We start from the raw sequence: 230686 nt of genomic DNA, 5'->3' as shown, positions 1-230686 counted from the left end.
TCGTCCACCGTGCCCGTCGCGTCGAGCGCTTCCTGTCGCAGAACACCCACGCCGCCAAGCAGTTCACCGGCCTGGACGGTTCGGACGTTCCGCTCGACGAGTCGATCGCCGCGTTCAACGCGATCTGCGACGGTGAGTACGACCACTTCCCCGAGCAGGCGTTCTTCATGTGCGGTGGCCTGGACGACCTCAAGGCGAAGGCCAAGGAGCTGGGCGTCTCCTGACCCCCGGCTCACCGAGGGGGGCGGGTGTGTCCCGCCCCCCTCACCACGCCCCGTAGAATTGACCCAACACCCGGCCGGTCGGCCGGGTGGTGACCCGAGGAGTCTCCTTGGCTGCTGAGCTGCATGTCGAGCTGGTCGCCGCGGACCGCAGTGTCTGGTCCGGCGAGGCCACGCTGGTCGTCGCGCGCACCACGTCCGGCGACATCGGCATCATGCCCGGTCACCAGCCGCTTCTCGGTGTGCTGGAATCGGGCCCGGTGACGATCCGCACGAGCGAGGGCGGTACCGTCATCGCCGCTGTGCACGGTGGTTTCATCTCGTTCGCGGACAACAAGCTGTCGCTGCTGGCCGAGATCGTCGAGCTGGCGGACGAGATCGATGTCCAGCGCGCCGAGCGTGCGCTGGAGCGCGCGAAGTCTGACGCGGACGCCGCTGCCGAGCGGCGCGCCGAGATCCGTCTGCGCGCGGTGGCGGTGCGCTAGCACCCCACGGACAGATGTTTTTACTCAGCCGCGGCCCGCGCTGGAGAAATCCAGCCGTGTCGCGGCTGAGGCGATGCAGGTGCAATTCAGTTCGAATCGGTTCGTTTCCCGTTACTCGACGATGCGAGGAGGTCGGTGGAGATGGTCCTCGCGTTGTGGGTGGGCGTATCCGTCATCGTGCTGGTCCTGCTGGGTCTGTTCGTCTTCGGCCTGCGCCGGCGGCTGATCCAGCGCTCCGGAGGCACCTTCGACTGCTCCCTCCGCTGGGACGTCTCCGAGGAGCCGGACCCCTCCGGCAAAGGCTGGGTCTACGGGGTCGCCCGCTACAGCGGTGACCGTGTCGACTGGTTCCGTGTCTTCTCCTACGCTCCTCGCCCCCGCCGGGGCCTGGAGCGTTCTGCGATCGAGGTGATCGCCCGCCGCCTTCCGGAGGGCGAGGAGGAGCTGGCGCTCCTCTCCGACTCCGTCGTGCTCGGCTGTCTCCACCGGGGGATCCGCCTGGAGCTGGCGATGAGCGAGGACGCCCTGACCGGCTTCCTCGCCTGGCTGGAGGCGGCACCGCCCGGCCAGCGGGTGAACGTCGCGTAGGGGCGGCGGCGAGCGGACAGCGTACGGAGAGTGCGTCGGCGGCCCCGGTTCCCGGACCGGGGCCGCCGGTGTGTGCGGGCGCCGGGTCCTCAGCCGTCCCCGAGCCCCCAGCCCCTCCCCGGGCCCCGGCCCCTTACCCGTGCCGTACGCATGGCCGGACCTGCGTCCGTGCCCGTACGCGTGGCCGTACCCACGCCCGTACATCTCCCCGTACACAGCGAAAAGCCGGGGAGACGGGGGGCGGACCCGTCTCCCCGGCGGTATTCCGGGGGTGGTGCTCAGAGGTGTGGCGTGGGGGTTACTTGAGACCGCTGTCGATCGCGCTCACCAGTTCACCGTTGGTGGTGTCGCCGGAGAACTCCCAGAAGAACGCGCCACCCAGGCCCTGGTTCTTCGCCCAGGTCATCTTGGAGCCGATGGTGGCCGGGGTGTCGTAGCTCCACCAGTTGGTGCCGCAGTGGGCGTAGGCCGTGCCGGCGATGGTGCCGGTGGCCGGGCAGGTGTTCTTGAGGACCTTGTAGTCCTCGATGCCCGCCTCGTACGTGCCCTGCGCCGCACCGGTCGCCGTGCCGCCGGGGGCGGCCTGGGTGACTCCGGTCCAGCCGCGGCCGTAGAAGCCGATGCCGAGGAGGAGCTTCTTGGCCGGGACGCCCTTGGCCTTCAGCTTGGCGATGGCGTCGGCGGAGTTGAAGCCCGCCTGCGGGATGCCGGTGTACGCGTTCAGCGGGGAGTGGGGGGCCGTCGGGCCCTTGTTCGCCCAGGCGCCGAAGAAGTCGTACGTCATCACGTTGTACCAGTCGAAGGACTGGGCGGCGCCGCCGTAGTCGGCGGCGTCGATCTTGCCGCCGGAGGAGGCGTCCGCGGTGATGGCGGCGGTGACCAGGTTGTTCGGGCCGAACTTGGCCCGCATGGCGTCGGCCATGACCTTGATCGCGGCCGGGCCGCTGTTGTCACAGGTCAGACCGCAGGCGTTGGGGTACTCCCAGTCCAGGTCGATGCCGTCGAAGACATCGGCCCAGCGCGGGTCCTCGACCAGGTCGTAGCAGGACTGGGCGAAGGCGGCGGGGTTCTGGACGGCCTGGCCGAAGCCGCCGGACCAGGTCCAGCCGCCGAAGGACCAGAGGACCTTGATGTGCGGGTACTTGGCCTTCAGCTTGCGGAGCTGGTTGAAGTTGCCGCGCAGGGGCTGGTCCCAGGTGTCGGCGACGCCGTCCACGGACTGGTCGGCGGTGTACGCCTTGTCGTAGTCGGCGTAGGAGTCACCGATGGTGCAGCGGCCGTTCTGCACGTTGCCGAAGGCGTAGTTGATGTGCGTGATCTTCGCCGCGGAGCCGGACGTCACCAGGTTCTTGACGTGGTAGTTGCGCCCGTAGACGCCCCAGTTGGTGAAGTAGCCCAGGTTGATCTTGTCACCGGGCGGGGGCGGGTCGTCGCCGCCCGTGGTGCGCACCGAGACGGAGCCGGAGACCGGGCCGAGCTGGTCGATGGTGTCGCGGGCCTGGACGGCGTACGTGTAGTCCGTGCCGGCGGTCAGACCGGTGTTGGTGTACGTGGTGCCGGTGACCGTGGCGATCTTGGAGCCGTTGCGCAGGACGTCGTAGTTCTTGACGCCCTTGTCGTCCGTGGCCGCGCTCCAGCTGAGCTTCACCGAGGTGTTGGTGACATCGCTGGTGGTGGGGGTCCCGGGGGCCGAGGGCGGGTTGTCGCCGGGGACGGTGGAGCCGTCACAGGCCGCGCCGTTGAGCTTACAGCCGCTGGGAGCACCGGGGCCCGAGCCGTTGAAGCCGAAGCTGACGCTGGCACCGGGGGCGATCGACCCGTTCCAGCCGAGGTTCTTGGCGGTCCAGCGTGTGCCGGAGTTGGTGACGGTGGCGTCCCAGGCGGAGTTGACCCGGGTGCCGGTCGGGTAGTCCCACTCGATCGTCCAGGAGGAGAGCGCCGTGGTGCCGGTGTTCTTCACCGTCCACTGGCCCTCGAAGCCGCTGCCCCAGTCCGACTTCTTGGTGTACGTGGCCGTGGCCGAGGTGGCGGCCGACGCGGGGGAGGCCAGGCCGACCATCGCGGCGAACGGGACGGCGAGTGCGGTGAGGCCGGCGATGACCTTCGACCGGCCGCTGCGGGTGGGTATCCATCTGAATCTGGATCGGCGTTGGGGGGTCTCAGTACTCAACGGTGCTCCTGGGGTGAGGTCCAGTAACGGGGGTAGTTCGTGGACTGCAAACCCTGCGCCGCCCTGAGTACGGGTGCTCTCGTACTCACCGCAGTGTGTGTTCGGTGACATTAGGAAGGTCTGGACCAATCGTCAAGAGGTCTGGACCAAAGATCGAAGACCGGAACCGGCCCGAAATCGGCCCGGAATCCGGCCGTTCGCCGCCCCGCCCCGCGCCCGGAATGCGGTCGTTCGCCGCCCTGTACCGTCCGTGGCCGCGATCCGGCCGTTCGCCGCGCCGGACCGGGCCCGGTGTCCCGCCGTTCGCCGCGCCCGCCCGCCGCCGCGATCAGGCCGTCGGCCACCCCCGGCCACGACCCGGACCGGACCGGCCTCAGCCGCCCAACTCCTGTGCCAGCACCGCCGCCTGGACCCGGCTCCGCAGCCCCAGCTTGGCCAGCAGCCGGCTGACGTGCGTCTTCACCGTCGCCTCCGCCATCGTCAGCCGCGCCGCGATCTCCGCGTTCGACAGCCCCTCCCCGAGACACCCCAGCACCTCCCGCTCCCGCCGCGTCAGGGAGTCCAGCACTGCCGGATCGGCCGTACCCGACGCACGTACGGGCGTGGCACCGGCGAACTCCGCGATCAGCCGCCGCGTCACGGCCGGGGCGATCAGCCCCTCGCCGCGCGCCACCGTCCGGACCGCCTCCAGCAGATCGCGGGCGTCGGTGTTCTTCAGCAGGAAGCCCGACGCCCCCGCCCGCAGCGCCCCGAAGACGTACTCGTCCAGGTCGAACGTGGTCAGCACCAGGACGTCCGCCAGTTCCTCCGCCACTACCTGCCGGGTCGCCGACACCCCGTCCAGGCGGGGCATCTGCACGTCCATCAGGACCAGATCCGGCCGGAGTTCGCGCGCCAGCCGTACCGCCGCCTCGCCGTCCCCCGCCTCCCCGACGACCTCGATGTCCGGGGCGCTGGAGAGGATCAGCACCAGCCCCGCCCGCACCGCCGCCTGGTCCTCCGCGACCAGCACCCGGATCGTCATTCCCGCGACTCCCTTTCCCGTACCGGCAGTTCCGCCCGGACCCGCCACAACTTCGTCCCCTCGCCGTCCGGTTCGGCCCCCGCCGCGAACGTCCCGCCCAGCAGTGCCACCCGCTCCCGCATCCCGACCAGACCGGCCCCCGAACCGGGCGCCGTCGGCCCCGGCCGGCTGCCGGACACACTGGTCACCTCGACCGTCAGCACCTCGTCGGCGAGGGCGAGCCGCACGGTCACCGGGCCCGGCGCCGCGTGCTTGAGCGCGTTGGTGAGGGACTCCTGCACGATCCGGTACGCGGCCAGCTCGACCGGCGTGGGCAGCGCACCGGCCTCCGGCGGCCGGGTGTCCTCCCGTACGCAGACCAGCCCGCCCGCCGCCCCGTTGACGTTCGCCTGCTCGACCAGCGCGTCCAGCGACGCCAGCGTCGGCGCCGCCGCCGGGGCCCCGTCCTCGCCGTCCTCCCCGCCCTCGCGCAGCAGCCCGATCAGCCGCCGCATCTCCGCGAGCCCCTCCACACTGTTCTCCCGGATCACCTTCAGGGCGCTCCGCGAGGTCTCCGGGTCGTCGATGGAGAGGGCCGCCGTGGAGTGGATCGCCACGGCCGAGAGGTGGTTGGCCACCATGTCGTGCAGTTCCCTGGCCATCCGGGCCCGCTCCGCGACCACCGCCTGGATCCGGTCCATCTCGGCCAGCCGCGCGGTCTGGGCGGCGGCCAGCCGGGCGGTGTCGGCGGCGGTGCGATGGCTGCGCACGCTGACCCCGGTGAGGGCGGGGATGAAGGAGACCAGCCCGATGACCAGGCCGATCAGCAGCGCCTCGGGCCTGCGGAACCAGGCCAGGAACCCGATCGTGGACGCGACGGTGACCAGGAGCGTGGCCACCGGGAGCCGGCGGGCGGCGGCCGGGGTCCCGTACAGCGCGGCCGCGTACATGACGTCCGTGAACATCAGGACGGTGGCGAGGCTGCCCCGGGTGAACTGGTCCGCGACCAGCGCGACCACCCCGATCGTCAGCGCCGTGCGCGGGGCGTTGCGGCGCAGCAGCTCGGCCGCGGCCATGGCGGTCACCGGTACGAGGGTGATCCAGGGCGCCGAGAAGGGGCGGCCGCCCTGGGTGTGGAGGCCCAGGCGCCACAGGAGCAGCCCCCCGAGCAGCCCGGAGACGGCGAGGGCCACGGCGTCGCGGTCGGGGCGGAGGGAGGTGGACACCCCTCCATCCAACACGCCGGACCGCCCCCGGACCCCCCTTCCCGGGACGAAGCGCGGCGGTGCCGCGGTACATCGAAGGATGCAGTCCCGTTTCGTCACTGCCGACGACGTATCCCCGCCCGGCGGACGGGAGGCTTGAGGGAAACGGGAGGAGAGACGCTGTGATCGCCCTACTGGTCGTGGCCTGCGAAGTCGCGTTCTGGGTCCTGCTGGCCGCCGGGCTCGCCCTGCGGTACGTCGCGAGGAAGCCGAAGCTCGGAGCCGCCGTACTGCTCTGCGAGCCGCTGCTGGAGGTCGTGCTGCTGGTGGTGACGGCGATCGACCTGAAGAGCGGTGCCGAGCCCGACTGGAAGCACGGACTGGCCGCCGTCTACATCGGCTTCACGGTCGGCCTCGGCCACCACACCATCAAGAAGGTGGACGCCTGGGTCGCCCACCGCTGGTTCGGCGGTCCGCCGCCGGTGAAGCCGCCGAAGTACGGCCGCGCCCGCGCCGTCCACGAGTGGCGTACGGCCGCCCGCTGGATCCTCGCCGCGGCGGTCGCGCTGGGGCTCCTCCAGGCGGCGATCTGGTACGTCGGCCCCGGCGGCGACATCAGCACGCTCCAGAGCTGGCAGCAGAAGATGGGCCTGGTGATCGGCATCAACCTGATCATCGCCGGCGGCTACACGCTCTTCCCGAAGCAGGCCCCCGAGGACGCGGACGCGGTGGAACGCGAGCCGGCCGACCGGCTCTAGCGCCCGGCTCCGGACCGCGCCCTAACGCTCACCGCCCGGCACCCACAGCACGTCCCCGACCTCCTTGTTCGCACTCCGCGCCAGGATGAACAGGAGGTCGGAGAGGCGGTTCAGGTACGTGGCGGTCAGCGCGTTCATCGACTCCCCGTGCACCTCCAGCGCCGCCCAGGTCGACCGCTCGGCGCGCCGGACCACCGTGCACGCCTGGTGGAGCAGGGCGGCCCCCGGCGTACCCCCGGGAAGGATGAAGCTGCGCAGCTTCTCCAGCTCCTCCAGGAAGCGGTCGCAGTCCGCCTCCAGCTTGTCCACGTAACTCTGCTCCACCCGCAGCGGCGGGTACTTGGGGTCCTCGACCGCCGGGGTGGACAGATCGGCGCCCACGTCGAAGAGGTCGTTCTGGACCCGTACGAGGACCTTCACCACGTCCTCGGAGAGCTGCCCCAGCGCGATGGCGGTCCCGATCACCGCGTTGGCCTCGTTGGCGTCCGCGTACGCCGCGATCCGCAGATCGGTCTTGGCGGTACGGCTCATGTCGCCGAGGGCCGTCGTGCCCTGGTCGCCGGTCCGGGTGTAGATGCGCGTCAGATTGACCATGGGGCCAGCGTAGTGAGGCCGCGGCCCTCAACTACGCGTGGCGCGGAGCCGAATGACGCGTCCCGGTGTGATGTCCGTCATTCGAGACGTGACGCGCATCTCTTCACGGCCCCAGGGCCCCCGGCGGGTACTAATCTCCGCCGGAGAGCATAGGAAGAGCCGTTGCGAAAAGCCGTGCACGCGGACGTGGCACGGACAGGGAACGCGGACAGAGAACAAGGGGTGCGAACGTGGCCAGGAAGCTCGCCGTCATCGGGGCCGGACTCATGGGATCCGGGATCGCGCAGGTCTCCGCCCAGGCGGGCTGGGACGTCGTGCTGCGCGATGTCACCGACGCGGCGCTGACCCGCGGCCTGGACGGCATCAAGGCCTCGTACGACAAGTTCGTCGCCAAGGGGAAGCTGGAGGCGTCCGACGCCGAGGCCGCCCTCGCCCGCATCACCACGACCACCGACCTGGACGCCGTGGCGGACGTGGACGTGGTCGTGGAGGCGGTCTTCGAGAAGCTGGAGGTCAAGCACGAGATCTTCCGCACCCTCGACAAGATCGTCGGCGAGAACACCGTCCTCGCCTCCAACACCTCCGCCATCCCGATCACCAAGATCGCGGCCGTGACGGAGCGTCCGGAGCGCGTCGTCGGCGTGCACTTCTTCTCGCCGGTCCCGATGATGCAGCTCTGCGAGCTGGTCCGCGGCTACAAGACCAGCGACGAAACCCTCGCCACCGCAAGGGAGTTCGCGGAGTCGGTCGGCAAGACCTGCATCGTCGTCAACCGCGATGTGGCGGGCTTCGTCACCACCCGGCTCATCTCGGCGCTCGTCGTCGAGGCCGCCAAGCTGTACGAGTCGGGCGTCGCCACGGCCGAGGACATCGACACCGCCTGCAAGCTCGGCTTCGGCCACGCCATGGGCCCGCTCGCCACGGCCGACCTGACGGGCGTCGACATCCTGCTCCACGCCACCGGCAACATCTACACCGAGTCCCAGGACGAGAAGTTCGCCGCCCCCGAGCTGATGCGCCGGATGGTCGACGCAGGTGACATCGGCCGCAAGAGCGGGCAGGGCTTCTACACGTACTGACCACGGCCGCACCCCACCGGCTCTCCGCGCCCCGCAGGCCCACCGCCGCCGGGGCCGGGGGAGCCGGGGAGTGTACCCGGCCGGGCCCGGTCTCCGGCGAACCGACGTCACTCCACCGAGTGAATTCGGTATCGGTTCGCTTACAGACGGCAACTTCCCTGTCGCCGCGGCAGTCAGTTGTGGAAGAGAAGAAACAGACAGACGGACCTCGCTACGGAGCAACCGCAGGGGAGCGCATATGCATATCAGGGGCGACCACGCCGAGCTGGTCGTCGGGGGCCGCCTCGACGTCCGAAGCGCGGCGGACGCCCGTACGGTCCTCCACTCGGCCGTCGACGACGGAGCCGGCGATCTGGTGCTGGACCTGACCGAGCTGAATTCCTGGGACGCCACCGGACTCGGCGTCATCATGGGGGCCCACCGCAGGGCCGGCCGGGCCGGACGCCGGCTCGTGCTGCGCGGTGTCCCGCCGCAGATGCAGCGGCTTCTGGTGGCCACCCGGCTGCACCGCATCCTGGCGATCGAGGGCGGGATCGCCGCCGATTCCCTGCCGCGCGTCTGAGCCGTAACCGAGCAGTCGTACGTCCGAGCCGCCCGAGCCGTATGAGCTGCATCCGGGCAGTTGTGTCCGGGCTGTCGCCGCGTCGGAGCCGGGCCGCGTTCGCCGCGCATCGGAGTACGGACGGGCCGACAGGGCAGAAGACGCGCAATCCTCACCGGAATGTGACGTCCCGGACGGCCCGGCACCCCGCCCGTGCGTGGATACTGTGCGAAGGTCTAGGGTTCGGCCGTCTGCCCCATGACACCCACCCGTGGCAGACACCGGACCGGAAGCGACAGCGGGGCGTGCGAGGCCGGAGGGGCAGAACCGAGCGCGACGCGTCTGGGGGACTTGTTGATGGACCCGACACACCAGGGGCCGGAAGAGTACGGGCAGAACGCCGACGACTCCGGCCGCTCCGACGGCCGTCGCAGGCCGTCCCGCGAGTCCAACGCCGCCGACTTCGGCCAGCCCGCACCGCAGCAGGCCCGCGTGGTCCGGCTGACGGCCGGTGACCTCCTGCTGACGGTCAACCCCGTCGACGGCAGCGAGGTCGAGGCCGTCCCGCCCGGCGCGGAGGCCGAGCCGCCCGTCCGCCGCACCCCCGCCGAGCGCGCCGACCACGAGCGCGCCGGCGCACCTCCCGTCCCGGCGGGACCGCCCGCACCCCAGCTCCCGCTGCTGGAGCGCCAGGAGGAGCGCGAGCGCCTCGTCGGCCTGCTCGCGCGCGGCCGCAGCGTCCGCCTCACCGGCCAGGCCGGATCCGGCCGCACCGCGCTGCTCGACGCCGTCGCCGCCGACTGCGCCGACCTGGCCCCCGACGGCGTCGTCCGCCTCAACGGCCACCGGCGCACCGCCACCGATCTGCTGTACGGCCTCTTCGACGCGGTCCACCACGCACCGCTCCACCGCCCGGGCCCCGAGGAACTGCTCGCCCTCGTCCGCTCCATCGGCGCCGTCGTCGTCATCGACGACCTGGAGATCGGCGGGGCCGCCCTCGACGAACTCCTGGAAGCCACCCCCGAGTGTGCCTTCCTCCTCGGCACCGCCCCCGACCTCCCCGCCCCCGGCATCGACGCCCATCTGGAGGAGGTCCTCCTCGCCGGACTCGGCCGCGCCGCCTCGCTGGAGCTGCTGGCCAAGGTCGTCGAGCGCCCCCTCACCGAGGAGGAGAAGAACTGGGCGGGCGACCTCTGGTTCGAGTCCGAGGGGCTGCCCCTCCGCTTCGTCCAGGCCGGGTCGCTGCTGCGCCAGCGCGACCGGCTGAACACCGACCCCACCGCCTTCGACGAGTACGACTATTTCGAGCCACGTCCGGACGACGCGCCTCCGGTTTCCGCAGCACCCACCCCCGAGACCCTGGACGTGCCGCTGCCGAGCCTCGGTGAAGGGGCCGCGCCCGCCGTCCTGCTCGCCTCCCGGCTCAGCGAGGCGGCCCGCGAGGCCCTGCGCTTCACCGTCGCGCTCGGCGGCGAGGTGCCCCACCAGGCCCATCTGCCGGCCCTCGTGGGCGACACCCGTGCGGACGCCGCCCTCGGGGAGCTGGCCCACTGCGGACTGCTCTCCCCGGCGGGCCCCCGCTACCGGCTTGCCGCCGGTGTCCTCGCCCAGCTGGAGGCGGGCGGATACGCGGAGGAGGCCGCCGCGCACGCCCTCACGGCCGCCCAGCACTACGCCTGGTGGGTCTCCCACCCCTCGGTCACCCCGCAGCGGGCCGCCGCCGAGGCCGACGCCATCGTCGCCGCGATGAGCCGCCTGGTCCCCGACGGCGAGGCCGGACGGGCCAGCGCGGCCGTCCTGCTGGCCCGCAGCGCCGCTCCCGCCCTCGCCGCCGGGCTGAGCTGGGGCGCCTGGGAGAAGGCGCTCCGGGTGGGCCAGGAGGCCGCCAGGATCGCCGGTGAGGTGGCCGAAGAGGCCTACTTCCACCACGAGTTGGGCGTCCTCGCGCTCTGCACCGGCAACCTCGACCGGGCCCGTACGGAGCTGGAGACCTCGATCTCCATGCGCGGCGCGCTCGCCGACAAGTCCGGTGCGGTGGCCGGGCGCCGCGCCCTCGCCCTGGTCGCGGACCGCTCCGGCGGGCTCGTACCCCCGGTCCGCCCCCAGCCGGGCGACGAGGTGCCCGCCGTACGCCAGGAGCTTCCGTCCGGTACGCCGCCGGCCGCGTACCCGGCCCCGCAGTTCCTCGCCCGGCAGCCGGGGGAGGAGGCCCCGACCGTGGTGGCCCCGCTCCCCGAGGCCGCACCGGGGAAGGGCGGCGGGCGGGTGCTCCTGGGCGGCGCCCGGCGCAACCTGGCCGCCGCGGGCGCGGGCGCGCTGCTGGTCGCCGTGCTCGGCACCGTCGTCACCCTCGGCCTCACCGCGGGCGACCCGGAGGAGCCGGGCAGCCGCAACGTCACCACCGAGCAGTCGTCCCCCGAGTCCACCCCGGACGACGGGTTCCCGGACGACGAGCCGGGCGACGTCCCCGTACCGACCGGCGGGATCCCGGGCGGCGGGACCTCCGCCACCCCGAGCGCCTCGGAACCGGCCACCCCCAGCACCTCCGGCTCGCCCTCGCCGGGCCCGTCGTCGCCGGATTCCTCGTCGCCGGATACGGAGGAGCCGTCGAGCGGACCGAGCAGCACATCGGGGACGCCCAGCCCGACCAGGACCTCGCCCGGGCCGTCGCCGTCCGAGACCGACCCGAGCCCGACGCCCAGCGAGTCGGATCCGGGGCCGACGCCGTCGGAGACGACCCCCACGGAGACCCCGGACCCGCCGGACACCTCCACCTCCGCCAGCGGCCCCGCCGAATCGGCCAGCGCCAGTGCCAGCGCCACGGCCAGCAGCGAGCCCCCGGCCGAGGACGGCGAGCCCACCGAAGTGGCGGCCTGACACACGGAAGCCGGGTGCCCCTGATCAGGAGAGGCACCCGGCTCCGTACGTACGTCCAGAGGGTCAGAACAGGCGCAGCTTGTCGTCCTCGATGCCGCGCATCGCGTCGTAGTCGAGCACCAGACAGCCGATGCCTCGGTCCGTCGCGAGCACGCGCGCCTGGGGCTTGATCTCCTGGGCCGCGAAGACGCCCTTCACCGGGGCGAGGTGCGGGTCGCGGTTGAGCAGCTCCAGATAGCGGGTCAGCTGCTCCACCCCGTCGATGTCCCCGCGCCGCTTCAGCTCCACGGCCACCGTGCCGCCGTCCGCGTCGCGGCAGAGGATGTCCACCGGGCCGATGGCGGTGGGGTACTCACGGCGGATCAGGGTGTGGCCCTCGCCGAGGATCTCGATCCGGTCGGCGAGCAGCTCCTGGAGGTGGGCCTCCACGCCGTCCTTGATGAGCCCCGGGTCCACGCCCAGCTCGTACGAGGAGTCGTGGAGGATCTCCTCCATCGTGATGATCAGTTTTTCGCCCGCCTTGTTCACCACGGTCCAGACACCGGCCTCGTCGCCGGTGCCCTCCTTCAGGGTGCACGGCGGGGACATCCAGTTGAGCGGTTTGTACGCCCGGTCGTCGGCGTGGATCGAGACGCTGCCGTCCGCCTTCACCAGGATCAGACGGGGGGCGGAGGGCAGGTGGGCTGTGAGCCGGCCCGCGTAGTCGACGGAGCAACGGGCGATGACAAGACGCATGGTCGGCAACGCTACTCGACGACGGGGCCCCGACGCGATTTCCCCACCCGTCGACCCCTGTCACTCGCTCCTCACCACCCGGGGGCGCAGTGGGCTTGCCCCTCTTTGCGCACCTTCGTTGGTGGCCGGTTGTGTTCCCAATCTCCTGGTGCGGCCCCGACTGCGCGCTTACCGTGGATGCAGGAGGTCGCCGCCCGTGCACGCTGCGTCGTCGCCCTTCTTCCCTGCCCGTAAGACCCCGGTCACCGTCCGGGGTCGCGAGAGGAGAACCCATGTCGCTCGACGTCTCACCGGCCCTGTTGGAACAGGCCGAGCGAGGCGAGGTCGACGAAGCCGACTTCGTCGACTGCGTCCGGACCTCCCTGCCTTTCGCGTGGGAGATGATCAGCTCTCTGGTGGCTCAGCTGAAGGTCGACGGCGGTCAGTTCGCCGACAACCAGACGCCGCCGCCGGACGAGCAGGCACGTGGTCAGCTGCTGCGTGCGCTCGCGAGTGATGCGATACGCGGCGCGCTCCAGCGCCACTTCGGAGTGCGTATCGCCTTCCAGAACTGCCACCGCGTCGCGGTGTTCCCGCTGGACCCCTCGGTCGACGACCGGCTGGCCAAGTTCACTTCGGTGAGGGGCCAGTTGCTCAACCAGTCGCCCGAACTACGGGACTGCTGAACGCTTCTGCTGCCGCTTCGGGCCGCGGGAGGTGCAACTGGCTCCGGGGCGGCAGCTCCCGTACCACCGCACCACGCTCCACGTTCCGCGCGAGGTCCTTTTCGCATGCACAGGCGCCCCTGGTCAGGTGAGCAGCGGCAGCACGTCCGCGCCCAGGCGCCGTACGTTCTCCTCGGTCGCCGCGAGATCGCCCGACCCCTCCACCAGGAGCGCGAAGCGGGTGATGCCCGTCCGCTCGGCGGTGGCGGCGAGCCGGTCGGCGGCCAGCCGCGGCGGGCCCACCGGGTGCAGCCCGCAGAGCAGCTCCGTGTACGCGACGGGGTCCCGCATCACCCGGTGCCGGCCGTCCACCGTGACATGGGCGTCCAGCCCCTGGCGCAGCCAGCCGGGCATCGTCTTGACGAGCGTCTCCGTCGCCGCCCCCGGCCCGTCCTCGATCTGGGCCACCCCGGCGGACACATGTGCGGCCCCCTCGACGACCTCCGGCGGCTGACCGGCCTCCCGGGCCGCCGTCCGCCACAGGGCGACCATCTCCGCCTTCTCCTCGTCCCCGCAGTGCATGCCCAGCAGCATCGGCAGCCCCCGGCCCGCCGCCAGCCGCACGGTCTTGGGCGAGGTGCACGCCACGATCACCTCGGGCCCCTGCGCCGAACCGTCGGCCAGCAGTTCGTCCGCCCGCGGCACCACCGCCACCTCGCGGAAGCCGAACCGCTCCCCGCGCCCGGCGACCCGTGGCTCCCGCAGCCAGTCGAGCAGCAGCCCCAGCGACTCGGGGAAGCCGTTCTCGTACGCGTCGAGACCGCCTCCGAAGACCTCCAGGTCCACCCAAGGACCGCCCCGGCCCACCCCGAGCGAGAACCGTCCGCCGCTGGTCAGATGGAGCAGCGCGGCCTGCTCGGCGAGGGCGACCGGGTGGTGGTTGGGCAGCACGCTGACCGCCGTGCCGACCCGGATCCGGCGCGTCCGGCCGAGCAGCAGCGCGGCCAGCGTGGTGGCGGACGGGCAGACCCCGTACGGCACGAAGTGGTGCTCGGCCAGCCAGACCGAGTCGAGCCCGGACTCCTCCGCCGCCTCGGCGGACCGGACGGCCCGGTGCAGGGCCTCGCCCGGCCCCTGACCCGGGAACTGAGCTGCCAGAACGAACGTTCCGATGCGCATCGCGTGTTGCCTCCTTGCGGCCGACGCGTGTCTCCCCCACTGGCAACAACGTCTGACACGTGCCAAAGGCACGGTCCGGCCCGAAGTTCTTGCGATTTTCCGCTAACTCACTCCCGTGCGCCGATCGTGCCCGGCCGTGCCCGATCGCGCGCCCCCACCCTGCCCACCCCACGGCCCCTGCGACAGCCTCTAGGCTGGGAGCACGCCGTGCCCGAACCGCCCCCGTGAGGTGTCCCGTGTCCCCGCGCCGCAACCGCCCCCGTGGCGGCGACCGTCCCGACGAACATCCCGGTACGGCACCGGGGCGGTACGGCGGGGGAGGGGCGACCGAGAGCTGGCAGGGCGAGGAGTGGTCGGTGCGCCCGGTGAGCGGCGCGAGCGCCCAGGGCAAGCGGTACCGCTGCCCAGGCTGCGACCAGGAGATCCCCTCCGGTGTCCCGCACCTGGTCGCCTGGTCCGAGTACGGCGGCATCGACGACCGCAGGCACTGGCACAAGGCCTGCTGGAACGCGAAGGACCGCCGCACCACCCGGGTGCAGCGGTCCAGGAACGCCCCGCGCCACTGAGCGGCGGACGGCGGTACGCCGCGTCAGACGTCGCGCTGCTCCAGCGCCAGGAAGGCGGCGCCCATGGCCACCGCCGCGGTCCCCACGATCACCAGCAGCGGTTCCCAGCCCGAGGGGCTGCTCTCGGTGACCCCCGTGCCGTACAGCCCGGCGAGCTGGTTGGGGATCGAGTACTCGAAGAGGAACCGCTGCACCCCGCGCAGGCTGTCGGCGAACATGAAGAGCGCGAGGACCAGCGGCAGCAGCACCACGGCGATCATGATCGTGATCGCGCCCGCCGAGTGCCGGACGATCGCGCCGACCGCCAGCGACACCAGGCCCAGGCCCGCCATGTAGAGCCCGACCCCCACGGTGACGCGCAGCCACACCTCGCCGGGGTCGACGCCGCCGCCCAGGATCACCGTCTGGCACGCGGCGACGACGGTGGCCGTCACGGTGGTGATGACGAAGGTGACCAGGGAGAAGACGATCGCCTTCGCCGTGAGCACCCGGGCCCGGCTGGGGCAGGCCGTCAGCGTCGTACGGATCATGCCGGTGCTGTACTCGGAGCCGATGGTCAGCACGCCGAGGGTGATCACACAGATCGAGCCCAGCAGCACCCCGAAGAAGCCGAGGCTCACGACCGGCACGCCGTCCAGATCGCCGTCGGCGGCGGTGACCAGCAGCGCCGACATCAGCCCGATCGCCACCATCAGCACGATCATCACGCCCAGGGTCCACATCGTGGAGCGGACGGAACGGATCTTCGTCCACTCCGACGCGACCGCGTCGCCGAGCGTGGCGCGGCGGATCGGGATGGGCGACTCGTAGTACCCCAGCACTCCGGGCGCCGGCTCCGGCTGCGGGTGCTCATGGGCCTGCGGGGCGGCCGGCGGCGTCATCGGGGGTCCTCGCTGGTCTTCTGCTCCCCGGCCGGGGCGGCGGGGGAGGGGGCGGGGGCGGTCACGGGCTTGGCGTACGGGTTCTCGCCGGGCGGCGGCGGAACGTACCAGTTCTGCTGGGGCGCCTGCGCCGGCTCGGGCGGCCCGTAGCCGGGCTCGGCCCCGTAGTGACCCGTCAGGGGGTCTCCGTAGGGCCCGTACGGCGCCTCCGGCAGCTCCACGAGCCCGGCCTTGGCGTCGTCCGTCGAGCGGTAGTCCACCACGCCCTGCGTCATCCGCATGTACGCCTCCTCCAGCGAGGCCCGGTGCGGTGACAGCTCCCAGAGCCGTACGTCGGCGGCGTGCGCCAGATCGCTGATCCTCGGCAGCGGGAGGCCGGTGACGCGCAGGGCGCCGTCCGGCTCGGAGAGCACGCTGCCGCCCGCCTCGATCAGCGAGGAGGTGAGCTTCTCGCGCTCCTCGGGGGAGTTCTCCGGGACTCGGACCCGGGCGAAGTCGGCGGAGTTGGCCGAGATGAAGTCGGTGACGCTCATGTCGGAGAGCAGCCGGCCGCGCCCGATCACGATCAGATGGTCGGCGGTGAGGGCCATCTCGCTCATGAGGTGGGAGGAGACGAAGACCGTACGTCCCTCGGCGGCCAGCGTCTTCATCAGGTTGCGGACCCAGTGGATGCCCTCGGGGTCCAGCCCGTTGACCGGCTCGTCGAAGAGCAGCACCTGGGGGTCGCCGAGGAGCGCGGCGGCGATGCCGAGCCGCTGCCCCATGCCGAGCGAGAAGCCGCTGGAGCGCCGCTTGGCCACGTCCTGGAGGCCGACGACCCCGAGGACCTCGTCGACCCGCCGGGCCGGGATGCCGGCCAGCTGGGCCAGCGAGAGCAGATGGGTACGGGCGGTCCGGCCGCCGTGCACGGCCTTGGCGTCGAGCAGGGCGCCCACCTGGCGCGGCGCGTTCGGCAGGCTGCGGTAGGGGTGGCCGCCGATCGTGACATGGCCGGCCGTCGGGCGGTCCAGGCCGAGGATCATGCGCATGGTGGTGGATTTGCCCGACCCGTTGGGACCGAGGAAGCCGGTGACCAACCCCGGTCGCACCTGGAAGGAAAGGTCGTCCACGGCCGTCTTCGCGCCGTAGCGCTTGGTCAGGCCGACTGCCTCGATCATGCTCCAGCCCCATCGACTCACTCTGTGGTCGGGGCTGGGGCCGCCTGGCCGCACACCCCCCGTAAGAGTTAGGAGGATAACCAGGCCCTGACGGTTCCGGCCAAGTTCCGCACACGCTGCGAGCGACCGGTCACGCGTCGCGCGGGATCCGCCGGTCACGCCTCGCGCGGTGCTCCCACGCGGAACGGCCCGCCACGCGTCGTGCGTGACGGGCCGTTCCGGGCCGCTCCTGCGCCTGCCGGAGGCTCGGGATGCCTGCCGGAGAGTCGCGCGGCGGTGCTACGCGTCCCGGTTCTTCAGGACCAGGTAGCCGCCGAGCACCGAGGCCGCCACCCAGGCGACCATGATCCCGAGCCCGGCCCAGGGCCCGTACGGAGCGGTGCCACTGCCCATCGCGTCCGGGACGACCTGCATGATCTTCGACCCGGCCTGGTCCGGGAAGTACCGGGCGACGTCCTTCGCGTACGGCACCGCGATCAGGATCTGCGAGACCAGGAAGAAGAACGGCATCAGGATGCCGAGCGAGAGCATGGAGCTGCGCAGCATCGCCGCGACGCCCATGGAGAAGATCGCGATCAGCCCCATGTAGAGCCCGGCGCCGACCACCGCGCGCAGGACGTTCTCCTCGCCGAGGGTCGTGCCCCGGTCGCCCAGCAGCGCCTGGCCGAGGAAGAACGAGACGAAGCTGGTGAGCAGGCCGACCGCGAGGGCCAGGGCACCGGCCACGGTGATCTTGCTGAAGAGGAGTGTGCCGCGCTGCGGCACGGCCGCCAGCGAGGTGCGGATCATGCCGGAGCTGTACTCCGTACCGACCACGAGCACCCCGAACACGACCATGGCGAGCTGGCCGAGAACCGTCCCGGAGAAGCTGACCAGCGTCGGGTCGAAGGTGACCTGCTCGGCCTCCGAGAGGTCGTCGAACGTCGCGTTCAGCAGGGCGCAGAGGGCCGCGCTCATGGCGACCGTGACGGCGAACGCGCAGATGAGCGTCCAGGTGGTGGAGGAGACCGTGCGGATCTTGGTCCACTCGGAGTTGAGGACTGCGGGTACCGAAGCCATGGTCGTCAGGCCCCCTCGTTCGTGCTGCCGGTGGTGCCTTCGGTGCCCGCGGTGGACCCGGGGTCGGCGGAGCCCGGCTTGTTCCAGCCCTCGCCCCAGCCCGCTCCCACCGCTCCGGCGGCCCCGGCCGCCGCGGCTCCCGGTGGAGGCAGCGCCCCGCCGGGGCCGGAGTGCGCGTGGTACTCCACGGAGCCGGCGGTCATCTGCATGAACGCCTCCTCCAGCGAGGCCCGCTGCGCGCTCAGCTCGTGCAGCACCACCTGGTGACGGGCGGCCAGCTCACCGAGCGCCTCGGTGGTGGCGCCGTCGATCTCCAGCACACCGCCCTCCGCCTCGACGGCGGTGAACCCCTCCTGGTGGAGCACGTCCCGCAGTCGCTCCTGCTGCGGCGAGCGCAGCCGTACGTAACTGCGGGAGTTCTCGTGGATGAAGTCGGCCATCGAGGTGTCCGCGAGGAGCCTGCCCTGGCCGATCACGATCAAGTGGTCGGCGGTCAGCGCCATTTCGCTCATCAGGTGCGAGGACACGAAGATGGTCCGGCCCTCGGCGGCGAGCGCCTTCATCAGGTTGCGGATCCAGTGGATGCCCTCGGGGTCGAGACCGTTGACCGGCTCGTCGAACATCAGGATCTCGGGGTCGCCCAGCAGGGCCGAGGCGATCCCGAGGCGCTGGCCCATGCCGAGGGAGAAGCCCTTGGACTTCTTCTTCGCGACCGCGCTCAGGCCGACGGTGTCGAGCACCTCGTCCACCCGGCTGCGCGGGATGCGGTTGCTCTGCGCCAGACAGAGGAGGTTGTTGTAGGCGCTGCGGCCGCCGTGCATCGACTTGGCGTCCAGCAACGCCCCGATGTACTTCAGCGGTTCCTGCAGCTCGTTGTAGTGCTTGCCGTCGATGCGGACCGTACCGCTGGTCGGGTTGTCCAGATCGAGCATCATCCGCATCGTGGTGGACTTGCCGGCCCCGTTCGGCCCCAGAAAACCTGTCACCACGCCTGGTCTGACCTGGAATGTCAGCTGGTCGACGGCGACTTTACTGCCGAATCGTTTGGTCAGTCCCTCAAGCTCGATCATGCGCACACGCTAGAACGCCCGCGCGCCCGGCGCCACCCACAAAAGAGGGGGAGCCGGGCGCACGGAAGAAACCGCCGCGGGGGAGGTCAGCGGGTCTGCTGGGCCGGAACACCGCGCTGGGCGGGCTCGTCGTCCACCGGGGAGCCGGCGGCGGCCACCGCGGCACCGGTCAGCGTGGCCAGCATCTCGCGGACGTTGGTCAGCTGCGCGTTGATGGAGTCGCGGCGGTTGGTGAGCGCCGCCAGCTCGCGCTCCGATTCGCTGCGGATCCGGTCGGCCTTGGCGTTGGCGTCGGCCACGATGTCCTCGGCCTGGCGCTGCGCGGTCTCCACCGTCTGGCGGGCCCGGCGCTCGGCGTCCGTACGGAGCTTCTCGGCCTCCAGGCGGAGCTGCTCGGCGCGGTGCTCGATCTCCGCGAGCCGCTTCTCGGCCTTGGCCTGACGGGACGCGAGGTCGCGCTCCGACTGCTCGCGCCGCTTGGCGAGGTTCGTCTCGAAGTCGGCGGCGGCCTGCGCGGCCTTGGCGCGGGTCTCCTCGAAGAGGGCGTCGGCCTCCTCGCGCTTCTGCTGGGCGTCCTTCTGGGCGTCGGCGCGGAGCGTGTTCGCCTCGCCCTGGGCCTTCTCGACGATGCGGACGCCCTCGTCCTCGGCCTTCGCCTTGCGCTCGGCGGCGAACGACTCGGCGTCGTTGCGCACCTGCTGCGCGGCCGACTCGGCCAGCTCACGGTGCTGCTCGGCGGCCCGACGGGCCTCCTCACGCAGGTCCTTGGCCTCCTCCTCGGCGAGGCGGAGGATCTTCTCGACACGGGCACCGAGCCCGGCGTACGACGGCTCCGCGTCGTTCACCTGGGCCTGGGCGTTCTGCGTCTCGAGGTGCAGCTCCTCGATGCGCTTTTCCAGAGACGTGATGCGGGCGAGCGCGCTATCACGGTCGGCGACGAGCTTGGTAATGCGGTCGTCCACCTGACCGCGGTCGTAACCACGTCGCACGAGCTCGAAGCCGAAGGGGGAGGAAGGGTCACTCATGGGGTTCCTGTCGAATGAGACCGGTGAGGTGATAGGGGAATCCTAGGGGCCATAGCGGCGTGTCAGCGTGCAGATGCCGGTTTGATCTGGAGAATGACACCCCTTTTGAGTGGCTGACCCCCGGAGTGCTTGCCACTCGAAGGGTTGAATGTCCATGACGAAGCACGCGCCCCCGAACGCCTGCTCCCCGCCGGACATCCTCTGTTTCTCCCCCGTAAGTCTTCCGTGCGCTCCCCCGTACGTCTCCACCGCGTTCCCCCCCCCCGTGCGTCCGCCGGACCTCCCCGTACGGCCGCCGCCGCTCACCTCTCCGAGGACTTGCCCCCCGACCGGGTGCCCGCCGTCGCAGGGGCCTTGCCGCCCGCCGATCCACCCGCGGGTTTGCCGCCCCCGTTGGGAGTCTCGAAAGACTCCAACGCCTCCAGCACGTCCTGGACACGGGAGATCTCCGTATTGATGTCCTCGCGCCTGCGCACCAGGACATCCAGCTCGCGTTTGCCCTCGGCGACCGTCTTCTCGGCCTCGGCCGCCGCGTCGGCCCGCAGCTTCTCCGCCTCGCGGATCAGCTCGGCCTTCTTGGTCTCGGCCTCCTTGAGCAGCGACTCGGCCCGTTTCACCGCGGCGATCCGGACCTTGCTCGCCTCCGAATTGGCCTCCGCCAGCAGCTCCTTGGCCTTCGCCTCGGCCTCGTCGCGCTGCTCGGTCGCCGCCTTCATCAGATGGTCGACCCGCTCGCCGGCGGTCTTCATCTGCTCGGACGTCTCCCGGCGGGCCCGCTCGTGCAGCTCCTCGATCTCGCTCTCCAGCCGGGCCCGCTGCGCCTCGGCCCGCTCCCGGATCTGGGTCGCGTCGCGGCGGGCACCCACCAGCAGCTCGTCGGCGTCCGTACGGGCCCGCTCCACCAGGGAGTTGCCCTCGACGGTCGCCTCGGAGGTGATCCGCTGGGCCTCCTTGCGGGCCGCGCCGACCATGGTGTCGGCCTGCGTCTCCGCCTCGGTGGCCGTACGCAGCGCCTCCTCCCGGGCCTTGTTGATGAGCTGGTCCGCCTGCTCGGCCGCGTCCGCCCGGCGCTTGGCCGCCGCCTCGCGCGCCTCGTCCAGCACCCGGTCCGCCTCCTGGCGGCCCTGCGAGCGCAGCTCCTCGGCCGCCGACTCCGCCTCGGCGCGCAGCTGTTCGGCCTCCTCGCGGGTGCGGGCGGCGTGCTCCTGCGCGGAGCCGAGGTGCTCGGCCGCCTCCGTACGCAGCCGCTCGGCCTCCTCGGTGGCCTCGGCCAGCAGCCGGTCGGCCTGCTCGTTCGCGTCCTTGCGGCGCCGGTTGGCCTCGGTGGTGGCCTCCACGACGAGCTGCTCGGACGACTGGGCGGCCTCCGTGCGGATGCGCTCGCTCTCGGTCGTCGCCTCGCCGATGAGCCGGTCCGACTGGGCCGCCGCCTCCGAACGGATCCGGTTGGCGTCCTGCCGGGCCTCGGCCCGCGCCTTCGACGCGTCCTGCTCCGCCGACGCCAGGGCGTCGGAGGCCTCCGTACGCACCCGCTGGCTGTACTCGGAGGTGTCCGCGCGCAGCCGCTCGGACTCCGCGATCGCCTCGGAGACCGTACGCTCGGCCAGCGCCTTCGCCGCCTCGGCCTCCTCGTGCGCCTCCTGCCGCAGCCGGTCCGCCTCCGCGCCCGCCTCCCGGCGGATGCGGCTCGCGTCCTCGGAGGCCCGGTCCCGCTCGGCGTGCGCGTCGGAGCGGACCCGGTCCGCCTCCTCCTGCGCCTCCGTACGGGTGCGCTCCGCGACATGCTCGGCGGTCGAGCGCAGCCCGGCGATCTCCTCCTCGGCCTGCTCCTGGAGCCCGGCCACGGAGTCCCGCACCTGCTGGGCGGTCTGCTCGGCCGCCGCGACCAGCTCGGTGGCCCGGGCGTCCGCCTCCTCGACCAGCCGCTGCGCCTCGGCCTGCGCCTCCTCCACCCGCTTCCGGGCGGAGGCCAGCAGCTCCTCGCTCTGCTCGCGGGCCCGCTCGCGCTCCTGCCCCGCCTCCGTACGGGCCGCGCCGAGGATCTCCTCGGCCTCCCGGCGGCGGCGCGTGGCCTCCTCCTGGGCGGCCTCCAGTGCCTCGGCCGCCTCGGCACCGACCCGCTCGGCGGCGGCCGCGGCCTCCGCGCGCACCCGGTCTGCGGTCTCCTGCGCCTCGGTCTTCAGCCGCTCCGCCTCGGCGGCGGCCTCACTGCGCAGCCGTACGGCGATGTTCTCGCCCTCGGCCCGCGACTGGGAGGCGTCCGCCGCGGCCTCGTCACGGAGCCGCTCGGCCTCCGCCTCGGCCTGCTCGGTCAGCGTACGGACACGCTCGGCGGTCTCCGTGCGCTGCCGCTCGGTCTCCTCGGCCGTCTCGCGGCGGATCCGCTCCGCCTCCGTACGGGCCTCGCCGAGCGCCTCCTCGGCGGCGGCGAGCCGGGCCTCGGCCTCGGTGTGCAGCCGCTCCAGCTCGTCGGCGGCCTCGGCCTGCCGGGCGGCGACCGCGCGCTCGGTCTCCTCGCGCAGGGTGGCCGCGGCCCGCTCGGCCTCGGCGGTGGTGGCCTCCGCCTGCTCCTCGGCCTCGGCCCGCAGCTTCTCGGCCTCGGCGCGGGTGCGCTCCAGCGTCTCGTCGGCCTGCTTGCGCAGGGCGGCGGCCCGCTCGGCGGCCTCGGCGCGGATGCGCTCGCTCTCGCCGCTGGCCTTGGTGCGCAGCTCGTCGGCGTCCGAGCGCGCCTCGGTCAGCAGCTCCTCCGCCTTGCGGGCGCCCTCCTCCAGCAGCTGGACCGCCTCGCGGCGGGCCTCGCCCCGGATCCGCTCGCCCTCGGCGACCGCCTCGGAGCGCAGCTGCTCGGCCTCGCCGCGCAGCCGGCGGGCCTCCTCCTGGAGCTCGACCGTCTTGGCCCGGTACTCCTTGGTGTCGTCCTTGGCCGCGCCCTTGAGCTCGTCGGCCTGCTCGGCCGCCTCGCCGCGCAGCCGGTCCGCCTCGGCCTCCGCCTCGCGGCGGATCCGCTCGGCCTCCTCGCGCGCCGCCTTCGTGGTGGACTCCGCGTCCTCGGAGGCCTTGGTGAGCACCTCCTCGGCGCCCCGGGCCGCCTTGGCGAGCTGGGCCGCCGCGTCCTCGGCCGCTGCCGTACGGGCCTTCTCGGCGGCCTCCGCGACCAGCCGCTCGGCCTCGGCGCGGGCGTCGGCGAGGGCCTGCTCGGCCTCCTCCTTGAGCGTCTCGGCGCTCTTGGTGGCCTCCCCGACCAGCCGGGCGATCTCCGACTTGGCCGTACGGGTGCGCTGTTCGTTCTGCGACTCGGCGGAGGCCAGCTTCTTGGCGGCCGCGTCCTTCGCCTCGGCGAGGACCTTCTCGGCCTCCAGCCGGGATTCGCGCAGCCGGGTCTCGGCCTCCTGGAGCCGCTGCTCGGCGGCCCGGTTCAGCTCGGCCGTCTGCTGGCGGGCCTGCGAGGTCTCCGCCGTGGTGGTGGAGCGCAGCTGCTCCGCGTGGCTGGTGGCCTCCTGGGCCTGCGCGGAGGCGGCGCCCAGCATGCGTTCGGCGTCCTTGCGGGCGCGCAGCAGGATCGCTTCCGCTTCGGCCCGGGCCGCCTCGGCCTCCGAGCCGACGCGCTGCCGGGTCTCCTCGGCCAGCCGCGCCGCCTCGGCCCGGGCGGCGGCGAGCGCCTGCTCGGCCTCGGCGCGGGACTCGTCCAGCAGCCGACGGGCCTGCGACTCGGTACGGGCGCGCAGCTGCTCGGCCCAGGCGACGTTCTCGTTGACGTGGGACTCGACGGTCTGCCGGCGCTCGGCCAGCTCCTGGTCGAGCTGCTGCCTGCGCTGGACGGCCTCGTTGTGCAACTCCGCCTGCAGGCGCGCCTGGTGCTCGGCGTGCTCCTGGAGGATGCGCTGCGTCTGGGCGCGCGCCTCACGCAGCTCGCGCTCGGCGTCGCTGCGCAACTGCTCGGCCTGGATCTGCGCGTTCCGCAGCAGCTGTTCGGCCTGGTAGCCCATGTCCGCGCTGTCGTAGGCGGGACGGGTGGCCAGGCTGCGGCGTGCCTCGTGCAGCTTGGCGCGCAGGACCTCGACCTGGTAGCCGAGGTCCTCGGCGTGCTGGACGGCCTTCTCCCGGTCGGTCTTCAGCCGGTCCATCTCGGCTTCGAACCGCGAGAGATGGTCGACTTCAGCCCGGTGGCTCTCCTGGCTTTCGTAGCCCCGCACTGCGCGGTCCCATCCTTCCCCGAGCTCTCAACTCTGTTCGAGCGGGAGAGACCCCAACCCTGGTCGCAACTCTGCACACGAGGACCGCCCACCGACGGGCTGTCCCCGGGGAATGGTGACAGACAAACGACGAGGACGCGGTACGGCCCCGACCCGGCCCCGGCCCGGAACCGCCCACTCTACCGGGCCGGGTCTGCGCCGGGTCAGTGCTCCGGGTTGCTCGTGACCAGTTCGGTGAGGACGCCGTGGCAGTCCTTGGGGTGCAGGAACGTGATCCGGGACCCCATCGAACCCGTCCTGGGCTCGTCGTACAGCACCCGGACGCCCTTCTCGCGGATGTCCGCGGCGTCCCCGTCCACATCCGCCGTACCGAAGGCGATGTGGTGCACGCCTTCCCCATTCTTTGCCAGCCACTTGCCCACGGCGGAGTCCTCGCGGGTGGGTTCCAGGAGCTGGAGGTAGGAGGCCCCGCCGTCCGAGGTCTCGTTGATCTTGAGCATGGCCTCCCGGACGCCCTGCTCCTCGTTGATCTCGCTGTGGAACACCTCGAATCCGTACGTGGCACGGTAGAACTCCACCGTCTTGTCCAGGTCGAAGCAGGCGATTCCGATGTGGTCGATGCGCGTCAGCATGTTTTCAGCATGGCTCCGCGCTCCGGCCCCCGCCATGGTTACGCAACGTGCGCGCCGTCACACCGGTAGCCGGATGACGGGCGCGGGAGCGCTCAGTACATTCAGGTAAACCCTCGTTCACATCCGATCCCAAGGGGCCGTGCCCATGCCAGCAACGACCGGTACCACCACCTCAGTGATCGTCGCGGGCGCCCGGACGCCCATGGGCCGTCTCCTCGGCTCGCTCAAGAGTTTCTCCGCGGCCGACCTCGGCGGGGTCGCGATCAAGGCGGCCCTGGACCGGGCCGGGATCGGCGGCGACCAGGTCCAGTACGTGATCATGGGCCAGGTGCTCCAGGCGGGCGCGGGCCAGATCCCCGCCCGGCAGGCCGCAGTCAAGGCCGGCATCCCGATGAACGTGCCCGCCCTCACCGTCAACAAGGTCTGTCTCTCCGGGCTCGACGCCATCGCCCTGGCCGACCAGCTCATCCGCGCCGGGGAGTTCGACGTCGTGGTCGCGGGCGGCCAGGAGTCCATGACCAACGCCCCGCACCTGCTCCCCAAGTCCCGCGAGGGGTACAAGTACGGCGCGATCGAGATGCTCGACTCGATGGCGTACGACGGTCTCACCGACGCGTACGAGAACATCCCCATGGGCGAGTCCACCGAGAAGCACAACGGCCGCCTGGGCCTGGACCGCGCCGCCCAGGACGAGATCGGCGCCCTCTCCCACCAGCGGGCCGCCGCCGCCCGGAAGAACGGGCTCTTCGAGGCCGAGATCACCCCGGTGGAGATCCCGCAGCGCAAGGGCGACCCGGTCCTCTTCTCGCAGGACGAGGGCATCCGCCCGGAGACGACGGTCGAGTCCCTCGGCAAGCTGCGCCCGGCCTTCACCAAGGACGGCACGATCACCGCGGGCACCGCCTCGCAGATCTCCGACGGGGCCGCCGCGGTCGTCGTCATGAGCAAGGCCAAGGCGCAGGAGCTGGGCCTGGAGTGGATCGCCGAGATCGGCGCCCACGGCAACGTCGCGGGCCCCGACAACTCCCTCCAGTCGCAGCCCTCCAACGCGATCCGGCACGCCCTGAAGAAGGACGGCCTGACCGTGGACGACCTCGACCTGATCGAGATCAACGAGGCGTTCGCGGCCGTCGCCGTCCAGTCCATGAAGGACCTGGGCGTCACCCCGGACAAGGTCAACGTCAACGGCGGGGCCATCGCGCTCGGCCACCCGATCGGCATGTCCGGCGCCCGTCTGGTCCTGCACCTGGCGCTGGAGCTGAAGCGGCGCGGCGGCGGCATGGGCGCGGCGGCGCTCTGCGGCGGCGGCGGCCAGGGCGACGCGTTGATCATCCGCGTCCCGGGCAAGTAACACCGTAACGACACGAGGCAAGGCGAGAACGGAGCGGTGAACGTGGACGTGGACGTCCCCACGCTGGTCGAGCAGGCGCGAGCAGGCAGGCCGCGTGCGGTGGCCCGGCTGATCTCGCTGGTGGAGGGTGCGTCCCCGCAGCTGCGCGAGGTGATGGCCGCACTGGCCCCGCTGGCGGGTCATGCGTACGTCGTCGGGCTGACGGGCTCGCCGGGCGTCGGCAAGTCCACCTCCACCTCCGCCCTGGTCTCCGCCTACCGCCGGGCGGGCAAGCGGGTCGGCGTCCTCGCCGTCGACCCGTCCTCCCCGTTCTCCGGCGGCGCCCTGCTGGGCGACCGGGTCCGGATGTCGGACCACGCCTCCGACCCCGGCGTCTACATCCGCTCCATGGCCACCCGCGGCCACCTGGGCGGCCTCGCCTGGGCCGCCCCGCAGGCCATCCGGGTCCTGGACGCGGCGGGCTGCGACGTGGTCCTGGTCGAGACGGTGGGCGTCGGCCAGTCCGAGGTGGAGATCGCCTCCCAGGCCGACACCTCCGTCGTCCTCCTCGCCCCCGGCATGGGCGACGGCATCCAGGCGGCCAAGGCCGGGATCCTGGAGATCGGTGACGTCTACGTGGTCAACAAGGCCGACCGCGACGGCGCCGACGCCACCGCCCGCGAGCTGAACCACATGCTGGGCCTGGGCGAGTCCCGCGCCCCCGGCGACTGGCGCCCCCCGATCGTCAAGACGGTCGCCGCCCGCGGCGAAGGCGTCGACGAGGTCGTGGAGGCCCTGGAGAAGCACCGCGCTTGGATGGAGGAGCACGGCGTCCTCGCCGCCCGCCGCACGGCCCGAGCGGCCCACGAGGTGGAAACCATCGCGGTGACAACCCTCCGAGAGAAGATCGCCGACCTGAGGGGCGACCGCCGCCTCCAGTCCCTGGCCGAGCAGATCGTGGCGGGGAACCTGGACCCGTACGCGGCGGCGGACGAGCTGGTGGCGGGGGTCACGGGGGAGGGGTGAGCAACGTGACGGAGGCCTCCGGAGCGGCACACGCCGCTCCGGAGGCCTCCGTCGGTACAGGGCCGCCGGTCGCGCCGGTCCTCCTCCGCCGGTACAGCGGGAAGCCTGGCACGGTCACCTTCCCGTCAGCGGTCCTGAGGCGGACGTCCCTCATCGGCCGCGTACTTGGCCTGGCGGGCGGCTTCGATGTACCGCGGGGCGAACTTCATCTCGTACGCCTCGGGCACCTCGTACGGCGACTCCCAGCCTTCAGGCAGGAAGCTGTCCCCGTCCTCGCAGCACAGGTGGCACGAGGCGCACCACTCCGTCCGCCAGGCGTAGGCCACGGCACGGACCCCGTCGATGACCGCGTCCAGCGGACCGTCGTTGCGGTACCAGCGGTGGAGATCGGCCATCCCGCACCCGGGGCAGGCCACCGACAGATCTGCGGCGTACGGCTCCCGGCCGAACGCCGCCCGCCAGGCATCCATGAGGTCGGGCGGGACGATCCGCCACCCGCCCGGACCGAGGAGAGCGAGTTCATCGGTCTCGAACAGATCCATCTCCGCGGCTTCCACGGCACCGAGCGTCGTGCACTCACCCGTCACCAGATCGACCCGGACGGGACCGATCCCGATCACCATGAAGGACGGGTCGCCGGTCTCCAGATACCGGCGGTCCTGGTAGCCGAAGTAGGCGTAGTTCCCCACCACGGCCGAATGACCGTCGATGGGCACCAGCTCCACCGCACTGTTGCGGGGGTCCTCCTCCACGTACTTACTGGCCAGTTCGGCGGCCTGTTCGCAACTGATCACTGGTCGGTCCTCGGTGGCTTCAGGAGCTGTGGCGGCTGCTGGTGTACTTCCTCTTGCTGAGGGTCGTACGTCAGAAGGCCGTGCTTCCGTGCCAAGGGGATGAGACCCTCCACCAGCTCATCCTTCCTGGACCAGGCGATGGTCACCAGGACGCATTCCCCGTTGCCGTACACGGGAGAAGTCCACGGGGACATTTCCGCATTCTCGATGGTGAGGTCGGGGTGGATGTCCCTCAGGGCCCGGTGGAAGGCTCTGACGTTCTCGCTCTCCGCAAAGACCCCCGATGCGCCGTCGGTCATCGCGTCATATTTCCGGAAGGCTTCGGAGGCGTCGATTTCCTGGTTCTCCTGCCAGAACGCCAGGTCGTAGCTCATCTGTGGACTCCTGAAAGGGGTTTGCCGGGCGGCAGGCGGAGGTGGGAAGGCTTCGTGCTCCGGGGCCGCCTCGGCATGGCTGCCCGCATACGACGGTAGGTGACCCCATGGACGCGGAACAGGCCCGACAGGTCGACAGCGTGTTGCAGCGGCTCGGCATTCCGGGCGTTGTCGCGCCGGAAGACCCGGAGAACCTGACGGGGCCGTGGCGTGTGTATGACACGGCCGACCGCAAGGACATCACCGCCGACGGCTTCGTCCTGCGGCCCAAGAACGACGAGTAGGGGCGCCGGGTGCGGCCAGGCCCCGTACCGCTGCAGCGGTACGGGGCCCGGCCCGGGGGTGGGGCGGTGCGTCAGTCGTCGTTCCGGTCGTCCGCGTCGTCGTGGTCGTCCCGGTCGTCGTCGCCGTCGTCGTCCCGGTCCACCGTGACCTTGCCGGTCTTGGCGTCGACCTTCAGTTCGTGGTTCTTGCCGTCCTTGCCGGTGATGTCGACGTCCCAGCGCAGGACGTTGCCCCGGCGGCCGTCGTCGTCATCGTCATCGTCGTCCAGGTCGATCGAGGTGATGCGGCCCGGGGCGGTCTTCAGGGCCGCGTCGGCCGCCGCGTTCAGGGTGACGGGGGCGGAGCGGGGGGCGTGGCGGTCGCGGTCGTCGTTGTCGTCGTCCTCGCGGGTCTTCAGGACCTTGCCGGTGGTGGCGTCCACCGTGATGTCGTGCCACTTCTTGTCGGAGCCGTGGACGTCCAGCTCCCAGACCGTACGGCCGTCGTGGTCGTCATCGTCGTCGTCCAGCTCGGCCTCGGGGACCGTGCCCGGGACGCTCTTCAGGGCCGCCGCCACCGCCTGGTCCAGCGTGATGGTGGTGGTCCCGGTGGCGGGGGAGCGGTCGTCGTTCCGGTCGTCCGTGTCCTTGCCGGTCGTCGTCGGCTGCTGGGTCGTCGTGGCCGGGCGGCGGTCGCCGTCGTCGTCCGCGAAGGCCACGGTGGCGGCGGCCGTGCCGCCGATCAGGACCGCCGCGGTGATCGCTGCGATGGTGGCGTTGCGCTTCATGAGGTTCCTCCCCGAGAGCTGCGTGCTGTTCGACGGGATCCACACTGCCGACCGCTTGCTGAACGCAGCCTGAAGCCACCTGAAGGCGTCTTCAGGTGGAGTTTGCGAGGCTGTGCGCATGCGCCTGTTGATCGTGGAGGACGAGAAGCGTCTCGCGGTGTCCCTCGCCCGGGGACTCACCGCCGAGGGCTTCGCCGTGGACGTCGTGCACGACGGGCTCGAAGGGCTGCACCGCGCGAGCGAGGGCGGCTACGACCTGGTCATCCTCGACATCATGCTGCCCGGCATGAACGGCTACCGGGTCTGCGGGGCCCTGCGCGCCGCCGGGCACGAGGTGCCGATCCTCATGCTGACCGCAAAGGACGGCGAGTACGACGAGGCCGAGGGGCTCGACACGGGCGCGGACGACTATCTGACCAAGCCCTTCAGCTATGTCGTGCTGGTGGCCCGGGTGCGGGCCCTGCTGCGGCGGAGGGGCGCCGGGACCGCCGCGCCCGTGCTGACCGTCGGGTCCCTCCGTATCGACACCGCCGCCCGCCGCGTCCACCGGGGCGGGGACGAATACGCCCTCACCGCCAAGGAGTTCGCGGTCCTGGAGCAACTCGCCCTGCGCGCCGGGCAGGTGGTCAGCAAGGCGGAGATCCTGGAGCACGTCTGGGACTTCGCCTACGACGGCGACCCGAACATCGTGGAGGTCTACATCTCCACCCTCCGCCGCAAGTTGGGCGCTGCTTCCATCCGTACGGTGCGTGGCGCCGGCTACCGCCTGGAGGCGGGATGAGGTCCGTACGGGCCAGGGCCGCCATCGGCGCCACCCTGGTCGTCGCCGTCGCCCTGGTCGCCGCCGGGCTGGCCGTCCTCCTCGTCCTGCGGGACAACCTGATCGGGCAGGCGGACCTCCAGGCGGAGGTGGCCGCCCGCGAGGTGGCCGGGCAGCTCGCCCTGGACACCCGGTACGAGGATCTCGACCTGGACGACGCGGAGGACCACCCGGTCCAGGTGACCGACGAGGAGGGGCGGGTGGTGTTCGTCTCCAAGGGGCTCCAGGCCGTCTCGGGGACCCGTTCGCCGGGCGTCAGCCCCGTACCCTCCGCATCGGTGGGCGCCACCGCCGCGCCCGATGACGACGATGACGATGATGACGACGACGGCGGGCGGCCCGCGCGCGGCGAGGTCTCCTCCGACGACCCGGACCTCTCCGACGGCACCGCCACCGTCGACGGCAAGCACGCCGACTACCGGTTCGCCGCCGTCGAGGCCACCACCTCCGCCGGCATCACCCTGACCGTCCATGCGGGCGCCCCGCTCGCCCCCGAGCAGGAGGCCGTCGACACCGTACGGGGGGCCATGCTCACCGGGCTGCCGGTCCTGCTGGCCGTCGTCGCCGGGGTGACCTGGCTGGTGACCCGGCGCGCGCTGCGGCCCGTCGAGGGCATCCGCCGCGAGATGGCAGCGATCACCGCGTCCGAGGACCTGGCCCGCCGCGTCCCGGAGCCCGGCTCGCGCGACGAGATCGCCGCCCTGGCCCGCACCACCAACGAGACGCTCACCGTCCTGGAGGCGTCCGTGGAGCGGCAGCGCCGGTTCGTCGCGGACGCCTCCCACGAGCTGCGCTCCCCGATCGCCTCGCTCCGCACCCAGCTGGAGGTGGCCGAGGCCCACCCGGAGCTGCTGGACCTCCCGGGCGCGGTCGCCGACACCGTACGCCTCCAGGCCCTGGCAGCCGACCTGCTGCTGCTCGCCCGGCTGGACGCGGGGGAGAAGCCCGGGGCCGCCCGGCTGGAGGTGGGGGCGCTCGTCCGCGAGGAGGTGTCCCAGCGGGCGGGGGACCGGATCCCGGTGACGGTGGAGGTCGCGGAGGATGCGGCGCACGAGGTGAGCGGGTCGCGCGGGCAGGTGGCCCGGGTGGTCGGCAATCTGCTGGACAACGCCCAGCGCCATGCCGAGGGGCTCGTCGCGGTGTCGGTGGCGGCCGACGGGAGCGGCGTGCGTGTGGAGGTCCGCGACGACGGGGCGGGCGTTCCGGAGGACGAGCGGGAGCGGATCTTCGAGCGGTTCGTCCGGCTGGACGACGCCCGCAGCCGCGACGACGGCGGCGCCGGTCTCGGCCTCGCCATCGCCCGCGACGTGGCCGCCCGCCACGGCGGGACCCTCACGGTCCACCGCGCCCCGGAGGGCGGCGCCGCGTTCCGCCTGTGGCTGCCCCGCGCGGAGTGAGCGGAATCCTCACACGGGGCCCGCGCCGGGTCCGCCGGAGCCGTGCGCAGCCGCCCGGCCGCCGTCGGGCAAAGGGCCGCGCCGCGTGACCGGAGCCGTGCGCAGCCGCCCGCCCCCGTCCCGTGCGGAACCGCCTGAGGCCCCCGCCCCTACGGCTTCCCCCGCCGCCCCCTCAGGTGCTCCGCGATCGGGGTCAGCGCCGCGTGCAGCTGCGCCAGGGCCTCCGGGGAGAGCAGGTCCATGAAGTGGTTGCGCACCGACTCGACGTGGTGCGGGGCGACCTTGCGCATGGTCTCGGCGCCGTGCTCGGTGAGGACCGCGTACAGGCCCCGCCGGTCCGACTCGCAGTGGGTGCGGCGGACCAGGCCCGCCGTCTCCATGCGGGTGATCTGGTGCGAGAGCCGGCTCTTGGACTGCAGGGTCGCGGCGGCGAGGTCGCTCATCCGCATCCGCTGGTCCTCGGACTCGGAGAGGTTGACCAGGATCTCGTAGTCGTTCATGGTCAGGCCGAACGGCTGGAGGTCCTTCTCCAACTGGTGCATCAGCAGCCTGCTGACGTCCAGGTGGGTGCGCCAGGCGCACTGCTCCGTGTCGCTCAGCCAGCGGGTGGCCGTCTCGGTCTCCATATATGGATTCTACCTAAGAAGTTGAAAGCCGGACGAAATTAACGGGTGTGACGGCGGGCACCCCGGGGGGACCGGAGCGCCGGCAGGCGGGGCCGGAGAGGCGGCAGGCATGTTGGCAAGGACCGACGGCTGGGCGCAGACGTTCGACGTCACACTCCGCAGCCTACCGCTCACAAGCCGAAGCGACGTTGGAGGTCCCCCAGCTGGCCGGGCATGCGCGGTGCGGAACCGCCGCCCGGAACGCCCGGTTCGCTCGGCACCGCACCCGTCGCCTGCTCCGCCATCAGCGCCTCGCTGGACTGCATCAGCACCGTGCCCGCCCCCACGAACTCGAACTGATGCTCTTCGCCCGAGGTGCCGCCGATGCCCGTCAGTGACCGGATTCCGCCCATCACGCCCGTCATGTAACCGTGGTCGTAGTGGTGGCACGGCGAGGGGCAGTCGGCCCACCCCACCAGCGCCTGCGGGTCGACCCGCAGCGGCGGCTCCATGAAGACCACCGGCCCGTTCGACGCGGCCACGAACTTCCCCGTACCGATCAGCGTCACGAACCCGGGCACGATCGACTGCTTCAGCGAGAGCGCCGGGTCGAACGCCAGCAGGTTCCCCGACCGGATCGTCAGGTTCCCCTCGTCCAGGTCGAAGGAGTTGACGTCGAAGGCCCGGTCCGCCAGCAGCATCTTCCCGCTGCCCTCGGCCACCACCCAGTCGCTCGCGTGCAGCGGCGAATGGAAGCTGGAGCGCACCAGCCGCTCGAACCGGCCGTGCCCGATGCCGTCGAAGTCGATCTGCCCGTAGTAGGCGATCATCTTCCCCTTCTGCAGGAACCACCGGCTCCCCTTCAGCTCCACGCAGAAGGTGTAGGAGTTGACGTTGTCGTCCGACGGCAGCGTCATCGGATCGAAGATCACAGGGGTGCTCACGACTTCTCCTCGATCGGCTTCTCCCCGACGGTCACGGGCGCGCTCACAGCTTCTCCTCCGAGGCCTGGACGTACACCGCGCCGGTCCCGCTCAGCTCCAGCTGGAACGCCTCGCCGGAGCCGCGCCCCACCATGTCCCGCCAGCCGAGCGCGGTGGAGAGCTTGTTGCGGACGTCCCCGTGGTGGGCGACGTACGCCTGCGGGTCGACATGGATGTCCCGGCCCGGCGTGATCGGCAGCTCGATCACCCCGCCGTGCGCCATCACCGCGACCGCGCCATGGCCCGTCAGCGTCGTCGTGAACAGGCCCTGGCCGGTCACCTGGCCCCGGACCATGCCCATCACCCCGCCCTGCGAGCCCATGAACATCGTGCCCTGCTGGAGGGAGCCGTCGAAGGCGAGGAGCCGGTCGGCCTCCACGTACAGGGTGTCGCCCGCCAGGTTGATCACCTGGATGTGGTGGCCGCCGTGGCCGAACAGCACCGTGCCCGACCCCTCCACCGTCATCAGCGGGGTCGCCTCGCCCGCCACCCGGCGGCCGATCATCGAGGCGAAGCCGCCCTGACCGCCCTGGATGTTCGGGGTGAAGGACACCTCGCCCCGGTAGGCCAGCATCGCGCCGCGCTGGCTGAACAGCCGCTGGCCCGGAGACACCAGGGCCTCGACCATCTTGGAGTTGATCTCCCGGAACGGCATCAGACATCGCCCCCGATGGTGTTGCGCTCGCTCGGCTGTACGTAGACCAGCCCGTCGCCCTCGAACCGCATCTGGAACGCCTCGCCCGAGCCCTCGCCCATCAGCGTCCGGAAGTTCACCCCGCTCTGGAGCTGCTGGCGCAGATTGCCCTGGTGGGCGATGTACGCGCCGGGGTCGACCATCAGCGGATACTGCGGGGTCACCCGCAGCAGCACCGCCTCGCCCTCCGACATGATCGCCGCCTGGCCGGTGCCCTCCACCGTGGTGGTGAAGAGGCCGTTGCCGCTCGCCCCGCCGCGCAGGCCGGTGAACGTCGTCCCCGTGCGCAGCCCGGAATCGGTGGCCAGCAGGTTGCTCGCCTCCACGTACAGCTTGTCGCCGTGCAGCGCGACCAGGTTGATCTCGCTCGCCCGGTCGGCGAAGTAGCAGGTGCCCTGCCCGGACACCTCCATCACGGCCATCTGCTCGCCGGTCAGCCGGCGGGTCACCATCCCGCGGAGCCCCTCACCGCCGCCGGTCATCTTCTTGAAGGTCATCCGGCCGTCGTACGCGACCATCGAGCCGTTCTTCGCCTTGACGGCATCGCCCGTCAGATCGACGGCGAGCGTCTTGCTGCCTTGGAGTCGGAACATCGCCACGCGACGAAGGTAGCCGCCCGCCCGCCGCCCGGACCAGGTCCTACGGAACCGTTACGTCCCTGATGCCCCCCTGATGCGCACCTGGACCGGTCCTGGTGATGCGTACCCGGACCGGCCCTGATATGCGGCGATACGCGCGTCCGGGTATGCGGCGGTACGCGCCCGCGGGGGACGGGCGGCCCCCGGCGCCGGTGGCCCCCGGCGCGATGCCACAATGGGGGCGGCTTGTGCTCGCGTTCACAAGTCCGTGCGGCCCTTTCCCGCCCACACGATCCCCTCCCACCGAAGGTGCCCCTGTGGACATCAAGACCGCTTCCGCCCTGCACCGGCTGCGCCTCATCTCGCTCCCCGAGGCGCTCTCCTTCCCGGCCCTGCTGATCTTCGGCTCGCTCCTCATGCGGGTCTCGGACATCGACTTCCTGATGCCGCCCCTCGGCATGATCCACGGCATTCTCTTCACGATCTACGTGGTGTTCCTGCTGGACGTGTGGATCAAGGCCAAGTGGCCGCTCAAGCGCGTCGCCTTCTTCTTCCTCCTCGCCGTGATCCCCTTCGGCGGCCTCTACGGCGACAAGCTGCTCAAGCAGTACGAGGCCGACGGCGTCATCGCCGCCCGCGCCCGCCGCGAGGGCACGGTCAGCGCATGATCGTCGCGTTCTCGGTCTCCCCGCTCGGCGTCGGTGAGGACGTCGGGGAGTACGTGGCCGACGCCGTGCGGGTCGTACGGGAGTCGGGCCTGCCCAACCGGACCGACGCCATGTTCACCTCCGTCGAGGGGGAGTGGGACGAGGTCATGGACGTCGTCAAGCGCGCCGTGGCCGCAGTCGAGGCCCGCGCGGGACGCGTCTCCCTGGTACTGAAGGCCGACATCCGGCCCGGTGTCACCGACGGTCTGACCTCGAAGGTCGAGACGGTGGAGCGCTATCTCGCCCCCTGACGGTCCGTCCGCCGCCCACCGCCCCGCGTTCACCCGATAAGCCCCCGGCGCCACACGGCCGGGGGCTTTTCCGGTCCCGGATCAAAAACCGCTCACTCGGACCTGCCGGGTCGACACGCTGTTGTCTGTCCCCTTTTGTGGGGATATCAACCCGTTCGACAGTGGGAGGCATGGTGCGGTCGGAGGGCTACGACTACGACACCTACAGCCGGCTCGCGGGACCGCTCACCGAGCCGGACCCCGAGGGATACCGGGTGCGGTACCGATCCCTGCTCTCGACGGAGAAGCACCGAATAAGGGCCGTCCTCCTGATGACGCTGGCCCCGGTCCTCACCGCCACCCTGATGCTCTACCTGGTCTGGCCCACGCACTGGACCGACCGGGAGAACGGGGAGCGCTGGCTCGTCGTCGCCGACACCGTGATGCTGGTCTCGATCGGGCTGATCGGGCTCTTCATGCTGGTCAACGTGGTCTCCATCGCCCATGCCACGCTGGTCGCCCGGGACCCCGTACCCGTCACGCCCGAGCCGGGCACCCGGGTCGCCTTCCTCACCACGTACGTCCCCGGCAAGGAACCGCTCTCCATGGTGCGCGCCACCCTGAAGGGCGCGGTGCGCCTCACCCACCCCGGGCCGCTGGACATCTGGCTCCTGGACGAGGGCGACGACCCCGCCGCCCGGATGCTCTGCGCGGAGCTGGGGGTGCACCACTTCACCCGGCGCGGGGTGCCCGAGTGGAACCGTAAGAAGGGCGCGCACAAGGCGAAGACGAAGCACGGCAACTACAACGCCTGGATCGCCCTGCACGGAGACGACTACGACTTCTTCGCCTCCGTCGACACCGACCACGTGCCGATGCCCAACTTCCTGGAACGGATGCTGGGCTACTTCCGCGATCCCGACGTCGCCTTCGTCGTCGGACCGCAGGTGTACGGGAACTACGACTCGGCCGTCACCAAGGCCGCCGAGTCGCAGCAGTTCCTCTTCCACGCCCTGATCCAGCGCGCGGGCAACCGCTACGGCGCCCCGATGTTCGTCGGCACCAACAACGTCGTCCGCGTCGCCGCGCTGCGGCAGGTCGGCGGCCTCTACGACTCGATCACCGAGGACATGGCGACCGGCTTCGAGATCCACCGCCGCCGCAACCCCGCCACGGGGCGCTACTGGCGTTCCGTCTACACCCCCGACGTGCTGGCGGTCGGTGAGGGGCCCGCCTCCTGGACGGACTTCTTCACCCAGCAGCTGCGCTGGTCGCGCGGGACGTACGAGACGCTGTTCAAGCAGTACGTGAAGATGCTCTTCCGGGTCCCGCCCGGCCGGCTCCTCAGCTACACGCTGATGCTCGTCTACTACCCCATGACGGCCGTCAACTGGCTGCTCGGCGTGGGCAGCTGTGTGCTCTTCCTCTGGTTCGGCGCCTCAGGCACCCAGGTCGCCGCCTCCATCTGGCTGATGCTCTACAGCGACGCGGCGGCCCTCCAGATCGGCCTCTACCTCTGGAACCGGCGGCACAACGTCTCCCCGCACGAACCCGAGGGCTCCGGCGGTCTCGCCGGGATGGCCATGTCCGCGCTCTCCGCGCCGATCTACCTCAAGTCCCTCGGCTCGGCGCTGCTGCGCACCGACGGGCGGTTCGTCGTCACCCCCAAGGGCGGCCAGGCCTCCCCGGACCGGCTGCTCACCTTCCGTATCCACCTCTTCTGGGCCGCGGTCCTGCTCTCCTCGCTCATCGCCTCCGTCCATCTGAACCACACCCATGTCGCGATGCGCACCTGGGCCACGCTCGGGCTCGCCATCGCCCTCTCCCCGGTCGTGGTGTGGGCCTGGACGGAGTGGAAGGACCGCCGCGAGCGCGCCCGCACCACGGCCCCCGCGCCTGTATCCGCGTCCGCGGCCGCAACTGCGCCCGCTCCCGCCCCCGTGCGGCCGCTGCCGGAGGCCACGTTCGTCACCACGACGACCACCACCGCTCCCACCGCCCCGGCACCCAGCACCGCGACGGCCGGTACCACCGCCACCACCACCGCAGGAGGGAACTGACCCATGGCCTACCGGCCTTCGAAGAAGATGAGGAAGACGCTCCTGGGCGGCGGCGCGGTCGTCGTGCTCGCGGGGCTGAACGCGCCGGCGGCGCTCTCCTTCGCGGAGGACCAGTACCACGCGTACAAGATCGCCCAGCCGAAGTACAAGGCGGAGTACGGCTCCTGGGAGCAGGTCGACATTCCCAAGGAGTACCGCACCAACGCCATCCACGCGGCGCTCCTGCACACCGGCAAGGTGCTGATCGTCGCGGGGTCGGGCAACGACCAGAAGCACTTCGACGAGGGCACCTTCGACACCGTGCTCTGGGACCCGGCGAAGAACACCTTCCAGAAGGTCCCCACGCCGGAGGACTTCTTCTGCAGCGGCCACGCCCAGCTCCCGGACGGGCGGCTGCTGATCGCCGGCGGCACCGCCCGCTACGAGGTGCTGGACGACAAGGTGCAGCGGGCCGGCGGCGGGATGCGGGTGAAGAACGAGAACCCGGACAAGCCGCTGAAGCTGAAGAAGGGCACGGTCTTCCGCTCGCCCTCCGGGGTCGAGTACGTGGCCAAGTTCGACGTCACCGTGCCCAAGGCGAAGCGCGAGTTCGAGGTCACGTACTTCAAGAGCGGCCAGATGAAGCCGTGGAAGACGAAGGTGACGGCGGCCGAGCAGCGGGTCTTCGTGGAGGCGGTGAAGGACGGCCCGGAGGCGGTGGCGACCAAGGCCGCCCAGTACGAGATCGTCGGGCTGAAGGGCAAGGACGCCGACAACTCGTACGGGCTCGCCGAGAAGATCACCATGGACAAGCAGGACTTCCAGGGGATCAAGGCCGCCTACGAGTTCGACCCGACGGCCGAGAAGTACATCAAGGTCGACCCGATGCAGGAGGCCCGCTGGTACCCGACGCTCGTCGGCCTGGAGGACGGCCGGGTGCTCTCGGTCTCGGGCCTCGACGACGTGGGCGCGATCCTCCCCGGCGACAACGAGATCTACGACCCGAAGACCAAGAAGTGGACCAAGGGCCCCTTCCAGTACTTCCCCACCTACCCGGCGCTCTTCCTCACCAAGGGCGGCAAGCTCTTCTACCCGGGCGCCAACGCCGGCTACGGACCGGCCGACAAGGGGCGCGACCCCGGGATGTGGGACATCGAGAAGAACACCTTCACCAAGGTCCCCGGGCTGACCGACACCGACCAGCTGGAGACGGCGGCCTCGCTGCTGCTGCCGCCCGTGCAGGACCAGAAGGTGATGGTGCTGGGCGGCGGCGGGGTCGGCGAGTCCAAGAAGTCCACGGCCCGCACGGCCGTCATCGACCTCAAGGAGGCCAACCCGGCCTTCAGGGCGGGACCCGATCTGCCGCAGGGCACGCGCTATCTGAACAGCGTGATCATGCCGGACGACACCGTCTTCACCAGCGGCGGCTCCGAGGACTACCGGGGGCGCAGCTCCAGCAACATCCTCAAGGCGCAGTCCTACGACCCCAAGACCAACACCTTCAAGGAGGCGGCCGAGCCGACGATCGGCCGCAACTACCACTCCGAGGCGCTGCTGCTGCCCGACGGCCGGGTCGCCACCTTCGGCTCCGACTCGCTCTACGACGACAAGGACAACACCAAGCTCGGCAAGTTCGAGCAGCGCATGGAGGTCTACACCCCGCCCGCCCTGCACCGGGGCAAGGACAGGCGGCCGGTGATCGGGGCCGGTCCCCAGGCGGTGGAGCTGGGGAAGACGGTCACCTTCAAGACCGGTGACGCGGACCGGATCGCGACGGCCCGGCTGATGCGGCCGAGCGCGGTCACGCACACCACGGACGTGGAGCAGCGTTCCATCGAGCTGACGCTGAAGAAGGGGAAGGGCGAGGTGAGCGTGACCGTGCCGGACGACGCCACGCTGGTGCCGCCCGGCTGGTACATGCTCTTCGTGACGGACACCGACGGCATCCCGTCGGTGGCGAAGTGGGTCAAGGCGTCCTGACCGCGGGGGCTCCCCGGCGGCCCGTCAGGGGCTGGCCGGGTCCACCCCGTAGCGCAGGGGCTCGCTCTCCACGCGTGGGTCGCGCCGGTAGACGTAGAGCGCGTCCGCCCGGGCGCCGCCCGCCGGTCCGTCCAGCTCGCAGGGGTACGTGATCTGCACGACGGAGGGCCGGCCGGCGACCCGTATCCGGGTGCCGTCCGCGGGGCCGCCGACGAGTACGGCGGCCTCCTCCGCGGGTTCCGCGGCGGCGGACGCCTCTTGCGTCCGCCGCCGGTCCTGGGGTGTCGTATGTGCCCTGGCTTCGTATCCCATGGCAACACTTTAGAGGTTGCGCAATCTTTGAACTACGGTGCCATGGGTCCGGGGGCCGCTCAGGACTTGGCGCGGGTGGCCAGTCCCAGCGCGTACTCCGGCCACCAGGTGCCCGCCTCCGGGCCGCCCCGGCAGGTGCCGTCCGACTCGCCGGGCCGCTTGATCCACAGATAGGCGTCGAGGCGGTCGTCGCGGGTGTCGGTGGTCGGGGGTGTGCCGAGCGCCCGGCCCGGCGGGTTGCACCAGGCCTCGGCGCGGTCGCCGGTGAGAGGGCCGCCGCCGTTGCGGCTGGTGTCGATCACGTAGTGCGCGCCGCCCAGGGAGTCGGAGAGGAGGGCCCCGTACTCCTTCACGCTCGCGTTGGACTGGAAGTTGGAGACGTTGAGCGAGAAGCCGTCGGCCCGGTCGATCCCGGCCCGGCGCAGCGGCTCCGCGATCTTCTCCGGCTCCACGATCCAGTCCGGGTTGCCCGCGTCCAGGTAGACCTTGGTCCGGGCCCCGGCCTTGAGCGTGTCCACGGCCTCCGAGATCAGCTGGTAGCGCTCGGCGTGGTGCTCGGGCGGGGTGCAGCCGTCCGCGATGTGGGGGAGCGCGTCGGGCTCCAGGACCACGGTCGCCGGGGCGTCCCCGATGGCGTCCGCGAACTCCCCGATCCAGGACCGGTAGGTGTCCGCGTCCTTGGCGCCGCCTGCCGAGTAGAGCCCGCAGTCGCGGTGCGGAATGTTGTACGCGACGAGCACGACGGTCTTCTTCGTGCGGGCCGCGTCCTTGGTGGCGGCCACGATCTCCGGCCCGGGCGCGTCCCAGGCGGGCCAGAGCGCCACCGGCCGGTCCGCGATCCGCCGCAGCGCCTTCGCGTCGTCCTTCCGCCCCTCCCGGTCCCAGGCGCGCACCTGGCGGGCGGCGTCGCTGTCCGGGTCGACCCAGTACGGCGAGGCCGCGCTCGGCGCCGGTTCCCCGCGTACGGGGTCGGCCTCGGCGGCCGTCGGACTGGGGGAGCCGGGTGTGGAGCACCCGGCGGTGAGAGCGGCCGCGAGCGTGACGGCGGCCAGCGTGGAGAGCAGGCCGAAGCCTCTGGACATGGTTCTACGGCCGGACATCCAGCCCCCTCGGACGGCGGTGGCTCACGGATACGGGACGCCGCACTGCGGGCAGGCGTTCGGGGCCGCCTGAACACGCATACGGAAACGTCAACAATCGTGGCATACCGGTCACCGGGAGTGGCGCCGCCACACCATCCGTCACCAGGCACCGCTCAGGTGGCGGCGGCCAGCGCGATCCCCAGCGGCGTCCGCTCGTACAGCACCTGGTGCCCGTACCGCCGGGACGTCAGCAGCCCCGCCCCGCGCAGCACCGACAGGTGCGCCGACACGGAGGAGGGGGCGAGGCCGAGCCGGTGGGCCAGGGCGCTCGTGCCGGCCGGTTCGTCCAGCGCGCAGAGCACATCGGCCCGCACCCGGCCCAGCAGCCGGGCCAGGGTCTCCGGCGTCCGCTCACCGGCCTCGCTCCACAGCCCGCCGATCCCGCGCGCCGGGTAGATCAGCCCCGGCTGCCACGGCTCCCGATGGCCGCCCACCACCTCGGGCCAGACGAAGACGCTCGGCATCAGCACCAGCCCCTGCCCGCCCAGCACCTGTTCGTGGTCGCCGCGGGTCCCCTGCACGGTGAGCGTCGCACCGTTCCAGCTCAGCTGCGTGCTCACCTCGCCCAGCAGCCCCGCGAGCCCGCTGTCCGCGAGCTTGCGCGAGTGGTACGCGATGTCCGCCTCCAGCAGCGCTCGCAGCCGGGGCCAGTACGGCTCGATGAGCACCTGCCAGGCCCGCTCCAGCAGGTCGGCGATCTCCCGCACGGCCCGCGCCGGGTCCGCCAGCAGCCGACGGCCCGTCACGGACTCCCGGGCGCCGGGCCGCCCCGCCAGCGCCAGCTCCATGTCCGCCCGTGCCACCTCCGGATCGACCGCCCGCACGCCCGCGATCTCCTCCTCGAAGGTGGCGAGCGGCCCGATCGGCGGCGGGCAGATGAAGTCCGGGTTGTGGCCGCCGTCCGGCATCAGCAGCCAGAGCGGCTCCGGGTCGAGTGCGGCGGCCGCCTCCCGGATCCGCCGCAGCCAGGGCAGGTGGTAGCCGTGCCGGTGGCGGCGGGCCAGGGTGCGGACCGCCTCCTGGGTCTCGACCAGCGGCGAGAGCGCGAACCGGCAGCGCAGCAGATCGCTCTCGTCGAAGTGCAGCTGGAACGGCATGCCGGCCCCCGCGTCGAAGATTCGTGCCCAGCCGAAAGTCTAGGGCGATCCACGCCCCCGGCCCCAGGCTGCGGGTCATGCCCCAGGCGTCCTCCTCCACCCCTCCCACCGGCTACCGCGCCGTCCTCGCCGTCCGCGAGTTCCGGGCCGTCTTCGCCGCGCACCTGCTCTCGCTCCTCGGCGTCGTCGTCAGCGAACTCGCCCTCACCGTCCTCGTCTACGACCTCACCGGCTCCCCGCTGCTCAGCGCGCTGACGTTCGCGCTGGGGCTGCTCCCGTACGTGATCGGCGGGACCCTCTTCGCGGGCGTGGCCGACCGCTACCCGGCCCGCCGGGTCCTGGTCGTCTGCGATCTCGTCTGCGCGGTCTGCGTCGCCGCGATGCTGCTGCCCGCCACCCCGGTCGCCGGACTCCTCGCCCTGCGCTGTCTGGTCGCCGCCGTCGCGCCGGTCTTCACCGGGACCCGGATGGCCGCGCTCACCGACATCCTGGGCGAGGGCGACCTCTACGTCCTGGGCCGCTCGCTCCTGCGGATCGTCTCGCAGAGCGCGATGCTCCTCGGCTTCGGCGCGGGCGGGGTGCTGCTGACGGTTCTCTCCCCGCGCGGGGCGATCACCGTCACCGTGGTGACGTTCCTCTGCTCGGCGGTCCTGCTCCGCCTCGGCACCCGTGACCGCCCGGCCCGTACGGCGTCCTCCGGGAGCGGCGCCACCCTGCTGAAGGAGTCGCTCTCCGGGGCCCGCCTGGTGCTCGGCAACCGCCGCATCCGGGCGCTGCTCCTGCTCTTCTGGCTGCCCGCGATGTTCGTGGTCGCCCCGGAGGCGCTGGCCGCTCCGTACGCCGACGCCATCGGGGCCCCGCCCGCCGCCCTCGGGCTGCTGCTCTGCGCGATGGCGGTGGGGCACGTGGGGGCCGAGCTGTTCGTGGGGGCCGGGCTCCGGCCCCGTACGCGATCGAGGATCGTGCTGCCGGTCGCCGCCGTAGGGCTGCTGCCGCTGGTGGTGTACGCGGTCCGGCCGGGGCTGCCGCTGGCCCTCGCCGCACTCGCGCTGGCCGGGATGGGGGCCTCGTACGTCATCGGGCTCGACCAGTGGTTCGTGGACGCCGTACCGCCGGAGCTGCGCGGCCGGGCCATGACGCTGCTCACCGCCGGGCTGATGACGATCCAGGGCGCGGGCATGGCGCTGGCGGGGCTCGCGGCCGAGTTCTTCCCCGTGCACCACGTGGTCGCCGGATCCGGAATCATCGGTACCGTCACCACGCTCCTCGTCGTCGCGGAGGTCCGCCGGACGGCCCCCGGACAGGTGTCCGATACCGAAAGGCGAGACGGGGCTGACCGGCATATGACCAGTCGGTAAGGTCATTGCCGTGCCGAAGCCGCTCAGCCTTCCTTTCGATCCCATCGCCCGTGCCGAGGAACTCTGGCAGCAGCGCTGGGGGCCCGTGCCCTCCATGGGGGCGATCACCTCGATCATGCGGGCGCAGCAGATCCTGCTCGCCGAGGTGGACGCCGTCGTCAAGCCGTACGGACTCACCTTCGCCCGGTACGAGGCGCTGGTGCTGCTCACCTTCTCCAAGGCGGGCGAGCTGCCGATGTCGAAGATCGGGGAGAGGCTGATGGTGCACCCCACCTCGGTCACCAACACCGTGGACCGGCTGGTCAGGTCCGGCCTGGTCAGCAAGCGCCCCAACCCCAACGACGGCCGCGGCACGCTCGCCTCCATCACCGACAAGGGGCGCGAGGTCGTCGAGTCGGCCACCGAGGAGCTGATGGCGATGGAGTTCGGGCTCGGGGTGTACGACGCCGAGGAGTGCGCGGAGATCTTCGCCATGCTCCGGCCGCTGCGGGTGGCGGCCCAGGACTTCGACGAGGGGTGAGGGCGGCGTCCTCGTAACGGCGGGCCCGCGCGAAGATCGCCCCGGGCGCACGGTTACGCTCGTGTCCATGAAACAGAACGTGCTCACCCGCTACCGGGTGATGGCTTACGTCACCGCCATCTGGCTGCTCGTCTTCACGGTGGCGATCATCGCGAAGTACGGGTTCGACACCGGCGACACCATGGTGATCTCCCAGATCCACGGCGTGCTGTTCATCGTCTACGTCATCTTCGCCTTCGACCTCGGCTCCAAGGCGAAATGGCCGTTCGGCAAGCTCCTGTGGGTGCTGGCGGCCGGCTGCATCCCCTTCGCCTCGTTCTTCGTCGAGCCGAAGGTCAGCCGCGAGGCCCAGGCGCTGGTCGACAAGACCGCCCCGGCGCCCGCGAAGGCCTGACCGGAACGGCACCCCGAACCGCCCCGCGCGCAAGCGCCGGGCGGTTTGCCATCGACATTTACTAGGACGTCCTAGTAAATTCGAAGCATGGACGCTGACGCGATCGAGGAGGGCCGCCTCCGCTGGCAGGCCCGTTACGACAAGGCCCGCAAGCGTGACGCGGACTTCACCACGCTCTCCGGGGACCCGGTGGAGCCCGTCTACGGGCCCCGCCCCGGTGACACGTACGAGGGGTTCGAGCGGATCGGCTGGCCGGGGGAGTACCCCTTCACCCGGGGCCTGCACCCCACCGGCTACCGGGGCCGCACGTGGACCATCCGCCAGTTCGCCGGGTTCGGCAACGCCGAGCAGACCAACGAGCGCTACAAGATGATCCTCGCGGCGGGCGGCGGCGGCCTCAGCGTCGCCTTCGACATGCCGACGCTGATGGGCCGCGACTCCGACGAGTCGCGCTCGCTGGGCGAGGTCGGCCACTGCGGGGTCGCCATCGACTCCGCCGCCGACATGGAGATCCTGTTCAAGGACATCCCGCTCGGTGACGTCACCACCTCGATGACGATCAGCGGCCCCGCCGTCCCGGTCTTCTGCATGTACCTGGTCGCCGCCGAGCGCCAGGGCGTCGACCCGGGCGTGCTCAACGGCACGCTCCAGACCGACATCTTCAAGGAGTACATCGCCCAGAAGGAGTGGCTCTTCCAGCCCGAGCCCCATCTGCGCCTCATCGGTGACCTGATGGAGCACTGCGCCGCCTCCATCCCCGCCTACAAGCCGCTCTCCGTCTCCGGCTACCACATCCGCGAGGCCGGAGCCACGGCCGCGCAGGAGCTGGCGTACACCCTGGCCGACGGCTTCGGCTATGTGGAGCTGGGCCTCTCCCGGGGACTGGACGTCGACACCTTCGCCCCCGGGCTCTCCTTCTTCTTCGACGCCCACCTGGACTTCTTCGAGGAGATCGCCAAGTTCCGCGCCGCCCGCCGCATCTGGGCCCGCTGGATGAAGGAGACGTACGGAGCCAAGACCGACAAGGCGCAGTGGCTCCGCTTCCACACCCAGACCGCCGGGGTCTCCCTCACCGCGCAGCAGCCGTACAACAACGTCGTACGGACGGCCGTCGAGGCCCTCTCCGCCGTGCTCGGCGGCACCAACTCGCTCCACACCAACGCCCTGGACGAGACCCTCGCCCTCCCCTCCGAGCAGGCCGCCGAGATCGCGCTGCGCACCCAGCAGGTGCTGATGGAGGAGACCGGGGTGGCCAACGTGGCCGACCCGCTGGGCGGTTCCTGGTACGTGGAGCAGCTCACCGACCGGATCGAGGCCGAGGCCGAGAAGATCTTCGACCAGATCAGGGAGCGCGGCACCCGGGCCCACCCCGACGGACAGCACCCGATCGGACCGATGACCTCCGGCATCCTGCGCGGCATCGAGGACGGCTGGTTCACCGGCGAGATCGCGGAGTCCGCCTTCCGCTACCAGCAGGCCCTGGAGAAGGGCGACAAGCGGGTCGTCGGCGTCAACGTCCACCACGGCTCGGTCACCGGCGACCTGGAGATCCTCCGCGTCAGCCACGAGGTCGAGCGCGACCAGGTGAGCCAGCTCGCCGCCCGCAAGGCCGCCCGCGACGACGCCAAGGTGAGCGCCGCGCTGGACGCGATGCTGGTCGCCGCCCGCGACGGCTCGAACATGATCGCGCCGATGCTGGACGCTGTACGGGCCGAGGCCACGCTGGGCGAGATCTGCGGGGTGCTGCGCGAGGAGTGGGGCACGTACACGGAGCCGCCGGGCTTCTGAGGCCGAGGTCCTGAGTAGCGAGTTACGCGGAGGGGGTGCCCGGCCCGGGTGGTCGGGGCACCCCCTCCGTGCGCGCGGGCCGGGCACCCCTCCGCGCTATCCGTCGGCCTCCGTGCACCCGGGGCGGCCGAACGCCAGGCGCAGCAGCCGCCGCCAGTCCATCGGCGGGGCGGGCGCCACGGTGCCGGGGCGGTCGCGCGGCACCAGGACCCGCAGCGCCCCCGGGCGCAGGGCGCACACCACCGGCGTCTCCATCCGCAGCGCCTCGCCGTCCACGGCCACCGGGATCTCGTCCGCGTCGGCGGTCACCTCCACCCGGCGGCCGGTCAGGGCGGACAGCCCCTGCGACTGCGTCCCCCACACGGCGAGGTCCGCCGCGTGCGCGGCCCCCTCGACCTTGACGGCGAGCACCCCCAGCTCTCCGCCGTCCAGCCGGGGACGGCGTCCCGCGCCGCTCAGGACGTCGGGGGAGGCGTACGGGTTGTTGCTGACCAGCAGCGCCTGTGGGCCGTCGAGCGCGTCGCCGTCCACGCGCGCGTCCAGCCGCCGCCCCTCGTCCCCGGCCAGCAGCTCCGGCAGCAGGTTCAGGGCCGTCCCGGTCTTGTTGTCGCGGTACTCGGGGTGCTGGACGACATCCGCGTACACGCCGAAGGAGACGGTGTTGACGAAGGCGCGGCCCGCCACGTCACCGAGGTCCACGCGCAGCTCCTCGCCGTCGGCCAGCGCCTCCAGGGCGCGGGACGGGTCGGCGCGGTCCAGGCCCAGGTCCATGGCGAAGTGGTTGCGCGTACCGGCGGGGATGACCAGGAACGGCACCCCGTGCTCGGCGGCCACCGCGGCGACCAGGGCCTGGGTGCCGTCGCCGCCCGCCACCCCGAGGAGGTCGGCGCCCTCCGCGACGCCCCGGCGGGCGAGGGCGGCCACATCGGCGGGGGCATCGGGGTCGAGCAGGATCACCCGCGCGCCCAGCTCCTCCGCCCGCCCGACGAGATGGAACCGCTCCACCTTCCCGCCCCCGGAGACCGGGTTCATGATCAGCAGCGGCCGCTCGGGCCGTACCGCCGCCACCGCCCGCATCGGCCGCTCCGGCCGCGACCTGCGCAGCGCCGCCCGGGCACAGGCCAGCGTCGCGGCCCAGCACACCGCCAGCAGCAGTGCGAGCAGCCACAGCCCCTCGAAGGTGAGGAGGACCAGCACGGCGGCCGGGGCCGCGACCGCCAGCAGGGCCCCGAGGAACCGTACGAGCCCCCGGTGGGCCACGAACCACCAGAGCCCGACGACACAGAGCACCAGGCCGAGCAGCCCGCCGCCCAGGACCACCAGGCTGCCCTCCCCGACGGCGAACGCCAGGACGAGCACATCACCGGCCAGCCCCAGCACCGCCAGCCGGGCCAGCAGCCGCGCGAGCCCGTCACCGCCGGGGGCCGCCGCCCGGCCCCGGCCCCTTCCGCCGTCTCCCACGCCTCGACCCCTCTCCGATCCCGGACCACCCGTCACCTCACCCTCCAACGCTGCCTGCCTCCGGCCGGAAGGGCATCGCGGGCGGGCCGACCGGGGGCGTTCCGGCCGGGGGGCCCGAGGGCCCCGGCCAGGAGGCACGAGCGGCCGACCGGCGGGCGGGCCACGGGGGCTCCGGGGTGGTCAGGCCTCCTGCGCGCCCGCCAGGCCGAGCAGCAGCAGCGTGGTGAAGCCGCTCGCCCACTCGGCGTCCACCGGCTCGGCGCTCACCAGCGTCCGGTGCACCACGGCTCCGGCGATCACGTCGAAGATCAGGTCCGCGTTGCGGGCGGCGACCGAGGCGTCCTCCTCGTACCGCAGCTCACCGCGGGCCTGGGCGCGCTCCCGGCCCAGGAGCACCAGCCGCTTCTGCCGGTCCACGATGGCCGACCGGATCCGGCGGCGCAGCGAGTCGTCCCGGGTGGACTCCGCGACCACGGCCATCAGCGCCGTACGGGTCTCCGGCCGCTCCAGCAGCGCGGCGAACTGGAGCACCACGCCCCGCACATCGGCGGCGAGGCTGCCCCGGTCGGGGAGTTCCAGCTCGTCGAAGAGGACGGCCACCGCGTCCACCACCAGCTCGTTCTTGCCCGCCCACCGCCGGTAGAGGGTCGTCTTGGCGACGCCCGCCCGGGTGGCCACATCGCCCATGGTCAGCTTCGACCAGCCGAGATCGACGAGGGAGGCGCGGGTCGCCTCCAGGATCGCGGCGTCGGCCTCGGTGGATCGCGGACGGCCGGTCCGGGTGGTGTGCGGGTCGGTGCGGCTCATGATGCGGTGACCATACCGGCCGGTAGGGATGACCGTTCCGTCCCAGGGCCCGTGAGACAGATCACCGGGAGGCCCTGTTCCGTGGGGGCGATGGACAGTTACGCTACGGGTCGTAGCGTAAGGAAGGCGGCGGGCCCGCCCCCTGCGCCACGGACGAACGAGCGACAGCCAACCAGGGTCTCCACGGGGACCCGGGCGCCGGGTGGGGACCCGGGGCCGCACGGACCGGCCGGATGGGGATCCGGAAGGTCCACAGGGTCTTTCAGGGACCCGTCCAGATCCACGGGAGGGCCCGGCCCGGGGCCTCCGGATCCGCTGGGGTCCACCGGACTCCGATCGGAGTCCGTACGTACGGGGCCGGGGCTTTCCGGAGCCCCGCAGGGGTTCTTCGGGACCCCGGGAACCGTCTCCGCCCGCCCGCCCGGCACGCCGGCCGGTGTCGCGGACGGGCCCGGTTCCCGTATCGCTTTCCGGAACGGTGTGCTCAGGGGGGAGGATGTACGTATGCAGCCTAGGAACATGTCCATGAGCGGCGTCGTCGACCTCGCCGCTGTCAAGGCGGCCGGCGAGGCCAAGGCCAAGGCGGAGCAGGCCCGTGCACAGGCCGCCCGCACGGGGGGCACCGGTGCCGTGACGCCCGCCGCCCTGGTGATCGACGTCGATGAAGCAGGCTTCGAGCGCGATGTCCTCCAGCGCTCGGCCGAGGTCCCGGTCGTCATCGACTTCTGGGCCGAGTGGTGCGAGCCGTGCAAGCAGCTGGGCCCCCTGCTGGAGCGCCTGGCCGTCGAGTACAACGGCCGTTTCCTGCTGGCCAAGGTCGACGTCGACGCCAACCAGATGCTGATGCAGCAGTTCGGCATCCAGGGCATCCCGGCCGTCTTCGCCGTGGTCGCCGGGCAGGCCCTCCCGCTCTTCCAGGGCGCGGCCCCCGAGGCCCAGATCCGCGAGACGCTGGACCAGCTGATCCAGGTCGGTGAGCAGCGCTTCGGCCTCACCGGGATCACCGTCGACCCGGACGCCCCGGCGGACGCCGTCCCGGCCGAGGTGCCGGCCGGTCCGTACGACGCCCTGCTGGAGGCCGCCGCCTCCGCGCTCGACGCCAATGACTTCGGCGGCGCCGTGCAGGCGTACAAGAACGTGCTCACCGACGACCCGGGCAACCCGGAGGCCAAGCTCGGCCTGGCCCAGGCGGAGCTGCTCGGCAGGGTGCAGAGCATGGATCCGGCCGCCGTCCGCAAGGAGGCGGCGGAGAAGCCGGACGATGTGAACGCCCAGATCGCCGCCGCCGACCTGGATCTGGTGGGCGGTCATGTCGAGGACGCCTTCGGCCGGCTCGTCGAGGCGGTCCGCCGCACCACGGGCGACGAGCGGAACACCGCCCGGCTGCGGCTGCTGGAGCTGTTCGAGGTGATCGGCCCGGAGGACCCCCGGGTCACCGCGGCCCGTACCGCGCTGGCGCGCGTCCTGTTCTGACCGGGAGCTGATTCTCCCCATTGTTCCGATGTGACAAGACGGCCGTGATGCCCTTCGGGTATTGCGGCCGTTTTGACGTCCGGACGCCAAGAGTTGCCGTCGCTTTGCCAAATCTTAACAAAGCAACGTGCTGTTACTCGGAGTAAGTCAAGGTGGCGGCTCTGTCCCGGTTCCAGGGAGTTTCCAGTCATTTGGATGTCCCTTTCGTTCCACCCTGTGTGGCCGCGATGTGTCGCCCGGTCGCGGCTCGGTTATCGGGCCGTTACTGACAAGTAACGACCCCCCTTGTGCGGCGGCCCCGAATGCACCACGATCGGCCACGCTCGGTCCCATACCTCCGGTCCGGTCCCCAGCCGGTGCGGGAGGGTCTTTTGGGTCCCCACCGAGTGGGCCGGCGGCAGTGGCGCCGGCCGTGGACAGGGGGGTTCCCGCCGACAGGCGGGGCCTGTCCGACCGGCCGCGCACACCGTGCGGCCGGTGGTTGTCGCTCGGGGGTGAACGCCGGTGCGGCGGATGCGGTGCACGTCTCCGTCCGCGGGCGCTCTCCTTCCCGAGGACGTAGCACTTCTCCCATCCCAGGACGGGTCTCGCACCCGACCGGAGATGTACGTCCGAGAAGAAGGAGCAAGTTATGAGTTCCCAGGTTCGCGGTGGGACGAGATGGAAGCGTTTCGCTCTGGTCATGGTGCCGAGCGTCGTCGCGACGGCGGCGGTCGGTGTCGGCCTTGCCCAGGGCGCCCTGGCCGCGTCCTTCAGCGTGTCCGGCCAGGAGTTCAAGGTCAGCACTGACCGGCTGGAGGGCAGGAACTTCGTCCAGTACGGCAGCGTCGCTGTCGGCAAGGACCTTGAGGGCAAGGACGCGACGCACGCGGTCGCGGTGTCGGGCTTCAGCTATGCAGAGATCACCAACATGTGCCAGTCGGTGGTCACGCCGAAGGTGCCCGTCCTCGGCAACGTCAGCCTTGAGCTGACGGCCGGGACGAAGCCCAAGCGGCCGGTCGTGGCCACCAACCTCTACCTGGACGTCTCGCAGCTCGACGCGGACGCCGAGTTCAAGAACATCGACATCGGTGTCGCGGCCGGCTCGCTGAAGAAGGAAGGCGACCCGGAGAGCATAGGCATTCAGCCCGGAACGCAGGCGAAGAAGGAGGGCTTCGCGCAGCGCGCCGACGAGGCCGTCCTGACGGACGTGGAGCAGACGGCGTGGGCGACCACGGCCGGCACCTTCAAGCTCAGCGACCTGAAGCTGAGGCTGCACACGGGCGACAAGAAGGAGTGCTTCTAGCACCCGCCCGGGTGGCCGGACGAGCCCCGGCGGGTCCGGCCACCCTCTCCTCCTCTCACGGCAGTACCGGTTCCAGGGAGCTGTTTTCCATGAGCCCCGAGTCCACAGGGCAGAACGAGCACAACCTCACCGCCTACCGGCGGGGATTCCGCACCTGGCGGGGTAACCGGCCGTTCTGGGCGGGTCTGTTCACCATGCTGGGCGGTATGCCCATCGCCTACTTCCCGTACGCCGATCTCCAGCTCGGCAATATGACGCTGGCGATGTCCACCACCGCCGGCGCCGGATCCCTCATCATCGGCGTCCTGTTGATCACGCTGGGCCTGACGATGTGGTTCCACAGCATCGTCCGGGTCTTCGCGGGTGTCGCGGCGATCCTTCTCGCGCTGATCTCCCTGCCCGTCGCCAACATCGGCGGCTTCCTGATCGGATTCCTTTTCGCGCTCGTCGGCGGAGCCCTGTCCGTTTCCTGGGCGCCGGGCGAGCCGAAGGCCGACGAGGAGACCCCGCAGGACGCCTCCGACCCTCTCCCGACGGCTGAGCGGCACCCGGAGAACATGCCGGCCGAGTCCGTCCTGCACGGCGCGACCGTTCCGCAGCAGCAGGTGGGTGACCACGACGCGGCCTCAGGCCACGACGGAGGGACACACCGTGCGGGGTGACGAGCAACAGCAGTCGAAGGCGTACGCGGACGATGGCCTCCCGGTCCGCCGAGGGCCCCGTCACGCGGCTCCCAAGAAGTCGCTGCTGACCAAGTTGCACATGCCGAACGGCAAGAAGGCGCTCGCGCTCGCCGCGATGCCGACCGCCGTCTTCGTGGGCATGGGCCTCACGCCCAAGCTCGCCATGGCCGACGGCAACCCCGACATCCCCTTCGCCCCGGGCCCCTGCGTCACCCGGTCCGACGAGCCGGAGGCCTCCGAGTCCCCCAGCCCCTCCGCCTCCCCGACCCCGTCGGCGACGCCCACGGACGGGCCTGACGGGGGCGGGAAGCCGGGCCAGGACGACGGCGCCACCCCGGAGCCCACCCGGACCGCCCCGGCCACCGAGGACCCGGCCGCCGGGAAGCCGGACGAGCAGAAGCCCGACACGGCACAGAAGCCCGACGCGCAGAAGCCCGCCGAGGAGCCGAGCCCCACCCCGACGCCCACCAAGTCGAAGAACCCGCTCGACCCGCTGGGCCTGGGCGACGCCCTCAGGGACCTGTTCAACCCGAACAAGGACAAGGCGGAGGAGAAGCTCGAGGAGGAGCCCGCTCCGCCCGCGAGCCCCTCCCCGAGCCCCACGGCGGAGTCCCCGAAGCCGGCGGACAAGCCGAAGAGCGACGGGAAGACCCCGGAGAAGACTCCTGACAAGCCCCCGGCCAAGGACGCGGCCGGAGAGACCGCCGACGCCATCCGCGAGGCGGCCGAGAAGGCGGGCCGGAGCGTCGAGGAACTGCCCGAGGACGCCAAGGGACTCGACCCCAGGAAGGACGAGGACATCCCGGACGGCGCCAAGCCCCGCTTCCCCTGCCCCGTACCCGACCCGGAGGCGCTCGCCGCCGCGTCCCTGGAGCCCGGCATCCCGCTGCTCCCGGCCGACCCATGGGTCCTGGAGTCCACGCTGCTCACCCTCAACGGCCTGGACTACAAGGGCATCGTCGAGGTGAAGAAGGCGGACGGTTCCATCAAGAAGGTGCTGAAGTTCACCGCCGGCTCCATCGACATCAAGGACCTCCACCAGCTCACCGTCGGCCCGGCGGGCACCACGGGCCACGTGAAGTCGCGCCCCGGCTCCACGTCGACCATCCGCAACGGCACGGTGACGATGTACACGGAGGAGCTGAAGGGCAACCTCTTCGGCCTCATCCCGATCACCTTCAACCCGCAGACCCCGCCCCCGCTGAACGTCCCCTTCGCCTTCTTCACCAAGGTCAAGGTGGTCCAGGCCGGCCAGTTCGGCGGCTCGCTCACGGTCCCGGGCCTGGAGAACTACCTGGAACCGGGCCGAAGTTAGCGCCACCACCACCCCCGATCCCGTCCGGGAGCCGCACAGAGCCGTGGGCCGTACCCCTCACCAGGGATACGGCCCACGGTCGTACGGAACAGAGGGCGGGGAACTAGCCCTCGCCGCCGCCCAGGTGGTGGACCCGGACCATGTTCGTGGTGCCGGGGATGCCGGGAGGCGAGCCGGCGGTGATGACCATCGTGTCGCCGGTGTTGTAGCGGTTCAGCTTCAGCAGCTCCGCGTCGACCAGGTCGACCATCGCGTCGGTGTTGTCCACGTGCGGGACGACGTACGACTCGACGCCCCAGCTCAGGGCGAGCTGGTTGCGGGTGTTCTCGTCCGTGGTGAAGGCCAGGATCGGCTGGGCCACCCGGTAGCGGGAGAGGCGGCGGGCGGTGTCGCCGGACTGGGTGAAGGCGACCAGGGCCTTGCCGTTGAGGAAGTCCGCGATCTCGCAGGCGGCACGGGCCACCGAACCGCCCTGCGTACGGGGCTTCTTGCCCTGGACCAGCGGCTGGAGGCCCTTGGAGAGCAGCTCCTCCTCGGCGGCGACGACGATCTTCGACATCGTCTTGACCGTCTCGATCGGGTACGCGCCCACGGACGACTCGGCCGAGAGCATGACCGCGTCCGCGCCGTCCAGGATCGCGTTGGCGACGTCGGACGCCTCGGCGCGGGTGGGCCGCGAGTTGGTGATCATCGACTCCATCATCTGGGTCGCTACGATCACCGGCTTGGCGTTGCGGCGGCACAGCTCGATGAGGCGCTTCTGCACCATCGGGACCTTCTCCAGCGGGTACTCCACCGCCAGGTCGCCACGGGCCACCATCACACCGTCGAACGCCATGACGACGCCCTCCATGTGCTCGACCGCCTGCGGCTTCTCCACCTTGGCGATGACGGGGACCCGGCGGCCCTCCTCGTCCATCACCTTGTGCACGTCCTTGACGTCGTTCGCGTCCCGGACGAAGGAGAGGGCGACCAGGTCGCAGCCCATCCGCAGGGCGAAGCGCAGGTCCTCGACGTCCTTCTCGGAGAGGGCCGGGACGTTGACCGCCGCGCCGGGCAGGTTGATGCCCTTGTGGTCGGAGATGACCCCGCCCTCGATGACGATGGTCTTCACCCGGGGGCCCTCGACCGCGACGACCTTCAGCTCGACGTTGCCGTCGTTGATCAGGATCGGGTCGCCCTTGACGACATCGCCGGGCAGCCCCTTGTAGGTGGTGCCGCAGATCGACTTGTCGCCGGGGACGTCCTCGGAGGTGATGGTGAACTCGTCCCCGCGGACCAGCTCGACCGGGCCCTCGGCGAACTTCGCCAGCCGGATCTTGGGGCCCTGGAGGTCGGCGAGCACGCCCACCGCGCGGCCGGTCTCGGCGGCCGCCTTGCGGACACGGTCGTAACGGCCCTGGTGTTCCTCGTGGGAGCCGTGGCTGAAGTTGAAACGGGCCACGCTCATGCCGGCCTCGATCAGAGCGACGAGCTGCTCATGGGAGTCGACGGCGGGACCGAGGGTACAGACGATTTTGGAACGGCGCATGAGGCGGATCCTATCGGTTTGTTTCGCTGCGGAATATTCCGTCTGGTGGAAGATACAAAGGGGCGCGGGGGCGCTCAGTTGTCGACCTGTACGGTGTCCGGGGCGACGAGCGCGAACGCCTGGTCGGCGATCTCCAGCTCCTCGTCCGTCGGCACCACGGCGACCGCCACCCGTGCGTACTCCGGCGAGATCAGCCGCGGCTCACCGGACCGTTGGGCGTTGAGCCCGGCGTCCACCGCGAGACCGAACTCCTCCAGACCCGCGATGGCAGCCTCCCGCACCGGGGCCGAGTTCTCCCCGACCCCCGCCGTGAACGCCACCGCGTCCACCCGGCCGAGTACCGCCGCGTACGCGCCGATGTACTTCTTCAGCCGGTGGATGTAGATGTCGAAGGCGAGCGCGGCCTGCTCGTCGCCCTCGTCGATCCGGCGGCGGATCTCCCGCATGTCGTTGTCGCCGCAGAGCCCGACCAGCCCGCTCCGCTTGTTCAGCAGGACGTCGATCTCGTCCGCCGACATGCCCGCCACCCGCTTCAGGTGGAAGGTGACCGCCGGGTCGATGTCCCCGGAGCGCGTACCCATCACGAGCCCTTCCAAGGGCGTCAGCCCCATGGAGGTCTCCACGCACCGCCCGCCCGCGACCGCCGAGGCGGAGGCCCCGTTGCCCAGGTGCAGCACGATGACGTTGACGTCCTCGGGCGCCTTCCCCAGCAGCTCGGCCGTCTTGCGGGAGACGTACGCGTGCGAGGTGCCGTGGAAGCCGTAGCGGCGGATGCGGTGCGCGTCGGCGGTCTCCACGTCGATCGCGTACCGGGCGGCCGCCTCCGGCATCGTCGTGTGGAACGCCGTGTCGAAGACCGCCACCTGCGGCAGATCCGGGCGCAGCGCCTGCGCCGTACGGATACCGGTGATGTTGGCCGGGTTGTGCAGCGGCGCCACCGGGACCAGGCGCTCGATCTCCTTCAGCACCTCGTCGGTGATCACGGTCGGCGCGGTGAACCGTAGCCCGCCGTGGACCACCCGGTGGCCGATCGCGGCGAGTTCGGGGGAGTCCAGGCCGAGCCCGTCGGCCGTCAGCTCCTCGGCCGCCGCCTTGAGCGCCGCGTCGTGGTCGGCCATCCGGCCCGTACGCTCCCGGGGCTCGACGCCGCCGGTCAGCGGGGTGTGCACCAGGCGGGAGGTCTCCTCACCGATCCGCTCCACCAGCCCGGAGGCGAGGCGCGAGCGGTCGCGCATGTCGAGGAGCTGGTACTTCACCGAGGAGGAGCCGGAGTTGAGGACGAGGACGCGGTGCGGTTCCACAGGGGCTGCCGTGCTTTCGTGATCGGGGGCGGAGGCGGGGGTCGTCATGCGGGGCGCTCCTCGCCCTGCGCCTGGATCGCCGTGATGGCCACCGTGTTGACGATGTCCTGGACGAGCGCGCCCCGGGAGAGGTCGTTGACGGGCTTGCGCAGACCCTGGAGCACCGGGCCGACCGCCACCGCGCCCGCCGAGCGCTGCACGGCCTTGTAGGTGTTGTTGCCGGTGTTGAGGTCCGGGAAGATCAGGACCGTCGCCTGCCCGGCCACCTCGGAGTCCGGCAGCTTGGTCGCCGCCACGGTCGGCTCGACGGCCGCGTCGTACTGGATCGGGCCCTCCACCCGCAGCTCCGGCCGCGAGGCCCGTACGCGCTCGGTCGCCTCGCGCACCTTGTCGACGTCGGCGCCGGAGCCGGAGGTGCCGGTGGAGTACGAGAGCATCGCGATCCGGGGCTCGACGCCGAAGCGGGCCGCCGTCACCGCCGACTGCACCGCGATGTCCGCGAGCTGCTCGGCGTTCGGGTCCGGGTTGACCGCGCAGTCGCCGTACACGAGGACCTTGTCGGCCAGGCACATGAAGAAGACCGACGAGACGATCGAAGCGTCCGGCTTCGTCTTGATGATCTCGAAGGCCGGGCGGATGGTGGCTGCGGTGGAGTGGACCGAGCCGGAGACCATCCCGTCGGCCAGCCCCTCCTGCACCATCAGCGTGCCGAAGTAGTTGACGTCCGCCACCACGTCGTACGCGAGTTCCACCGTCACTCCGCGGTGCGCGCGGAGCTGTGCATACCGCTCCGCGAACACCTGGCGCAGCTCGGAGGTCTGCGGGTCGATGATCTGGGTCTCGGCGAGGTCGATGCCGAGGTCGGCGGCCTTCTTGCGGATCGTGTCCACATCGCCGAGCAGGGTGAGGTCGCAGACGTCCCGGCGCAGCAGCACGTCGGCCGCGCGCAGCACCCGCTCCTCGGTGCCCTCGGGCAGCACCACGCGCTTGCGGTCGGAGCGGGCCTGCTCCAGCAGCTCGTGCTCGAACATCATCGGCGTGACCCGTCCGCTGCGGGCCACCGAGATCCGCTCCAGGAGGGCGCCGGTGTCCACGTGGCGCTCGAAGAGGCCGAGCGCGGTCTCGGCCTTACGGGGCGTCGCCGCGTTCAACTTCCCTTCCAGGGTGAAGAGTTCGGCCGCGGTGGGGAAGGAGCCGCCGGCCACCGAGACGACCGGGGTCCCCGGTGCGAGCCGGGCGGCCAGCGTGAGTATCTCCTCGCCGGGGCGCTCGTTCAGGGTCAGCAGGACGCCCGCGATGGGCGGCGTCCCGGCGCTGTGCGCGGCCAGCGACCCCACCACCAGGTCGGCCCGGTCCCCGGGCGTCACCACCATGCAGCCGGGCGTCAGCGCGTTCAGCAGGTTCGGCAGCATCGCCCCGCCGAAGACGAAGTCCAGCGCGTCGCGCGCCAGCCCCGAGTCGTCCCCGAGCAGCACCGTGCCGTTCAGCGCGGCGGTGACCTGGGCGACCGTCGGGGCGGAGAGCGCCGGGTCGTCCGGCAGCACGGAGACGGGCACCGGCAGCCGGGCCGCCAGCCGCTCGGCTATCGCCGCCCGGTCCTCCGGGGCGACCCGGTTCACCACCATCGCCAGCACGTCGCAGCCCAGGCCCGCGTAGGCGCGGTAGGCGTTGCGGGTCTCGGCGCGCACGGACTCCGCCGTCTGGCCCTTGCCCCCGACGACCGCGATCACCGAGGCGCCGAACTCGTTGGCCAGACGGGCGTTGAGCGCCAGCTCGTCCGGGAGCTGGGTGGCGGCGAAGTCGCTGCCGAGGACGAGCACCACCTCGTACTCCCGGGCCACCTGGTGGAACCGGTCGACCAGCAGCGAGACCAGCTCGTCGGTGCCCTTCTCGGCCTGCACGGTGGAGGCCTCGTGGTAGTCCAGGCCGTAGACCGTCGCGGGGCTCTGGGAGAGCCGGTAGCGCGCCCGCAGCAATTCGTAGAGCCGGTCGGGACCGTCGTGGACCAGCGGGCGGAAGACCCCGACCCGGTCCACCTGACGCGTCAGAAGCTCCATGACTCCCAGCTCGACGACCTGCCGGCCGTCCCCCCGGTCGATCCCGGTCACGTACACGCTCCGCGCCACGCGTGCTCTCCCGTCGTTGTGCGCTGCCGCACCCGAGGTCCGGGAGGCGGGGGGTCTCCCCGCGCTGTCCCCGGCGCCCCGAGGGATGCGGCATTGGCCTGCATTGACTCTTGACGATACCTGCGCGGGCCGCTATGTCGCCCGCCGGAGTTTCCGCCTCCGGGATCCCTCCTACCCGCTCCCGACGTGTCCGCCCCGCCCGGCCGAAAGCGCGGGGCGCGTGCCGGGCGTGAAACAATCGAATTGGTTCAGGGCACGGAGGCCGCCCCGGTCGGCCTCCCGGAAAAGCGCGACTAGCGAGCAGGAGACACACCTCGATGCGCATCGGAATTCTCACCGCGGGCGGCGACTGCCCCGGCCTGAACGCAGTGATCCGGTCGGTCGTCCACCGCGCCGTCGTGGGCCACGGCGACGAGGTCATCGGCTTCGAGGACGGCTTCAAGGGGCTGCTCGACGGCCACTTCCGCCCCCTCGACCTCAACGCGGTCAGCGGCATCCTGGCCCGCGGCGGCACCATCCTCGGCTCGGCCCGCCTGGAGCGCGACCGGCTGCGCGAGGCCGCCGAGAACTGCGAGGAGCTGTCCCGCCGTTACGGCATCGACGCGCTCATCCCGATCGGCGGCGAGGGCACGCTGACGGCGGCCCGGATGCTCTCCGACGCGGGCATGCCGGTCGTCGGCGTCCCGAAGACCATCGACAACGACATCTCCGCCACCGACCGGACCTTCGGCTTCGACACCGCCGTGGGCGTCGCGACCGAGGCCATAGACCGCCTCAAGACGACCGCCGAGTCCCACCAGCGGGTGATGGTCGTCGAGGTCATGGGCCGCCACGCGGGCTGGATCGCGCTGGAGTCCGGGATGGCCGGCGGCGCCCACGGCATCTGCCTGCCCGAGCGCCCCTTCGAGGTCGACGACCTGGTCAAGATGGTCGAGGAACGGTTCGCCCGGGGCAAGAAGTTCGCCGTCATCTGTGTGGCCGAGGGCGCGCACCCGGCCGAGGGCTCCATGCCGTACGCCAAGGGCGCCATCGACCAGTACGGCCACGAGCGCTTCCAGGGCATCGGCAACCGCCTCGCCGTCGAGCTGGAGACCCGGCTCGGCAAGGAGGCCCGGCCGGTCATCCTCGGCCATGTCCAGCGCGGCGGCACCCCCACCGCGTACGACCGGGTCCTCGCCACCCGCTTCGGCTGGCACGCCGTGGAGGCCGTCCACCGCGGCGACTTCGGCCGGATGACCGCCCTGCGCGGCACCGACATCGCCATGGTCCCGCTCGCGGACGCGGTCACCCAGCTCAAGCGCGTGCCGGTGGCCCGGATGGACGAGGCGGAGTCGGTCTTCTAGCCGCCCAAGGCCTGTTCCGTACGAGAACTCACACCCCGGCCGTCCGCCAGAACTGGTCCACCACCCGGGCCAGGAACGCCCGTCCCGCGTCGCCCGTCGACCCGGACCGTTCCTGGCCCGTGCTGCTCCAGCTCAGGGTGGAGACCATCAGGGCCTGGTAGTCGGCGTGCAGCTGCTCCAGGACCTCCTGGATCCGGGCCCGCTCCAGCGGGACGATCTTCGCCACCGGGCGGACGTACGCCTGCCAGCGGGTGGTCACCGCACTCGTCAGCAGCTCGGCCAGCTCCTCGTCGCGGCCCGTCGCCGTGAGGAACTGGGCCGGTGACAGGCCGAGCGCCCGGCAGAGCGCGGCGGACTGGCGCTCGTTGCCCTTCCAGCGCCCGGTCTCCTCCATGCGCAGGTACGAGGCCCCGGTCATCCCGAGCTGCCGCGCCAGGTCGTCCACCGACAGCTCCCGGCTCAACCGGTGCTCGCGCAGGGTGGAGGCGGCGGCCAGCAGTTCGCCCGGGGCACACCAGAGGACGCCGGCCAGGGCGGTCAGTTCGCGTTCGCCGGGGGTCGCGAGGCCGCGCTCCCAGGCGACGACGGTCTCGGCGGGTATGCGGAGTCCGTACTGCGCGGCGAGACCGTAGGCGACATGTCCGGGAGCCATCCCCAGTGCCTCACGGAGTCGGCGCGCGGCGGGGGCGTTGAAGGGCGGGGTGGGGTGCACGGGCCCACCGTAGAAGTCCGCCGACGCCCTGGCTACGGTCTGTCCCGCCCGGAACACGCTTCGTACGAACCTCCTAGCGCGAACCGGGCGGGCGGTACGCAAACAAGCGCCCCACCAGCGCTTTCCTTACTCCGGGTAGCTCCGCCCCAGCACCACCGTGCGCCCACACGGCAAGCGCTTGCCGTGTGGGTGGCGGCTGCGGAATCAGCGGCCGCCGGACAGCCAGCGGTAATGGAGTTCCGGTCGGCCGACCTGCCCATAATGCGGACGGCGCGCCGCGCTCCCCACGGTCACCAGATGCTCCAGATAACGGCGCGCGGTGATCCGCGAGATCCCGAGCCGCTCCCCGGCGGCCGCCGCCGTCACCCCCTCCGCCGACTCCCGCAGCACCCGGGTCACCGCCTCCAGGGTCGGCCCGCTGAGCCCCTTCGGCAGGGCGGCCGGCTCGGCGACCCGCAGCGCGCCCAGCGCCCGGTCCACCTCCTCCTGCCCGCTCGCCTCCCCGGCGGCGCCCCGGAACTCCGCGTACCGCACCAGCCGGTCCCGCAGCGTGGGGTACGTGAACGGCTTCAGCACGTACTGCACGACCCCCAGCGACACCCCCTCCCGCACCACCGCGAGGTCCCGCGCCGAGGTCACCGCGATCACGTCCGCCCCGTGCCCGGCGGCCCGCAGCGACCGGAGCAGCCCGAGCCCGTGCCCGTCGGGCAGATACAGGTCCAGCAGGAGCAGATCGACCGGGGTGCGCTCCAGCACCCGTACGGCCTCCGCACGGGTGTGGGCCACGGCGGCCACGGTGAAACCGGCCACCCGCTCCACGTACAGCTGATGCGCGTCGGCGGCCACCGGATCGTCCTCGACCACCAGCACCCGGATCATGCCGTGACCTCCTTCGTCCGCACCGGAGCCGTACGGTCCCCGAGCGGCAGCCGTACGGTGAACCGCGCCCCGCCCTCCGGCGCCCGCTCCAGCTCCACCGACCCGCCGTTGCGGTGGGCCGCCTGCCGCACCAGCGCCAGGCCCAGCCCGCGCCCCGCCCCGTGCGTCGACCAGCCGCGCCGGAACACCTCGTCCGCCTCCTCGGGGCCGATGCCCGCCCCGGTGTCCGAGACCCGCAGCAGCAGCTCCCGGTCGTCGGCGAGCGCGGTCACGGTGACCCGGGCCCGCCCGGCTGCCCCCTGCGGAGCCGTACGCTGCACCGGCACGGCGGCCTCCGGGGTTCCGGGGACGCCTTCCACGTCCTCCGACCCCTCCGAGGCCGCCTCCACCGCGTTGTCGATGAGATTGCCGAGGATCGTCACCAGATCCCGCTGGGCCAGCGACGGCGGCAGCGCCCCGTCGTCGATCAGGCTGTCCTCGGCCAGCTCCAACTCGACGCCCCGCTCATTGGCCTGGGCCGCCTTGCCCAGCAGCAGCGCGGCGAGCACCGGTTCCTCCACCGCGCCCACCACCCGGTCGGTCAGCACCTGGGCCAGCTCCAGTTCGGCCGTCGCGAACTCCACCGCCTCCTCCACCCGCCCCAGCTCGATCAGCGACACCACCGTGTGCAGCCGGTTCGCCGCCTCGTGGGCCTGCGAGCGCAGCGCCTGGGTGAAACCGCGCTCGGAGTCCAGCTCACCGGTGAGCGCCTGGAGCTCCGTGTGGTCCCGCAGGGTCACCACCGTGCCCCGGCGCTCCCCGCCCACCACCGGACGGGTGTTGACCACGACCACCCGCTCCGCCGTCAGGTGCAGCTCGTCGACGCGCGCCTCCGACGCCAGCAGCGCCCCGGTCAGCGGCGCGGGCAGATTCAGCTCCGCCACGGTCCGGCCGACCGCCTCCGTCTCCGGGTCGAGCCCCAGCAGCTCCCGCCCCGCGTCGTTGATGAGCGCGATCCGGCGCTGTCCGTCCAGCATCAGCAGCCCCTCACGCACCGCGTGCAGGGTGGCCTGGTGGTAGTCGTGCAGCCGGCTCAGCTCGGCCGCGTTCATCCCGTGGGTGTGGCGCCGCAGCCGGGCGTTGATCACGTACGTGCCGATCCCGCCGAGCGCCAGTGCCCCGCCCGCCGCCAGCGCGAGGGCGCCGAGCTGTTCGCGCACCTGCGAGGAGACCCGGTCCACGGTGATGCCCGCGCTGACCAGGCCGATGATCTCCTCGCCGTCGCGGACCGGGGTGACCACCCGTATCGAGGGGCCGAGCGTGCCGGTGTAGGTCTCGGTGAAGGTCGCCCCGGCGAGCGCCTCCTCGGTGTGGCCGAGGAAGGTCTCCCCGATCTGCGCGGTGTCCGGGTGCGTCCACCGCTTCCGGTCGGTGTCCATGATCGTGATGAACGCGATCCCGGTGTCCCGGCGCACCTGCTCCGCGTACGGCTGGAGCACGGCGGAGGGGTCCGGGGTGCGGATGGCCTCCCGTACGGAGGGGGAATCGGCCACCGCCAGCGCCGCTGCCCGCACCTGCCGGGCCGCCGTCTGCTCGGCCTGCGAGGAGCCGGAGACGTACGCGAAGACCGCGCACCCGGCCACCACGGCGGCGATCAGCACGACCTGCATGGCGAAGAGCTGCCCGGCCAGGCTGCGCGGGCGGGTACGGGGGAGGCGCATGCCCCACAGTCTGCCTCGCCGGAACCTCTGCTCCCCAGTGGCTCGAAAGCGCCCGTGAACGATATGAACGCAAGGGTGACCGGGGTCACAGGGCGGTGGATAGTCACCGGAGCCCCCAGGGACGGGGGAGCCCCCAGCGACGGGGGAAGCCCCGGGGACGGGGCAGAAGCCGTGACCGAGCCGAGGAGCCCCACCATGGCTGTGGCAGCCAAACAACGGGACCGCACCCACTACCTGTACATCGCCGTGATCGCCGCCGTGGCGCTCGGCATCCTGGTGGGCTTCGCGGCCCCCGGGGTGGCCGTCGAGCTGAAGCCCATCGGCGCCGGTTTCGTGAACCTGATCAAGATGATGATCTCCCCGATCATCTTCTGCACGATCGTGCTGGGCGTCGGCTCGGTGCGCAAGGCGGCCAAGGTCGGCGCCGTCGGCGGGCTGGCGCTCGGCTACTTCCTCGTCATGTCGACCGTCGCCCTCGCCATCGGCCTGCTGGTCGGCAACTTCCTGGAGCCCGGCTCCACCCTCCACATCACCGAGGCGGCCCGCGCCGCCGGGGAGAAGCAGGCGTCCGGCGCCAGCGAGTCCACGGTGGACTTCCTGCTCGGCATCATCCCGACCACGATCGTCTCCGCCTTCACGGCGGGCGAGGTGCTCCAGACCCTGCTGGTCGCGCTGCTCGCGGGCTTCGCGCTCCAGGCGATGGGCTCGGCGGGCGAGCCGATCATCCGGGGCATCACCCACATCCAGCGGCTCGTCTTCCGCATCCTCGCCATGATCATGTGGGCCGCCCCGGTCGGCGCGTTCGGTGCCATCGCGGCGGTGGTCGGGGAGACCGGGCTCGACGCCCTGAAGTCCCTGGCGATCATCATGATCGGCTTCTACGTCACCTGCGCGCTCTTCGTCTTCGTGGTGCTGGGCGCGATCCTGCGCCTGGTGGCAGGGGTGAACCTGCTCTCGCTGCTGAAGTACCTGGGCCGCGAGTTCCTGCTCATCCTCTCCACCTCCTCCTCCGAGTCGGCCCTGCCCCGGCTCATCGCGAAGATGGAGCACCTGGGGGTCAGCAAGCCGGTCGTCGGCATCACCGTGCCGACCGGCTACTCCTTCAACCTCGACGGCACCGCGATCTACCTCACGATGTCCTCGCTCTTCATCGCCAACGCGATGGGCGACCCGCTGAGCGCGAGCGAGCAGATCTCGCTCCTCATCTTCATGATCATCGCCTCGAAGGGGGCGGCGGGCGTGACCGGCGCCGGACTCGCCACCCTCGCGGGCGGGCTCCAGTCGCACCGCCCCGAACTCGTCGACGGCGTCGGCCTGATCGTCGGCATCGACCGCTTCATGAGCGAGGCCCGCGCCCTCACCAACTTCGCGGGCAACGCGGTCGCCACGGTCCTGGTCGGCCACTGGACCAAGGAGATCGACAAGGAGCGGGTGGGCCAGGTCCTCGCCGGCCGGATCCCGTTCGACGAAAAGACGTTGGTGGACGACGGCCACGGCGCCCCCGCGGCCTCCACCGACGTACCCGAGCCGCGTGAGAAGGCGGCCGAGCCCGCCAAGGTCTGACGGGCCCTTTCAAGCCACTGCGACACCCCCCACCCAAGGACACCCGTATCCCCCGGTACGGGTGTCCTTGCCGTTCCGGCCCCCGGAGGGCCGTCCGGCCCAGGCCTTGGGGCTCAAGGCCCGGGACTTCAAGCCGTCCGGCCGCCGGGCCCGGCCACCGGCCTCAGGCGGGCCGGAACCAGACCGTGGCCAGCGGCGGCAGCGTCAGCGAGATGCTGGCCGGGCGGCCGTGTGCGGGCACCGCCTCCGCCTTCAGCGGCTCCTCGTTCGTCACGCCGCTGCCGCCGTACCGCTCCGCGTCGGTGTTGAGGACCTCCACCCACCCCTCGGTCCCGGTCTCCGGCACCCCGAGGCGGTAGTCGTGGCGGACCACCGGGGAGAAGTGCGAGACGGCGAGGAGCGGGGAGCCGTCGGCGTCGTAGCGCAGGAAGGCGAAGACGTTGTCCTCGGCCGCTCCGCCGTCCACCCAGCTGAACCCCTCCGGCACGGTGTCGCGCTGCCAGAGCGCGGGCACCGCCCCGTACACCGCGTTCAGATCACCCACGAGCGTGCGTACGCCCCGGTGGTCGCCGGAGGCGTCGTACGTCGGGTCCAGCAGCCACCAGTCCGGTCCGTGGCCCTCGGACCACTCGGCGCCCTGGGCGAACTCCTGGCCCATGAAGAGGAGTTGCTTGCCGGGGTGGGCCCACATGAAGCCAAGATAGGCGCGGTGGTTGGCGCGCTGCTGCCACCAGTCGCCGGGCATCTTCGCCACCAGCGCCTGCTTGCCGTGCACCACCTCGTCGTGCGAGATCGGCAGCACGTAGTTCTCGCTGTACGCGTACACCATCGAGAACGTCATCTCGTTGTGGTGGTACTTGCGGTGCACCGGCTCCTTGGACATGTAGACCAGCGAGTCGTGCATCCACCCCATGTTCCACTTCAGCCCGAAGCCCAGGCCGCCGCTGTCGGTGGGACGGGTGACCCCGTCCCAGGCGGTGGACTCCTCCGCGATGGTGACGACGCCCGGGTTGCGGCGGTAGACCGTGGCGTTCATCTCCTGGAGGAAGGCGACCGCGTCCAGGTTCTCCCGCCCGCCGAACTCGTTGGGCGACCACTGGCCGTCCTCGCGGGAGTAGTCGAGGTAGAGCATCGAGGCGACGGCGTCGACCCGCAGCCCGTCGATGTGGAACTCCTCGCACCAGTAAGTCGCGTTGGCCACCAGGAAGTTACGTACCTCCGTGCGGCCGTAGTCGAACTCCAGCGTCCCCCAGTCCGGGTGCGCGGCCCGCTGCGGGTCGGCGTGCTCGTACAGCGGACGCCCGTCGAACTCCGCCAACGCCCATTCGTCGCGCGGGAAATGGGCCGGGACCCAGTCCATGATGACGCCGATGCCCGCCCGGTGCAGGGCGTCCACCAGGAACCGGAAGTCGTCCGGGGTCCCCATCCGGGAGGTCGGGGCGTAGAACCCGGTGACCTGGTAGCCCCAGGAGCCGCCGAAGGGGTGCTCCGAGACCGGCATCAGCTCCACATGCGTGAAGCCCAGATCCTTGACGTACGAGGGGAGTTGCTCGGCGAGTTGACGATACGTCAGCCCGGGGCGCCAGGAGGCGAGGTGGACCTCGTACACCGAGAACGGGGCCTCGTGGACCGGGCGGTCGCCCCGGTGCGCCATCCAGTCCGCATCCCGCCACTCATGGTGCGCGGCGGTGACGATGGAGGCGGTCGCGGGCGGGACCTCGGTGCGGCGGGCCATCGGGTCGGCCCGGACCGTGTGCGAGCCGTCCGGGCGGCAGATGTCGAACTTGTAGAGCGCGCCCTCCCCGATGCCGGGCAGGAACAGCTCCCACACCCCGGACGAGCCGAGCGACCGCATCGGCGTGCCCGTGCCGTCCCAGTAGGTGAAGTCACCGGTCACCCGGACCCCGCGCGCGTTCGGCGCCCACACGGTGAACCGGGTCCCGGCCACCCCCTGGTGGACCATCGGCTCGGACCCGAGTGCCCGCCACAGCTCCTCGTGGCGGCCCTCCCTGATCAGATGCAGATCCAGCTCACCGAGCGCGGGCAGGAAGCGGTACGGGTCGTCCACCTCGATGGTGTTGTCGTCGTACGCGACCCGGAGCCGGTAGGCGGGGACCTCCTTCACCGGCAGCACCCCGGAGAAGAACCCGTCGCCGTCGTCGTGCAGTTCGGCCCGCACCCCCTCGGCCAGCACCGTGACCGACCGGGCGAACGGGCGCAGCGCCCGCACCAGCACCCCGCCCGGGATCGGACGGGCGCCGAGCACGGCGTGCGGGTCGTGGTGGTCACCGGCCAGCAGCCGGCCGCGGTCGGCGGGGTCCAGGGCCGGTGCGGGCCGGGCGCTCCCGTCACCGGCCTGCCGGGGGAGCGGGGGGACGGCGTCCGTACGCCGGGGGCGGGAGCGCTTGGCGGTGGCGGCGGCCTCGGTGGCTGCCGGAGCGGTGGTCTCGGCCTCCACGGAAGCGGAAGCAGGAGCCGGAGTGGCTGCCGGAGCGGCGGCCGGTACGGGCGTGGGTGCCGGAGCCGGTGCGGGCGGCTGCGCGGTCTCCACGCTCACGGCCTCGGCAGGTGCCTTGGCGGTGGTGCCTTCGGCGGCTGCGGACTTGGAGCGGGGTGCCTTGCGGGACGGCTTGCGGGCGGTCACAGGGACTGCCTCCTCGGGGAGTTCGGGGGAGGAAGGGGGGAGGGTGCGGGCGGGCGGGGCCCGGGATCAGGCCGCGGCGGACTGGGCCAGGCGCTGGATGGCGGCCATCGGGACCGGCAGCCAGTCGGGGCGGTGCCGGGCCTCGTACACCACCTCGTACACCGCCTTGTCGGTCTCATGTGCGCGCAGCAACTCCGGCTCACCGCGCGGATCGGTGCCGGACGCCAGCGCGTACCCCTCGCAGTAGGCGGCACGGCAGCGGGCCGCCCACTCCGGGTTCCACGGGCGGTGCGAGCGGGCCGCGTAGTCGAAGGAGCGCAGCATCCCCGCCACGTCGCGGACCGGGGGCGCGGGGCGGCGGCGCTCGTCCAGCGGGCGGGCCGGTTCGCCCTCGAAGTCGATCAGCGACCAGAACCCGTCGGGGGAGCGGAGCGCCTGGCCGAGGTGGAGGTCGCCGTGGACCCGCTGCTGCGCCCAGCCGCCGCCCCGGTGGCCGAGCGCGGTGACGGCGTCGAACGCGGTGCGCAGGGCGGGGACGTACGGGACGAGGGCGGGCACCGCGTCGGCGGCGGCCTCCAGGCGCTGGACCATCCGGGCGACCAGTTGCCGGGTCTGGGTGCCGTGCAGCGCCGGGGTGGGCAGCGCCTTGGCGAGCGCGGTGTGCACCTCGGCGGTGGCCCGGCCCAGCGCCCGTGCCTCGGGGACGAAGTCGCGGCCCGCGGTGAGCGCGGTCAGGGCGAGCTGCCAGCCGTCCCGGGCGCCGTGCAGGAAGGGCTGGAGCACGCCGAGGGTGAGCGGTTCGGGGCCGGGGGCCTCGAACCAGGCGATGGGGGCGGGGACGCGTTCGCACCCCTCGCGGGCCAGGGCGAGCGGCAGCTCCAGATCCGGGTTGGCGCCGGGGAAGACCCGGCGGAAGATCTTGAGGATGTACGCATCGCCGTAGACCAGCGAGGAGTTGGACTGTTCGGCGTCCAGCACCCGGGGCGCCAGCCCGGCCGGGATCGCGGCGGTGCGCTCGAAGCGGAGGGCGCCGAGGGTGCCGGGGCGGCGGAACCGTTCCAGCAGAAGGCCCGCCAGCCGTGGGTCGTGCAGCGCGTCGTACACCGTCCGCCCGGCCAGCGGCCCGTGCTCGACCCGGCCGATCAGGGCCGCGGCGAGCGTGGTCGGCAGCGATGCCCGTACACCGATGAGGAGTTGGTAGCAGTCGTCCGCCGGGCGGGCGGACTGCTCGGGCTGCTGGGCCCGGACCAGGAGGTGGAGCAGGCCCGGTCCGGCGGTGCCGTCCAGCGGCAGCATCTCGGTGGCCGAGACCAGCGAGAAGCCGGTGACCGGCCGCCCCTTGCCGGCGAACCACCGCTGCCGGGGCAGCCAGGCGTGGAGCAGCGGGGCGAGGGACGGCAGCAGGGTGCCGTCCACGGTACTGCTCGGGGTTGCGCTGTTCCTTGTGCTCTTCGCCAGGGCGACGTGACTGGATGCAGCCTCCGACATGGCATCGCGTCCTTTCCCCGGGCACACAGGATGCGAAGAGTGTCCCGGATTGCGGCAATGGCTGTCCGGCTGTGCGGGACGTGTCGGGAGAGGAAGGTCCGTACGGACTCGAACGGCGGAACCGGGAAAGGCCGAAGGCGGCGGAACCGTGAAGGCCCAAGGCCTTTCGTTTCGGTCAGAGTGCCCCGTGCGGGACGGGGGAAACCGCCCCGCACGAGCCGTCGGCCACCGTCGGGCCGACGCGGCCGTCCATCAGGCCGGCGGCGCGTCCTTGCGCAGCCGGAACCAGTAGAAGCCGTGTCCCGCCAGGGTCAGCAGGTAGGGCCACTGGCCGATGGCCGGGAAGCGCACCCCGCCGATCAGCTCCACCGGATGGCGTCCGTTGAACGACCGCAGGTCCAGCTCGGTGGGCTGGGCGAACCGCGAGAAGTTGTGCACGCACAGGACCAGGTCGTCCTTGTACTCACGGGTGAACGCCAGCACCGCCGGGTTGGACGAGGGCAGTTCGGTGTACTCGCCCAGCCCGAAGGCCGGGTTCTGCTTGCGGATCTCGATCATCCGGCGGGTCCAGTGCAGCAGCGAGGAGGGCGACGCCATCGACGCCTCCACATTGGTGACCTGGTAGCCGTAGACCGGGTCCATGATCGTGGGGAGGTAGAGCCGCCCCGGATCGCTGGAGGAGAACCCGGCGTTGCGGTCGGGCGTCCACTGCATCGGGGTGCGGACCGCGTCCCGGTCGCCCAGCCAGATGTTGTCGCCCATCCCGATCTCGTCCCCGTAGTAGAGGATCGGGGAGCCGGGCAGCGACAGCAGCAGAGCGGTGAACAGCTCGATCTGGTTGCGGTCGTTGTCCAGCAGCGGGGCCAGGCGCCGGCGGATGCCGATGTTGGCGCGCATCCGCGGGTCCTTGGCGTACTCCGCGTACATGTAGTCGCGCTCTTCGTCCGTGACCATTTCGAGGGTCAGCTCGTCGTGGTTGCGGAGGAAGATGCCCCACTGGCAGTTCTTCGGGATCGCCGGGGTCTTGGCGAGGATTTCGGAGACCGGGTAGCGGCTCTCGCGGCGCACCGCCATGAAGATGCGCGGCATGACGGGGAAGTGGAACGCCATGTGGCACTCGTCGCCGCCCGCCTCGTAGTCGCCGAAGTAGTCGACGACGTCCTCGGGCCACTGGTTGGCCTCGGCGAGGAGCACGGTGTCCGGGTAGTTGGCGTCGATCTCCTTGCGGACCCGCTTGAGGAAGTGGTGGGTCTCGGGGAGGTTCTCGCAGTTGGTGCCCTCGCGCTGGTAGAGGTAGGGCACCGCGTCGACCCGGAAGCCGTCGATGCCCAGGTCCAGCCAGAAGCGGAGGGCCGCCAGGATCTCCTCCTGGACCGCCGGGTTCTCGTAGTTGAGGTCCGGCTGGTGGGAGAAGAAGCGGTGCCAGTAGTACTGCTTGCGCACCGGGTCGAAGGTCCAGTTCGACGTCTCGGTGTCGACGAAGATGATCCGGGCGTCCTGGAACTGTTTGTCGTCGTCCGCCCAGACGTAGTAGTCGCCGTACGGACCGTCCGGGTCCGTACGGGACTGCTGGAACCACTCGTGCTGGTCGCTCGTGTGGTTCATGACGAAGTCGATGATGACGCGCATGCCGCGCTGGTGGGCGGCGTCCACGAACTCGACGAAGTCGGCGAGGTCACCGAACTCCGGCAGGACCGCGGTGTAGTCGGAGACGTCGTAACCGCCGTCGCGCAGCGGGGACTTGAAGAACGGCGGCAGCCAGAGGCAGTCGACACCGAGCCACTGGAGATAGTCCAGCTTGGCGGTGATGCCCTTGAGGTCGCCGATTCCGTCGCCGTTGGAGTCCTGGAAGGACCGGACGAGCACCTCGTAGAAGACGGCTCGCTTGAACCAGTCGGGATCACGGTCCTTGGCGGGAGTGTCCTCGAACGTGTCGTGGACAGGCTCATTGACGATCATGGTGTGGGTGACCCTCCGGTCGGCGGGGACGGTCGCAGGACGGCGATGTGCGCGGGCGTGATGCCCGGCTCTAGGCGCACATAGAAGGTCCTGCCCCAGTGATAGGTGTCGCCGGTGAGCTGATCGCGCACCGGTACGCGCTCGTGCCCTTCGAGGCCGAGCCGCTCCATGTCCAACGAGACCGTGGCCTCCTGGGTGTGGTGAGGGTCGAGGTTCACGACCACCAGAACGGTGTTCGACCCCGAGCGCTTGCTGTAGACGAGCAGCGACTCGTTGTCGACGTGGTGGAAGTGGACGTCACGCAGCTGCTGGAGCGCGGGGTTGTGGCGTCGGATCCGGTTGAGCGAGGTGATCAGGGGGGTCAGCGTGCGGCCCTCGCGCTCGGCCGACTCCCAGTCCCTCGGGCGCAGTTCGTACTTCTCCGAGTGCAGGTACTCCTCACTCCCCGGCTTGGCCGGGGTGTTCTCGCACAGCTCGAACCCCGCGTACACGCCCCAGCTCGGGGCGAGGGTCGCGGCGAGCACGGCCCGCGCCTCGAAGGCCGGGCGGCCGCCGTGCTGGAGGTATCCCGGCAGGATGTCCGGGGTGTTCACGAAGAAGTTGGGCCGCATGTAGGAGGCGGCCTCGCCCGCCAGCTCCGTGACGTACTCCGTCAGCTCCTGCTTGGTGTTCCGCCAGGTGAAGTACGTGTACGACTGCTGGAACCCGACCGCGCCCAGGGTGTGCATCATCGCCGGGCGGGTGAACGCCTCGGCCAGGAAGATGACATCGGGGTCGGTGCCGTTGATCTCCGCGATGACCTTCTCCCAGAACACCACGGGCTTGGTGTGCGGGTTGTCGACGCGGAAGATACGTACGCCGTGGTCCATCCAGAAGCGCAGGATCCGTACGGTCTCCGCCACCAGACCGCGCATGTCCTGGTCGAAGGCGATCGGATAGATGTCCTGGTACTTCTTCGGCGGGTTCTCGGCGTACGCGATCGAGCCGTCGGGGCGGTGGTGGAACCAGTCCGGGTGGTCCTTCACCCACGGGTGGTCCGGCGAGCACTGGAGCGCGAAGTCGAGCGCGATCTCCATCCGCAGATTGCGGGCCACCTCCACGAAGTGGTCGAAGTCCGCCAAGGTCCCCAGCTCCGGGTGGACCGCGTCGTGCCCGCCGTCCGGCGAACCGATCGCCCACGGCACGCCCGGATCGTGCTCACCGGCCGTGAGGGTGTTGTCGGGTCCCTTGCGGTGGGTGGTCCCGATCGGGTGGATCGGGGGCAGGTACACGACATCGAACCCCATGGCGGCGACCGCGGGCAGCCGCTCGGCCGCCGTACGGAAGGTGCCGCTCACCAGCCGGGTCGGCGCGTCCGGCGAGGTGTCGGAGGGATCGACCGGCACCCGCTTCGCGCCCTCCGAGCGCGGGAACAACTCGTACCACGACCCGTACAGCGCCCGCTCGCGCTCCACGCGCACCGCCAGCGGCTTGGAGCGGGTGACCAGTTCGCGCAGCGGATGGCGGGCGAGCACGGCCTCGGCGGCCGGGGTCCAGGCGGCGGCCAGCCGGGCGGCCGGGGCGTGCGCGGTGTCGCGCAGCGCGTCCACCGCGGCGAGCACCGCCTCCCGGCCGTTCTTCTTCGGCACCCCGGCGGCGGCCCGCTCCAGCAGGGCCGCGCCCTCCGCCAGCACCAGATCGGTGTCGATGCCCGCCGGGATCTTGATCGCCGCGTGGTGGCGCCAGGTGGTGACCGGATCGCTCCAGGCCTCCACCGTGTACGTCCACCGCCCCTCGGCGGTCGGCGTCACCTCCGCGCCCCACCGGTCCGTGCCCGGGGCCAGCTCGCGCATCGGGGTCCACGGTCCCACCCGTCCGCTCGGATCGCGCAGCACGACGTTGGCCGCCACCGCGTCATGGCCTTCGCGGAAGACGGTGGCGGTGACCTCGAAGGTCTCACCGACGACGGCCTTGGCCGCCCGTCTGCCGCAGTCGACGAGGGGACGGACGTCGAGGACGGGAATTCGACCGATCATGGAATCACCTGGGGGCTGGAGGAGCTCGGTGTGCACGGGTGACGGCACGGAAGCGGAGGACCGACCGCGCGTGCCGCGATGATGGGGATCTGTCCTTTGTAGCTGCTCGGCTCTCTGCTGACGGGCTGTGGGCATGGCCGCTCCTGTCCGCGTTCACTCGAATGGCACTCGAATGGGTGGGTCGCGGGTGTTTCACGCATGTTTCGACTGCATCGGGAGGGCGTGCGGGCCGGGTCCGACTGCGTACCGGGAAGTACGCGGAAAGCCTTCCCCGCACGTGTTCACGGGAAATCCGGCGCTGTGTTAACTACTCGGTCGTAACCGGCCGGTCGTGCCCCGGTCGCGCCCCGGTCCGGTCCGGTCGCGCCCGGCGCGTGCGCCCCGGTGGGCGTACGAAGCCCGCGGCGCCCTCACAGGTTCCGGATACCCGCTCTGCGGCGCCACACGGCAGCCTTCCCTGTGACAGGAAGGTCCACAAGGCTGCGTACGGGAAGGAAATCGGCCAAACCCGCAGGTGAAGGGTGGGGTGGGAGAGGGCGGGCGGTGCGGGTGTGGTTCCTGTGGGGCGGCGCGCGCGGGCCGTGCCCGACCCCGGTGAGCCGTCCGCGCGCCGTGGCCCCGGGCCACGGACGGCCGCTACCGTCGAGGGTGACGGAAGGGCGCACACCGTCGTGCGTCCCCTCGGATGCGCAAGTCCCCTGTAAAGGTGGAGTACGTGAAGGCCATTCGTCGATTCACCGTGCGTCCTGTCCTCCCCGAACCCCTCCGACCCCTCCACGACCTCGCGCGCAACCTGCGCTGGTCGTGGCACACCGAGACCCGCGAGCTGTTCCGGTCCGCCGACCCCGAGGGGTGGCGGCCCGCGGACGCCGACCCCGTACGGCTGCTCGGCTCCCTGACCGCGGGGCGCCTGGCCGAACTGGGCCGGGACGAGGAGTACCTGGGCCGCCTGGCCGAGGCCTCCGCCGACCTGAAGGACTATCTCGACGGCCCCCGCTGGTACCAGGAACAGCAGGCGGCCGGAGCCGAACTCCCCTCCGCCATCGCCTACTTCTCCCCTGAATTCGGTGTCACCGCCGCCCTGCCGCAGTACAGCGGCGGCCTCGGCATCCTCGCCGGTGACCACCTCAAGGCCGCCAGCGACCTGGGCGTCCCGCTCATCGGCGTCGGCCTGCTCTACCGGCACGGCTACTTCCGCCAGAGCCTCTCCCGCGAGGGCTGGCAGCAGGAGCACTATCCGGTCCTCGACCCCAACGAACTCCCGCTCGACCTGGTCCGCGAGGCCGACGGCACCCCCGCCCGGGTGGTGCTCGCCCTGCCCGGCGGCCGCTCGCTGTACGCCTGCATCTGGCTGGCCCGGGTCGGCCGCGTCCCGCTCCTCCTGCTCGACTCCGACGTCGAGGAGAACGCCCCGGGCGAACGCGATGTCACCGACCGGCTCTACGGCGGCGGCAGCGACCACCGCCTCCTCCAGGAGATGCTGCTCGGCATCGGCGGGGTGCGTGCCGTGCGCACCTGGTGCCGGCTCACCCGGAGCCCGGAGCCGGAGGTGTTCCACACCAACGAGGGCCACGCCGGCTTCCTCGGCCTGGAGCGCATCCGCGAACTGGCCGCCGACGGGCTCGACTTCGAGGCCGCGCTCGAAGTGGTCCGGGCCGGGACCGTCTTCACCACCCACACCCCGGTGCCCGCCGGGATAGACCGTTTCGACCGGCAGCTGATCGCCCGCCACTTCGGCGACGACGGCGAGCTGCCCGGCGTCCCCGTGGAGAAGATCCTGCCGCTGGGCCGCGAGGCCTACCCCGGCGGGGCGCCCGAGCTGTTCAACATGGCGGTCATGGGGCTGCGCCTCGCCCAGCGCGCCAACGGGGTCTCCACCCTCCACGGGGCGGTCAGCCGGGAGATGTTCTCCGGGCTCTGGCCGGGGTTCGACCCGGCGGACGTGCCGATCACCTCCATCACCAACGGGGTCCACGCCCCCACCTGGGTCGCGCCCGAGGTCTTCCGCCTCGGCGCCGGACAGATCGGCACCGGCCGCGCCCACCAGGTGCTGGCGGGCGGACCGGTGGCGGACGGCGGCGCCGAGCGGCAGCCCGGCACCCCGCGCCGCTGGGACGCGGTGGGCGGCATCGGGGACCGGGAGATCTGGGAGCTCCGCCGCGAGCTGCGCGGACAGCTGGTCACCGAGGTCCGCCGCCGCCTCTACGCCTCCTGGCGCAGGCGCGGCGCGGGCACCGCCGAGCTGGGCTGGATCGACGACGTCCTCGACCCGGAGATCCTGACCATCGGCTTCGCCCGCCGCGTCCCCTCGTACAAGCGTCTGACGCTGATGCTGCGCGACCGCGACCGGCTGCGGGAACTGCTGCTCCACCCCACGCACCCGATCCAGATCGTCGTCGCCGGCAAGGCGCACCCCGCCGACGACGGCGGCAAGCGGCTGGTCCAGGAGCTGGTGCGGTTCGCGGACGACCCGCGCGTACGCCACCGCATCGTCTTCCTGCCGGACTACGGCATGGGCATGGCGCAGAAGCTCTACCCGGGCTGCGACGTCTGGCTCAACAACCCGCTGCGCCCGCTGGAGGCGTGCGGCACCAGCGGGATGAAGGCCGCGCTCAACGGCTGCCTCAACCTCTCGGTGCGCGACGGCTGGTGGGACGAGTGGTTCGACCCGGACTTCGGCTGGGAGATCCCCACCGCCGACGGCTCCGCTGTCGACGAGGACCGGCGCGACGAGCTGGAGTCCAACGCCCTGTACGCCCTGATCGAGGACCGGGTCGCCCCGCGCTTCTACGACCGGGGCGCGGAGGGGCTGCCGGACCGGTGGATCGAGATGGTCCGCTCGACCCTGGTCAACCTCGGGCCGAAGGTGCTCGCGGGGCGGATGGTGCGCGAGTACGTGGAGCGGCTCTACGCCCCCGCCGCGCTCTCCCGGCGGGCTCTGGGCCCGGCGGTGGCGCGGGATCTCGCGGAGTGGAAGGCGAAGGTCCGGGCGGCCTGGCGACACGTCTCCGTCGACCATGTGGAGTCGGTCACCGACACGGTGGCGGGCGGCTCGGCCGAACTGGGGGCGACCTTGTCCCTGCGGGTACGGATCGCGCTCGGCGGGCTGGAGCCGGACGACGTGGAGGTCCAGGTCGTCGCGGGCCGGGTGGACTCCGCCGACGCCATCGCGGACGCCCAGGTCTTCCCGCTGAAGCCGGCGGGCGGCCATGACCTGGAGGACCGCTGGCTGTACGAGGGCCCGCTCGCCCTGGACCGGACGGGACCGTACGGCTACACCGTCCGCGTCTTGCCCTCGCACGAACTGCTGGCCTCCGGCGCCGAGTTGGGGCTGGTGGCGGTGCCGAACGAGGCCACGGGGGAGGGCGCGGGCGTACTGATGCGCTGAGCCGCGCCCGTACGGCGAGAACGGCGAACGGCCCGGCAGGGGAGCAGAACCCCTGCCGGGCCGTTCGGTCATGTGGTGGTGCGGTGGTGCGGTGGTGCCCAGGGTGTGGCGTGGTGGATCAGAAGGTGAGCTTGAAGCTGTTGATCCGGCCGGTGTCCGAGCGGTACACGTCCTGGACCTTCAGCTTCCACTCGCCGTTGGCCACCTTGGACGAGGCGTTGACCGTGTAGGTCGCCACCACGTTGTCCGCGGAGTCCGAGGCGGAGGAGTTCTTCAGCCGGAAGGTGCCGCCGTCCGGGGCCACCAGGTCGATGACCAGGTCACCGCGGTAGGTGTGGCTGATGTTGACGTCCACCTTGAGGGCGCTGGGGGCGTTGCCCGCGACGCCGGTGACGTTGACCGCGCTGGTGACGGCCGCGCCCGCGTCCGGGATGTTCACCACGGTGTTGTTCTCGAAGACCTTGCCGCCCGGGTCGGGGTCGCCGCCGCCGGGGCGGGTGCCCACGTTGACGCCGGCCCAGGCGTGGGCCACGGCCGCGTACTCGGGGCTGTTGGCGCCGTACAGCTCACTGGCGACCGCGAGGGTGCCGGTGCGGGCGCCCGCGTAGTTGGTCGACGAGGTGAACTTGGTGGTGAGCGCCTTGAACCAGATCAGCGACGCCTTGTCCCGGCCGATGCCGGTGACCGGCAGTCCGTCGGAGGTCGGGGAGTCGTAGCTGACACCGTTGATGGTCTTGGCGCCGCTGCCCTCGGAGAGCAGGTAGTACCAGTGGTTGGCCGGGCCCGAGGAGTAGTGGACGTCCACGCTGCCGATGCCGGAGTACCAGTAGTCCTTGGAGCTGCCGTCCCGGCTCGGCTTGTCCATGTAGCGCAGCGGGGTGCCGTTGCCGCGGATGTCGATCTTCTCGCCGACCAGGTAGTCGCCCGGGTCCTGCGGGTTGTTGGCGTGGAACTCGACGGCGGCGGCGAAGATGTCGGACGTCGCCTCGTTGAGGCCGCCGGACTCACCGCTGTAGACGAGGCGCGCGGTGACCGAGGTCAGACCGTGGGTCATCTCGTGGGCGGCCACGTCGATGGAGGTCAGCGGCTTGGCGTTGCCCGCCCCGTCGCCGTACGTCATGCAGAAGCAGCTGTCCTGCCAGAACGCGTTGACGTAGTTGTTGCCGTAGTGGACCCGGGAGTACGCGCCGACGCCGTCACCGCGGATGCCGTTGCGGCCGTGCACGTTCTTGTAGTAGTCCCAGGTGAGCGCGGCGCCGTAGTGGGCGTCGGCACCGGCCGTCTCCAGGTTCTGCGGGGTGCCGTTGCCCCACACGTCCGTGGAGTTGGTGAAGAGCGTGCCGGTGCCGGAGGTGCCCCGGTTGAGGTTGTACGTCTTGTGGTTGCCGCGCGTGGTGTCGGTCAGGGTGTACGAGGGCGCCGTGCCCAGCGTCACCTGGCCGCTGTACTGGGTGTTGCCGGTCCCGTTGTGGACGGCCTGCCACTCGTACAGCTTCTCGCCCGTGGCCGCGTCGGTGACGACGTGCAGCTCGTTGGGGGTGCCGTCGTGCTGGAGTCCGCCGACCACCGTCTCGTAGGCGAGCTTCGGGGAGCCGCTGCCCAGCCAGACCACCTTGCGCGGGGCCTCGCTCGGCTTCGTCGCCTTCGAGCCCTCGGTCTTCGCCGCGCCGAGCGCCTGCTTCTCGGCGGTGGCCGGGGCCACGTCGGCGGTGAGGTCGACGGCCTTCAGCTGCGCGCTGGTCGCCTGGGACGCCTTCGAGACGCCCAGGGTCTTGCCCGCCTGGGTCTCCTGGACCACCAGGTCGCCGCCGAGGACGGGGAGCCCGTTCAGGGTGCGCTCGTAGCGGGTGTGCGTGGTGCCGTCCCGGTCCTGGACGACATCACGGACGACGAGCTTCTCCGTGGCGCCGAGCCCCAGCTCCTTGGCGGTGGCCGCCTTGGTGGCGTCGGCCTCGCTGAGGAGCGCGGCGCGCTGCGCGGGGGAGAGGTCGGCGGGGAGCGAGCCGGTGTCCACCTTGCTGCCGGCGGTGATCCCGCCGGCCGGGGTGGGAGCGGCGGCGGGGGTGGCGGTGGCGGCGCCGGACTGCAGTCCGACGGCGATCATGGCTGCTGCGGCTATCAGAGCGCCGGTCGCGGTGGCGCGACGGCTGGGCGTGGATCTCACGCGGACTCCTTCTGCGAGGGGGGTTGCCGGGCGGCGCTGGATGAGCCGTCCGGGACGGTGCAGGCGGTGCGCAGAACGGGGTGAAGAGTGTCAGCAGATCCGTATGTCTGTCAGGAGCGCGTCAAAAACTTGGCCGGAATTCGTCCGTTGCCGGAAAGGTCATGTTCGTTAAGCGGACGTTTCACCGATCGTTGCCAGGATGTTGCGGGGGTGTGCACAGGCCCGTATTCACAGGCCGGTCACAGGTTCGGTGCGGCGGGGGCGCATGCGCGCGGCGGCTCCGGACGCGGTTACCGCCCAGCTGATGAGACAGGGGCGGGTTCTGGCCAGTTCCCGCCGACGGAAGCGGGGAGTCCGGGAGGTGGCGGGTCGGCCCCGCGTCAGTCGGTGGCGTCCGTCGGGTAGACCGCGTCGAGCAGTTCCCGTACGAACCGGTCGAGATCGTCCAGCCCCGCCGCCGCCAGCGTCTTGGGCCCGTCCGCCAGCAGGTGCGGGATCGCCGCGTGCAGCGCCAGGGTCACGGCTGCGGCCCGCTGTCGGGTGACGGGCAGTCCGGCGGACCGCTGCGCCGCCTCGAACCCCGCGAAGTCCCCGCTCGCCATCGGGTCGAGGAGGGCGGAGAGCCAGGGGCGCCGGGCCGCCTCCGCCTGGAGCTCCAGACAGGCGAGGAGGCGGGGGCGGCCGGGTCCGGCGACGTTCTCCAGGAGCGTGCGGAAGAGGGCGGCCAACTCCTCGCGGTCGGCCGGTCCGGGGCCTGCGGCGGCCCGGGCGGTGAGTGCCGCGTACTGCTCCAGACAGCGCTCGGCCACGGCCCGCAGCACGGCGTCGCGGGTCGGGAAGTAGTTCTTCGTGGTCCCGTCCGGCACCTCGGCCGCCCGGTCCACGGCCCGGTGGGTCAGGCCGCGCCCGCCCTCCGCCGCCAGGACGGCGATGGCCGCGTCGCGCAGACGGTCGCGCCGCTCGGGGTTCACGGGGGCTCCTGGGGTGTCGCGTACGGGGGTGGGTGGCGCCCTGCCGGTGTTGTGCCGGGCTGCCTCCCGGGTCAGCCCCGGCCCCGGGCTGCCCTTGCTGATGTTACCCCAGGCGTGGTACCACGGATGTGGTGGTAAGGGTGCGTGCCAGTGGTTGACGAGCCTCCGGGAGTGCGGCATGACCGAGCGCGAGGGAACGGGAACGGCGACCGTCGTCGGCGCGGGCATCGCGGGCCTGGCGACCGCGATCGGGCTGCGCCGGGCGGGGTGGGCGGTGACCGTGCTGGAGCGCCGCACCGAACCGGAGCGGTACGGCGCCGCGTTCGGCATCCACCCCACCGCGCAGTCGGCGCTCGACCGCCTCGGCGTCGGGGGCGCCCTGCGCGCCCACGCGGTCCCCTACCGCGACGCGCACATCCGCACCCCCGACGGCAGGACGCTCGCCCGCCTCCCGCTGGAGCGCATCGAGAGGAAGGCCGGCCGCCCCGAACTCCTCATCTCCCGGCCCTACTTGCTCGACGCCCTGCTCGCGGCCCTGGACGCCTTCGGGGACGTACCGGTGAAGCTGGGGGAGACCGTCTCCGATGTGGCCGCGCTCGCCGCCACGCAGGACCTGGTGGTCGGCGCCGACGGCATCCGCAGCGCCGTACGGACCGCCCGCTTCGGCGCCCGGAGCGGGCCGCGCCCGGTCTCCACCGTCGCCTGGATCGGCATCGCGGACTTCGAGAGCCCGGTCCACGGCGAGACCTGGGGGCGCGGCCGGTTCTTCGGGCTGACGCCGGTGGAGCCGGGGCGGACGAACTGGTACGCGACCGTTCCGGTGAGGGGCGCGGGGGGCTCCACGGGTCCCGCGGCCTCCTCGGCGGCCGCTGAGGAGGAGTTGCGCGCCGCCTTCGCCGACTGGCACGACCCGATCCCGCGCATCCTGGACGCCACCGACCCGGCCACCTGGATCCGCTACGAGATGCGCCACCTCCACCCGGCCCTGCCCTCCTTCGTCTCCGCCGACGGTCGCACGGCCCCCGTCGCGCTGGTCGGCGACGCGGCCCACGCCATGACGCCCAACCTGGGCCAGGGGGCCTGCACCGCGATCCTGGACGCCGACGCCCTCACCCGGGCGGTGGCCGCCGCACCCCCGGGGCCCGCCGCCCTCGCAGCGGCGCTGCGCGCCTACGACCGCGAGCGCCGCCGCAGCGCCCAGCGGACCGCCTTCGCCTCGCGCACCCTGCACCGCTTCATGAGCACGGAAAGGACCTGGCTGCGGGACGCGGCGGTGCGGCTGCTGCCGGGGTGAGGGGAAACGAGAGATGCCGGAGGCGCTATGTGCGCATTCTGTGCGCTTCCTGAGTGCATGCTGTGTGCTACCTCACATGGTCCGGTCACTGATGCGTACAACCGTCCACCCCTGACGCAGGTCAGACCCAGTGGCCCGACCCGTGTATCCCCCCCCACCTCCGAACCCGGAAGACGGCCCTCCCAGCCTTCGTGCCGCTCCGGCGGCACCCAGACTCTCCAGAGGACCCCGACGTATGAAGATCCGCCGCGCCCTGGCCGTCGCCGCAGCGACCGCCGTACTCGCCCCGGTCACCCTCCTCTCCTCCCCGGCCGCGTTCGCCACCCCCGGCCCCACCCCGGAGGCCGGTGAGAGCACCCCCGCCACGCAGGAGGAGCCCAAGACGGACCCCGAGGCCGAGCAGCCGGCGCCCGCTCCCGCCCCCGAGGAGGAGCAGGAGAAGGAGAAGCCCGCCGCCGAGGAGGGCGAGGAGAAGCCGCCCGCCGAGGAGGAGAAGGAGAAGCCCTCGGACGAGGAGGAGAAGCCGAAGGAGGGTGCCCCGTCGCCGTCCGCCACCGCGCCCGCCCCGTCGCCGTCCGCCACCGCGCCCGCCGACACCTGCGTCGACAGCGACCGGCCGAAGACCGACAAGAACCTGCGCACCTCGCTCTCCGGTCTCCCCTCCAAGGTCGTCGCCGGCAGCGGCTTCCACGCCTTCAAGCTGAACGTCGAGAACAAGGGCGACAAGGTCTACGACCGCGTCGACCTCGGCCTCTTCGCCTCCCAGGCGGACACCGACACCTGGGACGAGACCACCGAGTACCTCACGCTCCAGTTCAAGAACCCCGAGACGGGCGTCTGGACGGACATCGTCCTCGACGAGGACGACGACGCCGCCGGTTACATCGGCTACACCGGCATCCGCGCCAAGGAGTCCTTCGCCATCGACGTGCGGCTGAGCGTCGACAAGAAGGCGCCCGCGAGCTTCGGGCTCGTCTTCGTCGCCGGTGTCTACGTCGACGACAAGGGCAACTGCGTCTTCCCCGACGGCGAGGCGTACTACGAGTTCAAGGTCCTCGCCGCAGGCAAGGACGCGGGCAAGCCGAACGAGGCCAAGCCCCAGACGGGCGGCAAGAAGCCGGTCAAGGCCAAGCCGGTCGGCAACACCCCGATCAAGCCCGAGGGCACCCTCGCCCAGACCGGTTCGGACTCCGACCTGCCGGTCATCGCGGCCGTCGGCGGCGTGGCGATCCTCGCCGGTGCCGGTGTCGTCTTCGCCCTGGGCCGCCGCCGCAAGGCCGACGCGGCCGTCTGAGGTCCCTCCCGTACGCCCTGATGGCTGTGGCCCCCGCCCGGAAGAGTCCGGACGGGGGCCACACCCTTGTGCGCACCCCCGGTCAGACCAGGCTGTCCTTCCACGTCCGGTGCAGCCCCGCGAACCGGCCCGTGCCGCCGATCAGTTCGGCGGGCACCCCGTCCTCGACGATGCGGCCGGACTCCATCACCAGCACCCGGTCCGCGATCTCCACCGTGGAGAGGCGGTGGGCGATCACGACGGCCGTGCGGCCGTGCAGCACCGTGTCCATGGCGTGCTGCACCGCCCGCTCGCCCGGGATGTCCAGGGAGCTGGTCGCCTCGTCCAGGATCAGGACCGCCGGGTCCGCCAGCAGGGCGCGGGCGAAGGCGACCAACTGGCGCTGGCCCGCCGAGATCCGGCCGCCCCGCTTCCGTACGTCCGTGTCGTACCCCTCGGGCAGCGAGGCGATGAAGTCGTGCGCGCCGATCGCCTTCGCGGCCCGCTCGATCTCGTCGCGGGTGGCGTCCGGGCGGCCGATGGCGATGTTCTCCGCCACCGTCCCGGAGAACAGGAACGCCTCCTGCGTCACCATCACCACGCCCCTGCGCAGCTCGGCCGTGGACAGGTCCCGCAGGTCCACCCCGTCCAGCAGCACCCGGCCCTCGGTCGGGTCGTAGAACCGGGCCAGCAGCTTGGCCAGTGTCGACTTGCCCGCGCCCGTGGAGCCGACGACCGCCACCGTGGTGCCCGCCGGGATGCGCAGGTCGAACGTGGGCAGCACCTCCCCGCCCGTACGGTAGGCGAACCGCACCCCGTCGAAGACGACCTCCCGGCCCGGGTGTTCGCCGCTCCGGGCGGGCAGTTCCTTCGGCTCCGCCGCGTCCGGGACGGTCGGGGTCTGGGCCAGCAGGCCCGCGATCTTCTCCAGTGAGGCGGCCGCCGACTGGTAGGAGTTGAGGAACATCGCCAGCCGGTCGATCGGGTCGTACAGCCGCCGCAGATACAGCACCGCCGCCGCCAGCACCCCGAGCGCCAGCGTCCCGTCGGCCACCCGGTAGGCGCCCCACAGCACCATCCCGGCCACCGCCGTGTTCGCCACCAGCCGGGAGCCGACCACATAGCGCGCCATCTCCAGCAGCGCGTCGCCGTTGCGCCGCTCGTGCACCCCGTTGAGCACGGCGAACGCCGCGTCGTTGGCCCGCTCCCGGCGGAACGCCCGCACCGGGCGGATGCCGTTCATGGTCTCCGCGAACTTCACGATCACCGACGCGATGGCCGTGGACCTCGCCCCGTACACCAGGGCCGCGCGCCGCCGGTAGAGCCGCACCAGCAGATACAGCGGTACGAAGGAGAGCACCGCCACCCCGCCGATGGCGAGGTCCAGCCAGAGCAGGATCAGCCCGATCGACACGAAGGAGAGGACGACCGCGATCAGCTCCTGGAGCCCCTCGCTCAGCAGCTCCTGGAGCGACTCGACGTCCGTGGTGGAGCGGGAGATCAGCCGCCCCGAGGTGTAGCGCTCGTGGAAGTCCACGCTCAGTGCCTGGGCGTGCCGGAAGATCCGGCCGCGCAGGTCCAGCAGCGCGTTCTGGTTGATCCGGGCCGAGCCCCTGATGAAGGCGTACTGGAACACCCCGGCCCCCGCCGAGCAGAGCAGATAGCCGACCGCCACCGCGATCAGCGGCCCGTAGTCGTGGTCCCGGAACGCCGGGACGCCGCTGTCGATCGCGTACGCCACCAGCAGCGGGCCCGCCTGGACGGCCGCCTGCTGGAGCACCAGCAGCAGCGCGACGACGGCGACCCTGCCGCGCATCGGGCGGAGCAGCGAGAACAGGAGCGCCCGGGTCGCGCCGGGCGGGGCGGGCAGGTCGTCCTGGTCGAAGGGGTCGGGGGACTCCGGGGACTCCTTGCCCGGGGCCGGACCGGCGCCGCTACCGGGGGCGGCGGTGGCGAGCGCGGGGCGGCCGCCGTCACCGGTGCCGCCCCCGGTGGCGGCGGTGGTGCCTGTTCGGCCGGCCTCGCCGTCGTCGGCCTGCGGGGTGCGCCCGGCGTCGTCGGTGGTCGTGGTCATCGGGTGCCCTCCTCGGCGGGGACCTTGGTGGTCGTTACGGGGCCGGGGGCCGTGGTGCCGGGGTCCTCGCCGGCGGGGACGGGACCACCTCCGCCCGGTCCGGCGCCGCGCGCCAGGGGCCCGTCACCCCGGTCCGCCCCGGGACCACCCCCGCCCGGCTCCGCCCCCGACATCAGCCACGCGTACTCCGCGTTCGACCGCAGCAGCTCCTGGTGCGTGCCCACCGCCGCGATCCGGCCCTCCGACAGCAGCGCCACCCGGTCCGCCAGCATCACCGTCGAGGGGCGGTGCGCCACCACCACCGCCGTGGTCTCCTCCAGCACCCGGCGCAGCGCCGCCTCCACCAGAGTCTCCGTGTGCACGTCGAGCGCCGAGAGCGGGTCGTCCAGCACCAGGAAGCGCGGCTGGCCCACCACCGCACGGGCCAGGGCGAGGCGTTGGCGCTGGCCGCCGGAGAGGCTCAGGCCCTGCTCACCGACCTCCGTGTCCAGCCCCTTGGGCAGCCGGTGCACGAAGTCGGCCTGGGCCACCGAGAGCGCCCGCCGCACCTGCTCCCCGTCCGCGTCCTCGGCGCCCATCCGCACGTTCTCGCCGACCGTCGCGGAGAACAGCGTCGGCTCCTCGAACGCCACCGACACCAGCTCCCGCAGCCTGGCCCGCTCCATCGTGGCGATGTCCTCGCCGTCCAGCGTGATCCGCCCGCCGGTCACCTCGTGCAGCCGGGGGACCAGGGCGGTGAGCGTCGTCTTCCCGGAGCCCGTACCGCCCACCAGGGCCATCGTCTCGCCGGGCCGCACCTCCAGGTCGATCCGGGCCAGGACCGGCGGGGAGCCCGGCTCCGCGTCCGGGTAGCGGAACTCCACGCCCTCGAAGACCAGCCCGGCGGGAGCCGCGGACGCCTCCGCGCGGGCGGCTCCCGCCGTGTCCTGCTCCTCCGCCGCGTCCATCACCTCGAAGTACCGGTCGGTCGCGGTCGCCGCCTCCTGGCTCATCGCCAGCAGGAAGCCGATCGACTCCACCGGCCACCGCAGCGCGAGCGCCGTCGAGAGGAAGGCCACCAGCGTGCCCGCCGACAGCGAACCGTCCGCCACCTGGATCGTGCCCAGCACCAGCGCCGCCCCGATCGCCAGCTCCGGGATGGTCGTGATGAGCGCCCAGATCCCGGCGAGCAGCCGGGCCTTGCCCAGCTCCGTGGAGCGCAGCCGCTGGGACAGCGCCTTGAACGCCTGGGCCTGGCTGCGGTGGCGGCCGAACCCCTTGACGATCCGGATGCCGAGCACGCTCTCCTCGACCACCGTGGTCAGATCGCCCGTCTGGTCCTGGGCCTTCCGCGCCACCAGCGAGTACTTCGTCTCGAACACCGAGCACAGGATCACCAGAGGCACCACGGGCGCCAGCAGCACCAGGCCGAGCGACCAGTCCTGGGCGAAGAGGATCACGAAACCGACCAGGATCGTCGCGGAGTTGACGACCAGGAAGGTCAGCGGGAACGCCAGGAACATCCGCAGCAGCATCAGATCCGTCGTGCCGCGCGACAGCAGCTGGCCCGAGGGCCACCGGTCGTGGAAGGCCACCGGCAGCCGTTGCAGCCGGCGGTAGAGGTCCGCCCGCATCGACGCCTCGACCCCGGCCAGCGGACGCGCCACCAGCCACCGCCGGAACCCGAACAGCACGGCCTCCGCGATGCCGAGCAGCAGGAGATACAGCGCCCCGAGCCAGACCCCGCCCGGGTCACGGTCGGCCACCGGACCGTCCACCATCCACTTCAGGATCAGCGGGATCACCAGCGACAGACAGGACGCCAGGACCGCCACGAAAGCGGCGGTGAAGAGGCGGAGCCGTACCGGGCGGACATAGGGCCACAGACGCAGGAGGGAGCGCACGGCGGACCGGTCCGTGTGCTCTGCAGGCTTTTCGGGCATCAGAACCGACTGTACGTTTCACCACTGACATCGGTCCTCCCAATTTCGGCCGGAACCGCGCGGAGCGCGCCCGTCGGCCACCCGGTCGTACCCGCGGGTCAACCGGTCACGCGCCCGCATCAACCGATCGGTTGATGCGGTGTCGAGCGTGATGACGGATACCGCCGGTCACCGCCCGCCGGAACCCTGGGGGCATGGCAATCATCGAAGTCAACGGGGTGCGCAAGACCTACGCGGGCCGGAACGTGGTCGACGGCGTCACCCTCTCCGTCGACGAGGGCGAGATCTTCGGCATCCTCGGCCCCAACGGGGCGGGCAAGACCACCACCGTCGAGTGCGTGGAGGGGCTCCGCATCCCCGACGCGGGCACCGTCAGGGTCGCCGGGCTCGACCCCGTCGCCGACCACGACCGGGTGACCCAGCTGCTCGGCGCCCAGCTCCAGGAGAGCGAACTCCAGGCCAAACTGACCGTACGGGAGGCCCTGGAGCTGTACCGCTCCTTCTACCGGGCCCCCGCCGACTGGCGGCCCCTCGTCGAGCGGCTCGGCCTGGCCGACCGGCTCACCACCCGCTTCGCCAAGCTCTCCGGTGGCCAGAAGCAGCGGCTGTTCATCGCGCTCGCCCTGATCGGCAACCCGAAGGTCGTCGTCCTCGACGAGCTGGCGACCGGGCTGGACCCCCGGGCCCGCCGCGACACCTGGAAGCTCATCGAGGAGGTCCGCGACGGCGGGGTGACCGTCCTGCTCGTCACCCACTTCATGGAGGAGGCCCAGCGCCTCTGCGACCGGATCGCCGTCATCGACCGGGGCAGGGTCGTCGCCCTGGACACCCCGGCCGGGCTGATCAGGCGGGCCACCGGCTCCACCGTGCTCTCCTTCGTCCCCTCCCGCCCCCCGGCCGGCCCCGAGCTGACCCGGCTCGCCGCACTGCCGGGCGTCGCCTCCGTGACCCCGCCCGACGCCTCCGGGGCCCTCGTCCTGCACGCCACCGACGACACCGTCACCCCGCTCATCGCCCTGCTCGCCGAACTCGGCATCACCGCCCAGCGGCTGCGGATCACCGAGACCAGCCTCGACGAAGCCTTCCTCGACCTCACCGGACAGGACGCCTGACCCATGACGACCCCCGCCCCCACCGCCCCCACCCAGGGAACGACCACCACCGGCCCCCGGCGCGGCCCCACGGCGGCGGTGCTGCTCGCCGAGACCCGGCTCTTCCTCCGCGAACCGGGCAGCCTCTTCTGGATCCTGGCCTTCCCCTCCGTCCTCCTGGTGATCCTCGGCTTCGTCCCGGCCTTCAAGGAGCCGCAGGAGGGGCTCGGGGACCGCCGGGTCATCGACCTCTACGTCCCCATCTCGGTCCTGCTCGCCATGATCATGTCCGGACTCCAGGCCATGCCCCCGGTCCTCACCGCCTACCGCGAACGCGGCATCCTCCGCCGGATGTCCACCACCCCGGTCCGCCCCTCCGCGATCCTCACCGCCCAGATCACGCTGCACGGCGCGGCGGCCCTCGGCTCCGCGCTCCTGGTCGTCCTCGTCGGCCGCATCGCCTACGGGGTCGAGCTCCCCGGCCACCTGCCCGGCTACCACCTGGCGCTGCTGCTCGCGGTCACCGTCGTCCTGGCCATGGGCGCCACCATCTGCGCCCTGTCCCGGACGACGAAGGCCGCGACCGCCGTCGGCTCGGTCGCCTACCTCGCGATGATGTTCACCGCCGGGGTCTGGGTGCCCGTCCAGGTCATGCCCGACACCCTGCGCCGCATCGTGCAGGCCACCCCCTTCGGCTCCGCCTCCCAGGCCCTGGACCAGGCCGCCTCCGGTGCCTGGCCGAGCTGGGCCTACCTCGGGGTGGTGGCCCTGTGGACCGTGGTGCTGGGGAGCGCGGCCGCTCGACTCTTCCGGTGGCAGTGACGGAGACTGCCCGTATGACGTCGACGCCCCGCTCCCCGTACCCGGCGGGCGCGTCAGGCCCCCGCACGGTCGAGCAGCGCTGGGAGCAGTTCTACCGCTACGGGCCCTACGCCGTCCTCACCCTGGCCACCCTCGTCTCCGCCGTCGCCGCCGACCTGATCATGAGCCGTACGGAGATGTACGCGGCCGGGGTCCTGGCCGCCGCCGCGTACGGGCTCCAGCTCTGGTGGGGCCGGACCCGCCCCCGTACCGCTCCCGCCGCCCCCGCCGGGGTGGCCTACTACGCCGTACGGACCGTCCTCGCCTTCGCCCTCACCTGGCTCAACCCGTTCTTCGCGATCTACGCGGCGCTCGGCTACTTCGACGTCGACCCGCTGCTCCCCAAGCGGGCCATCCGGATCGGGCTGCTCACCACCGCCGTCACCCTGGCCGGTTCGCAGAGCGGTGGACTGCCGCCCGCCTCCCTGATGAACTGGGTCGCCTTCGGCGCGCTGTACCTCATCAACTCCGCCCTCGCCCTCTTCTTCTGGTACGTCGGGATGCGCGAGGAGGAGAAGGCCCGCGTCCAGGTCGAGACCATCGCGGAGCTGGAGCGCACCAACCTCCGGCTGGAGGAGGCGATGGCGGAGAACGCGGCCCTCCACGCCCAGCTCCTCGTCCAGGCCCGCGAGGCCGGGGTCGACGACGAGCGGCGCCGGCTGGCCGCCGAGATCCACGACACCCTCGCCCAGGGGCTGACCGGGATCATCGCCCAGCTCCAGGTCGTCACCTCCACCCGGGACACCGACCCCGGCACCGCCCGCGTCCATCTGGACCGGGCCGCCGCCCTCGCCCGCCACAGCCTCGGGGAGGCCCGCCGCTCCGTCCACAACCTGGCCCCCGCCGCCCTGGAGCACGACGAGCTGACCGGCGCCCTGGAGAAGACGGTCGCCACCTGGGCCGAACAGCACCGCGTCCGGGCCGACTTCACCGTCACCGGCACTGCCGAACCGGTCCACGACGAGGTCGCCGCCACCCTCCTGCGCATCGCGGGCGAGGCCCTGGCCAACACGGGCCGCCACGCCGGGGCGTCGAGGGTCGGCGTCACCCTCTCCTTCATGGACGGTGAACTGACCCTGGACGTAAGGGACGACGGCCGCGGCTTCGACCCCGCGGCGCCCGCCCCGCCGAGCCGCACCGGCGGCTTCGGCCTCGGCGGCATGCGGGCCCGCGCGGAGCGCATCGCGGGCACGGTGGAGGTGGAGTCGGAACCGGGCGCCGGTACGGCGGTCTCGGCCCGGGTCCCCCTGGTCCGACAGGCATGACACGCGGTACGGGGCCCGGTCTCCGGCCCCGGCACCGGTCCCGCCGTGAGGTCGCCCCTGGCCAGAGACCCATGCCCCGCCGTACGGTGGTTCGCGCCATGATCGAGAACCCCGGCAGCGCCCCCGCCATCACCCTCGTCCTCGTCGACGACCACCCCGTCGTCCGCGACGGGCTGCGCGGCATGTTCACCGCCGAACCCGGCTTCGAGGTCCTCGGGGAGGCGGCGAACGGGGTGGACGCCCTCGACGTGGTCGGACGCCATGACCCGGACGTGGTCCTGATGGATCTGCGGATGCCCGGCGGCGGGGGAGTGGCGGCCATCGCGGAGCTGACCCGGCGCGGCGCCCGTGCGAAGGTCCTGGTGCTGACCACGTACGACACCGACTCCGACACGCTCCCCGCGATCGAGGCGGGCGCCACCGGCTATCTGCTCAAGGACGCCCCGCGCGAGGAGCTGTTCGCCGCCGTCCGGGCCGCCGCCGACGGGCGCAGCGTCCTGTCGCCCGCCGTGGCCTCCCGGCTGATGACCCGGGTCCGTACCCCCGCCGCCCCCGCCGACACGGCCCTCTCCGCCCGGGAGCGCGAGGTGCTGGTGCTGGTGGCGCGGGGGACGACCAACCGGGAGATCGCCGCCGAACTCTTCATCAGCGAGGCGACCGTGAAGACCCACCTCACCCACATCTTCGCCAAGCTCGGCACCAAGGACCGGGCCGCGGCCGTCGCCGTCGGCTACGACCGGGGCATCCTCGGCTGACCTCCCGGGGCCCCTACGCGGCCACCCGCAGCAGCAGCACCGAGCGGGCCGGGACGGTCAGCTCCGTACCGCCCTCCAGGACCGTGCCGGGCGGTTCGGCCTGGTCCTCCCGGGAGGTGTCCAGGACCAGTTCGTACCGTTCCGCCCACGGGGCTCCCGGCAGCTCGAAGGCGACCGGGTCCGCGCCCGCGTGCAGGACTGCCAGGAAGCTGTCGTCGGTGACCGGCTCGCCGCGCGCGTCCCGCCCGGGGATGTCCCGGCCCGAGAGGTAGAGCCCGAGCGTGGCGGCGGGCGCGTACCAGTCGCCCTCCGTCATCTCCCGGCCGTCCCGCGCGAACCACGCCAGGTCCCGCAGCCCGTCCGGCGCCTGCGCCCGGCCGGAGAAGAACGCCCGCCGCCGCAGCACCGGATGGGTCTGGCGCAGCCGCAGCACCCGGGCCGTCAGCGCGGTCAGCTCCCGCCACTCGGGCTGCTCCAGCAGCGACCAGTCCAGCCAGCCGATCTCGTTGTCCTGGCAGTAGGCGTTGTTGTTGCCGCCCTGCGTCCGGCCCATCTCGTCGCCCGCCACCAGCATCGGCACCCCGGTGGAGAGCAGCAGCGTGGTGAGCAGGTTGCGGAGCTGGCGGCGGCGTAGCGCGTTGATCTCCGGGTCGTCGCTCTCGCCCTCCGCCCCGCAGTTCCACGCCCGGTTGTCGTTCGTCCCGTCCCGGTTGCCCTCGCCGTTGGCCTCGTTGTGCTTGTGCTCGTAGGAGACCAGGTCGCGCAGGGTGAACCCGTCGTGCGCGGTGACGAAGTTGACCGAGGCGTACGGGCGGCGGCCGCCCCAGGCGTAGAGGTCGCTTGAGCCGGTCAGCCGGTAGCCGAGATCCCGTACGTCGGGGAGGGCGCCGCGCCAGAAGTCCCGTACGGCGTCCCGGTAGCGGTCGTTCCACTCGGTCCACAGGGGAGGGAAGGCGCCGACCTGGTAGCCGCCGTTGCCGACGTCCCACGGCTCCGCGATCAGCTTGACCCGGCGCAGCACCGGGTCCTGGGCGATCACCGCGAGGAACGGGGAGAGCATGTCGACGTCGTGCATCGAGCGGGCCAGCGCCGCCGCCAGGTCGAAGCGGAAGCCGTCGACGCCCATCTCGGTGACCCAGTAGCGCAGCGAGTCGGTGATGAGCCGCAGCACCTGGGGCTGGACGACGTGGAGGGTGTTGCCGCAGCCGGTGTAGTCGGCGTAGCGGCGCGGGTCGTGCTGGAGGCGGTAGTAGCCGCGGTTGTCGATGCCGCGCAGCGAGAGCGTGGGGCCCAGCTCGCCCGCCTCGGCGGTGTGGTTGTAGACGACGTCGAGGATGACCTCGATCCCGGCGCTGTGCAGCGCGTGCACCATCCGCTTGAACTCCCCGACCTGCTGGCCGGCGGTGCCGGAGGCGGAGTAGTCGGCGTGCGGGGCGAAGTAGCCGATGGAGTTGTAGCCCCAGTAGTTGTGCAGCCCGCGCCGCAGCAGATGGTCCTCGTGGGCGAACTGGTGGACCGGGAGCAGTTCGACGGCCGTCACTCCGAGCCGCGTCAGGTGGTCGATCGCGGCCGGGTGCGCGAGCCCGGCGTAGGTGCCGCGCAGCTCGGGCGGGATGTCCGGGTGGAGCTTGGTGAAGCCGCGTACGTGGAGTTCGTAGATGACCGAGTCGGCCCACGGGGTCTTCGGGCGCCGGTCCTCCACCCAGTCGTCGTCATCGTGGACGACGACGCCCTTGGGGACGTACGGGGCCGAGTCCCGTTCGTCGCGCACGGTGTCGGCCACATGCTGGTCCGGCCAGTCCCTCATATGGCCGTACACCTCGGGCGGCAGCGTGAACGTGCCGTCGACCGCACGGGCGTACGGGTCCAGGAGCAGTTTGGCGGCGTTCCAGCGGGCGCCGGTCCAGGGGTCCCAGCGGCCGTGCACCCGGTAGCCGTACCGCTGACCGGGCCGGACGCCCGGCAGGAAGCCGTGCCAGATCTCGTGGGTCAGCTCGGTGAGCGGGCAGCGGGTCTCGGTGCCGTCCGCCTCGAAGAGGCACACCTCGACCGCCTCGGCCCCGCCCGCCCAGAGAGCGAAGTTGGTGCCCGCCACCCCGTCCGGGCCGACCCGGAAGCGGGCCCCGAGCGGCATGGGCGCCCCGGGCCAGACGACGGGGGCGCGGGGCGCGGCCCGTACGGCCTCGGTCGCCGCCGTGATCCCCGTGCCCGCCGTGATCCCCGTGCTCTCCGTCCGTACGGTGACGGGCGCGGCCCGCCCCGGTGGGCGGCCGGGCTCCACCGCCCTCCCGGCCGGGTCCTGTACTGCCTCCTGCTCGGCTGCGCTCGACACGTGTCGCCTCCCGCGGCTCATGAGGACGGGCACCGGAAAGCGGGCGCGCGACGTCCCGGCCGCGGCCCTCTCCTGGCAGTCCTTCCCTCTGTTCTGCCCACTGCGGGGCCCGCAGTCACGTTTCCCCCGACCGGCCCTGGTCGTTGGGGGAGCGTGAACCACGTAGCGAAGAGCGCACGGGCGGGCTCGGCCACCGTGCTGACATGGGCAGGACTGCTCAGCGTGCTGGCCGTGCTGGTCCTGCTGACCGGATGCACCGATACGAGAGAGGCCCTGCTCAACGGCAAGGAGGGCTCTCCCGCCGATGTGATCAGCATCTTTCCCGAGGACGGGGCCAAGGAGGTCGGCGCGGAGACCAGGATCCGGGTGAAGATCCCCGACGGCCGGCTGGAGAGCGTCAAGGTGATGCGGATCGAGGACGCCCAGCAGCAGACCGTGGCGGGGCGCATCGCCGACGACGGCCTCTCCTGGGAACCGGAGCCCGGCGCGGCCCGGCTCGCCCTGGCCGCGAAGTACAGCGTCGACGCGGTGGCGGTGGACGCGTCCGGACAGCGCTCGGCCCGCCACGCCACGTTCACCACCCTCGTCCCCGAGCGCCGCTTCATCGGCTACTTCAAGCCGGAGAACCGCTCCACCGTCGGGACCGGCATGATCGTCTCCTTCTCCTTCAACCGGGCCGTCACCGACCGCGCGGCCGTGCAGCGCGCGATCCGGGTGACCGCGAAACCGGAGGTGGAGGTGGTCGGCCACTGGTTCGGCAAGGACCGGCTCGACTTCCGCCCCGAGGAGTACTGGAAGCCGGGCACGGAGGTCACCGTGGACATCGGGCTGCGGGACGTGGAGGGCGCGCCGAAGGTCTACGGCAGCCAGGACAAGAAGGTCACCTTCACCGTCGGCCGCTCCCAGGTCTCCCTGGTGGACGCGGAGGCCAAGACCATGGAGGTACGCCGGGACGGGAAGCTGGTCAGCACCGTCCCGATCACCGCCGGGGCGCCGAAGACGACCACGTACAACGGGAAGATGGTCGTCACCGAGATGCACGAGGTGACCCGGATGAACGGGGCCACCGTCGGCTTCACGGACGAGGAGGGCAAGGGCGAGTACGACATCAAGGACGTCCCGCACGCCATCCGGCTCACCACCTCCGGCACCTTCCTGCACGGCAACTACTGGGCCGACGAGTCCGTCTTCGGCAAGGAGAACGTCAGCCACGGCTGCATCGGCCTGCGCGACGCGAAGGGCGGCAGCGCCACCACCCCGGGCGGCTGGTTCTTCGACCGGACGCTGATCGGGGATGTGGTGGAGGTCGTCAACTCGAAGGACAAGAAGGTCGCGCCGGACAACGGGCTCAGCGGCTGGAACCTGGACTGGAAGCAGTGGAAGGCGGGTTCCGCCGTGCGCTGAGATCCCTCCCGCCCCCGCAGGCACACCTCCGCGTCACCCCCGTCCCGCACCCCGCCCCACCTGCACGGCTCTCCCCGCCACTTGGGACGGAACGGTGACATTCCGGAGGGGATCCACCGCACCGACGGTGTGATTATCTTGCGTGGAGCGAGCGCGTATGTGCAGCGCGCGGGGGATGCGGGCCATGGCAGTGCCAGGCCCAGCGAGGGGAGACACAGTGAACGGGCAGCCGATATCGGGGGCATCGGCCGGGGCGGGCAGGAAGCGGCGCGGCGGATCGGGGCCCCTGGCCCTGGCTCTGGGAGCGATGCTGCTGCTGGTGACGGCATGCGGCGGGGACGCGGAGGCGGGCGGCAAGGGCGGTGGCCAGAGCAGCCCTAAGGCGGAGGACACCACGGCCTCGCAGGCGGTGGTGACCATCGCGCCGGAGGACGGAGCGGACTCGGTGGCGACCAGCGGCGCGCTGAAGATCACCGCCGCGCAGGGCAAGCTGACCACGGTCAAGGTCGCGGACCCCAAGGGCAACGAGGTCGCGGGCGAGATCGCGGCCGACGGCGCGAGCTGGACGCCGGAGCGCCACCTCGCCGCCGCCACCAAGTACACGGTCCACGCGGTCGCCAAGGACGCGAAGGGCCGGGAGTCGGCCAAGGACACCACCTTCACCACGCTGGTGCCGGCCAACACCTTCATCGGCCACTACACGCCGGAGGACGGCTCCACCGTCGGTGTCGGGATGCCGGTCTCCATCAACTTCACCCGGGGCATCACCGAGCCCGCCGCCGTGGAGAAGGCCATCAAGGTGACGGCCGACCCGCCGGTCGAGATCGAGGGCCACTGGTTCGGCAACGACCGCCTCGACTTCCGCCCGGAGCACTACTGGAAGCCCGGTACGAAGGTGACCGTCGAACTGCACCTGGACGGCGTCGAGGGACGGCCGGGGGTCTACGGCAAGCAGGCCAAGACGGTGACGTTCACCATCGGCCGCTCCCAGGTCTCCACCGTGGACGCGAGCACCAAGCGGATGAAGGTCGTCCGTGACGGCAAGGAGATCAAGGACATCCCGATCTCCGCGGGCGCCCCGGCGACCACCACGTACAACGGTCAGATGGTCATCAGCGAGAAGCTCAAGGTGACCCGGATGAACGGCGACACCGTCGGCTTCGGCGGCGAGTACGACATCAAGGACGTCCCGCACGCCATGCGGCTCTCCACCTCGGGCACCTTCCTGCACGGCAACTACTGGGGCGCCCCGTCCATCTTCGGCACGACCAACACCAGCCACGGCTGCGTCGGTCTGCGCGATGTGCGCGGCGGCTACGACAGCCAGACCCCGGCGGCCTGGTTCTACAACAAGTCGATGATCGGTGACGTCGTCATCGTGAAGAACTCCAAGGACAAGCAGATCCAGCCGGACAACGGCCTCAACGGCTGGAACATGGACTGGGAGGAGTGGAAGAAGTAGAGCTTCCTCCACCCCGCGCCACGCGCGTGAGCGGACCCGGTGCTGTGACCAACGGCACCGGGTCCGCCCGCGTTAGCAGTGGTTAACCTGCCTCCATGACTGTGACCCTCGAAGTAAGCGACAACGTCGGGACGATCCGGCTGGACCGGCCGCCGATGAACGCCCTGGACGTGGCGGTCCAGGACCGGCTGCGGGAGCTGGCCGAGGAGGCCACCCGGCGCGAGGACGTCCGCGCGGTGATCCTCTACGGCGGCGAGAAGGTGTTCGCGGCCGGCGCGGACATCAAGGAGATGCAGGAGATGGACCACACCGCGATGGTCCTGCGCTCCAAGGCGCTCCAGGACTCCTTCACCGCCGTCGCCCGCATCCCCAAGCCCGTCGTCGCCGCCGTCACCGGCTACGCGCTCGGCGGCGGCTGCGAACTGGCCCTCTGCGCCGACTACCGGATCGCGGCGGAGAACGCCAAGCTGGGCCAGCCGGAGATCCTGCTCGGGCTGATCCCGGGCGCCGGCGGCACTCAGCGCCTGGCCCGGCTGATCGGCCCGTCCCGTGCCAAGGACCTCATCTTCACCGGCCGGATGGTCAAGGCGGAGGAGGCCCTGACGCTCGGTCTGGTGGACCGGGTGGTCCCGGCCGCCGAGGTCTACGAGCAGGCGCACGCCTGGGCCGCCCAGCTGGCGAAGGGGCCCGCGCTGGCGCTGCGCGCCGCCAAGGAGTCGGTGGACGCCGGTCTGGAGACGGACATCGACACCGGGCTCACCGTCGAGCGGAACTGGTTCGCCGGACTGTTCGCCACCGAGGACCGCGAGCGCGGGATGCGCAGCTTCGTGGAGGAGGGCCCGGGGAAGGCGACGTTCCGCTGAGCGGCCGCCGGAGGGCTGTCGCCGCTCCCTCATTTCCTCCCACCGGTCCGCCCCGGATGCGCTTCTGACGGGGGTTCATCCCTCCGGGCGGATTATCCGGGCCTTAAGGCAACCTTAAGGCCCGGTGCCGTATCTCTCGGGGCGATCCCGCCCACCCGGCGTATCACCGCAGTTCAGTGGGGTCGCGGAGGCTCTTGCTGTGCCTCTGGCATATGCCTGAAGCCTGGTGCGGAATGGTGCGTTCCGGGGGGCGGATTCCGTCGGAACGGCCCCGGGGGCCGGAGTGTGCGTCCATGATGGTGGGCATGGCGGGCCTGGAGGGTGTGGATCAGCCGCGACCGCGCAGCAGCGCGACCGCGGCACGGTGGACGTCGGGCATGGATGACGAACAGGCGTTCAAGGCGCTGGAGTTGTTCGGAAATCCGGCCGAGGCGGAAGTCCGGCTGCCGTCGCGGCCGGAGTCCGCGGCGACCGCCCGGCGGCTCACCTCCTGTGTGGTCCTCCGGCAGTGGGGGCTCTCCGCGCAGACCGCCGAGTACGCGGTGCTGCTCGTCTCCGAACTCGTCGGCAACGCGGTCCGTCACACGGGTGCCCGCGTCTTCGGGTTACGGATGGTGCGCCGCCGGGGCTGGATCCGGATCGAGGTGCGCGACCCCTCGCGCGGGCTGCCGTGTCTGATGCCGGTGCGCGAGATGGACATCAGCGGTCGCGGCCTCTTCCTCGTCGACAAGCTCTCCGACCGGTGGGGGGTGGATCTGCTGCCGCGCGGCAAGACCACCTGGTTCGAGATGCGGATCTCCGACCGCTGACGCCGATGGCCGCCGGGACACACAGAAGCCCCCGGTCGGCCGTGGTGCGGCGCTGCGGGGGCTTCTGTGGGAGGCCGTGAAAGGTGGGGTGTGTTCACGGCCGCTGATGGCGACCTCGCCCGGGTCAATGGGGGTCGTGGCTCCGACTATGGCAGACGGGGGACCTCGGTGCCAAAGGAGTATTTCGGCTGATTCCGGTGTCAAACGGGCATCTCGTGGCTGAATCATAGGTGTGCTCGATCACTCGCCTGGCTTTCCATGCATTTTTATGAGGCTGCTTGAATGATTCCTAGATCATTCGAGGAATCGCTCAATCGTTATATTTCGCCCGTTCCGCCTCTACTGTGTCCCCGGGATTCCGTGGACCGTGGGGAAGGCGAGGTGGTCGGGCATGGGCGGGCGCGAGCGGCCGGTGCACCGCAGGGACGCGCTGGGCGCCGGGGCCGTGCTCCTCGCGTCGGCTCTCGCGGCGGGCTGTGCGCGGGGCGGCGGGGAAGCGGGTGTACGGGGAGGGGACGGGGGCGTACGGGGAGGGGACGGGGCCGGGGGCGGGGCGCCCGTCTCCTCGCCCCCGGTCTCCCCCGCGTACGGCTCCCAGGCTCCGGCCCCGTCTCCGTACGGGTCGGCCGCCGGGCCGCGCCGATTCCCCGGGTGGCCCGGGGTGATCACTCACGGCCCCCGTGACCGGCCCCGGATCGCCCTCACCTTCGAGGGGCGGGGCGACCCCGGCCTCGCCCGGGCCGCGCTCACCCGGATCGAGCGGGCCGGGGCGCGGGTCACCGTCCTCGCCGTCGGCAGCTGGCTGGAGGCGCACCCGGAGCTGGCCCGCCGGATCCTGGACGGCGGCCACGAGATCGGCAACCACACCGAGCGCCACCGGGACCTGGCCGCCCTCGCCGAGCGCGACGAGCACTCCGCGTACGAGGAGATCGCCGCCTGCGCCCGGCGGCTGCGCCGGCTCACCGGCTCCATCGGCACCTGGTTCCGCCCCTCGCCCGGCCCCGGCGCCACCGCACCCGTCCGGCGCCTCGCCGCGCGGGCCGGCTATCCGCACGTCCTCGGCTACGACGTCGAGTCGCGCGACCACGCCGCGACCGGGGTGCCGGCCGTCCTGCGCAAGGTGACGGGCGAGCTGCGGCACGGTTCCGTGGTGGGGCTGAGCCTCGCACGGCCGGTCACCGTGGCCGCGCTGCCCCTGCTCCTCACCGAGATCGACCGGCGCGGGCTGCGCGCGGTGACGGCCACCGAGCTGCTGAGCTGATGTCAGGGGCCCACGACAGGCTCCGGCGCCCGGGGTGTTCGGCCCGTCACCCGTACGGCCGGATAATCTGACCCCGACATTCGGCACCACGGAGGGGCGGAACAGTGGCGGACATCGAGTCGGCGCGGACGGTATTCGAGAAGTTCGACGCGAACGGCGACGGTCTCATCACGGCCAACGAGTACAAGAGCGCGATGGCGCAGCTGGGCGACCCGTTCGTCACCGAGACGGTGGCCCAGGCGATCATCAACGCCCACGACGCCAACGGCGACGGCCTGCTCACCTTCGACGAGTTCTGGGCCGCGCAGAACAAGGCCTGACGCGCGGCCAGGACCCCGGCCGGACTGCTCCGGCCGGGGTCTTCTGGCGTTTGCTGTGCTTTTGTCCACCGGCGAGGATCGGTCCGTGATGTTCTCCGGACCTCCCGCCGATCCGGCCGCACCGACCCCGCCGACCGGATCCGGTACGCCTCCCACCGGCGCCCGCCGGGCCGACGCACCGGCCGTCGCGGTCACGGCCGACCTGATGCCGTCCTGCGGTGAGGGGAGGAGCGGGTACGAGGGTGAGCCCGGGCGCGAGGACCAAGGCGGCGGCTCCGGCCGGTCGTCCCGGCTCCCTCTCACCCTCTCCCTGGCCGCCGCTCTTCTGGCGCTCCTCGTGGCCGTGTTCGGCCCCGGGCTCGCCGCGCGCGGCACCGGGGAGCTGCGGATACCCGGCGCGGGGCTCACCACCCTGCTCCGTACCGTCCTCTTCGCGGGGCTCGCCGTCCACCTCGGCGAACTGCTCGCCCCGCAGTTCATCCGGACCGTCCGCAGCCGCCCCCGTACCGCCGTCCGGAGCTGGTCCGTCTGCGCCGCGCTCGCCGGGGCCGGTGCCGCGGCCGGGCAGATCGTCCAGCTCGCCGCCGCGAGCGGACTCGGGATCACCCAGACGTACGCGACCCGGAACGGCGGACTCCTCCTCACCATCGCCAACGGGTTCGTCGCCGCCGCCCTCTGCGCCGCGAGCAAGCGGCCCGCCCTGGCGCTCGCCCCGCTCGCCGTGGTCATCGGCGCGGAGGCCATCCGCGCCCACCCGGAGGCCTACAGCCCGGAGATCGGCGCCGCGCTCACCGTCGTCCACCTGACCGCCGCCTCCCTGTGGACCGGCGGGCTGCTGTACGTCCTGCGGACCATGTGGCTCTGGCGCGGCTCACCCATCGCGGCCCGCGCGCTGCTCGGCCGGTACGCGCGCCTGGCGATCTGGCTGTACGTCGCCCTCGCCGCCACCGGCACCGTCTCCACCCTGCGGCGGCTCCCCGTGGACGTGGTGTTCACCTCCGCCTACGGGCGCACCCTGCTGGTCAAGCTGGCGCTGATGGCCGTGGTCAGCGTGCTCGCGCTGGCCGCCCGGCGGCGGATGCTCCGGGACGACGACCCGGCGGTCGCCCACCGCCTCGCCCGCCGCGAACAGGTGGTGCTGGGCGCGGTCGTGGTCGTCTCCGCGATCCTCACCGTGGTCCCCGACCCGCACTGGATCTCGCTACGCCCCTGAGCGCTCAATCGCGTTCCCAGCTCCGCAGCTCATCGTCGCGCGGAGCCAGGACCACGGCCGGACCGTCCGTGCCGTTCGTGCCGTCCGTGCCGTTCGCGCCGAAGAACCGCACCGGCCGCCGCGCGTCCCAGGACGGCCAGCCCGGGTCGCCCGTCGTCGCGAAGTCCACCCACGCCCGGTGCATCGCGTCCGCCAGCTCCTGCGGGGCGTCCGGGCCGGTCAGGGCCATGGTGTCGGGGTGGGCCAGGGTGTCGAAGACGAAGCCCAGCTCCAGCGCGTGACAGGCCCCGAGCCGCTGTACGGGGGTGGGCCAGCCGAACTCGTAGACGTACGTGGCCCCCTCGGCGCCGGTCCGCGCGTCGGCCAGCCGGTTGAGCGGGACGCGCAGCAGCAGGTCCGTGGCGAGGGCGCCCAGGAGTTCGCCGGGGGTGGCGTCGGGGCGGTTGGCCCGGTAGATACGGGCGGTGGCGTTCGGGACCCCGAACTTCAGCAGCGCCAGGCGGAGCTTGAGGCGGCCGATCCGTTCGGTCAGGCCGCTGGGGACGAACCAGAGCCGGTACTCCTCGGTGTTCGCCCCCATCAGCAGGTCGACCCCGGACGCCGCCCCCGTACGCAGCGCCTCGGCCGGGTCCCGGTCCAGCAGCTCGCCGTCCACCACCAGCTGGAAGGAGTTGCGGCCGGTCAGCGGGTTGCCGCCGCTCGTCACCCCGGTCTGCGCGGCCAGCAGCGCCTCCGGGTCCACGGCGGCCAGCGCGGCGGCCGTGGCGGGGACGCCGAGCCGCTTGGCGATCAGCGCGGTCGTCCCGCGCGCGGCCTCCGGCGCCAGGGCGGCGGGCGCCCCGCTCTGGAGCACCGCCCGCCGGAACAGCCCCGCCGCCCGGTCCGTCGCCAGCAGGGCGGCCACGCTCACCGCCCCCGCCGACTCCCCGGCCACCGTCACCCGGTCCGGGTCGCCGCCGAACGCCGCGATGTTCTCCCGCACCCACTCCAGGGCGGCCAGCTGGTCCAGCAGCCCCCGGTTGGCGGGCGCGTCCGGGAAGAGGCCGAAGCCCTCGATGCCCAGGCGGTAGTTGACCGAGACCAGCACCACCCCGTCCCGGGCGAAGGCCCACCCGTCGTAGACCGGCACCGCCGAGGAGCCGTGCAGCAGCGAACCACCGTGGATCCAGACGAGGACGGGGAGCCCCGCGGCCTCGGTGGACGGCGTCCACACATTGAGGTTCAGCCACGCGTCGCCCGGCACCTCCGGGTCCGGCAGCAGCCGGTCCAGCGGCGGGGCGTAGGGGCGCTTGGGGGCGGTCGGCCCGAACGCGAGCGCTTCCCGTACGCCCTCCCACGGCTCCGGCGGCTCCGGCGCGCGGAACCTCCGCGCGCCCACCGGCGCAGCCGCGTACGGAATGCCGCGGAAGACCGCGACACCCCGCTCCACCGCACCGCGTACCGTGCCCTGCGCGGTTCTGGCCGTGGCCTCCACGATGTCGGACATGGTGTGTGCCAACCCCTCTCGCGGTGCGGTGGTGGAGCCGCCTACTTCAGATAGACCAGCCCGTCCGTGGTGATGGCCGGGCGGCCCTTCGTCCCGACCAGCACGATCTTGACGGTGTGCTTGGCGCTGGTGGACCAGGACTGGGTCCAGATCGCGTCCCGGTACTTGGTGGAGGCCGACTTCAGGTCCACCGTGGCGACCTTCTTGCCGTCGACGTAGACGTATGCCTGCCCCGAAGTGGCGGCCCGTGACACCACCCAGGCGGCTGACCGGCCGGTGAACGTCCAGGTGAGGCTGGCGTCCTTGGCGCTGCTGGTCAGGGATTTGCCGCCCAGATAGCTGGAGGAGGACTTCGCCGTCCACTTCCCGGTCTTCGTGGCGGCCGTCTCCTGGAGGATCACCGGGGTGCCGGAGACCGAGGCGGCGGCCGTGTTGCCCGCGTGGTCGTACGCCGTCATCTTCCAGGCGGTCGCCGCGCCGGACTTGGCGGTGTGCGAGGCGCTGCCCGTCGTCGGGCCGTACGTCTTCGCGACGGGCGCGGTGAGCCGGACCTCCTTCAGTGCGGTGGTGTCGGTGGCCTTCCACTTCAGGGTGACCGGGACCGCCGCCGTGTTCACCGTGCCGGTGCGCAGGGTGAGGGCCGGCTTGGTGGTGAAGGAGGGGGCCGTCCGCTCGACGACGACCGTGGCGGCCGCCGAGGTGGTGACCTTGCCCGACTGGTGGGTGGCCCGCACCTGGACGGAGTGCCTGCCGAGCGCGAGGGTGGCCGGGGCCGAGGTGACGTTGCCCTTGACGGAGGCCACCGGCTTGCCGCCGACGAGGAGTTCGTACCCCTTGACGAAGGCGGCGGGGGTGGTGGTCCTCCAGCCGACGGTGACGGCCGACTTCGTGTAGTACGTGGAGCCGGAGGCGCTCGCTCCGCTCATCGAGGCGATGGCGAGGCCCGTGACCGTGCCGCCGGCCGTCGAGCGGATGCCGGGGAGCTGGTCGTAGAGCCCGAGGCCGGGGCACTCGGTGGCGAACCCGTCCCGGTGGCCGGAGATCTGCTGGAAGGGGTACTGCTGCCCGGCGGTGAACTTCTTGTGCGCCAGGTTGTTGCCGTCGGCCCCGGCGGTCAGCTGGACCGTACCCGTCGGGTCGCCCTTGTACTGGCCGAGCTTCCAGGCGGCGACCCGGGCGACCGCGGTGGTCGCGGGGCTGCTGGCCGGGGTCTTGGTGTGCAGGCCCATCACGGCGATCCCGGTGGTGTCCCGGTTGAAGCCGTAGGTGTGGGCGCCCATCACGGGCCGGTCCACCCCGCCCTTGCGGCCCTCGAAGACGGTGCCGCACTTGTCGACCACGAAGTTGTAGCCGATGTCCTTCCACTTGTTCGCGTTCACGTGGTACGTGTGCAGCGCGCGGACCATGGCCGGGGAGTCGGCGCAGGAGTAGTCGTTGGTCTGCGTGGTGTGGTGGACGAAGACCGCCTTCACGGAGGTCATGTAGTCCGGCGACTCGTTGTTGAGCGACTCGTCGGCCTTCCAGGCGGCACGCGAGACGATCGGCGGCTGCGGGACCGTGGACGGCGGGCCGGGCGGCAGCGGAGGGGTCGTGGAGGGGCTGGGGGTCGGGGTCGGCGAGGCGGAGGGCGTCGGGGACGCGGTGGTCGCGCTCGGGCTCGGTGCCGTGGGGCTCGGGGACGGCGGCCGGGGAGACGCGGTGGTGGGGGTGGGCTCCGGCTCCTGGGACGGGGTCGGTGACGGTTCCCCGGGGGTCGGTTCGCCGGACGGCCCCGGCTCCGGCTCGACGGAGGGGGACTCGTCGGTGGTGAACGCGGCGGGCTCGGCGGCGAAGGCGGCCGGTCCGGCGGCGAGCGGGGTGGTGCGGCCGCCCGGGTCGACGGTGTCCAGCCGCAGCCCCTCGGGCAGCCCGGCCTTCACCCCGCCGGCGGCGCCGACCCGGACCTCGACGCCGTCGGACGGGCCGACCCAGCGGGGCTCGGTGGTGCCCCGGACGCCGGACCGGCCGGCCTCGGTGCGGCCGTCGATCTCGGTGTCCAGCGGCAGCCAGCCGGTCCACTCGCCGGTGGCGGCGGAGCGGGTACGCGCCTCCACGCGGCCGGTCACCTCGGCGGCGGGATCGGTCCAGGTCACGCCGAGCAGGCTGAACCGGTCGGTGGAGCGCCGGTCGAGGGAGGCGGTGGTGCCGTCCTCGGAGGTCTTGAGCGGGGTGTGGTAGACCTCGGGCTCCGCCGCCCCCGGAGCGGACTTGGCGTCCGCGTCACGGTCGGGGGAGGAGCCTCCCGTCATACCCTGGAAGACCAGGGTGCCCGCCACGGCGGCGGTGGCGACGGCAGCCGCGGTCCATATTCTTCGCTGTGATCTCACGTGTCGTTATCCCCGGGGACTGTGGTGGAAGACATGGCATTCCGACCGGTCAGTCGTCGACCGGGGGCACGACGCAGTGGTCGGCCCGGCCGGTGGGGCGACCCGGGACATGCTTGCGCGCCACAGTCTTCCATGCGATCGCTACTGACCGGTCCTGTTTCTTTCCGATCTGGCGCGATGTGATGCGGTCGACCGCCACCGATGGGGATTGGGGGCGGTATGGGGCTTTTCGTGATGCCTGTGCTCGGAGGTCCGGAAAGCTCCCGCCGTCCGGACCCCCGCGTGCCGAGGTGCCCTCAGGCGGCGAAGTACCCGGACATCGAGTTCCGCGCCTCCAGCTCCACCAGGTCCGGCCGGGTGTAGCGCTCGGCGCGTGCGTGGTAGTCGAAGTCGCCCCGCACGAGCCCCCGGTAGTCCTGGACGCAGCGCTCCAGGGCTGCCCGGGTCGAGGCGCTGATTCCCGCCGCCTCGATTTCCTCGATCAGTTCCTTTTCCGCGCGCACCACCCGCTCGGCGATACGTGCCAGCTGAATTCCGGCCTCGTCGACGGCTTCCTGGAGCGTGGAGCCCCGGTCGCGCTGGATGAGCCGTACCGCATTGTGCTCGTAACCGAGCGCGGCCTCCTTCTCGAACGAGCAGATGTCGTTGCAGAGGCCCGAGTGATCGGTCACCGCGTTCCGCAGGGCGATGTACGCGGGCAGGCTGCGGGCGGAATCCGGAAGGTCGATCCCGGCGGTGATCTCGTGCAGGTCCAGGAAGGGCTGCATGGCCACCGAGTCCCGGCGGTGCTTGACGAACGCCACCCGGCTCGGCACCTGCCCGGCCGCCCGCTCGACCGCCTCGGCGTAGTACGTCCAGAGCCAGGCGGCGGTGTCCCGCCGGAACTGCCTGTTCCACTGGGGGGAGCGGTCGCGGCAGGTCCGGTCGCGCAACCCGGCGAGCGCCCGCTCCATCGGCCCGTGCGGCTCGGCCCCGTCGAACACGTCCACCAGCCGGGTGATCGCCGCCTCGCACATCAGGGGGTCGCGCCCGGCCGGGCCGTCGTCGAACTCGTCGTCCACCAGGAAGGCCCAGAACAGCCATTGGCAGAAGAGATCCAGATGATCCTGCGACGCTTTCGGGAAAACGAGGGAAATCCAGAGTTCGGGCCGGGTGCGGATCATCTTCCGGCGGGCCGGGACCGAAAGGATCAGCCCTTCCGCCTCCGCCCATTCCCAGGCCGCTTCCCTGGTTCTGTCCAGGCCCGGATTGCATCCGGCACTGGCGAACGGCATGTGAAACTCCGGTAACGTTATCTGGCTCATTGCAGCCCCCTCGTCGATGAGTACGGACGGGCGATGCGCACCGCGCATTCCCGGTGATCGCGAGGATGCACGGCCGCCGGAGCTGGGTCGGCGAGCCGCGGAAGGCGATCACGTCACCATGTGTGATGCCCAGTCAACCGCTTGTGGAGTCATGAAGGGAAGCCATATGTGACCGGAATTGCTTCATCGAACCGAACGGCTGAGCAGATATGAGCAGTTGAGGGGCTTCTGGGGTTGAACGTGACAGTGAGGTGTCTGTGCCCCTGGAATATGCGCCCTTTCCTCAACCCTCAGGTGCGCTTGAAGAATTCGATCTCCCCTAGCGCGATCGGACGTCCTTTCGACTCGCCCGCCGCCTCCCGGAGGACGAGCCGGACGGTGACGACATCGCTGATCCCGGTCCGTACCGTCTGCTCACCGGGCTTGTCGTTGAGCGTCAGCTCCTTCTCGTGGACCGTGCCGTCCACCGTGGTGACGATCAGGTCCGCCCGGACCGGCCGCGGCTCCCGCCGGAACTCCTCGGGCTCCGTCGACGCCCCGGTGTGCAGGACCACCCCGACGAGCCGGAACGGTGTCCCGAAGCTGGCCGTCAGCGATGCGCCGAGGGCGGGTGCGCCCCAGTACTTGTTGGTCAGGCCGTCCACGGCCGCGCCCGCCGGATGGCCGGGGGCCTCGGCGCTCGCGGTCACCCCGGAGGGGCTGATCTCCGCCGTGCCGCCCAGCTTGTCCCGGACGTCCTCGAAGATCACCCGCCCGGCCGGCAGGAACAGGAAGCCCACGAAGAGCAGCCCGACGACCGCCAGCACCAGCAGGATCCGCCGCAGCGCCCGCCCCGAGCGGACCCGCACCCGGCGGCGGAACGGCCACACCGTCCGCCACCACGGCAGCGGCGCGGTCTCCGCCTTCGCCCGGAGGGGCGCCGCGCACCGGCGGCAGAACCTGCGCCCGGGCGCGTTCGGCGTACCGCAGGCCGGACACGGCTCCCCCTCCACCGCCTCGTCCGTCTCCACCGGCCGCACGACGGGCCGCCGGGCGACGGGCCTGGCCGGCTGGACCGCGCCGATGGGCGCCTCGTCCGGGGGCTGGGGGGCGGCCGGCCGTACGGGAGCGGGAGCCGGAGCGGGCTGCCGGGGCTGTTGCGGTGGTACGGAGGTGGGGCGCGAGGGGACGGGGGTGGTACGGGCAGCCGTCGGCGCGCCGTTCGGTGGGGCGCTCGGCGGGGGTGGGGGTGTCGGTGTCGGCGTTGCGGGAGGCGTCGGGGCTGTTGCCGGGCGTGGGGGTACGGCGGGCGGGGCGGCGACGGGCGCGGCGGGGATCGCGGGCCCGGCCGCCGGGGGTGCCGGTGCCTCTGGTTCCGGTTTCGGGGCAGGCGTCGGTGCTGCCGGTGCCGGTGCCGGTGCCGGTGCCGCTTCCGGGCGCGGCGCAGGTGTGGGCACGGTCGCGGGCTCCGGGGGAGTACGACCCTCGCGTACGGGCTCCGGCGCCGACCGCTGCTCCGGCTCCGGCTGCGGGACCGGCTCAGGGGCCGGTTCGGGTGCGGGCGCAGGCGCGGGCTCCGGTTCGCGCGCCGCCGGGGTGCGCCGGGGCTCCGTCGACCACCCCAGGTACGCACCGCAGTTGCCGCAGAAGTCGTCGTCCTCGCGGTTGGCCGTTCCGCACGCCGGACACGAGCGCATCGCGTCAGCCTCCCGTCGTCTCTGTGGCCGTCCCGGGCGCCGCCTCCGGCGGGCCCGGCAGGATCTCCACCCGGCAGGTGAGGTGGACCGGGCAGGAGGCCGTCACCACCTCCAGGACGCGGGCCGCGTCCACCGTGGCGCCGGGGGCCACGGGCCAGACACGTACGAGCAGTTCACCGGTCGGGGCCGGGGGCAGCTCCGTACCGGGCTCGACCGACCACGCCACGCCCCCGCCGTCCCGTACGTCGGCGTGCACGCCGAAGCAGAGCCGGAGATGGTCGACCAGGCCGCGCCGGGTACCGCGCCACCGGTGCAGCTCCACCGCCCGGGCCACCACGGCCCGTTGCAGCTCCGGCGGCCAGGCCGGGTCGATGCCCGCGCCCACCCAGGTCGCCAGCCAGGGCAGGAAGTCGGCCGGGGCGAGGGCCGGGTCGAAGTAGGCGGGCAGATTGTCCAGGGTGGAGAGCACCGGGGCCAGGACCGTGTCGAGCCCGGCCGTGAACCGCTGGGCCAGGTCGTCGTCGGCGTACAGGGCGGGCAGCAGCTCACCGATCGGGTAGCGGCTCGGCAGCCCGGGTACGGCGGCCCGGCCGCTCATACGCCCTCACCCGGCCCGCTCGGCGTGACGATCACCTGGTGCTGGTGGGAGAAGACCAGCGCGCCCGCGGCCACGTCGATCCGGTCCACCGCGCCGCCGCGCCGCCCGGTGATCGGGTCGGCCGGGAAGAGCCGGACCTCCTCCACCAGACCGGCCCCCCGCACCTGCTGGAGCACGGCGAACACCTCCCCGTACTGCACCGGCCGCCCGAACGGCCACCCCGTACCGTCCGCACCGCCCCGCAGCGGGTCGATCAGCCGGAACAGGGCCTCCAGCGCCTCCGCGCGCACCCGGTCCACCTCGCCCGGGGCCGCGACCAGCCGGGCCACCACCGTGACGCCCTGGTAGGCGGGCGGCTCCACGACCAGCCGGGTCCCCACCAGACGGCGTTCGTCCAGCCGCCGGGCCACCGCCGCGAGCACCTGGTCCGACGGGATCAGCTGCTCGAACCGCAGCTGGCCGCCCTCGTCCGGGACCGCGTCCGGCACCACCAGCACCCGTACCGCACCGCCCTCGCCCGCCACCGCCGGCAGACACCGCACCCGGCACAGCGAGGGCGCGGCCTCATGGGCGATGACCTCGTAGTCCCGGGCCGTGACCGCCCGCTCCTGCACCCGCAGGATGTTGGGGGCGCGCACCTTGGCGTTCTCGACGGTCTCCCCGTCCACGCCCCCGGTCGCCGCCTCCCGGTTGTCGACCCGCGCGATGTACGGGACCGAGCTGCGCAGCACGGAGATCGCGCCCCGGGCCACGTTCCCGGCCGACCCGCCGCCCGTGCGGTAGCGGGGGACGCGGAGCTGGGCGCCCTTCGCCGGGACGGCCCCGTACGCACGCATCGTGCCGTCCGGCTCCCGTACCTCCGGCGGGAACGCGAACTCCCCGGAGACCGCGTCGATCCGTACGTGCCGGTCACCGGGCGCGGAGGCCCCGAAGTGCTCGACGGGCGTCCAGATCTGCCAGCCCTCGGCGGTCGACACCTGGACCACCGGCGGGTCGCCGTCCATCAGCAGCGGCACCCGGCTCACCGAGAACCGCTGTCCGGCCACCCCCTCCGAGACCCCGAGGGGCACGTCGAGCACGGTCTCCGCGTGCTCGACGGCGGCCGTACCGCCGACCGTGAACACCTCGGCCTCGCGGATCGTCGGCGACTCGGAGTAGAACGGCTGGCCCGGCTCGGGCGGTGTCACCCGGCAGCGCAGCCACCCCGCCCGGGTCCCGGCGACGACCGACGCGGTGTGCCCGGCCGGGACGAACACGATGACCTCGCCCGGCCGGTTGAGCCCGCCGGTGGTGTCGTCCCCGGTCGCGCACTCCACCCACCGGGCCCCGTCCCACGCCTCCCAGACCAGCGGAGGCTGCCGCGGGTCGACGCCCACGCCCTCCACCCGGCTGTCCAGGCCTACGGCGACGATGCAGCGCGGTACGGCGGTGGGCAGCCCGAAGAGCAGCGCGTCACCCGGCTCCGGGCGCGGCGAGAAGCACGGGATGTCCTTGCCCGCCCCGAGCGGCCCGGTCCGGTCGGTCTGGTCACCGGTCTTCGGCGCGGTCACCAGCCGGACCAGCTCGCTCGGCACGATCGGCAGGTCGTCGGAGGTGGTGAACACCACCGGCTCCTCCGCCTCCCCGCGCGCGGTCGCCACCTCGGTCCCGGCGACCAGGTGCACGGTCTCCGGCTGCGGCGCGGAGAGCCAGAAGTCCACCTCGGCACGGGCGACGGTCGGCGGGAACAGGGTCACGCCCAACAGGTCCAGGAAGGCCGCGTAGTTCTTGTCCGGCACCCGGTTCAACCGGTACAGCAACTGGTCGACCATGTACGCGAACGTCTCGATCAGCGTGACCCCGGGGTCCGACACATTGTGGTCGGTCCACTCCGGCGAGCGCTGCTGGACGTACCGCTTGGCCTCGTCGACGAGCTGCTGGAAGCGCCGGTCGTCCAGGTTGGGGGAGGGCAGGGCCATCAGCGCACACCCGCTTCCGACGAGCCTTCTTCCGAGGGGATCGTGTAGAAGGGGAACACCAGGTTCCGCAGGTCGTTGGTGGCCCGCACGGTGTAGCGCACGTCGATGTAGAGCGTGCCCTCCTCGATCGCGTCGAACGCGATCACCACGTCCGTCACCTCGATCCGCGGCTCCCACCGCTCCAGCGAGGTGCGGACCTCCTGGGCGATCCGCCCGGCGGTCGCGCCGTCGCCGGGCGCGAAGACGTAGTCATGGATGCCGCAGCCGAACTCCGGCCGCATCGGCCGCTCGCCCGGTGCCGTACCGAGGATCAGCCCGATGGCCTCCTCGATCTCCCGGTCCCGCTCCACCAGGGCGATCCCGCCGGTCGGGCCGGTGCGCAGGGGGAAGCCCCAGCCGCGCCCGATGAATCCGTCGCCGCTCATATCGCGCCCCCGATCAGGACGTTGAGCGCGCCGCTGATGACGGGCGCGCCGCAGGTGGTCCTGTCGCCCATCCGGGCGGCGGGCAGCCCGCCGATCAGCACCGGGCCGGAGACGGCCGCCGCCGGGTTGGGCATGATCACGTTGCCCGGCCCGAGGGCCGCGTGCGGGGGGACCACGCACACGTGCAGGCTCCCGGTGACGGCCGCGGGCCGGCCGCCGATCAGCACGGTGGCGACGGCCACCGCGCCCGGGGGCGGGGTGCCGATCAGGCCACCGTGGGCGGTGCTGTCGCCCGTACGGGCTGCGGGGGGCATGGCCGGGGTTCTCCTAGCTGCGGAAGTGAGTTGATACAGGGTCAGTGGACTTGAGCGCGAAGCCAGTTGATGGGGTCAGTTGATGCGGATCAGCTTGGCCTTCAGCACGGCGAGCAGGCCGCCGTCCACGGTGACCCCCGTCTTGCCGTTGATGGTCACCGACCGCCCCTTGACCTCGACGTTCCCCGTACCGGCGTCGAGCGTGATGCCCGACGAGGAGAGCGTCACGGAACTCTGCGGCCGCTTGGAGCCGGGGGCGAAGACGGTCAGGGCGATCTCGTTCTTCCGCTCGTCCAGCAGGACCTCGAGCCGCTTGTTCCCGCTCGCCAGCCGGACCCCCGACGGGCCGCGCGGGGTGTCCAGCAGCTCCAGCCGGTTGCCCGAACGGGACACCAGGGAACGGCGGTTGACCTTGCCGCTGGTCTTGTCGACGAGCGGGACGTCATGCTCGGACGGCCGGTCGATGCCGTTGTACAGGCCGCCCAGGACGTACGGGCTGTCCAGCAGCCCCTGTTCGAAGCCGACCAGCACCTCGTCGTTGACCTCGGGGCTGAAGACCCCGCCGCCCCCGTTGCCGCCCCACTGCACCGTACGGACCCAGTCGGTGACGTACGTGTCGTCGAGCCAGGGGAACTTCAGCCGCACCCAGCCCCGTTGGCCCTTGCCCTCGCGGATGTCGGTGACCACGCCGATCGCGAGCCCGGGGATGCGCGGGCCGCGCGAGGGGGCACCGCCGCCGGTCAGCCCGGCCAGCGAACGGTCGGGGGAGGCGCTGACGATCACGGTGGTGCGGTAGCCGCCGTCCGGCTCCAGGACGTGGTGGGCGGCGGTGGCGGTGTAGCGGCCGGAGAAGGCGGGGCCCACGTTGCCGAGGGCCACCGGCTCGCCCGCCCGCAGCTGGGGGTTGCCGAAGGCCACCGCCTCGATCTCCCCGAACCCCGAGCTGACCTGCGCCGACACCGCCCCGGCCACGGCCGTGGTCTCCGCCTGGGTGCGGTACGGGGTGTCGGCGACGGTCATCCGGGCGCTCGCGCCGAACGCCCCGGCCGCCACCGACGGGCTCATCCCGGGCGTCACGGTCCTGCTGCGCACGGACTGCTCCCGCGCCACCAGCCGGGTCTTGGTGTCGACGTTCCAGCCGCGCACCTCCACGTCCCCGGCCCCGTCCGACCCGGTCACCACCGCACGCAGCGCGAGCAGGTTGTCCCCGTACTCCAGCACCATCGGGTGCTTGGCGGCCCGGGTGTCGGGCGAGGGCGCCGAGGACGCCGGCTTGGGCCTGGTGAACTGGAGCACGCCCTGATCGTCCACCCGCACCTGCGCCCCGCTCTCGGCCGCCAGATGCTGGAGGAACTCCCAGTCGGAGACGTTCGGCTGGGTCAGCTGCTTGTACGTGATCGGCGCCGCCTCGACCTTGCCGCAGGTCAGCCCGGCGCCCGCGGCGACCTTCCGCACGATGTCCGCCGTCTTCATGTTCCGGTACGCCACCACCTTCCGGCCGCGCTGGAGCCGGTGCGCCCGGGAGAACGCCCGGATCACGGTGAACGTGCCGGTGGTGTCGTGGTCCAGCTCGATCGCCGTCACCTCGCCGGTGAACAGCCGCTCACGGGCCCGGTCCTGGACGGTGACGACGGAGATCTTGAGCGGGGTGCCGAGGGTGATCCCGCTCTCGCTCAGCAGATCGTGGTCCGGGTCCCGGTAGGTCAGCACGGCGGTGTCCGGCAGGCCGATGTTCTCGTCGACCACACAGCTCACCAACTGGGCGGCCCAGCCCAGCGGAAGCTCGGCGGGGATCTCCACGATGGGGTCGGCGGCGAAGGAACGCCCCGGGGAGGACGCGGTCATCGGCGGCCCTCCGCGAGATGGTCTTCCAGACCCGGCACGAGGAGTTCGCTGCCCGGGGTCAACTGCATGGGATTGTCGATGTCGTTGGCCTCCGCGATCGTCCGCCAGGCGGTGGCGTCGCCGTACTCCCGCCAGGCGAGCAGCGGCAGACTGTCCCCGGCCACGACCCGGTGCGTCCGCCGCGCCTCCTTCGACCCCGAGGTGGGGTTCTGGCCCGCCGGGTCGACGCTCGCCTCCTCGATGGAGAGAGAACAGGTGGCGCGGAGCGGCTTCCCGTCCACGTCGAACAGGGTGTAGGAGACGGAGAGGTTGGAGAGCACACCGTCGAACGAGGTCGTCCGTGACGTCCCCCAGTCGAACCGCACCCAGGGGCTCGCGGGCGTCTTGCGCGCGAGACTGGTCGGCGTGGGCACGCAGGCGATCATCAGCTGCTCCACCGCCTTCTCCACGGAGTTGTCATGGGTCGCCGTCGCGTCGAGGAAGACCTCCAGCGAGAGTGAACGCGGCCCGCTCCCCACGAACTCGGGCAGCGCGGACTGCCCGGCCATCCGGGACGGGGTGCGCCGCCACTCGGTGCTCTTGCTCAGTGACAGCTTGTTCGGGTTGAACTGGAGCGTGAGCTGGGCGAGTCTGCCGCCCGGCTTGGCGCCGACTGTCGACGGCGGTTCCATGATGGTCAGTTGGGCGCGCGCACGGCTCGCACGCAGAGCGGGTGACATGGCGTTCCTCCTTCCGGGCCGGGGGCTGGGGCGCTGACTGGGGCGCTGACTCGATGGTGACGGTTCATCAGGAGGCCTCGAGCCCCTCGTGCGCGATCTCCAACGTCTCGATCGCCGCCTGGGAGTTGGCCGGGTCGAACGAGGGGCCCTGCCAGCGCACCGGGACGATGCCCTGCACCTGCCAGCTGATGATCCGGCTGAGGTCCGGACGCAGGGCGACGATCTCGCCGTCCTTCGGCTCGACCCGCTGGATCGTCTCGTTCAGCCAGCGGGCGATCTTCATCGTGTCGGCGGTGACCGGCCGGGTCAGCGTGATGTTGGTCCAGGTGATGCGTCCCGGCAGATGCCAGGTGAAGCCGTTGTTGCCGCCCTCGGCGTACGTCTCCATCTCCACCTCCGCGCCCAGCCCCGAGCAGGTGTGGAAGGCCCCCAGGTCGCTGCCGCCGATCACGAGCTTGAAGAACACGCTCGTCGCGAAGATGTTGTCCGTCATGCCGTTTCTCTTCTTCTCTGCTGTGCGGTGCTGGAGCTTGTTCCTGCGGGGGGGCGGTGTGCGGGGGCCGAGGCTCCTCAGCGGCGGCCGTCGTGGGGCCGCCCGGCGCGCTCCCGCCCGCGCCGCATGTCGGCCCGGATCAGCCGGCTGACGGGGTCGATCAACCGCCGGGCCAGCGCGTCCAGCTCCGCCCCGGTGATCCGGTTCGCGGGTGCGGTGGTCTCTGCGGGGATGGTGTCGGGGGTGCCCGTGATGTCGGCGGCGTCGGTGGTGTCGGACCGCTGGATGGTCGTCGGCCGGGCGCTCTTCGGCGGGACCGCCTTCACCGGGACGCCGGTGAGGCCCGCTTGGGCGGCCGCGCGCTGGAGCGCCTGGGCCTGGGTCGGCGGCTGCCGGTGCGTGGTGCCGGGACCACTCGCGCCGCGGGCCGGGGAGGGCGTGCGCGGCGGAACCCGTACGGAGAGGGGCTGTGGCCCGTACGCGGGGGCGTCGCCGCCGGGGGCCGGACCTGCGGGCGGCGGACCGGCCGGGTCGGGCACGACCGGCAGGGGCATCCGCTGGACGGGGACGACGATGGCCCCGTGCTGGGCCGGTGCGGGGGGATGGGGGCGGACGACCGGGACCGGGCGGTGGCGGGTGGTCGCGGTGGCGGGGGTGCGCGGGGCGGTGGTCGGGGCGTGCTGCGGTGCGGGCGCGGCTGCCGGGGATGTCGCGGTGGGCATCGACGGCAGGGTCGGTGTGCGTGGCGCGGCGGCGGAGGCCGAGGCGGCGAGCTGGACGGCGGGCGGCTGCGAGCCGTGGTGGCCGGAGCCCTTCGCGGGAGGCATCGGCGCCTGCTCGGCGGCCGGGCTGCCCGGGCTGGAGGGTGCCGCGGCCGTGGGTACGGAGCTGGGCGCGGATCGCCGCCGTACGAGCCGTTGGAGCACGCCACCAGGGGCGTGCGCGTGCGCGTGCGTTGCCGGGGCCGGGGCGGTCACCGGGGTCGGGGCGGGGGAGCTGTTCTGGGCGGGCTTCGCGGTGGCGCGGTCCGCCTTACGAGTGCGGTCTGCCTTACGGGTGCGGTCCGCCTTGCGCCTGGGCGTCTTGCGGGTCGGCGTGGCCTGGGGTGCGGTGGTGGCCTGCTGCGGGCCGGTTCCGCCGCCGGAGGCCCGCCGGGACGTAAAGGCGGAGGCGGCGTGCACGGCGCGCTGGACGGTGGCGCCGGGCGCCGGGGTTGCTGCCGGGGACGCGGGTGCGGCGGCCGGGCCGGAGGTGCGGGTGGTCAGGTGGGGCGGGGCGGCGGACGCCGAGCTGTGCCGGAGGGCGGCGGGCTGCGCGCCTGCGGCCGATGGGGGCGCAAAGCCCTGAGCACCCGGGGGCGGGCCGGGGGATCCGTGGGCCGGCTGCTGAACGTCGCGGCGCCAGGTGGCCGCCACGACCGGGCGGGCCGTGGTGCCGTCGGCCGTGGTGGCCGGTACCGCCGAGAATCCTTCGGCGGAACCGGTGTTCACCTCCAGCGTCCTGCCCGAGAGCAGGGTGCGTGCCCGCTGGACGGTGGGTGCAAGTGGCGCTGCGGCGGTCTGCCCCGGGCGCGGCCGCGGGCCGATGTTCCGGATGCGGACCGGCGCCGGGGGAGCGGCCGGGGAGGCGGTGGCGCCGGGTGCGGGCGTACTCGGGGCCGTACTGACACGCGTACTCGTACGGGAGTGGGGGTGTCCGCCGTCCGCCGCGCGCTGTACGGGCGCGGCGGACGAGCGCACCGGCATCGAGGGCGGCGCGCTCGGGGTGGTCGGTGCGCTCGGGGGCGTGGCGGAGGTCTGCGGGGGCGTGCCGCTCGGAGAAGCCGGGGTGCCCGGGGTGGCCGAGGGGCCCGGCTGCGTACGGCGGCGGTCGCCGAGGAGGGGCGCGTCGGGCTGGAGCCGGGCGGTCGACGGGAGCGAGGGGAGCGGCGTACCGATCCCTCCACGCGTACGGGCGCGGGCACCGGAGTCCGAACCGGAGGCATCGGCCCGGCGCTGAACCTCATGCGGTGCTGCGGCGGCGGACGTCGGCCCCTGCGCCTGCCCCCGTGCCTGGGTCGAGCCCGTGGCCGGAGCCTTCTGTACGGGCGTCGGTGCGGCGGGCGAGGTGCGGGGCGTCTTCGTCACCACCCGCTGCTCCGGTGCCGGGGCAGCGGGCGAGGTGGGCCCAGCCGCTGCCGTTGTCTCCGCCGCCCGGCGCTGCAGCACCGGCATGGCCGCCGCGTCCTGCCCTGCCGGGGCAGCTGGTGAGGCCTGCCCTTGCCCTGCCGGTGCGGCGGGGATGGCCCCGGAGGGCATCTCGCGCAGAGGCTTGCCGAGGGCGGGACGTACGGCCTCGGGGGCGGCACCAGCAGGTGAGGAGGGAGCGGCGGCCGCAGCGGGAGCGGCAGGCACGGCAGGCACTGCAGGCACTGCAGGTACGGAAGAGGCAGTCGGGGCGGCTGCGGGGCTGGGAGCCGGGGCTGCCGGCCCGCTCGGCGCCACCCCCGTGATCTGCCGCAGCCGCATCGCCGGACGCCGGGCCACGATCAGCGGTGGTGCGGTGTGCCGAGGACGTACAGCGGCAGGCCGCGCACGCTGTACCGAAGCCGAAGCCGAAGCCGAAGCCGAAGCCGAAGCCGAAGCCGAAGCCGAAGCCGAAGCCGAAGCCGAAGCCGGTACGGGCTCCGCAGCCGAAGAGGCACTCGTGTCCGGGCCCGCAGCCCCGGCACCTTCCCGAGCAGCAGGGGGCGCAGGAGCAGCAGAAGCCGTCGGAGCAGCCGGAGCCGCAGCGCCCCCGGTCTGCGCTTCCTTCGTCGCCTTCGCCGTGCGCTGCACGGTCGGCGTGGCCTTCGGCCGTACCGTCCGTACGGTCTTCGCCGCGGGCAGCTCGCCCGCAGCGGTCCCCGCCGCCCCGCCCGGCTCGCCCTCCGCCTCCGGACGGGCCGCCCGCAGCAGCAGCGGCCCCCCGGGGGAAGCGGAACGCGGGACGCCCGGGCGGGCGACGCCGTGGATGAGGCCCACGGGAGCCGACGGCATGACGGCGTGGCCCAACTCGCCGCCGAGGGTGGGGTTCTGCCACGAAGCGAGCTGGGACCGGAACCGCAGGCCGTCGCTCACCCCGATCGAGGACCGGGCGACGGTCACCGCGGGCGGGGCGACCCGACGCCACCCCCCGTCCCAGTCGGAACCGCCGGAGCCGCCGGAACCGGAAGCGGAACCGCCGGAAGCGGAGGCCCCGACCTCAGCCGCAGCATCAGCCCCGACACCAGCCGAAGCATCACCCCCGGAACCGGCAACCGGACCGGCAACCGCATCAGCGACACCTGCCCCCGGCCCGTCCGTCCGGCGGCGCAGCCAGTCCCCGAACCCCACACGATCACCCGCCTTCGTTGACGCGGGTGTTGATCCGCGCTATCTCCCGCACCCACTGCTGACGCTCCGCGTGGGTGAGGTCGAGAATGTCCTCACGCTGCCAATGGAAGTGGTAGGCGACGTACGCGATCTCCTCCCGCAACCGGGGAAGCGCGTACGTCACGATTCCCCCAGGCGCCCACCCGAGAGGTCCACCTCGAACGAGCCGTGGCAGAGCGGGCAGGTCACCGCGGCGTGCGTGTGGCCCTCGCTGTTGATCCGGCGGTAGAAGTCCTGGAGGAACGCCACGTCGGTGGCGTACATCCGCTCCACGATCCCGGCGTGCACATCGGTGACCGTGCCGAGCTGGGTGATCACCTGGCTCAGCAGCACCACCGACAGATACGCCGGGTTCTCCTTCACCCGCAGGTCGATCTGCGGGCGCAGCTCGTCCCGGGCGGTGGCGAGCCGCATGGTGCCGTGCCGGTGCACCTGGCCCTCGTCGTCCACGTACCCGCGGGGCAGCTCGAAGGCGAACTCCGTCTGCAGGGACTCCCGTTCGCGCTGGGGTGCGCGGGCGGGGGCCGCCGCCGCGGGCGCCGCGGCGGCCGGAGCCTCCTGGCGTGCGGCGGCCGCCGCGGCCAGGTTGTCGAGGGTCTCTTCGAGGCCGCTGCCCGGCGAGACGGTGCGGCGCCTCATTCGACCACGATCTCCTCGAAGGTGATGGTCACCGTCTCGGTCGCGGCGCTGGACTCGCCGGCCTTGAGCGAGGGGCCCTCCCACTTGGAGGCCCAGCCCTGCATGAGCTGGATGCGCCGGACGGTCTCACCGGTCGAGTCCTTGATCTCGATCGTGAGGTTCTGGCGCGCGGTGTCGACGGCCCCGTTGTTGAGCGTCTCCTTGATCCAGGTGGTGAACTCGCTGCTCTTGTCGAGCCCGCGGGTGATCGTCACCTCACCGGCCTGGCGCGCCCCCGGCTGCTTGCGGATGATCTGCTTGCCGTCGGAGGTCACCTGACGGACCTCGACGACCTCCTCCTCGACGGTCAGCCCGCTGATCTCCTGGATGGACTCCACGAGATAGCCGCCGAGCTGCACGCCGAAGACGTGGGTGGAAAGAGCGTCGCCCTCTGCCATGACTGTGTGTCACCTGTTCCGGTTGCGATGGTGCTGTGGGTGGGGGAAAGGGGCTGCGAGGGTCACTCGTCGACGAGGCTGGTGCTGTCGGAGAACTGCGAGAGCCGGAAGACCACGAACTCCGCCGGCTTCACCGGGGCGACCCCGATCTCGCAGACGACCTGACCGAGGTCGATCGACTCCTGCGGGTTGTTGCTCCGGTCGCACCGGACGTAGAACGCCTCCTCGGCCGTGCGGCCGAACAGCGCGCCGCGGCGCCACTCCTCGGTGAGGAAGGCGGTGACGTTGCGCCGGATGCTCGACCAGAGACGGTCGTCGTTCGGCTCGAACACCACCCACTGGGTGCCCAGGAGGATGGACTCCTCCAGGTAGTTGAAGAGCCGGCGCACGTTGAGGTAGCGCCAGGCCGGGTCGGAGGAGAGGGTGCGGGCGCCCCAGATGCGGATGCCCCGGCCCGGGAAGGCCCGGACGCAGTTGACGCCGATCGGGTTCAGCAGGTCCTGCTCGCCCTTGCTGAGCCGGATCTCCAGGTCCACCGCACCGCGGATGACCTCGTTGGCGGGGGCCTTGTGGACTCCGCGCTCACCGTCGCTGCGCGCCCAGACACCGGCCACGTGACCGCTCGGCGGGACCAGGGAGTTGCGGCCGCTCGCCGGGTCGAAGACCTTGACCCAGGGGTAGTAGAGGGTGGCGTAGCGCGAGTCGTAGCCGGCCTCGTCGTTGCGCCAGGTGCGGACCTGCTGGGCGTTGAGCCCGGGCGGGGTGTCCAGGACGGCGACCCGGTCGCCCATCTGCTCGCAGTGCGAGATGACGGCCAGCTGCACGGTCTTGACGCCCTCGGCGTCGATCTCGCCGCGCTGGAAGGCGCTCATCAGGTCCGGGACGGCGACCATGGTGATCTCGTCGATCGCCTCCAGACCCGCGAACCCGGTACGGGCGGCGGCGTCACCGACGTACTCCGAGGCGTCGAGCCGCGCCACACCGGAACCGGGGGCGGGTGTGGCCGGGGCCAGGGCGACGGTCTGCTTCTCGGGGCGGCTCTGGGCCGTGCCGGGCTGCTCGGCGACCTGGATCAGCTTGGAGTCGCGGGCCTGGGTGACCAGGTAGCCCTTGACGTTCTTGCGGGTGGAGACGTCGTACGTCTCCACCACCTTGCCGGCCTGACGGACCAGCAGCTTGAAGCGGTCCTCCGGGGGGTTCTCGCCCTCGGCGTCGGCGATCTCGACCGAGAGGCCGTCGCCCGTACCGGACTTGGCGGAGACCAGGAAGCCGCCGAGCGCGACGGGCGCCGGGGCGGGGGCGACGGCGCCGGGGCCCGTGGAGCCGGAGGAGCCCTGGGCGGGGCCGCCGATGCGCACGATGTAGGCCGCGCCGCCGCCGTTGGCGAAGAAGCCGTAGACGGCGTGGGTGAGGTAGGTGTCGGCGGTGAAGGTGCCGAACGTCTGGACGTACTGGTCCCAGTTGGTCACCAGCGTCGGCTGGTGGAAGGGGCCTGTCTCGGCGAAGCCGACGAAGGCTGCGACCGCGGTGCCGACTCCCTCGATGGGCCGTGCTCCGGACTGCACCTCCTCCACGTATACACCGGGGGTGAGGTACGACGGCATGCTCGCTCCTTCGGGGTGGTCACTCGTTCACCGGCCAGTCTTGCCCGGCGGTGGTGACGGGGAGTAGGTCCGGAAGTCCTGGGCGCGGGGCAAGGGCGCTGCCTTCCCGGGCACCCCCGCGGCGGTGAACGCTGCCCTCGGCGGACCGCCCGCGCCACGCGCCGGATTCACGCACGCCACCGTCGGGAGGGGCGTATTCCGACAGGGCCGGGACGAAGGAGAGGCGAACAGCGGATCACGGAACAGTTCCGGTCCGGTCCGCGGTGGCGGATTGGCCGCGGGATTCCCCGGAGGGAAGGATTCCGGTTCGTCGGGGGAGTGTGTTCGGTATCTCTTTTTGTGGATGAACGCGGAGTGGCCCAATTGCGTACGGGGGTGACCCGGCAATCTCCGTGGTGTGGCGGGATTCGGCCAGAATGCGCCCAGAAGGTGTGGTCGTCCCACCGATTTCCGAGGAGGGAAGCGGGCGACCGATGGTTCCGATCGGGCGCCCGCTGTCTCTCCCCGAACCGTCAGGAACGGCTCTGAACAGGTCCGTTCGTGACCCGGACCGCCGGAACCGGATATTCTTCTCGGGATGCCGGGCGTCACAGGTGACCGAACTGGTGTAGACCTTTGGCGTATTCGGGAGGATGAATCCGCCACCACTCGGCACGCCGGGTTTCCCCCGGGGGCCGGTTTCTGCTCTTGTCGTCACTGAAAGGCGTTGCCGCCACCGAAAGGCGGCGGCGCAGGGGGCCCGGCGCTGTTTCCGCTGTGTTCTACCGTGCGAGATCGCTGAGTACACCGCTGACGTTAACCACCTGATGGCAGCCCGAAGCCTGCGTTCCGGTCGCCGGGGTGCCGGGCTTGGTGCAGGTGACGGCAGCGGTGACCGTGGCGTTCTCCGGAATCTGAATGGGGGTGACCCAGTGATAGTCCTGGTTGCGGAAGGTTTCCAGCGCGATGGTGGTGATCTTCCGCTCTCCGAAGGAGATGGTCAGCACCCCCTCGTCGCCCTGGAAGTTCGCCACCACGAGGTCCGTGATCCCGAACACCTTGCCCTGCGGAACCTGGTACGTCTCCGCCACCTCGGGGCCGCCGGCCTGGCTCTCCACGTCGATCGTCGCGGAGCTCTGCTGGGTGCCCCCGGTGCCCGTACCGCCCGGACCGGTGCCTGTTCCCGGTCCCGTACCGGAGCCGCCGTTGCCACCGGGCGTGCCCTGGCCGTCCGGACCGGTGCCCTGCCCCTGGCCTCCCGCCGGGTTGTCCGGGCCGCCCGGCGTGGCCGAACCCTGCTGCTGTTCGCCGCGGGCGGCCTCCTCCTGCGCGGCCTCGGTCGCCGCCTGCTTGGCGGTGCTCTTCACCGCGGGCCGGACCAGGGCGAACCAGGCGAGCAGCAGCGCCAGCAGGGCGGCCAGCACGATCAGCAGCCACTTGGGCAGGACCGGCAGCTGGAGGAACTCGCCGGGGACGGGCTCGGGCCGCAACAGGTCGGGGCTGCCCGGCTCCTGCCGTACGGGCTCCGGGCGAGTGGGCTCCTTGGCGCCGACGGAACCCGCTGCCCCTGCGGCCCCCGTGGCTCCCACGGTGGCGGGCTCGGCGGCCTCGACGGGCGCGTCGGCCTCGGCGGCCTGCACCTCGAACGGCCAGGTGGCCGGCTCACCGAACCAGATCAGCTTGGTCGCGCGGACCTTCAGCTTCATCTCGGCCGACTCGCCGGGCTCCAGCCGCTTCTGGGCCGGAGTGAAGCCGAGCCGCAGCTCCTCCCCGTCCTGCTTGCCCGTCAGGGTGACGTCGACGGGGGTGTTCCCCTTGTTCTGCACTGCGGTACGGAAGCGGGCGCCCAGCCAGCCCCGGCGGCGGCGCGGCTCCAGCTCGGTGCGCAGCTCGTGGAAGGGCTCCACGGTGACCGTGCCCTCCGGGACCACCACCGACTCCGGGTGCTCCGCGGGCAGGACGCGGACGGCCAGCGGGGTCTCGCCCGCCCGGACCTCGTGCGAGCGGGGCGGGGCGAAGGTGAGGGTCACCGTCTCGGAGGTGCCCGGGTAGAGCGAGACGCGGGCCGGCTCGACGGTGCTCCACGCGGCGCAGTCGCCGACGACTTCGAGCGTGTAGGCCTCGACGATGTCACCGTCGTTGCGCACGGTCAGCGTCGTCGTCGCGGTACCGCCGGGCGACACCGTCACCGTGGGCATTTCGAGTTCGGCAGATGTGGTCACCCTGCGACCGTAAGCCGCCCGGGCGGCTGCGCAGCAGGGTCGCGAGGGCAACGGGCGGGCAGGGCCGGTGCCCCGAACGCACACCGGCCCGGGGGCCCGACGACCCCGCCCCGGGCCCGCGCCCCCTGCCGAAGACGGGCAACTTCGGGAGTGGACCAGGCATATCGGGCGGCAGTACCTGAGGAAGACGGCGCGGAACGATGACAACGGCAGAGACGAAGAGCAGGACGACCGAGCGCGGGCAGTACCGCAGGCCCGACGCGGCCCAGCGGGCCGCCCGGTACGCGACAGGCGCGGGCGCGAGCACAAGCACAAGCACCGGCACGGGCGCCTCGACCGGCCCCGGCACCAGCACCGTCACGGGCATAGGCGCACGCACCGGCACGGGAGTACGCACGGGAACAGCCACCGGTACGGGAACGGCGACCGGCACCGGAACCGGCACCGGCGGCCGGGTCACCGTCGCGGTCTACGCGGAGGACCTGATCCTCCAGACCGGGATGATCCACCAGCTCCGTATGCGCCCGGAGATCGAGCTGATACCGGAGGCCGAGGCCGACCGGGCCCAAGTCTCCCTGGTGGTGGTGGACATGGTGGACGACCAGACCGTCCAGCTCCTCCACCGCCTCCAGCGCAACACCTCCACCCGCACCGGACTCGTCGTCGGCTTCTTCGAGTCGGGCGCGCTCCAGACGATGATCGAGTGCGGGGTCGCCGCCGTGCTGCGGCGCGGCGAGGCCGACCAGGACCGGCTGATCCATCTGGTCAAGGCGATGGCCAACGGCGAGGGCGTCCTCCCCGGCGATCTGCTCGGCAAGCTCCTGGACCATGTCAGCAGCCTCCAGCGGACCGTCCTGGACCCGCGCGGGCTCACCCTCTCCACCCTCACCGCCCGCGAGGCGGAGATGATCCGGCTGGTGTCGGAGGGGTACGACACGGCGGAGATCGCGCAGAAGACCTCGTACTCCGAACGCACCGTCAAGAACGTGCTGCACGAGGTCGCGACCCGGCTCGACCTGCGCAACCGCGCCCACGCGGTGGGATACGCGATGCGGCACGGCCTGATCTGAGCACCCCGGAACCGGAGTCGGGGGTGGGGGAGCGCCGCAAAGGGCAGCGGTCCCTTCCCCCGCTCCGGGTACTCGGGGCCTGTTCTCCTGCCCGCGCGGGCGCGATGCTCGACAGGAAGTGTGGAGCGTGGAGTGTCATCGACAGACTGTGAGGTGGGCCGTGACCGGCACTGCTGGCCCGGCGAAGCAACCCCGGTGGAAGCATTCCCGGTGGGGCCGACTGGCGGGCGCGGTGGTGCTGCTGGCGCCGCTGCTGGTGGTCGGCTCGGCCGCCGCTCCGCAGGGGGCGCGCCAGGCGGTCGCCGCCGAGGCCGCCGACGACCCGCTGCAGGCCGGGCGGATCGCCTTCGCCGGTACGGAACACCGTAGCCTCGGCCGGGTCACGGACCCGAAGGCCACCACGCCGCTCTTCGGGGACGGCCCCGCCCACTACGACCAGGACCCCTCCGCCCGCGGTGACGTCCTCGTCTTCACCAGCCTCCGCGACAGCGTCCGCCCCCAGGTGTACGTGCGCGACGCGGACGGCACCGTACGCAGACTCACCACCGACCGGGACGCGGGCAACCCCGAACTCTCCCCGGACGGGCGGACGGTGGTCTTCGACTCCGCCGAGCCCGGCGGCCCCGGCGGCGCCACCCAGCGCGACCTGTGGGCGGTCGGCATCGACGGCTCGGACCTGCGGCGGCTCACCACGACTCCCGACAACGAGGAGTCCCCGACCTTCTCGCCGGACGGCAGCCGCATCGCGTACGCCTGCGACGGGGACATCGCACGCGGCTGGCAGATATACGAGCGGGCCTTCGCCGGCGGCCCGCAGACCCGGATCAGCGACGGCCCGCCCGGCGACGCCAAGGACCCGTCCTGGAACCCGGTCGACGACGACACCCACCGCGCCCGGGTCGCGTACACCCACATCACCGACCCCGACCCGGAGAAGGGCAACCGGCTCCGCGTCACCGAGGGCATCGGCACCGACCGGCCGCTGCTGGTCGGCGGCCACGCCGAGTGGGGCAGCCACGGGGTCTCCTGGCTGCCCGACGGCGACCAGCTCCTCTTCCTCAGCCCCTTCCACGTCTGCGGCTGCGACAACTTCGACCACGTCTACCGGGTGACCGCCTTCACCGACGAGACCCCGGAGCAACTGCTCACCGAGGACCGCAAGGTCGGCCCGCCCACCTGGCTGGGCCCGCCGGACTCCGGCTCCGTCGTCGTCACCCGGATCACCGCCGACGCGGCCACCACCGTGACGCTCCAGGACGTACGGCAGGACGGCTCCGACCCCCGCGACCTCGGCTTCACCATCCTCCGCGAGGACCCGGCCGCCCGAACCAACACCGACCCGGCGAACGACCCGCTGTTCACCCCGGCGCCCGGCTTCGACCCGTGGACCGAGCGGCAGAACTACACGCCCGACGGCCGCCGTATCGTCGTGACCCGCTTCGAGGGCCCCGCCGACGCCCGGATCCAGCGCATCTGGATGGTCGACGCCGACGGCACCAACGGCGCCGCCCTGCCGCTCGCCGGACGCGGCGAGCGCGACTGGGACACCGATCCCACCTTCTCGCCCGACGGCACGAAACTGGCGTTCACCCGGACCTCGCCCGGCGGCGTCGGCGGGGCGGCGGGCCCCGGCCGCATCCTCATCGCCGACGTGGCCACCGGCGCGATCCTCGACGAGATCCGCCCGCCCGAGGGCCAGCAGCAGGGCGGCGACGCCCAGCCGACCTGGTCCTCCGACGGCCTCAACCTCGCCTTCACCCGTACGCAGGTGATCAACGGCCACGGCGGCAACAAGCACATCTGGACCGTCCCGGCGGACCGGCTCGACCAGCAGCGCGACCTCAGCTCCACCATCTGCTACGGCGACTGCGAAGTCATCGACGACAGCCCGGCGTTCTCCCCGGACGGTACGCGGGTGGCCTTCAACCGCAAGGACGGCGGCGGCCGGATCAACGAGCGGGCGGGCGTCCTGATCAAGCCGCTGCGCGGCGGCGGCTGCCGGGTCGTGCTCCCCTCCTCCCAGCGGGACAACCCCGACGGCTGCGACCAGCAGATCCCCGACACCACGGCCACCGGCCCCTTCCAGCCCCGCGACGTGGCCTGGTCCCCGGACGGCAGCCACCTTGTGCTCACCTCCCGGCGGGAGCAGCCGGTCAACTCGATGGAGCAGCTCTCCGTCCTCGACCTCGCCTCCGGAGAGCTGACGCCCCTGGAGAACGACCACGCCGGACGCCAGAAGGAGCCCAGCTACCAGCAGTCCGTCGACCTCGCCGTGACCGCCCCGCCCACCGGGCCCGCCGTGGAGGTCGGCTCCTCGGTCGAGGTGACCGTCACGGTGGTCAACCGCGGCCCCTCGCCCTCGCCCCGCACCACGTTCACGGCCGACGCCCCGCCCGGCGTACGGCTGGAGGAGCTGACCACCGCATCCGGCAGCTGCGGGGCGGGTTCACCCCAGTGCGACCTGGGCACCGTCCCGCCCGGCGCGAGCGTGGAGATCACCGCCCGGCTGACCGGTGTGACCCGGGGCGACCAGCCGGTCGGCTGGTCCGTCACCGGCGCCGTGCTCGACCCGAACCCGACGGACAACGCCACCGGCACCCTCGTACCGGTCCAGGACGTCCCCCCGCCGACCCCGACCCCGACACCGCCCACCCCGACCCCGACGCCTCCCACGCCCCCGCCGACCACGGCGCCGCCCACCCCGACCCCCACGCCCACCACCACCGCGCCCGTCCCGCCCCCGCCGCCGTCACCGCGCCCGCCCGCCCCGCGCCCCCCGGCCCCGCTCCCGCCCGCGCCCCTGGCCGGTCCCGGAGTCGTGGTGCGGGCCCAGCCCAGCCCCGGGTACGTCGGCGGCAAGGTCGTCGTCACGTACACCGTGCGCAACGGCGCGAACGCCTTCGCCACCGGCCTGCGGCTCCGCCTCGGGCTCCCCGGGAACATCCCGGCGGGCCCGCTCCCCGCAGGCTGCACGGCCGGGCAGTGCGCGCTGCCCGACCTGGCGCCCGGCGCGTCCACCGTCGTACGCGTCGTCCTCTCCCCGGACCGCGCCCTGCGCACCACCATCACGGCCACCCTCACCACCACCGGCACGGACGCGGACCGGAGCGACAACGTCTCCCGCATCCCGCTGCGCATCCTCCAGCCCCGGATCGTCTCGGTGCCCGCCGTCGGCAAGCCCGGCTTCGTCACCTCGGTGCGCGGCAAGGACTTCCCGCCGGGGGCGCCCGTGAAGCTCAGCTGGAACCCGGGCCTCACGGCGGCCGCCGCGCCGACCTTCCCCAACCCGGACGGCACGTTCATCGCCCAGCTGCTGATCCTGCCCAAGGATCGGACGGGTCCGCGCACGATCACGGCGAAGGGCCCCGGCTTCTCCCCGGTCACCACCGACTTCCTCGTGGTGCTCGGCACCATCACCCCGCCGGACGAGGTGATCCGCCGATGATCCACGAAGTCGACGAAGGGCTGCGGCTGTTGCTGGTCGACGCCGGACTCCAGGAGAGCGGGGTCGACCTGGTCTTCGACGCGCCCACCAAGGACTGGTCGGCCCGCCGCAACGCCCCGACCATCAGCATCTTCCTGCACGGCATCCGCGAGAACGCGGGCCGACGGCGGACCGGCACGGCCGAGGAGCACGACGAGAACGGGATGGTCATCGGCTGGCGCACCCCGCCCCGCTGGTTCGAGCTGACCTATCTGGTCACCGCCTGGACCAACCGCCCGCAGGACGAACACCGGCTGCTCTCCGAGGTGTTGCGCTGCCTGATGCGCCATGACGTACTGCCAGCAAGCATGTTGACCGGCAGCCTCGCCGAACTCGGCCTCACCGTCGAGCTGGAGGCGGCTGGCCCGCGCACCGACGGCCCGTCCGCCTCCGACGTCTGGTCCGCGCTCGGCGGCGAGCTGAAGGCCGCGATCGACCTGCGCGTCCTCGCCCCGCTCGCCGGGGAACGCGCCCCGGCCGGACCGCCGGTCACCGAGGGCCTGGTGATGAAGGCCGCGCCCGCCGTGGACGGTACGGCGGGCGACGACCCGGGCCGCCGGCTGCGGTACGAGGGGGCGGACGGCGACCTGCCGGCGGACGGCTTCGCGGCCGAGCGGGAGAGGCAACTGCCGCCGGGGCGGCGCAAGCGGGGGAGTGCGGCGCGATGACGGTGACCGAGAGCGCACCAGCGGTCCCGGAGGCGATGGATGTCGAGATCCTCTGGGAGCGGCTGGCCCGCGTCGAGGAGCGGGTCCGCCACGCGGTGGCGGCCCGCCGCGCCACCGACCCGGAACCGGACGACCCGTACCGGGGGCAGTACCTCACGCCCGAGGCGGTGGAACGCATCCTGGAGTCGCGGGACGCGTTCGCGCCGGTACCTGCCTACCGCGTGGACCAACTCCCGTACGTGACAGAGCAGTTGACCGCCCCATCGGCCCCTGCCCCGCACCCCGGCTCCCGGCTCGACCGGCTGGCCCGGAGCTTCGGCCTCGTCCCGCTCGACGTCGAACTCCTGCTGGTCGCGATGGCGCCGGACATCGACCCCCGTTTCGAGCGCCTCTACGGCTACCTCAACGACGACCTGACCCGCCGCAGGCCCGCCATCGGCCTGGCGCTGGAACTCTGCGGGCTGCCCGCCGCGGGCTCCGGCCGATTCCGCTTCCAGCCCTCCGCCCCGCTCGTGGCGGGCGGCCTGCTGGAGATCACGGACCTCGAACGGCCCCTGCTCTCCCGCACGTTGAGGGCCCCCGACCGGGTCACCGCCCATCTCCTCGGCGACGACGAACCGGACGGAAGGCTGCGCGGCCTGGTCCAGGTGCCCGCCCCTGCCGACCCCCGGGACGACCGCCCCGAAGCCCGCCGCATCGCCGCCGCCCTCGCCACCGGCAGCGGTCTGGTGCATCTGCTCGACCGGGGCGGCGACCCCTCAGGGCTGGCCGTCGAGGCGCTCGGGGCCGTGGGCCGCCGCCCGCTCGTCGTCGACATCGCCGCCCTCGCGGCAGCCGGGGAACGGACCGGCGAGCTGGTCCGGGCGCTGGCCACCGAGGCCCGCCTCGCCCACGGCGGTGTCGTCCTCGGCCCGCTCGAAGCGCTGGCCCCCGAACGCCCGGAGGGTGCCCGCTTGTTGGCCTCCCTCTGTACGGCGGTGAGCGGCACGCCCCTGATCGCGTACGGGAAGAAGAACTGGGACCCGCTCTGGACCCCGGACAGCCCCGTCCCGGTCGCCGTGCTGCCCCCGGGCCCGACCGGCGCGTCCCACCAGTGGCGGCAGGCGCTCGCGGAGGCGGCCAGGACCGTCGGGCTGCCGGAGGCGGAGGCGACGGCCGACGACCACCTGATCGAGGCCACCGCCTCCTACCGGCTCGACTCCGACCAGCTGCGCAAGGCCGCCACCGTCGCCTCCCGGCTGGCGCTGGCGGAGCGGCGGCCGGTCCACGCGGACGACCTGCGCGCGGCGGTCCGGGCCCAGAACGGCGCCGGTCTGGAGCGGCTCGCCCGCCGCATCGAACCCGCCGTCGGCTGGGACGACCTGGTGCTGCCCCCGGCCACCCGCACCCAGCTCACCGAACTCGCCCTCCGCGCCCGCCACCGCGAACAGGTGCTCGGGCAGTGGGGGATGCGGCCGGGCGGGGGCCGGGGGCGCGGGGTCATCGCGATGTTCGCGGGCGAGTCCGGCACGGGCAAGACCATGTCGGCCGAGGTCGTCGCCCGGGACCTGGGCATGGAGCTGTACGTCGTCGACCTCTCCACGGTGGTGGACAAGTACATCGGGGAGACCGAGAAGAACCTGGAGCGGATCTTCGTCGAGGCGTCGGACGTCAACGGCATCCTGCTCTTCGACGAGGCCGACGCGATCTTCGGCAAGCGCTCGCAGGTCAAGGACGCCCATGACAAGCACGCCAACATGGAGTCCGCGTACCTCCTCCAGCGCATGGAGTCCTTCGACGGGATCGCGGTGCTCACCACCAACCTCCGGGCCAACCTGGACGAGGCGTTCACCCGCCGCCTCGACGTGATCGCGGAGTTCCCCATGCCGGACGCCGAACAGCGCCTGGCCCTCTGGGACCGCTGCCTGGGCACCGCTATCCCCCGCGACCCCGCGCTCGACCTGGAGTTCTGCGCCGGCCGCTTCGAGCTGGCGGGCGGCTCGATCCGGGCCTGCGCGGTGACCGCCGCCTACCTCGCCGCCGAGTCCCGGTCCCCGCTGACCATGGACCAGCTCGTCACGGCGGTGCTCCAGGAGTACCGGAAGCTGGGACGGCTGGTGCTGGAGAGCGAGTTCGGCCCGTGGCTGGCAAAGGAGCGGGCGCGCGCGGGGCGGTAGGATCCGGCGGCCGTACGGGGCGGCGGACCCCCGGGGCCGGACCCCGCCGCGGCCACCACCCGGGTCGGCGGCGATGTGTGGCCGGACGCCATCGCCGTACCCCGTCGCCCGTTCCTAGTCTCGTGCGCAGTCGATGCGGCGGGAGGGCCGATGGATGAGTAGGGACAAGGTGGTCGCCGACCCGGCGGACGCGGTCGCGGACGTGGGGCCGGGAGCGTCCCTGGCGGTCGGTGGGTTCGGGCTCTGCGGCATCCCCGGCGTGCTGATCCACGCCCTGCTGGAGCGGGGCGCGGGCGGGCTGCGGGTGGTGTCCAACAACTGCGGGGTGGACGACTGGGGCCTCGGGCTGCTGCTGCGGGCGGGGCTGATCGCCCGGATGACCAGCTCGTACGTGGGGGAGAACAAGGAGTTCGCCCGGCAGTACCTGCACGGGGAGCTGGAGGTGGAGCTGGTCCCGCAGGGCACCCTGGCGGAGCGGCTGCGGGCCGGTGGCTCCGGCATCCCGGCGTTCTACACCCCGGCCGGTGCGGGCACCTGGATCGAGGAGGGCGGACTGCCCTGGCGGTACGGGGCCGACGGCTCGGTCGCCGTCGCCTCACCGCCCCGGGAGCGGCGGGTCTTCGACGGCCGGGCACACCTCCTGGAGGAGGGCATCACCACCGATTTCGCCCTGGTCCGGGCGGCCGTCGGGGACCGGCACGGCAACCTCCGCTTCCACTCCTCCGCCCGTAACTTCAACCCCCTGGCCGCGATGGCCGGACGCGTTACGGTCGCGGAGGTGGAGGAGCTGGTCGAGCCCGGCGAACTCGCCCCCGACGACATCCACCTGCCCGGGATCTTCGTCCAGCGGGTCGTCCCCGTCGAGCCGGGCGACCCGTGGGCCGAGAAGCGCGTCGAGCGCCGTACCGTACGTGTGGAGGCCTGAAATGGCGCTGACGCGTGAGCAGTTGGCGGCCCGAGCCGCCCGCGAACTGGTCGACGGCAGTTACGTCAACCTCGGCATCGGTCTGCCGACCCTGATCCCCAACTTCCTGCCCGAGGGCGTGGAGGTGGTGATCCACTCGGAGAACGGCCTGCTGGGCGTGGGCCCTTACCCCGAGGAGAGCGAGGTCCTGCCCGACCTCATCAACGCGGGCAAGGAAACCGTGACCCTCCTCCCCGGCGCCTCCTGCGTCGACTCCGCGCTCTCCTTCGCGATGATCCGGGGCGGCCATATCGATGTGGCGGTCCTGGGGGCCATGCAGGTCTCCGCCACCGGGGACCTGGCGAACTGGGTGATCCCGGGCAAGGTGGTCAAGGGGATGGGCGGGGCCATGGACCTCGTCCACGGCGCCCGGCACGTCATCGTGGTGACCGAACACACCGCGCGCGACGGCTCACCGAAGCTGGTGGAGGAGTGCACGCTCCCCCTCACCGGCCGGGGCGTCGTCCACCGGGTCGTCACCGATCTCGCGGTCCTGGACATCACCGTCGACGGCTTCGTGCTGCGGGAGCCGGCCCCCGGGGTGACCGTCGACGAGATCCGGGCGGCCACGGGCGCGGAGCTGACCGTACGGCTGGTGCCGGAGGCCGTACGTCCGGCCTCGGAGACCGTACGGCTGCCGCCGGAGACCGTGCGTCCGGCGTCGGGGCCCGTACGTCCGTAGCAGCGGGCGCGCGCCCCCACAACGGGTGGCGGCGCCCCCTTCCGGGCCGGGTTGTGGCGCGCACCGCCATTACCCGGCCCGCCGCGTGCTTCCTACGGTGACGGACCTCGGCGGCGCTGTCCGACGGTGCCGCCGCCGGACCACGGGAGGTCACGTTGCCGTACGTCACGCCATCGCACCCGGCACCACCGGCACCAGCAGCACGGACCGGACGGCCGCGAGGCGGCGGCCGTCTGCTGCGCCGCCTCGTCGCCGCGCTCGCCGCCGCCGTCACCCTCGCCACGGGAGCCGCGCTCGTCGCCCCGGCCACCGAGGCCCGGGCGGCGGTCCCCCCAGCGGCCGCCGCCCTTGAACGGGTCACGAACTTCGGCGCCAACCCCGGCGCCCTGACCATGTACGTCCACCGCCCCGCGGCCCTCCCCGCGAACGCCCCCGTCGTCGTCGCCCTGCACGGCTGCACCCAGAGCGCGCAGCTCTACGCCGACAACTCCGGGCTCAACACCTTCGCCGACCGGCACGGCTTCCTGGTCGTCTACGCCGAGACCACCACCGCCAACAACGCCAACAAGTGCTTCAACTGGTTCCAGACCGGCGACAACCGGCGCGGCCGGGGCGAGGCCGCCTCGATCCGGCAGATGGTCGCCCACGCCACCTCCGCGTACGGCACCGACCCGGCCCGCGCCCAGGTCACCGGGCTCTCGGCGGGCGGGGCGATGACCTCGGTGCTGCTGGCCGCCTACCCGGAGGTGTTCGCGGCGGGCGCGGTCGTCGCCGGAATCCCGTACGGCTGCGGGGTCGACGTCATCTCCGCGTTCGGCTGCATGAGCCCCGGCGTCGACCGCACCCCGGCCGCCTGGGCGCAGGCCGTCCGCGACGCGCACCCCGGGTACGCCGGACCCTGGCCCCGGGTCGCGATCTGGCACGGCGACAACGACCCCACCGTCGTCCCCCGCAACGCCGACGAACTGCGCGACCAGTGGACGGCGGTCCACGGCCTCGGCCAGACCCCGGACCGCACCTCCACGCTCGCGCCGAACAACACCCGCAGGAGCGAGTACGTCACGGCCGGCGGGCGGACGGCGGTCGAGGTGAACAGGGTGCCCGGCATCGGCCACGGCACCCCGGTCGCCCCGGGCACCGGCCCCCAGCAGTGCGGCGCCACCGGCACCCAGCACTTCATCGCGTCGATCTGCTCCAGCTACTGGATCACCCGGTTCTTCGGCCTGGACGGCACGGTGACCGAGCCGCCCACCGAGCCGCCGGTGGACCCGCCCACCGAGCCCGCCGCCTGCTGGACCGCCAGCAACTACGAGCACGTCCGCGCGGGCCGCGCCACCACCACCGGCGGCTACGCCTACGCGAAGGGCTCCGGCCAGAACCTCGGCCTCTACAACACCTTCGTGACCCACACCCTCAAGGAGACCCCGCCGGGCCACTACACCATCGCCACCGGCTCCTGCCCGTAACGGATCACCCAACGGAGGCCCAACTCATGCCAGTTCACCCACCGCACCGCCCCCGCCCCCGCCGCCGGCTCCGCCCCGCCGCCCTCGCCGCCGCCGCGCTGACCGCCTTGACGGCCGCCCCGGCCACCGCCGCGCCCCCGCCCCAGGACACCGCCCGCCCCGCCCACTGCTTCCGTGTCGACACGCTGAAAGTCCCCGGCGCTGAACGCCAGCAGGCCTCCTGCCTCCCCGAGTTGACCACTGCCGGGACCGTCGCCTCCGGCCACACCGACCCCGCCGACTGGGCGGGGCTCACCCCGGAAGGGCTGGCCACACCGCGAGGCGTCCCCGGCATCCAGATCGACGGCTACTTCCCCGACTCCTCCACCACCAACACCAACCACGGCTGGAACCACGACTCCCAGTTCGTCATCCGCCTCCCCGACCGGTGGAACGGCGGCCTGGTCGTCTCCGGCGCGCCCGGCGTCCGCGAGCAGTACGCCAACGACCGGGCGTTCGGGGACTGGGCGGTGGCCAACGGCTACGCGTTCGCCGCCACCGACAAGGGCGCGACCGGCGCCGCCTTCCACCGCGACGGCGAGGCCCCCGGGGACGCCCTGGCCGAAGGCAACCACCGGGTCACCCAGCTCACCCGCGCCGCCCGCCAGGTGGTCGCCCGCCGCTACCAGCGCCCGCCCACCCGCACGTTGGCGATGGGCATGTCCAACGGCGGCTATCTGGTGCGCTGGCAGCTGGAGAACCACCCCGAGCTGTACGACGGCGGCATCGACTGGGAAGGCACCCTCTGGCGCACCGAGGGGCCGAACCTCCTCACCTTCCTGCCGCCCGCGCTCCGGCACTATCCGGCGTACGCGGCCGGGGGCGCGGGCGCCGGGCAGGCCCACCGTGCGATGACGGCGGCGGGGTACCCGGCCGGTTCGGAGTTCCTCTGGCCCTTCCACCACCAGTACTACTGGGACCTCACCCAGCGGATCTACCGGGAGGAGCTGGACCCGGAGTTCGACGGGGCGACCGAGGCCGGGACGCCGTTCTGCGCCCCGGGGACCCCGGCCTGCGACGCCGACTACGTCTACGCCGAGCGGCCGGAGGCGGTCCGCAAGGCCGTCGCCGAGATCGCCCTCACCGGCCGGATCGGCAAGCCGCTCATCACCTTCCACGGCACCTACGACGTGCTCCTGCCGATCTCCCGCAGCTCGGACGTCTACGCGCAGCTGGTGCGGCGAGAGGGCCGGGGCCACCTCCACCGGTACTACCGCGTCGAGGCGGGCACGCACGTGGACTCGCTGGCCGACGCCTTCCCCGGCCGGGTGCGCCCCCTGGTGCCGTGCCACCGCTCGGCCTCCGCCGCGCTGGAACGCTGGCTGGACCACGGCGTACGGCCGCCGTCCAGCCGCACGCTGAGGCTGCCGGCCGGGGCGGGCCCCGCGAAGCTGCTCACGTACTGCCCGCTGACCGGTTAGGCAGTGGTGGCGGCCTCCATACCGGCAGCCGCCACTATGGCGATCGGTGCCATGGGATGTCCGGCCGGGTGTCTCTACCGTTTCCGGCCATGACGAGCCAATTTCACGCAGCGCCCGGTCCCACGGCGGGGGCCGCCCGCGCCGTGGACCTCAGCGGGCGCACCGCCCTGGTCACCGGCGGCGGCAGCGGCATCGGACGGGCCACCGCCGAGGCGCTCGCCGGGGCCGGGGCCCTCGTGCACATCGCCGACCGGGACGCCGACGGAGCCAAGGCCGTCGCCGCCGCGACCGGCGGGGTGGCCCATGTCGTGGACCTCGCCGACGCCGAGGCGATCGGGGCGCTGCCGAGGGCGGTGGACATCCTGGTCAACAACGCGGGGCTCCAGCACGTGGCGCCCATCGAGGACTTCCCGCCCGACCGGTTCGCGCTGATCCAGCAGGTGATGCTGACCGCCCCGTTCCTCCTGATGCGGCACTGCCTCCCGCACATGTACGCGGGCGGGTGGGGCCGGCTGGTCAACGTCTCCAGCATGCACGGCCTGCGGGCCAGCCCCTTCAAGTCCGCGTACGTCGCCGCCAAGCACGGCCTGGAGGGGCTGAGCAAGGTGGCCGCCCTGGAGGGCGCCCCGCACGGGGTGACCAGCAACTGCGTCGATCCCGGTTACGTACGCACTCCGCTGGTCGAGGGCCAGATCGCCGCCCAGGCCACCGCCCACGGCATCGCGCCGGAGGAGGTGGTGGCCGACGTGCTGCTGGACCGGTCCGCGATCAAGCGGCTGATCGAGCCCGTGGAGGTCGCCGCCGTCTGCCTCTGGCTCTGCGGCCCCCACACCTCGTACATCACCGGCGCCTCCCTCCCCGTCGACGGAGGCTGGGGCGCCCGCTGACCCCCCTCCACCCGTCTCCGGCCCCCACCGGAGCCGGGAGCACACCGAGCACGGCCCGCACCACCCCCGCACCCCCGTCCCTGACCCGCCTGTCAACGAAACGCGGTGACTCACCATGGGTTCCCCAGCCTCCGCCCAGCCCTCCGCCCCGCCCGGCACCAGCCGCATCGGCCGGATCGTCGCGGCCAGCCTCGTCGGCACCACCATCGAGTGGTACGACTTCTTCCTCTACGGCTCGGCCGCCGCGCTCGTCTTCAACACGCTGTTCTTCCCCAGCAGCGACCCGCTCGTCGGCACGCTCCTGGCCTTCCTGACGTACGCGGTCGGCTTCGCCGCCCGGCCGCTCGGCGGGGTCGTCTTCGGCCACTACGGCGACAAGATCGGCCGCAAGAAGCTGCTGGTCATCAGCCTGCTCATGATGGGCGGCGCCACCTTCGCCATGGGGCTGCTGCCCACCCACGCAAGCATCGGCGTCTGGGCACCGATCCTGCTCACCGTCCTGCGCCTGGTCCAGGGCTTCGCGCTCGGGGGTGAGTGGGGCGGGGCCGTCCTCCTCGTCTCCGAGCACGGCGGCGACACGCGGCGCGGCTTCTGGGCCTCCTGGCCGCAGGCCGGTGCCCCCGGCGGCAACCTGCTCGCCACCGGTGTCCTGGCGCTGCTCGCCGCGATCCAGTCCGACGAGGCCTTCCTCGCCTGGGGCTGGCGCATCCCGTTCCTGCTCTCCGGCGTCCTCGTGATGCTCGGCCTGTGGATCCGGATCTCCGTCGAGGAGTCCCCGGTCTTCCTGGAGGCGCAGAAGCGGACCCAGGAGGAGGCCGCGGCGGGCATCAAGGAGAAGCCCCCGGTCGTCGAGGTGTTCCGCAGGAGCTGGCGCGAGGTGCTCCTCGCCATCGGCACCCGGTTCGGGGAGAACATCTCGTACTACATCCTCACCGCGTTCCTCCTCGTCTACGTGACCGTGCACCTGGAGCTGTCCAAGAGCGCCGCCCTCAACGCCGTACTGATCGGCTCGGCCGTCCACTTCGTCACCATCCCGCTCTGGGGCGCCCTCTCCGACAGGCTCGGCCGCCGCCCCGTCACCCAGATCGGCGCGATCGGCATGGCGCTCTGGGCGTTCGGCTTCTTCGCCCTGCTGGACACCAGGTCGTTCCCGGTGATCGTCCTCGCCGTCACCGTCGGGCTGCTGCTGCACGGGGCGATGTACGGGCCGCAGGCGGCGTTCATCTCCGAGATGTTCGACACGAAGGTCCGCTACTCCGGCGCCTCCATGGGCTCCCAGCTCGCCTCGATCATCGGCGGCGCGCTGGCCCCGATCATCGCGGTCGAACTGCTCAAGGACTACGGCTCCTCCGTCCCGATCTCCCTCTACCTCTGCTTCGCCTCCCTGGTCACCGTGGTGACGGTGTGGATCGCGAAGGAGACCCGGGGCCGCGACCTGGCCAAGGACGGCCTGGACGGTTCGGTCCCGGCCGCTCCGGCCACCGCCACCCGCAAGGACTCGGTCCCGCTCGGACGCTGATCCCGCACCCTCCCCCGTACCGCTCCGGCGGCGCGTACCGCTTCGGTGGAGCGGGGGAGGACCGTTCCATCCACCCCCTCCACCCCATCCGTTCCGTCCGCAGGCTCCCGGGAGGCGACCACCGTATGCTCACCGGCGTGACAGCCCCCGGACCCCGGCACTCCGCCACCGCCCTGCGCGGGCTGCTCGACCTGCTGGCGCAGGGCGCGGCGGCCGAGGAGTTCGAGCGGCCCGCCGCCACCGCCCGGGAGGCGGGCGCCCCCGCCGCCGAGCTGGCCGAGATCACCGAGGCCACCGCCGTGGCGCTGCGCATCCGGCGCACCCTCGGCCAGCACCGGGTCCGCGAGGCCCAGCTCACCGCCCTCTTCGACACGGCCAGCGACCTCGCCGCCCTCCGCGACCTGGACGCCGTGCTGCGGGCCATCGTCCACCGGGCCAAACTCCTGCTCGGCACCGACGTCACCTACCTCTCCCTCAACGACGACGCGGCGGGCGACACCTATATGCGGGTCACCGACGGATCGGTGGCCGAGGCGTTCCAGCGGGTCCGGCTCGGCATGGGCGAGGGGCTCGGCGGACTCGTCGCCCAGACCGCCCGCCCGTACGCCACCGGCGACTACGCGGCCGACACCCGCTTCCACCACACCACCACCATCGACAGCGCCGTCCTGGACGAGGGGCTGCGCGCGATCCTCGGCGTACCGCTGCGCCTCGGCAGCCGCATCATCGGCGTCCTGTACGCCGCCGACCGGGCGCCCCGCGAGTTCACCGCCGGGGAGGTGGCTCTGCTCTCCTCGCTGGCCGACCACGCGGCCATCGCCATCGACGGGGCCCGACTGCTGGAGGAGACCCGGGCCGCGCTCGTCGACCTCAACGCCGCCTCCGAGACCATCCGCACCCACAGCGAGGCGATGCGCCGGGCCGAGGAGGCCCACGACCAGCTCACCGATCTCGTCCTGCGCGGCGGCGGGGCCGACGACGTGGCCGCCGCCCTCGCGGACATCCTGGACGGCGGCATCCTCATCCACGACGCGGACGGCGCCGAACTCGCCCGCGCCCGCACCGGACCCCAGCCCCCGCCCACCCCGGCGGTGGCCGCCTCCCGGGCCCGGGGCCGGGCCGTCCCCCTCAACGGCACCTGGGTCTGCGCGGTCCTCGCCGGACCCGAACTCCTCGGCTCCATCGCGCTCACCGGCCGGGCGGACCTCGCGGACGCCGACCGGCTGCTCTTCGAGCGGGCCAGCGTGGTCACCGCGCTCCTCATGCTGCTGCGCCGCTCGGTGGCCGAGACGGAGGACCGGGTACGGGGAGAGCTCCTCGGCGACCTGCTCTCGCGCACCGGCGACCCGGGCACCCTCACCGCCCGGGCCCGCCGCCTCGGCGTCGACCTGGGCCGCCGCCACAGCGTGTTCGTGGCCCACGGCGAGGCGGCCCCGCGCCACCGCCTGCTGGCCGCCGCCGCCCGCAGCGCTCAGACCCGCGACGGCCTGGCCGGTCTCCACCACGACCACGTGGTCCTGGTGGCCCCCTCCGACACCCCGGGCCCCGACGCCCAGTCGCTCGCCGCCGAACTGGGCCAGGCGGCGGGCTGCCCGGTCACCGTCGGCGCGGCGGGCCCCGCCACCGGCCCGGCCGAACTCCCCGGCGCCCACGACGAGGCGGCCCGCTGCCTCTCCGCCCTGCGTGCCCTCGGCCACACCGGGAGCGGCGGGGCCATAGCGGACCTGGGCTTCATCAGCGTACTCCTGGGCGACCAGGCCGACCTGGGCGGGTACGTACGCCGGACGCTCGGCCCGGTCCTGGACTACGACGCGGCGCGTTCCACGGACCTGGTCACCACCCTGGACGCGTACTTCGCCCAGGGCGCGAGCCTCACCCGCACCAAGACGCTGCTCCACGTCCACGTGAACACGGTGGTGCAGCGGCTGGAGCGCATCGGCCGCCTCCTCGGCCCGGACTGGAACGAGCCGCCGCGCACGCTGGAGATCCAACTGGCGCTGAGGCTGCACCGCCTGACGCAGGGCCCGTAGACCTGGCGGCGGTCGGAACACCAGCGCATCCGGGACCGAAGCGGCGGGGCGGGACCGCCGGACCACCACCGAGCCCGCCACCGAACCGCCCCCGCCGGACCGTCAGAACACCACCGCGTCCCGGATCAACGGGCAGGTCATGCAGTGCCCGCCGCCCCGCCCCCGCCCCAGCTCCGCGCCGACGATGGTGATGACCTCCACCCCGGCCCGCCGCAGCAGCGCGTTCGTCTGGGTGTTCCGGTCGTAGGTGAAGACGACCCCCGGCTCCAGCGCCACCGCGTTGTTGCCGCTGTCCCACTGCTGCCGCTCGGAGGCGTACACGTCCCCGCCCGTCTCGATCACCCGCAGCTGCGCCAGACCCAGGGCGCGGGCCACGACCTCGGTGAACGGGGTGGCGCCCTCGTCCGTGATCTCGATCCCCGGCGCCCGGTCGGACGGCCGCAGCGAGAACGTGTGGACCCCGTCCATGATGCGCGGGTACAGCGTCACGATGTCCCGGTCCGCGAAGGTGAACACGGTGTCCAGGTGCATGGCCGAGCGCAGCTTCGGCATCCCGGCGACGATCACGTGCTCCGCCGCCCCCTGCGCGAACAGGGCCGCCGCGACCTGGGTGATGGCCTGCCGTGAGGTCCGCTCGCTCATGCCCATGAGGACGACCCCGTTGCCGACGGGCATGATGTCCCCGCCCTCGAAGGTGGCCCGGCCCCAGTCCTTCTCCGGGTCGCCCCACCAGATCGTCGAGCCCCGGAAGTCCGGGTGGAAGGTGTAGACGGCCTTCATCAGCAGGGTCTCGTCGTGCCGGGCGGGCCAGTAGAGCGGGTTGAGCGTCACCCCGCCGTAGAGCCAGCACGTGGTGTCACGGGTGTAGAGGGTGTTGGGCAGCGGCGGCATCAGGTACTCCCGCCCGCCCGTGCCCTCCCGGGCCAGCCCCAGATACGCCGAGCGGTACGCGTCCGGCAGATCGGCGGTGGCCAGCCCGCCGATCAGGTACGCGGCGAGCCGACGCGGGGTCAGGGAGTCCAGGAACGCGCGGGTGTCGTCGACCAGCCCGAGCCCCACCTCGTTCGCGTCGATCTTCCGGTCCAGCAGCCAGGACCGGGCCTCCGGGATCGCCATGGTGGCGGCGAGCAGGTCGTGCAGCTCGACCACCTCCACCCCCCGTTCGGTGAGCCGGTCGACGAAGTCGGCGTGGTCCCGCTGGGCGTTCTCCACCCACATCACGTCGTCGAACAGCAGATCGTCGGAGTTGGTGGGGGTCAGCCGCCGGTGGGCCATGCCGGGGGCGCAGACCAGGACCTTGCGCAGCCGCCCCACTTCGGAGTGGACGCCGAGGGTGGAGGCGGGGTCGGTGCTGCTGCTCACGATGGGCCTTTCACTCGATGACGACGTACGCGGTGACGCAGGGGCTTCAGCCGTACGGGACGGGCGCTCACAGCTCGATCCAGCCGACGGCCAGCGCCGCGACGCCGACCGCCGCACCGGCCACCGTCACCGCGCAGATCACCGCCTCGCCCGGCGAGAAGAGCCGGCGCCCCTGCTCCCGGCGGGACTTGACGAAGAGGAAGGTGGCCGGGGCGTAGAGGATGAAGGAGACGAGGACGAACTTCAGCCCGGCCGCGTACAGCAGGAACGCGGTGTAGAGCGTCGCCACCACGGCGACGGCGAGTTCGCGCCGGGTGGAGCGCCCCACCGCGCCCCAGCGCTCCGGCCGCCCCGCGACCTTCACGGCGAAGGCGGCGGCCAGCAGGAAGGGGATCAGGCTGAGGGCGCTGGTCAGATCCAGAGCGAAGGTGAAGGCGTCGGCGGAGAAGAGCGTCACGACGAGGACGACCTGGCTGAGGCAGGTGGTGAGGAGCAGCGCGTTCTCGGGTACGTCCCCCGCCGCCGACCGCCCCAGGAAGCGCGGCATGTCCCGGTCCTTGGCGGCGACGAAGAGGACCTCGGCGGCCATCAGGGTCCAGGCGAGGTAGGCGCCGAGCACGGAGACGATGAGCCCGACGCTGATGAAGACCTTCCCCCAGGTGCCGACCGCCGACTCCAGCACCCCGGCCATCGAGGGCTGCCGCAGCTCCGCGAGCTCGGCCATCGGCAGCAGCCCGTAACTGACGATCGTGACGGAGGCGAAGACGGCGAAGACGCTCAGGAACCCCAGGATCGTGGCCCGGCCGACGTCCTCGCGCCGCTTGGCGTGCCGCGAATAGACGCTGGCCCCCTCCACGCCGAGGAAGACGAAGACGGTGGCGAGCATCGTGCCCCGCACCTGGTCGAAGAGGGAGCCCGCGTAGTCGGTGCCGCCGAAGTTGTCCGCGAAGACGGACGGTTCGAAGTAGAAGAGCGCCAGGATCACGAAGAAGACGATGGGCACGATCTTCGCCACCGTCACGATGCGGTTGATCGCCGCGGCTTCCTTCACCCCGCGCCGGATCAGCAGGAAGAACCCCCACAGCCCCACCGAGGAGACCACCACCGCCGCCACGGTGTCGCCGTCCCCGAGCACCGGCACCAGCGCGCCGACCGTCGACATGATGAGCACCCAGTAGGTGACGTTCCCGACGCAGGCGCTGGCCCAGTAGCCGAAGGCGGAGAAGAAGCCGAGGTACTCCCCGAACCCGGCCTTCGCGTACGCGTACACCCCCGCGTCCAGGTCCGGCCGCCGCACGGCGAGCGCCTGGAAGACGAAGGCCAGCATCAGCATCCCGGTCCCGGCGACGGCCCACGCGATGAGCGCCCCCGCGACCCCGGTCTCCTGCGCGAACCGCCGCGGCAGCGAGAACACCCCGGCCCCGACCATCGAACCGACGACCATCGCGGTCAGCGTCAGCAGGCTCAGCTTGGCCACCGGTCGCACCGGCGCCTCGGCATGACTCATGGGCTTCCCTCGTCGCTACGGGCGTGGCGCGGGCGGACGACCTGCCCCGCACTCCGTCGGAGAGGAAACCTAGCAACGATATGGAGCTATATGCGAGATATGCCCGATAAGGCCGATGTGCCGAGGAGGGAAGGGGACGCCGATGCGCCGCGGGGGGAAAGGAGACGCCGGTGGCCCGGCCATCGCCCCGACCTGCGTCCTCCCCGGATCAGGACAGGCCGATCTCCAGCCAGGGGCTCATCATGATCCCGGACTCGCCGCGCGGCTGCTGGGCCAGCTCCGCCCGGGCGGCCTCCAGGTTCTGGCCGGGCCCCTGCCAGAACGTGTAGGTGCCGCTGCCCTCGGGAGGGATCAGCGCCCAGTACTGGTAGTGCGTCAGGGTGAGGTAGACGCGCTTGTTGACGTAGTCCAGCACCACCTTGACGTTGTGCTCCCAGTTGCTCCCCGTACCGGTGTACTCGGCGAAGCCGCGGGGTGCGGTGGCCGCGTTCTGGACGGAGGAGCCCGCACCGGACTGCGAGTGGGTGGCGTAGTGGTGGTGCAGCCCCTGGGCGTGTGCGGGGACGGCGGCGGGGTCGAACCCGTTGTCGGGCAGCCGGCCGTAGTCGTCCTGGTGCCAGCTGCGCAGCGTCCCGGGCTGGTGGGGGCTCTTGTCGCGGGCCGCCTTCTGCGCCTCGGTCCGCTCGTCGATCACCGGCTGCTGCTGCCCCGTGTCCGGTGCCTCCAACTGGTAGCGCACATCGAAGATGAGGTTGAGCAGCGGACGCGGCAGCATCTCGAAGGCCTGCCTCATCGTGAGCCGTGTCAGGGGCAGGTTCCCCCCGCCCCGCGCGTGGTTCTGGAGCCTCGGCTGCTCCTGCGGGGCCGTGCCTCCCGCGACGACCGGGCCGAGCGACCGGCCGGTCTTCTCCCGCATCATGTCGTCGTCCCCCCAGTACGGCTCCGCCTTCCCGGAGAGATCCGAGTGGTGGTAGCCGGTGGCCCCGGTGTCCGGCCTCGTCGCGTACCGGGTGGCCGAGTTGGGCACCGGAACCGTGGCGCCGGGCCCTTCGGGGTGGCCGGGCGGGTTGTAGTCGGAGACGTAGGTCTCCTGCCCCTCCAAACAGGCGTTGACCGCGTCGACGAGGGCGACGGTCCGCCGGAGGGCCTCCGGAACATCGAGGGTGGCGGGCCTGAGCCTCCGCATGATCTCCCGGAAATCGGCCGCGTACGAGCCCCCGGCGTCGACACTCTGGGCGCGGCCCACCTCGTCCTGCACGGCGAGGGCCAGATACCGCTGGAGCTGGGGCGCGGTGAGCGTCTGGTCGGTGGCGTCCACTCCCCGCAGGTACATGCCGGGAGTGATCCTGACGATCCGCTGCACGGCGGCGGGCTCCCCGGGCCCCGTACGCGCCGCCGAGCCGGGCCCGGGGTCGTGCACCCCGGACGCCCGCCCCGCCATGACCCGCTGCGCGGTGGCCTCGGCCTCCCGCTCGAACCGGTCGGCGGGATCCGAGACCTTCAGCCCCGCCCCGTCGTCGGTCCCGGCGACGGGCCCCCGGCGCTGCTGGATCACATGGACCAGCTCATGGGCCAGGGTGTGCCGGTCCGCACCGCCCTCCCCGATGACGATGTCGCTGCCCGAGGTGTACGCCCGCGCCCCCACCTCGGCCGCCGAGGACCGGGCCGCCGCGCCGTTGTGGATCCGTACATCGGAGAAGTCGGCACCGAGCCGGGACTCCATGTCCGTACGCGTGCTCTCGTCCAGCGGCCGCCCGGGCCCCCGCAGCACGTCATGAACGGCGGACCGCTGCACCTGGGCCTGCTGCTCCCCGTGCCCGCACCCTTCCCCGTGCCGATGCCGCTCCTCGGCCACCTCCCCGGCCCGCCGCAGCATCTGCAGCACGGCGGCGTTCCCGGCAGTCGCCTGCAGCCCCGCGAGACCCGTCCGAGCCGCCGGTGGCCCGGCAGCCGCCTGCCGGGCCACCGCCCGGTCCTTGTCGGCTCCGGTCGTCCTCGCCCTGTCGCGGTCGTGCATGTGTCCCTCATCCGACGGTGGAGTACGGCACCCTCCTGCCTACCGTCCGGACGCCCCCCGCACCAGAGGCGCCGGGGCAGCGTGCGGGGGGCGTTGGGCCATGCGGGTCTGCCCCGGGGAACCGGGCCGTGTGCTGACCGGGCTGACACCGGCGGCCCCAGGGAGGCCGCTTCGCGTCGGCCGGTATCCCTTCCGGCAGGACCTGCCGTTCGCACGAGGCATGGGTTCCTGGTAAACGAATCGCCTGTCGCTCCGGCGCGCCGTCTGCTTCGGAGCGGATGACGCCCGCCTCCGGCCTGCACGCCCTCGGCACCGAACTCCCCGCGTCACGAACGGACCGGACGGGATGGCGCCCACCGCCTCCTCGTGGTGACCTGGATCCGCGGGCACCACTTCGCTGCGGCCTCGTCCCGAGGGACCCGCTACGGCCGACAGCATCGCGACCCTCACCTGGTCCACCGAGATCATCCGGAGACGGCTCGTGTCCGAGCCCACTGTTTCGCACCTGTCCGGCTGTTGCCAGAACGATTCCGGAGTCTCCGCGCACACCGATACCGTGCGAGACTCCTTCGAGGACATCTATACCCAGTGGTACCCGCAGGTGATCCGCTGGGCCAGGCGCCGATGCGTTGATCCCCAGGACGCCGAGGACGTCGCACAGCAGGTGTTTGCCGACGTCTGGCACCACTCCGGTCGGTACTGTCCTCGCCGAGGAGGCATCGGCCCCTGGCTCTACGGCATCACGGCGCACAAGGCGGCGGACGCGTCCTCGGCTGCCGCGCGCAGGTTCGAAGGGTTACGACGCCTGATGGTGAGACCCGGCCCCAAGGACCCTGACGTCGGGGCCGGAACCGTCGAACGAGTGCACATGGCGTCCTCACTGGCGGGGCTCTCGAACCGGCGGCGTGAAGTCCTCTTCCTCGCCTACTACCTGGATCTGACACAGCCGGAAGTCGCACGGCACCTCGGCCTCCCCCTGGGGACGGTCAAGAGCCACACCAGACGGGCGCTCAGGGCCCTCGCCTGCCTCCTGGACGAGCGTGCATGATCCGGGAGTTCGCGAGGGCCTCGCTCAGCAACCCGCCGTCGCACCCTCCATGGTCCGCATCAGCCGGGTGGCCATCCAGTCGGGGCCACGCAGTCCTACTCTCCGGGTCCAGCGCGACAGACCGGCCGGAGACTCCGCCAGCAGTCTCCGTATCGCGGCGCCCGCCTCGCGCGGACCCAGCCGGGAGGGGTCGAGGCAGATCGCCAGCTCCGCCCTCTCAGCGTCATGGGCGATCGCGAACTGATCGCTGGAGAACGGCAGGACGAGCGCCGGAGTGCCGGAGGCCACACACTCCGTGAAGGAGTTGTTCCCACCGTGATGAACCATGCCGTCGGCCCGTTCCAGCAGCCACCGCTGAGGGATCGTGTCCGCGACGTACACATTCGGGGCCGAAAGATGGGCAAGGGACGGTGCACGATCGCCCGCGGCGACCACGACCGCGGCCTCCGGGACCTCCCGGAGCAGGCCGCGTACGACCGTGGCCAGCACGTCGTCGCGAGCCGACAGGAACGTGCCGAGAGCCACGAGCACCAAGCGGCTGTGCGTCTTCCTCAGCCTGCTCACGACGCCTTCCCACTCCGCGCCCGGGCTCGGCTCCTGGGCCGGTACGCAATGCCCCCCGTACAGGAAGCGTGTGTTGCTCCGCGGGTGCTTGGGAAGCCACTCGAACGGCGGGTAGTTGAACAGCACCGCATGCCGGGACGCGAGTGCGAAGGCCCGACGGGGTGCTTCCACCGAGGGTGCGTGCGTACGGATCACCTCCGCGAACCGATCGGTGAAGGCCTCGTCGTTCGCCCGCGCCGCTCGGCGCAGTTGGGCGATACGGTCCTCGGAGGGCCGGATCGCGCGGGGCCAGGCGTACGGCACTCCGAACAGCGTGTCCGGCGAGTGGGGCACGTAGGTCGGGTGCCCCGGACAGAACGTGGCGTAGCGCAGGCCGAGGCAGTGGAGCGCCAGGGTGACCGGGTAGCTCAGCTGGTCCACCACGTACCAGTCCGGTGAAAGACGAGCGTGCAGTGCCCGTACTCCGGCCAGCACCTCAGCAGGGTCCGAAAGCATGTCCTCCCGGCGGTGTCGGGACTGCGTGAGCAGAGCCTCGACGGCGCCGTCGCGGGTCGAACCGAGGAACTCCTCCAGACGCTCTGCCTCCCGCGCCCCCTGGCGGGTGCTGCGGGCGATACCCGTATTGGCGTTCCGGGTGATGGTCAGCGGGAAGAATCGGGCGCTTGCCGAACGGGCCAGCGGCTCGAAGAGGGGCGCGCTGGCGAACTGTACATCGGCACCGGCACGGGCGAGCGCGCCCGCCAACACGGACAGGGGCTGAGCGTGTGAGAGGAAGGGCGGACTGACGACCGCGACGCGGGGCCTCCGACCAGGACGCAAGGACCACATATCCCGGGATTCCCCTCGAGGCGGTGCCGCGGATGCACGTCTTCCTGAGCATCCGAAGGGTTTGAGGCGGGGACCCTCGCTTCTCCGCATCTCGTGCATCCATCCTCCGGACCTTCGACGAATCACTACAGGCCGGCTCTCGTCGTCGAGGAGTTCCGATGAATCGCTCTCACCCTGCCGCGACCGATGCAGACCGCACCACGCGAGGCGGTGTGATGACCCCGTCCGATCCGTTCGTGGCGGCCAGGGCGGACTACTGGAGGCAGTCGGCCGGTCGCCAGCCGTTCCGGCGTACGTCCGCACCGAACCTGTTGGCAGAACTCGTGCACGCCGAGTACCGCCCGGATGCCGCCCCGGCCCGGCCTCCCGTTCTCGCCTCCTCCCGGGACATGGCACTGGCCCGGTTGCGTCACCGGCTACGGACAGGGATCGTGCCGTCCCCGCTGGCGTGCGTCCGGCTTCTGGACGGTTGCGCCCGCACCAGGGCAGCGGTGTTCGATGCATGGCCCGACGTCGTGAGGCACCACGAGGCGGGGAGGGCCACGGCCGCGTTGCGGCAAGGCCTCCGGAGCACCCGGGATCTCGATTCCGTACGGCTCCTGCTCGATCTGGCCGCGTCCTCGTGCCTGCGGCCTCTCCCCACGGCGCAACTGCTCCCACTGTCCGTCGGAGGAGACCGGGGAGTGCGTCACGCGGCCTGGCGGCTGCTCGCGGCCTACGGCTGCACACACCTCCTGCCCAGCGGTTCCGGCGGGCGGGCGGACGCGTACGAGCGGTTGCTCGGGGGAGTCCTGCGCGACGGCCCCCCGGCCGGCGTTGAAAGCGTCGGCCTGCCTCCCGGGATCATTGTCGCCCAGTCCATGCTCATGGGGCATCTGGACCGGCCGGGCGAGGGTCCCAGCGGTGGTCTCAGCGTGCTCCTGAGTTCCTTGGGGGACTCTCTCGCAGAGATTCCGCATGTCGCCGGAGTGCTCACCGTGGTGCCCGCGTGCCGGCCGGAGCTGGAGGCTGACCCGGCCCTGCTGAAGCGTCGCGCAGACGGGCACTGGATCCTCAGACTTCCTGTAGACAGCCCCAGCCATGTGCGTCCCGAGGACATGGGGCGCCACCGCGAGGCGATGGCCTGGTGGGCGGCCAGACTCTTCGGCCTGCTGGGCAGGCCGGTCGACGTGCTCCATGTCCGCTATGCCGACGACGGCTCACTCGCCCTTGCCGAAGCGGCCCGAAGGGCGGGGGCGGGCCTTGTCTTCACCGCAACGCCGGACCCGCACCGCCAGATCACGGAACGGTACGACGCACCTGGAGCGGAACCAACCGCTCTACGCCATGACCTGCACCGGGTGTTTCTCGCGGACCGGCTGATCGAGCGAGCCGATCTCGTCGTCGGGATAGCGCAGAGCGACGGAGAACAGCCCGGACTGAACACGTACTTCCCGCAGTTGGCCGACCGGGCCGCCGGAGGTACGGCAGGGTCGGCGCCGGAGGGCATTCCCCTCTACCGAGCCCCGGCCGACGAGGCCCGTCGCCGGGAGGAGCTGCTCGGCAGGATCGACGCGGTCGCCTCGGCCGGCTCCTCCCGCACACCGACGATCCTGCTCAGCGTCGGGAGGTTGCACCCCGTGAAACAGCAAGACGTCCTGACCAGGGCCTGGGTGGACTCAGGGTGCCACGAGAGGTCGATCCTCGTCATCGTGGGTGGCGGCCCGCCGGCAGACGGGGATCCCGTGGAGCGTGCGATGCGTGAGCGGATCGGTGAGGCCGTCTCCTCCTCACCTGAAGCGGGAAGACGGCTGCTCCTTCTGCCTGCCCTCTCCAACGACGAGGTACGCATGCTGGAGCGTGCCCTCGCGGACCCGGCGAGACGCTTTCGCACCCGGTACGTGTGCCCGAGCGCGAAGGAGGAGTTCGGCCTGGCCCTGCTGGAGGCGATGGAGGCCGGTCTGCTGGTGGCAGGGCCTGAACGTGGGGGCGTTCCGCACTACCTTGTGGACGGGATGAACGGCCTGCTGCTGGACACGTCGAGCTCGCGTGCTCTCGGTGGAGGGCTGCGGCGGTTGCTGGGGGTCGGGGACGAGGAAGCCCGGGTCATGGCCTGCCGCGCGAGGGATCTCGTCCGCTCGACGTACTCCTCGACCGCCATGGCCCGGTCTCTGGTCGACTACTACGCGGCCGTGGCGGGCTCCGTGGGCGGCCCGGCGGAAGGAAGGGCCCCGGACCGCGCCTCGCGCATGCGTGTTCCCTCGTGACGAGGAACGGAGGACGAGGCGCTGTCCGGGCGACGGTCGGCAGTCAGCTGCAGAGCGAAGCGGTCCGCGTGACTCCGCCGTCCTGGCGCGTGAGACGAAGACCGCACGGGTCGACGCCCGCGTCGGTGAACGCGGCCACCGCGGCGGCTGATTCACCGGACCCCAGGGACGGCGCCCTGGACAGGAGGAACCCTGCGGATCGCTCGTCGTTGGTGACGGCCGCCCAGGAGTAGTCCGCGGCCAGCCCCACCACGACATAGTTGGCGTCCCCGCTGTGCACGAAACCTCCGCCGGGCCGCGGAACGAAGGAGACGTTCAGGCGTGTGTTCGAGGCGTCCAGCGCGCGTGCCGCACCGTTCACCTCACTGGTTGATCCCCACCACGTGGTACAGGTGTTGCGGACGCCGACGCTCCCGTCGGACTTCGGGCGGTACTGAGCCCGCACGTTCTTCTTGCACTGGACCTCGAACAGCTGTGGTACTGCGGCAATTTGATACCAGGTACCGGCGTACCTGCCCAGATCGACCCGGCTGACCTGCTGCAGTTCGGCGGCACTCGCGCCGGTAGCGGCGGTGCCGGCCAGTGTCAGGACGGAGCAGACAGCGACAGCGGCTGCGCGTCGGAGCAGAGGTGAATCGGACACGGGCACTCCTTGGCTCGGTGAACTTCGCGACACGCTGTGTTCCGCGACCGAGTACTCCTTGGATTCACCGGCGGGATGTCTGCCGCTACGGAGGCGGGGAGCCGCCCCGCGACCGGGTGGTACCGGCGCCCGTGGCCGTGGAGCCGGTGGGCGAGCAGCGGCCCGGCCCGAGCCCACGACGACGGCGTCTGCCCGGATGCCTGCCTTGTCCCGCCGATCGGGCGAATTCGCCCATCTGTCCGTGTCCATCTGCATCCGAACCCGAGAGCCCCACGAATTCAGGAACAGTTTCGTCCGTCCTCAACAGGAGGAGTACCCGTGACCGTGTCGGAGAAGGAAATCGTCATGTTCAGAAGTGCGGGGGACCGCCTGGTCGGAATCGTGTTCTGGCCTGCCGTCAGCCGGCGGGCGGGAGTGCCGCGATGAAGCTCAGGGACGAACTCCCCGTAGATCACCACCTGGCCAGTGTGTACCGCGCCGGTGCGGCTCTGTGCGGATGCATTCTGCTCGTCTTCGGGTCCCTGGGCTTCGCCGATGCTCTGACTCCCTTCAGCACGTCGGGGGACCGGATCGCAGGCATGACGACCAACGCGGCTCTCAGCACGGTCTCCGTGGTCGTCGGTCTGGCCCTGCTCGTAGGCGCTGGGGTGGGAGGGAACTTCGCCTCGACATTGAACCTGACAGTAGGGGCGCTCTTCCTAGTGAGCGGCTTCTACCATCTGTTCGTTCTGGACAGGCAGGCCAACTTCCTCGACTTCGGGATGACGAACGTCATGTTCAGCTTCGTCATGGGCCTGCTGATTCTGACGTTCGGTATGTACGGTCGGGTCTCCAGCAAGCTGTCGCACGAAAATCCCTACTGGCGAAGGCGCCACCCCCGCGAGGCGGCTCGCGAGGCAATCCTCAGGCGACGGCTCTCCATCGCCTCGCCCACCGCCCCGGTGGTGCGGCCCCAGCTGCAACCCGGCCCGGACCGTGAGCATCCGCCGGTGAGTCCGAGTGACCCGGACGCAGTCCCGGGGTGACCTCGTCGAAGAGGGTTGGGTCCTGCGGCATGCCGCAGGACCCAACCCTCTTCGACGACCCGGTAGGAGGTCCGCGCCATCAGGTGGCGGCGAAGGCTCCGCGTACCACGCTGTTACCCGAGTGCTCGGGACTGCCGTTGAACTCCTGGACGGAGACGTCCACGATCGAGTACTCCGTCAGATCGACGTTCTCGGGAACGGGCAGGACGGCGTGACCGTCAGCACCGAGGACGCCCATCGAGATGAGTTTCCTGTGACTGCGATCCATGAGCCAGACCTCGAAGTACCCCGAGGTCTTCGGGAGACCCTCGACCTTGATGTCGAGCGAGCGCTGCCCCGACAGATCCCCCGTCCGCGCGGACCCGAGTGCGCTGGGCACCAAGGGTTCGAGGGCCTGGCTCGTGCCGGCGAGGGTGGGGGGCTGCTCGCGGTCCACCGCCCACCAGGTGATGCCGCTGCCCGCCGCAGCACCGAGGAGCGCGGCTGCGGCCGCAAGGCCGAATGCGGACCGCCACCGTGGCGCGCGCTTGCCCACCGGGCGCTCCGATTGCCGAGTCGGATCGTTGGGCCGGGTGCTCGGCGGGTCGGCGTAGCTCCGATCGCCCCCGTCGTCGGAGGGGACACCTTCAGCCTGGGACGGCAACTCCAGTTCCGCGCAGATGCCCGCCCACACCTCCGGCGGCGGCTCCAGCAGTTCCGGTGGCGTGGACGCCGAACGCCCCATGTCGAGCATCCGCCGCAGATCGGTCAGTTCCGCCGAGCACTCCGCGCAGTCGGCCACGTGCGCCGCGACGGACGGCGGCGGTACATCGCCCAGGGCGAGCATCGCCAACTGATCGAGATCAGTGTGCTGCACCTTCCACCTCCTCCATCCTGCGCTTCAGCGCGATGAGCCCACGTCGTGCGTGCGTTTTCACCGTGCCCAGCGGCAGCCCGGTACGTTCCGCGATCTGCGCCTGAGTGAGATCGTCGAAGAACGTCATCTCCAGCACCTGCCGCTGGGAATCCGACAGTTGCGCAAGGAACTCCCTGACCATGAGCTGGTCCACGACCCGGTTCGGCGTTGCCTCGTCGGCCAGTGTCTCCTCGACCTTGGCGGCGGACACCGCCTGCAGATCACGTCGACGCCGAGAACGCTGGTCCAGTGCATCGGCGATCTTGGAACGCGTGATGCCCATCAGCCAACCGGCCAGCGTTCCTCGCTCGGGCTGAAAGCCGGCTCGCCCTCGCCAGGCACCGATGAAGACCTGTTGCGCTACGTCCTTGGCCTCCTCCGAATCTCCTAGAGCACGGCTGGCAGCGCTATAGACGAGGGAGCCCCATCGGCGATAGGCGGCGGCAAGACATGCTTCATCGCCCAGGGCGAACCCCTTGGCGATGTCATCATCCGTTGTCTGCACGTCGTACAGGCTAGTAGCAAGAACTCGTGGGCCACCCCAGGGCATCGTCAGCTCGATTCCGGCACGGCGGTGACCACGAGGTTGTCCTGGTATCCGCCTCTGTCCTTGTGGTACGGCCCGGTGCAGGTGATCATGCTCAGAACGTGCGGGCCGTTCCGACGGAACACCCCGGAATCGGCGAGCTCTTGCTTCGGCACGGTTTCGCGGGACGTGATCCGGTAGACCCGACTCGCACCGTCCTCGCCGCGCACCTCCACACGATCGTTCCGTCCGACATGCCTGAGTTCGGCCAGCACGCCCAGCCCCTGGGACTTCGAGTCGACGTGGCCGACGATCACCGACGACCCCTCTGCGGCCCCGGGAGCAGGACCGAAGCGATACCAGCCGACCCGGCGTGCGTCCTGGGGGACCTCGGTCGCGCCGTCGGCTGCCACTCCGACCGCGTCGATGGGAGCCTCCACACCTAGCCGGGGGATCACCAACAAGGCCGGCGATGGTTGCACCGCTCCCGAGGGGCTCGAAGACGATTCGGCACCCGGCGCGGAAGGGCGTGCAGGAGGGCCGGACGGCGCGAGGCTCGTCGTCGTGGGCCGGGGTTCGAGCGGGGCTCCGAAGTCCTCGGGACCCACATCCTCGGTGAGGCGCAACCCCGCGTAGACGACGAGGCCCAGCAGGACCGTGAGGGCAGCGACGAAAGACCCCCATCGTGCGCGGGGCTGGCGATGCTTCATCGACGAAGACCTCTGCTACGGGTAGGTGCGATGACCGCGGTGGAAGGAGGGGCGGAGCGATGAGGCGTGCCCCCGCCCCTCCCTGTTTCGGAGTTGTTCAGTGCTGCGAGGCGAACAGCCGACGTCCGCCGAGGGCCGCACCGACGAGGGCGAGGCCGCCGAGCGCGAAGGTCCAGCCGGGGAGTCCGGTGGAGTTCACCGCGCCCTCGCCCGTCTCACCTGCGGGGACTCCGTGCGGGGCGGAGTGCAGGTCCTTGAACGTCTGCGTCTTGAGCGCGAGGTTCTTGTCGCCGGCGCTGCCCCAGGCGTAGACGACGGTGTTGGTCCCCTCTGCCAGGTCGAGATCGGCGGGCCCGATGGCCACCGTGTCGGTGCCCGCCAGTGTCACGTCGGCCTTGACGACGCCGGCGTCGACCTCTCCCTTGACCTCCTGGGGGTTCTTCAGCCCCGTGAAGACCGGGGAACCTCCGGCCCTCACGTCGACGGCCGGAGCGGCGGCGACGTGGCGGACCGTCAGCCGCGCCTTACCGGCCGGAACCTTGGACACATCGTTGACGAAGGCGTTGAGGGCCGGTTCGCCGTCGGCGGTCAGGTGGGCGACGAGCGTGGCGTCGGCCCCGGCCGGGACATCGACCTTCTTCTCGATGGCGGGCGTGCCGCCAGGGCCCTCGCCGTCCTTGAAGACCTTGATGTCGTAGCTGCCTGCGTCGAGTTTGAGTGGGTCGGTCAGGGTCCCGGGCTCGAAGTCGGGAAGCAGTTCCTTGCCGTTGGCGTAGACGTCGACCTTCAGGCCGGGCACGGCGTGGAAGACCGAGACGGTGGCCTGGCTGTCCGAGGCGGCGGCAGGTGCCGCGACCACGGGGGCGGCCGCGGCTGCTCCGATGACCGTGGCGGTGGCCAGGGCGAGTGCTGCGGCGACGGGCCGAGAAGTCATGGACTTTCCCTTCAACGGGACTCCTTGACTGGAGTCTGTGCGGAGCATTCCGCCAGGACTGCGATCGCGGTTTCACTTCCGTCGGGGAAAGTCCGTCAACAGCTTGAACGGTCCAACACCGGCTGCCGGAGCGCGACGAGCGTGATAACGCCGCCGTCGAGACGGCGGCACCCGGCGTCGCGCTCCGGCCGCAGTGGTTGGGCGGGGTCCGGGCCGGCTGCTTCACCACCTGACCGAGGTGACGCTCGAGATGCGGGCCTGAGTTCGAGGGGCGACCGTGGAGGGGACGGTATCCCCACTACTCGACGGAGAGTCATGATCGTCAAGATGCTGCACGAGAAGGGCCTGACATCCGAGCACGCCTACACAGCCGCGTTCGCGTCGATCGGCTTGTCCGTCGCCTCGTGGTGCGGATCGATGAAAGCCGAGAACGCGGGTACCGCACGCGCCGACCGCTGGGGGATCTTCATCGGAGAGTGGGCCCCCACGTTCTTCGCCCTCGGCCTGGCACTGGCCAACTACGAAGGCGACCATGAGTCACTCCACTCGACCGAGCACTGACCGCCGCGCGGCGGCGACCGCCGGGTGGTGAGGTGGCGTCGGCCACTGACCGACGCCACCTCGGCATCTCCTCTCCCGGACGCCGGGTCCGGGGCACCACGGTCCGATACCGGTCGACGACCCCGCACGATGTTTCCGCAGGGGCCGCCGACCGATCCGCCGTCGGCAGAGCCAACGCCGAACCGAGATGGCCGGCCGGCTCCGACGCCTCCTAGGGCCTGTCGTCAAACTGCCGCCTGCCGTGCGACGTCCGGCACGCACGCTCGCGGCGTTGCCGAGATGCCCTGGTAGATCCGCTACAAGACCATCCCGGCGCCTTGCGATCGCACGCACCGGACGCCGCACGGCCGCCCTCCGGGCGACGACGGCAGTTCGACGACAGGCCCTAGCACTCGATGATGTTCACCGCGAGCCCGCCCCGGGCCGTCTCCTTGTACTTCACGGACATGTCGGCGCCCGTCTCCTTCATCGTCTTGATGACCTTGTCCAGCGAGACCTTGTGGCTGCCGTCGCCGCGCAGGGCCATCTTCGCCGCCGTCACCGCCTTCACCGCCGCCATGCCGTTGCGCTCGATGCACGGGATCTGGACGAGGCCGCCGACCGGGTCGCAGGTCAGGCCCAGGTTGTGCTCCATGCCGATCTCGGCGGCGTTCTCCACCTGCTCGGGGGAGCCGCCCAGGACCTCGGCGAGGGCGCCGGCCGCCATGGAGCAGGCCGAGCCGACCTCGCCCTGGCAGCCGACCTCGGCGCCGGAGATGGAGGCGTTCTCCTTGAAGAGGAGGCCGATGGCGCCGGCGGCGAGGAGGAAGCGGACGACGCTGTCCTCCTTCTCCGCCTCGGTGCAGCCGTGGGAGGCGAAGTTCATGTAGTAGTGCAGGACGGCCGGGATGATGCCCGCCGCGCCGTTGGTGGGGGCGGTGACCACGCGGCCGCCCGCCGCGTTCTCCTCGTTGACCGCCATCGCGTAGAGCGTGATCCACTCCATCGCGTGGGCCTGCGGGTCGCCCTCGGCGCGCAGCTGGCGGGCCGAGTTGGCGGCGCGGCGGCGGACCTTGAGGCCGCCGGGGAGGATGCCCTCGCGGGACATGCCGCGCGAGACGCAGGCCTGCATGACCCGCCAGATGTCCAGCAGCCCGGCGCGGATCTCGGCCTCGGTGCGCCAGGCCAGCTCGTTCTCCAGCATCATCTGCGAGATGGAGAGGCCGGTCTCGCGGGCCAGGCGCAACAGCTCGTCGCCCGTGCGGAACGGGTGGCGCAGGACCGTGTCGTCCGGGACGATCGGGTTCTCGCCCGCGACCGCGTCCTCGTCCACCACGAAGCCGCCGCCGACCGAGTAGTACGTCTTCTCCAGGACCGGGGCGCCCTCGGTGTCGTACGCGAAGATCGTCATCCCGTTGGCGTGGTACGGGAGCGCCTTGCGGCGGTGCAGGATCAGGTCCTCGTCGAAGTCGAAGGCGATCTCGTGCATGCCGAGCAGGTTGATCCGGCCCGTGGAGCGGATCGCCTCGACCCGGGCGTCCGCCGTCTCCACGTCGACCGTCTGCGGGGACTCGCCCTCCAGGCCGAGCAGGACCGCCTTCGGGGTGCCGTGGCCGTGGCCGGTCGCGCCGAGGGAGCCGTACAGCTCGGCGCGTATCGAGGTGGTGTGCGCGAGCAGCCCCTCGTTCTTCAGGCGGCGCGCGAACATCCGGGCGGCCCGCATCGGGCCCACCGTGTGGGAGCTGGACGGGCCGATGCCGACCGAGAAGAGGTCGAAGACCGAGATGGCCACGGGAGGACTCCTTGGGGGGTTGGAAGACGCCGTTGTCTGCCTGGGCGGTGCGGGGACAAGCGGGGCAAGCGGGCGGAAACGCGAGGGAGGGGCATGGAACGGGGCACCGCGCTCACTCTCCTCAGTGTGCGCGGTGCCCCGTCTCGGTGCGCGGAACCGCAGGCCAGGCGCTACTTCAGGCCGGGGTACAGCGGGAACTTCTCGGCCAGCGCGGCGACGCGGGCCTTGAGGTCGTCCGCGTCGTACGACGGCTTGAGGGCGGAGGCGATGATCTCCGCGACCTCCGCGAAGTCCTCGGCGCCGAAGCCGCGGGTGGCGAGCGCCGGGGTGCCGATCCGCAGGCCCGAGGTGACCATCGGGGGGCGCGGGTCGTTCGGGATGGCGTTCCGGTTGACCGTGATGCCCAGCTCGTGGAGCCGGTCCTCGGCCTGCTGGCCGTCCAGCTCGGAGTTGCGCAGGTCGACCAGGACCAGGTGCACGTCGGTGCCGCCGGAGAGGACGGAGACGCCCACCTCGGTGACGTCCGGCTGGACCAGGCGCTCGGCCAGGATGCGCGCGCCGTCCAGGGTGCGCTGCTGGCGCTCCTTGAACTCCTCGCCCGCCGCGATCTTGAACGAGACCGCCTTGGCCGCGATCACGTGCTCCAGCGGACCGCCCTGCTGGCCCGGGAAGACCGCCGAGTTGATCTTCTTGGCCAGCTCCTGGGTGGAGAGGATCACGCCGCCGCGCGGACCGCCGAGGGTCTTGTGCGTGGTGGTGGTGACGACGTGGGCGTGCGGCACCGGGTTGGGGTGCAGCCCGGCCGCGACCAGGCCCGCGAAGTGGGCCATGTCGACCATGAGGTACGCGCCGACCTCGTCCGCGATCCGGCGGAAGGCGGCGAAGTCCAGCTGGCGCGGGTAGGCGGACCAGCCGGCGACGATCAGCTTCGGCTGGGACTCCTTGGCGAGGCGCTCGACCTCCTCCATGTCCACCAGGCCGCTCTCGTCGACGTGGTACGGGACCACGTTGTAGAGCTTGCCGGAGAAGTTGATCTTCATGCCGTGGGTCAGGTGACCGCCGTGGGCCAGGTTCAGGCCCATGATCGTGTCGCCCGGCTTCAGCAGCGCGAACATCGCGGCGGCGTTCGCCTGCGCACCGGAGTGCGGCTGGACGTTGGCTGCCTCGGCGCCGAACAGGGCCTTGATCCGGTCGATCGCGATCTGCTCGACCACGTCGACGTGCTCACAGCCACCGTAGTAGCGGCGGCCCGGGTAGCCCTCGGCGTACTTGTTGGTGAGGACGGAGCCCTGCGCCTCCATGACCGCGACCGGAGCGAAGTTCTCCGAGGCGATCATTTCGAGGGTGGACTGCTGACGGTGGAGCTCGGCGTCGACGGCGGCGGCGACGTCCGGGTCCAGCTCGTGGAGGGAGGAGTTCAGAAGCGACATCAGGGGGTCCCTTAAGGTCTCAGTTGCCGGAGAACGCGGTGTACTCGTCGGCGGAGAGCAGGTCGGCCGGCTCCTCCGTGACGCGCACCTTGAACAGCCAGCCGCCCTCGAAGGGAGCGGAGTTCACCAGCGAGGGGTCGTCCACGACGTCCTGGTTGAACGCCGTCACCTCACCGGTCACCGGCGAGTACAGGTCGCTGACGGACTTGGTCGACTCCAGCTCACCGCAGGTCTCGCCCGCGGTCACCGTGTCACCGACCTCCGGGAGCTGGGCGTAGACGACGTCACCGAGCGCGTTGGCCGCGTACTCCGTGATGCCGATGGTGGCCACGCCGTCCTCGACGGCCGACAGCCACTCGTGCTCCTTGCTGTACCGCAGCTGCTGGGGGTTGCTCATGACCTGAATTCTCCTGTACGCGGGGGAGTGCTGATGAACGGTGGTCTTACGGTGTGAGACGGAGGTACGTCACTTCCGTGACGCCTGCGTGCCGGTGCGGAGGGCCCGGAATGCGCCGTTCCCTCCGGGATATCACTTCTGGCGCTTGTAGAACGGCAGCGCGACGACCTCGTACGGCTCGTGCGTGCCCCGGATGTCCACGCCCACGCCCTCGGTGCCCGGGGCGGCGAAGGCCGCGTCCACGTACGCCATGGCGATCGGCTTGCCCAGGGTGGGGGAGGGGGCGCCGGAGGTGACCTCGCCGATCACCTTGCCGTCCGCCACGACCGAGAAGCCCGCGCGCGGGACCCGGCGGCCCTCGGCGACCAGGCCGACCAGCTTGCGCGGCGGGGCGGTCTCGGCGCGCTCGGCGGCGGCCTGGAGCGCCTCGCGCCCCACGAAGTCGCCCTCCTTCTCGAACTTCACGACCCGGCCCAGACCCGCGTCGAACGGGGTGAGCGCCGTCGTCAGCTCGTGCCCGTACAGTGGCATGCCCGCCTCCAGGCGCAGCGTGTCCCGGCAGGAGAGGCCGCAGGGGATCAGGCCGTGCGGGGCACCGGCCTCCGTCAGCGCCTGCCACAGGGCCTCGGCGTGCTCGGGCGCGACGAACAGCTCGAAGCCGTCCTCGCCGGTGTAGCCGGTACGGGCGATGAGCGCCGGGACCCCGGCGACCGTGCCCGGCAGGCCCGCGTAGTACTTCAGCCCGTCCAGGTCGGCGTCGGTGACGGCCTTCATGATCGCGGGGGACTCGGGGCCCTGGACCGCCAGCAGGGCGTACGCGTCCCGGTCGTCGCGCACCTCGGCGTCGAAGCCGCCGACGCGCCCGGTCAGCGCGTCCAGCACGATCTGGGCGTTGCCCGCGTTGGCGACCACCATGTACTCGGTCTCGCCCAGCCGGTAGACGATCAGGTCGTCGACGATCCCGCCGTCCTCCTGGACGATCATCGTGTAGCGGGCCCGGCCGTTGCCGACGGTGGCGATGTTGCCCACCAGCGCGTAGCTCAGGAAGGCCGCGGCCTCGGGGCCGGTGACGGTGATCTCGCCCATGTGCGAGAGGTCGAAGAGCCCGGCCCGGGTCCGTACGGCGTTGTGCTCGTCGCGCTCGCTCGCGTACCGCAGGGGCATGTCCCAGCCCGCGAAGTCGGTCATGGTGGCGCCGAGCGAGCGGTGCAGCGCGTCGAGGGCGGTGAGACGGGGGGCAGTGCTCATGGGCATGGCTCCAGGGCATGACGACGTCGGGACGGAAATCCTCCCCATCTGTCATCGGAACCTGAGAGGTTCGCCGATAGCCCCACAGGGGGTATGCCCCCGGTCACCGGGGTCGGCTTGCACCTTGGGTGGAGCCGCCGGGGCGGCCCGCTTTTCAGATCTGCCTCATCCACGCGGTACGGGGCCTGAGAGATTCAAGGGAGGATCTTGCTCCTTCGGCGCCCGGCTCACACTGTGGCCGGAACTCTCCCGCGCGGATTCGAACGGCCGGTATGCAGTTGGCGCGGTCATCATCGCACGCATTGCGCCGGAGTGGGGAGGCCGGTCCGCAACAGGTCGGTGAACGCCGGGAACGGTTGTGGAGCCTTGCCGTTTCTTTACACTTCAGGAGCAGGCGTGGGCGGCCCGACAGCAGGGGGATGGGCGATGGCGTTGCAGCGGTCGGTACCGACCGGGGTCGCGCACGGCGCGATGCCCGCACAGCCCGGCGCAGCCGTACCGGAAGGATCCGTACCGCCCGGCGCTTCCCCGGGCGAGCTGATCACCGGGCCCGCGCCGGTGGTACGGGATCTGCGCGGGCGCACCGGCCACGCCCCCTACAGCCTCGATTTCGCCGCCGGGGACATCGTCGTCGTCTCCGGGCTCCCCGGCGGCGGCAAGTCCACACTGATCCGGCAGGCCGTCACCGGCCGCGCGATCGACTCCCAGGACACCCGCGACCGCTGGGCCGCCGCCCTGCCCCCCTTACTCCCCTACGCCCTCTACCGCCCCCTGGTCCGCGCCGCCCACTACCTCGGGCTCCGGGCCGCCCTGCGCTCCGGCGAGTCCGTCGTCGTCCACGACTGCGGTACGCAGACCTGGGTACGGAGCTGGCTCGCCCGGCACGCCGTCCGCCGGGGCCGCCTCCTCCATCTGATCCTCCTCGACGTGGACCCCGCCACCGCCCGGCAGGGCCAGCGGCAGCGCGGCCGGGGCGTCTCCGGTTACGCCTTCGCCCGCCACCGGCACGCGGTGGCCCGGCTGATCCACGCCACCGAACAGGGCGTGCTCCCCGGCGGCTGCGGTTCGGCGGTGCTGCTGGACCGGGCGGCAGCGAGCGCGCTGAGCCGGATCTCCTTCACCGACGGCGAGGTCCCGGCCGCGCGCGCCGGTTAAGGTTCTGGCCGGACGACGACAGCGCCGAGCGACGACAGCGCCGGACGACACCAGCGGAGAGAGGCACCGAGGACGTGGACATTCCGGCACCGGCCCAGGCGCACCCCCAGCACACCTGGCCCGCCAACGAGCTGGAAGAGGTGCTGACCGCCTCCCTCGGCGTCCCCGACGCGGGCGCCCGTCTCGTGGAGGTGCTCGGCCGCAGCTCGGTCTGGGTGCCGCTGCCCAACGGGGGCTCGCCCGCCAGCGCCGACCTGGACCTGCCGATGATGGACATCGAGGGCGCCGCGTACGTCCCGGTCTTCAGCTCCGAGGGTCAGTTCCTCAGCTGCGTCGGCAGCCACATGTCCTTCGCCGTGGCCCCCGCCCGTGACTTCGCCCGGGGGCTGCCCCCCCAGGTCGGCATCGCGGTGAACCCGGGCGGCGCGGTCGGCATACCGATCCCCCCGCCCGCCGTCGCCGACCTCTGCCGGGCCGGGCGCACCGCCCTGGACGGGCCCGCCACCGGCGGCCGCGTACGTCTGTTCGAGCCGGACTGGCAGCACGACCCGGTCGACTTCCTCACCGCCGTCTCCGCCGATTTCGAGGCCACCGGCGTGGTCTCCACCGCCCGCCGCGCGCTCGCCAGCATCGAGGGCGGCGACCCCGTCCTCTTCGTCGGCGTCGAGTGCGCGGCCTGGGACGGCACGGGCAACGCCCCCATGGACGCCCTGGGGCGGGCGCTCGGGCGCGTCGAGGTGCCCTGGCCGGTGAACCTGGTCCTGCTGGACGTGGCCGACGACCTGGTGGGCGACTGGATGCGGGAGAAGGTACGGCCCTTCTACCGCCGCGAAGGCCACTGAACGGACCGGCGCCACAGGCTCGGACGGACCGGCGCCGGAGACGGCCGGCAGGCGCGTACGGAGAAGCGGCCCGGCGGGCACCGGCCGCGTCCGCAGGGGTCCCGGGGCGGGCACCGGCCGACTGTGGCGTCAAGCCGGTGTCAGAAGTGGCGCATAAGCTGGTTTGATGGCGGGGTCGCTCCCGTGTGCCCGGGAGCGTCGGCGCGAGTCGGACGGAACGATGAGGGGCGGGACCAGGGTGAGTGCGTCAGGCACCGCGGCGGCCGGCAAGGTCGAGCACATGCTGCGCCAGGTCGGTCCCGGGCGTTACGACGCCTACGAGGAGCTGCTCGCGGCCCTCGCCGACGGCCGGGTCTGGATGCTGCTCTGGCACGGCACGGCCGGTTCCCCGGACGCGCAGTACGGCTCCATGGAGGTCGACGGCCTGGGGTACGCCCCCTGCGTCACCTCGGCCCAGGAACTGTCCGCCAGCGGCTGGACCCGCGCCCATGAGCTGGTCTCCGGCCGGGACATCGCCCGCACCCTCTTCCCCGACCGCTGGGGCATCTGGCTCAACCCGCACGCCCCCGGCGGTGGTGTCGGCATCCCCTGGCTCGACCTGCGCCGGATCTCCACCGGCCTGGACCGGCTCCCCGCCGGACCGCTCCGGCTGACCGAACCCGCCGTGGAGCTGCCGCAGTTCTACGCCCAGCTCACCCAGAACGCCCACCGCACCCCGGCCGTCCGCTCGCTGCGCCGCGCCTGGGTGCACCCCGCGGTGGGCGTCCCGTACCTCGCGATCGGGCTCGATCTGTACGACTCCGGGCGCGCCTCCGTCGACGCGGTGCGCACGATGATGCGGCAGTCGATCGGCGCGGTCCCCGACGGGTTGCCCGTCTCCACCGTCGCCCTGTCCGACGAGTACGACCCGGTCGCGATGTGGCTGCGGGCCAACGCCCGGCCGTTCTACGACCGTGAGCCGCACGCCCCGGCGGGCCCGCCGCCGGCCCCCGCCCCGGGTTACGGCTACCCGCCCCAGCACCACCGCTGACCCGCGCGGCCGGGCCCCGCGGCGTCGCCCGCCGGCCCCGCTGAACTGCGGATCCTCGCGGCGCCCCTGACCTGCCCGGCATTCCCGCGCCGCCGAACACCCCCAGATGTCGGGCCTGTTAACTGCCCACGGAGGGATGTCCCGGAACTGGACGGTTTGTTAACTGTCCGGGTCTCGACTAGGTCTCACCGCTATCCGGACTGTTCTCTTGCGGCATACCCCGTCTGTAGTGTGCGGCCATCAACCTCACCACATGGCGAACCAGGGGTGGACCCATGCGCATATTCAAGTCCCGGGCTGTCCGGGCGATCACGACAGCGGTCGCTGTCGGTCTGATCGCCACGGGCTGTTCCAGTGAGCGGGACGAGGGCGGCTCCAAGGGGGGCGACAAGGACACCTTCGTCTTCGCCGGCTCCGGTGACCCCGGCTCCCTCGACCCGGCTCTCGCGACCGACGGCGAGACGTTCCGCGTCACCCGTCAGGCGTTCGAGGCCCTGCTGGAGCACGAGTCCGGCGGCAGCGAACTGGTCGGCGGCCTCGCGGAGAAGTGGTCGAGCGACCCGTCGGGCAAGGTCTGGACGTTCAACCTGCGCCAGGGCGTGAAGTTCCACGACGGCGAGGTGCTCAACGCCGCCGCGGTCTGCGCGAACTACGACCACTGGTTCAACTGGAAGGGCACGTACCAGTCCAGCGCGGTCTCCTACTACTGGCAGACCATCATGGGCGGGTTCGCGAAGAACGAGGACGCCGAGGCGCCCAAGCCGAACTACAAGTCCTGCACCGCCAAGGACGAGAACACCGCGGTGATCGAGGTCAACGAGACCTCGGCCAACCTGCCGGGCGGCTTCTCCCTCCAGGCGCTCGCGATCCACTCGCCGAAGGCGATCAAGGAGTACGAGAAGCAGGAGGCGACGGCCAAGGGCGACGCCATCACGTACCCCAAGTACAGCCAGGAGGCCGGCACGGTCGCCGGTACCGGCCCGTACAAGATCGTCAAGTGGAACAAGGGCAACAAGGAAGTCTCCCTGGAGCGCTTCGACGAGTACTGGGGCGAGAAGGCCAAGGTGAAGAACCTGGTCTTCCGCACCATCTCCACCGAGGAGACCCGCCGCCAGGCGCTCCAGGCCGGTGACATCGACGGCTACGACCTGGTCTCGCCCGCCGATGTGACGACGCTGGAGAAGCAGGGCTTCGAGGTCCCGACCCGTGACGTCTTCAACATCTTCTACGTCGGCATGAGCCAGGGCGCGAACCCGGCGCTGAAGAAGCCCGAGGTCCGTCAGGCGATCACGCACGCCATCGACCGCGAGAACCTGGTCAAGACCCAGCTGCCCGAGGGCGGCAAGGTGGCGACCCAGTTCATGCCCGACACGGTCGCCGGCTTCTCGGACCAGGTGAAGACGTACCCCTTCGACACCGCCAAGGCGAAGGACCTCCTCAAGCAGGCCGGTGAGGAGAAGCTCAGCGTCGAGTTCTGCTACCCGACCGAGGTCACCCGCCCGTACATGCCCGCCCCGCAGGACCTCTTCGAGCTGATGAAGGCCGACCTGGAGAAGGCCGGCATCACCGTCAAGCCGAAGGCCATGAAGTGGGCCCCGGACTACCTGGACGCCACCGAGGCCGGCTCATGCGCCCTGCACCTGCTGGGCTGGACCGGTGACTTCAACGACGGCTTCAACTTCATCGGCACCTGGTTCTCCGGCCCCGACAAGCAGTGGGGCTTCAAGGACCAGAAGGTCTTCGACGCCGTGAACGCGGCCTCCAAGATCTCCGACGCCGCGGGCCGCACCGAGGCGTACAAGAAGGCCAACGAGGCGATCATGGAGTACCTCCCGGGGGTGCCGATCTCGTCGTCCCCGCCGGCGATCGCGTTCGCCAAGAACGTCAACCCGCCGAAGGTCTCCCCGCTGACGCAGGAGAACTTCGCCGAGGTCTCCTTCAAGTAATCGCACACCAGCGGGTCCGCCCGGCCACAGCTACCAGGTGGCCGGGCGGACCCGCATCGACGCACGTGAGAAAGGGGCATGCGGGGTGCTGCGACTCGTCGTCAGAAGACTTCTCCAGCTCATTCCCACCCTGCTCGGCCTGTCGGTCCTGCTGTTCCTCTGGCTGAACCGACTGCCCGGCGGACCCGCATCGGCGATCCTGGGCGAGCGGGCCACCGAAGCCGAAGTGGCGAGGATCAACCGTGCACTCGGGCTCGACGAGCCGGTGCACGTCCAGTACTGGCGCTTCCTGAAGCGCATCTTCGAGCTCGACCTCGGAACCTCCACCCAGACCGGGCAGCCGGTGTGGGACGAATTCGCCCTGCGCTTCCCGGCCACCGTGGAGCTGTCCATCGCCGCGATCCTCATCGCCGTGGCCGTCGGCATCCCGATGGGCTACCTGGCGGCGAAGCGGCGCGGCGGCTGGCTGGACGTCGCGTCCGTCTCCGGATCGCTGCTCGGCATCTGCATCCCGGTCTTCTTCCTCGCCATGCTGCTGCGCGGGATCTTCTCCGTCCAGCTGGGCTGGTTCCCGAGCCAGGGACGGCTCACCACCGGCCTCAACGCCACCGACATCACCGGATTCGCCGTCCTGGACGGGCTGTTGACCGGCGAGTTCGACGCGAGCTGGGACGCCATCATGCATCTGGTCCTGCCCGCCCTCGCGCTCGCCTCGATCCCGCTCGCCGTCATCGTCCGGATGACCCGCGCCAGCGTCCTGGAGGTGCTCGGCGAGGACTACATCCGCACCGCCGAGTCCAAGGGCCTGGACAAGCGCGTCGTCCGCGGCCGCCACGTGCTGCGCAACGCGCTGCTGCCGGTGATCACCGCGGTCGGCCTGCTGACCGGCAGCCTGCTGTCCGGTGCGGTGCTCACCGAGTCGGTCTTCGACTTCGGCGGCATCGGCTCCTTCATCCGTACCGCGATCGACGGCCGCGACTACCCGGTCCTCGTCGGGTTCATTCTCTTCATCGCGATGGTGTACGTACTGATCAACCTGCTGGTCGACCTCGCGTACAGCATCATCGACCCGAGAGTGCGGGTGCACTGACGTGACGATTCTGACCAACAAAGCAGACAAGATCGACCGTCTCGCCGAGCTGACCCAGAGCTCCGAGTCCGTCTCGGGCAGCAGCCTGTGGCGCGAGGCGTTCCGCCGGATGCGCTCCAGCAAGATGGCCATCATCGGCGCGGCCATCATCGCCGCGTTCGTGCTGGTCGCCGTCGTCGGGCCGATGCTCGCCCCGCACGGCCCCACCGCGCAGAACTGGCGCGCGGAAGTCTTCCCCAACCAGGGCAAGTTCGTCGGCATGCGCGGCGAGAACTGGTTCGGCCTGGACCATCTGGGCCGCGACATGTTCTCCCGCTGGCTCGTCGGGGCCCGGCAGACCCTCCTGGTCGGTGTGGTCTCCATGCTCATCGGCCTGATCGTCGGCGCCACGGTCGGCGTCCTCTCCGGCGCCGCCGCCACCCTCGGCGGCAAGGTCGGCAAGCGCGTCGACACCGTGATCATGCGCATCACCGACATCATGCTGTCGCTGCCGTCCCTGCTGCTGGCCGTCTCCATCGCCGCCGTGCTCGGACAGTCGCTGACCACCGTGATGATCGCCGTCGGTGTCGTCCAGATCCCCATCTTCGCCCGCCTGCTGCGCGGTTCGATGCTCGTGCAGGGCGGCGCGGACTACGTGCTCGCCGCGAAGGCGGTCGGCATCCGGCGCAAGCGCATCGTGCTGACCCAGATCCTGCCGAACTCGCTCAGCCCGGTGATCGTCCAGGCCACGCTGAGCCTCGCCACCGCGATCATCGAGGCGGCGGCCCTCTCCTACCTGGGGCTCGGCAACCCCGACCCGGCCGTTCCCGAGTGGGGCGTGATGCTCTCCCAGGCACAGCGCTTCTTCGACAACGAGCCGATGATGGCCGCCTATCCGGCCATCGGGATCATCATCACCGCACTCGGCTTCACCCTGCTCGGCGAGGCCATGCGCGAAGCCCTCGACCCGAAGCTGCGAGGCTGACATCCCATGCCACTGCTCTCAGTTGAAGAACTCAGCGTCACCTTCACCGCACGCGGCCGCAAGGACGCCACGGCCGTGGACGGCGTCTCCTTCGACGTCGACCAGGGCCAGGTCGTGGGCCTGGTGGGCGAGTCGGGGTGCGGCAAGTCCGTCACCTCGCTGGCCCTGATGGGGTTGCTGCCCCGCAAGGGCGTACGGATCGGGGGGCGGGCCGAGTTCGACGGACGGAACCTGCTGGCCCTCGGTGAGCGCAAGCTCCGCGACATGCGCGGCAGCCAGCTCGCGATGATCTTCCAGGACCCGCTCTCCTCGCTGAACCCGGTCGTCCCCATCGGCATCCAGGTCACCGAGATCCTCCAGCGCCACCGCGGCCTCAAGGGCGAGAAGGCCCGCAAGGAAGCGGCGTCGCTCCTCGACCGGGTCGGCATCCCCGACCCGGACCGGCGGCTCAAGGAGTACCCGCACCAGCTCTCCGGCGGTATGCGCCAGCGTGCGCTGATCGCCATGGCGGTGGCCTGCGCGCCCCGCCTGCTGATCGCGGACGAGCCGACCACCGCCCTGGACGTCACCATCCAGGCCCAGATCCTGGAACTGCTCAAGGAACTGGTCGACCAGGAGGGCACCGCCCTGCTGATGATCACCCACGACCTGGGCGTCGTCGCCGGCCTCTGCGACGAGGTCAACGTCCTCTACGCGGGCCGGGCCGTGGAGTCGGCGGGCCGCCGCGAGCTGTTCGCCCACCCCACCCACCCGTACGCGCACGGGCTGCTCGGCTCCATCCCGCGGCTCGACGCGCCCCGAGGTGAGCCGCTCAACCCGATCCGCGGCTCCATCAACGACAAGATCGCCTGGGCCGACGGCTGCGCCTTCGCACCCCGGTGCGACCACTACACGATGGAGTGCCTCACCGGCACCCCCGAACTGACCGAACCACGCGCGGCCGGACACCAGGTCCGCTGCGTCAACCCGGTCCTGCCCACTGCGGAGGTCCCGGCATGAGTCTGCTCGAACTGGACGGCGTCAAAGTCCACTTCCCGGTGAAGAAGGGCCTCTTCTTCGACCGTACGGTGGGCCACGTCTACGCCGTCGACGGTGTCTCGCTCAGTGTGGAGGCGGGCCAGACCTACGGCCTGGTCGGTGAGTCCGGGTGCGGCAAGACGACGCTCGGCCGTGCGGTGCTGCGGCTGAACGACATCACCGAGGGCGCGGTCGTCTTCGACGGCACCGACCTCGCGAAGCTGCCCGCCGAGGAGATGCGCAACTTCCGCCGCCGCCTCCAGATGGTCTTCCAGGACCCGCTGGGCAGCCTCAACCCCCGGCAGAACATCGAGTCGATCCTCTCCGAGGGCATGGCCGCCCACGGCATCGGCAAGGACCAGGCCGAGCGCCGGGAGAAGATCAAGGAGATCCTCGCCAGGGTCGGGCTACCGGCCAACGCGCTCTCCCGCTACCCGCACGAGTTCTCCGGCGGCCAGCGCCAGCGCATCGGCATCGCCCGCGCGCTGGTCCTGGAACCGGACGTCATCATCTGCGACGAGCCCGTCTCGGCGCTCGACGTCTCGGTCCAGGCACAGGTCATCAACCTCCTGGAGGAACTCCAGGAGTCGCTGGGCCTCACCTATCTGGTGATCGCCCACGACCTCGCCGTCGTCCGGCACATCTCGGACGTCATCGGGGTGATGTACCTGGGCGGGCTGGTCGAGGAGGCGCCGAGCGACGCGCTGTACGCGGGGCCCCGGCACCCGTACACCAAGGCGCTGATGTCGGCCGTCCCGGTGCCCGACCCGGAGGTGGAGGACCGCCGCGAGCGCATCCTGCTCCACGGCGACCTGCCCTCCCCGGCCAACCCGCCGGCCGGCTGCCGCTTCCACACCCGCTGCCCGTGGGTGCAGGAGACCAAGTGCGCCACCGAGCGCCCGCCGCTGCTCGACACCGGGGACGGCCACCGGGTCGCCTGCCACTTCACGGCCGAGATCGAGGCCGGGACGGTCAAGCCGACCCTGGCCATCGGCATCGAGGCGGTCGTCGCCACGGAGGCGGTCGCGGCCGAGGCGGTGGAGGTGTCGGAGGGCGACGCACCGGAGGGGGCCGCCCAGGTGCCGGGCCAGGCCGACGCCCCCGTCGCCGTGCCCGCGAAGGACGGAGCCGCCGAGTAGGACCGGCACAATTGTCCGGTGCTCACCGAACTGTTCACGCCCTCCGTCCAGCATGCGCTCGACCTCGTCGGGATCTTCGTCTTCGCGATCTCGGGCGCGCTGCTCGCCGTACGCAAGAACTTCGATGTCTTCGGCATCGCCGTTCTCGCCGAGGTGACGGCGCTGGGCGGAGGGCTGTTCCGTGACGTGATGATCGGCGCGATCCCGCCCGCCGCCTTCACCGACCTCGGCTACTTCATCACCCCGCTCTTCGCCGCCGGTCTGGTCTTCTTCCTCCACCCGCACGTGGAGCGCATCCAGGCCGGGGTCAACGTCTTCGACGCGGCGGGGCTCGGCCTGTTCTGCGTGACCGGCACGGTCAAGGCGTACGAGTACGGCCTCGGGCTCACGGCCTCGGCGGCGCTCGGGCTGGCCACCGCGGTGGGCGGCGGTGTGCTGCGGGACGTGCTGGCCAACGAGGTCCCCTCGCTGCTGCGCTGGGACCGGGACCTGTACGCGGTGCCCGCGATCGTCGGCGCGACCATGGTCGTCCTCTGCATCCGCTTCGACACCCTCAACGCCCTGACCAGCGGCCTGGCGGTGATCGCCGCCTTCACCCTGCGGCTGCTGGCCCTGCGCTTCCACTGGCGGGCGCCGCGCGCCTACAACCGGTCCTCGGCGCGGGCGGAGGAGGCGTAGAAGAAGCGTCAGAGCCTTGAGAAGGAAAGGACAGTCAAAAGCTACCGCTTAGTAATGCGATCCGTGTACGGTGCATGCCATGGCACAGGCAGCGACAGAGGCGGCGGCGCAGACCGCCCCGGCAACCCCGGCATCCATCGGCGACAGCGAGTTCGACCGGGACACCGCGGTCACCCGGCGCGAGGAGGGCGTCTACGACGCGACCCTCTCCGCGGGCTGGACCATCATCCAGGCCGTCAACGGCGGCTATCTGCTGGCCCTCATCGGCCGCGCGCTGGGCGAGGCCCTGCCGCACCCCGACCCGTTCTCGGTCTCCGCCCACTACCTCACCGCCTCGGTCCCCGGCCCCGCCGTGATCCGCACCCAGACCGTCCGCACCGGCCGGACCCTCTCCACCGGGCAGGCATCCCTCTTCCAGTACGCCGAGGACGGCAGCGAGATCGAGCGCATCCGGGTCCTCGCCACCTACGGCGACCTGGACACCCTCCCCGACGACGTACGCACCACCGCCCTGCCGCCCGCCATGCCCGCCCGCGAGCACTGCCTCGGCCCGAGCGACGGCGCGCCGAAGATCCCCGGCAGCTCGGCCATCACCGACCGCCTCGACATCAAGCTCGACCCGGCGACCGTCGGCTGGGCGGTCGGTGCCCCGTCCGGCAAGGGTGAGATGCGCGGCTGGTTCGGCCTCGCGGACGGCCGCGACCCCGACCCGCTCTCCCTGCTGCTCACGGTGGACGCCTTGCCGCCGACCTCGTTCGAGCTGGGCCTCACCGGCTGGACCCCCACCGTGGAGCTGACCACCCACGTCCGCTGCCGCCCCGCCCCGGGCCCGCTCCGCGTCGCCATCACCACCCGCAACCTCGCGGGCGGCTTCCTGGAGGAGGACGCGGAGGTCTGGGACAGCGCCGACCGCCTCGTCGCCCAGTCCCGCCAGCTGGCGAAGGCGCCGCGCACGAAGTAGGGCGTACGGAGGTACGAGTACGAGTACGGCTTCTGCGCCCGTCCGGGGTCATCCCGGGCGGGCGCGCCGCTGTGGGGTGCCGCGGCGAGTTCGGCCGTCGTCGGTCCCGGGCGTTCGCGCGCCGCTGTGGGGTCCCGGATGGGCGTCCCGTCCCTCAGTCCGGGGCGGGTGCCTCGTCGAGCCAGTGGGCGCGGCCGATCGTCACCAGCCGCAGCCGCCGTTTGGTCCGCCGGACCACCTCCCGCTCGCGCTCCGGGCCGGCCTCCAGCAGGGCCGAGGCGGTCATGACCATGTGGTCCACGTAGAACCCGCCGAGCATCAGCAGATCCTCCTCGCTCCACCCGGCCGCCCCCGGCTCCTCGCCGAGCGCCGCCGCCACCTCCTCCGCGAACCGGAACAGCTGCGCCGCGATGGCCTCGCGCACCGGGCCCACCCCGCCGTGCTGCTCCCGGGCGATGAACCGGAAGTGGGCGGGCTGCGCCGCCACATGGCGCGCTATCACCTCCACGCTGCGGTCCACCCGCTCCTCGCTGTCGCCCGTCTCCATGAGCACCGCGGCGATCAGCCCGTGCAGGCTGCCCAGCGTCTCCTCCACCAGGGCCACCCCGAGGGCGGCGGTGTCCTCGAAGTGCCGGTAGAAGGCGGTGGGCGTGACCCCGACGGCCCGGGTGACCTCGCGCAGCCCCAGACTGCTCAGGCTCTGGTGCTCCAGCAGCCCGAGCGCGGCGTCCAGCAGGGCCTGGCGGGTCCTGAGCTTCTGGGTCTGGCGGATTCCGACGGTGTGACTCATGCCATTCAGTAAACAACCGTTCTCCGAGTCGAGGAAGGGGTCGGAGGTTTAGGCTGGGGAGTCAGTGAACACTCGTACTCCGAACGGCATTCGTCTTCGCGCGACCCCGCGCAGACTTCGTAGAGAGAGGTTCCGCCGTGCTCGTCCTCGTCGCCGCGCTGTTGCTCCTGGGCATCGCCCTCGGGGCGGTCGCCCAGCTTCCGGTTCCGGTCTCCCTGGCTGCCGCGAGCGTGATCGGCTGCTGGCTGCTGATCTTCGCCGTACGGGAACGCCGCACCCGCTGACCCGTATCCGCACCCGTACGCGTAGCCGTACCTGCTGATCCGCACCCGCACCCGCCGAGCCCGCCCTGCCCGGACCGATCCGAAGGAGCTCGCACCATGACCCTCACCCTCATCGACCGCGCCCGCCGTGCGGACCACGTCACCGACAAGCACGTCACCGACAAGGAGACCGCCGACGCGGGCGCGGCGCCGGAGAGGACCCCCGACTCCGCCCCCGGCTCCGCTCCGCGCCGGGCCACCGGCCGGGAGGCGGACGGGCTCGCCGTCGCCTCCTTCGTCCTCGGCCTCGTCGGGCTGCTGGTCTTCAACCTGCTGCTCGGCCCCACCGCGATCGTGATGGCGCTGCTGGCCCTGGCCCGCCGCACCCGCCGCCCCGGCCGCGCCCGGCTCGGCCTCGCGCTGGGCGTCGCGGACCTCGTGGTCCTGGCCGTCCTGGTCACCGTCAACGGCACGGTCGCCTGGGATCTGGCCGGCTGACGGGCGCGCCCCCGAGCCGCTCACCCCGTTCCGGATCGGGCTCCGGACCGGGCTCGGGGCCGGGCCACCGCACCCCCGTGCGCCCGTGCGCGGTCGCCGCACCGTGAGACGCCCCGCCATGCGCCCCGCCCCGGGCTCGTAGAATCGGCCCCACCATGGCCTACCTCGACCACGCCGCGACCACGCCGATGCTTCCCGAAGCGATCGAGGCGATGACCGCCCAGCTCTCCGTCACCGGCAACGCGTCCTCGCTGCACGCGGCCGGCCGCAGAGCCCGCCGTACCGTCGAGGAGTCCAGAGAAACCCTCGCGGACGCCCTTGGCGCACGCCCCAGCGAGGTGGTGTTCACCTCCGGCGGCACGGAGGCCGACAACCTCGCGGTCAAGGGCCTCTACTGGTCCCGCCGCGACGCCGACCCCCGCCGCACCCGGGTCCTCGCGGGCCCCGTCGAGCACCACGCCGTCCTGGACGCCGTCGACTGGCTCGCCGAGCACGAGGGCGCCACCGTCGACTACCTCCCGGTCGACCGCCACGGCCGGGTCCACCCCGAGGACCTGCGCGCGGCGATCCTCCGCAACCCCGACGACATCGCGATGATCACCGTGATGTGGGCCAACAACGAGATCGGCACGATCATGCCGGTACGGGAACTGGCTGCGGTGGCCGCCGAGTTCGGGATCCCGATGCACGCCGACGCCGTGCAGGCCTTCGGCCAGCTGGAGGTCGGCTTCGCCGCCTCCGGGCTGGCCGCGATGACGGTCAGCGGTCACAAGATCGGCGGCCCGTTCGGCATCGGCGCGCTGCTGCTGGGCCGCGACCACACCCCCGTACCCGTGCTGCACGGCGGCGGCCAGGAGCGGCACGTGCGCTCCGGCACCCTGGACGTGCCCGCCGTCGCCTCCTTCGCGGTGGCCGGGCGGCTGGCCGCCGAGGGGCGCGAGCACTTCGCCCGGCGCGTCGGCGCACTCCGCGACGACCTGGTGGCCGCCGTGCGCCACGCCGTCCCCGACGCCGTCCTCGGCGGCGACCCGGACCCGGCCGGGCGGCTCCCGGCCAACGCGCACTTCAGCTTCCCCGGCTGCGAGGGCGACTCCCTCCTGCTCCTGCTGGACGCCCAGGGCATCGAGTGCTCCACCGGTTCCGCCTGCACCGCCGGGATCGCCCAGCCCAGCCACGTACTCCTGGCCACCGGCACCGATCCGGACCTGGCCCGGGGCACCCTGCGCTTCTCGCTCGGCCACACCTCCACCGAGGACGATGTGAAGGCGCTGGCCCAGGCGATCGGCCCGGCGGTCGAGCGGGCCCGGACGGCCGGCCTCAGCTGAGGGCGGCGGCACGGCGCGAACCGGGCGCGGACTCCTCCGCCTCCGCCGACGCCTACTCCGCCTTTGCCGACGCGGAGGCAGACGGTGTCGGCGGGGCCGTCGCCGCCCGCCGCACCAGCTTCAGATAACGGTCCCAGTCCCAGTGCGGACCGGGGTCCGTGTGGTCGGTGCCGGGCACCTCCACATGACCGATGATGTGCTCCCGGTCGATGGGGATGTCGTACCGCGCGCAGATCGACGCCGTGAGCCGCGCCGACGCCTCGTACATCTCCTTCGTGAGGTCCTTGGGCCGGTCCACGAACCCCTCGTGCTCGATGCCGACCGCCCGCTCGTTGAACGACCGGTTGCCCGCCTGGTACGCCACGTCCAGCTCGCGGATCATCTGCACCACCCGGCCGTCCTGGCCCACGATGTAGTGCGTCGCGGCCCGGTGGGAGGGGTCCTGGAAGACCCGCACCGCGCTGTCGAAGCTGCCCTGGGTGACATGGATGATCACGCGGTCGATCCGGAAGTCGTCCGGCCGGTCGGCCCGCCGCCAGTTCGCCTCGGAGGCGGCGACCCAGGTGGCGCCCGCGTAATCCAGCTCACCGGGCTTGCGGGGCTTCTCCACGCCCGGTATCCGCCACCACGCCCGCCTCATCTCCTCGCGCGCGAGGACGGCGGCGGTCCCGGCCGCCACCACCGCACCGCCGCCGATGAGCAGCGCACGCCGGCTGACGCCGCCGCCGGACTTCTTCCGCGACGACCTGCCCGAGGGCTTCCGCGACGCCCGGGTGCTCCCGTTGTTCCCCATGTGATCGTCAACGCATATCCGCGAGCATTCGGTTCCCGGCGACCCGTACCCTGGAGGGGCTATGACTCAGACTCCCCAGCGCCCCCTGCGTGTCCTCGCCGCGATGTCGGGAGGCGTGGACTCCGCCGTCGCCGCCGCCCGCGCCGTCGAGGCGGGCCACGACGTGACCGGTGTCCACCTCGCCCTCTCGGCCAACCCCCAGTCCTTCCGGACCGGGGCGCGCGGCTGTTGCACCATCGAGGACTCCCGGGACGCCCGCCGCGCGGCCGACGTCATCGGTATCCCGTTCTACGTCTGGGACCTGGCGGAACGCTTCCGCGAGGACGTGGTGGAGGACTTCGTCGCGGAGTACGAGGCCGGGCGCACGCCCAACCCGTGCCTGCGCTGCAACGAGAAGATCAAGTTCGCCGCGCTGCTCGACAAGGCGCTCGCCCTCGGCTTCGACGCCGTCTGCACCGGCCACTACGCCACGGTCGTGCTCACCGAGGACGGCAGCCGCGAGCTGCACCGCGCCTCCGACATGGCCAAGGACCAGAGCTATGTGCTCGGCGTCCTGGACGAGAAGCAGCTCGCCCACGCCATGTTCCCGCTCGGTGACACCCTCACCACCAAGGACGAGATCCGCGCCGAGGCCGAGCGCCGGGGCCTGGCCGTCGCCAAGAAGCCCGACAGCCACGACATCTGCTTCATCGCGGACGGCGACACCCAGGGCTTCCTGGCCAAGCGCCTCGGCGGTCCGGCCGAGGGCGACATCCTGGACGAGTCCGGTACGAAGCTGGGCACCCACGACGGCGCGTTCGGCTTCACCATCGGCCAGCGCAAGGGCCTCAAGATCGGCCACCCCGCACCCGACGGCAAGCCGCGCTACGTGCTCGACATCTCCCCGGTGAACAACACCGTCACCGTCGGCCCGGCCGAGGCCCTCGACGTGACCTCGCTGACCGCCATCAAGCCCCGCTGGTGCGGAACGCCTCCGTCCGGCCCGGGCACGTACACCGCGCAGCTGCGCGCCCACGGCGGCGAGTGCGAGGTGACGGCCGAGCTGGTGGACGGCTCCGAGCTGCACGTCACCTTCACCGAGCCGGTCCGGGGCGTGGCCCCCGGTCAGGCGGTCGTCCTCTACGACGGCACCCGCGTGGTCGGCTCGGCCACCATCGCGACGACGGTCCGCCGCGAGCGGGCCACCTCAGGGGCCTGACACCCCGGCTCACGACGCCTGGCGTACGTACACGTCCCGGGCGAAGAAGTCCGCCAGCACCGGGGCGAGCACCTGCGGGGCCACCTCGCGCGTCTGGCCCGTCAGCGTACGGTGCCGGGCGCGGGGGAGGGCCTCGGCCAGGGTCCGGGTGGCGGCCCGGGACCGGGCCGAGCTGAAGCCGCCGCAGACCACCAGCGTGCGGGCGGTCACGGCGGCGAACCGCTCGACCGGGACCGCCCCGTCGCCCAGCACCGCGTCGTCGTACGCCAGCGTGGGCGCCAGCGCCTCCAGCCCCGGCCACAGGGGCGCGCGCCGCATCCGGTCCACCGTCGCCGGGTCCACGCCCGTCGCGGTCAGGAACAGCTCCACCGCCCCGGCCCGGTCCCCGGCGGCCAGCAGCCGGTGCAGCCGGTCCGAGGCGCGGGCCTTGAGGAGGAGGCCGGAGGCGCCGGGGGTGTAGGGCGGTTCGTAGACGGCGAGCAGCTCCACGGGGAGCCCGGCGGCGGCCGCCTCCAGGGCCAGCGCCCCGCCGGAGGACATCCCGAAGACCGAGGCGCCGGGGCCCGCTGCCGTGACGACGGCCGCCAGGTCCTCGATCTCCCGGCGCACGCCCGCCACCCCGCCCGCCCCGCCGGAACCGCTGGCGCCCCGGCCCCGGCGGTCGTAGGTGACCACGGTGAAGCGCGCCGCCAGCAGGGCGGCCAGGGACGCGTCGGCCGCCGCCGTGCCCAGCGCCCCTCCCACCAGGACCAGGGGCGGGCCCTCGCCCCGGCGGTGGCAGGCGATCGGCGTGGAGTCGGCGGAGAGAATCCTGTCCATGGGAGGGCAGACCGGGCTGGGCCCGGAAACTCATCGCCGGCGGTGGAAAACTTCCGGGAAGGTGCTCCGCCCCGGGTCAGTCGGGGACGACAGCCGTCTCGTAGAAGCAGAAGTGGCCCTTGATCGCGGCGACTTCGGCCTTCGGCTCGGGGTAGGCCCAGACGAGATCGGCGGCACCGGGGACCGACCAGTAGGAGGCGTCCCCCTTGAACGGACAGTGGGTGGTGGTCTCCGACGGGGTGAGCAGCTCCGTACGGACGTCCTCGGGCGGCAGGTAGTAGCGGTCCGGGCAGCCCGTCTCGCGCAGCACGAGCGGGCGGCGGCTCTCGGCCAGGACCTGCCCGTCGTGCACCGCCCTGACGCGCACGGTGCCCGGCTCGACGGTGATGTGGTGTCCTCGGGTGGCTCGGGTGGAAGTCATGCCTGTTTCAGCGGCGTACGGCTCCGGAATCTTCCCTCCTCCGTGCGGCGTGACGCGGACGGGGGAGTGTTCAGAGGCGGGCCGTACGGTTGCTCCATGAACATCTGCGTCTTCCTCTCCGCCGCCGACCTCGACGACCGCTACACCATCCCCGCCCGGGAGTTCGCCGAGCTGCTCGGCAGAGGCGGGCACACCCTGGTCTGGGGCGGTTCGGAGAGCGGCCTGATGAAGGTCGTCGCGGACGGGGTGCAGTCGGCGGGCGGGCGGCTGGTCGGGGTCTCGGTCGACTTCCTGGCGGACAAGGCCCGGCGGAGCGCGGACGAGATGGTGATCGCCCGCGATCTGGCCGAGCGCAAGGCCCTCCTCCTGGAGAAGGCCGACGCCGTGGTGATCATGGTCGGCGGTACGGGGACGCTGGACGAGGCCACCGAGATCCTGGAGCTGAAGAAGCACGGCAAGCACACCAAGCCGGTCGTCCTGCTCAACACGGCGGGCTTCTACGACGGGCTGCGCGAGCAGTTCCAGCGGATGGAGGACGAGGGGTTCCTCCCGGTGCCCCTGACCGACCTGGTCTTCTTCGCCAAGGACGGGGTGGGGGCGCTGGCGTATCTGGAGGAGTCCGCCGGTCTCCAGTAGTCCGCCGGTCTCCAGCGGTCCGCCCGTCCCCCGTGGGGAGCCCGGATCTAGGATCGGCCCCATGCCTACTCACCTCATCACCGGCGCCGGTTCCGGCATCGGGGCCGCCGTCGCCCGCCGTCTCCTGGAGCGTGGCGACGACCTCGTCCTGCTCGCCCGGGACGCCGGACGCGCCAAGGAGTTCGCCGACCGCTACCCGGGCGCGCGGACGCTCGTCGGTGACCTCGGGAACCCCGACCGGCTCTCCTGGGCGTTCGGCCAGCAGGCCATGCCCGAGCGGATCGACACCCTGCTGCACATCGCGGGCGTCGTCGAGCTGGGCACGGTCGGTGAGCTGACCCCGAAGGCCTGGCACTTCCAGCTCAACGCCAATCTGATCGCCCCCGCCGAGATCACCCGCCTCCTCATCCCGCAGCTCCGCGCCGCCCAGGGCCACGTCCTCTTCGTGAACTCCGGCGCCGGGCTCAACGCCCACGCCGGCTGGAGCGCGTACGCCGCCAGCAAGCACGGCCTCAAGGCGCTCGCGGACTCGCTGCGCCACGAGGAGCACGGCAACGGCGTGCGGGTCACCTCCGTCTACCCCGGGCGCACCGCCAGCCCCATGCAGGCCAAGGTGCACCAGCAGGAGGGCAAGGAGTACGACGCGGAGCGCTGGATCGACCCCGAGTCGGTGGCCACCACGATCCTCATGGCGATCGACCTGCCGCGCGACGCCGAGGTCAACGACCTCACGGTCCGTCCGGGCCGCTGAGGCCGTCGGCCCCGTCGCTGAAGCACGGCCGCTGAGACCGTCCGGCCGCTGAGTCCCGCTCGGCCGCTGCCCCCGGCGCCCCGCGTACGCCGAGCGCGTACGGGGGACCGTAGGCTTCCCGCGTGAGCGAGAAGAGCAAGTTGAGCGGGTGTCCGGCGACCGGCATCGGGTCCATGCCCGGGGGAGACGCGAGGGAGGCGGCGAAGACCGTCACCGGCTCCTTCGCCGACGGCCAGGGCATGCCGCACCTGGCGGAGCTGCCGGCGCGCGGCCCGGGCGCGGACATGATCGGCCGGACGATCGGCATGCTCGTCGAGCTGTACGGGCACGTCGAGCCGAGCGGCTGGCGGATCAGCGACCGGCCCGGCCGCGACACCCGGCGCGCCCGCTCCTGGCTGGGCGAGGACCTGGACGCCCTGGAGGAGTTCACCCAGGGGTACGAAGGGCTGCTCAAGGTCCAGGCCGTCGGGCCGTGGACCCTGGCCGCCGCCCTCGAACTGCGCGGCGGCGAAGCCATGCTGGCCGACGCCGGGGCCTGCCGCGACCTGGCTGGTTCGCTGGCCGAGGGGCTCCGCGCCCACCTCGCGGAGGTGCGCCGCCGGATGCCCGGGGCCGAGGTGGTCCTCCAGCTGGACGAGCCCTCCCTGACCGCCGTCCTGCTCGGCCGGGTCCGCTCCGCCAGCGGCTACCGCACCTACCGGGCCGTCGACCGCCAGGTCGTCGAGTCGGCCCTGCGCGACACCCTCGCCGTCGTGGGCGAGGAGGGGGCGGCGATCGTCCACTCCTGCGCCCCCGAGGTGCCGTTCGCGCTGCTGCGCCGGGCCGGGGCGGCCGGAATCTCGTTCGACTTCTCCTTGCTCACGGAGCGTGAGGAGGAGGCGATCGGGGAAGCCGTCGAAGGCGGCACCCAGCTGTTCCTGGGCGTGGTGCCGTCCACCGACGCGGCAACGACGGCATTGTCAGACCCGGGCGGTAGCGTCATGGGGGTCAGGACGCTGTGGAGCAGGCTGGGGCTGAATCCGGGGACTCTCGCCGAGTCCGTCACGGTCACCCCGTCGTGCGGTCTCGCGGGTGCGTCGCCCGCCTACGCCCGCACCGCGCTCGCTCACAGCGCCCGGGCGGCGAGGTCGCTCGCGGACAACCCTGAGTGACGGGGACGACGGGTACACAGGAGGACAGGACGATGGCGGGCGAAGAGCGGGTGGAGCAGGAGAGCACGGTTCCGGCAGGCGTGCGGGAGACCCACGCGCTGCTGGCCGAGCAGATCGAGGAGCACCGTTTCCGGTACTACGTGAAGGACCAGCCGGTCGTCAGCGACGCCGAGTTCGACCGGCTGATGCGCTCCCTGGAGGCCCTGGAGGAGGAGTACCCCCAGCTCCGCACCCCGGACTCCCCGACCCAGAAGGTCGCGGGGCCCTATGTCACGGAGTTCACCTCCGTCGAGCACCGCGAGCGCATGCTCTCCCTGGACAACGCCTTCGACGCCGACGACCTGGCCTCCTGGGCCGAGCGCGTCGCCAAGGAGGTCGGCACGCCCGACCACCACTTCCTGTGCGAGCTGAAGGTGGACGGGCTCGCCGTCAACCTCACCTACGAGCAAGGCCGGCTGACCCGGGCGGCGACCCGGGGCGACGGCCGCACCGGCGAGGACATCACGCCCAACGTCCGCACGATCGCGGAGATCCCGCACCGCCTCCAGGGCGAGGACATCCCCGCGCTGGTCGAGATCCGGGGCGAGGTCTTCTTCCCGATGGAGGCCTTCGAGGAGCTGAACGCCCGGCTGGTGGCCGCCGACGACAAGCCCTTCGCCAACCCGCGCAACGCGGCGGCCGGTTCGCTGCGCCAGAAGGACCCGAAGGTCACCGCCTCCCGCCCGCTCCACATGGTGGTCCACGGCATCGGCGCCCACGAGGGCCTCACCCTCGACCGCCTCTCCCAGGCGTACGACCTCCTCCACTCCTGGGGCCTGCCCACCGCCCGGCACAACAAGGTCGTCGACTCCCTCGACGGCGTACGGGAGTTCATCGCGTACTACGGCGACCACCGGCACTCCGTGGAGCACGAGATCGACGGGGTCGTCGTCAAGCTCGACGAGATCCCGCTCCAGGGGCGGCTGGGCTCCACCTCGCGCGCCCCCCGCTGGGCCATCGCCTGGAAGTACGCCCCCGAGGAGGTCAACACCAAGCTGGTCAACATCCGCGTCGGCGTCGGCCGCACCGGCCGCGTCACGCCGTACGCCCAGGTCGAGCCGGTCGAAGTGGCCGGTTCCGAGGTCGAGTTCGCCACCCTCCACAACCAGGAGGTGGTCAAGGCCAAGGGCGTCCTGATCGGTGACACCGTGGTGCTGCGCAAGGCGGGCGACGTCATCCCGGAGATCCTCGGCCCCGTCGTCGATCTGCGCGACGGCACCGAGAAGCCGTTCGAGATGCCGACGCACTGCCCCGAGTGCGGTACGGAGCTGCGCCCGATGAAGGAGGCCGACATCGACCTCCGCTGCCCCAACGCCCGTACGTGTCCCGCACAGTTGCGCGAGCGGATCTTCTACCTCGCCGGGCGCAAGTGCCTGGACATCGACCACTTCGGCTATGTGGCGGCCGCCGCCCTGACCTGCCCCCTGGAGCCCGCCGAGCCGGTCCTCAAGGACGAGAGCGGCCTGTTCGACCTCACCGTCGAGCAGCTGCTGCCGATCCGGGCGTACGTCCTGGACCAGGACAGCGGGCTGCCCAAGCGCGATGCGAAGACCGGTGAGGAGAAGATCGCGACGGTCTTCGCCAACAAGCAGGGCGAGCCGAAGAAGAACGCGGTGGCCATGCTGGAGGGCATCGCCGCCGCGAAGGAAGCCCCCCTGGCCCGCATCCTCACCGGCCTCTCCATCCGCCACGTCGGACCCGTCGCCGCCCAGGAGCTGGCCCGCCAGTTCCGCTCCATCGACCGGATCGACGAGGCCACCGAGGAGGAGCTGGCCGACGCCGATGGCGTCGGCCCCACCATCGCCGCCTCCGTCAAGCAGTGGTTCGCGGAGGAGTGGCACCGCGAGATCGTACGGAAGTGGCGCGAGGCCGGGGTCCGGATGGCCGACGAGGGCTCGGACGAGGAGCAGGGCCCCCGCCCCCTCGAAGGGCTCACCGTCGTCGTCACCGGCACCCTCACCGGCTACACCCGGGACGGCGCCAAGGAGGCGCTCCAGGGCCTGGGCGCGAAGGTCACCGGCTCGGTGTCGAAGAAGACCGCGTTCGTGGTCGTCGGGGACAACCCCGGCTCCAAGTACGACAAGGCCATGCAGCTGAAGGTCCCCGTGCTCGACGAGGACGGCTTCGCCGTCCTGCTGGAACAGGGCCCGGACGCGGCACGGGAGGCGGCCCTGCCGGTTCCGGAGCCGGTGGCGGCGGCCGACTCCGGAGCGGCGGCCGAACCGGAAGCGGCGGCCGCAGAGTAGCCGGGGGCGGTCCGGTCCCGCACCGGCGCCCCGCGCCCCCCGGGACCCCGCGCCACTCCCGGGCATCCACTGTTCGCCGTATCGAGACGACTTCGAGACGCGGCCCCGGCGTGGCGCGCCACCGGTGGGGAAGAAACGGGGCAGAGGGGCGAAGAAAGGTCGGCCCGGTCCCGTACAGCCCGCCCGCTTCACCCGTTCGGCGCATAGCAGATGGTGACGGGTCGTCGGTTCGCCTTCGGTAAGAGCTGTAGAGCGCTGCCCCTGGAAGCCTTTCGCGGCCTACTGTTGAGGGGGAGCGCCTGCCGTGCACGGTCACCCGCCCGGGGCTGTGCGCACCGGAGAGCGGGGGCCACCGAGGGAGTACGGCACCGCCGGCTGTGAGAGGGACGGAATGAAACCGACCGAGAGCGCCGCCCCGGTGTCGCGGCTGCAAGGTTTCGTCGGCCTCACGTCCCCCGTGGGTGCCGCCGCCATCGGGATCGCGGCGTTACTGCTGGCGGCCGGTTTCTACCACGCGGTGCGCGACGGCCACGCCCTCTTCCCGGACGGGGCCGTGGGCTGGTCGCTCGCCGTGCTCACCGGGATCATCGTCGGCCACCTCGTCGCGCTCGGCCGGGACCGCTGGTGGGGCGGGACCGGCTCCGGGGCCGCCCTCACCCTCGCCGTGCTGCTCCTCTACGGCTGGCTGCCCGCCGGTCTGGTCAGCCTGGTCGTCGTGGTGCTCGTCGGGAGCGCCCGCAGACACCGCTGGTGGCAGGGGCTCCTGCACGGCGCGGTGGACATCCTCGGGATCGCCGCCGCCGCGCTCGTGCTGGCCGCGTTCGGGGTGGTGCCGAGCGTGGAGCGGCCCTGGGTGCCACTCGACTGGGGCATCGCCGCCGTGCCGGAACTGCTCCTGGCGGCGTCCACGTATCTGCTCGTCACCCGGGTCCTGCTGTGGTACGCGGGTGCCCCGCACAACGGCGGGCTGCCCACCATCGCCCGCACCGCCCTGCTGCGCCAGGGGCTCGTCGCCGTCGCCCTGCTCGGCCTCGCCCCGCTGATCTGCGTCGTCGCGATGTCCATGCCCGTCGTGCTGCCGCTCTTCGCGGTCCCGCTGATCGCCCTGGACTCCACGCTCTGGATCGCCCGCGCCCGCGCCGAGGAGCAGCTCCGCGACCCGCTGACCGGGCTGCCCAACCGCCAGTGGCTGCTGGAGCGGACCTGGTCGGCCCTGGAGGATGCCGAGAGCGTGGGCACCCGGTCGGCGCTGGTCCTGATCGACCTGGACCGCTTCCGGGCCGTCAACGACACCCTCGGCCATCTCGCCGGGGACCGGCTCCTGCTCCAGATAGCGGAACGCCTGCGCCTCGCCCTGCCGTACGGGGCCGAGGCGGCCCGGCTCGGCGGCGACGAGTTCGCCGTCCTGCTGCCGCAGGCCGACTCGACCACCAGCGCCCAGCGGGTCGCCCGCCATCTGGTGGCCGAGCTGTCCTCGCCGCTCGACCTGGACGGGCTGGTCCTGGTGCTGGAGGCCAGCGCCGGGGTCGCCGTCTACCCCGACCACGCGCTGGACGCCGAAGGACTGCTGCGCCGCGCCGACGTCGCGATGTACCAGGCCAAGCGCGACCGCACGGGCGTCGAGGTCTACGAGTCCAAGCGGGACAGCAACACCCCCGACCGGCTGGGCCTCCTCGGCGATCTGCGCCGGGCGCTGGACGCGGGCGACGTCGAGCTGCACTACCAGCCCAAGGTCCGCTTCGACGGGCAGGTCGCGGGCCTGGAGGCGCTGGTGCGCTGGGTGCACCCGGAGCGCGGGCGGGTCCCTCCGGACGAGTTCATCGCCATCGCGGAGTCCTCCGGCCTGATGCCGCACCTCACGGAGTACGTCCTGGAGACGGCGCTCGCCCAGGTCGCCCGGTGGCGGGCGCAGGGCCTGTTCGTCCCCGTCGCGGTCAACGTCTCGCCGCGCGACGTCCACACCCCCGGCTTCGCGGGCGGGGTCGCCGCCCGGCTCGCCCGGCACGGCGTCCCGGCGTCGGCGCTCCAGCTGGAGATCACCGAGCACGTCCTCCTGGAGGACCCGCAGCGCGCCGCCGACACCCTGGCCGGGCTGACCGCGCACGGCGTGAAGATGTCCCTGGACGACTTCGGTACGGGGTACTCCTCCCTCGTCCATCTGCGCAGGCTCCCCGTGAGCGAGCTGAAGATCGACCGCTCCTTCGTGGCCCGCCTCACCCTGGACCACGAGGACGGCGAGATCGTCCGCTGCACGATCGACCTGGCCCACTCCCTCGGACTGGTCGTCGTCGCGGAGGGCGTCGAGGACGACGAGACCTGGGAGCGGCTGCGGGATCTGCGGTGCGACGCGGTCCAGGGGTGGCTGGTGGCGGCCGCGATGCCGCCCCAGGAGACGACGGCCTGGCTGCGGGCCCGCGGCGAGCACGGCTGGCGCCGCCCCGCCGAGCTGGAGGCCCAGGCGGCGGCCGCCGCGGCGAACGGCACGGCGGAGCCCGAGCAGCACCAGCACCCGCACCCGCACCCGACCCAGGGCCGCGCGATCTCGGGCCCGGCGACGACCTGAGCCCGGTGCCGTTCCCGTACGGAATCGGCACCCCGTCCCCGTACGAAACACTTCCGTAACCACCGAAACGGGTGGGCCGATCAGGGTGGGGTACCCGGCAGCAGCCGACCCCATAGGATTGGGGGTCGGTGGCACATTTCCACCTGCCGCGCGACGCCTGGCACGCACGCTCGCCGCGTTGCCGAAACGCCCACGTGGCTCCGCCACGAGGGCGCTCCGGCGCCTTGCGATCGCACGCACCATACGCCGCGCGGCCCGTCCTTCGGACGGACGGTGGAAATGTGCCACCGACCCCCAGCCAAAACCACACACCAACCCCTGAGGATCGCTGCATGCCTGGCATCACGCGCGAGGAGGTCGCCCACCTCGCCCGGCTGGCGCGTCTGGAGCTGAAGGGCGAAGAGCTCGATCACTTCGCCGGTCAGCTCGACGACATCATCGGCGCGGTCGCCCGCGTCTCCGAGGTCGCCGACCAAGACGTACCGCCGACCTCCCACCCGCTGCCGCTGACCAACGTCATGCGCGCGGACGAGGTCCGTCCGTCGCTCACCCCCGAGCAGGCGCTCTCCGGCGCCCCGGCCCAGGAGCAGCAGCGTTTCAAGGTGCCGCAGATCCTGGGGGAGGACTAACCGCCATGACGGACATCATCAAGCTCACCGCGGCCGAGATCGCCGCGAAGATCGCCTCCGGCGAACTCACCGCCGTCGAGGTCACCGAGGCGCACCTCGCCCGGATCGAGGCCGTCGACGAGAAGGTCCACGCCTTCCTGCACGTCGACCGCGAGGGCGCGCTCGCCCAGGCCCGTGCCGTGGACGCCAAGCGCGAGGCGGGCGAGAAGCTCGGCCCGCTGGCCGGCGTCCCGCTCGCGCTGAAGGACATCTTCACCACCAAGGACATGCCGACCACCGTCGGTTCCAAGATCCTCGAGGGCTGGGTCCCGCCGTACGACGCCACGCTGACGCAGAAGCTGCGCGCCGCCGACGTCGTCATCCTCGGCAAGACCAACATGGACGAGTTCGCCATGGGGTCCTCCACCGAGAACAGCGCCTACGGCCCCACCGGCAACCCGTGGGACCTCACGCGCATCCCCGGCGGCTCCGGCGGCGGCTCCTCCGCCGCCCTCGCCTCCTACGAGGCCCCGCTCGCCATCGGCACGGACACCGGCGGCTCGATCCGCCAGCCCGCCGCCGTCACCGGCACGGTCGGCGTCAAGCCCACCTACGGCGGCGTCTCCCGCTACGGCATGGTCGCCTTCTCGTCCTCCCTCGACCAGGGCGGGCCCTGCGCCCGTACGGTCCTGGACGCGGCGCTGCTCCACGAGGCCATCGCCGGGCACGACCCGCTGGACTCCACCTCCATCGACGCCCCGGTCCCGCCGGTCGTCGAGGCCGCCCGCAACGGCTCCGTCCAGGGCCTGCGCGTCGGCGTCGTCAAGCAGTTCCGCGGCGAGGGCTACCAGGCCGGTGTCCTCCAGCGGTTCGACGAGTCGGTCGAGCTGCTGAAGTCGCTCGGAGCCGACATCGTCGAGCTGGACTGCCCCTCCTTCGACCTGGCGCTCTCCGCGTACTACCTGATCGCGCCCTCGGAGTGCTCCTCCAACCTGGCCCGCTTCGACGCCATGCGCTACGGCCTGCGGGTCGGCGACGACGGCACGAAGTCGGCCGAGGAGGTCACCGCCCTCACCCGTGAGGCGGGCTTCGGCGACGAGGTCAAGCGCCGCATCATCCTGGGGACGTACGCGCTCAGCTCCGGCTACTACGACGCGTACTACGGCTCGGCCCAGAAGGTCCGCACCCTCATCACCCAGGACTTCGAGAAGGCCTTCGAGCAGGTCGACGTGATCGTCTCCCCGACGACCCCGACCACCGCCTTCCCGATCGGTGAGCGCGCCGACGACCCGATGGCGATGTACCTCGCGGACCTGTGCACCATCCCGACCAACCTGGCCGGCAACTCCGCCATGTCGCTCCCCTGCGGCCTGGCCCCGGAGGACGGTCTGCCGGTCGGGCTGCAGATCATCGCCCCCGCCATGAAGGACGACCGGCTCTACAAGGTCGGCGCCGCCGTCGAGGCCGCCTTCGTGGAAAAGTGGGGGCACCCGCTGCTCGAGGAGGCTCCGTCGCTGTGAGTGCCATGGCAAAGAAGGCCAGTAACTTCAAGAAGTCCAAGACCGGGCTGTACGTCTCGCTCGGCAGTACCGCGTTCGGCGCGATCAGCATCGCCAAGCAGGCGAAGCTCGCCCGCCAGGACAACGACATGCTGCGCCTCGTCGACGCGGCCGTCTCCGCGGCCGCCATCGTCACCGGACTCGCGATCCTCTATCGCGAACTGAAGCGTCTCGGCGACGACGACGTCCTGCTGGGCTGAGAGGGAAAGTTTCACCGTGACTGTCACTGACCTGGTGTCGTACGAGGACGCCCTCGCGTCCTACGACCCCGTCATGGGCCTGGAGGTCCATGTCGAGCTCGGCACCAAGACCAAGATGTTCTGCGGCTGCTCCACGGAGCTGAAGCAGGACGCCAACTCCCAGACCTGCCCGGTCTGTCTCGGACTGCCCGGCGCGCTGCCGGTCGTCAACGAGATCGGCGTCGAGTCCGCCATCAAGATCGGCCTCGCGCTGAACTGCGAGATCGCCGAGTGGTGCCGCTTCGCCCGGAAGAACTACTTCTATCCGGACATGCCGAAGAACTTCCAGACCTCCCAGTACGACGAGCCGATCGCCTTCGACGGCTATCTGGACGTCCAGCTGGAGGACGGCGAGGTCTTCCGCGTGGAGATCGAGCGCGCCCACATGGAGGAGGACACCGGCAAGTCGACCCACGTCGGCGGCGCCACCGGCCGTATCCACGGCGCGTCCCACTCCCTGCTCGACTACAACCGGGCCGGCATCCCGCTCATCGAGATCGTCACCAAGCCGATCGAGGGAGCGGGCGCGCGTGCCCCCGAGGTCGCCAAGGCGTACGTCGCGGAGCTGCGCGAGCTGATCAAGGCCCTCGGGGTCTCCGAGGCGCGCATGGAGATGGGCCAGATGCGCTGCGACGTCAACCTGTCGCTGCGCCCCAACGGCACCGAGACGTTCGGCACCCGCTCCGAGACGAAGAACGTGAACTCGCTGCGTTCCGTCGAGCGGGCCGCGCGCTTCGAGATCCAGCGCCACGCGGCGGTGCTCTCCTCCGGCGGCACGATCGTCCAGGAGACCCGGCACTTCCACGAGGAGGACGGCTCCACCACGGCCGGCCGCATCAAGGACAACGCCGAGGACTACCGCTACTTCCCCGAGCCGGACCTGGTCCCCGTCGCGCCCGCGCGCGCGTGGGTCGAGGAGCTGCGCAAGGGCCTCCCCGAGCTGCCCCGGGTCCGCCGGGCGCGGCTCAAGGAGGAGTGGGGCGTCTCCGAGCACGACATGCAGTCCATCCTCAACGCGGGCGCGGTCGATCTGATCGTCGCCACGATCGAGGCGGGCGCCCCCGCGGACCAGGCCCGCAAGTGGTGGATGGGCGAGCTGGCCCGTAACGCCAACGAGACCGGCCGCGGCCTGGACGAGCTGCCGATCACCCCGGCGCAGGTCGCCCGGGTGGCCGCGCTCGTCGCGGCGGGCGACCTCAACGACAAGCTGGCCCGCCAGGTCATCGAGGGCGTCCTCGCGGGCGAGGGCGACCCGGACACCGTCGTCGAGAAGCGCGGCCTGAAGGTCGTCTCGGACGAGGGCGCGCTCTCCACGGCCGTCGACGAGGCCATCGCGGGCAACGCGGCCATCGCGGACAAGATCCGCGGCGGCAAGGTCGCGGCGGCCGGTGCGCTGGTCGGCGCGGTCATGAAGGCCACCCGGGGCCAGGCGGACGCGGCGCGCGTGCGCGAGCTGATCCTGGAGAAGCTGGGCGTCGAGGGCTGACGGCCTGATCGTCCCCGAAGGGGCGGTGCACCACCCGCACGCGGGGGGCGCACCGCCCCTTCGACCGTGCTCCCGTACGTATGCGGGGCGCACGCCCCCTCAGCCGTGTGCCGACCGACCCCACCCGAGACCTCAAGAGACCCCACGAGATCCCTCTGAACACCGTCACCGCCGAGATCGTCTCCCTCGCCCTCCTCCTGGGCGTGCTCGCCTTCGCCGTCGTCCGCCCACGGGGCCTGCCGGAGGCGACCGTCGCGCTGCCCGCCGCCGGGCTCGTGGTGGGGCTGGGCGCGGTGTCCTGGCCCGAGGCGCGGGAGCAGGTGGGGGAGCTGCTGCCCGTGGTGGGGTTCCTCGCCGCGATCCTGGTGCTGGCCCAGCTCTGCGCGGACGAGGGGCTGTTCCGGGCCGCCGGGGACTGGGTGGCGCGCGCCTGCCGGGGGCAGACCCGGCCGCTGCTCGGCGGGGTCTTCGGGGTGGCCGCGCTCGTCACCGCCGTGCTCAGCCTGGACGCCACCGTCGTCCTGCTCACCCCGGTCGTCCTCGCCACGGCGGCCCGGGTCGGTGCGTGGCCGCGCCCGTACGTCTACGCCTGCGCGCACCTCGCCAACTCCGCCTCCCTCCTGCTCCCCGTCTCCAACCTCACCAACCTCCTGGCGTTCACCGCGAGCGGCCTCTCCTTCACCCGGTTCGCCGCGCTGATGGCGCTGCCGTGGCTGGCCGCGATCGCCGTGGAGTACGTGGTGTTCCGGCGGGCGTTCCGGGACGACCTGGCCGCCGGGGCGCACGCGCCGGACCCGGAGGCCGGGCGCACGCCCGTACCGGTGTTCACGCTCGTCGTGCTGGCGCTGACCCTGGCCGGGTTCGTCGTCACCTCGTTCGCGGGGGCCGAGCCGCTGTGGGCCGCGCTGGCGGGGGCGGCGGTCCTCGCCGTACGGGCGCTGGCCAGGCGGGAGACCACGCCCGCCGCCGTCGTCCGCTCGGCCAACCCGCTGTTCTGCCTCTTCGTGCTCGCGCTCGGCGTCGTCGTGAAGGCGGTCGTCGACAACGGCCTCGGCGACGGGATCGCCGCCCTCCTGCCCGACGGTCACACGCTCCCCGCGCTGCTCGGCGTCGCCGTGGTCGCCGCGCTGCTGGCCAACCTGATCAACAACCTGCCCGCGATCCTCGCCCTCCTCCCGATCGTGGCGGCGGCCGGGCCGGGACCGCTGCTGGCCGCGCTGATCGGGGTGAACATCGGCCCCAACCTCACGTACGTCGGCTCGCTGGCCACCCTCCTGTGGCGCCGCATCCTGCACGCCCACGGGGACGCGCCGGAGCTGGGCCGCTTCACCCGGCTCGGGCTCGCGACCGTACCGGCGACGCTCCTCGCCTCGACCCTCGCGCTCTGGGCATCGCTGCACCTCATCGGGGTGTAGGCGCCCGGACCCGGCCGGTTGGACTTCTCGTCCGACCTCTTGGACGTTCACCACCGGGCCGTACGCCGTCCTTCCCGACGCCACCTGACCTCACTAGCTTCCCCGCTGTAACCACCGCGACCACCGCGATACGGGAGGCTCTTTTGACCACGGACATGTCACGGCGGCGGCTCTTCGCCCTCGGCGGGGGCGCGCTCGGCGCCGCTGCGGCCGGATCGTTCCTGCCGCCGTCGCTCCAGGCAGCCATCGCCGCGCAGCCCGCCCACGCGGCGGGGTCCGGAGGGCTCGGGGCCATCAAGCACGTGGTGATCCTCATGCAGGAGAACCGATCCTTCGACCACTATTTCGGCACCCTGCGCGGCGTACGCGGCTTCGGCGACCGCAACGCCGTCGAGCTGCCCACCGGGGGCACGGTCTTCGAGCAGCCCGGCGCGTCCGGCACCACCGTGCTGCCCTTCCCGGTGCGCGGCGCGGCCGAGGAGCAGAAGAAGGACCTCCAGTACATCGGCGCCCTCGACCACTCCTGGAACGGCGGCGCGAAAGCCTGGGGCGGCGGCTGGATGAACGGCTGGATCAGCGCCAAGACCGCGGCCACCATGGCGTACTACGACCGCCGTGACATCCCGCTCCACTACGAGCTGGCCGACACCTTCACCGTCTGCGACGCCTACCACTCCTCCATCCACACCTCCACCAGCCCCAACCGCAACCACCTCTGGAGCGGGAAGACCGGCTTCGAGGCGAACGGGAAGCGGGCGGTCGGCAACGACGCGTACAACGAGGGCAGCCACCCCGGCTACGACTGGTCGACCTACGCCGAGCGGCTGGAGAAGGCGGGCCGGAGCTGGCGGACGTACACGGAGTGGGAGAACTTCACCGACAACCAGATCGAGTTCTACGCCACCTTCAAGGCCATCGCCCGCAAGGCCCTGGCCCGCACCGGCGGCCACACCTACATGGAGGCCTTCTACGCCAAGGTGCGCGGCGCGTCCGAGGCCGAGCGCACCAGGCTGCTCGGGCTGCTGGAGGAGGGCGTCGCCACCCTCACCGCGCGGGAGCGCAGCCTCTTCGAGCGGGGGCTGCGCCGGGTCCCCACGGGGACGCTGGCGGAGGAGTTCGCCAGGGACGTGGCAGCCGGGACGCTGCCGGAGGTCTCCTACCTGGTGCCCTCGGCCATCGACTCCGAGCACCCGAGCACCTCCTCGCCCGTGCACAGCGCCACCATCGTCTACAAGATCCTCGACGCGCTGGGGAAGCATCCGGACGTCTGGCGCCACACCGCCGTACTGATCAACTACGACGAGAACGACGGCTTCTTCGACCACGTCCCGCCGCCCGTCGCCCCGCCCGAGGTGACCGACGAGCAGTGGGAGGGCCGCCCGACCGGCCTCGGCATCCGGGTGCCGCTGCTCGTCGTCTCCCCGTGGACCGTCGGCGGCTACGTCTGCTCCGAGGTCTTCGACCACACCTCGGTGATCCGCTTCCTGGAGCGGTGGACCGGGGTGAAGGAGCCCAACATCAGCGACTGGCGGCGCCGTGTCACCGGCGATCTGACCTCCGCCTTCGACTTCACCCGGGCCCGGCGTCAGCCCGCCGTCCAGGTGCCCGGCCCGATCCCGCCGCTCAGCGGCCGCTGGCAGCCCAGGCCGCCCGCCGACCAGCACCTCCCCGTCCAGGAGCCCGGAGTACGCCCGGCGCGCCCGCTGCCGTACCAGCCGGACGCGCAGGTCAGGCGGGCGAGCGGTGGTGCGCTGCGCGTGGAGCTGGGGAACAGCGGACGGTCATCGGCGCACTTCACGCTCTACCCGTACGCCGGTGAGTCCGCGGCTCCGCTCCACAAGGACGTCCGGGGCGCCGGGCACTGGACCGTACCGCTGACCGGAGACGCGTACCGTTTCACGGTCACCGGGCCGAACGGCTTCCGGCGCGAGTTCGCCGGACCGGCCGAGGGCGGCGGCGCCGAGGTCACCACCCGCATCGACACCCGCGAGCGCGACCTCCACCTCACGCTGCGCAACACCGGCCGCCGGAACCTCACCTTCCTGATCCGGCCCCTCGGCTACGTCGACGAGGACGACCTGCACGACTGGGTCCGCCGCGTCACCGTCAAGCCGGGCCGCCACCGTACGGTCGTGCACTCCGCGGCCGACGCCCACGGCTGGTACGACCTGGTCGTCACGGCCGACGGGGAGGACGGCTTCCGGCGGCGGCTCATGGGGCACATCGAGAACGGCCGGGCGAGCGTCTCCGGCTGACCCCCATCGAGGATGGCCTGATCTGCACCATGTAGGGAGCAGATCAGGCCCTGTGAGCATGGCCACGAAACGGACAAAGGATCACTTTCTGCTGAGAGAGTGGCGGTCTCAGGTCATGCGACGTTTGCGAGCAGATCACGCTATCTGCGGGTAAAGGTCCACGAACCCGCAGGGAGCTCACCCGTTGGCTGCCATCGCCCGCTGGTGCATCAAGCACCGTCTTCTCGCCATCCTCATCTGGCTCGCCGCCCTCGGCGGCACAGCCGCCGCGGCGGGGTTCGCGGGCTCCGCGTACTCCAACGACTACGAGGTGCCCGGCACCGAATCCGGCCGGGCCACCGAGCTGCTCTCGCGCGGCTTCACCGACCTCGGCGGCGACACCGACACCGTGGTCTGGCACACCACCGGCTCCACGGTCCGGGCCGCCGACGTCGAACAGACGATGACCCGCACTCTCCACGCGATCGACGACCTCCCCGGGGTCGGCGCGGTCACCGGCCCGTACGGCGCCGAAGGGGCCGCGCAGATCAGCGAGGACGGCCGCACCGCCTACGCCACGGTCACCTTCGACCGGCCCGCCGACGAGATCCCCGTCTCCCAGGCCCAGGCCCTCGTGGACACCGCGAAGGCGGCCGAGAGCGACGGGCTCCAGGTCGAGCTGGGCGGCACCGCCATCGCCCTCACCGAGGCCCCCTCCGCCCATATCGCCGAAGTGGTCGGTGTCGCCGTCGCGGCCGTGGTCCTCTTCCTCGCCTTCGGCTCGCTCGCCGCCAGCCTGCTCCCCATCGCCACCGCCCTGGTCTCCGTCGGCACCGCCTACGCGGGCATCGTCCTGCTCGGCCATGTGATGACCGTGGCCGACTTCGCCCCCATGCTCGGCATGCTCATCGGGCTCGGCGTCGGCATCGACTACGCCCTCTTCATCGTCACCCGGCACCGCAGAGGCCTCCGGCAGGGCATGTCGGTCACCGATGCGGCCCGCAACGCCGTCACCACCACCGGGCGCGCGGTCGTCTTCGCCGGGGCCACCGTCTGCATCGCGCTGCTCGGCATGCTGATCCTGCGGCTGAGCTTCCTCAACGGCGTCGCCATCGCCGCCTCGCTCACCGTCGTGCTGACCGTGGCCGCCTCCGTCACCCTGCTGCCCGCCCTCCTCTCCCTCATCGGGATGCGGGCCCTCAGCCGCCGCGAACGCCGGCAGCTCGCGGAGCACGGCCCCCGCCCCGACCTGCCCACCGGCTTCGCCGCCCGCTGGTCCGCCTTCGTCGAGCGCCACCCCAAGCTGCTCGGCGGGATCGCGACCGTCGTCATGGTCGTCCTCGCCCTGCCCGCCCTCGGCCTCCACCTCGGCACCTCCGACCAGGGCAACAATCCGGCCACCGCCACCACCCGGCAGGCGTACGACCTGATCGCGGACGGCTTCGGCCCCGGCGTCAACGGCCCCCTGACCATCGCCGCCCAGCTCGACGGCGCCGACGACCGGCTCGCCCTGGACTCGCTGCCCGAGAAGCTCCGTACGACCGAGGGCGTCGCCTCGGTCAGCCCCGTCACGTACAACGGCGGCGGCGACACCGCCTTCCTCACCGTCGTCCCCGACTCCGCGCCCCAGTCGCAGGAGACCAGCGAGCTGGTCGACCGCATCCGGGCGGACGTCCTGCCGCAGGTGCAGGAGACGACCTCGCTGGAGGCGTACGTCGGCGGGGTGACGGCCAGCTACGACGACTTCGCGGAGATCATCGTCGGCAAGCTGCCCCTCTTCGTCGGGGTCGTCATCGGCCTCGGCTGCCTGCTCCTGCTGCTGGCCTTCCGCTCCATCGGCATCCCCGTCAAGGCCGCCCTGATGAACGTGGCCGCCGTCGCCTCCTCCTTCGGCGTCGTCGTCGCCGTCTTCCAGTGGGGCTGGGGGAGCGAGCTGCTCGGCCTCGGCAGCGCCGGGCCCATCGAACCCTTCCTCCCCGTGATCATGGTCTCGGTCCTCTTCGGCCTCTCCATGGACTACCAGGTCTTCCTGGTCGGCCGGATGTACGAGGAGTGGCTGGAGACCGGCGACAACCGCCGGGCGGTCCGGGTCGGCCTCGCCGAGACCAGCCGGGTGATCAACTCCGCCGCCGTGATCATGATCTCCGTCTTCCTCGCCTTCGTGCTCAGCGGGGACCGGGTGATCGCCATGTTCGGCATCGCGCTGGCCACGGCCGTCGCCCTGGACGCCTTCGTCCTGCGCACTCTCCTGGTGCCCGCCCTGATGCACATGCTCGGCGGTGCCAACTGGTGGCTGCCCGGCTGGCTGGACCGCCGGCTGCCCCGGATCAGCATCGAGCCGCCGGACTGCGCGGTGGAGCATGCGACGATCCCGGGGGCGCGCGTCACGGAGGAGGACGTCGCGTCGATGGAGAGGCCGACGGAGACGTCGACGGAGAAGGAGCACGATGTTCGCGGTATCCCTGGGTGACGACAAGGCGGAGCTGCGCCCGCTGGAGATCTGGCAGGCCGAGGAGTTCCTCGCCCACATGGACCGGGCCCGGGAGCTGGTCGACCCCTGGATCCCCTTCGCCTCCTTCGCCACCGACCTGGACTCGGCGCGGGACCTGCTCCGGCGGTACGCGGAGAAGCAGGCGGCGGACACCGGGCGGCTGTACGGGATCTGGCTGGAGGACACCCTCGTCGGCGGGGTCCTCTTCCGGATCTTCGACACCGCGTCCGGCAACTGCGAGATAGGCGTCTGGCTGGAGCCCGCCGCACAGGGCCGCGGCCTGATCACCCGGGCCGCCGAGCGGCTGATCGACTGGGCGGTGTACGAACGCGGGATGCACCGCGTGGAGTGGGACGCCTCCGCCGCCAACACCCGCTCGATCGCGGTCGCCAAGCGGCTCGGGATGACCCGGGACGGGGTGATCCGGCAGAACTACCTCTACCGGGGCGTGCGCCACGACTCGGAGATCTGGTCGGTCCTGGCCCCGGAGTGGCGGGCCCGCACGGCGCGCTGAGCACGGTCAGTGCCCGGGTGGCGACCCGTCGCCGTCCCCGCCGCCCTCCCCGCCCGTCACGCGGCCGTCCGCCGGCTCCGTGACCAGGCGGGGGCGTGGGGTGAGGACGGCGTCCTGCTCCAGGGGCGCCTCGCGCATGTGGCCGGGCGCCGAACCGCCCTCGCACTCCGGTGCGCGGACCGTCACCCTGCCGGAGGTGAGGTCTATCGGGCCGCGGGCCGGGTCCCCGGCCGCCACGTCCACCCGGCTCAGCTCCAGCCGCTTCTGCTCCTCGGCCACATGCTTGCGGCCCGGGGCGAAGAGTTCCTCGAAGAAATTGAACACGGTCGTGCTCCCTCCGGCATGGTGCGCGGGTGGTGCCCGGCGGACGGGGCCAGGGGTTCCGCCTACCCCACTTCGACCAGCAGGATCCTGTCGTCTCCCGGCTTCGGCTCTCCCCGGCCGTCCGTGTTGCTGGTGACCAGCCAGAGCCGGTCGCCGCCCGCGCTCACCACGGTGCGCAGCCGGCCGTGCTTCTCCTCCAGGAACGCCTGGGGGTCCGCCAAAGGTTCCTTCGCCCGGTCACCGGAGAGCGGGATCCGCCAGAGCCGCTCACCGCGCAGCCCCGCCATCCAGATCGAGCCCTCCGCGTACGCGATACCGCTGGGCGAGGCCTCGGAGGTCTTCCACTGGGCCACCGGGTCGATGAACCCGTCCTTGCCCTCCTTCCCCTCGGCCTCGGGCCAGCCGTAGTTGCCGCCGGGCTCGATCAGGTTCAGCTCGTCCCAGGTGTTCTGGCCGAACTCGGCCGCCCACAGCCGCTTCTGCGCGTCCCAGGCGAGCCCCTGCACATTGCGGTGCCCGTACGAATACACCACCGAGTCCGCCTCCGGGTTGCCGTGCACCGGCTCCCCGTCCGGGGTCATCCGCAGGATCTTGCCCGCCAGCGACTCCTTGTCCTGGGACAGCTCCGTCTCCCCGGCCTCGCCGGTGCCCGCGTACAGCATCTTGTCCGGGCCGAACGCGATCCGGCCGCCGTTGTGGATGTTCCCCTTGGGGATGCCGCGCAGGATGGTGTCCGGGGCGCCCAGCTGCTGCCCCTCCGGGCGCTTCTCGTCGTAGTTCATCCGGACGATCCGGTTGTCCGAGGTGGTGGTCAGGTAGGCGTACACCCGCCCGTCCGCCGCGAACGTCGAGGGGACCGCCAGCCCCAGCAGACCGCCCTCACCGGCGGGGGAGACCCCGGGCACCGAGCCCAGCAGCGTCTGCTTCCCGCTCTCGCCGTCGATGCGGTGGATCGTGCCCTCGTCGCGCGAGGCGACCAGCAGATCACCGCCGGGCAGCGCGGCCAGCCCCCAGGGCGACTTCAGCCCCTCGGTCAGCGTCGAGACGACCTTCGCCGAACCCTTGGCGGGCGGCAGCTCGGCCGACGTGCCCGGTGAGGGGGAGCCGGAGCCCTGCGGGGCGGTCGGCGAGGCGGTGCCCGTACCGGAGGAGGCGCCCTCCGCCCCGCCCGAGGAGCACGCGGCCGACAGGAGCAGCGAGGCCGTCGCCAGCGCGGCCACCACCCCCTTGCGCACCGCGGGGGACCGGACGGCTCCGCGCCCCCCGGGGGACTGAACAGCTCCGAACACAGCACCGCGCACTGGACCGATCCTTTCGACGGCTGCCTGAACTCTGCCCGTACTACCTGCTACCCGTTCCTACCTCGCGGCGGCGCCCGGAGTTCCCGGTCCGGCCATTCTCCCGCCCGCTCCCGCCGGGCGCGCGGCCTCAGTCCCAGGATCCCCGGGCCGGCGGCAGCCCGGCGATCTCCGCCAGGTCCCGGTCGTCCAGGACCACATCGGCGGCCCCCGCGTTCTCCACCGCCCACCGCTCCCGCTTCGCCCCCGGCACCGGCACCACGTGCGGGCCCTGCCGCAGCACCCATGCCAGCGCCACCTGGGCCACGCTCGCCCCGCGCCGCTCCGCGATCCGCCGCAGACCGGCCACCACCGGCTGGTTCGCCGCCATCATCTCGGCCGTGAACCGGGGGTGCCGGGCCCGCAGGTCGTCCGGCTCGAACCCCTGCCCCGGCTTCAGCGTCCCGGTCAGATAGCCGTTGCCCAGCGGCATCGCGGCGAGCACCCCGACCCCGCGCGCCGCACACCAGGGCAGCAACTCCTCCAGCGCCTCGGGCGCCCAGACCGACAGCTCCGCCTGCACGGCGCTGACCGGGAAGACCTGCTGGATCCGCTCCAACTGCCGGATCGTTCCCGCAAACGGCCCGGCCCCCGACCTGCGCGGGGCGTGCGCCCCCACGGCGCAGAGCCCCAGCGAACGGACCTTGCCCGCCGTCACCAGCTCCGCCATCGCCCCCCAGGTCTCCTCCACGGGCACCTCGGGGTCGGCCCGGTGGAGCTGGTAGAGGTCGATCACATCGGTCTGGAGCCGCCGCAGCGAGGCGTCGCAGGCCCGCCGTACGTAACCGGGGCGGCCGTTGGCGACGATGTGCTGATCACCCACCAGGAGCCCGCACTTGGTGGAGAGGAACGCCTCGGACCGCCGCCCCTTGACCGCCCGGCCCACCAGCAGCTCATTGGTGAACGGCCCGTACATGTCGGCGGTGTCGAGCAGCCGGACGCCCGCGTCGAGCGCCGCGTGCACCGTGCGCACCGAACGGTCGCCGTGCCGCTGCGAGGCGCTGTACCCCCAGCTCATCGGCATACAGCCCAGACCGACCGCGCCCACAGCGAGCCCCGCCGCCCCGATAGTCCTGCGCTCCAACTCCCCTGGCCTTTCCTCGTTCCCGCAGTCACGGGGCCGTACCGCACCCAAACTAACCTCTGGCCGGACCGCCTCCGCCATCCGCCGTCCTGGAGTACTCGCACACCCGTCGCATAGCCTCCTGACCATGACTGCGACGACTTCCGGCGCGACGCGTGCCGCTGTGTGGCTGCCCTTTCCGGCCGACGAGATCGACGGACTGCCCGACGGGTTCGACTACCTCTTCTGGGACGGCGGTCCGGAGTACCCGGGCGATCCCGCGCACTGCGTGTATTACGTCGTCCCGTACATGAAGGGTTCCGAGATCGCCGTACGGCCCATGGGCGCGATGAGCGCCGTCCAGGTCGTGCAGACGCTCTCGGCGGGCATCGACCACGTGGAGCCCGGCCTCGGCCTGCTGCGCCCCGGCGTACGCCTCTGCAACGCCAAGGGCGTCCACGAGGCATCCACCGCCGAGCTGACGCTCGCCCTGATCCTGGCCTCCCTGCGCGGCATCCCCGGTTTCGTCCACGGCCAGGAGAACGAGGAGTGGCGGTCCGGTTTCTATCCGGCGCTCGCCGACAAGTCCGTCCTCATCGTCGGGTACGGCTCCATCGGCTCGGCCATCGAGGACCGGCTCGCGCCCTTCGAGTGTGCGCGGGTCGCACGCGTCGCGCGCTCCGCCCGGACCACCGAGCGCGGTCCCGTACACACGCTCGACGACCTCCCGGCCCTGCTGCCCGAGGCCGACGTCGTGGTCCTCTCCACCCCGCTGAACCCCTCCACGCAGGGGCTGGTGGACGCCGAGTTCCTCGCCGCGATGCGGGGCGGCGCCCTCCTCGTCAATGTCGCCCGGGGCGGAGTCGTGGACACCAAGGCCCTGTTGACCGAACTGGAATCCGGACGGCTGCGGGCGGCGCTCGACGTCACCGACCCGGAACCGCTGCCGTCCGGCCATCCTCTCTGGCATGCTCCAAATGTCTTGATCACGCCTCATGTGGGCGGCAGCACCTCGGCGTTCGAACCGCGTGCCAAGCGACTGCTGGCCGCACAGCTCACCCGCTTCGCGGCCGGCGAGCCGGTGGTGAACGTCGTCAGCACCACCGGCTGAGGCGCCCCGGGCGGCCCCGCCGAAGCGTGATTCGCAGGCGGAGGGGGCCGCCTACCTCGCATTTCGTCACGGAGCGTAGAGAAGCTATGGCCCTGAGTGACGAACCTGGTGTATCGTCCGCACCGGAGGGCTGCGCCGTGGCAGGGGCGGCGCGGGGGGAGCAGCGGAACGCGAGGGGGCGACGGGCGATGTGCTGGCCATGGAGAGACGATCCGAGGCCGCCGAACGGCGTGCGGCGGACATCGGCGCTGCCCGGCAGCTCCGCCCGCGGGTGGCTGGAAACGCACCTGAGGCGGCGGCGTCCGGGGCGGATGCCCGCCTCGCCGGCCGCGCGGCCGACCGTGCGAACCGCGGCGCCGGAGAGGCCGGTTGTACGGGCTCCGAAGGTCGTCGTACGGGCCCCGAAGGCCGTACGGGCTCCGAAGCCGGTGGCCGTGCGGGCGGTGCCGCCCGTGCGGGAGGCCCCGGTGTGTCCGGGGCTGTCCGCCCGGCAGGCCCCCGCGCGCCCCGGACTGCCCGGCCCGGGACGGGGAGCGCTCCGGTGAGCGTCCTGGGGACCTGGCTCTCGCCGCGGACCGCCGCCGGCTCCACCGGGCTCCGCGCCCGGATCCTGCTCGGCCTGGTCTGCGCCGGATACTCCGTCGGCGCCGCCGTCGGCTGGGGCTCGCCGGAACTGGCCCGCTTCATGGGCGACTTCGGCCTCGCCGCCGCCGCACTGGTGGCCGCCGTCTCCTGCTTCCTCTACGCCCGGGTGAGCGCCGGCCGGTACCGCCCCGCCTGGCTGCTCTTCTCACTCTCCTCCCTCATGGCGGCGTGCGGGAACGCCGTCTGGGGGTGGTACGAGGTGGTGCTCGGCGTCCCCGTGCCCACCCCGTCCCTGGCCGACGCCTTCTTCCTCTGCTTCGCGCCGCCCGCCATCGTCGGCCTGCTCGTCCTCGCCAAACGCCCGGTCACCCGGGCCGGCTGGGTCTGTCTCGCCCTGGACGCCTGGCTGATCGGCGGCTCCCTGCTCACCCTGGCCTGGAGCCTCGCCCTCGCGCACGCCGCGCACATGGCGGGCGTCCAGGAGGCCAGCGTGGGCCCGGCGGCGCTCTCGCTCGCCTATCCGCTGCTGGACATCGTCCTCGTCTCCATGGTGCTCGCACTCCACTTCCGCCGCTCCGGCGCCAACCGCTCCGCCGTCAACACCGCCATCGCCGCCCTGGCGCTGACCGTCCTGTGCGACGCCGTCTTCACCTCGCCGCTGCTGCGCTCCACGTACCACTCGGGCCAGTTGCTGGACGCCGGGTGGTTCGCCGGCTCGCTCCTCCTGGCCTACGCGCCCTGGGGCGTACGCCGTCGGCCCGGCAGCGACCGCCCGGGACCCCCGCGCACCGCCAGCCGCCCCATCGCCGGGTCGCTGGCCGCGCTGACCCCGTATCTCGCCGCCGCCGTCTGCACGTTGGGCATCCTGTACAACGTGGTCGACGGCCGCCGGGTCGACCGGGTCGTCATCTTCACCGGCTGCACGGTCGTGCTCGCCCTCGTCGTCCGCCAGGGCATCATGCTGCTGGACAACATCTCCCTCACCCAGGAACTGGCCCAGAAGGAGAACCACTTCCGCTCCCTGGTGCAGGGCTCCAGCGACGTCATCATGATCGCCGCCCCCAGCGGCACCCTCCGCTACGTCAGCCCCGCAGCCGCCGGGGTCTACGGGCGCGACGCGGAGGACCTCGTCGGCGCCGAGCTGTCCTCGATCATCCACCCCGACGACCTGGGCCGGGTCGTCCACGAGGTGCGCCGCTTCCTCGCCGCACCACCCCACGAGGAGCCCACCACCCGCATCGAGTGCCGCTTCCGCTCCGGCACCGGCGACTGGCTCAACGTCGAGTCCACCGTCAACCGCCACCAGGGCGGCCTGCTCCTCAACAGCCGCGACGTCACCGAACGGGTCAGGCTCCAGGCCCAGTTGCAGCACAACGCCGAGCACGACCCGCTCACCGACCTGCCCAACCGGGCCCTGTTCACCGCCCGGGTCCGCAAGGCCCTCACCGGCCGTCGCGCGGGCGACTCCGGCACCGCCGTGCTCTTCATCGACCTCGACGGCTTCAAGGCCGTCAACGACACCATCGGCCACCAGGCCGGCGACGAACTGCTCATCCAGGCCGCCCGCCGCCTCCAGGAGTCCGTCCGGGCCGGGGACACCGCCGCCCGCCTCGGCGGCGACGAGTTCGCCGCCCTCATCATGGGCGACGGCACCCGCGACCAGGCTGCCCGGGAGTACCAGGTCCACGAGATCGCCGACCGGCTCCGCCTCACCCTCTCCCAGCCCTACCGGATCGGCCCCAGCGAGGTCCGGGTGGCCGCCTCCATCGGCGTCGCCTTCGCCGAGCCCGCCATCACCCCCACCGACCTCATGCGCAACGCGGACCTCGCGATGTACCGCGCCAAGGCCGGCGGCAAGGACCGGGTCGAGCTGTACGCCCCCCAGATGCAGGCCGACGTCGTACGCCGCTCCGAGCTGGCCACCCGGCTGCGCACCGCCCTGCGCGAGGGCGAGTTCGCCCTGCTGCACCAGCCGGTCGTCCACCTCGCCAGCGGCTCCGTCGCCGCCGTCGCCGCCCAGGCCCGCTGGCGCTCCGCCCAGGGCATCCTGTTCACCCCCGCCGAGTTCCTCCGGGTCACCGGCGACGACGACCGCACCGCCGAGCTGGGCCGCTGGCTCCTGGAGGAGGCCGTCAAACAGGCCGCCGACCGGGCCAGGGCCGGTCACCCCGCCGCCGTCTCCGTGCGGCTCTCCGCCACCCGGCTGCTCGACAAGGCCCTGCCCTTCGGCTCCATCGAGGCGCTGCTGACCCGGCACGGGCTGCCCTCGGGCGCCCTGATGATCGAGGTGGCCGACAGCGATCCCCGGATCTCCTTCGACGAGCTGGAGCAGCGCCTCGTGGCCCTGCGCCGCCTCGGCGTCCGGATCGCCCTCGACGGCTTCGGCAGCGGGTTCGCCGCGATCAACGCCCTGCGCCGCCTCCCCATCGACGTACTGAAACTCGACCGCACCCTGGTCGAGGGGGTGGTGGAATCGGCCAGGCTGCACAAGATCACCAGCGGGCTGCTGCGCATCGCCTGCGACCTCGGCCTCCAGTCCGTCGCGGACGGCGTCGACGTCCCCGAGCAGGTCCTCGCCCTCCGCGCCATGGGCTGCACCCACGGCCAGGGGATGGCCTTCTCCGGCCCGCTCGACGAGTACCGGCTGCGCCGCGCCCTGGTGCGCGGACAATTCCCCGTGCCGGGCGTCCCGGGCCCCCGTACGGTGATGGCGGGCGGCTCGATCCCCCTGCTCACCGGATCACATGCTGAGACGCCTGTCCCACCCACTTGACACGTCATGCGTGCCGGAGAGAGGGTCAATGCCATGCGCACCCGAATTCTCGTACTTGGAAAGCGCGTCGGCTGAAGCGGAGTCACTCCACGACACTCCGCGGACCGCACCCGGCGCGCTCCCCTCGCTTGCCTCACGGCACGAGGGGTTTTTTGTTGCACTGAACCTCTCAAAACGCTGTAAACCACCCGCGAAAAACCACCCGCGAACACCCTCAGCTTCGAGAAGAGAATGCCGATGACCGAGCAGGCCACCGGGGCCCACCACCCGCAGCCGCGCGCCCGTACCGGCGGACAGCCGTCCGTCACCGTCGAACACCTCACGGGCGCGCAGTCCCTCATCCGCGCTCTTGAGGAAGTCGGTGCCGACACGGTGTTCGGCATCCCCGGCGGCTGCATCCTCCCGGCCTACGACCCGCTGATGGACTCCACCCGCGTCCGGCACGTCCTGGTCCGTCACGAGCAGGGGGCCGGCCACGCCGCCACCGGGTACGCGCAGGCCACCGGCAAGGTCGGCGTCTGCATGGCCACCTCGGGCCCCGGCGCCACCAACCTGGTCACCCCGATCGCGGACGCGCACATGGACTCCGTGCCGCTCGTCGCGATCACCGGCCAGGTCGCCTCCAAGGCGATCGGCACCGACGCCTTCCAGGAAGCCGACATCTGCGGCATCACGATGCCGATCACCAAGCACAACTTCCTGGTCACCAAGGCCGAGGACATCGCGCACACCATCGCCGAGGCCTTCCACATCGCCGCCACCGGCCGCCCCGGCCCGGTCCTCGTAGACATCGCCAAGGACGCCCTCCAGGCGCAGACCACCTTCAGCTGGCCGCCCGCCCAGGACCTGCCCGGCTACCGCCCGGTGACCAAGCCGCACGCCAAGCAGATCCGTGAGGCCGCCAAGCTGATCACCCAGTCCAAGCGCCCCGTGCTCTACGTCGGCGGCGGCGTCCTGAAGGCCGGGGCCACCGCCGAGCTGAAGGTCCTCGCGGAGCTGACCGGAGCGCCCGTCACCACCACCCTGATGGCGCTCGGCGCCTTCCCCGACAGCCACCCGCTGCACGTGGGGATGCCGGGCATGCACGGTGCGGTCACCGCCGTCACCGCGCTGCAGAAGGCCGACCTGATCGTCGCCCTCGGAGCCCGCTTCGACGACCGCGTCACCGGCAAGCTGGACAGCTTCGCCCCGTACGCCAAGATCGTCCACGCCGACATCGACCCGGCCGAGATCGGCAAGAACCGCGCGGCCGACGTGCCGATCGTGGGCGATGCCCGCGAGGTCCTGGCCGACCTGGTCCAGGCCGTCCAGGCCGAGCACACCGAGGGCCACACCGGCGACTACAGCGCCTGGTGGAAGGACCTCAACCGCTGGCGCGACACCTATCCTCTCGGCTACGACCTGCCCGAGGACGGCAGCCTCTCCCCGCAGCAGGTCATCCAGCGGATCGGCAAGCTCGCCCCCGAAGGAACGATCTTCACGGCGGGCGTCGGCCAGCACCAGATGTGGGCCGCCCACTTCATCGACTACGAGCAGCCCGCCACCTGGCTCAACAGCGGCGGCGCCGGAACGATGGGATACGCGGTCCCGGCCGCCATGGGCGCCAAGGCCGGAGCCCCCGACCGCACGGTCTGGGCCATCGACGGCGACGGCTGCTTCCAGATGACCAACCAGGAACTGACCACCTGCGCGCTCAACAACATCCCGATCAAGGTCGCCGTCATCAACAACGGCGCCCTCGGGATGGTCCGCCAGTGGCAGACCCTCTTCTACAACCAGCGCTACTCCAACACCGTCCTGCACTCCGGTGCGGACACGGACGGCGTTCCCGCCAAGGGCACCCGCGTCCCGGACTTCGTCAAGCTCTCCGAGGCCATGGGCTGCTACGCCATCCGCTGCGAGGACCCGGCCGACCTGGACAAGGTCATCGAAGAGGCCAACTCCATCAACGACCGCCCCGTCGTGGTCGACTTCATCGTCCACGAGGACGCCATGGTCTGGCCGATGGTCGCCGCCGGCACCTCCAACGACGAGGTCCAGGCCGCACGCGGCGTCCGCCCCGACTTCGGCGACAACGAAGACGACTGAGAGACAGAGAGAGACCGACTCCCATGTCCGAAAAGCACACGCTCTCCGTCCTGGTCGAGAACAAGCCCGGTGTCCTCGCCCGGATCACCGCCCTGTTCTCCCGCCGCGGCTTCAACATCGACTCGCTCGCCGTCGGCACCACCGAACACCCCGACATCTCCCGCATCACCATCGTCGTGAATGTCGAGGACCTGCCCCTGGAGCAGGTGACCAAGCAGCTCAACAAGCTGGTCAACGTCCTGAAGATCGTCGAACTCGAGCCCGCCGCCGCGATCCAGCGGGAGCTCGTCCTGGTGAAGGTCCGCGCCGACAGCGAGACCCGCTCCCAGATCGTCGAGATCGTCCAGCTGTTCCGCGCCAAGACCGTCGACGTCTCCCCGGACGCCGTCACGATCGAGGCGACCGGAGGGGCCGACAAGCTGGAGGCGATGCTCAAGATGCTGGAGCAGTACGGCATCAAGGAGCTGGTCCAGTCCGGCACCATCGCCATAGGGCGTGGCGCGCGCTCGATCACCGACCGCTCCCTGCGCGCCCTCGACCGTTCCGCCTGACCCGCGACGGGACCGGCGCCGCCGCGCGCCGCTCGCATGGCGAGACCCGAACACGAACCCGACGCCCCCGCCGTACGGTGGGACGCAACACCTGCACACCAAGGAGAAGACCCAGTGGCCGAGCTGTTCTACGACGACGATGCCGACCTGTCCATCATCCAGGGCCGCAAGGTCGCGGTTCTCGGTTACGGCAGCCAGGGCCACGCCCACGCGCTGTCGCTCCGTGACTCCGGCGTCGACGTCCGCGTCGGTCTGCACGAGGGCTCGAAGTCCAAGGCCAAGGCCGAGGAGCAGGGCCTGCGCGTGGTGACCCCCTCCGAGGCGGCCGCCGAGGCCGACGTCATCATGATCCTCGTCCCGGACCCGATCCAGGCCCAGGTCTACGAGGAGTCCGTCAAGGACAACCTGAAGGCCGGCGACGCGCTGTTCTTCGGCCACGGCCTGAACATCCGCTTCGGCTTCATCAAGCCCCCGGCCGACGTCGACGTCTGCATGGTCGCCCCCAAGGGCCCCGGCCACCTGGTCCGCCGCCAGTACGAGGAGGGCCGCGGCGTCCCCTGCATCGTGGCCGTCGAGCAGGACTCCACGGGCAAGGGCCTGGAGCTGGCGCTGTCGTACGCCAAGGGCATCGGCGGCACCCGCGCCGGCGTCATCAAGACCACCTTCACCGAGGAGACCGAGACCGACCTCTTCGGTGAGCAGGCCGTCCTCTGCGGTGGCACCGCCGCCCTGGTGAAGGCCGGTTTCGAGACGCTGACCGAGGCGGGCTACCAGCCGGAGATCGCCTACTTCGAGTGCCTGCACGAGCTGAAGCTCATCGTCGACCTCATGTACGAGGGCGGCCTGGAGAAGATGCGCTGGTCCATCTCGGAGACCGCCGAGTGGGGCGACTACGTCACCGGCCCGCGGATCATCACCGACGCCACCAAGGCCGAGATGAAGAAGGTCCTCGCCGAGATCCAGGACGGCACCTTCGCCAAGAACTGGATGGCCGAGTACCACAACGGTCTGCCCAAGTACAACGAGTACAAGAAGGCCGACGGCGACCACCTGCTGGAGACCACCGGCCGTGAGCTGCGCAAGCTCATGAGCTGGGTGAACGACGAGGAGGCCTAGGCCTCGGGGAGCGGGGCGGGTCCGGCAAGGGCCCGCCCCGCTCCGTAACGTCCGGAAGCCGAGGGGCCCGGAAGCCGAACGGCCGGAGGTCAGGTGTCCGGAAGCCGAGCGGCCGGGAGCCGGGCGTCCGGAAGTCAGCGGAAGGAGTTCTTCCGTACGGGTGTACACCACGTCCACCCTCGTGCGGGTGATCCTTCCACGGGGGCGCGGTAGACGGCCTTCCGCATGACTACACTTCTCAACACATACGCGTCAGGGCCCACAGTGTCGTGCGTCTACCACGCGGCTAGCCCCTCCACCGCCTGCGGCCGTCGGGACGGCCGTCCGGCACTGGACTTGTGAGGACTCACGTGAGCTCGAAGCCTGTCGTACTCATCGCTGAAGAGCTGTCGCCCGCCACGGTCGACGCTCTGGGTCCGGATTTCGAGATCCGGCACTGCAACGGCGCGGACCGCGCCGAACTCCTCCCCGCGATCGCCGACGTCGACGCCATCCTGGTGCGCTCCGCCACCAAGGTCGACGCCGAGGCGATCGCCGCCGCGAAGAAGCTCCGCGTTGTGGCCCGCGCGGGTGTCGGTCTCGACAACGTCGACGTCTCCGCCGCCACCAAGGCCGGCGTGATGGTCGTCAACGCCCCGACCTCCAACATCGTCACCGCCGCCGAGCTGGCCTGCGGTCTGCTGGTCGCCACCGCGCGCAACATCCCGCAGGCCAACACCGCCCTCAAGAACGGTGAGTGGAAGCGCTCCAAGTACACCGGCGTCGAGCTGAGCGAGAAGGTCCTCGGCGTCGTCGGCCTCGGCCGCATCGGCGTCCTGGTCGCCCAGCGCATGTCGGCCTTCGGGATGAAGATCGTCGCCTACGACCCCTACGTCCAGCCCGCCCGCGCCGCGCAGATGGGCGTCAAGCTCCTCAGCCTGGACGAGCTGCTGGAGGTCGCGGACTTCATCACCGTGCACCTGCCCAAGACCCCCGAGACCCTCGGCCTCATCGGGGACGAGGCGCTGCACAAGGTGAAGCCCTCGGTCCGCATCGTCAACGCCGCGCGCGGCGGGATCGTCGACGAGGAGGCGCTGTACTCCGCCCTCAAGGAGGGCCGCGTCGCCGGTGCCGGGCTCGACGTGTACGCCAAGGAGCCCTGCACGGACTCCCCGCTCTTCCAGTTCGACCAGGTCGTCTGCACCCCGCACCTCGGCGCCTCCACCGACGAGGCCCAGGAGAAGGCGGGCATCGCCGTCGCCAAGTCCGTCCGCCTCGCCCTCGCCGGTGAGCTGGTCCCGGACGCGGTCAACGTCCAGGGCGGTGTCATCGCGGAGGACGTACGCCCCGGCCTGCCGCTCGCCGAGAAGCTCGGCCGGATCTTCACCGCGCTCGCGGGCGAGGTGGCGGCCCGCCTCGACGTCGAGGTGTACGGCGAGATCACCCAGCACGACGTCAAGGTGCTGGAGCTGTCGGCGCTGAAGGGCGTCTTCGAGGACGTCGTCGACGAGACCGTGTCGTACGTCAACGCCCCGCTCTTCGCCCAGGAGCGCGGGGTCGAGGTCCGCCTCACCACCAGCTCCGAGTCGCCCGACCACCGCAACGTGGTCACCGTGCGCGGCACCCTCGGCAGCGGCGAGGAGGTCGCGGTCTCCGGCACGCTGGCGGGCCCGAAGCACCTCCAGAAGATCGTGGCCATCGGTGAGCACGACGTGGACCTGGCCCTCGCGGACCACATGGTCGTCCTGCGCTACCAGGACCGTCCCGGTGTCGTCGGCACGGTCGGCAAGATCCTCGGTGAGGCCGGACTGAACATCGCGGGCATGCAGGTCTCCCGGGCCGCGGAGGGCGGCGAGGCGCTGGTCGTCCTCACCGTCGACGAGACCGTCCCGCAGGCGGTGCTCGGTGAGATCGCGGACGAGATCGGCGCCTCCTCGGCCCGCTCGGTGAACCTCACGGACTGACCCGTCCCGCACCGCACCCGGCTGCCGGGCGCCTCCTCACCGGGGGCGCCCGGCAGCCGCTCGCGTTCGGGGACCAACCCGCCGGGGTGGGCCCCGGGTTGGGTCCTGGGGCCCACGACGCGTGAGCCGCCCCGACCCTAGGGTGACCCGTTGTCATGTCGCCCATGGGCACCGGGGGTCGGATCACCTATGTCTGCTGTCGGTGGCATACCCGTGGCGGGCGACCCGGCCCCGGCCGCCGCCCCACGCCGTGACCTCCCCGGCCCGCTCGCCGTCGTACGGGTGCTGCTCCTCGTCCTCCTCGGCGCGACGTCCCTGGGCGCGATCGGCCTCTCCGGCTCCGCGATCGCCGCCGACGCCATGGGTGCCCAGGTGCTCGGCATCCTGCTGTACGCCTCCGCGCCCGGGGTGCTCTGCGCTCTGCTGGCGTGGCATCTGCGGACCGGCGGCAGGCGGGTGCTGTGGGGGACCGTCGCCGTCCAGCTCTGGCTGATCGCCGGGGGCCTGGGCAACCTGGCGGACGGTTCGCCGGACGGGTTCACGCAGCTCGTGCTGCCCGTGGTCATCCTGGTGCTGCTGAGCCGGGCCGGGAGCCGGGCGTGGTTCCGGCTGCCGCCCCGGGAGCGCGGGGAGCCGCCGAGGTTCTCGCTCCCGTACATGATCACCTGGCGCCGGGACCGCGGGCAGTCCGCGCTGGAGTACCTGGGCCTGGTCCTGATCGTCGTCGCGCTGATCGCGGCCCTGACGGTGGGCGGCCTGGGCGGCCGGATCACGGAGGGCCTCCAGTCCGCGATCTGCTCGCTGACCGGCAGCTCGTGCCCGGTCTCCGGTGGCGGCGACAGCGGCCCGGTGGAGGCGGGGGGCACCTCTGGAGGGGGAGCGTCGAACGGCGGCGCCTCGGACGGGGGTTCTTCGGGCGGTACGGACGCGGGCTCGACGGTCAGCGGAGGTACGGGGACGCCCGGGGGCGACGCGACGGGCGGTACGGATGGGGCCGGAGGTGAGACGGCGGGCACCACCGGCACCACGGGTTCGGCGGACACCACCGCCTCCACCGGCACCTCCGGAACGGCCGACTCCGGCGGCACGACCGGAACCGGCAGCGGAAACGGAACCGGCACCGTCTCGGGCGGCGGCACCGGCGGCCCCGACGACGAAGGCCGCCCCGGCACCGGCGAGGACACCTACGCCCAGGACCACGAGGAGCCCGAGGCCGCCTACGACGTACCGGCCTCCGCCGAAGGCGACGGCGGGAACGGAGGGAACGGCGGCGAGCGAGCCGCCGACCAGGAGGACTGCGGCGGCTGGGGCTTCTTCGGCTGCGCCTGGGACCGTACGACGCAGGTCTTCAAGGGCCTGGTGATCGACGGCCTCTGGGGCGACATCTCCGGGATCATCGACCTGTTCAAGCCCGAGACCTGGGCCGGACTCGCGGAGTACGGACGTCAGTTGGGGGAGCAGTGGGTCACGGACTCCCGGGGCGCGGGCGACAAGTGGAGCGACGGCGACTACCTGGGTGCCCTCTGGGACTGGGGTAGGGCCTCCGTCAACACCGTGGTCACGGTCGGGGACGACGTCTTCGTCGGGGACGAGGTCCGCGAGCGCTGGAACAACGGGGAGAAGACCCGGGCCGTCACCGACGTCATCTGGAACGTCGGCTCGCTCTTCATCCCCGGCTACAACGTGGCCAAGGTCGTCGGCAAGGCCGGGAAGCTCGGCAAGGTCGGCAAGGTGGCCTCCGAGGTCGCGGACGCGGCGGGGGACGCGGGCGCGGCCGCCCGGCGGGCCCGGCAGGCGGCGGAGGCGGGCGACCTCGACGGCGTACGGAAGGCGGCGAAGGAGGCGGACGAGGCCGCCGACAGCGCGGAGGACGCGGCGCGGCGGACGGGCTGTGCCATCGCGTCGGGGCCGTCGCCGCTGGTGCGGTACGGAGGTGGGCCCGGCGGCGGAGTTCCCGGCTCCGGTACGGGGGTGCTGGCGGGCCGCGCGCCGGGCGGGGTGGTCCTGGCGAACGGCGGCTGCGACGAGGCGGCCAGGCAGGCGGCGGCCGAGGCGCGGGCGGCGGAGCGGGCCGCGCACCTGGAGCAGAAGCGGCTGGAGGAGCCGGAGCGGGCGCGCCGGGCGGCGCTGGAGAAGAAGGAGTACCCGGAGCCGCTGCGCAACGACACCTCCGACCCGCGCAACTACAACCCGCCGTCCTGGGCGGACGATCTGAGGACCCGCACCCCGGGCGACGCGGACGCGGGCGACGGCTTCTGGGCGAGCCGGGACCGCAACCCCGCGCCCAACTGGAAGAACGAGTCCTGGCTCCGCTACCAGGAGCAGATCACCGGCACCAACCGGGGCCAGGAGTACGTCGTACCGCACCCGCGCGAGGGGAGACCGGCGGTGGAGTACGACGGCTGGGACTCCTCCCGGCAGACATATCTGGAGGCCAAGAACGGCTACGGCAGCTACCTCTCCAAGACCGACGCGGGCCGGCTCACCGCCTCCGGCAGGGAGAAGTTCGTGACCGAGGCGCGGGCCCAGGTGGAGGCGGCCGACGGCAAGCCGGTGGAGTGGCACTTCTCGGACCCGGGGGTGGCGAGGGCGGCGCGCCGGGCGTTCCGGGACGAGGGGCTGCCGATCCGGGTGGTGCACACGCCGACGAAACCCGGCGACAGCACCCGGAAGCCCGGAGCCTTCGACGAGCAGCCGCGTTAGCCTGCACGCGAGGGTGGTCCGGAGCGGTCCGGCGACGCGGAGGAGAGGGATCAGCATGCGACGTGTGGTGCGGGGTTTCTGGGGCCCGAGGCCGGAGTCGGCCGAGGCCCTGGCCGACCGGTGGCAGCGGACCCTGGACGGGCTCGCGGAGCTGGTCCCGCAGGCGGCCGACGCCTGGAGCCAGGTGCACGGGAACGGGCCCGCCACCGCCTTCACCCCCGAGAGGAAGGCCCTGCTCGACGCTCTGCGGGCGGCCCAGAGCGCGGCCGACTGGTCGGATCTGACGGGCACCGGGCTGCGGCTGGTCGGCACGGGCACGCCCGGCTGGGAGGCGGAGGTCAGCGGACTGGCGGGCGGGGCACCGGAGTTCCTGCTCCAGTCCCTGGCGATCGTCCTGCACGCCCCGGACGCGGCCGTGGTCCCCGAGGAGGACGTCCTCGCGCTCCTCGCCCGGGTCTGGGAGCCGGACTTCGGCGATGTGAGCGACGACGACGTGCTGGACGCGCTGGAGGACGAGGCCGGTTACGCAATGGGCGACCCGGTCGTCGGCCGCACCGGCTACCTCTCCCCGGCCCGCGCCGCCCTGGTCCCCGACGGCATGGAGGCGGTCCGCCAGGAACTCCCGGGCGGCGGCGAGCTGTTGAGCATCGCGGCCCCCGGAGACAGCGCGGCGGTGGTGCGCGCGTACGAGCGGCTGCGCGAGGCGGGGGCGCTGGCCCCGCTGCCCCGCCCGATGGACCGGCCGGTCCTGTGACGGCGGCCCGCGCCGTGACGGCGGCCCGCCCCGCAACGGCCTGTCTCGCGACGGCCTCTCCCTCGACGGCCGGAGGCGCACGGTGACCTCGCGCGCGGGGGAGCCCTTCGAACTCGGACGGGCCCTGACCGAGATCGGGCGACTCCTCACCGTCCCCCTGCCGCCCACCGGCCTCACCACCGCGCTGGGCGATCCGGCGACGGGCGAGTGGACCGCCACCCAGGGCCCCGGCTTCCGTATCGTCCCGCTCTGGGAGGGCGACCCGCTGACCGGCGTGTACGCCCCCGAGTGGAACGGTGCCGAGGAGGCGGCGGAGGCCCAGCTGGCCTCTCTGGCAGCGGAGTTGGACCGCCTTCTGGGCCCGCACACCACGGTTCCCCTGCACGGGCCGCTGCTGAGGTGGCAGGGCGGCTCGGCGGTGGACCCGCTGTACGAGGCCCTGTTCGACGAGGACCTGTACGGCGACCTGGCAGTGTGGAGCCCGGAGGCCCCCGCTGTCCGCCGGCTCGCCGTCACCGTCGGCCACAGCGACGGCGACGCGCCCCTGGTGCTGGCGGCGCTGGTCTGTGACCGGGCGCTGTCCTGAAGACCGTCCCGGGCTCGGGGAGCCCTCGGAGCACGTGAGCGACTCGGAGTCCGTACCTCGAAGACCACGGGAGCACCCATGGACCTCGTCTGGGCGATCGTCGCGGCCATCGCCGTCCTCAACATCGTCGGCTTCCTCGGCGCGCTCGCCTTCGTCAAGCTGAACCGGCGGTTCGGACGGCGGGGCTGACAGCGGACTCCGCGGGTCACCCGCCGCCTCGGGAACCGCCGCCGGGCAGATCCTGCTCCGCCCAGACGACCTTTCCCTCGGGTGTCCGGCAGGAGCCCCACCGGCGGCAGAGCATGTTGATCAGCTGGAGACCGCGGCCGCCCTCGGCGCTGAGGGGGGCGTGCTGGATCTGGGGCAGATCCGGCCCGATGTCCGAGACCTCGACGCAGAGCCGGTCGTGGCGCAGCAGACGCAGCCCGGTCGCCCCGCCGCCGTAGCGGAGGGCGTTGCCGACGAGTTCGCTCACGACCAGTTCGGTGACGTCCGTCAGTTCGGAGAGCGACCAGCGTTCCAGCTGGGCGCGGACCAGACGGCGTGCCGTTCCGGCGGCCGACCCGTTGGCCGGGAGCGACCAGACCACCACGTCCGCGTCGGGCTGCGGGAGGGCCTCCGTCATGAGCATGACGGCGTCGTCGAAACGCCCGTCACCGCAGCTGTCGGTCCTGGTCCACGCCGCCTCGCAGCTGTCCGGCAGCGAGACCGGCGGGCCGTCGACCGCCGCACGCAGGCGTTCCAGCAGGACGTCGACGTCCTCGTGCCGGTTCTTGATCAGCCCGTCGGTGTACATCACGAGGCGGCTGCCTTCCGGCACCTCCGTCGTCACCTGGTCGTAGGGGATGACCCCCGCGCCCAGGGGCGCGCCCGGGGGCACGTCCAGGAAGGCGGCACGACCGGCGGCGTCGATCATCAAGGGGGGCAGGTGACCCGCGCTGGCCAGCCGGTACGTCCGCTCGGCGTGGTCGTAGACGGCGCACAGGCAGGTGGCGACCTGGTCCTCCTCCAGGTCGCGGGCCGCCAGGTCGAGCCGGGCCAGTACCCGCTCCGGTGAGATGTCCAGCCCCAGGAGCGTACGGGCGACGGAGCGCAGCCGGCCCATGGTGGCCGCGGCCGCCAGCCCATGGCCCATCACGTCTCCCACGACGAGGGCGGTGCGTCCGCTCGGCAGGGCCACCACGTCGAACCAGTCGCCGCCCACACCGCCGGGGTCGACGGCGGGCCGGTAGCTCGACCTCACCTGGAGGCCCGGTGTGGAGGGGGCGGCCCGGGGGAGCAGGGCGCGTTGCAGCGTGACGACGGCCGTGCGCTCCCGCCCGTACAGGCGGGCGTTGTCCACGAAGACCGCGGCCTTCGCCGCCAGCTCGCACGCCAGGGCCACATCGGCGTGCGAGAACGGCGGCCGGTCTCCGGACCGGAGGAAATCGACGAGGCCCAGGAGGACACCCCGTGAGACGAGGGGCAGCGCCAGATAGCTGTGCACGCCCGCGCGGCGCAGGACGAGGGCGGCGTGCGAGGTGGGGGCGATGTACTCGTACTGGTCCGGCGCGATGCGTCTCACCAGCGCCGGCCGGCGCGTGATCAGGCACTGATGGGCCACTTTGGAGGGGTGGGCGGTGGTCAGCTCCCCCACCGGGTCCGGTTCGAGATTCTGGAGCCGGTCGATGTGCGCCACGGCCATGGCCCGGGTCCGGGGCGCCTCGGCCGATCCGCTCCGTTCCCCCTCGCCTCCGCGCAGCAGGGAGTCCAGCAGGTCGACCGCGGCGGCGTCGGCCAGTTCCGGTACGGCGTAGTCCGCCAGCTCCTGGGCGGTCCGGTCCAGGTCGAGCGTGGTGCCGATGTGGTCGCCCGCCGCGTTGAGCCATTCCAGCCGGCGGGTGCCCCTCATCGCCGTGGCCGCGTCCACGGCCCGCCGGAGGATCCGTGGGACAGGCAGAGCGCCGAGCGCAGCACCGAGTGGGGTGCCCGGCCGGCCCGGATCGTGGTCCACGTAGTACCCCTTTTCCCGCGGGGGCATTCGGAGAGGCACTTCGATTGTGCCCGCAACGGACCGGTCCGGCCTCCGGAAGTCCCGACAGGACGCCCCCTACAACCGCGCCCCCTTCAGCGCCATGTGCAGCAGCAGCCGGTCCTCGCCGTCGTTCAGGTCGAGGCCGGTGATCTGCTCGATCCGGGAGAGGCGGTAGTAGAGCGTCTGGCGGTGGATGCCCAGCTCGGCCGCTGTCCGGCTGGCCTGGCCCGCGCGGTCCAGGAACACCTCCGCCGTGTGCGCCAGCTCCTTGTGCAGCGGGGTCAGCAGCGCGGCGACTGCCGGGTCCGCCGGGTCCGTGCCGGTGCCGGGGAGGGCGGTGAGCAGGCGGTACGGGCCGATGGCCGACCAGCGGGCGACCGGGCCGAGGCGGGCCTCCGCGCGGGCCGCCCGGGCCGCCGCCGTGGCCTCGCGCCAGGAGGCCGGCAGCGCGTCCAGACCCCGGCGCGGAGCCGCGACCCCGCCCGTGGCGCCCGGGCCCGCCGACGTACGCAGCCGGTCCGCGGCCCCCGTCGCCGGGTCCAGCCGGTCCGCCGAGCGCAGCCGGATCAGCGCCGCCAGCGAGACGGCACCGGGACCGCCGCCCGAGCCCCCGGCCCCCGCGCCCGCCGCCCCGGTGACCGTCGCCAGCGCGGCGGCCGAGGCCACCCCCCGTACCGACGGGGTGTCGTCGGCCGCCCACGGCGTCACGCACACCACCGTGTGCAGCCCCTCCGCGTCCTGGCCCAGCGCCTCCCGCAGCGCCGCGACCGCCGTGTCGTGCTGGCGTCCGGGCCCGGCCGTGAGCACCGCGCCGAACTCCCGCGAGAGGTCCGCCCCCGCCCGCGCCTCGTCGGCCAGGAGCGCCCCGATCCGGGCGGTGACCTCCATCGCGGCGGTCAGCTGCTCGTCGGTGGGGCCGGGGTCGGTGTCGAGGAGCCAGACGTATCCGAGGACGACACCCCGGTGGCGTACGGGAAGACAGAGGCGGTCCCGGAAGACCCCGGCCTCCGGGGCGGCGGGGATGCGGACCGGGCCGGTCGCCCGGGTGATGCCGAACCCCTCGAACCAGGCGCGGACGGCGGGGGTGGAGCGGCGGGTCAGGATCGAGCGGGTGCGGACCGGGTCCATCGCGGTGTCGTCGTCGCTGTCGTGGGCCCCGAAGGCGACCAGGCCGAAATCGCGGTTCTCCAGGGTGGCGGGGGCGCCGAGGAGGGCGGAGATCTCGTCGACCAGTTCCTGGTAATCGCCTGTCACCCGGCCATTCTCGCACCCCTCCCCGCCCCTCTTCAGACAGATGTCTGAGATGGCGACCACGGATGCGTGACAGGTGTCGATGGCACAGGATCGGAGCGGTACCTAGATTTCACGGTGGTTATCCGTGCCGTACCAGTGTGTTCATGTCCGTTCACATACGTTCATGTACGTGCTGTTACGGCCCTTCGTCCGAATATTCGTGGAGGTCCCCGTGCTGGGTCCCGTGATCCTCGCCGCATCACGCAGCGACAAGATGCGCCGGTTCATCTCGGCCGCGCCCGGCACCAAGCAGGTCGTGGACCGCTTCATCGCCGGGGAGACCGTCGACCAGGTCGTCCCGATCGTCGTGGACGCCGCCGGCAAGGGCCTGGAGGTCACGCTCGACGTCGTCGGCGAGGACATCACCACCCCCGCCCAGGCCGAGGCCGCCCGCGACGCCTACCTGGAGCTGATCGAGCGCCTGAAGGTCCTGGACCTGGGCCCGCGCGCCGAGATGTCCGTCAAGCTGTCGATGTTCGGCCAGGCGCTGGAGGGCGGCCACGAGCTGGCCCTCGCCAATGTGCGCCCCGTCGTCGAGGCGGCGGACGCCATCGGCACCACGGTCACCCTGGACGCCGAGGACCACACCACCCTCGACTCGATGTTCGCCATCCACGAGGAGCTGCGGAAGGACTTCCCGCAGACCGGCTGCGTCATCCAGTCCTACCTGTTCCGCACCGAGGCCGACGCCCGCCGCCTGGCCGCCGCCGGCAGCCGCGTCCGCATCGTGAAGGGCGCCTACAAGGAGCCCGCCTCCGTCGCGTACCAGGACAAGGCCGAGATCGACAAGGCGTACGTCCGCATCACCCGCATCCTGATGGAGGGCGAGGGCTACCCGATGATCGGGTCCCACGATCCCCGTCTGATCGCCATCGCCCAGGAGCTGGGCCGCCAGGCCGGGCGCAAACTGGATGAGTACGAGTTCCAGATGCTGTACGGCATCCGCAGCGACGAGCACGTCCGGCTCGCGGCCGAGGGCCACCGGATGCGCGTCTACACGGCGTACGGCACCGACTGGTACGGATACTTCATGCGCCGCCTCGCGGAGAAGCCGGCCAACCTGCTGTTCTTCGGCCGCTCGATCCTCACCAAGGGCTGAGCGGCCCCCGGGCCGACCCACATCCCCGCCGACACCAAGGAGACAAGGCAACCATGGACGCCGTCACCCAGGTCCCCGCGCCGGTCAACGAGCCGGTTCACTCCTACGCCCCGGGCTCCCCGGAGCGTGCCCGCCTGGAGGTGAAGCTCAAGGAGCTGAGCGAGAACCCGATCGACCTGCCGATGACCATCGGCGGCGAGAAGCGGATGGGCGGCGGCGAGCGGGTGAACGTCGTGCAGCCGCACAACCACAAGGCCGTCATCGGCACCTTCGCGGGCGCCACCGAGCAGGACGCGAAGGACGCCATCGACGCGGCCCTCGCCGCCGCCCCGGCCTGGCGCGCGATGTCCTTCGACGACCGCGCGGCGATCATCCTGCGCGCCGCCGAGCTGCTGTCGGGCCCCTGGCGCGAGACGCTGGCCGCCTCCACCATGCTCGGCCAGTCCAAGACCGCCCAGCAGGCCGAGATCGACACCCCCTGCGAGCTGATCGACTTCTGGCGCTTCAACGTGCACTACGCGCGCCAGATCCTCGCCGAGCAGCCCCCGGCCAACTCCCCGGGCGTGTGGAACCGCATGGACCACCGCCCGCTGGAGGGCTTCGTCTACGCGATCACGCCGTTCAACTTCACGGCCATCGCGGGCAACCTCCCCACCGCCCCGGCCCTCATGGGCAACGTCGTGGTGTGGAAGCCGTCCCCGACCCAGACCCACGCCGCCGTGCTGCTGATGCAGCTCCTGGAGGAGGCCGGTCTGCCCAAGGGCGTCATCAACCTGGTCACCGGTGACGGCATCGCCGTCTCCGAGGTGGCGCTGAACCACCGCGACCTGGCCGGTATCCACTTCACCGGCTCGACCCCCACCTTCCAGCACCTGTGGAAGACGGTCGGCAACAACATCGCCACCTACCGCACCTACCCGCGGCTCGTCGGCGAGACCGGCGGCAAGGACTTCGTCGTCGCGCACCCCAGCGCCGACCGCGCCGTCCTGAAGACCGCGCTGACCCGCGGCTCCTTCGAGTTCCAGGGCCAGAAGTGCTCCGCGTCCTCGCGTGCGTACGTCCCCGCCTCCATCTGGAACTCCGGCTTCAAGGAGGAGTTCGCGGCCGAGGTCGACTCCATCAAGATGGGTGACGTCACCGACCTGACGAACTTCATCGGGGCCGTCATCGACGACCGCTCGTTCGCCAAGAACAAGGCCGCGATCGACCGAGCCAAGTCCGACCCGGCGTGCGAGATCGTCGCGGGCGGCACGTACGACGACTCGGTGGGCTACTTCGTCCGCCCGACCGTCATCGTCTGCACCGACCCCGAGAACGAGGTCTTCACGACCGAGTACTTCGGCCCGATCCTCGCGGTCCACGTCTACGAGGACGAGAACTACGACGCCATGCTGGAGCAGATGGAGTCGGTCTCGGACTACGCGCTGACCGGTTCGGTCATCGCGGGCGACCGCGCGGCCGCCGCGTACACGATGGACAAGCTCCGCTACGCGGCGGGCAACTTCTACATCAACGACAAGTCGACCGGCGCCGTGGTCGGCCAGCAGCCCTTCGGCGGCGGCCGCGCCTCCGGCACCAACGACAAGGCGGGCGCCCCGCAGAACCTCCAGCGCTGGACCCTGACCCGGGCCATCAAGGAGACCCTGGTCCCGCCGACCGACTACACCTACCCCCACCAGGGCTGACGCCCCTCCCCGGGACGTCGCAGCACGGCGCCCCGGGCCCGGGGTCACCGTCTCCCCGCCACCGCGCGCGGGAGACCTCCGATCACCGCCCCCGTCCGGTCCCCCAACCGGCCAGGGGGCGGTTTCCATGTCCGTACGCATATCCGTACGCATGTCCGCGCGCACGTCCGTACGCAGGGGCGTCAACTGCCCCTGCGGCACGCGGTCTTGTGATGAAGGTAATGTCCATGTCAAATTCCTTCTCGGTACGTCCCCACACGTCACCCAGAAGGAGTTCCCCCGTGAGACGCAACTCCCGCGCCCGCCTGAGCCTCTCCCTCCTCCTCGTCGCCGGCGCCCTCGGCCTCGGTGCGACCCCCGCCACCGCGGCCGACGTCCACTCCGCCGCTCCCACCGCCGCGGCGATCCCCTCCGCCTCCGCGTACGCCCTCGACGCCGCCGTCGAGCGCACGCTCGGCGCCGACACCGCAGGCACCTACCTCGACTCCCGGACCGGGAAGCTGGTCGTCACCGTCACCACCGACCGGGCCGAGGAGCAGGCCCGCGCCACCGGGGCCACCGTCCGCCGGGTGGCCCGCAGCGCCGCCCAGCTCGACGCCGCGATGAAGACCCTGGAGGCCGAGGCGAAGATCACCGGCACCTCCTGGGGCATCGACCCGCGCACCAACCAGGTCGCCGTGGAGGCCGACTCCTCGGTCTCCGCACGGGACATGGCCCGCCTCGAAGCCGTGGCCGAGCGGCTCGGGGGCGCGGTGAGCATCAGCCGCGTACCCGGCGTCTTCGACCGCGAGGTGCTGGGCGGCGGGGCCATCTACGGCGGCGGCAGCCGCTGCTCGGCCGCCTTCAACGTCACCAAGGGCGGGGCCCGCTACTTCGTGACCGCCGGACACTGCACCAACATCTCCGCCAACTGGTCGGCCACCTCGGGCGGTCCGGTCGTCGGCGTCCGGGAGGGCACCAGCTTCCCGACCAACGACTACGGCATCGTCCGCTACACCGACGGCTCCTCGCCCGCCGGAACCGTCGACCTCTACAACGGCTCCACCCAGGACATCACCTCCGCCGCCAACGCCGTCGTCGGCCAGGCGATCCGCAAGAGCGGCTCCACCACCAAGGTGACCTCCGGCACGGTCACCGCCGTCAACGTCACCGTCAACTACAGCGACGGGCCCGTCTACGGCATGGTCCGCACCACCGCCTGCTCGGCCGGCGGCGACAGCGGCGGCGCCCACTTCGCCGGGACCGTCGCCCTCGGCATCCACTCCGGCAGCTCCGGCTGCTCCGGCACCAGCGGCTCGGCCATCCACCAGCCGGTGGTGGAGGCGCTCGCCGCGTACGGCGTCTCGGTGTACTAGAACCGGGAGCCCCGGGGTACGGAGCCGGCGTGACCGGTTCCGTACCCCGCATCGCCCCTGCGTGCCTGGTGGGAGGGGGTGCCTGGGAAACTGGGATCATGACCGAACTGCCCGCGGTGCACGCCGCCCACACCTATGAGCTGACCGCGGCCGTACGGGACGAGATCCGCGCTCTTCTGGACACCGCCTTCGAGGGCGAGTTCAGCGACCACGACTGGGAGCACTCCCTCGGCGGCGTGCATGCCCTGGTGCGCGACACGGGCGGACTCCTCGTCGCCCACGGTTCCGTCGTCCAGCGCCGGGTGCTCCACGAGGGCCGTTCGCTGCGCGTGGGGTACGTCGAGGCCGTCGCCGTCCGCCCCGGCCGCCGCCGCCAGGGGCTCGGCCACCGGGTGATGGGCGCGCTGGAACGGGTCGTCGACGGGGCGTACGAGTTCGGCGCCCTCTCCGCCTCCGACGCGGGCGCGGCCCTGTACGCGGCGCGCGGCTGGCAGGTGTGGCCGGGGAGCCTCTCCGCCCTCGGGCCGCAGGGGACGGTGGCGCTGCCGGAGGAGGAGGGCAGCACGTACGTCCGCCCGGCCGCCGGTCACGCCCTGCCCGGGGCCGACCACCCGCTCGTCTTCGACTGGCGTGAAGGCGACCTGCTGTAGCGGCGGCCCGCGGCCCGCTGGAGGCTGCGCGGGCCAACTCCCTTCCGTACGGCTCCCTTCTGTTCCGTACGGTTTCCTTCCGCGCGGCCTCAGTCGGCGATCCGGATCAGCATCTTGCCGGTGTTCTCGCCCCGCAGCATCCCGAGGAACCCGTCCACCGTCCGCTCGAAGCCCTCCACCACCGTGACCTCGGGAACCACCGCTCCGGTCCGCAGATGCGGGACCAGGAAGTCCTCCAACTCCTGCTGGACGTCACGGTAGTTGCGGACCATCACGCCCTCCAGGCGCAGGCTCTTCTCCACGATGTCGAACAGGTTGCGCGGGGCGGCCGGCGGCTCGTGGGCGGAGTGGTACTGGGAGATGGCGCCGACCCAGGCGATCCGCCCGTGCTCGCGGAGCGCCGAGATCGCGCCTGCCAGATGGTCGCCGCCGACGTTGTCCACGTACGCGTCGATGCCGTCGGGGGCCGCCTGCGCCAGCAACTCCCCGACCGGGCCGTCGTGGTAGTCGAACGCCGCGTCGAAGCCCAGCTCGCCGGTGAGCCGGGCCACCTTCGCGGGCGTTCCCGCGCTGCCGACGATCCGCCCGGCACCGAGCAGCCGGGCCATCCGCCCCGCCGCCGTGCCGACCCCGCCGGCCGCCGCCGAGATGAACAGGTCCTGCCCGGGCCGGAGTTCCAGCGTCCGGGTGAGCGCCACATAGGCGGTGAGCCCGGTACCGCCGAGGAGCGACATGTACGCGGTCAGCGGGACCCCGTCGTACGAGGGCACCTTCCGCACCCCGCTCTCGCCCGGCGCCACCACGGCATGCGTCCGCCACCCCTCGCGATGCAGCACGAGGCCGCCCTCCGCGAACTCCGGGGCGCGGGAGGCGATCACCCGGCCCAGCGCGCGCCCCTCGCGCGGGGCGCCCACGTCCCACCCGCTGTCCATCTCCTCCCGGTGGTAGGGGTCCACGGAGAGGTAGAGGTTCTCCACGACGGCCGTGCCGGGGGAGGGCTCGGGGACGGGGGCCTCATGGAGGGAGAAGAGGTCCGGTGTCGGGAAGCCGTGGGGGCGGGCGGCGAGGTGGAAGGTGCGGGAGGTGCCCGTGGTGCGGGCAGGGTCGGTGGTGTCGGCAGGTCCGGTGGTGCCCGTGGTCTCGGTGGGTCCGGTGGGGCGCTGGGTCGTCATGCCGACGACGGTAGGCGGGGGAGGCGGTGGCCGGGCAGGGGGTGCTGTCGATGGAAGAATCGTTTCCATGAACAGCTTTCATGGGACCGGCCTCCCCGGACACGGCTCTTCCGGGCACGGCTCTCCCGGTCCACGATGACCGACCTCGCCCCGCGCGAACTGCGCGTCATCGTCGCCGTGGCCGGTGCGCGCGGCTTCTCGGCCGCCGCCCGGGAACTGGGCATGACCCAGTCCGCCGTCTCCCACTCCGTCCGCACCAGCGAGCGCCGCATCGGTGCCGTGCTCTTCGAGCGCGGCCGACGGGGCGCCACGCCGACCCCGGCCGGTGAGGTGGTCGCCGCGCACGCCCGGCGCGTCCTGCGGCTGCTCGAGGTGATGGGCGCCGAGGCGCGGGGGATCGCGGCCGGACCCGGCGGTGCGGACACGGTCGGCGGCCCGCTGCGGATCGCCGCGTTCCGCAGCGCGGCCCTCCACCTGCTGCCGCCCGCCCTGGAACGCCTCACCGCCCGCCATCCGGGCATCGAGCCGGTGGTGCGGATGGTGCGTGAGGTGGGGCGGGGCACGGCCGGTGAGGTGCTGGACGGGCGGGCCGATCTGGCGGTGGCCGCGGTCGGGACGACCTCGCCCGTGGAGGCCGGGCTGGTCGGTGGCGTCCTGCTGGAGGAGGAGTACTCCCTGGTGCACCCGGCCGGGCACTCCGCGCCCCGGACGCTCCCGCTGGTGGACTGGGCCGAGAACTGCACCTCGTACACCCGCGACTGGTGGGCGGCCCAGAGCTGGATCCCCCGGGCGACCGTGGAGGCCGAGGACGACGGGGCGGTGCTCTCGATGGTGTCCCGTGGTCTCGGCATGGCGATCATGCCCGGTCTGTCCCTGTACGGAGCACCCGACGGAATCGAGATCACCGCTCTCGGACCGGACCGCCCGACCCGCTCGATCGGCTATCTCACCACCCCTGAGCAGGCACGATCCCTCGCCGTACGGGCGCTGATCCGTGAACTGCGGGCGGCGAGCGGAATCGCGGCCGTCTCAGATAGTAGGAAGTCCGACTAACTGTAGAGACAGAGCGGCCCGGCTGTCCTAGCGTTGTAGGAGCCGAACGAATCGCTCGATCGAGCGTCTGCGGCGGTTGCGGGCGCGCGCCCCGAAGCAGGTAACCCCTGCGGCGTACGCTCCCCGCCCCTTCCGGCACCTCGAAATCCGATCCCGGCCCGGTCCGGCCCCGGCGGCGCACCTCTCTGTGCCCGCCCGCCGCCCACCCGGCATCCATGCGATCTCAAGGAGTCGATCCATCATGGCCAACACCACCACCCGCCGCGTCCGCCACAGCTCCCGCTCCGCCGAGGCCGAGCGCAAGAACGCGGCCGCCGCCCTCCAGCGCGCCCTGGACCGCCGCGACAACGGCGGCTCCACCGGCCACTGAGCCCGCGCGCCCGCTGAGCAGCCCGCGCGGCCACTGAGCCCGCGCGCCGACCCGGCCCGCGCGCCCACCGGGCGGCCCCTCCGCCCGCCGAGCCCGCGCGCCACCGTCGCCCGAGCCCGCGCCACGCGCGCAACGGCGGCCCGTGCACCAGCGGCCCCCCGCGCCGCCCGCTCGCCGACGGCCCTCACTCACCGGCCCGGACGGAGAGCGGCCCAGCACCCCGCCCGGCCCGCAGCCTTACCGCACCACCGCCCCACAGCCCTTACCCCCCACCGTCCGAACACCCTTGCACCCCCACCCGCCGTCCATATGGTGGACGTCGGATGTCATGGGGTGGGACGCACCGTTAGGCTTCCCGCATGTCTCGCAGCATCGATCTCGCAGTGATCCCCGGTGACGGAATCGGCCAGGAAGTTGTGGCCCAGGGCCTCAAAGTCCTCAACGCTGTCCTCCCGCAGGATGTGAAGCTGGAGACCAAGGAGTACGACCTTGGCGCCCAGCGCTGGCACCGCACCGGTGAGACCCTCCCGGACGCGGAGCTGGAGGCGCTCAAGGGCCACGACGCCATCCTCCTCGGCGCGATCGGTGACCCGTCCGTGCCGTCCGGCGTCCTGGAGCGCGGGCTGCTGCTGAAGCTGCGTTTCGCCTTCGACCACTTCATCAACCTGCGCCCCTCCAAGCTCTTCCCGAACACCGCGACCCCGCTCGCAGGCCGCCCCGACATCGACTTCGTCGTCGTCCGCGAGGGCACCGAGGGCCCGTACACGGGCAACGGCGGCTCGCTGCGCACCGGCACCCCCGCCGAGGTCGCCACCGAGGTCAGCGTCAACACGGCGTACGGCGTCGAGCGCGTGGTCCGGGACGCCTTCGAGCGCGCGGCCGCCCGGCCCCGCAAGAAGCTGACGCTGGTCCACAAGAACAACGTCCTCGTCTACGCCGGCCACCTCTGGAAGAACACCTTCGACAAGGTCGCCGCCGAGTACCCGCAGGTCTCCACCGACTATCTGCACGTCGACGCCGCGACGATCTTCTTCGTCACCCAGCCGGAGCGCTTCGACGTCATCGTCACCGACAACCTCTTCGGTGACATCCTCACGGACCTCGCCGCCGCCGTGACCGGCGGTATCGGCCTGGCCGCCTCCGGCAACATCAACCCGACGGGCGCGTTCCCGTCGATGTTCGAGCCGGTCCACGGCTCCGCCCCCGACATCGCGGGGCAGGGCAAGGCCGACCCGACCGCCACGGTCCTCTCCGTCGCCCTCCTGCTGCGCCACCTCGGCTACGAGGCCGAGGCCGTGCGCATCGAGGACGCCGTCTCCGCCGATCTGGCGGAGCGCGACGGGGCCACCACGCGTACGACCGACGAGATCGGTGACGCGCTCGCGGTACGTGTAGCGAGCTGACCCGACGACTCCACTTCGAAGCCGCCGGGTCGCATCAGCGCCCGGCGGCTTCACCTGTGCGGCCCCCGGGTGCCACCATCGACCCCTGGACCGCAATCCCACCATTTCGTGCCACGCCCTCCGCAAGAGATAATCGAACGCGGGGCCGTGGCTCGAGGTGAAGCTCGGACGTCCTAGGACCTGACCGGAAAGCGTCGGGAGGAGGACGGGCGTGGGCGCGGTCCATCACACACAAGACCGGTGAAGGACACGCACTCATGACGACGCCCACGATCGAGCTCAAGCCCTCCTCGAACCCGCTGTCCGACGCGGAGCGCGAAGCGATCCTGGCCAGCCCCGGATTCGGCCGCCACTTCACCGACCACATGGTGACGATCCGCTGGACCGAAGGGCGCGGCTGGCACGACGCCGAGCTGGTCCCCTACGGCCCGCTGTCGCTGGACCCGGCCAACATGACCCTGCACTACGCGCAGGAGATCTTCGAGGGGCTCAAGGCCTACCGCCAGCCCGACGGCTCGGTCGCCTCGTTCCGCCCCGACGCCAACGCCCGCCGCTTCCAGCGCTCCGCCGCCCGCCTCGCCATGCCGGAGCTGCCCGTCGAGACCTTCATCGCGGCCTGCGACGCGCTGGTCCAGCAGGACAAGGCGTGGGTCCCGGCGCACGGCGGCGAGGAGTCGCTCTACCTGCGCCCGTTCATGATCGCGACCGAGGTCGGCCTCGGTGTGAAGCCGGCCAACGAGTACCTCTTCCTGGTCATCGCCTCGCCCGCCGGCGCCTACTTCCCCGGTGGCGTGAAGCCCGTCTCCATCTGGCTCTCCGAGAACCGCGTCCGCGCCGTCCCCGGCGGCATGGGCGACGCCAAGACCGGCGGCAACTACGCGGCCTCCCTCCTCGCCCAGGCCGAGGCCGCCGAGCACGGCTGCGCCCAGGTCGCCTACCTCGACGCCGTCGAGCACAAGTGGGTCGAGGAACTGGGCGGGATGAACCTCTACTTCGTGTACGAGCAGGAGGGCGGCTCCAAGAAGATCGTCACGCCCGCCCTCACCGGCTCGCTGCTCGCCGGGGTCACCCGCGACTCCCTCCTCACGGTCGCCCGCGACCTCGGTTACGGCTCCGAGGAGGGCCGGATCTCCATCGACCAGTGGCGCGACGACACCGCGAACGGCACCCTCACCGAGGTCTTCGCCTGCGGCACCGCCGCCGTCATCACCCCCGTCGGCACCGTGAAGACCGCGAGCGGCGAGTGGACCCAGGGCGACGGCACCCCCGGCGAGGTCACCATGAAGCTGCGTGAGCGCCTGCTCGACGTCCAGCGCGGCATCGCCGAGGACACCCACGGCTGGATGCACCCGCTCGGCTAGCCCCACCGGGGCCCCGGCCCTCGGCCCTCCGGCCCCTGGAAAAGGCCGCACCGCCTCCGTAGCAGGTGCGGCCTTTTCCACGCCGTACAGATAGAGCGGCGCTCTAACAGGAGCCGAAGAGGCTTCCGTACGCATCTGTGTTCTGGTTAGAGTGACACTCTAATCAATCGGTCCAGGAGTCCAGGAGCCCCCCATGCCGGCCACCCCCGCCCTCTTCCGCATGCCCCCCGAGTGGGCGCCCCACGAGCGCACCTGGATGGCCTGGCCGGGCCCCAACCCCACCTTCGCCTCCGACACCGAGCTGGGCGAGGCCCGCCACGCCTGGGCCGCCGTGGCCCGGGCCGTACGCCGGTTCGAGCCGGTCACCATGGTGGTCGGGCCGGGGCAGGAGGAAGGCGCCGCCGCCCTCCTCGGCCCCGACGTGGAGCTGGCCGTCCGCCCCCTCGACGACGCCTGGATGCGGGACATCGGGCCCTCCTTCGTCACCGACGGCCGCACCCTCGCCGCCGTCGACTGGACGTTCAACGGCTGGGGCGCCCAGGGCTGGGCCCGCTGGGAGAGCGACCAGCACATCGCCCGGGCCGTCGCGGAGCTGACCGGCACCCCCGCCCACAGCTCCCCGCTCGTCAACGAGGGCGGCGCGATCCACGTGGACGGCGAGGGGACCGTCCTGCTCACCGAGACCGTCCAGCTCGGCAAGGAGCGCAACCCCGGCTGGAGCCGCGAGCAGGTGGAGGCGGAGATCCACGCCCGCCTGGGCACCGAGAAGGCGATCTGGCTGCCGCGCGGGCTGACCGGCGACTACGGGACGTACGGCACGCTCGGCCATGTCGACATCGTCGCCGCCTTCGTCCGCCCGGGCACCGTCGTCGCCCACGTCCAGCCCGACCCGGCCCACCCCGACCACGAGGTCACCCGGGAGCTGCTGGCCGTCCTGCGGGCCGCCACCGACGCCCGGGGCCGCCCGCTGGAGGTCGTCGAGGTGCCCGCGCCCACCGTGCTGCGGGACGAGGACGGGGAGTGGGTCGACTACTCCTACATCAACCACTACCTCTGCAACGACGGCGTGGTCCTCTGCGCCTTCGACGACCCGCGCGACGAGGAGGCCGCGGCGATCTTCCGCGGCCTGTTCCCGGACCGTACGGTGACGCTGGTCGACGCCCGTACGATCTTTGCCGGCGGTGGAGGCATCCACTGCATCACCCAGCAGCAGCCGAAGATCTGAACCCACCGAGAGTCCGGTCATCCCATGCCCCCCGCCCCCCGCCGCACCCACCACCCCGCCCCGCCCCGTGAGGACGTCCTCGCCGCCGCCATGGCCACCATCGCCGCGCGCGGGCTCGACGGGCTGACCATGGCCGGGCTCGGGCGGGAGGTGGGGATGAGCAGCGGGCACCTCCTCTACTACTTCCGCACCAAGGACGAGCTGCTGCTGCGGACCCTGGAGTGGAGTGAGGACCGCCTCGGTGCCGAGCGGCGCGCCCTGCTGGCCGAGCCGGGGACGGCCCGGGAGCGGCTGGACGCGTACATCGCCCTCTACCTCCCGGCCGGCCACCGCGACCCCCACTGGACGCTCTGGCTGGAGGTCTGGGGCCGCTCGCAGAACGCGGACGACGAGGCCCGGGCCCGGCAGGCCGCCATCGAGGGGGCCTGGCACCGGGACCTGGTGGCGCTGCTGGCCGAGGGGGTCTCGCGCGGGGAGTTCCGGCCGGTGGACGCCGACCGGTTCGCCACCCGGCTGCGGGCCCTGCTCGACGGGTTCAGCGTCCATGTGACGGTCGGCATCCCGGGGACGGGCCGCGGACAGGTGCTCGTACAGGCGGGGGAGTTCCTGGACGAGACGCTGTCACCGGGGCCGCGGCCGGGCGATGCGACCAGCGTCACGACCGCATCCTGAGACACCGCCGTCACGGGCGCGTCACTGTGCGAGACTGCTGCCGTGTCCTCGTTCGTCATGATTATTGGCAACAGGCGCGCCGGTCCGCAGTGACCGTCCCGTACCACCCCGTACGGCACGGCCATCGTGCCCCAGACCCGCGCGCAGACCTCTCGCACCCGCGAGGGGTTTTTTGTTTTCCGGCCCGCACCCGGGCCGGGGCGGCGCGCGCGGGATGATGGGGGCAAGTGGAGCCCGATCGTCCGGATCCACTCATCCGACAGGAGTCAGATCAGCATGACCACCAAGGCCAACGCCACCGACGACAGTTTTCATGTCTTCGACACCACACTGCGCGACGGTGCTCAGCGTGAGGGCATCAACCTGACGGTCGCCGACAAGCTGACCATCGCCCGTCATCTGGACACCTTCGGTGTCGGTTACATCGAGGGCGGCTGGCCGGGGGCCAACCCCCGCGACACCGAGTTCTTCGCCCGCGCACAGCAGGAGATCACGTTCGAGAACGCCCAGCTGGTGGCGTTCGGCGCGACCCGCCGGGCCGGTGGCAGCGCGGCCGAGGACCCCCAGGTGAAGGCGCTCCTCAGCTCCGGCGCCCCGGTGATCACGCTGGTCGCCAAGTCCCATGACCGCCATGTCGAGCTGGCCCTGCGCACCACCCTGGACGAGAACCTGGAGATGGTCCGCGACACCGTCTCCCACCTGCGCGAACAGGGCCGCAGGGTCTTCGTGGACTGCGAGCACTTCTTCGACGGCTACCGGGCCAACCCGGCGTACGCGAAAGCCGTGGTCCGTACGGCGTACGAGGCGGGCGCCGAGGTCGTCATCCTCTGCGACACCAACGGCGGCATGCTCCCCGCCCAGGTCCAGGCCGTCGTCTCCACGGTCATCGCGGACACCGGCGCCCGGCTCGGCATCCACGCCCAGGACGACACCGGCTGTGCGGTCGCCAACACCCTGGCCGCCGTGGACGCGGGCGCCACCCACGTCCAGTGCACGGCCAACGGGTACGGCGAGCGGGTCGGCAACGCCAACCTCTTCCCCGTGGTCGCCGCCCTGGAGCTGAAATACGGCATGAAGGTGCTCCCCGAGGGCGCCCTCGCCGAGATGACCCGGATCTCGCACGCCATCGCGGAGGTCGTCAACCTCACTCCCTCCACCCACCAGCCGTACGTCGGTGTCTCGGCCTTCGCCCACAAGGCCGGGCTGCACGCCTCCGCGATCAAGGTCGACCCGGACCTCTACCAGCACATCGACCCGGAGCTGGTCGGCAACACCATGCGGATGCTGGTCTCCGACATGGCCGGCCGCGCCTCCATCGAGCTGAAGGGCAAGGAGCTGGGCATCGACCTGGGCGACGACCGCGCCCTGGTCGGCCGGGTCGTGGAGCGGGTCAAGGAGCGCGAACTCCAGGGCTACACCTACGAGGCCGCCGACGCCTCCTTCGAACTCCTGCTGCGCGGCGAGGTGGAGGGCCGCGCCCGCCGCTACTTCCGTACGGAGTCGTGGCGCGCGATCGTGGAGGACCGCCCCGACGGCACCCACGCCAACGAGGCCACCGTCAAGCTCTGGGCCAAGGGCGAGCGCATCGTCGCCACCGCCGAGGGCAACGGCCCGGTCAACGCCCTGGACCGGGCCCTGCGCGTCGCCCTGGAGCGGATCTACCCCCAGCTCGCCAAGCTGGAGCTGGTCGACTACAAGGTCCGCATCCTGGAAGGCCGTACGGGCACCGAGTCCACCACCCGGGTCCTGATCACCACGGGCGACGGCACCGGTGACTGGGCCACCGTCGGCGTCGCGGAGAACGTCATCGCCGCGTCCTGGCAGGCGCTGGAGGACGCGTACACCTACGGCCTCCTCCGTGCGGGCGTCGAGCCGACGGAGTAGCCCACCGAGCAGGAGCCCCGCCCGCCCGGCCATGAGAGCCGCCACCCCGACCCCGGGGATGGCGGCTCTCGTACGTTCAAGAGGTGAACGCTCAACCCGCCCTCCCCGCCCGGCAGATGAGACCCGACCAATGTCGACGTGAAGTATTGACGGCTCTGTATCGGCGCGGTTAACTCCAGCCGCAACGCCGGTACCGGTTCCGGAACCGGTACCGGAAACCTCTCCAGCACGTCTCCCGGCCCCCTGGAGGCCCCGATGCGCGTCACCATCGCCGATGTCGCCCGCGAGGCCGGCGTCAGCAAGACGACCGTGTCGCGGGTCATCAACACCAAGGGCGAGGTGGACCGGGTGACCGCCGCCCGCGTTCGTGAAGTGATCGCACAGCTCGGCTATGTGCCCAGCTCCGGAGCCGTGGGCCTGGCCCGGGGCTCCAGCCGTACGGTCGGGATGCTCGTGCCCTCGCTCACCTGGCCGTGGATGGGCGAACTGCTCCAGGGCGTCGTCGACACCGTCGAGGCCGCCGACTACGGGCTGCTGCTCTTCACCTGCAACCGGGGCGCCGAGTCCGTCCAGCGCTTCACCAGCCAGGTGTCGGCGCGCGCCTTCGACGGGCTCGTCGTCGTGGAGCCCGAGAACACCCTCGGCCACCTCACCGACCTGCACCGCGACGGCCTGCCGATCGTCCTCATCGACGACCGGGGCCACCACCCCGCGTTCCCCTCCGTCGTGACCACCAACCACGAGGGAGGAGCGTCGGCGGCCCGCCACCTGCTCGCCGCCGGACGCTCCCGGCCCGTCGTCCTCACCGGCCCCCAGCACTTCGGCTGCGTACGGGACCGGCTGGGCGGATTCCGCTCGGTCCTGCCCGACGTCCACGTCGTCGAAGGGGACTTCACCGAACTCGGCGGCCGCCTCGCCATGGAGCAACTCCTCTCCCGGGACGTCGCGTTCGACTCCGTCTTCGCGCACAACGACATCAGCGCCACCGGGGTGCTGCGCGCCCTGCGGACCGCCGGGCGCCGGGTCCCCGACGATGTCGCGGTCGTCGGCTTCGACGACATCCCGATGGCCGAACACACCGAACCGCCCCTCACCACCGTGCGCCAGCCCACCCGCCGCATGGGTGAGACGGCCGCCCGGATGCTGCTCTCCCACCTCGGCGGCACGCCCGTACCCGACGGCCCGGCCGTGCTGCCCACCGAACTGGTCGTGCGCCGCTCGGCGCCGTGACGGACCGGCCGCCCGGCCGCGCCCCGCCCACCCCCTTCCACCCTCCGCCGGACCGCCCGGTCCGGCAGCCCCTCCCTGGAGTCGCCATGTCCGTACGCCGTCGCACCACGCTCAGAGCGGTCGCCGCAGCCACCGTCGCGATCGCCCTCGCCGCCGGTTGCTCGAACGCCAACTCCGGTGCCGGCAAGGGCGGTGGCGGGGGAGCCACCGGCGTACTGACCATCGGGAAGCCGGACGGGCCGCAGACCAACAACAGCAACCCGTTCCTCAGCACCTCGGCGGGCGCCACCCTCGGCTACCGGTACATGATCTACGAGCCGCTGGCCATGACGAACATGATCAAGCCCACCGAGAAGGCGGACCCCTGGCTCGCCACCGACTGGGAGTGGGAGTCCAACTTCACCAAGGTCACCTTCACCCTGGACGAACGGGCGAAGTGGGCCGACGGCAAGGATCTGACCGCCGACGACGTCGAGTTCACCTTCAACCTCCTGAAGAAGCACCCCGCCCTCAACGGCAACGGCATCCCCTTCGACGGGATCGCGGTCGAGGGCGGCAAGGTCGTCCTGACCTTCAAGGAGTCCCAGTTCGTCAACCAGAACAAGATCATCCAGACCTTCATCGTGCCCAAGCACATCTGGGAGAAGGTCGACAACCCGGAGACCTGGCCCAACCGCACGCCCGTCGGCTCCGGCCCGTACAAGCTCAAGACCTTCACCCCGCAGACCACCACCCTGGTCGCCACGCCGACCTACTGGAACGGCAAGACCAAGGTCAAGGAGCTGCGCTACACCGCGTACAACGACAACAGCGCCGCCACCACCGCGCTCGCCACCGGCAAGGTCGAGTGGTCCTTCGTCTTCATGCCCAACCACAAGCAGCTCTTCATCGACAAGGACCCCAAGAACCACAAGCTCTGGTTCCCCTCCGGCCTCGGCATCCACGGCCTCTGGTTCAACACCGCCCGCAAGCCGCTCGACAACCCGGCGCTCCGCAAGGCGATGGCGATGGTCGTCGACCGCAACGCCATCCACATCCAGGCCCAGGCCACGCTCTACCCGGAGATCACCAACCCCACCGGCATCCCGCTCCCCGCCGGTGAGCCCTTCCTCGCCCCCGAGTACCAGGGCGCCAACACCAAGCCTGACGTCCCCGGGGCGAAGAAGCTGCTGGCCGAGGCCGGGTTCACGCTGGAGGGCGGGGTGCTGAAGGACCCGTCCGGCAAGCCCGTCACGCTCACCTTCACCGACCCGGCCGGCTGGAACGACTACATCACCGGTCTCGCGATCATCAAGGACAACGTCAAACAGCTCGGCATCGAGGCCAAGGTCAAGACCCAGACCGCCGAGGCGTGGGGCGTGGACGTCGCCAACGGCAACTTCGACGCCACCCTGCACTGGACCAACAGCGGCGCCACGCCCTACGACATGTACCAGAACGTCATGGACGGGGCGATCCTCCAGCCCATCGGCAAGAGCTCCCAGGCGGGCAACTTCGGCCGCTTCAAGAACGACGAGGCCACCACGGCCCTGAAGGAGTACGCCAACGCCAAGGACGAGCCGACCCGCACCAAGGCGATGCACCTCCTCCAGAAGATCTTCGTCGAGCAGGCGCCCATGATCCCGACCGCCGCCGCCCCGATCGGTGCCGAGTACTCCACGAAGAACTGGATCGGATGGCCCACCGAGGCCAACCCGTACGCCCCGCCGCAGCACACCCAGCCCAGCGCGCTGGAGATCGTGCTGAACCTCACGCCCGCCAAGTAGCACGGGGAAGAACCGGCCATGACCACCGATCAGTCCGAGACCGCGCGCACCGGCACCGACGTGGTGCTGGAGGCGCGCGGGGTCACCAAACACTTTCCCCTGCGCCGCACCGCCCGCGACCTCCTGGCCCGCGAGCGCCGCAGCGTCCACGCCGTCGACGACGTCTCGCTCCGGCTCCGGCGCGGCACCGTCACGGCCCTGGTGGGGGAGTCCGGTTCGGGCAAGTCCACCGTCGCCCGCCTCCTCGCCCAGCTCCACCCGCTCACCTCGGGCGAGATCCGGCTCGGCGGCACCCCGACCGTGGCCGGGCGTGGCCGGTCCTTCCGCCGTTACGTACGCCGGGTCCAGCTCATCTTCCAGGACCCGTTCGCCTCGCTGAACCCGGTGCACACCGTGCGCTACCACCTCACCCGCGCCCTGAAGATCCACGGCCGGGCGGGCGGCGGGCAGGAGGAGCTGGAGCGGGCCCTCACCGATCTGCTGAACCGGGTCCAGCTCACCCCGGCCCACCAGTACCTGGACAAGTTCCCGCACGAGCTGTCCGGCGGGCAGCGCCAGCGCGTCGCCATCGCCCGCGCGCTCGGCGCCGACCCGCAGGTCCTCCTGGCCGACGAGCCCGTCTCCATGCTGGACGTCTCGATCCGGCTGGGCGTCCTCAACCTGCTCCGCGACCTCAAGGAACGCCTGCACCTGGCGATCCTCTACATCACCCACGACATCGCCTCCGCCCGCTACTTCGCGGACACCACGCTCGTCATGTACGCCGGGCGGATCGTCGAGGGCGGCGACAGCGAGAGAGTCACCCAGCGCCCCGCCCACCCCTACACCCAGCTCCTCATCGCCTCCGCCCCCGACCCCGACCGGGTGGCCGCCGAGGCCGACCGGGAGGAGACCGGCACCGGCGAACCGCCCTCCCTCATCGCCCCGCCCGCCGGCTGCCGCTTCCACCCCCGCTGCCCCCAGGCCATGGAGCGCTGCCGCACCGAACTCCCGCCCCGCTTCGACCTGGCGGACGGCCAGTGGGCGGCCTGCTGGCTGTACGAGGGCCAGGGCGTGCGGTCGTACGGGAACGAGGACGCGGGCGCGAAGCCGTACGGAACCGAGGGCACCACCGAGGCCGCGTCGGCCAAGGAGGCCTCCCGGTGAAGTACCTCCTCCAACGGCTCGCCTTCTACGCCGTCACCGCCTGGGCCGCCATCACCATCAACTTCCTCATCCCGCGCCTGATGCCCGGCGACCCCGTACAGGCGCTGCTCAGCCGCTACCAGGGCCAGCTGGACACCAAGGCCATCGACTCCCTCAAAGCCCTCTTCGGGCTCGACGAGCAGCGGTCGCTCTGGCAGCAGTACACCGACTACTGGGGCCACCTCCTCGACGGCGACCTCGGCCTCTCCTTCACCTTCTTCCCGACCCCGGTCAGCGAGGTCATCACCCAGTCGCTGCCCTGGACGCTCGCCCTGGTCGGCGTCACCACGCTCCTCAGCTTCCTCCTCGGCACCGGCATCGGCGTCTACAGCGGCTGGAAGCGCGGCTCCTGGCTGGACGGACTGCTGCCCGTCACCACCTTCATCTCCTCCATCCCCTACTTCTGGCTCGGCCTCATCGCCATCGCCCTCTTCGCCGAGAAGTGGTCGCTCTTCCCGAACTCCGGCGGCTACGACAGCGCCCTGGTCCCGGCCTTCGACTGGCCGTTCATCTCCAGCGCGCTCTACCACGCCGTCCTGCCCGGGGTGACGATCGTGCTCAGCGCCGTGGCCGGCTGGATCCTCGGGATGCGGAACATGATGGTCACCGTCTCCTCCGAGGACTACGTGATGGTGGCGCAGGCCAAGGGGCTCTCCGAGCGGCGGGTGATGTTCGGCTACGCGGCCCGCAACGCGGTCCTCCCCAACATCTCCGGCTTCGCCCTCTCCCTCGGCTTCATCGTCGGCGGCACCCTGCTCGTCGAGATGGTCTTCACCTACCCGGGCATCGGCTTCCAGCTGCTCCAGGCGGTCGGCGCCAAGGACTACCCGCTGATGCAGGGCGTCTTCCTGATCATCACGCTCTCCGTCCTCGCCGCCAACCTGCTCGCCGACCTCGTCTACGCCGCCCTCGACCCCCGCACCCGGAAGGAGGCGTAGGTACCCCCATGTCCGTCACCGCCACCGACACCGCCGTCCTGGACGGCACCCCCGCACCCGAGGCGCCCACCCGCCGGGCCCGGCTCCGGTTCC

Annotated in this window: 189 protein-coding genes, 1 pseudogene and 1 riboswitch (2 of these 191 only partly in view); of the genes and pseudogenes, 109 read left to right on the top strand and 81 right to left on the bottom strand. The window is 72.1% G+C overall.

Annotation, left to right across the window (positions count from 1 at the left end):
• The 3 genes from atpD to DJ476_RS09300 all read left to right on the top strand — a co-directional run.
• A protein-coding gene (gene atpD / locus DJ476_RS09310; protein WP_070202294.1) for a F0F1 ATP synthase subunit beta crosses the window boundary here: on the top strand, window positions 1-224 show its end. The gene continues 1219 nt to the left of window position 1, outside the view; 224 of the gene's 1443 nt are visible here — the last part of the coding sequence; the start codon falls outside the window, past its left edge; the stop codon is at window positions 222-224.
• A 107-nt stretch (window positions 225-331) separates the two neighbouring features.
• Window positions 332-706, top strand: coding sequence for a F0F1 ATP synthase subunit epsilon (locus DJ476_RS09305; RefSeq protein WP_018492192.1), 375 nt, complete (start codon window positions 332-334; stop codon window positions 704-706).
• A 141-nt stretch (window positions 707-847) separates the two neighbouring features.
• Window positions 848-1294, top strand: a complete 447-nt coding sequence (locus DJ476_RS09300; RefSeq protein ID WP_079167413.1) for a DUF2550 domain-containing protein — start codon at window positions 848-850, stop codon at window positions 1292-1294.
• 298 nt (window positions 1295-1592) lie between these two features.
• Here DJ476_RS09300 and DJ476_RS09295 read toward each other — a convergent pair whose 3' ends face one another.
• The 3 genes from DJ476_RS09295 to DJ476_RS09285 all read right to left on the bottom strand — a co-directional run bounded on the left by DJ476_RS09295 (window position 1593) and on the right by DJ476_RS09285 (window position 5693).
• Entirely contained in the window at window positions 1593-3464 is a 1872-nt protein-coding gene (locus DJ476_RS09295) for a glycoside hydrolase family 18 chitinase (RefSeq protein ID WP_103417394.1), read from the bottom strand.
• 373 nt (window positions 3465-3837) lie between these two features.
• A complete protein-coding gene (locus DJ476_RS09290; RefSeq protein ID WP_112490281.1) occupies window positions 3838-4488 on the bottom strand; it encodes a response regulator in 651 nt (216 codons plus the stop codon).
• Window positions 4485-5693: a sensor histidine kinase gene (locus tag DJ476_RS09285; protein ID WP_112490280.1), complete on the bottom strand. Its 1209-nt coding sequence runs from the start codon at window positions 5691-5693 to the stop codon at window positions 4485-4487. Before DJ476_RS09285 ends, DJ476_RS09290 begins: the two co-directional genes overlap by 4 nt.
• 161 nt (window positions 5694-5854) lie before the next feature.
• Between DJ476_RS09285 and DJ476_RS09280 the strand changes: the two genes are divergently transcribed.
• Window positions 5855-6430, top strand: coding sequence for a hypothetical protein (locus tag DJ476_RS09280; protein WP_112490279.1), 576 nt, complete (start codon window positions 5855-5857; stop codon window positions 6428-6430).
• Window positions 6431-6451: 21 nt separating this feature from the next.
• On the opposite strand, the gene DJ476_RS09275 is transcribed toward DJ476_RS09280, so the two are convergent.
• Window positions 6452-7024 carry a cob(I)yrinic acid a,c-diamide adenosyltransferase gene (locus DJ476_RS09275; RefSeq protein ID WP_112490278.1) on the bottom strand — a complete coding sequence of 191 codons (573 nt, stop codon included), beginning with the start codon at window positions 7022-7024 and terminating at the stop codon, window positions 6452-6454.
• A gap of 230 nt (window positions 7025-7254) precedes the next feature.
• Here DJ476_RS09275 and DJ476_RS09270 point away from each other — a divergent pair, with 230 nt between their 5' ends.
• The 3 genes from DJ476_RS09270 (at window position 7255) to DJ476_RS09260 (ending at window position 11521) form a co-directional block, all read left to right on the top strand.
• The gene (locus DJ476_RS09270; RefSeq protein ID WP_019762937.1) at window positions 7255-8103 is read left to right on the top strand and encodes a 3-hydroxyacyl-CoA dehydrogenase family protein; all 849 of its coding nucleotides are present in this window, start codon (window positions 7255-7257) and stop codon (window positions 8101-8103) included.
• Between the two features lie 238 nt (window positions 8104-8341).
• Entirely contained in the window at window positions 8342-8665 is a 324-nt protein-coding gene (locus DJ476_RS09265; RefSeq protein WP_018492200.1) for an STAS domain-containing protein, read from the top strand.
• Window positions 8666-9001: 336 nt separating this feature from the next.
• Window positions 9002-11521 carry an ATP-binding protein gene (locus tag DJ476_RS09260; protein WP_112490277.1) on the top strand — a complete coding sequence of 840 codons (2520 nt, stop codon included), beginning with the start codon at window positions 9002-9004 and terminating at the stop codon, window positions 11519-11521.
• 63 nt (window positions 11522-11584) lie between these two features.
• Here DJ476_RS09260 and nucS read toward each other — a convergent pair whose 3' ends face one another.
• Window positions 11585-12256: an endonuclease NucS gene (gene nucS / locus DJ476_RS09255; protein ID WP_084992208.1), complete on the bottom strand. Its 672-nt coding sequence runs from the start codon at window positions 12254-12256 to the stop codon at window positions 11585-11587.
• A gap of 272 nt (window positions 12257-12528) precedes the next feature.
• Here nucS and DJ476_RS09250 point away from each other — a divergent pair, with 272 nt between their 5' ends.
• On the top strand, window positions 12529-12921 hold the full coding sequence (locus DJ476_RS09250) for an SCO5389 family protein (RefSeq protein WP_019764131.1): 393 nt from the start codon (window positions 12529-12531) through the stop codon (window positions 12919-12921).
• A 123-nt stretch (window positions 12922-13044) separates the two neighbouring features.
• Here DJ476_RS09250 and DJ476_RS09245 read toward each other — a convergent pair whose 3' ends face one another.
• Window positions 13045-14079, bottom strand: coding sequence for an LLM class flavin-dependent oxidoreductase (locus tag DJ476_RS09245; protein WP_103417389.1), 1035 nt, complete (start codon window positions 14077-14079; stop codon window positions 13045-13047).
• Window positions 14080-14315: 236 nt separating this feature from the next.
• Between DJ476_RS09245 and DJ476_RS09240 the strand changes: the two genes are divergently transcribed.
• Window positions 14316-14645, top strand: a complete 330-nt coding sequence (locus DJ476_RS09240; protein WP_053559374.1) for a hypothetical protein — start codon at window positions 14316-14318, stop codon at window positions 14643-14645.
• Between the two features lie 23 nt (window positions 14646-14668).
• Here DJ476_RS09240 and DJ476_RS09235 read toward each other — a convergent pair whose 3' ends face one another.
• From DJ476_RS09235 to mce, 7 genes are all read right to left on the bottom strand, one after another.
• The gene (locus DJ476_RS09235; protein WP_103417388.1) at window positions 14669-15526 is read right to left on the bottom strand and encodes an ABC transporter permease subunit; all 858 of its coding nucleotides are present in this window, start codon (window positions 15524-15526) and stop codon (window positions 14669-14671) included.
• Entirely contained in the window at window positions 15523-16683 is a 1161-nt protein-coding gene (locus tag DJ476_RS09230) for an ATP-binding cassette domain-containing protein (RefSeq protein WP_112490276.1), read from the bottom strand. Before DJ476_RS09230 ends, DJ476_RS09235 begins: the two co-directional genes overlap by 4 nt.
• Before the next feature lie 279 nt (window positions 16684-16962).
• Window positions 16963-17742: an ABC transporter permease subunit gene (locus DJ476_RS09225; RefSeq protein WP_103417386.1), complete on the bottom strand. Its 780-nt coding sequence runs from the start codon at window positions 17740-17742 to the stop codon at window positions 16963-16965.
• 5 nt (window positions 17743-17747) lie between these two features.
• Window positions 17748-18812, bottom strand: coding sequence for an ABC transporter ATP-binding protein (locus tag DJ476_RS09220; protein ID WP_112490275.1), 1065 nt, complete (start codon window positions 18810-18812; stop codon window positions 17748-17750).
• 86 nt (window positions 18813-18898) lie between these two features.
• A complete protein-coding gene (locus tag DJ476_RS09215; RefSeq protein WP_018492210.1) occupies window positions 18899-19837 on the bottom strand; it encodes a coiled-coil domain-containing protein in 939 nt (312 codons plus the stop codon).
• A 302-nt stretch (window positions 19838-20139) separates the two neighbouring features.
• On the bottom strand, window positions 20140-24030 hold the full coding sequence (scy, locus tag DJ476_RS09210; RefSeq protein WP_112490274.1) for a polarized growth protein Scy: 3891 nt from the start codon (window positions 24028-24030) through the stop codon (window positions 20140-20142).
• Window positions 24031-24233: 203 nt separating this feature from the next.
• Window positions 24234-24662 carry a methylmalonyl-CoA epimerase gene (mce, locus tag DJ476_RS09205; protein ID WP_019762239.1) on the bottom strand — a complete coding sequence of 143 codons (429 nt, stop codon included), beginning with the start codon at window positions 24660-24662 and terminating at the stop codon, window positions 24234-24236.
• A gap of 145 nt (window positions 24663-24807) precedes the next feature.
• On the opposite strand from mce, the gene DJ476_RS09200 reads away from it, so the two are divergent.
• Complete coding sequence (locus DJ476_RS09200) at window positions 24808-26013, top strand: acetyl-CoA C-acetyltransferase (protein WP_112492475.1); 1206 nt, start codon at window positions 24808-24810, stop codon at window positions 26011-26013.
• A gap of 36 nt (window positions 26014-26049) precedes the next feature.
• Window positions 26050-27018: a methylmalonyl Co-A mutase-associated GTPase MeaB gene (meaB, locus tag DJ476_RS09195; RefSeq protein ID WP_181006460.1), complete on the top strand. Its 969-nt coding sequence runs from the start codon at window positions 26050-26052 to the stop codon at window positions 27016-27018.
• Window positions 27019-27143: 125 nt separating this feature from the next.
• Here the strand turns inward: meaB and DJ476_RS09190 are convergent, their stop codons facing one another.
• Window positions 27144-27812 carry a hypothetical protein gene (locus tag DJ476_RS09190; RefSeq protein WP_112490273.1) on the bottom strand — a complete coding sequence of 223 codons (669 nt, stop codon included), beginning with the start codon at window positions 27810-27812 and terminating at the stop codon, window positions 27144-27146.
• Complete coding sequence (locus DJ476_RS09185) at window positions 27809-28186, bottom strand: hypothetical protein (RefSeq protein WP_112490272.1); 378 nt, start codon at window positions 28184-28186, stop codon at window positions 27809-27811. Before DJ476_RS09185 ends, DJ476_RS09190 begins: the two co-directional genes overlap by 4 nt.
• Window positions 28187-28293: 107 nt before the next feature.
• On the opposite strand from DJ476_RS09185, the gene DJ476_RS34420 reads away from it, so the two are divergent.
• Window positions 28294-28470, top strand: coding sequence for a hypothetical protein (locus tag DJ476_RS34420; protein ID WP_162638544.1), 177 nt, complete (start codon window positions 28294-28296; stop codon window positions 28468-28470).
• A 71-nt stretch (window positions 28471-28541) separates the two neighbouring features.
• On the opposite strand, the gene DJ476_RS09180 is transcribed toward DJ476_RS34420, so the two are convergent.
• Window positions 28542-29237, bottom strand: coding sequence for a PepSY domain-containing protein (locus tag DJ476_RS09180; protein ID WP_112492474.1), 696 nt, complete (start codon window positions 29235-29237; stop codon window positions 28542-28544).
• Between the two features lie 118 nt (window positions 29238-29355).
• On the opposite strand from DJ476_RS09180, the gene DJ476_RS09175 reads away from it, so the two are divergent.
• Window positions 29356-30018 carry a response regulator transcription factor gene (locus DJ476_RS09175; RefSeq protein ID WP_103417381.1) on the top strand — a complete coding sequence of 221 codons (663 nt, stop codon included), beginning with the start codon at window positions 29356-29358 and terminating at the stop codon, window positions 30016-30018.
• Window positions 30015-31454, top strand: coding sequence for a sensor histidine kinase (locus DJ476_RS09170; RefSeq protein WP_103417380.1), 1440 nt, complete (start codon window positions 30015-30017; stop codon window positions 31452-31454). The genes DJ476_RS09175 and DJ476_RS09170 overlap by 4 nt, the downstream gene beginning before the upstream one ends.
• Before the next feature lie 149 nt (window positions 31455-31603).
• Here the strand turns inward: DJ476_RS09170 and DJ476_RS09165 are convergent, their stop codons facing one another.
• The 4 genes from DJ476_RS09165 to DJ476_RS09150 all read right to left on the bottom strand — a co-directional run bounded on the left by DJ476_RS09165 (window position 31604) and on the right by DJ476_RS09150 (window position 34329).
• A complete protein-coding gene (locus tag DJ476_RS09165; RefSeq protein ID WP_053559362.1) occupies window positions 31604-32080 on the bottom strand; it encodes a MarR family winged helix-turn-helix transcriptional regulator in 477 nt (158 codons plus the stop codon).
• A gap of 170 nt (window positions 32081-32250) precedes the next feature.
• On the bottom strand, window positions 32251-33003 hold the full coding sequence (locus DJ476_RS09160; protein ID WP_053559361.1) for an AIM24 family protein: 753 nt from the start codon (window positions 33001-33003) through the stop codon (window positions 32251-32253).
• Between the two features lie 43 nt (window positions 33004-33046).
• On the bottom strand, window positions 33047-33697 hold the full coding sequence (locus tag DJ476_RS09155; RefSeq protein ID WP_103417379.1) for an AIM24 family protein: 651 nt from the start codon (window positions 33695-33697) through the stop codon (window positions 33047-33049).
• Window positions 33697-34329 (bottom strand): AIM24 family protein, encoded by a 633-nt coding sequence (locus tag DJ476_RS09150; RefSeq protein ID WP_103417378.1) that lies wholly within the window; start codon window positions 34327-34329, stop codon window positions 33697-33699. The genes DJ476_RS09155 and DJ476_RS09150 overlap by 1 nt, the downstream gene beginning before the upstream one ends.
• Before the next feature lie 302 nt (window positions 34330-34631).
• Here DJ476_RS09150 and DJ476_RS09145 point away from each other — a divergent pair, with 302 nt between their 5' ends.
• From DJ476_RS09145 to glxA, 4 genes are all read left to right on the top strand, one after another.
• The gene (locus tag DJ476_RS09145) at window positions 34632-34982 is read left to right on the top strand and encodes a DUF3817 domain-containing protein (protein WP_070202271.1); all 351 of its coding nucleotides are present in this window, start codon (window positions 34632-34634) and stop codon (window positions 34980-34982) included.
• Window positions 34979-35272 carry an MTH1187 family thiamine-binding protein gene (locus DJ476_RS09140; protein ID WP_018492224.1) on the top strand — a complete coding sequence of 98 codons (294 nt, stop codon included), beginning with the start codon at window positions 34979-34981 and terminating at the stop codon, window positions 35270-35272. Before DJ476_RS09145 ends, DJ476_RS09140 begins: the two co-directional genes overlap by 4 nt.
• A 173-nt stretch (window positions 35273-35445) precedes the next feature.
• The gene (locus DJ476_RS09135) at window positions 35446-37311 is read left to right on the top strand and encodes a glycosyltransferase family 2 protein (protein ID WP_208853574.1); all 1866 of its coding nucleotides are present in this window, start codon (window positions 35446-35448) and stop codon (window positions 37309-37311) included.
• A 3-nt stretch (window positions 37312-37314) separates the two neighbouring features.
• Window positions 37315-39270 carry a radical copper oxidase GlxA gene (gene glxA, locus DJ476_RS09130; protein ID WP_112490270.1) on the top strand — a complete coding sequence of 652 codons (1956 nt, stop codon included), beginning with the start codon at window positions 37315-37317 and terminating at the stop codon, window positions 39268-39270.
• A 24-nt stretch (window positions 39271-39294) separates the two neighbouring features.
• Here the strand turns inward: glxA and DJ476_RS09125 are convergent, their stop codons facing one another.
• The 3 genes from DJ476_RS09125 to DJ476_RS09115 form a co-directional block, all read right to left on the bottom strand.
• Entirely contained in the window at window positions 39295-39582 is a 288-nt protein-coding gene (locus DJ476_RS09125) for a hypothetical protein (RefSeq protein WP_103417375.1), read from the bottom strand.
• Window positions 39583-39641: 59 nt separating this feature from the next.
• Entirely contained in the window at window positions 39642-40682 is a 1041-nt protein-coding gene (locus DJ476_RS09120; protein ID WP_112490269.1) for a glycoside hydrolase family 6 protein, read from the bottom strand.
• Between the two features lie 155 nt (window positions 40683-40837).
• Window positions 40838-41821, bottom strand: coding sequence for an ArsR/SmtB family transcription factor (locus DJ476_RS09115; protein ID WP_112490268.1), 984 nt, complete (start codon window positions 41819-41821; stop codon window positions 40838-40840).
• A gap of 77 nt (window positions 41822-41898) precedes the next feature.
• On the opposite strand from DJ476_RS09115, the gene DJ476_RS09110 reads away from it, so the two are divergent.
• The 4 genes from DJ476_RS09110 to DJ476_RS09095 all read left to right on the top strand — a co-directional run bounded on the left by DJ476_RS09110 (window position 41899) and on the right by DJ476_RS09095 (window position 45881).
• Window positions 41899-43179: an MFS transporter gene (locus DJ476_RS09110; RefSeq protein WP_112490267.1), complete on the top strand. Its 1281-nt coding sequence runs from the start codon at window positions 41899-41901 to the stop codon at window positions 43177-43179.
• Window positions 43180-43189: 10 nt separating this feature from the next.
• A complete protein-coding gene (locus DJ476_RS09105; RefSeq protein ID WP_103417371.1) occupies window positions 43190-43699 on the top strand; it encodes a MarR family winged helix-turn-helix transcriptional regulator in 510 nt (169 codons plus the stop codon).
• A 67-nt stretch (window positions 43700-43766) separates the two neighbouring features.
• Window positions 43767-44093, top strand: coding sequence for a DUF3817 domain-containing protein (locus DJ476_RS09100; protein ID WP_019762263.1), 327 nt, complete (start codon window positions 43767-43769; stop codon window positions 44091-44093).
• 87 nt (window positions 44094-44180) lie between these two features.
• On the top strand, window positions 44181-45881 hold the full coding sequence (locus DJ476_RS09095) for an acyl-CoA mutase large subunit family protein (protein ID WP_053559354.1): 1701 nt from the start codon (window positions 44181-44183) through the stop codon (window positions 45879-45881).
• A gap of 96 nt (window positions 45882-45977) precedes the next feature.
• Here DJ476_RS09095 and DJ476_RS09090 read toward each other — a convergent pair whose 3' ends face one another.
• A complete protein-coding gene (locus DJ476_RS09090) occupies window positions 45978-47342 on the bottom strand; it encodes a diacylglycerol/lipid kinase family protein (protein WP_103417370.1) in 1365 nt (454 codons plus the stop codon).
• A gap of 180 nt (window positions 47343-47522) precedes the next feature.
• Window positions 47523-48149, bottom strand: coding sequence for a TetR/AcrR family transcriptional regulator (locus DJ476_RS09085; RefSeq protein WP_070202265.1), 627 nt, complete (start codon window positions 48147-48149; stop codon window positions 47523-47525).
• Between the two features lie 504 nt (window positions 48150-48653).
• On the opposite strand from DJ476_RS09085, the gene DJ476_RS09080 reads away from it, so the two are divergent.
• The 4 genes from DJ476_RS09080 to DJ476_RS09060 all read left to right on the top strand — a co-directional run bounded on the left by DJ476_RS09080 (window position 48654) and on the right by DJ476_RS09060 (window position 52905).
• Window positions 48654-49622, top strand: a complete 969-nt coding sequence (locus DJ476_RS09080) for a tetratricopeptide repeat protein (protein WP_112490266.1) — start codon at window positions 48654-48656, stop codon at window positions 49620-49622.
• Window positions 49623-50253: 631 nt separating this feature from the next.
• Window positions 50254-50907 carry a DUF6230 family protein gene (locus DJ476_RS09070; protein ID WP_103417368.1) on the top strand — a complete coding sequence of 218 codons (654 nt, stop codon included), beginning with the start codon at window positions 50254-50256 and terminating at the stop codon, window positions 50905-50907.
• 89 nt (window positions 50908-50996) lie between these two features.
• Window positions 50997-51569: a DUF6114 domain-containing protein gene (locus tag DJ476_RS09065; protein ID WP_103417367.1), complete on the top strand. Its 573-nt coding sequence runs from the start codon at window positions 50997-50999 to the stop codon at window positions 51567-51569.
• A complete protein-coding gene (locus DJ476_RS09060; protein ID WP_112490265.1) occupies window positions 51559-52905 on the top strand; it encodes a hypothetical protein in 1347 nt (448 codons plus the stop codon). The genes DJ476_RS09065 and DJ476_RS09060 overlap by 11 nt, the downstream gene beginning before the upstream one ends.
• 103 nt (window positions 52906-53008) lie before the next feature.
• Here DJ476_RS09060 and pyk read toward each other — a convergent pair whose 3' ends face one another.
• The 3 genes from pyk to pta form a co-directional block, all read right to left on the bottom strand.
• Window positions 53009-54436 (bottom strand): pyruvate kinase, encoded by a 1428-nt coding sequence (gene pyk, locus DJ476_RS09055; RefSeq protein WP_070202261.1) that lies wholly within the window; start codon window positions 54434-54436, stop codon window positions 53009-53011.
• 74 nt (window positions 54437-54510) lie between these two features.
• Window positions 54511-55785 carry an acetate kinase gene (locus DJ476_RS09050; protein ID WP_112490264.1) on the bottom strand — a complete coding sequence of 425 codons (1275 nt, stop codon included), beginning with the start codon at window positions 55783-55785 and terminating at the stop codon, window positions 54511-54513.
• Entirely contained in the window at window positions 55782-57863 is a 2082-nt protein-coding gene (gene pta / locus DJ476_RS09045) for a phosphate acetyltransferase (protein WP_112490263.1), read from the bottom strand. The genes DJ476_RS09050 and pta overlap by 4 nt, the downstream gene beginning before the upstream one ends.
• A gap of 317 nt (window positions 57864-58180) precedes the next feature.
• Between pta and DJ476_RS09040 the strand changes: the two genes are divergently transcribed.
• Entirely contained in the window at window positions 58181-59206 is a 1026-nt protein-coding gene (locus DJ476_RS09040; RefSeq protein WP_103417363.1) for an ATP-dependent 6-phosphofructokinase, read from the top strand.
• A gap of 28 nt (window positions 59207-59234) precedes the next feature.
• Here DJ476_RS09040 and DJ476_RS09035 read toward each other — a convergent pair whose 3' ends face one another.
• The 3 genes from DJ476_RS09035 to DJ476_RS09025 form a co-directional block, all read right to left on the bottom strand.
• Window positions 59235-59858, bottom strand: coding sequence for a helix-turn-helix domain-containing protein (locus tag DJ476_RS09035; RefSeq protein WP_019764915.1), 624 nt, complete (start codon window positions 59856-59858; stop codon window positions 59235-59237).
• A 264-nt stretch (window positions 59859-60122) separates the two neighbouring features.
• Window positions 60123-60797, bottom strand: a complete 675-nt coding sequence (locus DJ476_RS09030; protein ID WP_112490262.1) for a response regulator — start codon at window positions 60795-60797, stop codon at window positions 60123-60125.
• On the bottom strand, window positions 60794-62497 hold the full coding sequence (locus DJ476_RS09025; protein ID WP_112490261.1) for a sensor histidine kinase: 1704 nt from the start codon (window positions 62495-62497) through the stop codon (window positions 60794-60796). Before DJ476_RS09025 ends, DJ476_RS09030 begins: the two co-directional genes overlap by 4 nt.
• 195 nt (window positions 62498-62692) lie before the next feature.
• Between DJ476_RS09025 and DJ476_RS09020 the strand changes: the two genes are divergently transcribed.
• Window positions 62693-64060 (top strand): cation:dicarboxylate symporter family transporter, encoded by a 1368-nt coding sequence (locus tag DJ476_RS09020; RefSeq protein ID WP_112490260.1) that lies wholly within the window; start codon window positions 62693-62695, stop codon window positions 64058-64060.
• A gap of 163 nt (window positions 64061-64223) precedes the next feature.
• Here DJ476_RS09020 and glgB read toward each other — a convergent pair whose 3' ends face one another.
• The 4 genes from glgB to DJ476_RS09000 form a co-directional block, all read right to left on the bottom strand.
• Window positions 64224-66704, bottom strand: coding sequence for a 1,4-alpha-glucan branching enzyme (glgB, locus tag DJ476_RS09015; RefSeq protein ID WP_112490259.1), 2481 nt, complete (start codon window positions 66702-66704; stop codon window positions 64224-64226).
• Window positions 66705-66770: 66 nt separating this feature from the next.
• The gene (locus DJ476_RS09010) at window positions 66771-68192 is read right to left on the bottom strand and encodes a maltokinase N-terminal cap-like domain-containing protein (protein WP_103417358.1); all 1422 of its coding nucleotides are present in this window, start codon (window positions 68190-68192) and stop codon (window positions 66771-66773) included.
• A gap of 252 nt (window positions 68193-68444) precedes the next feature.
• Window positions 68445-70151 carry a maltose alpha-D-glucosyltransferase gene (treS, locus tag DJ476_RS09005; protein WP_018492249.1) on the bottom strand — a complete coding sequence of 569 codons (1707 nt, stop codon included), beginning with the start codon at window positions 70149-70151 and terminating at the stop codon, window positions 68445-68447.
• Window positions 70148-72166 (bottom strand): alpha-1,4-glucan--maltose-1-phosphate maltosyltransferase, encoded by a 2019-nt coding sequence (locus DJ476_RS09000; protein ID WP_103417357.1) that lies wholly within the window; start codon window positions 72164-72166, stop codon window positions 70148-70150. The genes treS and DJ476_RS09000 overlap by 4 nt, the downstream gene beginning before the upstream one ends.
• 715 nt (window positions 72167-72881) lie before the next feature.
• Between DJ476_RS09000 and glgP the strand changes: the two genes are divergently transcribed.
• Window positions 72882-75554 (top strand): alpha-glucan family phosphorylase, encoded by a 2673-nt coding sequence (glgP, locus tag DJ476_RS08995; RefSeq protein ID WP_112492473.1) that lies wholly within the window; start codon window positions 72882-72884, stop codon window positions 75552-75554.
• A gap of 118 nt (window positions 75555-75672) precedes the next feature.
• Here the strand turns inward: glgP and DJ476_RS08990 are convergent, their stop codons facing one another.
• Window positions 75673-77718, bottom strand: coding sequence for a M4 family metallopeptidase (locus DJ476_RS08990; protein ID WP_112490258.1), 2046 nt, complete (start codon window positions 77716-77718; stop codon window positions 75673-75675).
• Window positions 77719-78098: 380 nt separating this feature from the next.
• On the bottom strand, window positions 78099-78689 hold the full coding sequence (locus DJ476_RS08985; RefSeq protein WP_103417355.1) for a TetR/AcrR family transcriptional regulator: 591 nt from the start codon (window positions 78687-78689) through the stop codon (window positions 78099-78101).
• A gap of 178 nt (window positions 78690-78867) precedes the next feature.
• Between DJ476_RS08985 and DJ476_RS08980 the strand changes: the two genes are divergently transcribed.
• Window positions 78868-79983, top strand: coding sequence for an FAD-dependent oxidoreductase (locus tag DJ476_RS08980; RefSeq protein WP_112490257.1), 1116 nt, complete (start codon window positions 78868-78870; stop codon window positions 79981-79983).
• 235 nt (window positions 79984-80218) lie between these two features.
• Window positions 80219-81277 (top strand): LPXTG cell wall anchor domain-containing protein, encoded by a 1059-nt coding sequence (locus tag DJ476_RS35110; protein ID WP_103417353.1) that lies wholly within the window; start codon window positions 80219-80221, stop codon window positions 81275-81277.
• Window positions 81278-81359: 82 nt separating this feature from the next.
• On the opposite strand, the gene DJ476_RS08970 is transcribed toward DJ476_RS35110, so the two are convergent.
• Together DJ476_RS08970 and DJ476_RS08965 are read right to left on the bottom strand one after the other, a co-directional pair.
• Window positions 81360-83330, bottom strand: coding sequence for an ABC transporter ATP-binding protein (locus tag DJ476_RS08970; protein ID WP_112490256.1), 1971 nt, complete (start codon window positions 83328-83330; stop codon window positions 81360-81362).
• Window positions 83327-85252 carry an ABC transporter ATP-binding protein gene (locus tag DJ476_RS08965; RefSeq protein WP_318294489.1) on the bottom strand — a complete coding sequence of 642 codons (1926 nt, stop codon included), beginning with the start codon at window positions 85250-85252 and terminating at the stop codon, window positions 83327-83329. Before DJ476_RS08965 ends, DJ476_RS08970 begins: the two co-directional genes overlap by 4 nt.
• A gap of 194 nt (window positions 85253-85446) precedes the next feature.
• Here DJ476_RS08965 and DJ476_RS08960 point away from each other — a divergent pair, with 194 nt between their 5' ends.
• From DJ476_RS08960 to DJ476_RS08945, 4 genes are all read left to right on the top strand, one after another.
• On the top strand, window positions 85447-86364 hold the full coding sequence (locus tag DJ476_RS08960) for an ABC transporter ATP-binding protein (protein WP_112490254.1): 918 nt from the start codon (window positions 85447-85449) through the stop codon (window positions 86362-86364).
• Between the two features lie 3 nt (window positions 86365-86367).
• Window positions 86368-87165 carry an ABC transporter permease gene (locus DJ476_RS08955; RefSeq protein ID WP_112490253.1) on the top strand — a complete coding sequence of 266 codons (798 nt, stop codon included), beginning with the start codon at window positions 86368-86370 and terminating at the stop codon, window positions 87163-87165.
• A 14-nt stretch (window positions 87166-87179) separates the two neighbouring features.
• Entirely contained in the window at window positions 87180-88469 is a 1290-nt protein-coding gene (locus tag DJ476_RS08950) for a sensor histidine kinase (RefSeq protein ID WP_103417348.1), read from the top strand.
• A 98-nt stretch (window positions 88470-88567) separates the two neighbouring features.
• Window positions 88568-89224, top strand: a complete 657-nt coding sequence (locus DJ476_RS08945) for a response regulator (protein ID WP_103417347.1) — start codon at window positions 88568-88570, stop codon at window positions 89222-89224.
• A 13-nt stretch (window positions 89225-89237) separates the two neighbouring features.
• Here DJ476_RS08945 and glgX read toward each other — a convergent pair whose 3' ends face one another.
• Window positions 89238-91556: a glycogen debranching protein GlgX gene (gene glgX, locus DJ476_RS08940; protein WP_162638657.1), complete on the bottom strand. Its 2319-nt coding sequence runs from the start codon at window positions 91554-91556 to the stop codon at window positions 89238-89240.
• 153 nt (window positions 91557-91709) lie between these two features.
• On the opposite strand from glgX, the gene DJ476_RS08935 reads away from it, so the two are divergent.
• From DJ476_RS08935 to DJ476_RS08905, 7 genes are all read left to right on the top strand, one after another.
• Window positions 91710-92960: a L,D-transpeptidase gene (locus DJ476_RS08935; RefSeq protein ID WP_112490251.1), complete on the top strand. Its 1251-nt coding sequence runs from the start codon at window positions 91710-91712 to the stop codon at window positions 92958-92960.
• 217 nt (window positions 92961-93177) lie between these two features.
• A complete protein-coding gene (locus DJ476_RS08930; RefSeq protein WP_103417344.1) occupies window positions 93178-94422 on the top strand; it encodes a L,D-transpeptidase in 1245 nt (414 codons plus the stop codon).
• A 95-nt stretch (window positions 94423-94517) separates the two neighbouring features.
• A complete protein-coding gene (locus DJ476_RS08925) occupies window positions 94518-95285 on the top strand; it encodes an enoyl-CoA hydratase/isomerase family protein (protein WP_070202244.1) in 768 nt (255 codons plus the stop codon).
• Between the two features lie 293 nt (window positions 95286-95578).
• Window positions 95579-96094: an ATP-binding protein gene (locus DJ476_RS08920; protein ID WP_112490250.1), complete on the top strand. Its 516-nt coding sequence runs from the start codon at window positions 95579-95581 to the stop codon at window positions 96092-96094.
• A gap of 391 nt (window positions 96095-96485) precedes the next feature.
• A complete protein-coding gene (locus tag DJ476_RS08915; protein ID WP_112490249.1) occupies window positions 96486-97355 on the top strand; it encodes a polysaccharide deacetylase family protein in 870 nt (289 codons plus the stop codon).
• Between the two features lie 104 nt (window positions 97356-97459).
• Window positions 97460-97675 (top strand): EF-hand domain-containing protein, encoded by a 216-nt coding sequence (locus DJ476_RS08910; RefSeq protein ID WP_018492268.1) that lies wholly within the window; start codon window positions 97460-97462, stop codon window positions 97673-97675.
• 88 nt (window positions 97676-97763) lie between these two features.
• Window positions 97764-98888, top strand: coding sequence for a copper resistance D family protein (locus DJ476_RS08905; protein ID WP_103417341.1), 1125 nt, complete (start codon window positions 97764-97766; stop codon window positions 98886-98888).
• A 4-nt stretch (window positions 98889-98892) separates the two neighbouring features.
• Here DJ476_RS08905 and DJ476_RS08900 read toward each other — a convergent pair whose 3' ends face one another.
• From DJ476_RS08900 to DJ476_RS08815, 18 genes and pseudogenes are all read right to left on the bottom strand, one after another.
• A complete protein-coding gene (locus tag DJ476_RS08900) occupies window positions 98893-100374 on the bottom strand; it encodes a carboxylesterase/lipase family protein (protein ID WP_112490248.1) in 1482 nt (493 codons plus the stop codon).
• A gap of 41 nt (window positions 100375-100415) precedes the next feature.
• Window positions 100416-102740: an N-acetylmuramoyl-L-alanine amidase gene (locus DJ476_RS08895; protein WP_112490247.1), complete on the bottom strand. Its 2325-nt coding sequence runs from the start codon at window positions 102738-102740 to the stop codon at window positions 100416-100418.
• A 296-nt stretch (window positions 102741-103036) separates the two neighbouring features.
• Window positions 103037-104014, bottom strand: coding sequence for a terpene synthase family protein (locus DJ476_RS08890; RefSeq protein ID WP_103417338.1), 978 nt, complete (start codon window positions 104012-104014; stop codon window positions 103037-103039).
• Between the two features lie 320 nt (window positions 104015-104334).
• Window positions 104335-105054: a zinc ribbon domain-containing protein gene (locus DJ476_RS08885; RefSeq protein ID WP_112490246.1), complete on the bottom strand. Its 720-nt coding sequence runs from the start codon at window positions 105052-105054 to the stop codon at window positions 104335-104337.
• Between the two features lie 603 nt (window positions 105055-105657).
• Window positions 105658-105720 (bottom strand): annotated as a pseudogene (locus DJ476_RS36030) (zinc ribbon domain-containing protein); the annotation flags it as partial.
• 4 nt (window positions 105721-105724) lie between these two features.
• A complete protein-coding gene (locus tag DJ476_RS08880) occupies window positions 105725-106318 on the bottom strand; it encodes a phage tail protein (RefSeq protein WP_112490245.1) in 594 nt (197 codons plus the stop codon).
• Window positions 106315-108276 (bottom strand): putative baseplate assembly protein, encoded by a 1962-nt coding sequence (locus DJ476_RS08875; protein ID WP_112490244.1) that lies wholly within the window; start codon window positions 108274-108276, stop codon window positions 106315-106317. The genes DJ476_RS08880 and DJ476_RS08875 overlap by 4 nt, the downstream gene beginning before the upstream one ends.
• Window positions 108276-108701 (bottom strand): GPW/gp25 family protein, encoded by a 426-nt coding sequence (locus tag DJ476_RS08870; protein ID WP_018492276.1) that lies wholly within the window; start codon window positions 108699-108701, stop codon window positions 108276-108278. The genes DJ476_RS08875 and DJ476_RS08870 overlap by 1 nt, the downstream gene beginning before the upstream one ends.
• On the bottom strand, window positions 108698-109015 hold the full coding sequence (locus tag DJ476_RS08865) for a PAAR domain-containing protein (RefSeq protein WP_103417334.1): 318 nt from the start codon (window positions 109013-109015) through the stop codon (window positions 108698-108700). The genes DJ476_RS08870 and DJ476_RS08865 overlap by 4 nt, the downstream gene beginning before the upstream one ends.
• A gap of 75 nt (window positions 109016-109090) precedes the next feature.
• Complete coding sequence (locus tag DJ476_RS08860; RefSeq protein ID WP_103417333.1) at window positions 109091-110860, bottom strand: VgrG-related protein; 1770 nt, start codon at window positions 110858-110860, stop codon at window positions 109091-109093.
• The gene (locus DJ476_RS08855) at window positions 110857-111579 is read right to left on the bottom strand and encodes a CIS tube protein (protein WP_019761161.1); all 723 of its coding nucleotides are present in this window, start codon (window positions 111577-111579) and stop codon (window positions 110857-110859) included. Before DJ476_RS08855 ends, DJ476_RS08860 begins: the two co-directional genes overlap by 4 nt.
• Window positions 111580-111646: 67 nt before the next feature.
• Window positions 111647-112072 (bottom strand): phage tail protein, encoded by a 426-nt coding sequence (locus tag DJ476_RS08850; protein WP_018492280.1) that lies wholly within the window; start codon window positions 112070-112072, stop codon window positions 111647-111649.
• 77 nt (window positions 112073-112149) lie between these two features.
• Window positions 112150-114465 carry a hypothetical protein gene (locus DJ476_RS35470; protein ID WP_318294484.1) on the bottom strand — a complete coding sequence of 772 codons (2316 nt, stop codon included), beginning with the start codon at window positions 114463-114465 and terminating at the stop codon, window positions 112150-112152.
• Between the two features lie 964 nt (window positions 114466-115429).
• Window positions 115430-115588, bottom strand: a complete 159-nt coding sequence (locus DJ476_RS34845; RefSeq protein ID WP_018492281.1) for a DUF6760 family protein — start codon at window positions 115586-115588, stop codon at window positions 115430-115432.
• The gene (locus tag DJ476_RS08830) at window positions 115585-116103 is read right to left on the bottom strand and encodes a hypothetical protein (RefSeq protein WP_103417331.1); all 519 of its coding nucleotides are present in this window, start codon (window positions 116101-116103) and stop codon (window positions 115585-115587) included. The genes DJ476_RS34845 and DJ476_RS08830 overlap by 4 nt, the downstream gene beginning before the upstream one ends.
• Window positions 116100-116540 (bottom strand): phage tail protein, encoded by a 441-nt coding sequence (locus DJ476_RS08825; protein WP_018492283.1) that lies wholly within the window; start codon window positions 116538-116540, stop codon window positions 116100-116102. The genes DJ476_RS08830 and DJ476_RS08825 overlap by 4 nt, the downstream gene beginning before the upstream one ends.
• Window positions 116541-116602: 62 nt before the next feature.
• Window positions 116603-118144, bottom strand: coding sequence for a phage tail sheath family protein (locus tag DJ476_RS08820; RefSeq protein WP_103417330.1), 1542 nt, complete (start codon window positions 118142-118144; stop codon window positions 116603-116605).
• A 761-nt stretch (window positions 118145-118905) separates the two neighbouring features.
• Window positions 118906-120321 carry a COG1470 family protein gene (locus DJ476_RS08815; RefSeq protein WP_103417329.1) on the bottom strand — a complete coding sequence of 472 codons (1416 nt, stop codon included), beginning with the start codon at window positions 120319-120321 and terminating at the stop codon, window positions 118906-118908.
• Between the two features lie 224 nt (window positions 120322-120545).
• Here DJ476_RS08815 and DJ476_RS08810 point away from each other — a divergent pair, with 224 nt between their 5' ends.
• The 11 genes from DJ476_RS08810 (at window position 120546) to DJ476_RS08760 (ending at window position 136731) form a co-directional block, all read left to right on the top strand.
• A complete protein-coding gene (locus tag DJ476_RS08810) occupies window positions 120546-121415 on the top strand; it encodes a helix-turn-helix transcriptional regulator (protein ID WP_208853481.1) in 870 nt (289 codons plus the stop codon).
• A 232-nt stretch (window positions 121416-121647) separates the two neighbouring features.
• Window positions 121648-124860 (top strand): DUF11 domain-containing protein, encoded by a 3213-nt coding sequence (locus DJ476_RS08805; RefSeq protein WP_112490241.1) that lies wholly within the window; start codon window positions 121648-121650, stop codon window positions 124858-124860.
• The gene (locus DJ476_RS08800) at window positions 124857-125567 is read left to right on the top strand and encodes a DUF4255 domain-containing protein (protein ID WP_103417327.1); all 711 of its coding nucleotides are present in this window, start codon (window positions 124857-124859) and stop codon (window positions 125565-125567) included. Before DJ476_RS08805 ends, DJ476_RS08800 begins: the two co-directional genes overlap by 4 nt.
• On the top strand, window positions 125564-127723 hold the full coding sequence (locus DJ476_RS08795) for an ATP-binding protein (protein ID WP_112490240.1): 2160 nt from the start codon (window positions 125564-125566) through the stop codon (window positions 127721-127723). The genes DJ476_RS08800 and DJ476_RS08795 overlap by 4 nt, the downstream gene beginning before the upstream one ends.
• A gap of 154 nt (window positions 127724-127877) precedes the next feature.
• On the top strand, window positions 127878-128648 hold the full coding sequence (locus DJ476_RS08790) for a CoA transferase subunit A (RefSeq protein ID WP_112490239.1): 771 nt from the start codon (window positions 127878-127880) through the stop codon (window positions 128646-128648).
• 1 nt (window position 128649) lies between these two features.
• Window positions 128650-129369: a CoA transferase subunit B gene (locus DJ476_RS08785; protein ID WP_318294483.1), complete on the top strand. Its 720-nt coding sequence runs from the start codon at window positions 128650-128652 to the stop codon at window positions 129367-129369.
• A 155-nt stretch (window positions 129370-129524) separates the two neighbouring features.
• On the top strand, window positions 129525-130835 hold the full coding sequence (locus DJ476_RS08780) for an extracellular catalytic domain type 1 short-chain-length polyhydroxyalkanoate depolymerase (RefSeq protein ID WP_112490238.1): 1311 nt from the start codon (window positions 129525-129527) through the stop codon (window positions 130833-130835).
• 26 nt (window positions 130836-130861) lie between these two features.
• Window positions 130862-132295: a 3-hydroxybutyrate oligomer hydrolase family protein gene (locus tag DJ476_RS08775; protein WP_112490237.1), complete on the top strand. Its 1434-nt coding sequence runs from the start codon at window positions 130862-130864 to the stop codon at window positions 132293-132295.
• An 89-nt stretch (window positions 132296-132384) separates the two neighbouring features.
• Window positions 132385-133182 carry a 3-hydroxybutyrate dehydrogenase gene (locus DJ476_RS08770; RefSeq protein ID WP_112490236.1) on the top strand — a complete coding sequence of 266 codons (798 nt, stop codon included), beginning with the start codon at window positions 132385-132387 and terminating at the stop codon, window positions 133180-133182.
• A 115-nt stretch (window positions 133183-133297) separates the two neighbouring features.
• On the top strand, window positions 133298-134701 hold the full coding sequence (locus tag DJ476_RS08765) for an MFS transporter (protein WP_112490235.1): 1404 nt from the start codon (window positions 133298-133300) through the stop codon (window positions 134699-134701).
• Between the two features lie 125 nt (window positions 134702-134826).
• Complete coding sequence (locus tag DJ476_RS08760) at window positions 134827-136731, top strand: helix-turn-helix domain-containing protein (RefSeq protein WP_112490234.1); 1905 nt, start codon at window positions 134827-134829, stop codon at window positions 136729-136731.
• A 102-nt stretch (window positions 136732-136833) separates the two neighbouring features.
• Here the strand turns inward: DJ476_RS08760 and DJ476_RS08755 are convergent, their stop codons facing one another.
• From DJ476_RS08755 to DJ476_RS08745, 3 genes are all read right to left on the bottom strand, one after another.
• Window positions 136834-138093, bottom strand: coding sequence for an arginine deiminase (locus tag DJ476_RS08755; RefSeq protein ID WP_181006457.1), 1260 nt, complete (start codon window positions 138091-138093; stop codon window positions 136834-136836).
• 67 nt (window positions 138094-138160) lie between these two features.
• A complete protein-coding gene (locus DJ476_RS08750) occupies window positions 138161-139600 on the bottom strand; it encodes a basic amino acid/polyamine antiporter (RefSeq protein ID WP_112490233.1) in 1440 nt (479 codons plus the stop codon).
• Window positions 139601-139808: 208 nt separating this feature from the next.
• Entirely contained in the window at window positions 139809-141617 is a 1809-nt protein-coding gene (locus DJ476_RS08745) for an eCIS core domain-containing protein (RefSeq protein WP_112490232.1), read from the bottom strand.
• Between the two features lie 556 nt (window positions 141618-142173).
• On the opposite strand from DJ476_RS08745, the gene DJ476_RS08740 reads away from it, so the two are divergent.
• Entirely contained in the window at window positions 142174-142665 is a 492-nt protein-coding gene (locus DJ476_RS08740; RefSeq protein ID WP_162638655.1) for an RNA polymerase sigma factor, read from the top strand.
• A gap of 24 nt (window positions 142666-142689) precedes the next feature.
• Here the strand turns inward: DJ476_RS08740 and DJ476_RS08735 are convergent, their stop codons facing one another.
• Window positions 142690-143976 (bottom strand): nucleotide disphospho-sugar-binding domain-containing protein, encoded by a 1287-nt coding sequence (locus DJ476_RS08735; protein WP_318294482.1) that lies wholly within the window; start codon window positions 143974-143976, stop codon window positions 142690-142692.
• Between the two features lie 764 nt (window positions 143977-144740).
• On the opposite strand from DJ476_RS08735, the gene DJ476_RS08730 reads away from it, so the two are divergent.
• Complete coding sequence (locus DJ476_RS08730; protein ID WP_162638653.1) at window positions 144741-146303, top strand: glycosyltransferase; 1563 nt, start codon at window positions 144741-144743, stop codon at window positions 146301-146303.
• Between the two features lie 43 nt (window positions 146304-146346).
• On the opposite strand, the gene DJ476_RS08725 is transcribed toward DJ476_RS08730, so the two are convergent.
• Window positions 146347-146946, bottom strand: a complete 600-nt coding sequence (locus DJ476_RS08725; RefSeq protein ID WP_103417313.1) for a lipocalin family protein — start codon at window positions 146944-146946, stop codon at window positions 146347-146349.
• 422 nt (window positions 146947-147368) lie between these two features.
• Here DJ476_RS08725 and DJ476_RS08720 point away from each other — a divergent pair, with 422 nt between their 5' ends.
• Window positions 147369-147971 carry a DUF4383 domain-containing protein gene (locus tag DJ476_RS08720; protein WP_103417312.1) on the top strand — a complete coding sequence of 201 codons (603 nt, stop codon included), beginning with the start codon at window positions 147369-147371 and terminating at the stop codon, window positions 147969-147971.
• 79 nt (window positions 147972-148050) lie between these two features.
• On the opposite strand, the gene DJ476_RS08715 is transcribed toward DJ476_RS08720, so the two are convergent.
• The 4 genes from DJ476_RS08715 to DJ476_RS08700 form a co-directional block, all read right to left on the bottom strand.
• Window positions 148051-148827: an anti-sigma factor gene (locus DJ476_RS08715; protein WP_103417311.1), complete on the bottom strand. Its 777-nt coding sequence runs from the start codon at window positions 148825-148827 to the stop codon at window positions 148051-148053.
• Window positions 148814-149371: a sigma-70 family RNA polymerase sigma factor gene (locus DJ476_RS08710; RefSeq protein WP_318294481.1), complete on the bottom strand. Its 558-nt coding sequence runs from the start codon at window positions 149369-149371 to the stop codon at window positions 148814-148816. Before DJ476_RS08710 ends, DJ476_RS08715 begins: the two co-directional genes overlap by 14 nt.
• A 47-nt stretch (window positions 149372-149418) precedes the next feature.
• Entirely contained in the window at window positions 149419-150102 is a 684-nt protein-coding gene (locus tag DJ476_RS08705; protein ID WP_112490227.1) for a class F sortase, read from the bottom strand.
• Window positions 150103-150199: 97 nt separating this feature from the next.
• Window positions 150200-151036, bottom strand: a complete 837-nt coding sequence (locus DJ476_RS08700; protein ID WP_103421927.1) for a DUF4397 domain-containing protein — start codon at window positions 151034-151036, stop codon at window positions 150200-150202.
• A gap of 315 nt (window positions 151037-151351) precedes the next feature.
• Here DJ476_RS08700 and DJ476_RS08695 point away from each other — a divergent pair, with 315 nt between their 5' ends.
• Entirely contained in the window at window positions 151352-151597 is a 246-nt protein-coding gene (locus DJ476_RS08695) for a hypothetical protein (protein WP_070199951.1), read from the top strand.
• Between the two features lie 385 nt (window positions 151598-151982).
• Here DJ476_RS08695 and DJ476_RS08685 read toward each other — a convergent pair whose 3' ends face one another.
• The 4 genes from DJ476_RS08685 to gcvT form a co-directional block, all read right to left on the bottom strand.
• The gene (locus DJ476_RS08685; RefSeq protein WP_103421289.1) at window positions 151983-153368 is read right to left on the bottom strand and encodes an L-serine ammonia-lyase; all 1386 of its coding nucleotides are present in this window, start codon (window positions 153366-153368) and stop codon (window positions 151983-151985) included.
• 170 nt (window positions 153369-153538) lie between these two features.
• Window positions 153539-154798 (bottom strand): serine hydroxymethyltransferase, encoded by a 1260-nt coding sequence (glyA, locus tag DJ476_RS08680; RefSeq protein WP_019763248.1) that lies wholly within the window; start codon window positions 154796-154798, stop codon window positions 153539-153541.
• A gap of 19 nt (window positions 154799-154817) precedes the next feature.
• On the bottom strand, window positions 154818-155195 hold the full coding sequence (gcvH, locus tag DJ476_RS08675; RefSeq protein WP_018492303.1) for a glycine cleavage system protein GcvH: 378 nt from the start codon (window positions 155193-155195) through the stop codon (window positions 154818-154820).
• A gap of 132 nt (window positions 155196-155327) precedes the next feature.
• Window positions 155328-156443, bottom strand: a complete 1116-nt coding sequence (gene gcvT, locus DJ476_RS08670; RefSeq protein ID WP_103421290.1) for a glycine cleavage system aminomethyltransferase GcvT — start codon at window positions 156441-156443, stop codon at window positions 155328-155330.
• A gap of 164 nt (window positions 156444-156607) precedes the next feature.
• Window positions 156608-156705, bottom strand: a riboswitch (glycine riboswitch).
• A gap of 164 nt (window positions 156706-156869) precedes the next feature.
• Between gcvT and DJ476_RS08665 the strand changes: the two genes are divergently transcribed.
• The 10 genes from DJ476_RS08665 (at window position 156870) to DJ476_RS08620 (ending at window position 167265) form a co-directional block, all read left to right on the top strand.
• Window positions 156870-157598 carry an AAA family ATPase gene (locus DJ476_RS08665; protein ID WP_112490226.1) on the top strand — a complete coding sequence of 243 codons (729 nt, stop codon included), beginning with the start codon at window positions 156870-156872 and terminating at the stop codon, window positions 157596-157598.
• Between the two features lie 74 nt (window positions 157599-157672).
• Entirely contained in the window at window positions 157673-158440 is a 768-nt protein-coding gene (locus DJ476_RS08660) for an enhanced serine sensitivity protein SseB (protein ID WP_103421292.1), read from the top strand.
• A gap of 238 nt (window positions 158441-158678) precedes the next feature.
• A complete protein-coding gene (locus DJ476_RS08655) occupies window positions 158679-159470 on the top strand; it encodes an enhanced serine sensitivity protein SseB C-terminal domain-containing protein (RefSeq protein ID WP_078949635.1) in 792 nt (263 codons plus the stop codon).
• A 275-nt stretch (window positions 159471-159745) separates the two neighbouring features.
• Window positions 159746-161416 carry an ABC transporter substrate-binding protein gene (locus DJ476_RS08650; RefSeq protein ID WP_103421293.1) on the top strand — a complete coding sequence of 557 codons (1671 nt, stop codon included), beginning with the start codon at window positions 159746-159748 and terminating at the stop codon, window positions 161414-161416.
• A gap of 85 nt (window positions 161417-161501) precedes the next feature.
• Window positions 161502-162506, top strand: a complete 1005-nt coding sequence (locus DJ476_RS08645; RefSeq protein WP_018492309.1) for an ABC transporter permease — start codon at window positions 161502-161504, stop codon at window positions 162504-162506.
• A 1-nt stretch (window position 162507) separates the two neighbouring features.
• A complete protein-coding gene (locus DJ476_RS08640; RefSeq protein WP_103421295.1) occupies window positions 162508-163470 on the top strand; it encodes an ABC transporter permease in 963 nt (320 codons plus the stop codon).
• Between the two features lie 6 nt (window positions 163471-163476).
• On the top strand, window positions 163477-164469 hold the full coding sequence (locus tag DJ476_RS08635) for an ABC transporter ATP-binding protein (protein WP_103421296.1): 993 nt from the start codon (window positions 163477-163479) through the stop codon (window positions 164467-164469).
• The gene (locus DJ476_RS08630; RefSeq protein WP_112490225.1) at window positions 164466-165626 is read left to right on the top strand and encodes an ABC transporter ATP-binding protein; all 1161 of its coding nucleotides are present in this window, start codon (window positions 164466-164468) and stop codon (window positions 165624-165626) included. The genes DJ476_RS08635 and DJ476_RS08630 overlap by 4 nt, the downstream gene beginning before the upstream one ends.
• Window positions 165627-165644: 18 nt before the next feature.
• Window positions 165645-166304 (top strand): trimeric intracellular cation channel family protein, encoded by a 660-nt coding sequence (locus DJ476_RS08625; RefSeq protein ID WP_019762996.1) that lies wholly within the window; start codon window positions 165645-165647, stop codon window positions 166302-166304.
• Window positions 166305-166383: 79 nt separating this feature from the next.
• Window positions 166384-167265, top strand: coding sequence for a thioesterase family protein (locus tag DJ476_RS08620; protein ID WP_208853480.1), 882 nt, complete (start codon window positions 166384-166386; stop codon window positions 167263-167265).
• 154 nt (window positions 167266-167419) lie between these two features.
• On the opposite strand, the gene DJ476_RS08615 is transcribed toward DJ476_RS08620, so the two are convergent.
• Window positions 167420-168055: a TetR family transcriptional regulator gene (locus DJ476_RS08615; RefSeq protein ID WP_070199940.1), complete on the bottom strand. Its 636-nt coding sequence runs from the start codon at window positions 168053-168055 to the stop codon at window positions 167420-167422.
• A gap of 137 nt (window positions 168056-168192) precedes the next feature.
• Here DJ476_RS08615 and DJ476_RS34840 point away from each other — a divergent pair, with 137 nt between their 5' ends.
• The 3 genes from DJ476_RS34840 to DJ476_RS08605 all read left to right on the top strand — a co-directional run bounded on the left by DJ476_RS34840 (window position 168193) and on the right by DJ476_RS08605 (window position 170141).
• A complete protein-coding gene (locus tag DJ476_RS34840) occupies window positions 168193-168339 on the top strand; it encodes a hypothetical protein (protein ID WP_019762994.1) in 147 nt (48 codons plus the stop codon).
• Window positions 168340-168435: 96 nt separating this feature from the next.
• The gene (locus tag DJ476_RS08610; RefSeq protein WP_112490223.1) at window positions 168436-168816 is read left to right on the top strand and encodes a hypothetical protein; all 381 of its coding nucleotides are present in this window, start codon (window positions 168436-168438) and stop codon (window positions 168814-168816) included.
• Between the two features lie 155 nt (window positions 168817-168971).
• A complete protein-coding gene (locus DJ476_RS08605) occupies window positions 168972-170141 on the top strand; it encodes a cysteine desulfurase family protein (protein WP_112490222.1) in 1170 nt (389 codons plus the stop codon).
• 52 nt (window positions 170142-170193) lie between these two features.
• Here DJ476_RS08605 and DJ476_RS08600 read toward each other — a convergent pair whose 3' ends face one another.
• Window positions 170194-170934: an N-acetylmuramoyl-L-alanine amidase gene (locus DJ476_RS08600; RefSeq protein ID WP_103421301.1), complete on the bottom strand. Its 741-nt coding sequence runs from the start codon at window positions 170932-170934 to the stop codon at window positions 170194-170196.
• A 61-nt stretch (window positions 170935-170995) separates the two neighbouring features.
• Between DJ476_RS08600 and mnmA the strand changes: the two genes are divergently transcribed.
• Window positions 170996-172132 (top strand): tRNA 2-thiouridine(34) synthase MnmA, encoded by a 1137-nt coding sequence (gene mnmA, locus DJ476_RS08595; protein ID WP_103421302.1) that lies wholly within the window; start codon window positions 170996-170998, stop codon window positions 172130-172132.
• A 9-nt stretch (window positions 172133-172141) separates the two neighbouring features.
• Here mnmA and DJ476_RS08590 read toward each other — a convergent pair whose 3' ends face one another.
• Window positions 172142-172951 (bottom strand): alpha/beta fold hydrolase, encoded by an 810-nt coding sequence (locus tag DJ476_RS08590; protein ID WP_103421303.1) that lies wholly within the window; start codon window positions 172949-172951, stop codon window positions 172142-172144.
• Window positions 172952-173027: 76 nt separating this feature from the next.
• A complete protein-coding gene (locus DJ476_RS08585; RefSeq protein ID WP_103421304.1) occupies window positions 173028-173372 on the bottom strand; it encodes a DUF427 domain-containing protein in 345 nt (114 codons plus the stop codon).
• A gap of 96 nt (window positions 173373-173468) precedes the next feature.
• Here DJ476_RS08585 and DJ476_RS08580 point away from each other — a divergent pair, with 96 nt between their 5' ends.
• From DJ476_RS08580 to DJ476_RS08520, 13 genes are all read left to right on the top strand, one after another.
• Entirely contained in the window at window positions 173469-174008 is a 540-nt protein-coding gene (locus tag DJ476_RS08580; protein WP_103421305.1) for an LOG family protein, read from the top strand.
• A gap of 61 nt (window positions 174009-174069) precedes the next feature.
• A complete protein-coding gene (locus DJ476_RS08575) occupies window positions 174070-174759 on the top strand; it encodes an SDR family oxidoreductase (RefSeq protein ID WP_103421306.1) in 690 nt (229 codons plus the stop codon).
• A 122-nt stretch (window positions 174760-174881) separates the two neighbouring features.
• Window positions 174882-175910 (top strand): methionine synthase, encoded by a 1029-nt coding sequence (locus DJ476_RS08570; protein WP_103421307.1) that lies wholly within the window; start codon window positions 174882-174884, stop codon window positions 175908-175910.
• Between the two features lie 32 nt (window positions 175911-175942).
• Window positions 175943-178195, top strand: coding sequence for an NAD-dependent DNA ligase LigA (gene ligA, locus DJ476_RS08565; protein ID WP_112490221.1), 2253 nt, complete (start codon window positions 175943-175945; stop codon window positions 178193-178195).
• A 391-nt stretch (window positions 178196-178586) separates the two neighbouring features.
• Window positions 178587-180758 (top strand): putative bifunctional diguanylate cyclase/phosphodiesterase, encoded by a 2172-nt coding sequence (locus DJ476_RS08560; protein ID WP_112490220.1) that lies wholly within the window; start codon window positions 178587-178589, stop codon window positions 180756-180758.
• Between the two features lie 332 nt (window positions 180759-181090).
• Window positions 181091-181387 carry an Asp-tRNA(Asn)/Glu-tRNA(Gln) amidotransferase subunit GatC gene (gatC, locus tag DJ476_RS08555; RefSeq protein ID WP_015036350.1) on the top strand — a complete coding sequence of 99 codons (297 nt, stop codon included), beginning with the start codon at window positions 181091-181093 and terminating at the stop codon, window positions 181385-181387.
• 5 nt (window positions 181388-181392) lie between these two features.
• Window positions 181393-182886: an Asp-tRNA(Asn)/Glu-tRNA(Gln) amidotransferase subunit GatA gene (gatA, locus tag DJ476_RS08550; protein WP_070201837.1), complete on the top strand. Its 1494-nt coding sequence runs from the start codon at window positions 181393-181395 to the stop codon at window positions 182884-182886.
• A gap of 5 nt (window positions 182887-182891) precedes the next feature.
• Window positions 182892-183125 carry a hypothetical protein gene (locus tag DJ476_RS08545; RefSeq protein ID WP_019762981.1) on the top strand — a complete coding sequence of 78 codons (234 nt, stop codon included), beginning with the start codon at window positions 182892-182894 and terminating at the stop codon, window positions 183123-183125.
• A gap of 16 nt (window positions 183126-183141) precedes the next feature.
• Entirely contained in the window at window positions 183142-184650 is a 1509-nt protein-coding gene (gatB, locus tag DJ476_RS08540; RefSeq protein ID WP_112490219.1) for an Asp-tRNA(Asn)/Glu-tRNA(Gln) amidotransferase subunit GatB, read from the top strand.
• A 176-nt stretch (window positions 184651-184826) separates the two neighbouring features.
• Window positions 184827-186065, top strand: coding sequence for an arsenic transporter (locus DJ476_RS08535; protein WP_404827587.1), 1239 nt, complete (start codon window positions 184827-184829; stop codon window positions 186063-186065).
• Between the two features lie 143 nt (window positions 186066-186208).
• Window positions 186209-188320 carry a phosphocholine-specific phospholipase C gene (locus DJ476_RS08530; RefSeq protein ID WP_103421311.1) on the top strand — a complete coding sequence of 704 codons (2112 nt, stop codon included), beginning with the start codon at window positions 186209-186211 and terminating at the stop codon, window positions 188318-188320.
• A gap of 184 nt (window positions 188321-188504) precedes the next feature.
• Window positions 188505-190769: an MMPL family transporter gene (locus tag DJ476_RS08525; RefSeq protein WP_112490218.1), complete on the top strand. Its 2265-nt coding sequence runs from the start codon at window positions 188505-188507 to the stop codon at window positions 190767-190769.
• Window positions 190747-191304 (top strand): GNAT family N-acetyltransferase, encoded by a 558-nt coding sequence (locus tag DJ476_RS08520; RefSeq protein WP_103421313.1) that lies wholly within the window; start codon window positions 190747-190749, stop codon window positions 191302-191304. The genes DJ476_RS08525 and DJ476_RS08520 overlap by 23 nt, the downstream gene beginning before the upstream one ends.
• A gap of 6 nt (window positions 191305-191310) precedes the next feature.
• Here the strand turns inward: DJ476_RS08520 and DJ476_RS08515 are convergent, their stop codons facing one another.
• From DJ476_RS08515 to DJ476_RS08505, 3 genes are all read right to left on the bottom strand, one after another.
• A complete protein-coding gene (locus DJ476_RS08515) occupies window positions 191311-191628 on the bottom strand; it encodes a DUF6191 domain-containing protein (protein WP_070201843.1) in 318 nt (105 codons plus the stop codon).
• 62 nt (window positions 191629-191690) lie between these two features.
• On the bottom strand, window positions 191691-192929 hold the full coding sequence (locus DJ476_RS08510) for a PQQ-dependent sugar dehydrogenase (protein ID WP_404827476.1): 1239 nt from the start codon (window positions 192927-192929) through the stop codon (window positions 191691-191693).
• A gap of 127 nt (window positions 192930-193056) precedes the next feature.
• Entirely contained in the window at window positions 193057-194049 is a 993-nt protein-coding gene (locus DJ476_RS08505; protein WP_103421315.1) for an aldo/keto reductase, read from the bottom strand.
• Between the two features lie 127 nt (window positions 194050-194176).
• Here DJ476_RS08505 and DJ476_RS08500 point away from each other — a divergent pair, with 127 nt between their 5' ends.
• The 9 genes from DJ476_RS08500 (at window position 194177) to DJ476_RS08460 (ending at window position 208238) form a co-directional block, all read left to right on the top strand.
• The gene (locus tag DJ476_RS08500; RefSeq protein WP_112490217.1) at window positions 194177-195139 is read left to right on the top strand and encodes a 2-hydroxyacid dehydrogenase; all 963 of its coding nucleotides are present in this window, start codon (window positions 194177-194179) and stop codon (window positions 195137-195139) included.
• 541 nt (window positions 195140-195680) lie between these two features.
• Window positions 195681-198497 (top strand): putative bifunctional diguanylate cyclase/phosphodiesterase, encoded by a 2817-nt coding sequence (locus DJ476_RS08495; protein ID WP_112490216.1) that lies wholly within the window; start codon window positions 195681-195683, stop codon window positions 198495-198497.
• Between the two features lie 231 nt (window positions 198498-198728).
• Window positions 198729-200585 (top strand): acetolactate synthase large subunit, encoded by a 1857-nt coding sequence (locus tag DJ476_RS08490; protein WP_103421318.1) that lies wholly within the window; start codon window positions 198729-198731, stop codon window positions 200583-200585.
• Window positions 200586-200608: 23 nt separating this feature from the next.
• Window positions 200609-201136, top strand: a complete 528-nt coding sequence (gene ilvN, locus DJ476_RS08485) for an acetolactate synthase small subunit (RefSeq protein WP_018492340.1) — start codon at window positions 200609-200611, stop codon at window positions 201134-201136.
• A gap of 114 nt (window positions 201137-201250) precedes the next feature.
• Complete coding sequence (gene ilvC, locus DJ476_RS08480; RefSeq protein ID WP_028416506.1) at window positions 201251-202252, top strand: ketol-acid reductoisomerase; 1002 nt, start codon at window positions 201251-201253, stop codon at window positions 202250-202252.
• 350 nt (window positions 202253-202602) lie between these two features.
• Entirely contained in the window at window positions 202603-204195 is a 1593-nt protein-coding gene (serA, locus tag DJ476_RS08475; RefSeq protein ID WP_070201849.1) for a phosphoglycerate dehydrogenase, read from the top strand.
• Between the two features lie 189 nt (window positions 204196-204384).
• The gene (locus tag DJ476_RS08470) at window positions 204385-206898 is read left to right on the top strand and encodes a Tox-REase-5 domain-containing protein (RefSeq protein WP_112490215.1); all 2514 of its coding nucleotides are present in this window, start codon (window positions 204385-204387) and stop codon (window positions 206896-206898) included.
• A gap of 55 nt (window positions 206899-206953) precedes the next feature.
• Entirely contained in the window at window positions 206954-207652 is a 699-nt protein-coding gene (locus DJ476_RS08465) for a serine/threonine-protein kinase (RefSeq protein ID WP_103421320.1), read from the top strand.
• Between the two features lie 82 nt (window positions 207653-207734).
• On the top strand, window positions 207735-208238 hold the full coding sequence (locus tag DJ476_RS08460) for a hypothetical protein (RefSeq protein WP_103421321.1): 504 nt from the start codon (window positions 207735-207737) through the stop codon (window positions 208236-208238).
• A 205-nt stretch (window positions 208239-208443) separates the two neighbouring features.
• Here DJ476_RS08460 and DJ476_RS08455 read toward each other — a convergent pair whose 3' ends face one another.
• Both DJ476_RS08455 and DJ476_RS08450 read right to left on the bottom strand, forming a co-directional pair.
• The gene (locus DJ476_RS08455; protein ID WP_112490214.1) at window positions 208444-210258 is read right to left on the bottom strand and encodes an ATP-binding SpoIIE family protein phosphatase; all 1815 of its coding nucleotides are present in this window, start codon (window positions 210256-210258) and stop codon (window positions 208444-208446) included.
• 69 nt (window positions 210259-210327) lie between these two features.
• Window positions 210328-211506: a PucR family transcriptional regulator gene (locus DJ476_RS08450; protein WP_112490213.1), complete on the bottom strand. Its 1179-nt coding sequence runs from the start codon at window positions 211504-211506 to the stop codon at window positions 210328-210330.
• A gap of 211 nt (window positions 211507-211717) precedes the next feature.
• Here DJ476_RS08450 and DJ476_RS08445 point away from each other — a divergent pair, with 211 nt between their 5' ends.
• From DJ476_RS08445 to DJ476_RS08430, 4 genes are all read left to right on the top strand, one after another.
• A complete protein-coding gene (locus tag DJ476_RS08445) occupies window positions 211718-212644 on the top strand; it encodes a proline dehydrogenase family protein (RefSeq protein WP_103421894.1) in 927 nt (308 codons plus the stop codon).
• Window positions 212645-212697: 53 nt separating this feature from the next.
• A complete protein-coding gene (gene pruA, locus DJ476_RS08440) occupies window positions 212698-214329 on the top strand; it encodes an L-glutamate gamma-semialdehyde dehydrogenase (protein WP_112490212.1) in 1632 nt (543 codons plus the stop codon).
• A gap of 281 nt (window positions 214330-214610) precedes the next feature.
• Complete coding sequence (locus DJ476_RS08435; RefSeq protein WP_112490211.1) at window positions 214611-215684, top strand: S1 family peptidase; 1074 nt, start codon at window positions 214611-214613, stop codon at window positions 215682-215684.
• A gap of 98 nt (window positions 215685-215782) precedes the next feature.
• Entirely contained in the window at window positions 215783-216334 is a 552-nt protein-coding gene (locus DJ476_RS08430; protein ID WP_103421897.1) for a GNAT family N-acetyltransferase, read from the top strand.
• Between the two features lie 89 nt (window positions 216335-216423).
• Here the strand turns inward: DJ476_RS08430 and DJ476_RS08425 are convergent, their stop codons facing one another.
• Window positions 216424-217506 carry an NADP-dependent oxidoreductase gene (locus tag DJ476_RS08425; protein WP_103421898.1) on the bottom strand — a complete coding sequence of 361 codons (1083 nt, stop codon included), beginning with the start codon at window positions 217504-217506 and terminating at the stop codon, window positions 216424-216426.
• A 135-nt stretch (window positions 217507-217641) separates the two neighbouring features.
• Here DJ476_RS08425 and DJ476_RS08420 point away from each other — a divergent pair, with 135 nt between their 5' ends.
• From DJ476_RS08420 to DJ476_RS08370, 12 genes are all read left to right on the top strand, one after another.
• Complete coding sequence (locus DJ476_RS08420; RefSeq protein ID WP_103421899.1) at window positions 217642-218559, top strand: LysR family transcriptional regulator; 918 nt, start codon at window positions 217642-217644, stop codon at window positions 218557-218559.
• 241 nt (window positions 218560-218800) lie between these two features.
• The gene (locus tag DJ476_RS35465) at window positions 218801-218929 is read left to right on the top strand and encodes a hypothetical protein (RefSeq protein ID WP_018492353.1); all 129 of its coding nucleotides are present in this window, start codon (window positions 218801-218803) and stop codon (window positions 218927-218929) included.
• A 359-nt stretch (window positions 218930-219288) separates the two neighbouring features.
• Window positions 219289-220332, top strand: a complete 1044-nt coding sequence (locus tag DJ476_RS08415; RefSeq protein WP_070201859.1) for a 3-isopropylmalate dehydrogenase — start codon at window positions 219289-219291, stop codon at window positions 220330-220332.
• A gap of 257 nt (window positions 220333-220589) precedes the next feature.
• Window positions 220590-221693, top strand: a complete 1104-nt coding sequence (locus DJ476_RS08410) for a branched-chain amino acid aminotransferase (RefSeq protein WP_103421495.1) — start codon at window positions 220590-220592, stop codon at window positions 221691-221693.
• 193 nt (window positions 221694-221886) lie between these two features.
• On the top strand, window positions 221887-222918 hold the full coding sequence (locus DJ476_RS08405; protein ID WP_112490210.1) for an agmatine deiminase family protein: 1032 nt from the start codon (window positions 221887-221889) through the stop codon (window positions 222916-222918).
• A gap of 24 nt (window positions 222919-222942) precedes the next feature.
• Window positions 222943-223590 (top strand): TetR/AcrR family transcriptional regulator, encoded by a 648-nt coding sequence (locus DJ476_RS08400; protein WP_103421497.1) that lies wholly within the window; start codon window positions 222943-222945, stop codon window positions 223588-223590.
• A gap of 276 nt (window positions 223591-223866) precedes the next feature.
• Window positions 223867-225474, top strand: coding sequence for a citramalate synthase (cimA, locus tag DJ476_RS08395; RefSeq protein ID WP_112490209.1), 1608 nt, complete (start codon window positions 223867-223869; stop codon window positions 225472-225474).
• 255 nt (window positions 225475-225729) lie between these two features.
• A complete protein-coding gene (locus DJ476_RS08390) occupies window positions 225730-226704 on the top strand; it encodes a LacI family DNA-binding transcriptional regulator (RefSeq protein WP_103421499.1) in 975 nt (324 codons plus the stop codon).
• An 86-nt stretch (window positions 226705-226790) separates the two neighbouring features.
• Window positions 226791-228470: an ABC transporter substrate-binding protein gene (locus DJ476_RS08385; RefSeq protein ID WP_112490208.1), complete on the top strand. Its 1680-nt coding sequence runs from the start codon at window positions 226791-226793 to the stop codon at window positions 228468-228470.
• Between the two features lie 18 nt (window positions 228471-228488).
• Window positions 228489-229616, top strand: coding sequence for an ABC transporter ATP-binding protein (locus DJ476_RS08380; protein ID WP_112490207.1), 1128 nt, complete (start codon window positions 228489-228491; stop codon window positions 229614-229616).
• Window positions 229613-230593, top strand: coding sequence for an ABC transporter permease (locus DJ476_RS08375; RefSeq protein WP_103421502.1), 981 nt, complete (start codon window positions 229613-229615; stop codon window positions 230591-230593). The genes DJ476_RS08380 and DJ476_RS08375 overlap by 4 nt, the downstream gene beginning before the upstream one ends.
• An 8-nt stretch (window positions 230594-230601) precedes the next feature.
• Window positions 230602-230686, top strand: partial view of an ABC transporter permease gene (locus tag DJ476_RS08370; protein WP_112490206.1) — the 5' portion only. The gene runs 923 nt beyond the window's last position; 85 of the gene's 1008 nt are visible here — the first part of the coding sequence; its start codon is at window positions 230602-230604; its stop codon lies beyond the right edge, outside the window.

Source organism: Streptomyces bacillaris, assembly GCF_003268675.1.
GTDB classification, from domain to species: Bacteria; Actinomycetota; Actinomycetes; order Streptomycetales; family Streptomycetaceae; genus Streptomyces; species Streptomyces bacillaris.
Note: the sequence above shows the minus strand (reverse complement) of the source record. Positions and strands in the feature narration are given on the sequence as shown.

Excerpts from the sequence above, each read along its gene's own strand:
- DJ476_RS09165 (WP_053559362.1), bottom strand. The coding sequence starts at position 32,080 with ATGGAGACCGAGACGGCCACCCGCTGGCTGAGCGACACGGAGCAGTGC.
- DJ476_RS08465 (WP_103421320.1), top strand. The coding sequence starts at position 206,954 with ATGCGACGTGTGGTGCGGGGTTTCTGGGGCCCGAGGCCGGAGTCGGCC.
- DJ476_RS08970 (WP_112490256.1), bottom strand. The coding sequence starts at position 83,330 with ATGACCACGACCACCGACGACGCCGGGCGCACCCCGCAGGCCGACGAC.
- nucS (WP_084992208.1), bottom strand. The coding sequence starts at position 12,256 with ATGCGTCTTGTCATCGCCCGTTGCTCCGTCGACTACGCGGGCCGGCTC.
- DJ476_RS09120 (WP_112490269.1), bottom strand. The coding sequence starts at position 40,682 with ATGTCCGGCCGTAGAACCATGTCCAGAGGCTTCGGCCTGCTCTCCACG.
- DJ476_RS08870 (WP_018492276.1), bottom strand. The coding sequence starts at position 108,701 with ATGAGCGGCGACGGATTCATCGGGCGCGGCTGGGGCTTCCCCCTGCGC.
- DJ476_RS08860 (WP_103417333.1), bottom strand. The coding sequence starts at position 110,860 with ATGACCGCGTCCTCCCCGGGGCGTTCCTTCGCCGCCGACCCCATCGTG.
- DJ476_RS08405 (WP_112490210.1), top strand. The coding sequence starts at position 221,887 with ATGCCGGCCACCCCCGCCCTCTTCCGCATGCCCCCCGAGTGGGCGCCC.
- DJ476_RS35465 (WP_018492353.1), top strand. The coding sequence starts at position 218,801 with ATGGCCAACACCACCACCCGCCGCGTCCGCCACAGCTCCCGCTCCGCC.
- DJ476_RS08620 (WP_208853480.1), top strand. The coding sequence starts at position 166,384 with ATGGCACAGGCAGCGACAGAGGCGGCGGCGCAGACCGCCCCGGCAACC.
- DJ476_RS08775 (WP_112490237.1), top strand. The coding sequence starts at position 130,862 with ATGCCAGTTCACCCACCGCACCGCCCCCGCCCCCGCCGCCGGCTCCGC.
- DJ476_RS08945 (WP_103417347.1), top strand. The coding sequence starts at position 88,568 with ATGATCGAGAACCCCGGCAGCGCCCCCGCCATCACCCTCGTCCTCGTC.
- DJ476_RS08920 (WP_112490250.1), top strand. The coding sequence starts at position 95,579 with ATGATGGTGGGCATGGCGGGCCTGGAGGGTGTGGATCAGCCGCGACCG.
- DJ476_RS08600 (WP_103421301.1), bottom strand. The coding sequence starts at position 170,934 with ATGGGGAACAACGGGAGCACCCGGGCGTCGCGGAAGCCCTCGGGCAGG.
- DJ476_RS08430 (WP_103421897.1), top strand. The coding sequence starts at position 215,783 with ATGACCGAACTGCCCGCGGTGCACGCCGCCCACACCTATGAGCTGACC.
- DJ476_RS08630 (WP_112490225.1), top strand. The coding sequence starts at position 164,466 with ATGAGTCTGCTCGAACTGGACGGCGTCAAAGTCCACTTCCCGGTGAAG.
- DJ476_RS08890 (WP_103417338.1), bottom strand. The coding sequence starts at position 104,014 with ATGCCGTTCGCCAGTGCCGGATGCAATCCGGGCCTGGACAGAACCAGG.
- DJ476_RS09035 (WP_019764915.1), bottom strand. The coding sequence starts at position 59,858 with ATGGCTCCCGGACATGTCGCCTACGGTCTCGCCGCGCAGTACGGACTC.
- treS (WP_018492249.1), bottom strand. The coding sequence starts at position 70,151 with ATGATCGTCAATGAGCCTGTCCACGACACGTTCGAGGACACTCCCGCC.
- DJ476_RS09025 (WP_112490261.1), bottom strand. The coding sequence starts at position 62,497 with ATGCGCCTCCCCCGTACCCGCCCGCGCAGCCTGGCCGGGCAGCTCTTC.
- DJ476_RS08915 (WP_112490249.1), top strand. The coding sequence starts at position 96,486 with ATGGGCGGGCGCGAGCGGCCGGTGCACCGCAGGGACGCGCTGGGCGCC.
- DJ476_RS35110 (WP_103417353.1), top strand. The coding sequence starts at position 80,219 with ATGAAGATCCGCCGCGCCCTGGCCGTCGCCGCAGCGACCGCCGTACTC.
- DJ476_RS08825 (WP_018492283.1), bottom strand. The coding sequence starts at position 116,540 with ATGGCAGAGGGCGACGCTCTTTCCACCCACGTCTTCGGCGTGCAGCTC.
- DJ476_RS09000 (WP_103417357.1), bottom strand. The coding sequence starts at position 72,166 with ATGATCGGTCGAATTCCCGTCCTCGACGTCCGTCCCCTCGTCGACTGC.
- DJ476_RS09085 (WP_070202265.1), bottom strand. The coding sequence starts at position 48,149 with ATGAGCCGCACCGACCCGCACACCACCCGGACCGGCCGTCCGCGATCC.
- DJ476_RS09265 (WP_018492200.1), top strand. The coding sequence starts at position 8,342 with ATGCATATCAGGGGCGACCACGCCGAGCTGGTCGTCGGGGGCCGCCTC.
- DJ476_RS08765 (WP_112490235.1), top strand. The coding sequence starts at position 133,298 with ATGGGTTCCCCAGCCTCCGCCCAGCCCTCCGCCCCGCCCGGCACCAGC.
- DJ476_RS09170 (WP_103417380.1), top strand. The coding sequence starts at position 30,015 with ATGAGGTCCGTACGGGCCAGGGCCGCCATCGGCGCCACCCTGGTCGTC.
- DJ476_RS08855 (WP_019761161.1), bottom strand. The coding sequence starts at position 111,579 with ATGTCACCCGCTCTGCGTGCGAGCCGTGCGCGCGCCCAACTGACCATC.
- DJ476_RS09020 (WP_112490260.1), top strand. The coding sequence starts at position 62,693 with ATGGCTGTGGCAGCCAAACAACGGGACCGCACCCACTACCTGTACATC.
- DJ476_RS08590 (WP_103421303.1), bottom strand. The coding sequence starts at position 172,951 with ATGGACAGGATTCTCTCCGCCGACTCCACGCCGATCGCCTGCCACCGC.
- DJ476_RS08490 (WP_103421318.1), top strand. The coding sequence starts at position 198,729 with ATGCCGATGACCGAGCAGGCCACCGGGGCCCACCACCCGCAGCCGCGC.
- DJ476_RS08585 (WP_103421304.1), bottom strand. The coding sequence starts at position 173,372 with ATGACTTCCACCCGAGCCACCCGAGGACACCACATCACCGTCGAGCCG.
- DJ476_RS08635 (WP_103421296.1), top strand. The coding sequence starts at position 163,477 with ATGCCACTGCTCTCAGTTGAAGAACTCAGCGTCACCTTCACCGCACGC.
- DJ476_RS08700 (WP_103421927.1), bottom strand. The coding sequence starts at position 151,036 with ATGACTTCTCGGCCCGTCGCCGCAGCACTCGCCCTGGCCACCGCCACG.
- DJ476_RS08850 (WP_018492280.1), bottom strand. The coding sequence starts at position 112,072 with ATGACGGACAACATCTTCGCGACGAGCGTGTTCTTCAAGCTCGTGATC.
- DJ476_RS08965 (WP_318294489.1), bottom strand. The coding sequence starts at position 85,252 with ATGCCCGAAAAGCCTGCAGAGCACACGGACCGGTCCGCCGTGCGCTCC.
- mce (WP_019762239.1), bottom strand. The coding sequence starts at position 24,662 with ATGCTGACGCGCATCGACCACATCGGAATCGCCTGCTTCGACCTGGAC.
- DJ476_RS34420 (WP_162638544.1), top strand. The coding sequence starts at position 28,294 with ATGGACGCGGAACAGGCCCGACAGGTCGACAGCGTGTTGCAGCGGCTC.
- DJ476_RS09065 (WP_103417367.1), top strand. The coding sequence starts at position 50,997 with ATGAGCCCCGAGTCCACAGGGCAGAACGAGCACAACCTCACCGCCTAC.
- DJ476_RS08880 (WP_112490245.1), bottom strand. The coding sequence starts at position 106,318 with ATGAGCGGCCGGGCCGCCGTACCCGGGCTGCCGAGCCGCTACCCGATC.
- ilvN (WP_018492340.1), top strand. The coding sequence starts at position 200,609 with ATGTCCGAAAAGCACACGCTCTCCGTCCTGGTCGAGAACAAGCCCGGT.
- DJ476_RS08560 (WP_112490220.1), top strand. The coding sequence starts at position 178,587 with ATGAAACCGACCGAGAGCGCCGCCCCGGTGTCGCGGCTGCAAGGTTTC.
- DJ476_RS08960 (WP_112490254.1), top strand. The coding sequence starts at position 85,447 with ATGGCAATCATCGAAGTCAACGGGGTGCGCAAGACCTACGCGGGCCGG.
- DJ476_RS09095 (WP_053559354.1), top strand. The coding sequence starts at position 44,181 with ATGGACGCTGACGCGATCGAGGAGGGCCGCCTCCGCTGGCAGGCCCGT.
- DJ476_RS08605 (WP_112490222.1), top strand. The coding sequence starts at position 168,972 with ATGGCCTACCTCGACCACGCCGCGACCACGCCGATGCTTCCCGAAGCG.
- DJ476_RS08580 (WP_103421305.1), top strand. The coding sequence starts at position 173,469 with ATGAACATCTGCGTCTTCCTCTCCGCCGCCGACCTCGACGACCGCTAC.
- DJ476_RS08750 (WP_112490233.1), bottom strand. The coding sequence starts at position 139,600 with ATGAGTCATGCCGAGGCGCCGGTGCGACCGGTGGCCAAGCTGAGCCTG.
- DJ476_RS08610 (WP_112490223.1), top strand. The coding sequence starts at position 168,436 with ATGACCCTCACCCTCATCGACCGCGCCCGCCGTGCGGACCACGTCACC.
- DJ476_RS09070 (WP_103417368.1), top strand. The coding sequence starts at position 50,254 with ATGAGTTCCCAGGTTCGCGGTGGGACGAGATGGAAGCGTTTCGCTCTG.
- DJ476_RS09125 (WP_103417375.1), bottom strand. The coding sequence starts at position 39,582 with ATGGGATACGAAGCCAGGGCACATACGACACCCCAGGACCGGCGGCGG.
- DJ476_RS09220 (WP_112490275.1), bottom strand. The coding sequence starts at position 18,812 with ATGATCGAGCTTGAGGGACTGACCAAACGATTCGGCAGTAAAGTCGCC.
- DJ476_RS08415 (WP_070201859.1), top strand. The coding sequence starts at position 219,289 with ATGTCTCGCAGCATCGATCTCGCAGTGATCCCCGGTGACGGAATCGGC.
- DJ476_RS08500 (WP_112490217.1), top strand. The coding sequence starts at position 194,177 with ATGACTGCGACGACTTCCGGCGCGACGCGTGCCGCTGTGTGGCTGCCC.
- DJ476_RS08950 (WP_103417348.1), top strand. The coding sequence starts at position 87,180 with ATGACGTCGACGCCCCGCTCCCCGTACCCGGCGGGCGCGTCAGGCCCC.
- DJ476_RS09040 (WP_103417363.1), top strand. The coding sequence starts at position 58,181 with ATGCGCATCGGAATTCTCACCGCGGGCGGCGACTGCCCCGGCCTGAAC.
- DJ476_RS08795 (WP_112490240.1), top strand. The coding sequence starts at position 125,564 with ATGACGGTGACCGAGAGCGCACCAGCGGTCCCGGAGGCGATGGATGTC.
- DJ476_RS08575 (WP_103421306.1), top strand. The coding sequence starts at position 174,070 with ATGCCTACTCACCTCATCACCGGCGCCGGTTCCGGCATCGGGGCCGCC.
- DJ476_RS08665 (WP_112490226.1), top strand. The coding sequence starts at position 156,870 with ATGGCGTTGCAGCGGTCGGTACCGACCGGGGTCGCGCACGGCGCGATG.
- mnmA (WP_103421302.1), top strand. The coding sequence starts at position 170,996 with ATGACTCAGACTCCCCAGCGCCCCCTGCGTGTCCTCGCCGCGATGTCG.
- DJ476_RS09250 (WP_019764131.1), top strand. The coding sequence starts at position 12,529 with ATGTCGCTCGACGTCTCACCGGCCCTGTTGGAACAGGCCGAGCGAGGC.
- glyA (WP_019763248.1), bottom strand. The coding sequence starts at position 154,798 with ATGTCGCTTCTGAACTCCTCCCTCCACGAGCTGGACCCGGACGTCGCC.
- DJ476_RS09300 (WP_079167413.1), top strand. The coding sequence starts at position 848 with ATGGTCCTCGCGTTGTGGGTGGGCGTATCCGTCATCGTGCTGGTCCTG.
- DJ476_RS08980 (WP_112490257.1), top strand. The coding sequence starts at position 78,868 with ATGACCGAGCGCGAGGGAACGGGAACGGCGACCGTCGTCGGCGCGGGC.
- DJ476_RS08810 (WP_208853481.1), top strand. The coding sequence starts at position 120,546 with ATGACAACGGCAGAGACGAAGAGCAGGACGACCGAGCGCGGGCAGTAC.
- DJ476_RS08720 (WP_103417312.1), top strand. The coding sequence starts at position 147,369 with ATGAAGCTCAGGGACGAACTCCCCGTAGATCACCACCTGGCCAGTGTG.
- DJ476_RS09245 (WP_103417389.1), bottom strand. The coding sequence starts at position 14,079 with ATGCGCATCGGAACGTTCGTTCTGGCAGCTCAGTTCCCGGGTCAGGGG.
- DJ476_RS09200 (WP_112492475.1), top strand. The coding sequence starts at position 24,808 with ATGCCAGCAACGACCGGTACCACCACCTCAGTGATCGTCGCGGGCGCC.
- DJ476_RS09100 (WP_019762263.1), top strand. The coding sequence starts at position 43,767 with ATGAAACAGAACGTGCTCACCCGCTACCGGGTGATGGCTTACGTCACC.
- DJ476_RS08865 (WP_103417334.1), bottom strand. The coding sequence starts at position 109,015 with ATGCCCCCCGCAGCCCGTACGGGCGACAGCACCGCCCACGGTGGCCTG.
- DJ476_RS08820 (WP_103417330.1), bottom strand. The coding sequence starts at position 118,144 with ATGCCGTCGTACCTCACCCCCGGTGTATACGTGGAGGAGGTGCAGTCC.
- DJ476_RS08705 (WP_112490227.1), bottom strand. The coding sequence starts at position 150,102 with ATGAAGCATCGCCAGCCCCGCGCACGATGGGGGTCTTTCGTCGCTGCC.
- DJ476_RS08790 (WP_112490239.1), top strand. The coding sequence starts at position 127,878 with ATGAGTAGGGACAAGGTGGTCGCCGACCCGGCGGACGCGGTCGCGGAC.
- DJ476_RS08385 (WP_112490208.1), top strand. The coding sequence starts at position 226,791 with ATGTCCGTACGCCGTCGCACCACGCTCAGAGCGGTCGCCGCAGCCACC.
- DJ476_RS08925 (WP_070202244.1), top strand. The coding sequence starts at position 94,518 with ATGACTGTGACCCTCGAAGTAAGCGACAACGTCGGGACGATCCGGCTG.
- DJ476_RS09185 (WP_112490272.1), bottom strand. The coding sequence starts at position 28,186 with ATGAGCTACGACCTGGCGTTCTGGCAGGAGAACCAGGAAATCGACGCC.
- DJ476_RS08770 (WP_112490236.1), top strand. The coding sequence starts at position 132,385 with ATGACGAGCCAATTTCACGCAGCGCCCGGTCCCACGGCGGGGGCCGCC.
- DJ476_RS09140 (WP_018492224.1), top strand. The coding sequence starts at position 34,979 with ATGATCGTCGCGTTCTCGGTCTCCCCGCTCGGCGTCGGTGAGGACGTC.
- DJ476_RS08800 (WP_103417327.1), top strand. The coding sequence starts at position 124,857 with ATGATCCACGAAGTCGACGAAGGGCTGCGGCTGTTGCTGGTCGACGCC.
- DJ476_RS09175 (WP_103417381.1), top strand. The coding sequence starts at position 29,356 with ATGCGCCTGTTGATCGTGGAGGACGAGAAGCGTCTCGCGGTGTCCCTC.
- DJ476_RS09110 (WP_112490267.1), top strand. The coding sequence starts at position 41,899 with ATGCCCCAGGCGTCCTCCTCCACCCCTCCCACCGGCTACCGCGCCGTC.
- DJ476_RS09290 (WP_112490281.1), bottom strand. The coding sequence starts at position 4,488 with ATGACGATCCGGGTGCTGGTCGCGGAGGACCAGGCGGCGGTGCGGGCG.
- DJ476_RS08900 (WP_112490248.1), bottom strand. The coding sequence starts at position 100,374 with ATGTCCGACATCGTGGAGGCCACGGCCAGAACCGCGCAGGGCACGGTA.
- DJ476_RS08470 (WP_112490215.1), top strand. The coding sequence starts at position 204,385 with ATGTCTGCTGTCGGTGGCATACCCGTGGCGGGCGACCCGGCCCCGGCC.
- DJ476_RS09115 (WP_112490268.1), bottom strand. The coding sequence starts at position 41,821 with ATGCCGTTCCAGCTGCACTTCGACGAGAGCGATCTGCTGCGCTGCCGG.
- DJ476_RS08695 (WP_070199951.1), top strand. The coding sequence starts at position 151,352 with ATGATCGTCAAGATGCTGCACGAGAAGGGCCTGACATCCGAGCACGCC.
- pyk (WP_070202261.1), bottom strand. The coding sequence starts at position 54,436 with ATGCGCCGTTCCAAAATCGTCTGTACCCTCGGTCCCGCCGTCGACTCC.
- DJ476_RS08760 (WP_112490234.1), top strand. The coding sequence starts at position 134,827 with ATGCTCACCGGCGTGACAGCCCCCGGACCCCGGCACTCCGCCACCGCC.
- gcvT (WP_103421290.1), bottom strand. The coding sequence starts at position 156,443 with ATGAGCACTGCCCCCCGTCTCACCGCCCTCGACGCGCTGCACCGCTCG.
- DJ476_RS09215 (WP_018492210.1), bottom strand. The coding sequence starts at position 19,837 with ATGAGTGACCCTTCCTCCCCCTTCGGCTTCGAGCTCGTGCGACGTGGT.
- glxA (WP_112490270.1), top strand. The coding sequence starts at position 37,315 with ATGGCCTACCGGCCTTCGAAGAAGATGAGGAAGACGCTCCTGGGCGGC.
- DJ476_RS08425 (WP_103421898.1), bottom strand. The coding sequence starts at position 217,506 with ATGACGACCCAGCGCCCCACCGGACCCACCGAGACCACGGGCACCACC.
- DJ476_RS09080 (WP_112490266.1), top strand. The coding sequence starts at position 48,654 with ATGCAGCCTAGGAACATGTCCATGAGCGGCGTCGTCGACCTCGCCGCT.
- DJ476_RS09260 (WP_112490277.1), top strand. The coding sequence starts at position 9,002 with ATGGACCCGACACACCAGGGGCCGGAAGAGTACGGGCAGAACGCCGAC.
- gatC (WP_015036350.1), top strand. The coding sequence starts at position 181,091 with ATGCCTGGCATCACGCGCGAGGAGGTCGCCCACCTCGCCCGGCTGGCG.
- DJ476_RS08905 (WP_103417341.1), top strand. The coding sequence starts at position 97,764 with ATGTTCTCCGGACCTCCCGCCGATCCGGCCGCACCGACCCCGCCGACC.
- DJ476_RS09275 (WP_112490278.1), bottom strand. The coding sequence starts at position 7,024 with ATGGTCAATCTGACGCGCATCTACACCCGGACCGGCGACCAGGGCACG.
- DJ476_RS09180 (WP_112492474.1), bottom strand. The coding sequence starts at position 29,237 with ATGAAGCGCAACGCCACCATCGCAGCGATCACCGCGGCGGTCCTGATC.
- DJ476_RS09155 (WP_103417379.1), bottom strand. The coding sequence starts at position 33,697 with ATGCCGTTCCGGGAGATCAACTCCAAGATGGTCGAGGCCCTGGTGTCT.
- gcvH (WP_018492303.1), bottom strand. The coding sequence starts at position 155,195 with ATGAGCAACCCCCAGCAGCTGCGGTACAGCAAGGAGCACGAGTGGCTG.
- DJ476_RS09230 (WP_112490276.1), bottom strand. The coding sequence starts at position 16,683 with ATGATCGAGGCAGTCGGCCTGACCAAGCGCTACGGCGCGAAGACGGCC.
- DJ476_RS08520 (WP_103421313.1), top strand. The coding sequence starts at position 190,747 with ATGTTCGCGGTATCCCTGGGTGACGACAAGGCGGAGCTGCGCCCGCTG.
- DJ476_RS08785 (WP_318294483.1), top strand. The coding sequence starts at position 128,650 with ATGGCGCTGACGCGTGAGCAGTTGGCGGCCCGAGCCGCCCGCGAACTG.
- DJ476_RS08875 (WP_112490244.1), bottom strand. The coding sequence starts at position 108,276 with ATGGCCCTGCCCTCCCCCAACCTGGACGACCGGCGCTTCCAGCAGCTC.
- cimA (WP_112490209.1), top strand. The coding sequence starts at position 223,867 with ATGACCACCAAGGCCAACGCCACCGACGACAGTTTTCATGTCTTCGAC.
- DJ476_RS09030 (WP_112490262.1), bottom strand. The coding sequence starts at position 60,797 with ATGATCCGGGTGCTGGTGGTCGAGGACGATCCGGTGGCCGCCGACGCG.
- DJ476_RS08545 (WP_019762981.1), top strand. The coding sequence starts at position 182,892 with ATGGCAAAGAAGGCCAGTAACTTCAAGAAGTCCAAGACCGGGCTGTAC.
- DJ476_RS09225 (WP_103417386.1), bottom strand. The coding sequence starts at position 17,742 with ATGGCTTCGGTACCCGCAGTCCTCAACTCCGAGTGGACCAAGATCCGC.
- pruA (WP_112490212.1), top strand. The coding sequence starts at position 212,698 with ATGGACGCCGTCACCCAGGTCCCCGCGCCGGTCAACGAGCCGGTTCAC.
- DJ476_RS08455 (WP_112490214.1), bottom strand. The coding sequence starts at position 210,258 with ATGCCCCCGCGGGAAAAGGGGTACTACGTGGACCACGATCCGGGCCGG.
- DJ476_RS08745 (WP_112490232.1), bottom strand. The coding sequence starts at position 141,617 with ATGCACGACCGCGACAGGGCGAGGACGACCGGAGCCGACAAGGACCGG.
- DJ476_RS08830 (WP_103417331.1), bottom strand. The coding sequence starts at position 116,103 with ATGAGGCGCCGCACCGTCTCGCCGGGCAGCGGCCTCGAAGAGACCCTC.
- DJ476_RS08410 (WP_103421495.1), top strand. The coding sequence starts at position 220,590 with ATGACGACGCCCACGATCGAGCTCAAGCCCTCCTCGAACCCGCTGTCC.
- DJ476_RS08815 (WP_103417329.1), bottom strand. The coding sequence starts at position 120,321 with ATGCCCACGGTGACGGTGTCGCCCGGCGGTACCGCGACGACGACGCTG.
- DJ476_RS09235 (WP_103417388.1), bottom strand. The coding sequence starts at position 15,526 with ATGACGCCGCCGGCCGCCCCGCAGGCCCATGAGCACCCGCAGCCGGAG.
- DJ476_RS09150 (WP_103417378.1), bottom strand. The coding sequence starts at position 34,329 with ATGTTCCGACTCCAAGGCAGCAAGACGCTCGCCGTCGATCTGACGGGC.
- DJ476_RS08380 (WP_112490207.1), top strand. The coding sequence starts at position 228,489 with ATGACCACCGATCAGTCCGAGACCGCGCGCACCGGCACCGACGTGGTG.
- DJ476_RS08400 (WP_103421497.1), top strand. The coding sequence starts at position 222,943 with ATGCCCCCCGCCCCCCGCCGCACCCACCACCCCGCCCCGCCCCGTGAG.
- DJ476_RS08390 (WP_103421499.1), top strand. The coding sequence starts at position 225,730 with ATGCGCGTCACCATCGCCGATGTCGCCCGCGAGGCCGGCGTCAGCAAG.
- DJ476_RS09010 (WP_103417358.1), bottom strand. The coding sequence starts at position 68,192 with ATGTCGGAGGCTGCATCCAGTCACGTCGCCCTGGCGAAGAGCACAAGG.
- DJ476_RS08420 (WP_103421899.1), top strand. The coding sequence starts at position 217,642 with ATGACCGACCTCGCCCCGCGCGAACTGCGCGTCATCGTCGCCGTGGCC.
- DJ476_RS08615 (WP_070199940.1), bottom strand. The coding sequence starts at position 168,055 with ATGAGTCACACCGTCGGAATCCGCCAGACCCAGAAGCTCAGGACCCGC.
- DJ476_RS09050 (WP_112490264.1), bottom strand. The coding sequence starts at position 55,785 with ATGACGACCCCCGCCTCCGCCCCCGATCACGAAAGCACGGCAGCCCCT.
- ligA (WP_112490221.1), top strand. The coding sequence starts at position 175,943 with ATGGCGGGCGAAGAGCGGGTGGAGCAGGAGAGCACGGTTCCGGCAGGC.
- gatA (WP_070201837.1), top strand. The coding sequence starts at position 181,393 with ATGACGGACATCATCAAGCTCACCGCGGCCGAGATCGCCGCGAAGATC.
- DJ476_RS08650 (WP_103421293.1), top strand. The coding sequence starts at position 159,746 with ATGCGCATATTCAAGTCCCGGGCTGTCCGGGCGATCACGACAGCGGTC.
- DJ476_RS08955 (WP_112490253.1), top strand. The coding sequence starts at position 86,368 with ATGACGACCCCCGCCCCCACCGCCCCCACCCAGGGAACGACCACCACC.